At 72.5% G+C, this 182,460-nt stretch carries 153 protein-coding genes, 9 pseudogenes and 2 riboswitches; of the genes and pseudogenes, 70 read left to right on the top strand and 92 right to left on the bottom strand.

All coding sequences use genetic code 11. From position 1 onward, the window contains the following. Window positions 1–231: 231 nt before the first annotated feature. From ACH4PU_RS15340 to ACH4PU_RS15310, 7 genes and pseudogenes are all read left to right on the top strand, one after another. A pseudogene (locus ACH4PU_RS15340) lies at window positions 232–18,384 on the top strand (non-ribosomal peptide synthase/polyketide synthase); the annotation flags it as partial. A gap of 47 nt (window positions 18,385–18,431) precedes the next feature. Beyond that, window positions 18,432–18,650, top strand: coding sequence for an MbtH family protein (locus ACH4PU_RS15335; protein WP_398271546.1), 219 nt, complete (start codon window positions 18,432–18,434; stop codon window positions 18,648–18,650). A 3-nt stretch (window positions 18,651–18,653) separates the two neighbouring features. Then, a complete protein-coding gene (locus ACH4PU_RS15330) occupies window positions 18,654–19,682 on the top strand; it encodes a TauD/TfdA family dioxygenase (protein WP_398271544.1) in 1,029 nt (342 codons plus the stop codon). A 117-nt stretch (window positions 19,683–19,799) separates the two neighbouring features. Further along, window positions 19,800–21,728: a non-ribosomal peptide synthetase gene (locus tag ACH4PU_RS15325; protein ID WP_398271542.1), complete on the top strand. Its 1,929-nt coding sequence runs from the start codon at window positions 19,800–19,802 to the stop codon at window positions 21,726–21,728. Window position 21,729: 1 nt separating this feature from the next. Further along, a complete protein-coding gene (locus ACH4PU_RS15320; protein ID WP_398271540.1) occupies window positions 21,730–22,164 on the top strand; it encodes a cobalamin B12-binding domain-containing protein in 435 nt (144 codons plus the stop codon). A gap of 14 nt (window positions 22,165–22,178) precedes the next feature. Next, on the top strand, window positions 22,179–23,546 hold the full coding sequence (locus tag ACH4PU_RS15315) for a methylaspartate mutase (protein WP_398271564.1): 1,368 nt from the start codon (window positions 22,179–22,181) through the stop codon (window positions 23,544–23,546). A 118-nt stretch (window positions 23,547–23,664) separates the two neighbouring features. Further along, on the top strand, window positions 23,665–24,657 hold the full coding sequence (locus ACH4PU_RS15310) for a helix-turn-helix domain-containing protein (protein WP_398271538.1): 993 nt from the start codon (window positions 23,665–23,667) through the stop codon (window positions 24,655–24,657). On the opposite strand, the pseudogene ACH4PU_RS15305 reads toward ACH4PU_RS15310, so the two are convergent. Next, window positions 24,594–25,163: pseudogene (locus ACH4PU_RS15305) on the bottom strand (SRPBCC family protein); the annotation flags it as partial. The gene ACH4PU_RS15310 and the pseudogene ACH4PU_RS15305 overlap by 64 nt on opposite strands. Before the next feature lie 472 nt (window positions 25,164–25,635). Beyond that, window positions 25,636–26,913, bottom strand: coding sequence for an asparagine synthase-related protein (locus ACH4PU_RS15300; RefSeq protein ID WP_398271536.1), 1,278 nt, complete (start codon window positions 26,911–26,913; stop codon window positions 25,636–25,638). Between the two features lie 75 nt (window positions 26,914–26,988). On the opposite strand from ACH4PU_RS15300, the gene ACH4PU_RS15295 reads away from it, so the two are divergent. After that, window positions 26,989–27,522, top strand: coding sequence for a GNAT family N-acetyltransferase (locus ACH4PU_RS15295; protein ID WP_398271534.1), 534 nt, complete (start codon window positions 26,989–26,991; stop codon window positions 27,520–27,522). A gap of 110 nt (window positions 27,523–27,632) precedes the next feature. On the opposite strand, the gene ACH4PU_RS15290 is transcribed toward ACH4PU_RS15295, so the two are convergent. The 3 genes from ACH4PU_RS15290 to ACH4PU_RS15280 all read right to left on the bottom strand — a co-directional run bounded on the left by ACH4PU_RS15290 (window position 27,633) and on the right by ACH4PU_RS15280 (window position 31,020). Continuing rightward, entirely contained in the window at window positions 27,633–28,760 is a 1,128-nt protein-coding gene (locus tag ACH4PU_RS15290) for a tryptophan dimethylallyltransferase family protein (RefSeq protein ID WP_398271532.1), read from the bottom strand. Between the two features lie 77 nt (window positions 28,761–28,837). Beyond that, window positions 28,838–30,277 carry a pyridoxal phosphate-dependent decarboxylase family protein gene (locus ACH4PU_RS15285; protein ID WP_398271530.1) on the bottom strand — a complete coding sequence of 480 codons (1,440 nt, stop codon included), beginning with the start codon at window positions 30,275–30,277 and terminating at the stop codon, window positions 28,838–28,840. A 209-nt stretch (window positions 30,278–30,486) separates the two neighbouring features. Next, window positions 30,487–31,020: a hypothetical protein gene (locus tag ACH4PU_RS15280; RefSeq protein WP_398271528.1), complete on the bottom strand. Its 534-nt coding sequence runs from the start codon at window positions 31,018–31,020 to the stop codon at window positions 30,487–30,489. Window positions 31,021–31,463: 443 nt separating this feature from the next. On the opposite strand from ACH4PU_RS15280, the gene ACH4PU_RS15275 reads away from it, so the two are divergent. The 9 genes from ACH4PU_RS15275 to ACH4PU_RS15235 all read left to right on the top strand — a co-directional run bounded on the left by ACH4PU_RS15275 (window position 31,464) and on the right by ACH4PU_RS15235 (window position 48,065). Beyond that, window positions 31,464–34,073, top strand: a complete 2,610-nt coding sequence (locus tag ACH4PU_RS15275) for an AMP-binding protein (protein WP_398271526.1) — start codon at window positions 31,464–31,466, stop codon at window positions 34,071–34,073. 167 nt (window positions 34,074–34,240) lie between these two features. Continuing rightward, entirely contained in the window at window positions 34,241–37,267 is a 3,027-nt protein-coding gene (locus ACH4PU_RS15270; RefSeq protein WP_398271524.1) for a BTAD domain-containing putative transcriptional regulator, read from the top strand. A 357-nt stretch (window positions 37,268–37,624) separates the two neighbouring features. Further along, window positions 37,625–38,626, top strand: coding sequence for a BTAD domain-containing putative transcriptional regulator (locus ACH4PU_RS15265; RefSeq protein WP_398271522.1), 1,002 nt, complete (start codon window positions 37,625–37,627; stop codon window positions 38,624–38,626). Continuing rightward, complete coding sequence (locus ACH4PU_RS15260; protein ID WP_398271520.1) at window positions 38,619–39,551, top strand: aromatic prenyltransferase; 933 nt, start codon at window positions 38,619–38,621, stop codon at window positions 39,549–39,551. The genes ACH4PU_RS15265 and ACH4PU_RS15260 overlap by 8 nt, the downstream gene beginning before the upstream one ends. A 73-nt stretch (window positions 39,552–39,624) precedes the next feature. Next, window positions 39,625–41,412 carry an FAD-dependent monooxygenase gene (locus tag ACH4PU_RS15255; RefSeq protein WP_398271518.1) on the top strand — a complete coding sequence of 596 codons (1,788 nt, stop codon included), beginning with the start codon at window positions 39,625–39,627 and terminating at the stop codon, window positions 41,410–41,412. A 49-nt stretch (window positions 41,413–41,461) separates the two neighbouring features. Further along, complete coding sequence (locus ACH4PU_RS15250; protein ID WP_398271516.1) at window positions 41,462–42,979, top strand: FAD-binding oxidoreductase; 1,518 nt, start codon at window positions 41,462–41,464, stop codon at window positions 42,977–42,979. 77 nt (window positions 42,980–43,056) lie between these two features. Next, on the top strand, window positions 43,057–44,688 hold the full coding sequence (locus ACH4PU_RS15245; protein WP_398271515.1) for a prenyltransferase/squalene oxidase repeat-containing protein: 1,632 nt from the start codon (window positions 43,057–43,059) through the stop codon (window positions 44,686–44,688). A 77-nt stretch (window positions 44,689–44,765) separates the two neighbouring features. Further along, on the top strand, window positions 44,766–46,877 hold the full coding sequence (locus ACH4PU_RS15240; protein WP_398271513.1) for an MMPL family transporter: 2,112 nt from the start codon (window positions 44,766–44,768) through the stop codon (window positions 46,875–46,877). Between the two features lie 78 nt (window positions 46,878–46,955). Then, on the top strand, window positions 46,956–48,065 hold the full coding sequence (locus ACH4PU_RS15235) for a BTAD domain-containing putative transcriptional regulator (RefSeq protein ID WP_398271511.1): 1,110 nt from the start codon (window positions 46,956–46,958) through the stop codon (window positions 48,063–48,065). A 96-nt stretch (window positions 48,066–48,161) separates the two neighbouring features. On the opposite strand, the gene ACH4PU_RS15230 is transcribed toward ACH4PU_RS15235, so the two are convergent. The 4 genes from ACH4PU_RS15230 to ACH4PU_RS15215 form a co-directional block, all read right to left on the bottom strand. Continuing rightward, entirely contained in the window at window positions 48,162–49,184 is a 1,023-nt protein-coding gene (locus ACH4PU_RS15230; RefSeq protein ID WP_398271509.1) for a methyltransferase, read from the bottom strand. Then, entirely contained in the window at window positions 49,181–50,257 is a 1,077-nt protein-coding gene (locus ACH4PU_RS15225; RefSeq protein ID WP_398271507.1) for a type III polyketide synthase, read from the bottom strand. The genes ACH4PU_RS15230 and ACH4PU_RS15225 overlap by 4 nt, the downstream gene beginning before the upstream one ends. A 110-nt stretch (window positions 50,258–50,367) precedes the next feature. Next, entirely contained in the window at window positions 50,368–51,519 is a 1,152-nt protein-coding gene (locus ACH4PU_RS15220; RefSeq protein ID WP_398271505.1) for a DegT/DnrJ/EryC1/StrS family aminotransferase, read from the bottom strand. 49 nt (window positions 51,520–51,568) lie between these two features. Further along, window positions 51,569–52,117: a cupin domain-containing protein gene (locus tag ACH4PU_RS15215; protein WP_398271503.1), complete on the bottom strand. Its 549-nt coding sequence runs from the start codon at window positions 52,115–52,117 to the stop codon at window positions 51,569–51,571. A gap of 371 nt (window positions 52,118–52,488) precedes the next feature. Here ACH4PU_RS15215 and ACH4PU_RS15210 point away from each other — a divergent pair, with 371 nt between their 5' ends. Further along, window positions 52,489–54,102 carry a class I adenylate-forming enzyme family protein gene (locus ACH4PU_RS15210; protein WP_398271501.1) on the top strand — a complete coding sequence of 538 codons (1,614 nt, stop codon included), beginning with the start codon at window positions 52,489–52,491 and terminating at the stop codon, window positions 54,100–54,102. A gap of 55 nt (window positions 54,103–54,157) precedes the next feature. On the opposite strand, the gene ACH4PU_RS15205 is transcribed toward ACH4PU_RS15210, so the two are convergent. Further along, entirely contained in the window at window positions 54,158–54,514 is a 357-nt protein-coding gene (locus tag ACH4PU_RS15205; protein ID WP_398271499.1) for a DoxX family protein, read from the bottom strand. 492 nt (window positions 54,515–55,006) lie between these two features. On the opposite strand from ACH4PU_RS15205, the gene ACH4PU_RS15200 reads away from it, so the two are divergent. From ACH4PU_RS15200 to ACH4PU_RS15190, 3 genes and pseudogenes are all read left to right on the top strand, one after another. Next, the gene (locus ACH4PU_RS15200) at window positions 55,007–55,363 is read left to right on the top strand and encodes a hypothetical protein (protein ID WP_398271497.1); all 357 of its coding nucleotides are present in this window, start codon (window positions 55,007–55,009) and stop codon (window positions 55,361–55,363) included. After that, the gene (gene mmsB / locus ACH4PU_RS15195) at window positions 55,360–56,331 is read left to right on the top strand and encodes a 3-hydroxyisobutyrate dehydrogenase (RefSeq protein WP_398271495.1); all 972 of its coding nucleotides are present in this window, start codon (window positions 55,360–55,362) and stop codon (window positions 56,329–56,331) included. Before ACH4PU_RS15200 ends, mmsB begins: the two co-directional genes overlap by 4 nt. A gap of 6 nt (window positions 56,332–56,337) precedes the next feature. Beyond that, window positions 56,338–56,493: pseudogene (locus tag ACH4PU_RS15190) on the top strand (enoyl-CoA hydratase); the annotation flags it as partial. 186 nt (window positions 56,494–56,679) lie between these two features. Here the strand turns inward: ACH4PU_RS15190 and metE are convergent. Continuing rightward, window positions 56,680–58,998: a 5-methyltetrahydropteroyltriglutamate--homocysteine S-methyltransferase gene (gene metE / locus ACH4PU_RS15185; RefSeq protein ID WP_398271493.1), complete on the bottom strand. Its 2,319-nt coding sequence runs from the start codon at window positions 58,996–58,998 to the stop codon at window positions 56,680–56,682. Window positions 58,999–59,181: 183 nt separating this feature from the next. After that, window positions 59,182–59,355: riboswitch (cobalamin riboswitch) on the bottom strand. Window positions 59,356–59,564: 209 nt separating this feature from the next. Here metE and ACH4PU_RS15180 point away from each other — a divergent pair. The 6 genes from ACH4PU_RS15180 (at window position 59,565) to ACH4PU_RS15155 (ending at window position 65,104) form a co-directional block, all read left to right on the top strand. Beyond that, window positions 59,565–60,137, top strand: a complete 573-nt coding sequence (locus tag ACH4PU_RS15180) for a 2'-5' RNA ligase family protein (protein ID WP_398271491.1) — start codon at window positions 59,565–59,567, stop codon at window positions 60,135–60,137. A gap of 257 nt (window positions 60,138–60,394) precedes the next feature. Next, the gene (locus tag ACH4PU_RS15175; protein ID WP_398271489.1) at window positions 60,395–60,700 is read left to right on the top strand and encodes a hypothetical protein; all 306 of its coding nucleotides are present in this window, start codon (window positions 60,395–60,397) and stop codon (window positions 60,698–60,700) included. Between the two features lie 624 nt (window positions 60,701–61,324). Next, the gene (locus ACH4PU_RS15170; RefSeq protein WP_398271487.1) at window positions 61,325–62,359 is read left to right on the top strand and encodes an alpha/beta fold hydrolase; all 1,035 of its coding nucleotides are present in this window, start codon (window positions 61,325–61,327) and stop codon (window positions 62,357–62,359) included. A 34-nt stretch (window positions 62,360–62,393) separates the two neighbouring features. After that, complete coding sequence (locus ACH4PU_RS15165) at window positions 62,394–62,576, top strand: hypothetical protein (RefSeq protein WP_398271485.1); 183 nt, start codon at window positions 62,394–62,396, stop codon at window positions 62,574–62,576. A 257-nt stretch (window positions 62,577–62,833) separates the two neighbouring features. After that, entirely contained in the window at window positions 62,834–64,468 is a 1,635-nt protein-coding gene (abc-f, locus tag ACH4PU_RS15160; protein WP_398271483.1) for a ribosomal protection-like ABC-F family protein, read from the top strand. 66 nt (window positions 64,469–64,534) lie between these two features. Beyond that, entirely contained in the window at window positions 64,535–65,104 is a 570-nt protein-coding gene (locus ACH4PU_RS15155; protein ID WP_398271481.1) for a CGNR zinc finger domain-containing protein, read from the top strand. On the opposite strand, the gene ACH4PU_RS15150 is transcribed toward ACH4PU_RS15155, so the two are convergent. Then, a complete protein-coding gene (locus ACH4PU_RS15150) occupies window positions 65,049–65,729 on the bottom strand; it encodes a TetR/AcrR family transcriptional regulator (RefSeq protein ID WP_398271479.1) in 681 nt (226 codons plus the stop codon). The genes ACH4PU_RS15155 and ACH4PU_RS15150 overlap by 56 nt on opposite strands. A gap of 298 nt (window positions 65,730–66,027) precedes the next feature. Between ACH4PU_RS15150 and ACH4PU_RS15145 the strand changes: the two genes are divergently transcribed. The 5 genes from ACH4PU_RS15145 to ACH4PU_RS15125 all read left to right on the top strand — a co-directional run bounded on the left by ACH4PU_RS15145 (window position 66,028) and on the right by ACH4PU_RS15125 (window position 71,995). Then, entirely contained in the window at window positions 66,028–66,585 is a 558-nt protein-coding gene (locus ACH4PU_RS15145; protein ID WP_398271477.1) for a (2Fe-2S)-binding protein, read from the top strand. Continuing rightward, window positions 66,582–67,583: an FAD binding domain-containing protein gene (locus ACH4PU_RS15140; protein ID WP_398271475.1), complete on the top strand. Its 1,002-nt coding sequence runs from the start codon at window positions 66,582–66,584 to the stop codon at window positions 67,581–67,583. Before ACH4PU_RS15145 ends, ACH4PU_RS15140 begins: the two co-directional genes overlap by 4 nt. Beyond that, window positions 67,580–69,892 carry a xanthine dehydrogenase family protein molybdopterin-binding subunit gene (locus ACH4PU_RS15135; RefSeq protein ID WP_398271473.1) on the top strand — a complete coding sequence of 771 codons (2,313 nt, stop codon included), beginning with the start codon at window positions 67,580–67,582 and terminating at the stop codon, window positions 69,890–69,892. Before ACH4PU_RS15140 ends, ACH4PU_RS15135 begins: the two co-directional genes overlap by 4 nt. Continuing rightward, window positions 69,876–70,997 (top strand): XdhC family protein, encoded by a 1,122-nt coding sequence (locus ACH4PU_RS15130; RefSeq protein ID WP_398271471.1) that lies wholly within the window; start codon window positions 69,876–69,878, stop codon window positions 70,995–70,997. The genes ACH4PU_RS15135 and ACH4PU_RS15130 overlap by 17 nt, the downstream gene beginning before the upstream one ends. Before the next feature lie 80 nt (window positions 70,998–71,077). Continuing rightward, window positions 71,078–71,995 (top strand): alpha/beta hydrolase, encoded by a 918-nt coding sequence (locus ACH4PU_RS15125; RefSeq protein ID WP_398271469.1) that lies wholly within the window; start codon window positions 71,078–71,080, stop codon window positions 71,993–71,995. A gap of 198 nt (window positions 71,996–72,193) precedes the next feature. Here ACH4PU_RS15125 and ACH4PU_RS15120 read toward each other — a convergent pair whose 3' ends face one another. Further along, a complete protein-coding gene (locus ACH4PU_RS15120; protein WP_398271467.1) occupies window positions 72,194–72,613 on the bottom strand; it encodes a VOC family protein in 420 nt (139 codons plus the stop codon). Window positions 72,614–72,623: 10 nt separating this feature from the next. Next, window positions 72,624–73,061, bottom strand: a complete 438-nt coding sequence (locus ACH4PU_RS15115; RefSeq protein ID WP_398271465.1) for a helix-turn-helix domain-containing protein — start codon at window positions 73,059–73,061, stop codon at window positions 72,624–72,626. A 266-nt stretch (window positions 73,062–73,327) separates the two neighbouring features. Here ACH4PU_RS15115 and ACH4PU_RS15110 point away from each other — a divergent pair, with 266 nt between their 5' ends. Further along, complete coding sequence (locus ACH4PU_RS15110) at window positions 73,328–75,718, top strand: ATP-binding cassette domain-containing protein (protein WP_398271463.1); 2,391 nt, start codon at window positions 73,328–73,330, stop codon at window positions 75,716–75,718. A 19-nt stretch (window positions 75,719–75,737) separates the two neighbouring features. On the opposite strand, the gene ACH4PU_RS15105 is transcribed toward ACH4PU_RS15110, so the two are convergent. The 9 genes from ACH4PU_RS15105 to ACH4PU_RS15065 all read right to left on the bottom strand — a co-directional run bounded on the left by ACH4PU_RS15105 (window position 75,738) and on the right by ACH4PU_RS15065 (window position 87,116). After that, the gene (locus ACH4PU_RS15105) at window positions 75,738–77,342 is read right to left on the bottom strand and encodes an ABC-F family ATP-binding cassette domain-containing protein (RefSeq protein ID WP_398271461.1); all 1,605 of its coding nucleotides are present in this window, start codon (window positions 77,340–77,342) and stop codon (window positions 75,738–75,740) included. Window positions 77,343–77,536: 194 nt separating this feature from the next. Next, window positions 77,537–78,916, bottom strand: coding sequence for a hypothetical protein (locus tag ACH4PU_RS15100; protein WP_398271459.1), 1,380 nt, complete (start codon window positions 78,914–78,916; stop codon window positions 77,537–77,539). A 55-nt stretch (window positions 78,917–78,971) separates the two neighbouring features. Beyond that, the gene (locus ACH4PU_RS15095; RefSeq protein ID WP_398271457.1) at window positions 78,972–80,180 is read right to left on the bottom strand and encodes a phosphatidylserine decarboxylase; all 1,209 of its coding nucleotides are present in this window, start codon (window positions 80,178–80,180) and stop codon (window positions 78,972–78,974) included. A gap of 598 nt (window positions 80,181–80,778) precedes the next feature. After that, complete coding sequence (locus ACH4PU_RS15090; RefSeq protein ID WP_398271562.1) at window positions 80,779–81,291, bottom strand: DoxX family protein; 513 nt, start codon at window positions 81,289–81,291, stop codon at window positions 80,779–80,781. 2 nt (window positions 81,292–81,293) lie between these two features. After that, window positions 81,294–81,956, bottom strand: coding sequence for a hydrolase (locus tag ACH4PU_RS15085; RefSeq protein ID WP_398271455.1), 663 nt, complete (start codon window positions 81,954–81,956; stop codon window positions 81,294–81,296). Between the two features lie 177 nt (window positions 81,957–82,133). Then, on the bottom strand, window positions 82,134–84,050 hold the full coding sequence (locus ACH4PU_RS15080) for an amidohydrolase (RefSeq protein ID WP_398271453.1): 1,917 nt from the start codon (window positions 84,048–84,050) through the stop codon (window positions 82,134–82,136). A gap of 50 nt (window positions 84,051–84,100) precedes the next feature. Then, a complete protein-coding gene (locus tag ACH4PU_RS15075) occupies window positions 84,101–84,835 on the bottom strand; it encodes a GPR1/FUN34/YaaH family transporter (protein ID WP_398271451.1) in 735 nt (244 codons plus the stop codon). 158 nt (window positions 84,836–84,993) lie between these two features. Then, window positions 84,994–85,968, bottom strand: a complete 975-nt coding sequence (locus tag ACH4PU_RS15070; protein WP_398271449.1) for an alpha/beta hydrolase — start codon at window positions 85,966–85,968, stop codon at window positions 84,994–84,996. Between the two features lie 380 nt (window positions 85,969–86,348). Then, on the bottom strand, window positions 86,349–87,116 hold the full coding sequence (locus ACH4PU_RS15065; protein ID WP_398271447.1) for a class I SAM-dependent methyltransferase: 768 nt from the start codon (window positions 87,114–87,116) through the stop codon (window positions 86,349–86,351). 284 nt (window positions 87,117–87,400) lie between these two features. Here ACH4PU_RS15065 and ACH4PU_RS15060 point away from each other — a divergent pair. Further along, a pseudogene (locus tag ACH4PU_RS15060) lies at window positions 87,401–87,663 on the top strand (IS630 family transposase); the annotation flags it as partial. Window positions 87,664–87,772: 109 nt separating this feature from the next. Here ACH4PU_RS15060 and ACH4PU_RS15055 read toward each other — a convergent pair. Beyond that, window positions 87,773–88,150 carry a nuclear transport factor 2 family protein gene (locus tag ACH4PU_RS15055; RefSeq protein WP_398271445.1) on the bottom strand — a complete coding sequence of 126 codons (378 nt, stop codon included), beginning with the start codon at window positions 88,148–88,150 and terminating at the stop codon, window positions 87,773–87,775. Between the two features lie 95 nt (window positions 88,151–88,245). Between ACH4PU_RS15055 and ACH4PU_RS15050 the strand changes: the two genes are divergently transcribed. Then, window positions 88,246–88,584, top strand: a complete 339-nt coding sequence (locus ACH4PU_RS15050; protein ID WP_398271443.1) for a hypothetical protein — start codon at window positions 88,246–88,248, stop codon at window positions 88,582–88,584. A 538-nt stretch (window positions 88,585–89,122) separates the two neighbouring features. Here the strand turns inward: ACH4PU_RS15050 and ACH4PU_RS15045 are convergent. Next, on the bottom strand, window positions 89,123–89,665 hold the full coding sequence (locus ACH4PU_RS15045; protein WP_398271441.1) for a DUF1707 domain-containing protein: 543 nt from the start codon (window positions 89,663–89,665) through the stop codon (window positions 89,123–89,125). A 157-nt stretch (window positions 89,666–89,822) separates the two neighbouring features. On the opposite strand from ACH4PU_RS15045, the gene ACH4PU_RS15040 reads away from it, so the two are divergent. From ACH4PU_RS15040 to ACH4PU_RS15030, 3 genes and pseudogenes are all read left to right on the top strand, one after another. Beyond that, the gene (locus tag ACH4PU_RS15040) at window positions 89,823–90,806 is read left to right on the top strand and encodes a helix-turn-helix domain-containing protein (RefSeq protein WP_398271439.1); all 984 of its coding nucleotides are present in this window, start codon (window positions 89,823–89,825) and stop codon (window positions 90,804–90,806) included. A gap of 325 nt (window positions 90,807–91,131) precedes the next feature. Further along, window positions 91,132–91,565: pseudogene (locus ACH4PU_RS15035) on the top strand (winged helix-turn-helix domain-containing protein). A 38-nt stretch (window positions 91,566–91,603) separates the two neighbouring features. After that, window positions 91,604–92,101, top strand: a pseudogene (locus tag ACH4PU_RS15030) (transposase). A 128-nt stretch (window positions 92,102–92,229) separates the two neighbouring features. Here the strand turns inward: ACH4PU_RS15030 and ACH4PU_RS15025 are convergent. From ACH4PU_RS15025 to ACH4PU_RS15010, 4 genes are all read right to left on the bottom strand, one after another. After that, the gene (locus tag ACH4PU_RS15025) at window positions 92,230–92,757 is read right to left on the bottom strand and encodes a 3-hydroxyanthranilate 3,4-dioxygenase (RefSeq protein ID WP_398271437.1); all 528 of its coding nucleotides are present in this window, start codon (window positions 92,755–92,757) and stop codon (window positions 92,230–92,232) included. Continuing rightward, window positions 92,727–93,299, bottom strand: a complete 573-nt coding sequence (locus tag ACH4PU_RS15020; RefSeq protein ID WP_398271435.1) for a DinB family protein — start codon at window positions 93,297–93,299, stop codon at window positions 92,727–92,729. The genes ACH4PU_RS15025 and ACH4PU_RS15020 overlap by 31 nt, the downstream gene beginning before the upstream one ends. Before the next feature lie 74 nt (window positions 93,300–93,373). Continuing rightward, the gene (locus ACH4PU_RS15015; RefSeq protein ID WP_398271433.1) at window positions 93,374–93,907 is read right to left on the bottom strand and encodes a hypothetical protein; all 534 of its coding nucleotides are present in this window, start codon (window positions 93,905–93,907) and stop codon (window positions 93,374–93,376) included. Between the two features lie 793 nt (window positions 93,908–94,700). Continuing rightward, window positions 94,701–95,783, bottom strand: a complete 1,083-nt coding sequence (locus tag ACH4PU_RS15010; RefSeq protein ID WP_398271431.1) for an AraC family transcriptional regulator — start codon at window positions 95,781–95,783, stop codon at window positions 94,701–94,703. A 269-nt stretch (window positions 95,784–96,052) separates the two neighbouring features. On the opposite strand from ACH4PU_RS15010, the gene ACH4PU_RS15005 reads away from it, so the two are divergent. From ACH4PU_RS15005 to ACH4PU_RS14990, 4 genes are all read left to right on the top strand, one after another. After that, window positions 96,053–98,941: an AAA family ATPase gene (locus ACH4PU_RS15005; protein ID WP_398271429.1), complete on the top strand. Its 2,889-nt coding sequence runs from the start codon at window positions 96,053–96,055 to the stop codon at window positions 98,939–98,941. A 475-nt stretch (window positions 98,942–99,416) separates the two neighbouring features. Then, complete coding sequence (locus ACH4PU_RS15000; RefSeq protein WP_398271427.1) at window positions 99,417–99,908, top strand: phage holin family protein; 492 nt, start codon at window positions 99,417–99,419, stop codon at window positions 99,906–99,908. After that, complete coding sequence (locus ACH4PU_RS14995) at window positions 99,905–100,366, top strand: DUF3618 domain-containing protein (protein WP_398271425.1); 462 nt, start codon at window positions 99,905–99,907, stop codon at window positions 100,364–100,366. The genes ACH4PU_RS15000 and ACH4PU_RS14995 overlap by 4 nt, the downstream gene beginning before the upstream one ends. Next, a complete protein-coding gene (locus ACH4PU_RS14990) occupies window positions 100,363–100,629 on the top strand; it encodes a DUF4235 domain-containing protein (RefSeq protein WP_398271423.1) in 267 nt (88 codons plus the stop codon). Before ACH4PU_RS14995 ends, ACH4PU_RS14990 begins: the two co-directional genes overlap by 4 nt. A gap of 1,014 nt (window positions 100,630–101,643) precedes the next feature. On the opposite strand, the gene ACH4PU_RS14985 is transcribed toward ACH4PU_RS14990, so the two are convergent. Next, window positions 101,644–102,240, bottom strand: coding sequence for an HAD family acid phosphatase (locus tag ACH4PU_RS14985; RefSeq protein WP_398271421.1), 597 nt, complete (start codon window positions 102,238–102,240; stop codon window positions 101,644–101,646). Window positions 102,241–102,450: 210 nt separating this feature from the next. Between ACH4PU_RS14985 and ACH4PU_RS14980 the strand changes: the two genes are divergently transcribed. The 7 genes from ACH4PU_RS14980 to ACH4PU_RS14950 all read left to right on the top strand — a co-directional run bounded on the left by ACH4PU_RS14980 (window position 102,451) and on the right by ACH4PU_RS14950 (window position 109,131). Further along, window positions 102,451–103,632 carry a DNA topoisomerase IB gene (locus tag ACH4PU_RS14980; RefSeq protein WP_398271419.1) on the top strand — a complete coding sequence of 394 codons (1,182 nt, stop codon included), beginning with the start codon at window positions 102,451–102,453 and terminating at the stop codon, window positions 103,630–103,632. A gap of 351 nt (window positions 103,633–103,983) precedes the next feature. Then, window positions 103,984–104,343 (top strand): hypothetical protein, encoded by a 360-nt coding sequence (locus ACH4PU_RS14975; protein ID WP_398271417.1) that lies wholly within the window; start codon window positions 103,984–103,986, stop codon window positions 104,341–104,343. Further along, complete coding sequence (locus ACH4PU_RS14970; RefSeq protein WP_398271415.1) at window positions 104,340–104,783, top strand: DUF5709 domain-containing protein; 444 nt, start codon at window positions 104,340–104,342, stop codon at window positions 104,781–104,783. Before ACH4PU_RS14975 ends, ACH4PU_RS14970 begins: the two co-directional genes overlap by 4 nt. 436 nt (window positions 104,784–105,219) lie before the next feature. Then, the gene (locus ACH4PU_RS14965; protein ID WP_398271566.1) at window positions 105,220–105,438 is read left to right on the top strand and encodes a hypothetical protein; all 219 of its coding nucleotides are present in this window, start codon (window positions 105,220–105,222) and stop codon (window positions 105,436–105,438) included. Window positions 105,439–105,741: 303 nt separating this feature from the next. Further along, window positions 105,742–106,962: an MFS transporter gene (locus tag ACH4PU_RS14960; protein ID WP_398271413.1), complete on the top strand. Its 1,221-nt coding sequence runs from the start codon at window positions 105,742–105,744 to the stop codon at window positions 106,960–106,962. Window positions 106,963–107,024: 62 nt separating this feature from the next. Continuing rightward, on the top strand, window positions 107,025–107,990 hold the full coding sequence (locus ACH4PU_RS14955; protein WP_398271411.1) for a LysR family transcriptional regulator: 966 nt from the start codon (window positions 107,025–107,027) through the stop codon (window positions 107,988–107,990). 148 nt (window positions 107,991–108,138) lie between these two features. Then, window positions 108,139–109,131 carry an aldo/keto reductase gene (locus ACH4PU_RS14950; protein ID WP_398271408.1) on the top strand — a complete coding sequence of 331 codons (993 nt, stop codon included), beginning with the start codon at window positions 108,139–108,141 and terminating at the stop codon, window positions 109,129–109,131. 77 nt (window positions 109,132–109,208) lie between these two features. Here the strand turns inward: ACH4PU_RS14950 and ACH4PU_RS14945 are convergent, their stop codons facing one another. The 3 genes from ACH4PU_RS14945 to ACH4PU_RS14935 form a co-directional block, all read right to left on the bottom strand. Continuing rightward, on the bottom strand, window positions 109,209–111,260 hold the full coding sequence (locus ACH4PU_RS14945; protein ID WP_398271406.1) for an ABC transporter ATP-binding protein: 2,052 nt from the start codon (window positions 111,258–111,260) through the stop codon (window positions 109,209–109,211). Between the two features lie 14 nt (window positions 111,261–111,274). After that, complete coding sequence (locus ACH4PU_RS14940) at window positions 111,275–111,700, bottom strand: NUDIX domain-containing protein (RefSeq protein ID WP_398271404.1); 426 nt, start codon at window positions 111,698–111,700, stop codon at window positions 111,275–111,277. Window positions 111,701–112,336: 636 nt separating this feature from the next. Then, window positions 112,337–112,963, bottom strand: coding sequence for a TetR/AcrR family transcriptional regulator (locus ACH4PU_RS14935; protein ID WP_398271402.1), 627 nt, complete (start codon window positions 112,961–112,963; stop codon window positions 112,337–112,339). A 50-nt stretch (window positions 112,964–113,013) separates the two neighbouring features. Here ACH4PU_RS14935 and ACH4PU_RS14930 point away from each other — a divergent pair, with 50 nt between their 5' ends. Together ACH4PU_RS14930 and ACH4PU_RS14925 are read left to right on the top strand one after the other, a co-directional pair. After that, the gene (locus tag ACH4PU_RS14930; protein WP_398271400.1) at window positions 113,014–113,943 is read left to right on the top strand and encodes an NADP-dependent oxidoreductase; all 930 of its coding nucleotides are present in this window, start codon (window positions 113,014–113,016) and stop codon (window positions 113,941–113,943) included. 265 nt (window positions 113,944–114,208) lie between these two features. After that, on the top strand, window positions 114,209–114,676 hold the full coding sequence (locus ACH4PU_RS14925; RefSeq protein ID WP_398271397.1) for a glutathione peroxidase: 468 nt from the start codon (window positions 114,209–114,211) through the stop codon (window positions 114,674–114,676). Between the two features lie 40 nt (window positions 114,677–114,716). Here the strand turns inward: ACH4PU_RS14925 and ACH4PU_RS14920 are convergent, their stop codons facing one another. The 5 genes from ACH4PU_RS14920 to ACH4PU_RS14900 form a co-directional block, all read right to left on the bottom strand. Beyond that, complete coding sequence (locus tag ACH4PU_RS14920) at window positions 114,717–115,850, bottom strand: methyltransferase domain-containing protein (protein WP_398271395.1); 1,134 nt, start codon at window positions 115,848–115,850, stop codon at window positions 114,717–114,719. Between the two features lie 11 nt (window positions 115,851–115,861). Beyond that, the gene (locus ACH4PU_RS14915) at window positions 115,862–116,722 is read right to left on the bottom strand and encodes a radical SAM/SPASM domain-containing protein (RefSeq protein ID WP_398271393.1); all 861 of its coding nucleotides are present in this window, start codon (window positions 116,720–116,722) and stop codon (window positions 115,862–115,864) included. Window positions 116,723–116,812: 90 nt separating this feature from the next. Beyond that, window positions 116,813–117,217, bottom strand: a complete 405-nt coding sequence (locus ACH4PU_RS14910) for an NUDIX hydrolase (protein WP_398271391.1) — start codon at window positions 117,215–117,217, stop codon at window positions 116,813–116,815. A gap of 396 nt (window positions 117,218–117,613) precedes the next feature. Further along, complete coding sequence (locus ACH4PU_RS14905; RefSeq protein ID WP_398271389.1) at window positions 117,614–117,820, bottom strand: DUF397 domain-containing protein; 207 nt, start codon at window positions 117,818–117,820, stop codon at window positions 117,614–117,616. A 7-nt stretch (window positions 117,821–117,827) separates the two neighbouring features. Continuing rightward, complete coding sequence (locus tag ACH4PU_RS14900) at window positions 117,828–118,679, bottom strand: helix-turn-helix domain-containing protein (RefSeq protein WP_398271387.1); 852 nt, start codon at window positions 118,677–118,679, stop codon at window positions 117,828–117,830. 347 nt (window positions 118,680–119,026) lie between these two features. Here ACH4PU_RS14900 and ACH4PU_RS14895 point away from each other — a divergent pair, with 347 nt between their 5' ends. Further along, a complete protein-coding gene (locus ACH4PU_RS14895; RefSeq protein ID WP_398271385.1) occupies window positions 119,027–119,233 on the top strand; it encodes a hypothetical protein in 207 nt (68 codons plus the stop codon). Between the two features lie 446 nt (window positions 119,234–119,679). Here the strand turns inward: ACH4PU_RS14895 and ACH4PU_RS14890 are convergent, their stop codons facing one another. The 27 genes from ACH4PU_RS14890 to ACH4PU_RS14760 all read right to left on the bottom strand — a co-directional run bounded on the left by ACH4PU_RS14890 (window position 119,680) and on the right by ACH4PU_RS14760 (window position 142,376). Further along, window positions 119,680–119,934 carry a hypothetical protein gene (locus ACH4PU_RS14890; protein WP_152265779.1) on the bottom strand — a complete coding sequence of 85 codons (255 nt, stop codon included), beginning with the start codon at window positions 119,932–119,934 and terminating at the stop codon, window positions 119,680–119,682. Then, complete coding sequence (locus ACH4PU_RS14885; RefSeq protein ID WP_398271383.1) at window positions 119,931–120,167, bottom strand: hypothetical protein; 237 nt, start codon at window positions 120,165–120,167, stop codon at window positions 119,931–119,933. The genes ACH4PU_RS14890 and ACH4PU_RS14885 overlap by 4 nt, the downstream gene beginning before the upstream one ends. Window positions 120,168–120,228: 61 nt before the next feature. Continuing rightward, the gene (locus ACH4PU_RS14880) at window positions 120,229–121,056 is read right to left on the bottom strand and encodes a peptidoglycan-binding protein (protein WP_398271381.1); all 828 of its coding nucleotides are present in this window, start codon (window positions 121,054–121,056) and stop codon (window positions 120,229–120,231) included. A 69-nt stretch (window positions 121,057–121,125) separates the two neighbouring features. Next, window positions 121,126–122,514 carry a hypothetical protein gene (locus tag ACH4PU_RS14875; protein ID WP_398271379.1) on the bottom strand — a complete coding sequence of 463 codons (1,389 nt, stop codon included), beginning with the start codon at window positions 122,512–122,514 and terminating at the stop codon, window positions 121,126–121,128. Between the two features lie 9 nt (window positions 122,515–122,523). Further along, window positions 122,524–123,228: a hypothetical protein gene (locus tag ACH4PU_RS14870; RefSeq protein ID WP_398271377.1), complete on the bottom strand. Its 705-nt coding sequence runs from the start codon at window positions 123,226–123,228 to the stop codon at window positions 122,524–122,526. Next, a complete protein-coding gene (locus ACH4PU_RS14865; RefSeq protein WP_398271375.1) occupies window positions 123,228–124,322 on the bottom strand; it encodes a hypothetical protein in 1,095 nt (364 codons plus the stop codon). The genes ACH4PU_RS14870 and ACH4PU_RS14865 overlap by 1 nt, the downstream gene beginning before the upstream one ends. A gap of 9 nt (window positions 124,323–124,331) precedes the next feature. Beyond that, on the bottom strand, window positions 124,332–125,315 hold the full coding sequence (locus tag ACH4PU_RS14860; RefSeq protein ID WP_398271373.1) for a hypothetical protein: 984 nt from the start codon (window positions 125,313–125,315) through the stop codon (window positions 124,332–124,334). A gap of 13 nt (window positions 125,316–125,328) precedes the next feature. Then, window positions 125,329–126,234 carry a phage distal tail protein gene (locus ACH4PU_RS14855; RefSeq protein WP_398271371.1) on the bottom strand — a complete coding sequence of 302 codons (906 nt, stop codon included), beginning with the start codon at window positions 126,232–126,234 and terminating at the stop codon, window positions 125,329–125,331. 1 nt (window position 126,235) lies between these two features. Continuing rightward, window positions 126,236–129,394: a phage tail tape measure protein gene (locus ACH4PU_RS14850; RefSeq protein ID WP_398271369.1), complete on the bottom strand. Its 3,159-nt coding sequence runs from the start codon at window positions 129,392–129,394 to the stop codon at window positions 126,236–126,238. Window positions 129,395–129,400: 6 nt separating this feature from the next. Then, window positions 129,401–129,625: a hypothetical protein gene (locus ACH4PU_RS14845; RefSeq protein ID WP_398271367.1), complete on the bottom strand. Its 225-nt coding sequence runs from the start codon at window positions 129,623–129,625 to the stop codon at window positions 129,401–129,403. Beyond that, on the bottom strand, window positions 129,622–130,101 hold the full coding sequence (locus ACH4PU_RS14840; protein ID WP_398271365.1) for a hypothetical protein: 480 nt from the start codon (window positions 130,099–130,101) through the stop codon (window positions 129,622–129,624). Before ACH4PU_RS14840 ends, ACH4PU_RS14845 begins: the two co-directional genes overlap by 4 nt. Then, window positions 130,101–130,619: a phage tail tube protein gene (locus ACH4PU_RS14835; protein ID WP_398271363.1), complete on the bottom strand. Its 519-nt coding sequence runs from the start codon at window positions 130,617–130,619 to the stop codon at window positions 130,101–130,103. The genes ACH4PU_RS14840 and ACH4PU_RS14835 overlap by 1 nt, the downstream gene beginning before the upstream one ends. Before the next feature lie 12 nt (window positions 130,620–130,631). Next, window positions 130,632–131,063 carry a minor capsid protein gene (locus tag ACH4PU_RS14830; protein ID WP_398271361.1) on the bottom strand — a complete coding sequence of 144 codons (432 nt, stop codon included), beginning with the start codon at window positions 131,061–131,063 and terminating at the stop codon, window positions 130,632–130,634. Next, window positions 131,063–131,416 carry a hypothetical protein gene (locus ACH4PU_RS14825; RefSeq protein WP_398271359.1) on the bottom strand — a complete coding sequence of 118 codons (354 nt, stop codon included), beginning with the start codon at window positions 131,414–131,416 and terminating at the stop codon, window positions 131,063–131,065. The genes ACH4PU_RS14830 and ACH4PU_RS14825 overlap by 1 nt, the downstream gene beginning before the upstream one ends. Continuing rightward, a complete protein-coding gene (locus tag ACH4PU_RS14820) occupies window positions 131,413–131,727 on the bottom strand; it encodes a hypothetical protein (protein WP_398271357.1) in 315 nt (104 codons plus the stop codon). Before ACH4PU_RS14820 ends, ACH4PU_RS14825 begins: the two co-directional genes overlap by 4 nt. Beyond that, complete coding sequence (locus ACH4PU_RS14815) at window positions 131,724–132,116, bottom strand: hypothetical protein (protein ID WP_398271355.1); 393 nt, start codon at window positions 132,114–132,116, stop codon at window positions 131,724–131,726. The genes ACH4PU_RS14820 and ACH4PU_RS14815 overlap by 4 nt, the downstream gene beginning before the upstream one ends. Beyond that, on the bottom strand, window positions 132,116–133,084 hold the full coding sequence (locus ACH4PU_RS14810) for a major capsid protein (RefSeq protein ID WP_398271353.1): 969 nt from the start codon (window positions 133,082–133,084) through the stop codon (window positions 132,116–132,118). The genes ACH4PU_RS14815 and ACH4PU_RS14810 overlap by 1 nt, the downstream gene beginning before the upstream one ends. 15 nt (window positions 133,085–133,099) lie before the next feature. Next, entirely contained in the window at window positions 133,100–133,696 is a 597-nt protein-coding gene (locus tag ACH4PU_RS14805) for a hypothetical protein (RefSeq protein WP_398271351.1), read from the bottom strand. Between the two features lie 80 nt (window positions 133,697–133,776). Then, window positions 133,777–133,923 (bottom strand): Rmf/CrpP fold protein, encoded by a 147-nt coding sequence (locus ACH4PU_RS14800; protein ID WP_398271349.1) that lies wholly within the window; start codon window positions 133,921–133,923, stop codon window positions 133,777–133,779. Window positions 133,924–133,932: 9 nt separating this feature from the next. Further along, entirely contained in the window at window positions 133,933–135,774 is a 1,842-nt protein-coding gene (locus ACH4PU_RS14795) for a phage minor capsid protein (protein ID WP_398271347.1), read from the bottom strand. A gap of 21 nt (window positions 135,775–135,795) precedes the next feature. Next, complete coding sequence (locus ACH4PU_RS14790) at window positions 135,796–136,104, bottom strand: hypothetical protein (RefSeq protein ID WP_398271345.1); 309 nt, start codon at window positions 136,102–136,104, stop codon at window positions 135,796–135,798. Between the two features lie 257 nt (window positions 136,105–136,361). After that, window positions 136,362–137,846: a phage portal protein gene (locus ACH4PU_RS14785; RefSeq protein ID WP_398271343.1), complete on the bottom strand. Its 1,485-nt coding sequence runs from the start codon at window positions 137,844–137,846 to the stop codon at window positions 136,362–136,364. A 35-nt stretch (window positions 137,847–137,881) separates the two neighbouring features. Continuing rightward, a complete protein-coding gene (locus ACH4PU_RS14780) occupies window positions 137,882–139,123 on the bottom strand; it encodes a PBSX family phage terminase large subunit (RefSeq protein ID WP_398271341.1) in 1,242 nt (413 codons plus the stop codon). 3 nt (window positions 139,124–139,126) lie between these two features. After that, window positions 139,127–139,657, bottom strand: coding sequence for a helix-turn-helix domain-containing protein (locus ACH4PU_RS14775; protein ID WP_398271339.1), 531 nt, complete (start codon window positions 139,655–139,657; stop codon window positions 139,127–139,129). 62 nt (window positions 139,658–139,719) lie between these two features. Further along, on the bottom strand, window positions 139,720–140,169 hold the full coding sequence (locus ACH4PU_RS14770) for a hypothetical protein (protein ID WP_398271338.1): 450 nt from the start codon (window positions 140,167–140,169) through the stop codon (window positions 139,720–139,722). A 126-nt stretch (window positions 140,170–140,295) separates the two neighbouring features. Beyond that, complete coding sequence (locus tag ACH4PU_RS14765) at window positions 140,296–141,366, bottom strand: DUF2637 domain-containing protein (protein ID WP_398271336.1); 1,071 nt, start codon at window positions 141,364–141,366, stop codon at window positions 140,296–140,298. Window positions 141,367–141,467: 101 nt separating this feature from the next. Further along, window positions 141,468–142,376: a restriction endonuclease gene (locus tag ACH4PU_RS14760; protein WP_398271334.1), complete on the bottom strand. Its 909-nt coding sequence runs from the start codon at window positions 142,374–142,376 to the stop codon at window positions 141,468–141,470. Between the two features lie 255 nt (window positions 142,377–142,631). On the opposite strand from ACH4PU_RS14760, the gene ACH4PU_RS14755 reads away from it, so the two are divergent. Continuing rightward, window positions 142,632–143,441, top strand: coding sequence for a DUF6551 family protein (locus ACH4PU_RS14755; RefSeq protein WP_398271332.1), 810 nt, complete (start codon window positions 142,632–142,634; stop codon window positions 143,439–143,441). A gap of 54 nt (window positions 143,442–143,495) precedes the next feature. Here ACH4PU_RS14755 and ACH4PU_RS14750 read toward each other — a convergent pair whose 3' ends face one another. The 14 genes and pseudogenes from ACH4PU_RS14750 to ACH4PU_RS14685 all read right to left on the bottom strand — a co-directional run bounded on the left by ACH4PU_RS14750 (window position 143,496) and on the right by ACH4PU_RS14685 (window position 150,662). Next, the gene (locus ACH4PU_RS14750; RefSeq protein ID WP_398271330.1) at window positions 143,496–144,299 is read right to left on the bottom strand and encodes a hypothetical protein; all 804 of its coding nucleotides are present in this window, start codon (window positions 144,297–144,299) and stop codon (window positions 143,496–143,498) included. A gap of 62 nt (window positions 144,300–144,361) precedes the next feature. Then, window positions 144,362–144,598 (bottom strand): hypothetical protein, encoded by a 237-nt coding sequence (locus ACH4PU_RS14745; protein WP_398271328.1) that lies wholly within the window; start codon window positions 144,596–144,598, stop codon window positions 144,362–144,364. Between the two features lie 205 nt (window positions 144,599–144,803). Next, complete coding sequence (locus ACH4PU_RS14740; RefSeq protein ID WP_398271326.1) at window positions 144,804–145,223, bottom strand: hypothetical protein; 420 nt, start codon at window positions 145,221–145,223, stop codon at window positions 144,804–144,806. Further along, window positions 145,220–145,438, bottom strand: a complete 219-nt coding sequence (locus tag ACH4PU_RS14735) for a hypothetical protein (RefSeq protein WP_398271324.1) — start codon at window positions 145,436–145,438, stop codon at window positions 145,220–145,222. The genes ACH4PU_RS14740 and ACH4PU_RS14735 overlap by 4 nt, the downstream gene beginning before the upstream one ends. A 70-nt stretch (window positions 145,439–145,508) precedes the next feature. Beyond that, window positions 145,509–145,892: a hypothetical protein gene (locus ACH4PU_RS14730; RefSeq protein WP_398271322.1), complete on the bottom strand. Its 384-nt coding sequence runs from the start codon at window positions 145,890–145,892 to the stop codon at window positions 145,509–145,511. Between the two features lie 158 nt (window positions 145,893–146,050). Next, window positions 146,051–146,410: pseudogene (locus ACH4PU_RS14725) on the bottom strand (single-stranded DNA-binding protein); the annotation flags it as partial. Window positions 146,411–146,488: 78 nt separating this feature from the next. Then, on the bottom strand, window positions 146,489–147,169 hold the full coding sequence (locus ACH4PU_RS14720) for a hypothetical protein (protein WP_398271320.1): 681 nt from the start codon (window positions 147,167–147,169) through the stop codon (window positions 146,489–146,491). Beyond that, the gene (locus ACH4PU_RS14715) at window positions 147,169–147,999 is read right to left on the bottom strand and encodes a hypothetical protein (protein ID WP_398271318.1); all 831 of its coding nucleotides are present in this window, start codon (window positions 147,997–147,999) and stop codon (window positions 147,169–147,171) included. Before ACH4PU_RS14715 ends, ACH4PU_RS14720 begins: the two co-directional genes overlap by 1 nt. Then, complete coding sequence (locus ACH4PU_RS14710; protein ID WP_398271316.1) at window positions 147,996–148,157, bottom strand: hypothetical protein; 162 nt, start codon at window positions 148,155–148,157, stop codon at window positions 147,996–147,998. The genes ACH4PU_RS14715 and ACH4PU_RS14710 overlap by 4 nt, the downstream gene beginning before the upstream one ends. Then, the gene (locus ACH4PU_RS14705) at window positions 148,154–148,717 is read right to left on the bottom strand and encodes a hypothetical protein (RefSeq protein ID WP_398271314.1); all 564 of its coding nucleotides are present in this window, start codon (window positions 148,715–148,717) and stop codon (window positions 148,154–148,156) included. The genes ACH4PU_RS14710 and ACH4PU_RS14705 overlap by 4 nt, the downstream gene beginning before the upstream one ends. After that, complete coding sequence (locus ACH4PU_RS14700) at window positions 148,714–149,775, bottom strand: ERF family protein (RefSeq protein ID WP_398271312.1); 1,062 nt, start codon at window positions 149,773–149,775, stop codon at window positions 148,714–148,716. Before ACH4PU_RS14700 ends, ACH4PU_RS14705 begins: the two co-directional genes overlap by 4 nt. A 58-nt stretch (window positions 149,776–149,833) precedes the next feature. Further along, window positions 149,834–150,160, bottom strand: a complete 327-nt coding sequence (locus tag ACH4PU_RS14695; protein WP_398271310.1) for a hypothetical protein — start codon at window positions 150,158–150,160, stop codon at window positions 149,834–149,836. A 68-nt stretch (window positions 150,161–150,228) separates the two neighbouring features. Then, window positions 150,229–150,453 carry a hypothetical protein gene (locus ACH4PU_RS14690; protein WP_398271308.1) on the bottom strand — a complete coding sequence of 75 codons (225 nt, stop codon included), beginning with the start codon at window positions 150,451–150,453 and terminating at the stop codon, window positions 150,229–150,231. Then, window positions 150,450–150,662, bottom strand: coding sequence for a helix-turn-helix domain-containing protein (locus tag ACH4PU_RS14685; protein ID WP_398271306.1), 213 nt, complete (start codon window positions 150,660–150,662; stop codon window positions 150,450–150,452). Before ACH4PU_RS14685 ends, ACH4PU_RS14690 begins: the two co-directional genes overlap by 4 nt. A gap of 317 nt (window positions 150,663–150,979) precedes the next feature. Between ACH4PU_RS14685 and ACH4PU_RS14680 the strand changes: the two genes are divergently transcribed. The 4 genes and pseudogenes from ACH4PU_RS14680 to ACH4PU_RS14665 all read left to right on the top strand — a co-directional run. Continuing rightward, complete coding sequence (locus ACH4PU_RS14680; RefSeq protein ID WP_398271303.1) at window positions 150,980–151,399, top strand: helix-turn-helix domain-containing protein; 420 nt, start codon at window positions 150,980–150,982, stop codon at window positions 151,397–151,399. A 23-nt stretch (window positions 151,400–151,422) separates the two neighbouring features. Beyond that, window positions 151,423–151,641 carry a hypothetical protein gene (locus ACH4PU_RS14675; protein WP_398271300.1) on the top strand — a complete coding sequence of 73 codons (219 nt, stop codon included), beginning with the start codon at window positions 151,423–151,425 and terminating at the stop codon, window positions 151,639–151,641. 87 nt (window positions 151,642–151,728) lie between these two features. Then, on the top strand, window positions 151,729–153,303 hold the full coding sequence (locus ACH4PU_RS14670) for a recombinase family protein (RefSeq protein WP_398271298.1): 1,575 nt from the start codon (window positions 151,729–151,731) through the stop codon (window positions 153,301–153,303). 21 nt (window positions 153,304–153,324) lie between these two features. Continuing rightward, window positions 153,325–153,435, top strand: a pseudogene (locus ACH4PU_RS14665) (glutathione peroxidase); the annotation flags it as partial. Window positions 153,436–153,528: 93 nt separating this feature from the next. Here the strand turns inward: ACH4PU_RS14665 and ACH4PU_RS14660 are convergent. Next, window positions 153,529–154,107 carry a Uma2 family endonuclease gene (locus ACH4PU_RS14660; RefSeq protein WP_398271296.1) on the bottom strand — a complete coding sequence of 193 codons (579 nt, stop codon included), beginning with the start codon at window positions 154,105–154,107 and terminating at the stop codon, window positions 153,529–153,531. A 296-nt stretch (window positions 154,108–154,403) separates the two neighbouring features. Between ACH4PU_RS14660 and ACH4PU_RS14655 the strand changes: the two genes are divergently transcribed. Both ACH4PU_RS14655 and ACH4PU_RS14650 read left to right on the top strand, forming a co-directional pair. Beyond that, window positions 154,404–155,849 carry a glyceraldehyde-3-phosphate dehydrogenase gene (locus ACH4PU_RS14655; protein ID WP_398271294.1) on the top strand — a complete coding sequence of 482 codons (1,446 nt, stop codon included), beginning with the start codon at window positions 154,404–154,406 and terminating at the stop codon, window positions 155,847–155,849. A gap of 214 nt (window positions 155,850–156,063) precedes the next feature. Continuing rightward, the gene (locus ACH4PU_RS14650) at window positions 156,064–157,413 is read left to right on the top strand and encodes an aminopeptidase P family protein (protein ID WP_398271560.1); all 1,350 of its coding nucleotides are present in this window, start codon (window positions 156,064–156,066) and stop codon (window positions 157,411–157,413) included. Window positions 157,414–157,795: 382 nt separating this feature from the next. Here the strand turns inward: ACH4PU_RS14650 and ACH4PU_RS14645 are convergent, their stop codons facing one another. Continuing rightward, the gene (locus ACH4PU_RS14645) at window positions 157,796–158,656 is read right to left on the bottom strand and encodes a DUF2127 domain-containing protein (RefSeq protein ID WP_398271292.1); all 861 of its coding nucleotides are present in this window, start codon (window positions 158,654–158,656) and stop codon (window positions 157,796–157,798) included. Between the two features lie 121 nt (window positions 158,657–158,777). On the opposite strand from ACH4PU_RS14645, the gene ACH4PU_RS14640 reads away from it, so the two are divergent. The 10 genes and pseudogenes from ACH4PU_RS14640 to ACH4PU_RS14595 all read left to right on the top strand — a co-directional run bounded on the left by ACH4PU_RS14640 (window position 158,778) and on the right by ACH4PU_RS14595 (window position 172,433). Then, on the top strand, window positions 158,778–159,941 hold the full coding sequence (locus tag ACH4PU_RS14640; protein WP_398271290.1) for an NAD(P)/FAD-dependent oxidoreductase: 1,164 nt from the start codon (window positions 158,778–158,780) through the stop codon (window positions 159,939–159,941). Between the two features lie 569 nt (window positions 159,942–160,510). Beyond that, window positions 160,511–160,822: a (2Fe-2S)-binding protein gene (locus ACH4PU_RS14635; protein WP_398271289.1), complete on the top strand. Its 312-nt coding sequence runs from the start codon at window positions 160,511–160,513 to the stop codon at window positions 160,820–160,822. Beyond that, a pseudogene (locus ACH4PU_RS14630) lies at window positions 160,803–162,272 on the top strand (FAD-dependent oxidoreductase); the annotation flags it as partial. The gene ACH4PU_RS14635 and the pseudogene ACH4PU_RS14630, both read left to right, overlap by 20 nt. A 453-nt stretch (window positions 162,273–162,725) precedes the next feature. Then, window positions 162,726–163,634: a dihydrodipicolinate synthase family protein gene (locus ACH4PU_RS14625; protein WP_398271288.1), complete on the top strand. Its 909-nt coding sequence runs from the start codon at window positions 162,726–162,728 to the stop codon at window positions 163,632–163,634. 26 nt (window positions 163,635–163,660) lie between these two features. After that, on the top strand, window positions 163,661–164,665 hold the full coding sequence (locus ACH4PU_RS14620; protein WP_398271287.1) for a proline racemase family protein: 1,005 nt from the start codon (window positions 163,661–163,663) through the stop codon (window positions 164,663–164,665). Beyond that, complete coding sequence (locus ACH4PU_RS14615) at window positions 164,662–166,047, top strand: aldehyde dehydrogenase family protein (RefSeq protein WP_398271285.1); 1,386 nt, start codon at window positions 164,662–164,664, stop codon at window positions 166,045–166,047. The genes ACH4PU_RS14620 and ACH4PU_RS14615 overlap by 4 nt, the downstream gene beginning before the upstream one ends. Window positions 166,048–166,111: 64 nt before the next feature. Beyond that, complete coding sequence (locus tag ACH4PU_RS14610; RefSeq protein ID WP_398271283.1) at window positions 166,112–166,843, top strand: GntR family transcriptional regulator; 732 nt, start codon at window positions 166,112–166,114, stop codon at window positions 166,841–166,843. A 422-nt stretch (window positions 166,844–167,265) separates the two neighbouring features. Continuing rightward, complete coding sequence (locus tag ACH4PU_RS14605) at window positions 167,266–168,141, top strand: DMT family transporter (RefSeq protein ID WP_398271281.1); 876 nt, start codon at window positions 167,266–167,268, stop codon at window positions 168,139–168,141. A gap of 251 nt (window positions 168,142–168,392) precedes the next feature. Beyond that, window positions 168,393–170,057 carry an APC family permease gene (locus tag ACH4PU_RS14600; protein ID WP_398271279.1) on the top strand — a complete coding sequence of 555 codons (1,665 nt, stop codon included), beginning with the start codon at window positions 168,393–168,395 and terminating at the stop codon, window positions 170,055–170,057. A gap of 156 nt (window positions 170,058–170,213) precedes the next feature. Then, complete coding sequence (locus ACH4PU_RS14595; RefSeq protein ID WP_398271277.1) at window positions 170,214–172,433, top strand: NADP-dependent isocitrate dehydrogenase; 2,220 nt, start codon at window positions 170,214–170,216, stop codon at window positions 172,431–172,433. A 259-nt stretch (window positions 172,434–172,692) separates the two neighbouring features. On the opposite strand, the gene ACH4PU_RS14590 is transcribed toward ACH4PU_RS14595, so the two are convergent. From ACH4PU_RS14590 to ACH4PU_RS14540, 11 genes are all read right to left on the bottom strand, one after another. Continuing rightward, complete coding sequence (locus ACH4PU_RS14590; RefSeq protein ID WP_398271275.1) at window positions 172,693–173,565, bottom strand: VOC family protein; 873 nt, start codon at window positions 173,563–173,565, stop codon at window positions 172,693–172,695. Between the two features lie 175 nt (window positions 173,566–173,740). After that, entirely contained in the window at window positions 173,741–174,322 is a 582-nt protein-coding gene (locus ACH4PU_RS14585) for an NADPH-dependent FMN reductase (protein ID WP_398271273.1), read from the bottom strand. A 136-nt stretch (window positions 174,323–174,458) separates the two neighbouring features. Next, window positions 174,459–175,196 carry an alpha/beta fold hydrolase gene (locus ACH4PU_RS14580; RefSeq protein ID WP_398271271.1) on the bottom strand — a complete coding sequence of 246 codons (738 nt, stop codon included), beginning with the start codon at window positions 175,194–175,196 and terminating at the stop codon, window positions 174,459–174,461. A gap of 69 nt (window positions 175,197–175,265) precedes the next feature. After that, window positions 175,266–176,408, bottom strand: coding sequence for an FAD-dependent oxidoreductase (locus ACH4PU_RS14575; protein WP_398271269.1), 1,143 nt, complete (start codon window positions 176,406–176,408; stop codon window positions 175,266–175,268). A 248-nt stretch (window positions 176,409–176,656) separates the two neighbouring features. Next, on the bottom strand, window positions 176,657–177,352 hold the full coding sequence (locus tag ACH4PU_RS14570) for a TetR/AcrR family transcriptional regulator (RefSeq protein WP_398271267.1): 696 nt from the start codon (window positions 177,350–177,352) through the stop codon (window positions 176,657–176,659). Between the two features lie 121 nt (window positions 177,353–177,473). After that, window positions 177,474–177,809 carry a YnfA family protein gene (locus ACH4PU_RS14565; protein WP_185942101.1) on the bottom strand — a complete coding sequence of 112 codons (336 nt, stop codon included), beginning with the start codon at window positions 177,807–177,809 and terminating at the stop codon, window positions 177,474–177,476. 80 nt (window positions 177,810–177,889) lie between these two features. Further along, the gene (locus tag ACH4PU_RS14560; RefSeq protein WP_398271264.1) at window positions 177,890–178,441 is read right to left on the bottom strand and encodes a DinB family protein; all 552 of its coding nucleotides are present in this window, start codon (window positions 178,439–178,441) and stop codon (window positions 177,890–177,892) included. Window positions 178,442–178,549: 108 nt separating this feature from the next. Continuing rightward, on the bottom strand, window positions 178,550–178,882 hold the full coding sequence (locus ACH4PU_RS14555; protein ID WP_398271262.1) for a hypothetical protein: 333 nt from the start codon (window positions 178,880–178,882) through the stop codon (window positions 178,550–178,552). A 108-nt stretch (window positions 178,883–178,990) separates the two neighbouring features. After that, entirely contained in the window at window positions 178,991–180,085 is a 1,095-nt protein-coding gene (locus ACH4PU_RS14550) for an enoyl-CoA hydratase/isomerase family protein (RefSeq protein ID WP_398271260.1), read from the bottom strand. A 297-nt stretch (window positions 180,086–180,382) separates the two neighbouring features. Further along, window positions 180,383–181,126 carry a CbtA family protein gene (locus ACH4PU_RS14545; protein WP_398271258.1) on the bottom strand — a complete coding sequence of 248 codons (744 nt, stop codon included), beginning with the start codon at window positions 181,124–181,126 and terminating at the stop codon, window positions 180,383–180,385. Between the two features lie 20 nt (window positions 181,127–181,146). Continuing rightward, window positions 181,147–181,371, bottom strand: coding sequence for a CbtB-domain containing protein (locus tag ACH4PU_RS14540; protein ID WP_398271256.1), 225 nt, complete (start codon window positions 181,369–181,371; stop codon window positions 181,147–181,149). Between the two features lie 60 nt (window positions 181,372–181,431). After that, window positions 181,432–181,506: riboswitch (cobalamin riboswitch) on the bottom strand. Between the two features lie 147 nt (window positions 181,507–181,653). On the opposite strand from ACH4PU_RS14540, the gene ACH4PU_RS14535 reads away from it, so the two are divergent. Beyond that, window positions 181,654–182,232 carry a histidine phosphatase family protein gene (locus ACH4PU_RS14535; RefSeq protein WP_398271254.1) on the top strand — a complete coding sequence of 193 codons (579 nt, stop codon included), beginning with the start codon at window positions 181,654–181,656 and terminating at the stop codon, window positions 182,230–182,232. Window positions 182,233–182,460: the final 228 nt, after the last annotated feature.

Genomic DNA, 182,460 nt, shown 5'->3' with positions numbered 1-182,460 from the left:
GCCCGGCTGGTGGGTGAGTATCAGGGAGCGTTCGCCGATTTCGGTACCGAGATCGTGGATCCGGAGGAGTTCGCCCGGTGGGGTGAAGAGCACGGGTATCGGGTGGCGTTGACCTGGTCGCCGGATGGTCCGCAGTGGTTTGAGGGGCTGTTGTCTCCCGTTGTGGGGCCGGTGGTGTCGGGTGTGTTGCGTCCGGCGGGCGGGGCGGGGCCCTGGGTGAATGATCCGGTGGTGGTGTCGCAGGGGGTCGGGGTGTTGGCGGCGGCGGCACGGGCGCATGCGGCGGAGCGTTTGCCGCGGTTCATGGTGCCGTCGGTGGTCATGGTGCTGGAGCGGTTGCCGTTGACGCCGAACGGCAAGTTGGACCGTAAGGCTTTGCCTGCTCCGGAGTACTCCGTGGTGGGTGGTGGGCGGGTTGCGCGTACGCCGCAGGAGGAGGTGTTGTGCGGGCTGTTCGCCGAGGTGCTGGGGGTGTCCCGGGTCGGCGTGGATGACGGTTTCTTCGATCTGGGCGGGCATTCGCTGTTGGTGACCCGGCTGGTCAGCCGGATCCGCAGTGTGCTGGGTGTGGAGGTGGCCATCGCCACCGTCTTCGACGCCCCCACGGTCGCCGAGCTCGCCCAGCGCCTGGACGGTGAGGGGCAGGTGCGTCCGGCACTGGTACGGATGCCGCGCCCGGACCTCATCCCGCTCTCCTTCGCCCAGCGCAGACTGTGGTTCCTCCACAAACTCGAAGGACCCTCAGCCACCTACAACATGCCTTTGGTGCTGCGGATGCGAGGACGGGTGGACCCGTCGGCGCTGCGCGACGCGCTGCTGGATGTGGTGGGGCGGCACGAGTCGCTGCGTACGGTCTTCCCGGCACAGGACGGCCGGCCGGAGCAGGTGGTGCTGGATCCCGACGACGCCGAGTTGGGATGGACGGTGCAGTCGTCGACCGAGGCGGAACTGCCTGCGGCGCTGAAGGCCGCGGCGGGTCAGCCCTTCGACCTCGCTACGGACATCCCCGTTCGCGGCCGGCTGTTCGACTGCGGTGACGAGCAGGTCCTGATGATTCTCGTCCACCACATCGCCGGTGACGGCTGGTCGGTGGGTCCGCTGGCGCGCGACATCGTCGCGGCCTATTCGGCCCGGTGCGCCGGGGAGGTTCCGTCGTGGACCGAATTGCCGGTGCAGTACGCGGATTACACGCTGTGGCAGCGTGAACTCCTGGGAGACGAATCCGACCCGGACAGTATCTTCGTGGGGCAGGTGGACTATTGGGCGGGGCAGCTGGCCGGCTTGGCCGATCTGCTGAGTCTGCCGGCCGACCGCCCGCGGCCCGCCGTGGCTTCTTATCAGGGCTCGTACGTCACTTTCGCGATCGGCCGTGAGCTCCACCGGGGCCTCGCCGCTTTGGCGAGCGGCAATGGTGCGACCGTCTTCATGGTGCTTCAAGCGGCGACGGCGGCGTTTCTCACCCGGATGGGAGCGGGCACGGACATCCCGCTCGGTACGCCGGTCGCCGGCCGTACCGACGACGCCATGGACGATCTGGTCGGACTCTTCGTCAACACGTTCGTGCTGCGGACCGACACCTCGAACGATCCGACGTTCCTCGAGCTGATGGCGCGGGTCCGGGAGACGAGCCTGGCCGCGTACGCGCACCAGGACGTGCCGTTCGAGTATTTGGTGGAGGTGCTCAACCCACGGCGTTCGCTGTCGCATCACCCGCTCTTCCAGGTGATGCTGGCCTTGCAGAACGCGCCCTCGGCGGACTTCGAACTGCCCGGACTCCAGGTCAGTGCCGAACAGGTGGACCTGGGAGTGTCGAAGGTCGACCTCTCGCTCAATGTGGTGGAACGGCACGATGAGTCCGGTGTTCCGGCCGGAATAGACGGGCTGCTGGAATACGCGACCGACTTGTTCGACCGGTCCACGGTCGAGTCACTGGTCGCCCGGTGGGTGCGGCTGCTCGAGCATGTGGTGTCCGAGCCGGAGCGGCCGATCGGCGAGGCGGAGATCCTGCTCGAGGGTGAACGGAACCGGCTGCTGACCGCCTGCGGTGACACCGCCCCCGAGACCCCCTTCGCCACCTTGGCGGACCTGTTCGGCGAGCGGGCGCGATCGGCGCCGGACGCGGTGGCGGTGGTCGGCGGCGACGGAGAGCCGGTGTCGTACGGGGAGTTGAATGCGCGGGCGAATCGGCTGGCTCATCATCTGATCGAGCGGGGTGTGGGGCCGGAGCGGGTGGTGGGGGTGTTGTTGCCCCGGTCGGTCGACATGGTGGTGGCCGTGCTGGCGGTGCTCAAGGCCGGTGGTGCGTATCTGCCGCTGGATCCGGCGTATCCGGCGGATCGTCTGGAGTTCATGCTGGCCGATGCCAGGCCGCTGCTGGTGCTGGACCAGGACGTTCTCGCCGCTGACAGGAGCGCTTATCCGGCCGGGGATCCGCGAACGCCTCTGGAACCCGCGCACCCGGCGTACCTCATTTACACCTCCGGATCCACCGGCCGCCCCAAGGGCGTGCTGGTCTCCCACTCCGGAGTGGCCGCCATGGCGGCCACCCAGCGGGACCGGATGGCGGTGACCGCCGCGAGCCGGCTGCTCCAGGTTGCCTCCCCCAGCTTCGATGTCTCCTTCGCCGACCTGTGCACCGCGTTCGCCGCGGGCGCGGCCTTGGTGCTGCCCGGCCGGGACGAGGTGGCGGGTGAGGCATTGCTCGGCGTACTGGCCGACCGGCGGATCACCCATGTGCAGATGTCGGTCTCGGTGCTGCGCTCGATTCCGCTGGACCGACCGGAGTCCGCGCTGCCGGACCTGACGACCCTGGTCCTGGGCGGCGAGACGTGCCCGCCCGAGCTGGCGGCCAGGTGGTCGGTGGGCCGGCGCCGGGTCATCAACGCCTATGGACCGACCGAGTCGACGGTGGTCGTCACCATGAGCGGGGCGCTGTCCGCCGAGGCCCTGTCGGCCGGAGGCGTGGCGCCGATCGGCCGCCCGTTCCCCCACACCCGCGTCTACGTCCTGGACGCGCAGCTGCGCCCGGTGCCTCCGGGTGTGGCCGGTGAGCTGTATGTGTCCGGCGCCGGCCTGGCCCGCGGCTACTGGGACCGGCCGGGGCTGACCGCCGAACGCTTTGTGGCCTGCCCCTTCAAGCCCGGTGCGCGGATGTACCGCACGGGCGACCTGGTCCGCTGGAACCGTGACGGCGACCTCGAGTTCGCGGGCCGTGCCGACGAACAGGTGAAGGTGCGGGGATTCCGCGTCGAACCAGGTGAGGTGGAAACGGTCCTGCACGGCCACCCGGCGGTGACCGAGGCCGTGGTCGTGGCCCGGGAGGACACTCCTGGGGACACCAGGCTGGTGGCCTATGCGGTGACGGTCGCAGGCGACGCCACTGTCGGTGAGGAGCTGCGGGCCCATGTGCGCGGGCTGCTCCCCGGATTCATGGTGCCGTCGGTGGTCATGGTGCTGGAGCGGTTGCCGTTGACGCCGAACGGCAAGTTGGACCGTAAGGCTTTGCCCGCTCCGGAGTACTCCGTGGTGGGTGGTGGGCGGGTTGCGCGTACGCCGCAGGAGGAGGTGTTGTGCGGGCTGTTCGCCGAGGTGCTGGGGGTGTCCCGGGTCGGCGTGGATGACGGTTTCTTCGATCTGGGCGGGCATTCGCTGCTGGTGACCCGGCTGGTCAGCCGGATCCGCAGTGTGCTGGGTGTGGAGGTGGCCATCGCCACTGTCTTCGACGCCCCCACGGTCGCCGAGCTCGCCCAGCGCCTGGACGGTGAGGGGCAGGTGCGTCCGGCACTGGTACGGATGCCGCGCCCGGACCTCATCCCGCTCTCCTTCGCCCAGCGCAGACTGTGGTTCCTCCACAAACTCGAAGGACCCTCGCCCACCTACAACTCGCCTCTGGTCCTGCGGCTGGCCGGCCGACTGGATGAGCCGGCGCTGCGGGCGGCGCTGCTGGATGTGGTGCTGCGGCACGAGTCGCTGCGTACCGTGTTCCCGGAGCAGGACGGCGAGCCCCGGCAGTCCGTCATCGAGCCCGACCAGGTGCGGCTGACGTGGGAGACCCGCTCGGTCGGCGAGCGGGAGCTGCCGGACGCCCTGGAAACCGCGGCGGGGCACGGGTTCGACCTCTCCTCGGAGATACCGGTCCGAGCCTGGCTGTTCGCCTCCGGTGACGACCACGTCCTGATGATTCTGCTGCACCACATAGCCACCGACGGCTGGTCGACCGGACCGCTGGCCGCCGACCTCGCCGCGGCGTACGCGGCCCGCAGCGCGGGGCGGGCCCCGTCCTGGACCGCGTTGCCGGTGCAGTACGCGGACTACACGCTGTGGCAGCGGGAGCTGCTCGGTGACGAGTCCACCGCGGGCAGCGCCTTGGTCCGCCAAGTCGACTACTGGACCGCGCAGCTGGCGGACCTGCCGGACCTTCTGCCGCTGCCGCTGGACCGTCCGCGTCCCGCCGTGCAGTCCTATGACGGCGCCGACGTGGCCTTCGAGCTGGACAAGGAGCTCCACCGCGGTCTGCTCGGCCTGGCCCGGGACGCGGGCGCGACCCTCTTCATGGTGCTGCAAGCGGGGATGGCGGCGCTGCTGACCCGGCTGGGTGCGGGGACGGACATTCCGCTGGGATCCCCGATCGCGGGCCGTACGGACGAGGCCCTGGACGATCTCGTCGGCCTGTTCCTGAACACGCTGGTGCTGCGCACGGACACGTCGGGCGACCCGAGTTTCACCACCCTGCTGGACCGCGTCCGCGAGACGAACCTGGCGGCCTACGCCCACCAGGACGTACCGTTCGAGTACCTGGTGGAGACGGTGAACCCGCAGCGCTCGGCGTCACACCATCCCCTGTTCCAGGTGATGCTGACCCTGCAGAGCGCCGCCGCCGGCGATATCGCCATGCCGGGACTTCAGGTCAGCCACGAGCCCGTCGACGTCGAGGTGTCGAAGGTCGACCTCTCGGTCAACGCGATCGAACGCCACGACGCGTCGGGCGCACCGGCGGGCATCCAGGGAGCGCTGAGGTACTCGACCGATCTGTTCGACCACTCCACGATGGAGTCCTTGCTCGCTCGGTGGACGCGGCTCCTGGAACAGGTCGTGGCGGACCCGGACCGTCCCATCGGCCAGGCGGAGATCCTGCTCGAGGGCGAGCGGGAACGCGTCCTGGTGGACTGGAACGACACCGGGACGGAACTGCCCGCGCCGACGGTGGTGGAGCTGTTCGCCGCGCAGGTCCGCTCCGTGCCCGAGGCGACGGCCGTGGTTTCCGGCGCGCACGCCCTGTCGTACCGGGAGCTGAACGCCCGGGCGAACCGGCTGGCGCACTACCTGACCGAGCACGGCGTGGGGCCGGAGCGGCTCGTCGGGGTCTCGCTGCCCCGGTCGGTCGACATGGTGGTCGCCGTACTCGCGGTCCTCAAGGCCGGTGGCGCCTATCTGCCCCTGGATCCCGCCTACCCGGCGGACCGCCTGGAGTTCATGCTGGCCGACGCCCGGCCGCTGCTGGTGCTCGACGCCGATGTGCTGGGCCAGGACCGCAGCACGTATCCCGGCACGGACCCGGAGCCGCGGCCCGAGCCGGCGCATACGGCATATGTGATCTACACGTCGGGATCGACCGGGCGGCCCAAGGGCACGGTCATCGAGCACGGTTCCCTCGCCCACTACCTGCGGTGGTCCACGCGCCACTACCCGGGCGCCGCGACGGCGACACTGGTTCCGTCCCCCATCTCGTTCGACCTCACGGTGACCGGCCTGTACACCACGCTGGCGCTGGGCGGCCGCGTCCACCTCGCCGACCTGGAGGATCTGCCGCCGACGCCCGATGTTCCGGTGGCGCTGCTCAAGGTCACCCCGTCGCATCTGCCGATGCTGGCCGAGCTGCCCACGGGATGGTCGCCGACGGAGACCCTGATCCTCGGGGGCGAGGCGCTCACCGGCGAAGCCCTGGAGACCTGGCGCCGCCGGAACCCCGAGGCCACCGTCATCAACGTCTACGGAGCGACGGAACTGACCGTCAACTCCACGGAGTACCGTCTGGAGCCCGGTACCCGGCCCCGGCCCGGAGTGCTGCCCGTCGGGCGGCCCTTCTGGGACACCCGGATGTACGTCCTGGACGCGCAGCTGCGCCCGGTGCCTCCGGGTGTGGCCGGTGAGCTGTATGTGTCCGGCGCCGGCCTCGCCCGCGGCTACCGGGGTCGCGCGGGGCTGACCGCCGAGCGCTTCGTGGCCTGCCCCTTCGAACCCGGCGCCCGCATGTACCGCACCGGTGACGTGCTCCGCTGGAACGCCGAGGGCGAGCTGGAGTTCGCCGGGCGCGCCGACCAGCAGGTCAAGGTGCGGGGCTTCCGTATCGAACCGGGCGAGGTGGAAGCCGCCCTGACCGCGCATTCCGCGGTGACCCAGGCCGTCGTGGTGGCCAGGGAGGACACTCCCGGCGACACCCGGCTGGTGGCCTATGTGGCGATGACGGACGACGGCCGCGCCGACGACGAGACGCTGCGGGCCCATGTCGCGGGGTTGCTGCCCGTCTACATGGTGCCCTCGGCCGTGGTGGTGCTGGACCGCCTGCCGCTGACCCCGAACGGCAAGCTGAACCGTAAGGCCCTCCCGGCGCCGGACTACGCCGCGCTCAGCCGGGGCCGGGCGCCGCGGACTTCCCGTGAAGAGACGCTGTGCCGGCTGTTCGCCGAGGTGCTGGGGGTGCCCGCGGTCGGCATCGACGACGGATTCTTCGACCTCGGCGGACACTCGCTGCTGGTCACCAGGCTCGTGAACCGCATCCGCAGGGACCTCGGCGTCGAGGTCGCGATCGCCACGGTCTTCGACGCGCCCACCGTGGCCGCGCTGGCACAACGGCTGGACACCGATGGCCCGGCAGCCCGCCCGGTACGTCCGCCGGTGGTGGCCGCACCCCGTCCCGAGCACATCCCGCTGTCGTTCGCGCAACGCCGGCTGTGGTTCCTGCACAAAATGGAAGGCCCGTCGCCCACCTACAACTCGCCGCTGGCGATGCGGCTGTCCGGCGAGGCGGACGGCGAGGCGCTGCACGCCGCCCTGCGCGATGTCGTCGGCCGGCACGAAGCGCTGCGCACGGTGTTCCCCGAGCACGACGGCGAGCCCCGGCAGCTGGTACTCGCCCCGCACACGGCGGAGCCGCCGTGGGCCACCCGCACCGTCGGCGCCCCGGAACTCCCGGACGCGCTCGCGGCCGCGGCCCGTCACGGATTCGACCTGTCCACCGAGATACCGATCCGCGCCACGCTGTTCACCGTCCGGGCCGACGACCCCGAGACGGCGGGCGGCGAGGACGGCACCGAGCACGTCCTGATGGTGCTGCTGCACCACATCGCCAGTGATGGATGGTCGATGGGGCCGCTGGCGCACGACATCGTCACCGCCTACACCGCCCGTCGCGCCGGCCGGGCCCCGTCGTGGACCCCGCTTCCGGTGCAGTACGCGGACTACACCCTCTGGCAGCGGCGGCTGCTGGGAGAGGAGTCCGACCCGGACAGTGTCTTCTCCCGCCAGGTCACCTACTGGAAGGGGCAGTTGGACCGGCTCCCCGAGGTGTTGCCGCTTCCCACGGACAGGACCCGCCCGGCGACGGCCTCGTACCGGGGCTCGTACACGCCCTTCGAGCTGGCCCCCGGCCTGCACCGGCGGCTCGCCGCGCTGGCACAGCGCGCCGACGCCACGGTGTTCATGGTGCTGCAGGCGAGCATGGCGGCGCTGCTGACCCGGCTCGGCGCGGGCACCGACATCCCGCTCGGTTCGCCCATCGCGGGACGCACGGACGAGGACCTGCACCCCCTTGTCGGGCTGTTCCTGAACACGCTGGTGCTGCGCACCGACACCTCCGGCAACCCGACCTTCGAGGAACTGCTGGGCCGGGTACGGGAGACCAGCCTGGCGGCCTACGAGCACCAGGACGTGCCCTTCGAGTATCTGGTGGAGGTGCTCAATCCGCAGCGGTCCACCGCACACCACCCGCTGTTCCAGGTCATGCTGGTCCTTCAGAACCCCTCGGACGCGGGCGTCGGGATGCCGGGGCTGCGGATCAGCGAAGAACTCGTCGACATGGACACCTCCAAGGTCGATCTGTCGGCGAACATGGTCGAGCGGGTGGACGCGTCGGGCGCGCCGGCGGGTGTGAGCGGTGTGCTGAAGTACGCGGCCGACCTGTTCGACCGTGGGACGGCCGAGTCGCTGGTGGCGCGGTGGATCGGGCTGCTGGAGCAGGTGGCGGCTGATCCGGGGCTGCGGATCGGTGTGGCGGACGTGCTGCTGGAGGGCGAGCGCGACCGGCTGCTGCTGGAGTGGAACGACACCGCGAGCGGGACGGCGACGCCGTCCGTGGTGGAGCTGTTCGCCGAGCGGGCGGCCGCGGTACCGGATGCGGTGGCGGTGGTCTGCGGCGAGGAGTCGCTCTCGTACCAGGCGTTGAACGCCCGGGCGAACCGGCTGGCGCACTACCTGATCGAGCGGGGTGTGGGCCCGGAGCGGATCGTGGGGGTGCTGCTGCCCCGGTCCGTGGACATGGTCGTGGCGGTACTCGCCGTCCTCAAGGCCGGCGGCGCGTACCTGCCGCTCGACCCGGCGTATCCGGCCGACCGCCTCGCCTTCCTGCTGGACGACGCCCGGCCCGTGCTGGTAGTCGACGAGGACCTGCTGGACGAGGATCTCGGTGACCACCCGGACAGCGATCCGGAGCCGCGGCCGGATCCGTCCCGGGCGGCCTACCTGATCTATACGTCGGGTTCCACGGGGCGGCCGAAGGGAGTGGTGGTCGAGCACGGCGCGCTGGCCGACTATCTCGCCTGGTCGACGCGGCATTACCCGGCGGCCGGGGCGGCGACGCTGGTGCCCTCCCCGTTGTCCTTCGACCTGACGGTGACGGGCCTGTACACGACGCTGGCACTGGGCGGTTGCGTGTACCTGGCCGACCTGGAGGAGCCGCCGGCGACGTCCGTACGGCCGGTGGCGCTGCTCAAGGCGACCCCGTCGCACCTTCCGCTGCTGGAGCGGCTGCCCGACCCGTGGTCGCCGTCCGACACCCTGATCCTCGGCGGTGAGGCGCTGACCGGCGAAGCCCTCGCCCCGTGGCGCAGCCGGAACCCCCGGGTGCGGGTGATCAACGCGTACGGCCCGACGGAACTGACCGTCAACTGCACACAGTTCGAGCTGCCGGCGGGCGCCGAGATGCCCACGGGCACGGTGCCGATCGGACGGCCCTTCTGGAACACGCGGGTGTACGTCCTCGACGAGTGGCTGCACCCCGTACCCGCGGGAGTGACCGGTGAGCTGTACGTCTCCGGCGCGGGTCTGGCCCGCGGCTACCGGGACCGCCCGGGGCTGACCGCCGAACGCTTCGTGGCCTGCCCCTTCGAGCCCGGCGTGCGGATGTACCGCACCGGGGACGCGGTCCGCTGGAACCACGACGGTGATCTCGAGTTCGTGGGCCGCGCGGACGACCAGGTGAAGGTGCGCGGACATCGCATCGAGCCCGGCGAGATCGCGCAGGTGCTGACCGGGCATCCGGGAGTGGCCCAGGCCGCCGTGGTCGTACGGGAGGACCGCGCCGGAGACGCCCGGCTCATCGCCTACGTCGTCCCCGCGCCCGGTGACGACCGCACCGACCCGGAGGCGCTGCGTGCCTACGCCGCGGCCTCCCTCCCCGCCTACATGGTGCCCTCGGCGGTCGTCGAGCTCGACCGGCTGCCACTGACCCGGCACGGCAAACTGGACCGCGAGGCCCTGCCCGCTCCCGGTCACGGAGTGCCCGGCGGCGGGCGATCCCCGCGCACTCCTCAGGAAGAGGTGCTGTGCGCCCTCTTCGCCGAGGTGTTGGGTGTGCCGGCGGTCGGTGTCGACGATGGGTTCTTCGATCTGGGCGGGCACTCGCTGCTGGTGACCCGGCTCGTCGGCCGGATCCGCGGCGTCCTGGGCGTCGAGGTGGCCATCGCCACCGTCTTCGACGCCCCGACCGTGGCGGAACTGGCCCGGCGACTGGACCGGGCAGGGCTGGCGCGTCCCGCGCTGGTGCCGATGCCGCGCCCGGATCACATCCCGCTGTCGTTCGCCCAGCGCCGGCTGTGGTTCCTGCACAAGCTGGAGGGCCCTTCGGCCACCTACAACCTGCCGATGGCGCTGTGGCTGCCCCACGAGGTGGACCAGGTGGCGCTGCGGGCCGCGCTTCGTGACGTCGTGGCGCGGCACGAGTCGCTGCGCACGGTCTTCCCCGAGCGGGACGGCGAGCCCCGACAGGTGGTGCTGGACCTCGCGGAGTCCCCGCTGAACTGGGAGGTCGTGGAGGTCGAGGCGGCACGCCGGGACGAGACCGTACGGAAGCTGGCCGATCACCACTTCGACCTGCTCACCGAGCCCCCGGTGCGCGCCTGGCTCCTGGTGCCGCCCCGGCACGGCACGGACGGCGCGGCCACCGACGAGGACGGCGCCCTGCTGGTCGTGCTGCTCCACCACATCGCCGGTGACGGCTCGTCGCGGGCGCCGCTCATGCGCGACCTGGGCGACGCCTATCAGGCGAGGCTGGAGGGACGGCCGCCGGAGTGGGCGCCGCTGCCCGTGCAGTACGTGGACTACTCGCTCTGGCAGCACCACCTGTTCGGCCGGATCGACGATCCGGACAGCATGGTGTCCGCGCAACTGGCGTACTGGACCGATGCTCTCGAGGGCATCCCCGCACAGCTCGAGCTGCCCACGGACCGCCCCCGGCCCGCCGTCGCCGACTACCGGGGCGCCGGTGTGACGTGGGCCCTGGACGCCGAGCTGCACGCGGGGCTGGCCGCTCTCGCGCGGAAGACGGGGACCACCCTGTTCATGGTCCTGGAGGCCGCCTTCGCCGCGCTGCTGACGCGCCTCGGCGCGGGGACCGACATCCCGCTCGGCACACCCATCGCCGGCCGTACCGATGACGCCCTGCGCCCGCTCGTCGGATTCTTCGTCAACACCCTGGTGCTGCGGACGGACACCGGCGGAAACCCCCGGTTCGACGAACTCCTCGCCCGGGTCCGGGCCACCACGCTGGACGCCTACGCCCACCAGGACCTGCCCTTCGAATACCTCGTCGAGGCGATCAACCCCGCCCGGACCCTGTCCGGCAACGCCCTGTTCCAGGTGATGTTCGCGCTGCAGAATGTCGACCACCCCGCGCGGTGGGGGCATGGTCTCGAGGCCACCCCGCACCAGATCGAGCGGGTGAGCGCGAAGTTCGACATGTTCGTGAGCCTGGTGGAGACGCGGACCGAAGAGGGCTCGCCCGACGGTCTGCTCGGGCGGATCGAGTACGCCACGGAGCTGTTCGACCGCGAGACCGTCGAGCGCATCGCGGTGTGGTACGGGAATCTGCTGCGCTCCGTGGTCCGCGATCCCCTCGTACGCATCGCGGACGCCGGGCTGCTGTCCGCCGAGGAGTACCGCGAACTGGTCGAGTCCCGCAACGCGACCGCCGTACCGCTGTCCGCGCAGTGGCCGCACCGGAAGATCGCGCGACAGGCGGCACTGACACCGGACGCGCCGGCCGTCGGCTGCGAGCACATCGAACTCACCTACCGTCAGCTCGACGAGCGGGCCAACCGTCTCGCCCGGCTCCTGGCCGGCCAGGGCATCGGCGCGGAGACGGTCGTCGCCCTGGCCCTGCCGAGGACGGCCGACATGGTCGTGTCCATGCTCGCAGTCCTCAAGGCGGGTGCGACCTATCTGCCGATGGATCCCGGTCACCCCGCCGACCGGCTGGCGTTCCTGCTCGAGGACGCGGCTCCGGCGGTGGTGATCACCACCGCGGCTGCCGGCGAGCGGCTGCCGGCGTCCGGTGTGCCCCGTGTCGTCCTCGGGGACCCCGCCGTGGAACGGGAGCTCCGCACACTCGACGCGTCCGATCCGGATCTGCCGGTCCACGCGGACAACGCCGCCTACGTCATCTACACATCCGGTTCCACCGGACGCCCCAAGGGTGTCGTGATCTCCTACGCGAGCATCACCAACTTCCTCGACGGGCTCGGCACCCGCATCCCGTTCACCGGGCAGGACCGCATGGTCGCGGCGACCACCCTCGCCTTCGACATCGCCGCCGTCGAGATCTACGCACCGCTCCTCGGCGGCGGCAGCGTGGTGATCGCCCCCTCGGCCGTCACCAAGGATCCCGCCGCGCTCTCGGCATTCGTGGCCGAGCGCGGGGCGACCGTCCTGCAGGCCACGCCCTCGGTGTACCGGTCGATGGTGACCGCCGCACCCCAGGGCCTGGCCGGTGTACGGCTGCTCGTCGGCGGCGAGGCACTGTCGAGCGGCCTGGCCGCGGCCTTGTGCGCGGCGGGCGGCGAGGTCGTCAACCTCTACGGCCCGACCGAGACCACGGTGTGGAACACGCTCGGCGCGGTGGAGAGCGGCGAGCACACCCCGTGGATCGGCACGCCCATGCCCAACGTCCGCGTCTACGTCCTGGACCCGCATCTGCGGCCCGTTCCACCGGGCGTGGCCGGAGAGCTGTACGTCGCCGGGGTCGCCCTGGCACGCGGCTATCTCGGCCGCCCCGCCCTCACGGCCGAACGCTTCGTCGCGAATCCGTTCGGCGGCCCCGGTACCCGGCTGTACCGCACCGGGGACCTGGTGCGGTGGCGCCGCGGCGGCGGCCTCGACTTCGTCGGCCGGGCCGACGACCAGGTCAAGCTGCGGGGCTTCCGAATCGAACTGGGCGAGGTCGAGGCCGTCCTCTCCCGGCAGGAGGACGTGGCGGAGGCCGCCGTGCTCGTCCGCGACGACGGCGACGGCGACCGGAGACTCGTCGGCTATGTGGTGCCCGGCCGGGAGTGGGCCGCCGCGGGCGACGCCAAGGAGGAGACCCGGCAGATCGAGTCGTGGCGGGAGGTGTACGAGTCCCAGTACCGCGACCAGCTGGCGAACGGCGGTTTCTGGGAGGACTTCGGGATCTGGCGGAGCAGCTACGACGGCACCGCGATCCCGCTCGCCGAAATGGAGGCATGGCGGACCTCGGCCGTGGAACGGATCCTGGAGCTCCGACCCCGGCGCGTACTGGAGATCGGCGTCGGTAACGGCCTGATCCTGTCGCAGGTGGCACCCCACTGCGAAGCGTACTGGGGCACGGACTTCTCCCCGTCGGCGATCGACGCGCTGCGCGGACGCCTGGCCGCCCTCGGAGACGTGGCCCCGACGGTCGAACTGCGGGCCCAGCCCGCCGATGACGCCTCCGGCCTCCCCCGGGAGTACTTCGACACGATCGTCATCAACTCGGTCGTCCAGTACTTCCCGCACTCCCAGTACCTCGAAGAGGTGATCCACACCTGCCTGGACCTCCTGGTGCCGGGCGGATCGCTCTTCCTGGGAGACATCCGGAACCTGCGTCTGCTGCGCTCCCTGCACAGCGGGGTCGCCGGCCACGGGCTCACCCACGACGCCGACATGGGAGCCGTCCGCGCGGCCATCGAGCAGAAGATCACCGGGGAGGAGGAACTGCTGCTCTCCCCGGACTTTTTCACCGGGCTCGGGACGGACCTCGACCGGATCGGCGGCGTCGACATCAGGCTCAAGCGCGGCGCGTACGCGAACGAGCTGTCCCGCTACCGCTACGACGTCGTCCTCTGCAAGGCGCCACTGGTTCCGCTGACGGTCGACTCCCTGCCGGAGATCACCTGGTCCGAGGCGGGCGACGACCTCCTCGACGGCATCCGGGAGGCGCTGCGCACCCACCCGGAGGGCGTCCGCTGCAACGACATCCCCAACGGCCGGCTGCTCGCCGACCACACCGCGATGCGGGAGATACGGGCCGGGAGCACCGCGAGCCGGGTGCTCGAGCGGATGGACCGGGCCGGCAGCGCCGGTCCGGACCCCGAAGCCTGCCACCAAGTGGCCGTCGCACAGGGATTCCGCGCGGTGACGACGTGGGCGAAGTCCGGCCGCGACGACCGCTTCGACGCGGTCTTCCTCCCCTCGGGGACGACGCGGCCGGTGGCCGCCTATCGCAGCGGCGCAACAGCCCCTGGTGAAGACCGGACCGCGCGGCACGACAGGCCGGCCAACCAGCCCGCGGCCACGCACCGGCTACGGGGGCTGAACGAGGAGCTGCGCGCCCGGCTGAGCCGGTGGCTGCCGGAGTACATGGTGCCCGCGGCCTTCGTGGTGCTGGACGAGCTGCCCCTGAGCCCCATCGGCAAGCTGGACCGCAAGGCGCTGCCGGCGCCGGACTACGCCCTGTTCAGCGGCGGCCGCGCACCGCGCACTCCGCGGGAGCATGCGCTGTGCGGACTGTTCGCCGAGGTCCTGGGCCTGCCCGAGGTCGGCATCGACGACAACTTCTTCGATCTCGGCGGCCACTCGCTGCTGGCCACCCGGCTGGCCAGCCGGGTGCGCACCACGCTCGGTGTGGAACTGCCCATCGCCATGGTGTTCGAGACGCCGACCGTCGCCGCACTGGCCCGGCGTCTGGACGACACCGGCGACCGGGCGCGCCCGGCCCTGGTGCCGATGCCGCGGCCGGATCACATCCCGTTGTCGTTCGCCCAGCGCCGGCTGTGGTTCCTGCACAAGCTGGACGGACCGTCGTCCGCCTACAACATGCCCCTGGCCCTGCGCCTGTCCGGCGGGGCGGACCACAAGGCACTGCGGGCCGCGCTGCGGGACGTGGTGGACCGCCATGAGTCCCTGCGCACGGTGTTCCCCGAGACCGACGGCATGCCGTACCAGAAGATCGTGACCGCCGACGCACTGGCCTGGGAAACCCTCGAGGTCAGCGCCGACGAGCTGCCGCGGGAGGTGGCGAGGGCCGCACGGTACGACTTCGACCTGGCCGTCGAGCCGCCCCTCCGGGCCTGGCTGTTCGACTGTGGCGGCGACGAGTGCGTGCTGCTCGTCCTGCTGCATCACATCGCCGGTGACGGATGGTCCACCGGGCCGCTGATGCGGGACCTGGCCACCGCCTACACAGCCCGCCGCGAGGGGCGCGCACCCTCATGGCCGGCCCTGGCCGTGCAGTACGCGGACTACACGCTGTGGCAGCGCGCGTTGCTGGGGGAGGAGTCCGACCCCGACAGTGTCTTCGCCCGGCAGGTCGGCTACTGGACGGAACAACTGGCCGCACTGCCCGCCCGGTTGACGCTGCCGACGGACCGGCCACGCCCCGCGGTGCAGTCCTACGAGGGTGCCGGTCTGCCCTTCGCGTTCACCCCGGAGCTGCACCGGGCACTGGCCGGTCTGGCCCGGGAATCGGGCGCGACCGTCTTCATGGTGCTGCAGGCCGGAATGGCGACGCTGCTGACCCGCCTCGGCGCGGGCACCGACATTCCGCTGGGGTCCCCGATCGCGGGCCGCACGGACGAGGCCCTGGACGATCTCGTCGGATTCTTCGTCAACACGCTGGTGCTCCGTACGGACACCTCCGGCGACCCGAGCTTCCGGGAACTGCTGGCGCGGGTCCGCCGGACGAGCCTGGCCGCCTATGCCCACCAGGATGTGCCGTTCGAGTACTTGGTCGGGGCGCTCAACCCTCAGCGTTCCGTATCGCATCATCCGCTGTTCCAGGTGATGCTGGTGCTGCAGAACGCGTCGGGCGGCGCCGTTGGCCTGCCAGGTCTGGAGGTACGGGAAGAGCCGGTCGGTCTGGACACATCGAAGGTCGACCTCTCGGCCCATATGATCGAACGTCACGACGAGTCGGGCGGCCCGGCCGGTGTGAGCGGCGTGCTGAAGTACGCGACGGACCTGTTCGACCGGGCCACGGCCGAGACGCTGGTGGCACGTTGGACACGTCTGCTGGAACAGGTCGTCGCGCGGCCGGACCGGCCGATCGGCGAGGCGGAGGTGCTGCTTGACGGGGAGCGCTCGCGACTCCTGCGGGGGTGGAACGACACCGCGGCCGAGCTGCCCACGCCGACGGTGGTGGATCTGTTCACCGAGCGGGCCCATGCGGCGCCGGACGCGGTGGCGGTGGTCCGCGGCGAGCAGTCGCTGACCTATGGGGAGCTGAACGCTCGCGCGAACCGGCTGGCCCACCACCTGATCGAGCGGGGCGTGGGGCCGGAGCGCATCGTGGGGGTGTCGCTCCCCCGGTCCGTGGAGATGGTGATCGCGGTGCTGGCCGTCCTCAAGGCCGGCGGCGCGTATCTGCCGCTGGACCCGGCGCATCCGGCCGATCGTCTCGCCTTCATGCTGGATGATGCCCGGCCCCTGCTGGTGCTCGATGAACAGACGATGTCCCGGGAACGGACGGATCACCCCGACCGCGACCCGGCACCGGGCCTCGACCCGTCGCACCCGGCGTACCTGATCTACACCTCGGGTTCGTCGGGCCGCCCCAAGGGCGTCGTCGTCGAGCACGGTTCACTCGCCGACTACCTGAGCTGGTCCACCCGGCATTACCCGGCGGCGAGGGACGCGACGCTGGTCCCGTCCCCGATGTCGTTCGACCTCACGGTCACCGGCCTGTACACCACTCTGGCGCTGGGCGGCCGCGTCCACCTCGCAGACCTGGAGGACTTGCCTCCGGCCGGTGACGCCCCGATGACGCTGCTCAAAGCCACTCCCTCGCACCTTCCCCTGCTCACCGGGCCCTCCGCGGGATGGTCACCGGCCGACACCCTGATCCTCGGCGGCGAGGCCCTCACCGGTGCAGCCCTGGAGAGCTGGCGGAAGCAGAACCCCCGGGCAGCGGTCGTCAACGCGTACGGCCCGACGGAACTGACCGTCAACTGCACGCAGTACACGATCCCCCCGGGTACGCGGCTCCCGGCCGGCCCCGTCCCCATCGGCCGCCCCTTCTCGAATACCCGGGTGTACGTGCTCGACGAGGTGTTGCGTCCGGTTCCGCCGGGTGTCGCGGGGGAGCTGTATGTCTCCGGTGCGGGTCTGGCGCGTGGCTATCACGGGCGTCCGGGGCTGACCGCGGAGCGGTTCGTGGCGTGTCCCTTCGAGGCCGGTGCGCGGATGTACCGGACCGGTGACCTGGTGCGGTGGAACCATGATGGCGAGCTGGAGTTCGCCGGGCGTGCGGACGAACAGGTGAAGGTGCGCGGCCATCGCATCGAGCCCGGTGAGGTCCAGGCCGTGCTGGCCGGGCACCCCGATGTGGCACAGGCGGTCGTCGTGGCCCGGGAGGACGCACCGGGCGACACCCGGCTCGTGGCCTATGTGGTGCCCGAGGGCCACACCGCCCCCACCTCCGGCGAACTGCGCGCCCATGCGGCGGCACGCCTGCCGGAGTACATGGTTCCGTCGGCCGTGGTCACCCTCGAGGCGCTCCCGCTGACCCCGAACGGGAAGCTGGACCGCGACGCCCTGCCGGCCCCGGACCACAGCACCCGGCTCCGGCACCAGGCGCCCAGGACGCCGCAGGAAGAAGTGCTGTGCGATCTGTTCGCCGAGGTGCTGAACGTGCCACAGGCCGGGATCGAGGACGGCTTCTTCGACCTGGGCGGACACTCCCTCCTGGCGGCCCGGCTGGTCGGCCGGATACGCGACGTGCTGGGTGTGGAACTGCCCGTCCGCGCGGTCTTCGAGGGCCCCACCGTGGCGGCGCTGGCCCGCCGGATGGAGCTGGGGGAGGAGGACAGCCTGGATGTGCTGCTGCCCCTGCGCACACACGGACGGCACCGCCCCCTTTTCTGCATCCACCCGGTAAGCGGGCTGGGCTGGTCCTATTCAAGGCTCTTGAAGCACCTCTCGCCGGAGATCCCGGTCTACGGCCTGCAAGCCCGCGGCATACGGCGCCAGGAACCGCTCCCGGAATCCCTGGACGACATGGCCGAGGACTATGTCCAGCGGATTCTCCAACTGCAGCCGGAAGGCCCGTACTTCCTCCTCGGCTGGTCCTTCGGGGGCCTCTTGGCCCACACCGTCGCGGCGCTCCTGGAGCGCCGCGGAAGGCAGGTCGCGCTGCTTGTGCTCCTCGACGCCTATCCGAGGAAGGAGATCACCGCGGCAGAAGTGGAGGAGATCGTTTCCAAGATCGATATGTCGACCATGTACCGCGGCATCCTCGAAGGGTTCGACGTCGACGTCGACGAGGCGGAAGCGAAAACGCTGAGCCACGACCGCGTCGCGGAAATCCTTCGGGAGAAGAACTCGGTACTCGCCGGGCTCAAGGAATCCGAAGTGCGGACACTGACCGACGTCCTGATCAACAACGTGCGTATCCGCAATCAGGTCGAAAAGCACGTCGTATCTGCGGAAACGCTTGTCATCGCGGCCGGTGAGGGATCGAACAACCCGCTCACCGAGAACATGTGGAGCGAGCACATCACCGGTGGAATCGACTTCCACCGGGTCGGCGCCCGGCATTCGCAGATGCTGAACCAGGGGCCGCTGGAGGAAATCGGACCCATTGTGGCGGACAGGCTTCGGCGCATCGTTTCCCCATCGACCTGAAGTCGAAAGAAGGACCCGGAGAATCAGCTCATGGAAAGAGGAACGCTATGACGAACCCCTTCGAGAACCCGGACGGCACCTACCTCGTCCTGATCAACGATGAAGGCCAGCACTCGCTCTGGCCCTCCTTCATCGACGTTCCCGCCGGCTGGACGGTCGCGAAGCAGGAGGACAGCCGCGCCGCCTGCCTGGAGTACATAGAGGAGAACTGGGTGGACATGCGCCCCGCCAGCCTGGTCAAGGCCATGGAAGAGACCGGAGCCTGACACATGGCCACACCTGACCTGACAACCAGGGCCACCGGACTGGACGTGGAGATCGCCCCCGCGAAGCCGGCCCTCCTGAGGGTGACCGAAACGGTCCGGCCCGAGCATGCCCCGGACTGGATCGCCGACCGCCGGACCGAACTGGACGACCTCGTTCTCCGCCACGGCGCGGTTCTGGTACGGGGGCTCGGCATACGGGAGGCCGTCACGCTGCAACGGATCGGCGAGCGGCTCACCGCCCGCCCGGCTCCGGAACGCGAGGCGTTCGCCCGCCGACAGCGGCTCGGTGCGGATGTCGTCTCCTCCCTGGAATGGCCGGCGGACCAGCCGATGTGCATGCATCACGAGCTGAGTCATGCGCTGGAGTTCCCCCGACTGCTGGCGATCGGCTGCTTCACCGCACCGGAAAGGGGCGGTGTGACGGGCGTGGCCGATGCGCAGCGGGTCCTGGCCGAGCTCCCCGAACTCCTGGTGGAACGGTTCGTACGGGAAGGGTGGACGCTCACCCGCTCGTACAACAACCTGGTCGGCCTGTCATGGCAGGAGGCGTTCGACGCCGCGGACCGCGCCGCGGCGGAGGAATACTGCCGGGCCAACGTGATCACGACCGAATGGCGGGCGGACGGCCGGCTACGCACCCGTCAGCGCCGATCGGCGGTGATTCACCACCCGATCACCGGTGCGCGCTGCTGGTTCAACCAGGTCGGCTTCCTCAGCGAATGGAATCTCGACCCTGCGGTCCGTGAGTTCATGCTCGGCCAGTTCGGGCCGGACGGGCTGCCGTTCACCACGTCCTACGGGGACGGCGAACCGCTCGACGCCGAGACGGTGGGCGTCATCGCGGATGTCTACGAGGCGGCCACCCTCCGCGAACCATGGCAGGCCGGCGACCTCTTCCTGGTCGACAACATCCGTATGGCACACAGCCGCGAACCCTTTGCGGGCGAGCGCGCACTCGGGCTGCTCTTCGGCGATCCGGTGCGCCTGGCCGACTGCGCACCGACATATCCACCACCGACGACGGGCCGGTGACAAGACACTGACGAGGCGCGCCCGCACGCGCAGCACGCACCTGGCGCATTCACACGGAGTGGCCGGGCTCGATGCCGTGGATCGAGCCCGGCCACCGGTCGAAAAGGCAGCAGCCGCATGAACATCGTCGAGAACACCGCCCCGACCAACCCCACCGCCGTGACACCGCATACCCGTACACCGGGCCCGGACTTCTCCGCTCCGGCCCTGACCGGGCCCCGCGTCAGCGAGCTCTTCCCACACGGGATCCAGGGCCTGATACGGGAACAGTCGCAACGCACCCCCGACCGCATCGCCTGCGCCGACGACGGCCGGACGCTGACATACCGGGAGCTCGAACTCGCCGCCGACGCACTGGCCGCCGCCCTGCTCGAATCGACCGGCGGGGGCCGCGCGGCGGTGGCGGTGCGCCTGGCCAAGAGCATCGACCTGACCGTCGCCTTTCTGGGCGTGCTCAAAGCCGGGTGCTGGTACGTACCGATCGCCCTGGGCGAGCCCGACGAACGGGTGGCCCGGATGCTCGACGACACCAGGGCGGCCGCGGTGATCACGGCCACCCCGGACGATCCGGGCACCCCCTTCCAGGGCCTGCCGGCGCTCGCCGTCCCCGCACCGCCCCGTTCCGCCGACCTCCGCCCCCTGGAGCCTGTCCCGGCGGACCAACCGGTCTATGTCCTGTTCACCTCCGGCTCCACCGGCACCCCCAAAGGCGTGATGCTCGGCAGCGAAGCGCTGTGCAACCGCCTCGCATGGATGCGTCGCGCCTACCCACTGGGCCCGCATGACGTCGTCCTCCAGAAGACCCCCTGCACCTTCGACGTCTCGGGATGGGAGATCTTCCTCCCACTGATCACCGGTGCCCGCTGCCAGTACCTCGCGGAGGGCGGACAACGAGACCCCCGCGAACTGACCGACGCCATACGCCGTCATCAGGTGACCGTCTGCCACTTTGTGCCGTCGATGCTGGCCGAGTTCCTGGCCGACCCCGCCCTCGCACCTGCCTGCTCCTCTCTGCGCCTGGTGTTCTGCAGCGGCGAGGCCCTGCCCGCCCGACTGGTCGCGCGATTCCAGCGCGCCGTCGCGGCCGACCTGGTCAACCTCTACGGTCCGACCGAAGCCGCCATCGACGTCACGCACTGGCCGGTGCCCAACCCGCTCCCACCCCAGCAGCCCGTCCTCATCGGCCGGCCGATCGACAACACGGACCTGTACGTGCTCGATCACCAGGGACGTCCCGTCCCCACCGGAGAACAAGGGGAACTCTGGATCGGGGGCAGACCCGTGGCGCTGGGCTACGCGAGCCGCCCCGGGGCCACCGCCGCGGCCTTCGCCGACTCGGACGGTGAGCGCCGCTACCGCACCGGCGACCTGGTCCGCGTCGTCGGCGGCGAGCTCGAGTACCTGGGCCGGATCGACGACCAGCTGAAGGTGCGCGGCGTACGGATCGAACCGGCCGAGATCGAGCAGGCCCTCTGCCGGCACCCGGCAGTGGGCCAGGCCGTCGTCATACCGCGGAACTCGCCCGACGGCGACCTGGAACTGGCCGCGGTGGTGACCCCGGCCCGCGCAACGGCCCTCGAGCCCCCGGCCGGCCCCGAGCTCCGCGCCTTTCTCGCCCACCGCCTGCCACCCGCCTACCTTCCGGCCACCGTGCACTGGACCGACGCGATTCCGCTGACCCCCAGCGGCAAGGCCGACCGCGCGGGACTGCGCGACATCCTGGCCCGGGGAGCGGATCCCGGCACGGTCCCCCACCCGGACCCGCCGCGACCGCGACCGGACGAGGAGACCCTCGCCGACAAGTGGTGGAGCCTGCTGCGCCCGCCCCCGGCCCGCGGGGCCGAGATCGGCTTCGTCACCCTCGGCGGACACTCGCTCACCGCCGTGCGGCTCCTCGCCTGGTGCCAGACCCGCTTCGGCACGGAAGTACCCCTGCGCATGCTGCTCGACGACGACGCGTCGCTCGCCGAGTTGACCGCGTTCCTCGACGCGGCGGGAACCACAACGACAACAGCGACCGCAATGACGAAGGGAACCACGGTCTGAGATGTCCGCCGCACGAGACTCACACACGGTCCTCATCGCCGCACCGGCCTCCGACACGCACACCTGGAACCTGATCTACCTGCAACTCCTCGTCGAGGAACTCGGCCACCCCACCGTCAACCTGGGCCCCTGCGTCTCCGACGAAGCCATCGTCGAAGCATGCCTCCTGTACCGCCCCCGGCTGCTTCTCCTCAGCAGCGTCAACGGCCATGGCCACCGGGACGGCATGCGCCTGATCACACGTATCCGCGCGACGGCGGACCTCGTCGCGCTTCCGGCCGTCATCGGCGGAAAGCTGGGCATCTCCGGAACGGGGCCCCACCACGCCGACGAACTGCGTGACGCCGGATTCGACGCCGTCTTCCCGGATCGCCCCCACGCGGTGGCGGACTTCTGCCGCTTCGTCGCGTCCCTCTCGGAGAGGGTCGCCTCGTGACCGGCGGCGGACTTCTGCCCTCCGTTCCGCCTCCGGCGGACCGTCTCCCCGACTTCGGCTCTTTCGTCAGGGAACGGCACCGGGCCGCGGGTCCCGTCGTACAACCCCGCATGGGTTTCAGCGATCCCGGAGCCATGCGCGCGGGCCTCCTCGCGACCAAAGAGGTGGCCGCCGCGACGGCGGGCACGATAACCGTCGACAGCTACACCCGGGTCGGCGACCTGCGTGCGGTGGCCGACGCACTGACCGCAGGCGTCAGCCTCAACGGATACCCCATCGCCCATCACAGCGCCGCCACCACGCGGGACGTACTGGCAGGAATCCCGTCGGCGACCTTCGGGGTGCAGGTACGCCACGGATCCCCGGCTCCCTTCGACATCGTCACCTCGCTGCTCGCCGCCGGCCTCAACGCCACCGAGGGCGGGCCGGTGTCGTACTGCCTCCCCTACGGGCGCACACCCTTGACCGAGTCCGTGCGCAATTGGGAGGTGTCCTGCCGCCTCCTGGCACACAACGGCGAAACCGGCGCCCGGCCGCACCTCGAAACCTTCGGCGGCTGCATGATGGGACAGCTCTGTCCACCGAGCCTGCTGGTCGCCATCAGCGTCCTGGAAGCGCTGTTCTTCCGACAGCACGGGCTGCACAGCATCTCGGTCAGCTACGCCCAGCAGCCCAGCCCCGAGCAGAACAGGGAGGCCATCGCGGCGTTGCGCCGTCTGTGCCGCCGCTTTCTGCCGGACGTGGAGTGGCACGTCGTGCTCTACACCTACATGGGTGTCTATCCCACTACGGTGAATGGCGCCTACCGACTGCTCGGAGAGGCCGCCGAGCTGGCCGCGTCCACCGGAACGGAGCGGCTGATCGTCAAAACGGTGTCCGAATCGAGCCGTATCCCCACCATCGAGGAGAACGTGGCCGCCCTCGAATACGCCGCCGCGGTCATACGCCGGTGGGCCAGGGACCGGCCGGCCCCGGACGAGCCCAAGGGCGCCGGAGTCCCGGAACCCGGCGATTCCCAGACCTACCTCGAAGCGCTCCGCCTGATCGAGGCGGTGCGGGAACTCGACGACGACCTCGGCAAGGCGCTCATCCGCGCATTCCGGTTCGGGTACCTCGACATCCCGTACTGCCTGCACCCGGACAACCAAGGACGCTGCCGCAGCTACCTCGACGACACCGGCCGCATCAGATGGGCGGACCTCGGCTCCCTGCCGCTGGGCGGCCTCGTCGAGACGAGCGGGGCCAGGCAGGTCGGCTCGGCCGAGTTGCTGGGCGCCTTGTCCTATGTACGCAGGGAGTACGACCGGGACGCGATCGCCGGCACGACGGGCCCCACAGGGGCTCCGAACCCCGCCCGACCCGCGGTCCGGATTTCTGAATGAAGAACAGCCGCACTTCTGTATAAGGTGCCGTGCCAAGAAATGCCATCCCTGCGGACGCGGAACGCTTCACCGCTTCTGGTGCTGAATCACACCGCCGTGGGGCAATACAGGAGATGCAATGCTGAACGAAACCGTGTTCCGAACCGATGATCTGCCTGCTGCGGACCGGTTCGACTCCTGGTGCGAGCGCGTCGGCCGGACCACTGCTACGCCGTTGGACCTGTACAGCGACCACGCGGCGGATTACCGGGCACATCAGCGAGTTCTGGAGCTTGGCACGATTCATGTCTGGCCCGCGACCCACCGTGACCTTCGCTATCGCCGAACTCCCAAGCTCATCCGCCAGTCCGATCCCGAGCACTACCACATCGGGATCCCTTTGAACGGGACAAACCGAGTCGCCTGGGCTGATCGGAAGACCGCGTACGGACCTTACGAGATACAGGTATTTGACACCTCACGGGCGGTTGAGGTCAACAGCACCAACGGACCCGATTTGTTCACGGGGATCGGAATCGAAATCCCCAAGGGACAATTGCACCTGCCGCGGAACAAGGTGGACCAACTGCTCTCCCACACCATGTCCGGACGGAAAGGGATGGGTGCCCTGTTCATACAGTTCCTCACCCAGCTGATGGCGGACACCGACCCCTACCAGCCATCCGACGGCCCACGTCTGGGAATGGTCGTGGTCGACCTGGTGTCCGCACTGTTCGCTCACGCTCTGGACGCCGACCGTGTCCTTCCGCTGGAAACCCGTAGCCGGACCCTGGTACTGCGGATACGGTCGTATGTCCAAGGGAACCTGCACGACCCGGGGTTGACCCCCCGTACGATCGCCGCCGCGCACCACATCTCCATCAGCTACCTGCACCGCCTCTTCGAGGCCGAGCACGAGACCATCGCGGCCTGGATCCGCCGCCAGCGCCTGGAACACGCCCGCCGCGCTCTCGCCGACCCCGCGATGTGCTTCGTCACCATCCAGGCCATCGCCGCCCGTTCGGGCTTCACCCGCGCCACCGACTTCTCGCGCGCCTTCCGTAGTGCCTACGGCATCACGCCCAGGGACTTCCGGTACCAGGCCCTCCTCGGCCTTGAGTCGACCGTGTGAACCCATGGCGGAGCGCGCGGTGACGCGCCCGGGGGGCCGGCCGGGGCGGCGGCAGCGGGTGCGTCGGCGTGCAGGGGCGGGGGGCAGGGCTCGACGGCTTCCTTGAGCTGTTTGAGCATGGCCCCGGACCGGCGTTCGACGATGCGCCGGGCCAGGGTGCGGGGGAGCTTGAGCTTGATCTCGAGCTCCTGGCGCATGGTCAGTTCGGTGCCGCCGTCGGTGGTCTCCGCGAGGTGGAACTCGGCGTTGTTCCGCGGCATCACGGAGTCCTCCTGGCCGGGCACCAGGGACCAGGCCAGCCGGTGGTCCGCGTGCTCGAACGCCAGGACCTGCTCCACCTTCTTCCCCATGGCGCTGAGCACCAGCCGGGCGCGCGCGGGCCGGGCCGGCTCGTCCGCCTCCTGGAGTTCGGCGGATTCCACGTCCTGCTGCCAGCGGGGGTAGGCCGCTGTGTCCCGCAGCGTCGACAGCACCTTCCCGGGCTGCGCTGCGATGACAAGGGTGTGGCTGACCGTGGTGCTGCACGGTGTCCGCGCGCCTGCTGCTGGTGCTCACGGAGCCGTCGATGGTGCGGCCGGCGCATCCCGACTTCCAGGCCGAGCTGTGCCGGCAGCCCAACAGCGTGAAGATACGGCTGGGGCTGTTGTCCCGGCCCGAGTCGCGGAGCGTGATCGAGGTCCGGCCCGGCCGCGGCGGCGGAGCTCGACGATTCCTTCCACGCCGTGTCCGGGGGCAGCCCGCTCCTGCTGTCGGCGATGATGGACGACCACCAGGCCGCCGCCCGGGGATGGCCCGCCACGACGCCGAGTACGTCTCCCGCGAGGCGCTGCACCTGGCGCTGACCAGCTGTCTGCACCGGTCGGAGGCGCGTACGCGCGAGGTCGCCCAAGCGGTCGCGGTGCTCGACGGGGCGCCTTCCCTGTTGCTCCTCGCCCCGCTGCGCGAAGGGCACCTCGGCGACCGGGACACCGGCGGCCGTCACCCGGGGACGGCGGTGGTGCGGGCGGTCCGGGCCCACAGCTCGGCGGCGAGCGCCGTCGGCATCGTCCTCCCGTGGCCGCGGAGGGAGAACGGGCGGCGGAACAGCACGCGCAGCGGCCGGGGGTCGACGAGCCCCAGTTCCGCGAGCCGCGAGGACTCGAAGAGCGTGGCCAGCTCCCGCCGGTGCCGCTCGAAGCTCTCGGCGGCGATCCGGCCGCCGTCGCCCTTGCTGCGCCGGGTCAGCAGGTCGCGGGGCAGGACGTCGGCCAGGGAGGTTTTGACGAGGGTCTTGAACTCCCGTGGGGTGGCGCGCTGTTCGGGCCGTACAGCCAGGCACACCCGCAGCACCCGGTCGTCCAGGAACGGGGAAGACTGGGTGAAGTCCGCGGTGTCCACCAGCTGGTGGCGCTGGCGGATCATCCAGCCGACGTTCTGGATCTCCAGCAGGTCGCCGTGCCGGCCGCGGGAGGGGGCCAGCGGGCGGGTCGTCGCGGCGGCCCGCCGCAGTTCCCGGGTGATCAGCCGGACGGCGTCGGGAGTGGCCCACGCCGGCGGCCGCAGCGAACCGCCCCAGGCGAAGAGCGAGTGCTCCGGAGGACGGGACCGCGGGCGCGTCATCTCCGCCGCCTCCGCGGCCAGCCAGCGCTGGTAGGAGCCGCCGTCCAGCAGATCGCGCAGGGCCGGACGCCAGGCGGGCCCGGCGAGCGAGCGCACGGTCCGCAGCCCCCGCACGGCCAGCAGGGGCCGGCTGCGCAGCAGGTCGTGGTCGTAGCCCGGGTGGCCGGAGAGCGCCTGGTCGCCGCCGAAGCCGTCGACGTGCAGCCCCGAACCGTGCGCCCTCGCCTTCTCCCGTACCGCGCGCACCCGGGGTGCGCTGGCGAGGGCCACGGCGGGCTCGTCCGGGAGGGCGTCCAGGGGCAGCAGCGCGCCGTCGGCGCCGAAGAAGCCGGGGAGGTCCTCGGACGGGTAGACGACGCGGCGCACCCCGGGCAGGTGGGCCGCGGCCCTCCGCGCCCAGTGCAGGTCCTCGTCGGCCTCGTCGATCAGCGGGCCGGCCGACCAGGGCGAGGTGTCCTCCTCGTCCTCGGTGATGTCGCACCACCGGTCGAGCAGCGCGGCGACGTAGGCCGCTGTCCGTTCGGACGGCGGCGTCCCCGCCCCGCCGTCGAGGTATCGGTCGTACAGGTCGCCGAAGACCCGGCCGGCGGTCTCGTCGTCCACCGGCCTCTCGCCTTCCCGGACGGCCAGGTCGTAGGTCAGGGCGGAGGCTCTCACACCGCGCCGGCACCCGCCTCGCCGGCCGCCGGGCCGGTGAGCGCCGTCTGGGCCTCGCAGGGCAGTATGGGAGCCATGACCGAGATCCACACCCCCCGCCTGCTCCTGCGCCGCTGGCACGACGACGACCTGGCCCCTTTGGCGGACATCAACGCCGATCCGTACGTCATGCGCTGGATCGGTGACGGCTCGGTCCTCGACGCGGACGGTACGGCGGAGACCGTCGAGCGCTGGGAGGAGGAGTGGGACGAGGAGGGCTTCGGCGTCTTCGCCGTGGAGCTCCTGGGCTCGGGCGAACTGGCCGGCGCCGTCGGCCTGTCCCTCCCGGACTTCCTGCCGGACGTGCTGCCCGCCGTACAGATCACCTGGCGGCTCGGCCGGTCCTTCTGGGGTCAGGGCTACGCCTCCGAAGCCGCCCAGGCCACCCTGGAGTTCGCGCTCCAGGACCGCGGCCTCGACCGGGTCGTCGGCATCGTGCGCCCGGGCGACGGGGCCTCGCAGAACGTGCTGCGCAAACTCGGCATGGAACCCGAGCGCGCGACGACCCACCCCGAGTACGGCTTCCCCCTGCACATCCACTCCATCGACCTCACCGAGTACCAGGCCTGACCGCGAGGGAGTACCGGCTGGTGGCCCGGGGCGGGACGCCACGCCGGAACGGGCCCTGGCCCGGACGGCCCGGCCGTGCCCGGCCCGGGCCCGGTGGGCGCGCCGCGCGCCTACCGCCGAAGGGGCTCGGCCGCCGTGCCGGGGGCCGGGCAGGGGCCCGGGTACACCGGGAAGCGGAGATAGGTGGTGACGTCGCCGCGGCGGCGGCCCGTCCGGTGGCTGACGAGTTCCTGGAGTCCGGTGAACGACTCCAGGGGCCCGGGCGCCAGGGCGTCGACGAGGGCACGGTACGGGCCGGTGGGCACGCCCTCGTCGCGCAGGACCGCCTCGACCCGGCGGACCGCCTCCCGTTCGTCCTCGCAGAGGCCCGGCATCCGCAGGTAGGTGGTCGCCTCGACCGCCCGCTCCGCGCCGCCCCGGAACGCCAGGCACGTCAACGCCGCCTCACCCGCGTCCTTCCGGTCCGGACCGGCGAGCGCGCGGTACACCTTCGCCGCGTGGAGCGGATCGTGGGCCCGTGCCGTCGAGGCGAAGGCGTTGACCGTGTCCAGGTCCGCGGCGTGATGGCGGTAGTAGACCTTGGCCCGTGCCGTGGGTGCGCCGGACAGGTCGAGGGCGAAGAACTCCAGCTCCCTGCCGCCGGGGGCGGAGTCGGAGCCGGAGCCGTGCGTCCGTACCGTGCTCCGCCAGGCGGCGTCCATGCCCAGCCGCTCCATGACCTGCCCGGTCACGGCCTCGCGCCGCCGGTGGTCCCACCGGTAGAGCCCGAAGTACGCCTTGAAGACCGGGGCCTCGCCGGGGCGCCAGGCCATCGCGTGCCAGAGCGGCGCGGGTTCGTGGCCGGCGTCGTCGAGGAAGACGTCCTCGACGCTCAGGTACCGGTCGAGGCTGACGCCGGGCAGGCCCGCGAACGCCCGCGACACCGCCCTGGCCGGTTCCGCGGGCCGCGGCGAGCGGAAGCCGGCGTCGAAGAGGATCCGCAGCTCGGGGCGGTCTCCCGACCAGTTGACCGAGAGCTCGGCGGGGAAACCGTCCGCCGCGACGTACGAGGGTATGCGGCACTCCCGTCCGACGGGCGCGTCGAACCAGTCGGCCAAGACCTCCCGGAGAATCGTTTCCGTCCGTCTCAGGCCGTCGGCGGGGAGGCGGAGCGCGCTCGCCGCGCTCGCCCATTGGCGGCAGACGAACGCGCCGAAGGATTCGTCGGCCGCGTCGAACAGCGCATATCGGGTTGCCATGGATGATGACTCGACTTTCCGTGTGATGTCGACACCGTTCTCGATGAGGCCTGGGGAGGCCCGTGGCCGGCCCCGGCTCACAGCCCGGCGGTCCCGGCGGTGATCGCGTCGAGCACTTCGTCCACGTGCTCCCCGTGCGTACGGTGCGCGAGCACGCAGACGCGGATGAGGCGCCGCCCCCCGACGGTGGTGCTGTGCACCATGGCCCTGCCGTCGGCGTTGATCCTGTCGAGCAGCCGGCAGGTCGCGGCCTCGGCGTCCTGCCGCGCCGCCTCCCCGGCGTCCCCCGGCCGGACGGCGAACGCGACGGTGGTCAGCTCGGGCTCCCAGGGCACGTCGAGCCGCGGGTCGGCGCTCAGCCGACGGTGCAGGCGGGCCGCGAGGTCGAGCTTCTCGTCGAGCGCGGCGCGGAAGGCGGACAGCCCGTGGAGGTGCAACGGGAGCCACACCCGCACGCCCCGGTTCTCCCGGCTCAGCTCGATGCCCCGCTGCGCGTAGTCCGGAAGGGCGTCGGACGCCCCGACGTCCTGGAGGGCGGGGGCCGTCCCCTCGTGCGCCGCGTGCAGCCGGGCCGGATCCCGGACGACGAGGGCGCCGGTGCCGAACGGCAGGAACAGGGCCTTGTGGGGATCCAGGGCCACGGAGTCCGCCCGTTCCAGACCCGCCGTGCGCTCGCGCCCGCGTGCGGTGAGCCGGAAGAAGCCCCCGTAGGCCGCGTCCACGTGGAACCAGAGGTCTTCGCGGGCGGCCAGACCGCCCGCGTCCGTCAGCGGGTCGATGGCACCGGTGTCCGTCGTCCCCGCCGTCGCGACCAGCAGGAACGGCCGCAGTCCCGCGGCGCGGTCGGCACGTATCAGCTCCGCGGCCGCGTCGAGGTCCATCCGCAGGTCACCGTCGACGGGTATCACGCGGACGTGGCGCCCCGGGATCCCGGCGATGCGGGCGGCCTTCGCGACGGAGTAGTGCGCCTGCTCGCCGACGTAGACGGTGCCCCGCCCGATGTCCTCCCCCAGCCGGTCGTGACGGGCCGTCACCAGGGCGGAGAGGTTGGCCATCGACCCGCCGGTGGTGAGGACGCCCGAACCGCCGGGCGGAAGCCCGCACACGTCCCGCGCCATCCAGCGCAGGACGCCCTCCTCCAGGGCGGTCAGCGCGGGAGAGGCGGCGGCGAGGGTGCCGTACCGGTTCAGCGCCTTGGTGTAGAACTCGGCGAGCGCCGACGAGTAGAGCCCGCCGCCGGGCGCCGCGGCCATCAACCGCGGACCGGCGGACTCGATGGCGTTCCCGGCGGCCGCCCCGAGCCGGTCCATCAGCGACTCCAAGGGGGCACCGCTCTCCGGCGGCCCGGACAGGAAGGACGCCGTCAACTCCTCCTCCGCCTCCGGAGCGGTCCCCACATGCGTCGGCCGGACGTCGAGCGTCGCGAGGAAGCCGGCGATCCGCCGCGTCACCAGGTCCGCCATCTCGACCATCGTGCCCTGGTCCGGATCCAGGGGTGTGGCGCGATGGAGGTTCATGGTGATCAGGATGGCCCACATCCCGCGCGTCGCGGCCGTGACTCCGGTCACCATGCGGTCCGAGGGCGGCGTCGTCGCCGGGAGTGCCGAGGTCCCCGGGCGGGTGGACCGCGCGACGCGGACGCCGGCGGACGTGGCGCCACGGGCGGTGACGCGCCGCGTCCCCCGGGGAGTCCGTGCCTCGCCGGGGGACGCGGCGTGCCGACGGACTACCAGGTGAAGGCGGCCGACTGGTTGCCGGTGGCGGTGCAGTAGGAGCTGAAGGAGCCGGTGGGCTTGTTGACGGTGAGCTTCAGGGACCAGTTGTTCTCGCTCGGCGCGCCCGCGAGGGCGGCCGAGTCGGTGGTGTCACCGGAGGCCAGGGAGCCGGTGGTGAGCGGGAGCGGACCGAACGAGATCGGGTCACCCGTGCCCGCGGCCGCGTGCGCGGTGCCGGAGAACCGCACCTCGCTCGTCGCACCGCCGGAGGTCTTGTTCAGCTTCAGCGTGGCGGTCACGGTGTTGGCCTTGAGCGGGTACTGGGTCCGGATGTCCGTGGAGTCGACGCGTATCGTCTTGCCGCCGCCGGAGTCGGCCGCGGTGAGCGTGACGGTGCCGCTGCCGGCGGAACCGCAGTCGTAGGTGGCCGTCGCCGTCGCCGGAGCGACGGCCGCCGCCGGTCCGGCCAGGGCCAGGGAAGCGGCGAGCGCGCTGGAGGCGGCGATCGAGATCAGGCCGATGCGTCGTGCGGAGAAGCCGTGCATGGGGTGCTCCTTCACGGAAGTGCCGTGTTCCTGGCGGAACGTGGATACGTGCGAGGGCCGGGCCCGGCGTCTCGACCGCAGTAAAGCCCGCGGTTCTCTTGCGGTGGTTGGCGGTCGGTTGGCGGTCTCTTGGGCGCCGTCGGCGGACCGCGCGGAGCGCCGGAGGCGGCTCCTCGCCGTCGCCGCCCCTTCACTTTCTCCGCGACCTCGCGGCGCGGCTCCTCTCCGCGCAGGTCGGCACCACGGCGCCGGCGCGTCCGGCGCGGCCCCGGCGCCCTGACCCGTGACCAGGGCCGTGGCCGGAGTGGCGGGAATCCGGATGCGGTGAGCCGTTCGTTCCCGGGGACTCCACTGCCCGCATAGGCCGCGTATGGCACATCCGGGCAAGATGGGCTCGAATGTTCCGACTCAGGGAACGACCACGAACCCGAAAAGGAGCAGCGTTGTCCGAACCGCAGGATGTCGCCCGCACGGAGTGGTGTGTCGTGCTCAACGGCGAGGGACAGTACGCGATCTGGCCGGCCGCCCGTGAACTGCCCGCCGGCTGGCGGGCGGAGGGCGTCCGAGGGGAGCGGGAGCGGTGCCTGGCACGGGTGCAGGAGGTGTGGACCGATCCGCGTCCGGTGGGCCTGCGTCATCGAGTGGCCGAGGGGGTGAGCGCCGGTGGTGTCGACGTGGTGACGGTCACCGGGCGGCAGGCGCGCCGGGTGCCGGAGGCGGAAGCCCTGTGCGGCGAGGGATTCGCCCTGACCTTCCGGGAGTTGGACGCGGCGTCGAACCGCTGGGCCCGCTATTTGCGGTCGCTGGGCGTGGGGCGCGGCGCGGTGGTGGGGGTGCTGCTCGGGCCGGGTGCCGAACTGCACGCGGTGACGCTCGGCGTGTGGAAGGCGGGGGCGGGGTGTCTGCCGCTGGAGCCGGAATCACCGGCGGTTCCGCTGTGCGCCCTGCTCGGCGCCGCCGGGGCGCGGTTTCTGGTCACCGAGATGCCGTACGCGGCCGCCGGCTTCGGGGGACAGGTGCGGTACGCGGACGATCCCGAGGTGTGCGGCGCGCTGGCTCGGCTCTCGGACGAGCCGCTCGGCCGGACGCCGGATCCCGAGGACGTGGCGTATGTGATGCGGGTGCCTTCGGCGGCCGGGCCGCCGCTCGCCGTGGCGGTTCCTCATCGTGGACTGGCGCATCACCTGGCCTCGGTCGCGGGGGTGTTCGCCGGGGCGGGTGACGGAGGCACGGCGGTCTTCGCGCCGGTGGCCTCCGAGGGGACGGTGGCGGGGCTGTGGGCGCCGCTCTGGGCCGGACGACGGGTGCTTCTCGCGCCGCGGGCGCTGGATCCGGTGATGTCGGCGGCGTGGCTGTCGGGTGCCCGATCACTTTCGGCACTCATGCTGACAGCCCATCACCTCAGACTGCTGTTAGAGCAGTTGGGGCCCACGGCGGGTGCGGAACTGGCTCGGCGGTTCGTGGTCACGGGCGGCGCGTCCGGGCCCGCGGCGGCACGACTCGCCGGGCTGCTCGGCTCCGGACGGCTGTGTACCGCGTACGGGGCGGCCGAGACGTCGTTCGGTCCCCTTCTGCCCCCCGGGCAAGCCGACGGCGACACCCGGATGCGGGTGCTCGACGACGATGGTCTGCCGGTACCGGACGGCGCGGTGGGGGAGTTGTACGTGGCCGGCCCGGGTGTGGCCCGCGGTTATGTGGGACGGGCCGCGCTGACGGCGCAGCGGTTCGTGCCGGACCCCTACGGCCCGGCGGGGACGCGGATGTACCGCACCGGGGAGTTGGCCCACCGGACGAGTGCGGGCGAGGTACGGCTGCTCGGCCGTACCGACCGGCAGGTGTGGGCGCGCGGTCACCGGGTCGACCCGGCGGAGACCGAGGAGGCGCTCCACGACCATCCCGGCGTCGCCGAGGCCGTCGTCGACGCCGAGGACGTACCGGGCGACGTCCGGCTGGCCGCTTATGTGGTGCCGCGCCCCGGCGCACAGGGGCTGGACCCGGCGGCACTGGCGGCCCACTGCGGGCGGCGGCTGCCGGCCGCTCTGGTCCCCACGAGCATCACCCTCCTCGACGAGGTGCCGCGCGGCGCCGACGGACGGGTGGAGCGGTCGGCGCTGCCCGGACGAACCGGCGGGCACGGACAGCGGGAGCCCGGGGGGCGCGGCAGCCGGGCCGTGCCCGGGAAGCGCTTGTTCCCCGGCGGATCCGGTCTCGTGGAGTCGCTGGCGGCCCACCGGGTCCCGGGAGCCTGCTTCGCGTTCTTGGAGGGCGGGCGCTTGGTGGCGGTGGAGGCCGCGGGCAGCGACGGAGCGGGCAGGCCGATCACTCCGCGCACCGCCTTCCCGGCGGGGCGGCTGAGCCGGCACGTCGCGGCGCTGGGCGCCCTGCGCCTGGTGGACCAGGGGTTGCTGGCGCTGGACGCCGAGGCCGGCCGCGCCGGGGACGCTCCGGTCACCTTGGCGGATCTGCTGTGCCGCCGCGGGACCGACATCGGCGCCGCACTGCTGCCCGCGCTGCTGGAGCATGCCACGGGTGAGGTGCTCGGCCCCCTGCTGCGGCGTCTGGTGCTGGGGCCGCTCGGCCTGGACGGCAGCCGCTTCGGCGGGCCCCCGGTCCGGAGCGGCGGCGGGAGCGGCGCGCCGGTGGCGCGCGTGGGCCATGACGCCGCCGGCCGAGCGCTGCACGGTGTCCGCTGGGCCGTGGGCCCGTCCCAACTGTGGACCACCGCACCGGATCTGGCCAAGGTGGCCTTGGAGCTCCGGCGCTCCTTGCGTGGCGGTCCATGCGATCGGGACACCGCGGCGCGCGGGGCGGCCTTGGGTCCGGACGGCCTCCGCGCTCTCGGCGCGGAGAACGCAGTCCACCGTGCCGATGAGGCGGGCGATCTCGTCGCGGCACCGCCCGGCTACTACGCGGCGTCGGTTTTCTGTGCGCGCGCGGACCGCGGTCTCGTCGTGCTGGCCAACGGCAATGCGGGGGGTCGCGTGAGCAGAGAAATCGTGGCCGGTCTGAATGAGCGTACGTCATATGACGGAGGGGTGCCGGACGGATGGTGACGGAGCGTTGCCGAAGAATCCACCGGTCCCGTGCGCTGGCGGCAACTGGTGGGAACACAGAGTGAGTTGTCGTACAAGTGTGTTGTCGATGGGAGGTCTGCTCCACACAATGACTTGGCAATGTCTTCGCGGGGGGCGGGGCGTGCGCGGTCCCGGAAGGAGGCGGAGTGGCGCCCCGATTGACGTTTCAGGTGCTGGGGCCGCTCAAGGTGAGTGTGGACGGCAGACCACTGCTGCTGCGCAGCGCACGGCAGCGCACGGTACTGGTCCTGCTGCTGCTCACTCCCGGACGCGCGGTCTCCGTCGACGCGCTCGCGGAGGCCGTCTGGTGCGGAGCTCCGCCCGCCACCGCGCGCAACCAGATCGCCATCTGCGTCTCCGCCCTGCGCAAGACGTTCCGCGACGAGGCGGGCGTGGACGGCCTCATCGAGACGCTGCTGCCCGGCTACGTGCTGCACAGTGACGGCCATTACGTCGATGTGGCCGACCTGTACGAGTCGGCCGCGGCCGCCCGGGCCGCCGTCGAGGCGGGGGACGCGCCGGAGGCCGCGGCCCGGTTCGAGCACGCCCTCGCGCTCTGCTCGGGTCCGGTACTCGACGGCATGGACGGCGGCGCGCTCAGCGGCACGGTCGGCAGGATCACCGAGCTGAGGACCAACCTGACCGAGGAGTACGCCGTCCTGCAACTCGGGCAGGGACGCTACCGATCGGTGGTGGAGTGCCTGGCTCCGGTCGTCGCCGAGCACCCGCTGCGCGAGAACGCCCGCGCCGTCCTCATGCGGGCCTACCACCTGTCGGGCCGCCGGTCCGAAGCACTGGACTGCTACCGCGAGGGGCGCCGGGTACTCGTCGCCGAGCTGGGCGTCGAGCCCGGTGCCGAACTGCGAGAGGCGCACCGCGAAGTACTGGAGGGCGACGGGCGGACCGCGGCCGTACCGGCCGCCGCTCCGCGAGCCGCCCCCGCTCCTCTCCCCGACCCGGTCGCCGTGCGCCGCCGGATGCCCCTGCCGCCCGAGCCGTTCGTCGGACGCCAGGCCGAACTGAGGCTGCTGGATCGGCTCCTGCCGGCGGCGTCGGGTCACGCCGGCGGCGCCACGGCCGGCGTCGTGGCGGTCTGCGGGCCGGCCGGTGTCGGCAAGAGCGCGCTGGCCCTGCACTGGGCCGACAGGATGGCGGAACACTTCCCCGACGGCCGGCTCTACCTGGACCTCCGGGAACCGCGGGGACGCGACGGCCACGGCTCGCCCGACGCGGCTGTGGAGCAGGCGCTCCGCGCGCTCGGGGTTCCCGGGACCTCGATCCCCGCGGATCCCGGGAACCGGGTGGCGCTCTACCGCGGTGTCCTCGACGACAGACGGCTGCTCGTCGTCCTCGACGACGCCCGCTCGCTCGAGCAGATCCGCCCGTTGCTGCCCGGCCGCGGCCCCGCCCGGGCCCTGGTCACCAGCCGCGACCCGCTGCACGGGCTCGCCGGGACGCCCGACGCGGTACGGGTGGACCTGGACGTCATGAACCGGGCCGAGTGCCTGGACCTGCTCGCCGCCACGATCGGGGAGCACCGGGTGACGGCCGAACCGGCCGCGGCCGAGCGCCTGGTGGACCTGTGCGACCGGCTACCGCCGGCCGTGCGCGTCATCGCCACCCGGCTGCTGTCCGACCGCCGGGGCACGCTGCGCCAGATGGCGGCACGGGTGGAGGACCGCCGTGAGAGGGTGAGCACGCTCAGCCCCGGCGAGAGCGGGGTGCGCTCAAGCGTCTGGCTCGGCTACCGGGCGCTCCCCGTGCGCGCCGCACGGCTCTACCGGCAGCTCGGCATGCTGGACATGCCCGACTTCCCGGCCTGGATCGGCGCCCCCGTCCTCGGCGTCACACCGCGGGTGTCCGAGGAACTGCTCCACCAACTCGTCGGCGCCCGGCTCCTGGAGGTTCGTCCCGCGTACGGTGGAACGAACCGCTTCCGTTTCCAGGAGGTGATGCGCCGGTTCGCCCGGGAGCGGTGCCTGGCCGAGGACGACGCGCGGGAGGGCGAGCAGACCCTGGAAAGGATCCTGAGCGCCATGCTCTCGGTGGTGCACGCGGCACAGGAGCAGCTTTACGGGAAGAGCGAGACACCGCACGGCTGCGCGGTGTTCCCCCGGCCGGTTCCGGGCGAGACGGTGAGTGAACTCGTCGCCGATCCCATCGAGTGGTTCGAAGGCGAGCGCGAGGCGCTCGGCGCGCTGGTGGCGCAGGCGGCGCGGGAGGGGCGGACGGAGTGCGCCTGGCTCCTCGCCGTCGGAATGGTCCCGTTTTACGAGATACGCAACTACCTGGACGACTGGCGACGCACCGCCGAGTGCGCCCTGGAGGGTGCCCGGCGCGCGGGCGACACCCGCGGGGCGGGCACCATGCTCCGCTCCCTGGGGACGCTCGCCATCTACCAGCGCCGCTATGGGGAGGCGCGGGAGCGGCTGCTCACCGCTCTTGCCTGCCTGGAGCGGAGCGACGACATCCAGGGCCGGGCCATCGTCCGGCGCAACCTCGCGATCTGCGCCCGCTTCTACGGCGACCTCACCGAGGCGGCCCGCTACTGCGAGGAGTCCCTGACCCTGTTCCGGCGGTCCGGGGACAACTCCGGCCTCTCCCACGCGCTGGGACTGCTCGCCCAGATCGAGATCGAGCAGGGCGATCCGGAACGCGGCGTGGAGCTCAGCAACGAGGCGATCCAGGTCAGTTACGAGGCGGGGTCGTTGCGCAGCCGCACCCAGAACCTCTACCGGCTCGCGGAGGCGCTGCTCGGAGCGGGCCGGTCCGCGCAGGCCGAGCGGGTCTGCCACGACGTGGTGGGGCTCGCCCGCGGCCAGGGCGACCGGCTCGGCGAGGCCCACGGCCTCTGCGCCCTCGGCGAGGCGCAGTGGCGGCAGCACGAACCGTACAAGGCCCGCGCCAGCCTGCTGCTGGCGCTGCGCCTCGCCGAAGAGGTGGGCGACCGGTTCCTGCAGGCCCGGATCGTCATCCACCTCGCCTGTGCGGATGTGGTCCGCGGCGGTACCGGCGTGGGAGAGCCCCTGGACTGGGCCCAAGAGGAGTTCCGCACGCTCAACGCGCCGCTGTGGGAGCGGCGCGTCGGCCGGCTGCGCGAGGCTCTGAAGTCGCACGACACGGTCCATCCCATCGAAGGGGCGTTCCTGGCCTGCCTGCTCGCCGACCGCTGACCCGGGTGCCGGGCTCCTCCGGGGCCCGCGCACGCGTCACGTCCAGGGCAGATCCTTCTCGTCCCGCCGGTGCCCGGCCGCGGGGAGCGGCGGGGGAGGAGCGGTCGGGGTGCCGGCGGACGCTCTGGTGGCCGTAGGGGGATTGCGCACGAAGGAATCTCCTCACGAGTGCACCGGAAATATCTCCCGGCGTCATCGGGACTGTCTTCCCCAAGCATTCTAGCGGCGGGCTCTTTTGTTGTTGTTTCGCCGCTGTTTTGCGTGCTCGAAATCGATCCGATAACAGGCGGAGAGGGTCCGGGGATAGGGTCCTGGAAAAGTCGTGCCCAGGAGATGCCGTGGGACGGAGATTGCGCTGTGCTGAACTCTGCTGGTGTCGCTTCGCGGCCCGCCGGGGAGGGCGGCGGGCCGGACGGCCCGGGCGCCGACGGACCGGGACCGCTTGCTTTCCGGCTGCTGGGCCCGGTCTCCGTGACCCGGGCGGGCGCGGCGGTCCCGCTGTCCGGCACCAAGGTCCGCACCGTGCTCGCGGTGCTGCTGCTCGCGCGCGGCGCGCTGGTCGCCGACAGCCGGCTGAGCGCGGCACTGTGGGAGGACGCACCGCCGCCCACGTCGAACGCGCAGATCTACACCTATGTTTCGCGGCTCAGGAAAACGCTCGGAAGCGGCGCGCGGATCGACCGGAAAGGACCGGGGTACGTTTTCGACGCCCGGGGGGCGGAAATAGACCTGCTTGATTTCGAGCGACTTGAGCGGCACGGCCGGCGGGCCTTCGCGGAGAACCGCCACGAGGAAGCGGCGCGGCTGCTCGGCGCCGCCCTCGACTGCTGGAGCGGCCATGCCCTGGAGAACGCGACCGAGTACCTTCTGCGGTTCGAACGGCCACGTCTGGAAGCTCTGCGGAAGCGGGCGCTGGAGTGCCGGATCGAGGCGGAACTGTCGCTCGGGCGGCACCGCTTACTGGTGCCCGAGCTCCTCTCCCTGGTCGTCCGCTTTCCCATGGACGAGAACCTGCGCGCCCACCTCATCACCGCACTCCACCACTCCGACCGGCACGCGGAGGCCGTCCGGGTCTACGGCGAGGGCCGCCGGATCCTCGAGGAACAACTCGGCGTCGTTCCCGGCCAACGGCTGAGCGGAGCCTACCTGCGGATGCTGCGCGGGGGGAGTGCCGGGGCGGCGCGCCGGCCGCTCGTCCCGCCGCCCGCCCGGACCGGCGTGCCCACCGGACACGACCACCGGAAGGCGGCCGCCCCGGCGGCCCCGTGCCGCGGCGGTGTCCGGTGCGGACAGCCCTGTTCACGACGGACGGCCGAACCCGGCTGCCCCAGACACAAGGACGGTGACTGCCATGAGTGACACGGACCCGCTCTCCCGACGGAGCGCGGCGCAGGCGCTCCGCTCGGCCATCGAGGAAGCGGCCGGCTTGTTGGAGGTGGACTACGCGCGCGGTGACGTGCTGCGCGTACTGGAGGTGTACGGAGGCGATCTGAGCCGGGCGGTGGTCGCCTTCCGCGTGGCGACCGGCGCGCACCGCGCGGGTGAACTCGATTGCCGGTTCACGGTGCCGCGGGAGGTCGATCCGTACCGGCTCGCCGTGGAGCACGGATTGCTGGAGGAGACCGACCACCCCGTGGCCCGGCTGCTCGCGGACCTGCGCGACAACTGCCCGGTCGACGGCTACGGCATCGACTTCGGCGTGGTGGGAGGCTTCAAGAAGATCTGGGTGGTGCTGCCCCCCACCGCCCTGCAGAACGTCAAGGAGCTGGCCGGCCTCCCGTCGATGCCGCGCGGCCTGGGGGAGAGCCTGGACTTCGTCTCCCGGCACGGCCTGGGCGACACCGTGGGCCTGCTCGGCATCGACTACCGCGACCGCACCGTGAACGTCTACTTCGGCGAGCCGCCCGCCGGGGGCATCGCCCCCGAGTCCGTACGGTCCATGCTCCGCGAGGTCGACCAGGCCGAACCGAGCGAGCAGATGCTCCGGCTCGGCCGCCGGGCCTTCGGCGTCTACGTGACCCTCGGCTGGGACTCCCCGGCCATCGAGCGGATCTGCTTCGCCGTGGCGACGACGGATCCGGCCTCCCTGCCCGTCGAACTCGACGAGCGGATCGAGAGGTTCGTGCGCCACATGCGACGCACCGACCCGGACACGAAATTCGTCTACGCCGTCGCCTCGCAGCCCGACGGCGAGTACTACAAGCTCCAGTCCTACTACCGGTGGGATTCCGGCGTGCGGGACATCATGCGGCTCCCGGCAGGAGCCCTCGCGGACCCGGTGTGACCCGGCACCGCCTTCCTGCCGTCCCCCTCTTCTTCCTCCCTTCCCCCTTTCGTTCCCTTTCGGAGGACCGATCTTGAGCACCCTGGAAGTTCCGGTACTGATCGTCGGCGGCGGCGGCTCCGGACTGGCCGCCTCCGTCTTCCTCTCGGGCCACGGCGTCGACCACCTGCTGGTGGAGCGCCGCGCGGACACGTCGCGCCTGCCGAAGGCGCACTACGTCAACCAGCGCACCATGGGCATCTTCCGCCAGTACGGCCTGGCCGATGACGTGGCCGAACCGGCCGCCGGACCCGAGCAGTTCGGCAAGGTCCGGTGGCAGACCACGCTCACCGGTCCCGGCCCCCTGGACGGGCGGGTCATCCACGAGATGGACGGCTTCGGGGGCGGTGCGCTGCGCGAGACGTACGAAGCGGCGGGCCCCGCGCTGCCGGCCAAACTGCCTCAGATGCGCCTGGAGCCGGTGCTGCGCCGCCACGCGGAGCAACGCAATCCCGGCCACGTCCGGTTCGGCCACGAGCTGGTCTCGCTGACCGAGAACGCCGACGGCATCACCGCCGAGATCCGCTGCGTCGCCACCGGCGGAATCACCACGGTCACCGCGGAGTACCTGATCGCGGCGGACGCCGGCCGCACCGTGGGCCCCGCCCTCGGCGTACGCATGGAGGGCCTGCCCGCCCTCTTCGACGCCACCACGGCCTACTTCTCCGCGGACCTGTCCGAGTGGTGGACCGGGGGCTCGGTCATCACCTGGTTCCTCAACCCGTACCGCGCCGACCTGTCCAGCGCCCTCATCGAGATGGGCCCGACCTGGGGCAGACACTGCGAGGAGTGGGGACTCCACCTGCCGCTCGCCGGCATCGACCGCACCGACGAGAAAGCGGTCGCGGGCCGCGTCCGCGAGGTGCTCGGCCTGCCCGGCCTCGACCTGACCCTGCACGACGTGACGAGCTGGACCGTGGAGGCGGTGCTCGCCGAGCGCTATCGGCACGGCCGGGCGTTCCTCGTCGGAGACGCCGCCCACCGCCAGCCGCCCGCCGGGGGACTCGGCCTCAACAGCGGTATCCAGGACGCGCACAACCTCGCCTGGAAGCTCGCCGCGGTGCTCTCGGGACGTGCCGGCGACCGCCTGCTCGACACCTACGAGACCGAGCGCCGGCCCGTCGGCCAGTCCAACATGGCCTGGGCGATGTCCGCCGCCGCACACCACCAGGTGGTCATCGACGCCGCCGTCGGCCTCGGCCCGCACGTGCCGCCGGAGCGCCGCACGCCCGTGTTCCTCTCCTACTTCTCGCCGACCCCGGTCGGCGCCGCACAGCGCGCCAGGGCCGCGGAGATCTTCGCGACCCACCGCGGCGAGTGCCAGGCCCTCGACGTGGAGACCGGCTTCGCTTACGAGCGGGGCGCGGTCGTCCCGGACGGCAGCCGGCCGCCGGCCCGCTCGCCGCTGGGCGACGAGTACCGGCCCGTGGCCCGCCCGGGGCACCTGCTGCCGCACGCCTGGATCGAGCGGGACGGACGACGTGTGTCCACCCACGACCTGGTCGGCTCCGGCACCGGCTTCGTGCTGTTCACCGGGGCGGACGGGGCGGCGTGGACCGAGGCCGCCGAACGGGCGGCCGGGAAGCTCTCCGTCCCCGTGACCGTGGTCCGGATCGGAGACGGAGACGAGGGCGCGGAGTACACCGACGCCGACGGCGCCTGGCGGCGCCTGTGCGGGACGGACGGCGCCGATGCCCGCGCCGCCGTTCTCGTCCGGCCGGACCAGCACGTGGCCTGGCGTGCCACGGGTGCCGAGGCCGATCCCGCCGGAGCCCTGACCGAGGCGCTCGGCCTCGTTCTCGGGGTGCTCCGGACCCCGTGACCGGGCGCGCCCGCCTGCCGAACCCCCTGACCCCCACGGAAGAAGCAGCATGATCGACAGAAGGTCCTTCCTCGCCGGTACCGGCGGTGCCGCGCTGGCCGTCACCGCGCTGACCGGCGCCGCGCAACCCAAGTCGAGCGCAGCGCAGACCCGTTGGAGCCGGCTCGCCGACCGGCTCCAAGGACGCCTCGTACTCCCCTCGGACGCGGACTACCAGCGCGCCAAGCAGCTTTACCAGGTCCAGTTCGACGCCATCAGTCCCCGGGCGGTCGCCTACTGCGCCTCCGCCGCCGACGTCGCCGCCTGCGTGCGCTTCGCCCAGGCGTACGGCATACCCGTCGCCGCGCGCAGCGGCGGCCACAGCGCGGGCGGCCATTCCACCACCCGGGGGCTGGTCATCGACGTGTCCCGACTCAACTCCGTGGTACGCGGGGAGCGTTCGGTGCGGGTGGGGGCGGGCGCCCAGTCCGTCGACATCGCGGACACGCTCGCCCCGGCCGGCCTCGGCCTCTCCCTCGGCTACTGCCCCACCGTCGCGGCCGGCGGATTCCTCCAGGGCGGCGGCATGGGCCTGTTCACCCGCAGCATCGGCATCGCCTCCGACAAGGTCACCTCGGCACAGGTGGTCCTCGCCGACGGACGCACCGTCACCGCCTCTCCGCACCACGACAGCGACCTCTTCTGGGCCCTGCGCGGCGGCGGGGGCGGCAACTTCGGGATCGTCACCTCGTACGAGGTCGCCCCCTCACCACTGACCGACGTGGCCGCCGTCAACCTCGTCTGGACCTTCGACCAGGCCCTGGACATGCTCGACGGCTGGACCCGGTGGCTGCCCGACGCCCCGTGGACGATCGGCAGCGGCGTCAACGTCACGCTGACCGACGCGGGTCCCGGCACGGTGCCGACCGCCGCCGTGTTCCTGGGCTCGGTGGACACCGGCAAGGGGTTCGACGACGAGATCGCCCGCCTGGTCTCGCTGGTCGGCCGCCCACCGGTGGCACAGCGGAAGTTCACGGCCCCGTACAAGTCCGTCCTGATGTCGCTGTACCAGTGCTCCGACCTCACCGTCCAGCAGTGCCACCGCGCCGACACCTCCCCCGGCGGGACGCTCCGGCGCCCGGCGTTCGGCGCTTGGCGCAGCCGGCTGTTCGAGCGGACGATGCCGCGCGAGGGCTGGGCGAAGGCGCTGCGGGCGTTCGACGCGAGCCGGTTCCCCGGGCAGATGCGCCAGTTGCAGATCTCCGCCCTCGGCGGCCGCGCCAACACCGTGCGCCGCGACGCCACCGCCTACGTCCACCGCGACAGCCTCTTCTCGGTCAGTTACCTCACCTCGAACCCCGCCGGGCCGGTGCCGGCCGAGGCCACGTCCGCCGCGTGGGAGTACGTCGACCGCGGCTTCACGGTGATCGACCCCTACTCCAACGGCGAGACGTACCAGAACTTCATCGACCCGCGCCTGCCGGACTGGCGGCGCTCCTACTACGCCGAGAACTACGCGCGGCTGGCGCGGATCAAGCGGAAGTACGACCCGCACCGGTTCTTCCGGTTCGCCCAGGGCGTCGGCTGACCGCTGCCCGGTCCGCCGCCCGCCATCCCAGGGAGCCGGTCGCTCGCGGGCCGGTTCGGAATCGGAAGGAGCACGTCATGAAGATCGCGGACCCGGCGCGTCCGGCCCCGCTGCCCCTGCCCGACGGGGTCTCCCCGGACGAGGTGCGCCGGGCCACGGCCCGGCTGATCGCGTACGTCGGCGACCGGGCCGACGCCGACGGCGCGATACGCGAGCAGTGCGAGAGCAGAGTGCTGGAGTCGGCGCTCGCCCTGTCGCTGATGGCCAGAACGGGCACGGACTCCCCGCCCCGCGGCCGCCTCCTCGGCTATCTGCGCGGCCACCAGGAGTCCCCGGACCCGCTCGACCGGGTGCTCGCCTCGCGGGCCATCGGGCTCGCCGCGGGCCGGGACCCCGGCGGCGACGGCGCCCTCGCCGGCGCCCTGGCGTCGGGCGTCCTCGACGCCGCGCCGGGCTTCATCTCCACCCGCCGCCGCCTGATGGTCTACGCGGTGCTCTCGGTGCTCGGCTGCCCACTGCCCGCCGACGCCGGGCTCCCGGGCGGCGGCCGGATACCCACCGACCCGCTGCACTCCTGGGCCGCCGTCCAGCAGGCGGCCATCACCCTGATCCTCGCCGGCGCCCTCGGCGAACGGAACCGGGCCACCGAGGCCGCCCTGGACACCCTCCTGGCCACCGACCCCGCCGGCACGGTGTGGGAGGGCTACGCGCTGATGCACCTGCTGGTGCTGCACGCGCTCGCCGGCACACCCGGCCACGAGGAGACCGTGCGCCGCGGCCTCGCGACCCTGCTGCGCCACCAACGCACCGACGGCGGCTTCCCGTTCGTCCTGGAGATGGACAACTGGTGCACCTCCACCGGCGGACTCGCCCTGCACGCGGCGGGCGCCGACCCGGCACTGCTGCGCCGGATGGCCGCGACGCTCGCCGCCCGGCGGGGCGGCGCGCCGCTGCGCTCGCTCTCCCGCGGCACGGCGCTGACCGGCGGCTGGTCCATGTCACCGCTCGTCGCGCAGAACGACGTCGACGACACCTCCTGCGCCCTGGAGTTCCTCCAGGCGGTCGACCCGGTCGCGCACGCCGGGACGGTACGCGGCGGGGTGGCCGCGCTGCTGGCCGTGCAGGGCGCGGACGGCGGCTTCCCGACCTACGTCGAGGGCGCCTCCTCCGAACCGTGCATGACGGCCGCCGCGGTCTGCGCGCTCGGCCCGCACCCGGCCGCCGCACCACGGCGTGAGAAGGCGCTGGCGTTCCTCGCCGACAGTCAGCAAGCCGACGGCGGCTTCGAGCCGGGCTGGAGCCGCAGCCGTCTGCACAGCCTGTTCCGCGTACGGCTCGCCGCCTGCACGGCGGGACGGGACGACAGGCGCTCCGCCGCCATGGCGGTGCGGATCGAGCGGACGGTGTGCGAGACGCAGAACGCCGACGGCGGCTGGGGCATGCGGCCCGGCGACCCCAGCGACGACATCAGCACGGCCTACGGCCTGATCACCCTCTGCCACGCCGACGACCCGCGGCCCGTCGGCGCCGCCCTGACCTGGCTGCTGGAGCGGCAGAAGGCCGACGGCAGTTACGGCGGCCCCCCGGACATGGTCGGCCCGCGGCCTTTCGCCTACCACTTTCCGCTGCTCACCGACATCCCGGTGCTGCTCGCCTTCGGGCACGCCCGCGCGCGGGTCCGGCACCTGGGCGGCTCGGGGGCGCGGTGAACCGTACCGACCGACACCGGCCGCACCGACGCCCGTGAGCGACGCGGTCCACCCCCACGGAACACGGAGAGACTGACATGCTGCGAAAACTGGCCGCCCTGCCCAGCGGAAGGGTGGGCAAATGGGTCGTCATCGCGCTCTGGGCCGTCGTACTGGTTCCCGCGCTGATGCTGGCCGGAAAGCTCGGTGACGCGGAGGAGAACGACAACTCGGCCTGGCTGCCCGGCAGCGCGGAGTCCACCGCCGTCGTCGAGCGCGCCCAGAAGGTGATGCCCGTCGATTCCGTGCCCGCGGTCGTGGTCTACGACCGGGCCGGCGGGGTCACCCAGGCCGACCTGGCCAAGGCGCGCGCGGACGCCAAGGCGTTCCAGGGCATCGAGAACGTCGTCGGCACCCCGCAGGGCCCGGTCGCCTCCCAGGACGGCAAGGCCATCCGGACCGTCGTCCAGGTCCACAAGGACAAGTCCGGCTGGGAGGGGCTCGGCAAGGCCGTCGACGCGATGACCGACGTCGGCGAGGACGGCGCGGACGGCCTCGGCTTCCACGTCGCGGGACCGGCCGGCTACGGTGCCGACTCGATCAAGGCGTTCGGCGGCGGCGGCGCGCTGACCACGATCACCGCGCTGGTCGTGGTCGCGATCCTGCTGGTCACCTACCGCAGCCCGCTGCTCCCGCTGCTGCCGCTGATCACCGTCGGCGTGGCCCTTACGGCGGCCAAGGCACTGATCTACCTCCTGGCCGAGGACGCCGGCCTCGTCGTCAACAAACAGACGAGTTTCATCCTGGTCGTACTGATCTTCGGCGCGGCCACCGACTACGCGCTGCTGCTGATCTCCCGGTACCGGGAGGAGCTGGCCCGGCACCAGGACCGGCACACGGCGATGGCGGAGGCCCTGTACCGCTCCGGCCCGGCGATCGTGGCCAGCGCGGCGACCGTCGCGATCAGCCTGACGCTGCTGACGCTCGCCGTCCTCAACTCCACCAAGGGGATGGGCCCGGCCTGCGCCGTGGGCGTCGTGGTCGGTCTGCTCGCCATGATGACGCTGATGCCGGCCCTGCTGGTCGCCTGCGGCCGGTGGATCTTCTGGCCGGTGAGACCCGCCTACGGTGCCGAGGGCGAGAAGAGGGAGAGCGTCTGGAACCGGGTGGGGAACGCCATCGCGGGTCGCCCGCGGCTGGTGTGGGCGGGCACCGTGGTGGTGCTCGCGGCGATGGCTCTCGGCACGCTCGGACTCGACGCCTCGGGCCTGTCCAACAAGGACCAGTTCACCGGCAAGCCGCAGGTGGCGGTGGCCGAGGAGATCCGGGCCGCCCACTTCCCGGCCGGGGCGGGCGACCCCGTCCACGTCGTCGCCGACGCCGGCGCGGCCGACCGGGTGCGGACGGCGCTGGCGGGAGTGCCCGGGATCGCCGCCGTCGCGGATCCGGTGGTCCGGGAGGGCGAGGCGGTGCTGCTCGCCCAGCTCGGGGACGAACCCAGCGGCGAGGCGGCGCGACGTACCGTCGAACGGGCCCGGACCGTGGTCCACCGGATCGAGGGCGCGGACGCGCAGGTCGGCGGCAGCACGGCGATCATGGTCGATACGGAGCACGCGGCGGTCCGCGACTCCAAGGTGATCATCCCGATCGTGCTGCTCGTGGTCCTGCTCATCCTGGCGGTGCTGCTGCGCGCGGTGGTAGCGCCGCTGCTGCTGATGATCACGGTGCTGCTGTCGTTCGGCGCGGCCCTCGGCGTGAGCAGCCTGGTGTTCGAGCACGTGCTCGGCCTCGCCGGTGCCGACGCCTCGTACCCGCTGCTGGCCTTCGTGTTCCTGGTCGCGCTGGGCATCGACTACAACATCTTCCTGGTGACTCGGATCCGGGAGGACGCGTTGCCGCACGGCACCCGGCGCGCCGCGCTGACCGGCCTGTCGTCCACGGGCGGTGTGATCACCTCGGCGGGGGTGGTGCTGGCCGGCACCTTCGCGGCGATGGCTTCGCTGCCGCTGGTCTTCGCGGTGGAACTGGGCTTCACGGTGGCGTTCGGCGTGCTGCTCGACACCATCGTGGTGCGCTCGGTCCTGGTCACGGCGCTCGCCCTGGACGCGGGCCGCTGGATGTGGTGGCCCGGCGCGCTGTTCCGGCGCCATGACGACGCCCCGGCACCGGCCGGCGAAGCCGGCCACACCCCCGCGTACAGCGGCACATGAACCACCCCGCCACGGGCTCCCGCGCCGCGCGGGACCCGTGCGGACACTTTCGGGGCGGACCCTAGGAGTGCGAAGACGATGGACACGAGGGACACGAGGGACCGGGGCATCCGTCGCGGCACCGTGACCGCCGCTCCGGTGGCCGTCGGACGGCGCGGACGGCAGGCCGGTGCCGAGCAGGGGACGGAGAGACGGGCCGGGAGCACGGACGGCGCGGGCGCGCTGCGCATAGCGGAACTGGAGCGGGAGATCCAGGAGTTGCAGCGCGCCAACGAGACCCTCAAGCAGTACGTCAGCAAGGCGCTGGACCTCGGCACCGTCGCCCCCCGGCGCCGGGGCGACCTCGCCCCGTACCGCGACGGGTGGGGTGGCCCGGCCACGGTGGACCCGGCACCGCCTCCCGTACCGGACGTCGCGGTGGAGTTCCGGGTGCTCGGCCCGGTCGAGGCGGCCGTCGGCGGCCGGTGGGTGGACCTCGGCGCGCCCAAGCAGCGGGCGGCACTCGTCCTGCTGGTGAGTCAGGTGGGCCAACCGGTCTCGGTGGACGTGCTGGTGGAAGCGCTGTGGGAAGGCCGCCCGCCACAGTCGGCGGTCACTTCGCTGCACGCGTACATCGCCAACCTGCGGCGCGTCCTGGAACCGCACCGGGCGCCGCGCACCCCCTCGACGGTGCTGTGCACACGGGGCCGCGGGTACCTGTTGAACAGCCGGGCCGTCGAGGTCGACGCCCGCCGCTTCTGGGAGAGCGCCACCGCCGGCTGGCAGGCCCTCGACCGGGACGAACCGCAGCGTGCGCTGCGCGCGTTCGAGGCGGGCCTGGACCTGTGGCGCGGTGCGGCCTACGCGGAGGCGGCCACGGCCCCGCATGTCGCACCCGAGGCCGTACGCCTCGAGGAGCTGCGCCTGTCGGTGGTCGAGAGCCGTTGCGCCACCCTGATCGCGGTGGGCAACCACGAGATGGCGGTGCCCGAGCTGGTGGCCTTCACCCAGGCGCATCCCCTGCGCGAGTACGGCTGCGAACTGCTGAGCCTCGCGCTGTACCGGGCGGGCCGGCAGGCCGACGCGCTGTCGGTGCTGCGGATCCACCAGAAGAGGATGGTGGAGGATCTGGGCATCTCGCCCAGTCCCGCGCTGCGGCACCTGGAGATGGAGATCCTGCGTCAGGCACCGGAGCTCGAGCGTTCCTAGCGTATGACCGGTGGCGGTGACGCCTCCGGCGCGGCGGTCGTCCGACGGGCCGCCGCGCCGGAGGTTCCCCGCCCGCCGGGTCCGTCCGGGGACGGGTCAGCGGGCGAGGACGAGGGTGGTGGGCGACGGGGTGTCCAGGAAGCGGACGTCCTGGAATCCGGCGGCGGTGAGCCAGGTGCGGTAGTCGCGGCGCCGCCACGTGGAACCGTGCCGGCTCTTGAGGAGCATCTCGCCGGCGAAGGTCAGCGCGAAGGGCGGGCCACCGCGGTCGTCGTCGGCGATGTAGTCGGAGATGACGAGCGTGCCGCCGGGCCGCAGCGCCCGACGGGCCCGAGTGAAGATCGCCTGATTGTCCTCGGGCCCCTCCTGGTGGGCGATGTTGGAGTACATGACGACGTCGTGGTCGTTGTGGCCGAAGTCGACGGAGTGGAAGTCGCCGTCGATGTGATCGACCCGGTCGCCCACGCCGCGTTCCGCCAGCAGCCGTCGGGCGATCGCGTTGACCGGCGCCCAGTCGATCTGGGTGGCGCGGGCGTCGGGGTTGAGCCCGAGCCAGACGGCCGAACAGACCCCCGAACCGCCGCCGATGTCGAGGACCGAGATCTTCCCGGCGTCCGCCAGCCCGAGCGCCTCGGCGGCCAGGTGCGCCACGGGCACGGTCTGTGCGGCGAGGGCCTGGACGAGTTCCTCCCAGTGCGGGTTGTCGGCGATCTCGACCACCGCTTCCGTCACCGGACCGCCGGCACGTACCGCGTCGGGCAGCGCGGCCAGTGACGCCATGTGGCCCATCTTGAGGCGGGCGAACCCGGTCAGCGACACGGGCCGGCCCGCCACGAGGAAGGCGGACGCCTCCGGGGTGTTGTGGTAACGGCCCTCCGCCACCGTGACCAGTTCCAGGGCGACCAGGCCGTCCAGGAGGGCCTGCGCGCCGCGCGGCGCGATCCCGGCCCGTTCGGCCAGCGCCGCCGGCGTGGCCGCACCGTTCTCCAGGTGCGTGAACAGATCACAGGCCGCCGCCGTGCCCACCATTCCGGTGGCCCAGTAGCCGTTGATCAAGCGCATGATCCGGTCGGACCCGGGTCCGGCCTGCGCGCCGGTGCTGTCGCCGGTACCGTTCACATGGTCCTCCCCGCGTACGGACGCGGCACGGCCCCGGCCACCGGGTGCTTCCGGTGCTCACCGGCCGTGCCGTCGACCCAGGTGCCCAGGGCCATCTCCGCGGTGATGCCCGGGCCGAAGCCGGCGATCACGCCGGTGGCGCCCGTGGGCAGCGGTCCTTCCTCGAACCGTCTGCGCAGTGCGTCGAGCACCACCGCGCTGGCGATGTTGCCGTATTCGGTCAGTGTCTCCCGGCTGTGCCGGAAGACCGAGTGCTCGACCCCGAGGTACCGGGCGAGGTCGTCCAGGATCCGCGGACCGCCGGCGTGCACGATGTAGAAGTCGAGGTCCGCGGCGTTCCAGCCGTGGTCGGCGGCGAGGTCGCGCAGCACCGGGGCGAGCGGTTCCATGGTCCCCGGAACCCGGCGGTCGAGCTGGAAGTGGAACCCGGTGCCGCGTACGGCATAGGAGATCCACTCCTCGGTGTTCGGAATGAGGTAGGAGGCGTTGCGCCGCAGCCGGACACCGGTGACGCCGGGGCCCGGCCGGCCACGCACCACGGCGGCGGCGACCGCGTCCCCGAACAGGCCGTCGGACAGCAGCGCTCCGACGTCGTCTGCGTCGGGCTGGTAGCACAGCGAGCACATCTCGCACGAGACGATCAGTACGTTGCCGTCGGGGTGGGCCGTGCAGAAGTCGTGGGCGCGGTTGATCGCCGCGCCGCCCGCCGCACAGCCGAGCTGGGCGATGGGCAACTGCCGGGTGTCGTAGCGGAACCCCATGGTGTTGATCAGCCATGCGGTGAGCGAGGGCATCATAAAACCGGTGCACGACACGTAGATGATCGCGTCGATGTCCTCGGCCCGCAGCAGGGCGTTCGCCAGGGCCTCCTCGATGGCTTCGGGGCAGCGCTTCTTCGACTCGGTCTCGTAGATCCGGTTGCGTTCCTCGAACCCCGGGTGGTCCAGGGTCCTCTCGACAGGCTGCACCAGGTGACGTTTGCGTACGCCGGTGTTCGCTATCAACCGCAGCGCCAGGGGCAGTTGGGGCTTCCCCGCGTGGGCCTCCCTCGCGAACTCCAGAGTCTGTTCCATGGTGATGGTGTATTCCGGTACCCGTACCGCGGGTTTGCACAGGACGGGCGGGTCCGGCGGCTGATTCTCGGGAAGTGAAGACATGTCTCTGCCTTTGTCCGGCGTCTCGGTCAGTTCGGGCGCAGGTTGTTCCGCAGCTCGGTCCGCAGCACCTCCGCGACACGTTCGACCTGGTCCGGGCGGAGTTCCGCGTGCATGGGAATGGCCAGGTTGCGCCGGAAGAGGTCGGCCGAGACCGGACAGCGCCGCCCGGTGTCGAACACCGGCTGCACATGGCAGGCCCACGTGCCGTGGCCGCACCCGATGCCCTGGGCCCGCAGCGCGGCGGCGAGACCGGAGCGGTCCACCCGTGAGTCGAGGGTGACCAGGTAGGACTGCCAGGCGTGGGTGCGGTCCTCGGGCACGTGCGGCAGCGTGAGCAGTTCCTCGTCGGCCAGCAGCGCCTCGTACGCCGCCGCCACCGCGCGTCGGCGTTCCAGGAGTTCACCGACCCGCTCCAGTTGCACCAGGAGGATCGCGGCGGCGATGTCGGAGAGCTTGTAGTTGTAGCCGATCTCGGTGAACGAGGGGATCGGCAGTCCGGCCGCCTGGGCCTGGTCGTAGATGCTGCCGATGCCGAACGACGACCGGAGGCGGGCCGCCGCTCCGATCACCGGGTCGGCGGCGAGCAGCGCTCCGCCCTCACCGCTGCTGGCGCCCTTGCGGCCGTGGAAGGAGAGGCAGGCCACCGGAGCCAGCGCGCCTGCCGGACGTCCCCGGTAGGTGGCGCCGACCGCGCAGGCGGCGTCCTCCACGACGAACAGTCCGTGGCGGTCGGCGAGGGCCATCAAGTCCGCGTAGTCGGCGGGCAGTCCGAGGGTGTCCACCGCGATCACGCCCACCGTGCGCGCGCTGATCAGATCCGCGACCGCCCGCGGGTCGACGGTCCCGGTGTCGCCGCGCACGTCCGCGAAAACGGGGGTGGCGCCGACGTAGCGCACCGCGTGGGCCGGGGCGGGGAAGGTGTAGTCGGCGACGATCACCTCGTCGCCGGGCTCGACGCCGAGCGCCAGCATGGCCAGGTGGAGGGCCGCTCCGCAGTTGCTCGACGCGACCGCGTCACCGACGCCGTAGTCCTGTCTCAACCGGGCTTCGAGCGCCTTGCCCTTCGGGCCCTGGCCGGCCGGCCAGCCCGAGGCGAACACCTCGGCCGTGGCGGCGAGTTCCCGTTCGCCCAGGCTCGCGTGCACGAGCGGGATGCCGTCCCTGGTCGTCACCGTCATCGGGGGCCGCCCTCTCGGCTCGTTCGTCCCTGATCGGTTCGTCCGCCGGTCACGCCGCGGACCGCCCGGCCGGCCCGGTGGCGGGCGGGGTGTAGCGGAGCGGGGTGATCTGCTGTACGTCGTAGCGCTCGCGCATCCGCTCCACCGCCGCGGAGTCCACGGACCGGCCGGCGGCGAAGATCTCGACGATCTCCTCGAAGTAGCGCTCGTGGTCCGGCGAGGGGGAGCTCTGGAACAGCAAGCGCGCCGGCCGGTCCGTGGGGTTGCGGAAGGCGTGCGGGGTGCCCGGCGGCACGAACATGCAACTGCCGGCGGTCGCCCGGACGGCCCGGTCACCGTTCGGCGCCTCCCAGTCGTGCCAGGTGTCCGGGGTGCGTCGGGTGGGCTCGAACGCCAGGAGCTCCAACTCCCCTTCCAGAAGGTAGAAGAACTCCTGCGAGTGGCTGTGGGTGTGCGCGCCGACGTCGAACCCCGGTGGCACGACCACCTCGAACACGGAGGAGGCGGAGCCGTCCGCGGCCGTGACCTTGAAGGTCACGTCCTGTGCTCTCGTGGTGAGTTTCCTGCCGTGGCCGGGCGGGACGATGAGACCGCTCATGTGGTGTCGCTCTCTCGGGTGGGCCGCCGGCGTCGGCGAGGGCCGGCCGCGCGGCGGGACGCTGCGGAAGCGGAGACCCGTAAGGCCGGGGCCGGACGTGTCGGGACGGCGGGGCGTCGCCGGCGGGCCGCGCGATCCGTGCCCGGGCCGGCCGGTCTCCGCAGTGAGGATGTCAGCGGTGACTTGGGTGCGGCTGGGTCCGGAGTTGGTGTCTGCTTGCCGCCAAGCGGACCCCAATCCACCGGACACTCCCCGGCAAGGGGCGGCACCGAGGATGCGTGTCACACCCGCCCCCCGCGCGAGCCCGGGACGGAGGTGACGGCCACCGGGACCGGGATGATCCCCGCTCGGTCGACGCAAAGGAAAAGCCCATGGGAAGCGTGTCGTCGTACAAGCCCGGTCGCACGCCGCGCCGCGCCGCGGCCCGCACGTCGCCACACCGGTACGGCCTCTACCTCGGTGTCGTACCGGAACGAGCGGCGCGCGTCCGTGGCGCCATGCCGCTCGTCCTCGACCACGACCTCGACGTCCTGCCGGAGGCCGGCCGCCGGCTGACGGTCCGGCGGCTCGCGGACGCCGTGGCGGACATCGCGAACCGCCTCGCCGCCGCCGGGGTGCGCCCCGGCGGCCATGTGGTGGTCTGCAAGGCCCCCAACTTCGACCTCTGGCTGCTGGCGACGGCCGTGGAACGCGTCGGCGCGGTCCCGGTCATGCTCTCGCACCACTTGGACCCCGGATCCGTCGCCGCGTTGCTGGCCCGGCTGGAGCGGCCGTACCTGATCACCGACGGACCCCGGCTCCGCTCCCTGGCCGAGGGCGGCGTCGACCCGGCCGAACTCACCCGGGGCGTGATCGGTGTGGGCGACGCCGGTCCCGGCGCGGTCGCGCTCGCCGAACTGGACGGCACGGTCCCGGTACGGCCGGTGCTGCGCGGTCCGGACGAACCGGCCATGATCACACACACCTCCGGTACCACGGGACTGCCCAAGCTCGTGGTGCACACGCCGCGGACGATGCGGTCCCGGCTGCGGCCGCAGCGGTTCCTGCTGGGGCTGATGGGAAAGCGCGGGACCGTCGCGATCCACCTCCCCTTCGGCCACTCCAGGACGTTCGCGGCGCTGTCGCTCTGCCTCCTCCGGGGCATGCCGGCCCTCTTGGTGAAGGACGGAAGCCCGGACGCCGTCGCAGCGTTCTTCGCCGAACAACGGCCCTGGCTGATCGAGGCGTTGCCCAACTCCTTTCTGGCCTGGGAGGAGCTGGCCGACGACGCGCGCCGTCCGTTCGCTTCGGTGAAGTACTTCAGCAGCACCTTCGACGCGCTGCACCCCAGGACGGTCCGCCGGCTGCTGCACGCCTCCGCCGCCCGACGGGCGCAGTTCTTCCAGATATACGGGCAGAGCGAGGTCGGACCCGCGACCGGCCGGCCCTACTACCGCGGGCCGGCCCGCTGGATGGACGGCCGCTGTGTGGGCTACCCCCTGCCGGGCAGCGCCCGGGTCAGGCTGGTGAGCCGGGACGGCAGGCGGCCCTCACGCCGGCACGCCGGTTTCATCGAGGTCCGCTGGGACGGGCTGGCCAAGACCTACCACGGCGAGCAGGAGCGCTACGACGCCCAGTTGCACGACGGCTGGTGGCGCACCGGGGACGTGGGCTACCGCACCCTGTTCGGGTGCCTGCACATGCTCGACCGCGAGATCGACGAGATCCCCGGGCTGAGGAGCAACCTGGAGGTCGAGGACTTCCTGCTGGACGCGCTGGCGGAGCTTACCGAGGTCGTCGTCGTGCCGGGCCCCGACGCCAAGGCGGTCCCGGTCGTGTGCACCCACCGCGACGAGCCGCTGGACCGGGAGCGCTGGCGCGCCGCCACGGTGGCGTACCCGTCGCTGGCGGATCCCGTCCAGATCCCCCTGGCCGATCTGCCGCGCACCGCCACGCTGAAGACCCGCCGGGTGGAACTCTCCCGCCGCCTCAAGGCCGGCCTGTAGACCCGAGCCGGTACCGGGAACCCGCGTCGGACCGGTCCGACGCGGGTTCCGCGGTTCACCAGGGCCCGTGGTAGGAGAGCCCCAGAACGAGGACCGCCACCGCGGTGGCCAGGAACACGATCCCGCCCACGATGTCGCGGGAGCCCACCCGCAGGTGGGCGATGATGGCGCCGATGAAGTACAGCACGAGGCCGCAGGCGGCGAGCGTCCCCAGGAGCGGCACGGCGAGCCCGGCCAGCAGCCCCACCGTGCCCGCCGCCAGCAACATGCCCAGGACCGGCACGTACTTGCGGGGTATGCCCTTCATGTCCGCCTGAGTCTTGGGATATTCATGGCCGATCAGGTACGTGACGGCGGCGGCACCATTGAAGACCGCGCCGAGGAGGGTGACCGTGACGAAGGCGATGAACACGTTCTCTCCGCTCTCTGGAGACGATGTTTCGGGTGCCCCATCGTGGATGCCGTTCTCTCGGACGGCCGACGGCCGGGCGCGCCGGTGACCTGAAAGCGCGGCCACCGCTGCACAACACCGCGTCCCACTGGTGTCGTTGGGGCTCATACGCTCCCCGCGTGCTGGTGATCGTACATGCGACCAGGGCATGAGCAGCCGGTCTCGCGTGCTTCTGCCGAAGGCGTACCGGGGCCTCGGGCGGTACGGCGGCGCGATGGTCCTCCTCGCCCGGCCGGCCCTGGACTTACCAGGACGCCCAACTATATGGTCGTGGCCCCGGCGTGGTCCCGGCACTGAGGCCGGGGAGCGCGTTTTCACCGGCGGACGGCCGTCCCGCGAGGGCGGTCGTCGACAGGAGGGGCGTCACCGACAGCGCGGCGACGCGACGTCGGGAAGGCGGGGGCGCGTGGTGATCCGGGAGTCAGGCGGTGGTCCTGACGAGAGCAGGCTTCCATGGTCCGCGAACCGACGCATTCCGTCCGGCTCGCCGACATGGCGACCGGGCCGACCGCCGCCCGCGCCCGCACCCTTGTCCGCCGGTCCGCCGAGATCCTGGGCCATGGCGAGGAGCACCGCCATGGCGAGGAGCACCGCGTCTCCTGCGCCGCGCTCGCCACGCCGGATCCGGTGGAGGGCGTCCGCGCCCAGGCCGCCGGCGAAGGCCGGAATCCGCGCCGGAACCCACGCCGGACACCCGCCACGCTCGCCGACGTCTCCGCCGAGGACGTCGAGCGCTTCTTCGCCCCGCTCGGCGACCGGGAGCTCACCCTGGCCCCCGGCGACGGTCCACTACAGGAGGTGCCCTGGTGACTGCGACCCCAGAGAACGCGACGAACCCGACGCATGCGACGACCCCCGCGGCAGGCAAGGCCATCGGCTTCATCGGCCTGGGCAACATGGGCGGCCCGATGACCGCCAACCTCGTCGCGGCCGGATACCGGGTCACCGGTTTCGACCTGCTGCCCGAAGCCGTCGAGGCCGCCGCCAAGACCGGCGTCCGCCCCGCCGCGTCGGCCGCCGAGGCCGTCGCCGACGCGGACCTGGTGTTCACGATGCTGCCGACGGGCCGGCACGTCCTCGGCCTCTACACGGACGGGGGCCTGCTGGCCGCCGCCCGGCCCGGCACGCTCTTCGTCGACAGCTCGACGATCGACGTCGCCGACGCCCGGGCCGCCCACGACGCGGCGCGCGCGGCCGGCCACCGGGCCCTGGACGCCCCCGTCTCGGGCGGGGTGTTCGGCGCCGAGGCCGCCACCCTGACCTTCATGGCCGGCGGCGAGGCGGCGGAGTTCGCGGAGGCCGAGCCGGTGCTGGCCGCGATGGGCCGCAAGATCGTGCACTGCGGGCCCGCGGGCTCCGGCCAGGCCGCCAAGATCTGCAACAACATGATCCTCGGCATCTCGATGATCGCCATCAGCGAGGCCTTCGTCCTCGGCGAGAGCCTCGGCCTCTCCCAGCAGGCCCTGTACGACGTGGCGTCCACGTCCTCCGGGCAGTGCTGGGCCCTGACCGTCAACTGTCCGGTGCCGGGACCGGTCCCGGCCAGCCCGGCCAACCGCGACTACCGCCCCGGCTTCTCCGCCCCGCTGATGGCCAAGGACCTCCGCCTCGCCGCCAACGCCATCCGGGCGGGTGGCGTGGACGCGGACCTCGGGCTGCGCGCGGCCGAGCTCTACACCGCGTTCGCCGAGGGCAGGGGGGCTGAGGAGGACTTCTCCGGGATCTTCCGCGTGATACGGGACAACTCGGGGCAGGCACCGGACGGAGAACGGGAATGACCGACGGCACCTGAGAGCGCCGACCGCGCCTTCGAGACCACCCTCGCCGAGGGCGCCGGCCGCGAACGCCGCCTGTTCCACGCGGCGTTCGCGGCCGAGGACCGGAAGGACGGCATGGCGGCGTTGGTGGAGAAGCGGCCGCCGCGCTTCGCCCACCGCTGATCGCCGGTACGGGCCCGCCGGGCCGCACGAGGGTGCGGTCCGGCGGGCCCGTAGGCCGTCACGGCCACCGGGTACGTCCACCGCGCGAAGCGTCGGTACTTACTCCATCGGGCCCGCCGGTCCCGTACGCCCTCGCCCCGGCGGGCCCGTCCGCTCGGGACGGGCTCCGGCCGGACCGGGCCCGTGTCAGGCCCCCGGCAGCTCCCCGCGGACGGTGCGGGCCGCCGTCACCAGGTTCTCCAGTGACGCCCGGGTCTCCGGCCAGCCGCGGGTCTTCAGCCCGCAGTCCGGGTTGACCCACAGCCGCTCGGCCGGGATCGCCCTCAGCCCGGCGCGCAGCAGCTCCGCCGCCTCCTCCGCGCTCGGCACGCGCGGCGAGTGGATGTCGTACACCCCCGGCCCGGCCTCGCGCGGATAGCCGTGCGCGGCGAGTTCGCGGGCGACCTGCATGTGGGAGCGGGCCGCCTCCAGGCTGATGACGTCGGCGTCGAGGTCGTCGATGGCCTGGACGACGTCCCCGAACTCGGCGTAGCACATGTGCGTGTGGATCTGGGTGTCCGGCCGGACCCCGCCGGTGGTGAGCCGGAACGCCTCGGTGGCCCACGCCAGGTACGCCGGGCGGTCCGCCGCCCGCAGCGGCAGCGTCTCGCGCAGCGCCGGCTCGTCGACCTGGACGACGGACGTGCCCGCCGCCTCCAGGTCGTTCACCTCGTCGCGCAGGGCGAGGGCGACTTGCCGGGCGGTGTCGGCGAGCGGCTGGTCGTCGCGGACGAACGACCAGGCGAGCATGGTGACCGGCCCGGTCAGCATGCCCTTGACGGGACGGCCGGTGAGCGACTGGGCGTACGTCGTCCAGCGCACCGTCATCGGCTCCGGCCGGGAGATGTCCCCGGCGAGGACCGGCGGACGGACGTAGCGGGTGCCGTACGACTGCACCCAGCCGTGCTGCGTGGCGAGGTAGCCCGTGAGCTGCTCGGCGAAGTACTGGACCATGTCGTTGCGTTCGGGCTCGCCGTGCACCAGGACGTCCAGGCCGGTCTTCTCCTGGAAGGAGATCACCTCCTGGATCTCGGCCCTGATGCGCTCCTCGTAGCCGGCCGTGTCGAGCCGGCCCGCGCGCAGGTCGGCGCGGGCGGCGCGGAGTTCGCCGGTCTGCGGGAAGGAGCCGATGGTCGTGGTCGGCAGCAGCGGCAGACCGAGGCGGGCGCGCTGGGCGCCGGCGCGCTCGGCGTACGGCAGGGAGCGGCGGGCGTCGGCGGTGGTGACGGCGGCGGCCCGGGCCCGGACGGCCGGGTCGTGGGTGATCGGGGAGGCCGCGCGGGAGGCCAGGTCGGCCCGGTTGGCGGCCAGTTCGGCGGCGATGGTGTCGGTGCCCTGGGCGAGGCCCTTGGCGAGCGTGACGATCTCGCGCGTCTTCTGCTGCGCGAAGGCCAGCCAGCGCAGGATCTGCGGCTCGATGTCGCGCTCCATGGCGGCGTCGAGGGGGACGTGCAGCAGGGACGAGGACGCGGCGACGTCGACCCACTCGGCGAGGCCGAGCAGGGTGCCCAGGGTGGCGAGGGATTTCTCCAGGTCGTTCACCCAGATGTTGCGGCCGTTGACGACACCGGCGACCAGGCGCTTGCCGGGCAGCCCGCCGGCGGCGGCGAGGTCGCCGAGGTTGGCGGCGGCGGCCTCGGTGAAGTCCAGGGCGAGCCCGTCCACCGGCGCCTTGGCGAGGACGGGCAGCGCCTCCCCGAGCCGGTCGAAGTACGAGGCGACCAGCAGCTTCGGGCGGTCGGGCAGCGCTCCGAGATCGCGGTAGGCGCGCTCGGCGGCGTTCAGCTCGGCCGGGGTGCGGTCCTGCACCAGGGCGGGCTCGTCGAGCTGCACCCACTCGGCGCCGGCCGCCCGCAGGTCGGCCAGCACCTCCGCGTACACCGGCAGCAGGCGGTCCAGGAGGGTGAGCGGGACGAAGTCCGGGTCCACGCCCGGCGCGGGCTTGGCGAGCAGGAGGTAGGTGACGGGTCCCACGAGGACGGGCCGGGCCGTCAGGCCCAGGGCGAGGGCCTCCTTCAACTCCGCGACTTGCTTGGCGGAGTCGGCGCGGAACACCGTGTCCGGGCCCAGCTCCGGCACCAGGTAGTGGTAGTTGGTGTCGAACCACTTGGTCATCTCCAGCGGCGCCACGTCCTGCGTACCCCGCGCCATCGCGAAGTACCCGGCCAGGGCGTCCTCCTCGACGGCCTCCCGGTGCCGGGCGGGGATCGCGCCGACCATGACGGTGGTGTCGAGGACGTGGTCGTAGTACGAGAAGTCGCCGGTGGGTACCTCGTGGAGGCCGGCCGCGGCCAGCTGCTCCCAGGTGTCCCGGCGCAGGCCGGCGGCGGTGGCGCGCAGGGCGTCGGCCGTCACCCGGCCCTTCCAGTAGCCCTCGATCGCCTTCTTGAGTTCACGGTTCCGGCCCTGGCGGGGGTAGCCGTACACGGTGGCCCGTGCTGCCGCGGCTGCGGACTTGCTGGTCACGGAGATCTCCTTCGCGAGATGGATCCCTGAGATCCCGGAACGGCACGAGAGCGCGAAGGGTGACGGACCGGGCGGGCCGGGCGCGCGCGGCATGGCGCGGTCGTCCGCCTGGTATGTACGCCGACCCGCCCTCGAGGTCACCGGGATGTCCGCGCACGAATGGTTCGCGCGCGGGCAGGTGGCAGGTCTTCGGACTCGCGGGCGCGCCTCGTGGCGTACGGAACCCGTCGGATTCCGTACGAGGCACCTACTGGCCGTCGCTTCCCGGGCCCCGTGCGTCGGGCCCAGTGCGTATGACGGCGGTCGTTCCCGCTCACCGCTGCGGGGCAGTCCCGGATTCCCACCGGGTTCCCTCTTGCGACGCTCCCGTCTGGCGGGCGGGGCGAACCAGCTGCGCTCGTCAGCCTAGAGGGTGCGGGGCCCGGGACGGAAGGGAGATCGCGATGCGGAAGGTGAGGTGGGACACGGGGGACAGGCCGTGCGGCGGGAGTGACGACGGGCGTGCGGCGGGTCGGACGGCGGCCGTCCGACTCGTGCGGACCGGGCGCGGCCCGGACCATGGAGGGGTGGACGGCGACCTGGTCCTGGAGGTGGCGCCGACGGCCCGGACGGCCGTGGCGTGGTTGCCGCCGCGCGCCCACTGGCCGGCCGTCCAGGAGATCCGCCGGGAGTACGACCCGCAGGTGCGGCGGTGGCCGCCGCATGTGAACCTGCTGTTCGGCTTCGTACCCGAGGAGTGCTTCCCGCGGGCCCTGCCGCTGCTCTCCGCCGCGGCGGCCGAATGCCCGGCCTTCCCGGTCCGGCCGGCGGGCGTGCGCTACTTCCGGCACCGGCGGTACGCCACGGTGTGGCTCGACCCGGCGGCGGGCGGCGGCCCGGCCCCCTGGGTGCGCCTGCACGAGGAGCTGACGTCCCGCTTCCCGCTGTGCCGCGGGCGCGGCGAGCGCTTCGTCCCGCACCTCTCCCTCGGGCGCACCACGGAGCCGCGTGCCCTGGCCGCCGAGCTGGCCGCCCGGCTGGGTCCGATGCCGGGTGAGGTCGAGGAGATCGTGGTGCTCTCCCGGCGCGGGGAGGAGCCCATGCGGACGCGGGCCGTGGTCACGCTGGGGACGGGGGAGGTGCGGTGGGCGGGGGACTGAGGGGGTCGGCGCCGATCGTCCCCGGCGCCGACCGGCGGCGTGTCGTCGAGGTACGCCGCCCGGGCCCGGACGCGGTCCGCGCGCACGCCCGGGGCGGAGCTCCCCCGGACAGGCCGGGCTTCCACCCGTCCTGGGACGGCAGTTACGAAAGGTGTTTGCACAGGGAACAACACTGTTGCGGCGCGCGAGGTTGCCCTAGATTCCCTCCGTATGGCGTAACTGATGTGCGCCTTGGGAGAGTTGACCGGGAGGCTTCCTTGAACGGAACGTTACGGACGACGGCCGGACTCACCGCGGTCGCGGCGGCCCTGCTGGCCGGCGTGGCGCTGGCCGCCCCGGCGTCGGCCGCCACCGCCGCGCCGTCCCGGGGAGCGGTGACGGCGGGCCCGGCCACCTACTACGTCTACGTCACCGGGGTCGCCGGCTCGCTGGACGGCGCCCGCGCGAACGCGAACCACAAGCTTCCGAAGAACTGTTACCCCTGGGGCATAGTGGCCAGTGGCACCACCCCCGACAACAACATCTGGGTGACCGTCCAGGGCAACTGCTCCGGGGAGCAGTGACCGGAGACAGCACCCGCGCGGCAAGGACCGAGGGGCGCCGACCCAACCGGCGCCCCTCGGGGCTTTCCGGGGCTCTATCGGGGCTCTAAGGGAGGGACCTCAGCGCCCCGAAGGCCGTCCGTCCGGCGTTTCCGCCGTTCGCCCGTGCCACACCGTCCGAGGGCGGCCCCATCAGTGTGCCCCCGGCACCCGGCCCGGCCGGGCGCGCGCCGGCCGCGACAGGCCCTGGAGGGCGCCCTCACCCCGTTCGCCGTCGGCCGGACCGTCGGCGTGCCCCGCCAACCGGTCCGGACCGAGGCCGCGTTCCCGCTTCCCGCCCGTGTTCCGGCTGCCCGACGAAGGCCGGTCGGCCGGCTCCGGAAGCATCCTGACCACCGGTCCGCCCCGCGATGTGACGCGCCCCCAGGCCGGACATCCGCAGGTGGGTAGCCGTGGCCGGACGTCCTCCCGCACGTCGACTACGAGAACAGGGCCCTGCAGCGCCGCACAGTACCCGGCTCAAGAACGCTCCATCCGCGCCGAGTTGGTGAGCGTCACCTGTTTGACCGGTGACGCGCCCCGTGCCATAGTCGTGCGCACGCCCTCAGCGGGCGCAGGCACTTCGCGACGCACGGAGGGCTCGGCATGATCAATCGGCGTACGTTCGGCAAGGCGCTCGGCCTCGGGGCCGGCGGTGCGGTCACCGTCGCGCTGCCGGGGGTGCCGGGGGCGGCGCAGGCCGCCACGGAGCGGCGGGCCGGCCCCCGCCGGCAGGGCGCCTTTCCCCCGCTCAGGAAGGTCAGAGCCGGCCTGCTGGAGGTCGGTTACGCCGAGCTGGGGCCGGCGCACGGGCCGCCGGTCGTCTGTCTGCACGGCTGGCCGTACGACATCCACAGCTTCGTCGACGTCGCGCCCCTCCTCGTGGCCGAGGGGTACCGGGTGATCGTCCCCTATCTGCGCGGCCACGGCACGACCCGCTTCCTCTCCGGCCGGACCTTCCGCAACGGGCAGCAGTCCGCCCTCGCCCTCGACATCGTCGCCCTGCTGGACGCGCTCGGGCTGGAGAAGGCGGTGCTCGCCGGATTCGACTGGGGGGCCAGGACCGCCGGCATCGTCGCGGCGCTCTGGCCCGAGCGCTGCAAGGCCCTGGTCGCCGTGGGCGGATACCTCGTCGTCGACCTGGAGGCGAACCAGCGGCCGCTGGCGCCCGCGACCGAGCGCGCCTGGTGGTACCAGTACTACTTCGCCACCGAGCGCGGCCGGGCCGCCATGGAGCAGAAGGACAAGCGCCACGATCTCACCCGGCTGGTCTGGGACACCGTCTCTCCGACCTGGGACTTCGACGACGCCACCTTCGAGCGCACCGCCGCCGCCTTCGAGAACCCGGACTACGCCGCCATCGTGATCCACAACTACCGCTGGCGGCTGAGCCTCGCCGAGGGGGAGCGGCGCTACGAGCCGTACGAGAAGCGGCTCTCGGCCCGGCCGTTCATCGCCGTACCGACCGTGACGCTCGACGCCGAGCACGACCCGTTCACGGCGCCGGGCGACGGCTCCTCGTACCGGGACCGCTTCACGGGCCCGTACGGCCACCGGACGCTGAAGGGCATCGGCCACAACCTGCCCCAGGAGGCGCCCGAAGCGTTCGCCCGGGCCGTCGTCGACGCCGACCGGCTCTGACCACCCGTCAAACACACTGACAGGAGGAGTGAGAATGGCCATGCGGGACGGTGACTCCGCGGTACGCCACGCGCGCTTCGGCGCGCTGCCCGAGCGGATCGCCTATGAGGACATGGTGGAGGAGAAGGCGGCCTCGCGGGCGGCGCCGCCGGAGTACGGCGGCGAGCCCGGGGTGCGGACCCATCTCGGCTGCCTCGCCTGGGACCTGGGACTCTAGGGCGGCCTCCGCGCCGGGCCTGGTAAGGTGCCGGGCGTCAGTGATCTTTCGCAGAGGAGACGGACATGGTGGGTGACGACGACATCTCCGGGTGATATCCGGATCTGATCGGCCACCGGCAGGCGCGCTTCGGGCGGTACCGCCGACGTGGTCATCTCGTCGCCCCCTTTTGCCTGTTCAGGTGCGGTGCGCTCTCCGTGCGGCGGTATGTCCCGCGGCGGGGGGCCCTGCCCTCTGTTCCTCACGAGGTCACCTCCATGTCCGACATCTCCGTCATCTGCTCCCGCCTCTCCTTCTCCTGGCCCGACGGCACCCCCGTCTTCGACGACCTCTCCTTCACCGTCGGCGCGGGCCGCACCGGTCTGGTGGCGCCCAACGGCTCAGGCAAGAGCACCCTGCTGAAGCTGATCGCCGGTGAACTCCACCCGGCCGCCGGGTCGGTGACCGTCCACGGCACGGTCGGCTACCTCCCGCAGACGCTGCCCCTGACCGGCGAACCCACGGTCGCCGAGGTGCTGGGCGTCGACGCGGTGATCCGCGCCATCGACGCCGTCGAGTCCGGCGACGTGAGCGAGGAGCACTTCACGACCATCGGCGACGACTGGGACGTCGAGGAGCGCACCCGCGCCCAGCTCGACCGGCTCGGGCTCGGCGGGCTCGCCCTCGACCGGACCCTGGGCACGCTCAGCGGCGGCCAGATCGTCAGCCTCGGCCTGGCAGCGCAGCTGCTCAAGCGCCCGGACGTGCTGCTGCTGGACGAGCCGACCAACAACCTCGACGCCGACGCCCGTCACGCGCTCTACGACGTCCTCTCGGAGTGGAACGGCAGCCTCCTGCTCGTCAGCCACGAGCGGGCCCTGCTGGACCGCATGGAGCGGATCGCCGAACTCGACCGGGGCGAACTCCGCCTTTACGGCGGCAACTTCACCGAGTACGAGCAGGCCGTCCGAGCCGAGCAGGAGGTCGCGGAGAAGAACATCCGCAACGCCGAGCAGGAGCTGAAGCGGGAGAAGCGCGAGATGCAGCAGGCCCGGGAGCGGGCCGAGCGGCGGGCGAGCAACGCCGCCCGCAACCTCAAGAACGCCGGCCTGCCGCGCATCTTCGCCGGCACCATGAAGCGCGGCGCCCAGGAGTCCGCCGGCCGGGCCGGCCAGACGCACGCCACCCGCGTCCACGAGGCGCAGGCCCGGCTCGACGAGGCGGGCCGCGCCCTGCGGGACGACCAGCGACTGGTCCTGGAACTGCCCGACACCGACGTCCCCGCCGGGCGCACGCTCATCCTGGGCGAGCGGCTGCGGGTGCGCCACGGCGGGCGCGAGCTGTTCGCCGGGGACGGCGTCGGCCTCACGATCCGCGGCCCCGAGCGCATCGCGCTCACCGGGCCGAACGGCGCCGGAAAGACGACGCTGCTGCGGCTGGTCTCCGGCGATCTGGCCCCGGACGGCGGGACCGTCCGGCGTGCCGACGGGCGCATCGCCTCCCTCTCGCAGCGCCTGGACCTCCTCGACCCCGACCGCACCGTCGCGGAGAACTTCGCGGCGTCCGCCCCGCACCGGCCCGAGGCGGAGCGGATGAACCTGCTCGCGCGGTTCCTGTTCCGCGGCCCCCGGGCCCACCTGCCCGTACGCGTCCTCTCCGGCGGCGAGCGGCTGCGCGCCACGCTCGCCTGCGTCCTGTGCGCCGAACCCGCCCCGCAGCTCCTGCTGCTGGACGAGCCGACGAACAACCTCGACCTCGTCGGCGTCGGGCAGCTGGAGAGCGCCCTGGCGTGCTACCGCGGCGCGTTCGTGGTGGTCAGCCACGACGAGCGGTTCCTCGAACGGATCGGCGTGGAGCGATGGCTGCGGGTCGCCGACGGGGAGTTGACGGAGACGGGGGCGCCGGGCGCCTGAGCCGGGCGCGATCACCTCGCCCGGCCGTCCTTGCGGGCGCCGGGTGTCACCCGCCAGGATGGTGACGTGAACCTCGACCACGTCTTCGTGTGCGGCAACCCGGCCCTGGACTTCGCGGCCACGCTCCGGGCGCGCCGCACGGCGCGGTTCGAGATGTTCGCGACGCCGGACCGCCTGGACGCGTGGTACGTGGAGTCCGGGCTCGTCGACGCCGTCACGCCCGCCCGGCGGGCCGACGTCGAACGGGCCACGGCCGTCCGGGAGGCCGTCTACCGGCTGATCACCGACCGGCGCCTCGGCGTGGGCTTCGCGGACTTCGACGACGAGGCGCTGGCCGGGCTCAACGACGCGGCGGCGGAGGCGCCCGCCGCACCGCGGCTGACCCGCTCCGGCCGCTGGACGGCGGCGACGCAGCGCGAGGCGCTGGCGGCCGTCGCCCGGCACGCCGTGGAGCTGCTGAGCGGCGCGGACGTGCCCTTGCTGAAGGAGTGCGGCAACCCCGAGTGCACCCGCGTCTACATCGACCGCTCGCGCGGCCGGCGCCGGCAGTGGTGCGGCATGGAGTCCTGCGGCAACAAGATCAAGGCTGCCGCTTACCGGGCGCGGAGGAAGACCGCGGCCGCTCCGGCGGGGTGACCGCTCCGGACGGTCGGGCCTCCTCGGCGGGGACCCCGGGCGCGCCCGCCCGCAGGCCGTCCGTGACGAGGTCGAAGAGGCGCCGGACGCGTTCGCCGGCGTCGGCGCGGGTGCCGATGTGCCAGAGGCCGGCGATGGCGAGGAGGAAGTCGTCGGGGGTCACCCCGGGGCGGATGGTGCCGGCCTTCTCGTTGGCCTCCAGGAGGAGTTCGACGGCCGTCGTGATCGGGACGTGGCCCCAGCGGGCCGGGGTGGCGGGGGCGCGGGTGGCCTCGCGCATCGCGTCGGCCAGACCCGCCTTCGCCGTCGCGTACCGGGCCAGCCGGTCCAGCCACTCGCGCAGGGCCCGGTCGGGCGGCCGGGTCGCGAGCAGGTGGCGGGCGGCGTCGTGGACCTGCTGCACCTCGAAGCGGTAGACCTCCAGGATGAGCGCCTCCCGGTCGGGGAAATTGCGGTAGAGCGTGCCCTGGCCGACCCCCGCCTTCCTCGCGATCGTGCTGAGCGCGACGGCGGGGGAGTGCGTCAACTCGGCCAGCGCCACGGCCAGGATGCGCTCGCGGTTGCGCCGGGCGTCCTCGCGGCGGGGCGGGGGCCCGCCGTCCTGCTGTGGCACCGTCGTCCGCACGCGCGTCCTCGCCCTCTCGTCCGTGCCCGGTCTCCTGCGGGCCCTTGCCCGCCCGACGGCCGTCGGCTAGGTTCGGATAACCGGACAGCTGTCCGCTACGCATCGGCCGGACAACTGTCCACCTCCAGCACACTTTAGTGGCCGTGACGGCCGTCGGAACGGCCGACGGCCCCCCGGGACGGCCGCTCCCGCGATCCGCCGGCGCCGACCGCCGTGCCGGCACCGCCGTATGGCGACCACCGCCCGAACCACCGCGCACCACCACCGTCTCGAAACCGCCGTGTCGAAAAGGGCCCCCATGACCGCATCGACGTCCAGCGTCATCACCCTGCACGTCAACGGAGAACCCCACACCCTCACCGTCGACCACCGCACCACCCTGCTCGACGCCCTGCGCGAGCGCCTCGCCCTGACCGGCACCAAGAAGGGCTGCGACCAAGGCCAGTGCGGCGCCTGCACCGTGCTGCTCGACGGGCGCCGCGCCGTGGCCTGCCTCCAGCTCGCCGTCGCCGCCGAAGGCCGGGCGATCACCACGATCGAGGGCGTCTCCGACGGCGAGCGGCTGCACCCCGTCCAGCAGGCGTTCCTCGAACTCGACGGCTACCAGTGCGGTTACTGCACCCCCGGGCAGATCTGCTCGGCCCTCGCCGTCCTCGACGAGCACGCGGCCGGCTGGCCCAGCGCCGCCACCGACGACGTCCGCCCCGAGGCCGGGCCGCCCGCCCTCACCGACGCCGAGATCCGGGAGCGGATGAGCGGCAACCTGTGCCGCTGCGGCGCGTACCCGACGATCGTCCGGGCCGTCGCCCGCGCCGCGGACGAGCGGTCGGCGCAGGCCGGGGCGGTGGTCGCATGAGGGAGTTCCGCTACCACCGCGCCGCCGACACGGCCGACGCGCTCGCTCTCCTCGCCGCCGACCCCGAGGCCCGGCCGCTCGGCGGCGGCACCAACCTCGTCGACCTGATGAAGACCGGCGCCGAGCGGCCCGCGCTCCTCGTCGACCTGCGCGACCTCCCCCTCGACCGGATCGAGACCACCGCCGACGGAGGCCTGCGCGTCGGCGCGACGGTCACCAACAGCGACCTGGCCGCCCACCCCGAAGTCCGGGGCCAATACCCGGCGTTGACGCAGGCCGTCCTCGCCGGCGCCTCCGGGCAGCTCCGCAACATGGCGACCGTCGGCGGGAACCTGCTCCAGCGCACCCGCTGCGGCTACTTCACCGGCGGGGCCGCGGGCGCCGCCGCGTGCAACAAGCGGACGCCGGGCAGCGGTTGCGCCGCCCTCACCGGCGACCACCGCAACCACGCCGTCCTCGGCGCCTCCGCGCACTGCGTCGCCGTCCACCCGTCCGACATGGCCGTCGCCCTGGCCGCCTTCGACGCGGTCGTCACCTACGAGACCGCGGACGGGCCCGGCGAGCTGCCCCTCGCGGCGTTCTACCGGCCGGTGGGCAGCACCCCGCACGAGGAGACCGCGCTGCCGCCCGGCGCGCTGGTCACCGGCGTCGTCCTGCCGCCCGCGCCGCCCGGCCCCTCCCGCTACCGCAAGGTGCGCGACCGCGCGTCGTACGCCTTCGCGATCGGCTCGCTCGCCGCCGCCCTCGACGTCCGGGACGGCGTCGTCCGCCAGGCGCGGCTCGCCTTCGGCGCGGTCGCCTCCCACCCCTGGCGGGCCCACCGGGCGGAACAAGCCCTGATCGGGGCCCCGGCCGACGCCGCCACATTCGCCGCGGCGGCCGACGCCGAACTGGCCGGCGCCCGGCCCCTCCCGCACAACGGCCACAAGCTCCCGCTGCTGCGCCACCTGACCGTCCGCACCCTGACCGAACTCGCCGAGGAGGCGGCCGCCCGATGACCACGGCGACGAACACAGGCTCCAGCGGAACGGCGACGGACGCCGCCGGTTCCCCGGCCACGACGCAGACCGGCGCACTCCCCACGGCGACGGACGCGGCACGTACCGGCACGGCGGTGACCGCTGCCGCGTCCCGTACGACGACCGCACCCGCCACCTCCCGCCCGACCCCCGCCGTAGGCGCCTCGCACCTCCGCGTCGAAGGGCGCGACAAGGTCACCGGCGCCGCCCGCTACGCCGCCGACCACCCCGCCGACGGGCTCGCCCACGGCTGGATCGTGCTCTCCACCGTGGCGCGCGGCCGGATCCGGTCCGTCGGCGACGCCGCCGCCCTGGCCCTGCCCGGCGTCCTCGCCGTCCTGCACCACGGCAACGCGCCACGCCTCAAAGAGGACTTCGTCGGCACGTTCGGGCCCGACGCCACCACGCGGATCCTCCAGCACGACCGGGTGCCGCACATGGGCTGGCCCGTCGCCTGCGTCGTCGCCGAGACGCCCGAGCAGGCCAGGGAGGCCGCGGAGGCGCTCGTCGTCACGTACGACACCGAGCCGCACGACGTGCGCCTCCGCCCGGACCACCCCGGCAGCTACCCGCCCGAGACCACGGCCATGGGTCCGGGCAGCACCGACAAGGGCGACGTGGAGGCCGAACTGGCCGCGTCCGACACCGTGCTGGACGCCTGGTACACCACCCCCGAGGAGCACCACAACCCCATGGAGCCGCACGCGGCCATGGCGCGGTGGGACGACGGGCGGCTGGAGGTCGTCGACTCCACCCAGGGCGCGTACGCGACCGCCCGGGACCTCGCGCAGCTGCTCGGGCTCGAACCGGAGGTGGTGCGGCTGCGGTCCGAGCACGTGGGCGGCGGCTTCGGCAGCAAGGCGCAGGCCCGCCCGCACGTCGTCCTCGCGGCCATGGCGGCCACCGTGCTCGGCCGGCCGGTGCGGATCGCGCTCACCCGGCAGCAGATGTTCTCGCTGATCGGCCACCGCAGCGCCACCGTCCAGCGCGTCCGGCTGGGCGCCGGCCCGGACGGCCGGCTGCGCGCCCTGGAGCACACGGCGTACAGCGCGACGTCCACGGTCCGCGAGTTCGTCGAGCCGAGCGCCGCGTACGGGCGGTCGATGTACGACGCGAGCGGCCACCGCACCGTCCACCGGGTGCTGCCCCTGGACGTCCCCACGCCCACCTACATGCGGGCGCCGGGCGAGGCCCCCGGCTCGTTCGCGCTCGAGTGCGCGCTCGACGAACTGGCCGAGCGCTGCGGCCTGGACCCGATCGTGCTGCGGGCCCGCAACGAGCCCGCCGCCGGGCCCGTCTCCGGGCTCCCCTTCGCCGGGCGCCGGCTGACCGACTGCTTCACCGAGGGCGCCCGCCGGTTCGGCTGGGCCGGGCGCGACCCGCGGCCGGGCGTCCGCCGCGACGGCCGCTGGCTGGTCGGCACCGGCACGGCGGCGTCGTCCTTCTTCACGGGCGCCTTCCCGGCGACCGCCACCGCGACGGCGCACCCCGACGGCACCTTCACCGTCCGCATCGCCGCCGCCGACATCGGCACCGGGGCCCGCACCGCCCTCACCCAACTCGCCGCCGACGCCCTGGAGGTCGGCCCGGACCGGGTCCGCGTCCTCATCGCCGACAGCGACTTCGGCGACGCGTGGGTCGCCGGCGGCTCCATGGGCACCCGCTCCTGGGGCTGGGCCGTCCGCCTCGCGGCGCACGACCTGCGCGAACGCCTCACGCCCGGCGCGGACATCCCGCCCGGCGGCCTGACCGTCCGCGCCAGTACGGAGGAGGCGGTACGGGCCCTCGCCGCGTACGAACGGCACGCGTACGGCGCCCAGTTCGCGGAGGTCGCCGTCGACCCGGGCAGCGGCGAGGTCCGCGTCCGCCGGATGCTCGGCGTCTTCGCCGCCGGCCGCATCGTCAACCCGCTGACCGCCCGCAACCAGCTCACCGGCGGCATGGTCTGGGGCCTGTCCATGGCCCTGCACGAGGAGGCCGTCCGCGACGCCGCGTCGGGCGGACTCGTCAACGCGGACCTGGCCGGCTACCACGTCGCGGCCCACGCGGACGTCCCCGCCATCGAGGTGGACTGGCTGGACGACCCGGACCCCGACGACCCGGTCGGCATCAAGGGCATCGGCGAGATCGGCACGGTCGGCTCGGCGGCGGCCGTCGCCAACGCCGTCTGGCACGCGACCGGCGTCCGCCACCGCGACCTGCCGATCCGCCCCGACCGCGTCCTGACCGGCGCCGCCGCGCCCGTGGCCGCCGCGCCCGTGGAGGAGGACCGTGCTGGACATCGCTGACGACCTGGCCGCCTGGGCCGCCGAGGGCCGCGGCTTCGCCGTCGCCACCGTCGTCTCCGTCACCGGCAGCGCCCCGCGCGGCCCCGGCGCCGCCCTGGCCGTCGACGACGGCGGCCGGGCCGTCGGCTCCGTCTCCGGCGGGTGCGTCGAGGCGGCGGTGTACGACCTGTGCGAGCGGGCGCTACGGGACGGGACGGTGTGCCTGGAACGGTTCGGGTACAGCGACGACGACGCGTTCGCCGTCGGCCTGACCTGCGGCGGGACGCTGGAGGTCCTGGTGGTCCCCTACCCGGCGGCCGCCCCCGGGCGCGCCGTCCTCGCCCGCGCCCTGACGGCCGCCGCCCGCGGCGAGCCGGTGGCCCTGGCCCGCGTCGCCCGGGGCCCGGCCGCCCTCCGGTCCGGCGCCCTGCTCGTCCGCCCCGACGGCACGTACGAGGGCGCCCTCGGCGGCCCGCCGGAGCTCGACCGCGCCGCCGCGGCCCAGGCCCACGCCCTGCTCGGCGCGGGCCGCACCGGCACCGTCGAACTCTCCCCGGACGGCACGCTCTGCCCCGGCGGCGAGCTGACGCTCCTCGTCGAGTCCGGCCTCGCACCGCCGCGCATGATCGTCTTCGGGGCGGTGGACTTCACGGCCGCGCTCGTCCGCGTCGGCAAGTTCCTCGGCTACCACGTCACCGTCTGCGACGCCCGCCCGGTCTTCGCCACGGCGGCCCGCTTCCCCGAGGCGGACGAGGTCGTGGTCGACTGGCCGCACCGCTACCTCCGCCGCACGCCCACCGACGCCCGCACGGCCCTGTGCGTCCTCACCCACGACGCCAAGTTCGACGTCCCGCTCCTCCGGGTCGCCCTCCGCCTCCCGGCCGCCTTCGTCGGCGCGATGGGGTCCGCCCGCACCCACGCCGACCGGGTCCGCCGCCTCCGTGAAGCCGGGGTCACGGACGCCGAGCTGGCCCGCCTCCGCGCCCCCATCGGCCTCGACCTGGGCGGCCGTACGCCCGAGGAGACGGCCCTGTCCATCGCCGCCGAGATCATCGCGGCCCGGCACGGCGCCACCGGCCTCCCGCTGACGGGGAGGTCCACGGCGATCCACGGGGCGGGGGTGTGAGGGGCGGGCGGCCCGGCCGGGTGACGCGGGCCGGCGTAGCGTACGGCCGGGCCGAGATTTCCGAGTGATGAGGAGGGCGCGTGCGATTCGCGCTGGAGGCACTGTTCGCCGAGGTACCCGCGGAACAGGTCGAGGAGGCCCGTGAGTTCTACCGGACGCGGCCGGCCGGCCGCGGCCCCGGCTCGTGGGAGGAGCTCCGGGAGGTCCGGGCGAAGAGGCCCGCTCCGCGCGCCGCCGAACCGCCCGCCGTCGAGGAGACGGCCGAGGCCGCCGGGGTGCGCGTCCCCGTCCGGATCCTCATGCCGGCCGGCGGTCCGCCGCGCGGCGTCTACCTGGACATCCACGGCGGCGGCTTCTACATGGACTCCGCGGCGCACGGCGACGTGCGCAACCGCGAGCTCGCGGACGCCCTGGGCGTCGCCGTCGTCAGCGTCGACTACCGGCTGGCCCCCGAACACCCCTGGCCGGCGGCGCCCGACGACTGCGAGGCGGCGGCGCTCTGGCTCGTCGAGGAAGCCGGTGCCCGCTTCGGCACGTCCCGGCTGGCGATCGGCGGGAGCTCCGCCGGCGCCACCCTCGCCCTGGCCACCCTGCTCCGGCTGCGGGACCGGGGCGCCGCCGGCCGGTTCACCGGCGCCGCGCTCCGGTTCGGCACCTACGACCTGAGCGCACGGACCCCGGCCGGCCGCCGCATCGCCGACGAGTACTTCCTCCGGGCGTACGCCGGACACGTGGCGGACCGCACCGTCCCCGACCTCTCCCCGCTCTACGGCGACCTCGGCGGGCTGCCCCCGACGCTGCTGGTCGTCGGCGCGGAGGATGTGCTGCTGGAGGACAACCTGGCCATGGCGGGCCGGTTGTCGGCGGCCGGCAACGAGGTGGACCTCCGGGTCTATCCCGAGGCGCCCCACGGGTTCACGGGCCACCCGACGGCGCTGGCCCGGACGGCGCGCGATGACATCGAGGCTTGGCTGCGGGAGCGGGTGACGGGGGCGTAGGACCCCCGTTTCCCGGGGAGACCCCCGGACCCCCTGAAACCGCGCTTCGCGCGGTTGAGGACGAGCGGCGGAGCCGTGAAAGCGGGGGTCTGGGGGCGCAGCCCCCCAGGAAACGGGGCGCACGCCCCGATCTCCGCCGCCGGGTGGGCCGGGCGGGTCGGGCGACTGCGGCTCGGCCTCGGCGCGCGCCGAAACCGCTCAGCGATCCTTCCGCGGCTGCGCGAAGCGCAGCATGTTCCCCGCCGGATCACGGAAAGCGCAGTCACGCACGCCGTACGGCTGATCGATGGGCTCCTGAAGCACCTCGGCCCCAGCAGCGCGCACGCGCTCGAAAGTGGCGTCGCAGTCGTCGGTGGAGAAGATCACGCCCCGCAGCATGCCCTTGGCGAGCAACTCCGCCATGGCCTGTCGGTCGGCAGGCGAGGCGTTGGGGTTGGCGGCCGGCGGTTCGAGGACGATCTCCACGTCCGGCTGCGCGGGCGACCCGACGGTCACCCACCGCATCCCCTCGAAGCCGACGTCGTTGCGCACCTCCAGTCCGAGGGCGTCGCGGTAGAAGGCGAGGGCCTTGTCGTGGTCGTCGACGGCGATGAAGCACTGGGAAAGCTTGATGTCCATGCCCTCGACGCTACGAGGCCGCGGCCGATCGCGCTTCTCCGATCCTGACCGGTTCGCCGTGCCGGAGCGGCCGGGTGAGGATCTTGGCGACGCACGCCGGTATCGCGGCGCCCGCCTCGTGGGCCCGGGCCCGGTACGCGCTCGGGCTCTCGCCGACCAGCTCGGTGAAGCGGGAGCTGAACGACCCGAGCGAGGTGCAGCCGACCGCGAAGCAGACCTCCGTCACGCTCAGGTCGCCCCGCCGCAGCAGCGCCTTGGCCCGCTCGACGCGGCGGGTCATCAGGTAGCTGTAGGGCGTCTCGCCGAAGGCGGCGCGGAAGCTGCGGGAGAAGTGGCCGGGCGACATGAGGGCGACGGCCGCCAGCGCCGGGACGTCCAGCGGCCGCGCGTAGTCGCGGTCCATCGTGTCGCGTGCGCGGCGCAGCCTCACCAGGTCTTCCAGGGTCACGCCGTCCAGGATGGCATGGGGGTCGGACACCGGGCGCTCACGCCGGTAGGCGGGGGTAGGGTCGGGGCCTCCGCCGGGAAATCCCGCGACGCGTCGCGGGCTCCGAAGGTACGGTGTGGGGCTTCGGCCGGGGCCCGGCCGGCCGCCGGTGCCGTCGCGGCCCGCCGCGCGCCCGCCCTCCCGCGCCCCCTGCCCGTACCCTCGACGTCCGCCCCGCCGCGTCCGCCGTCCCGCGCGGACGGCCCCGCTCCACGGATGGAGAAACGATGAGCAAGGCCACGAGCACGCCCCCGTCCTCCCCGCACGCCGCCGGCGTCCACGATCTGATCCGGGTGCACGGCGCGCGCGAGAACAACCTCAAGGACGTCGCCGTCGAGATTCCCAAGCGCCGGCTGACGGTGTTCACCGGCGTCTCCGGCTCGGGCAAGAGCTCGCTGGTGTTCGACACGATCGCCGCCGAGTCGCAGCGGCTGATCAACGAGACCTACAGCGCCTTCGTCCAGGGCTTCATGCCCACCCTGGCCCGGCCTGAGGTGGACGTCCTGGAGGGGCTGACCACCGCGATCATCGTCGACCAGCAGCCGATGGGCGCCGACCCGCGCTCCACGGTGGGCACCGCCACCGACGTCAACGCGATGCTGCGGATCCTCTTCAGCCGGCTCGGGCAGCCGCACGTCGGCCCGCCCGGCGCGTTCGCGTTCAACACGCCCTCCGTCCGGGCGAGCGGCGCGATCACCGTCGACCGCGGCACGAAGAAGGCCGAGAAGGTCACCTTCTCCCGCTCCGGCGGCATGTGTCCGCGCTGCGAGGGCCGGGGCAGCGTCACCGATCTCGACATCGCGCAGCTCCTCGACGACACCAAGTCCCTCGCCGAGGGGGCGCTCGCCGTCCCCGGCTACAAGGCGGGCGGCTGGAACCACCGCCTCTACACCGAGTCCGGGCTCTACGACCCGGACAAGCCGGTCCGCGAGTTCACCGAGAAGGAGCGGTACGACCTGCTGCACCGCGAGCCGACCAGGATGAAGATCGCGGGCATCAACATGACCTACGAAGGCCTCCTGCCGCGCATCCGGAAGTCGATGCTGGCCAAGGACCGGGAGGCCATGCAGCCGCACATCCGGGAGTTCGTGGACCGGGCGGTCACCTTCACCACCTGCCCGGACTGCGACGGCACCCGGCTCAACGCGGCGGCCCGGTCCTCGAAGATCCGGGGGATCGGGATCGCCGACGCCTGCGCGATGCAGGTCAGCGACCTGGCCGACTGGGTACGCGGCCTCGACGAGCCGTCGGTGGCGCCGCTGCTCGGGAAACTCGCCCACGGCCTCGACTCGTTCGTGGAGATCGGCCTCGGCTACCTCTCCCTGGACCGGCCGGCCGGCACGCTGTCCGGCGGCGAGGCGCAGCGCGTCAAGATGGTCCGCCACCTCGGCTCCTCGCTCACCGACGTCACCTACGTCTTCGACGAGCCGACCATCGGGCTGCACCCGCACGACATCGCCCGGATGAACGGCCTGCTGCTGCGGCTGCGGGACAAGGGCAACACGGTGCTGGTGGTGGAGCACAAGCCCGAGGTGATCGCGATCGCCGACCACGTCGTCGACCTCGGCCCCGGCGCCGGCGCGGCGGGCGGCACGATCTGCTTCGAGGGGACGGTGGAGGGGCTGCGCGCCGCCGGCACCCTCACCGGCCGGCACCTCGACGACCGGGTCGGCCTCAAGAAGACCGTGCGCGAGCCCACCGGCAGCCTGCCGATCCGCGGCGCGACGGCGCACAACCTGCGCGGGGTCGACGTCGACATCCCGCTCGGGGTGCTGGTCGCCGTCACCGGTGTCGCGGGGTCGGGCAAGAGCTCGCTGGTGCACGGCTCGATCCCGGCGGGCGCGGGTGTCGTCTCCGTCGACCAGGCCCCGATCCGCGGCTCCCGGCGGAGCAACCCGGCGACGTACACCGGGCTGCTCGACCCCATCCGCAAGGCGTTCGCCAAGGCCAACGGCGTCAAACCGGCGCTGTTCAGCGCCAATTCGGAGGGCGCCTGCCCGGCCTGCGGCGGCGCCGGAGTCGTCTTCACCGACCTGGCGATGATGGCCGGCACCGCCGCCACCTGCGAGGACTGCGAGGGCAAGCGGTTCGACGCGTCGGTGCTCGAATACCGCCTCGGCGGCCGGGACATCAGCGAGGTGCTGGCCATGCCGGTGTCCGAGGCGGAGGAGTTCTTCGCCGCGGGCGAGGCCCGCACCCCGGCCGCCCACCGGATCCTGCGCCGCCTCTCCGACGTCGGCCTCGGCTACCTCACCCTCGGCCAGCCGCTCACCACCCTCTCGGGCGGCGAGCGGCAGCGGCTGAAACTCGCCACGCACCTGGCGGAGAAGGGCGGCGGCCCGTCCGTGTACGTCCTCGACGAGCCGACCGCCGGCCTCCACCTCGCCGACGTCGAGCAGCTGCTCGCCCTGCTGGACCGGCTCGTCGACTCCGGCGCGTCCGTCATCGTCGTCGAACACCACCAGGCCGTCATGGCCCACGCCGACTGGATCGTCGACCTGGGCCCCGGCGCGGGCCACGACGGCGGCCGGATCGTCTTCGAGGGCACTCCGGCCGACCTCGTCGCCGCCCGTTCGACGCTGACGGGGGAGCACCTGGCGGAGTACGTGGGAGCCTGACGGACCCTCAGGACGTGCCTCAGGAAAGGGCGACCAGCTCCCGGTACTCCTCGCTCCACAGGTCCTCGTCCGCGTCCGGCAGCAGCAGGACGCGGTCGGGGCGGAGGGCGTCGATGGCGCCCTCGTCGTGGGTCACCATGACGACCGCGCCGGGGTAGGAGCCGACGGCGGACAGGACCTCGGCGCGGGAGGCGGGGTCGAGGTTGTTGGTGGGCTCGTCCAGCAGCAGCACGTTGGCGCCGGAGTGGACCAGCCCGGCCAGCGCCAGGCGCGTCTTCTCGCCGCCGGACAGCACGCCGACGGGCTTGTCCGCGTCGTCCCCGGTGAACAGGAACGCCCCGAGCACGCCCCGCCGTTCGCCGTCCGTCAGGTGCGGCGCGGCGGTCGCGAGGTGCCGGACGACCGTGTGGGCGGGGTCGAGGGTGTCGTGCTCCTGGGCGAAGTAGCCCAGCCGCAGCCCGTGCCCGCGCACCACCCGGCCCTCGTCCGGGGCCACCTCGCCGGCCAGGACGCGCAACAGCGTCGTCTTGCCCGCGCCGTTGAGCCCGAGGACCACCAGGCGGCTGCCCCGGTCCACGGCGAGGTCCACCCCGTCGAGGACGGGACGGCCGCCGTAGGACTTGGTCAGGCTGATCGCGCCGAGCGGCACCCGGCCGCACGGCTCCGGTTCGGGCAGCCGGATCCGGGCGGTCTTCTCCGTCCGCCGGGCCGGTTCCAGCTCGGCGAGCATGCGGTCGGCCCGCCGGCTCATGCTCCGGGCCATGACGGCGGTGGCCGACCGGGCCTTCATCCGGTCCGCCTGCGCGTGCAGGGCGGCGGCCTTCCGCTCGGCGTTCGCCCGCTCCCGGGCGCGGCGCCGCTCGTCGGCCTCCCGCTGGGCCAGGTACGTCGTCCAGCCGGTGTTGTGGATGTCGATCGTCGCCCGGCCGGGGTCCAGGTGGAACACGCGGTTGACGACGGCGGTCAGCAGACCGGTGTCGTGGCTGATCACCACGAGGCCGCCCCGGTGGCTCCGGAGGAACTCGCGCAGCCAGGCGGCAGAGTCGGCGTCGAGGTGGTTGGTCGGCTCGTCGAGCAGCAGGGTGCCGTCGTGGCCGGCGAACAGGATGCGGGCCAGCTCCACGCGGCGCCGCTGCCCGCCCGACAGGGTGCCGACCGGCCGGTGCAGCACCTCGTCGGGCAGGCCGAGCCCGGCCGCCACCCGGGCGGCCTCCGCCTCGGCCGCGTACCCGCCGCCGGCCTGGAAGGCCGCCTCGGCACGGGCGTACGCCCGCATCGCCCGCTCCAGCGCGGCGGGCCCGGCGGCCTCGGTCATGGCGGCCTCGGCCTCCCGCAGTGCGCGCAGGGCGCGGTCGAGGCCGCGCGCGGACAGGATCCGGTCGGTCACGGTCACGTCGGGATCGGCGGCCCGGGAGTCCTGGGCGAGGAACCCGACCGGGCCGGTGGCGGTCACGCTCCCGGCGGCGGGGCGTGCCCGGCCCGCCAGGGCGGTCAGCAGGGTGGTCTTCCCCGCGCCGTTGCGGCCGACCAGGCCGACGCGGTCGCCGGGGGAGACGGTGAAGGAGACGTCGGACAGCAGCAGCCGCGCACCCGCGCGCAGCTCGACATCGCGGACGGTCATCATGAGGTAACGCTCCGAATAAGCTCAAGGACACACTTCTGGCGTGGAAGCGGGTCCTGAGCTAGGAAATTCGGGGCGTAGACATGCCCTCACGGTAACGGACGGTTCGCCGGCGGCGCATCTCCTTTTCCGGGGGCGGGCGTACGACGGCGGGGCCGGGGTGTCGTACGACGCACCCCGCCCCGCCTCCGCCGCGTTCAGTCCCCGGCGCGGTCCCCCTTGAGGCCCTGCTGCGGGTCGTAGCCGTGGAAGGGCCGGTCGAACAGCCAGTTGTAGAGGAGCTCGCGGCAGACCGCCGGCTGGAACGCCGGCACCTGGTGGCCGGAGTCGGGCACGGCGACCTGGGTGAGGCGGCCGACGCTGCGGACGTACCCCTTCGGGTTGCCCTGCGCCCGCGTCCAGATCAGCCGGGGCGCGTCGCGCCACCGCGCGTGCTCGTGGCGGCCCCGGCGCCGCATGAGGTCGTCGAGGATCTCCTCGGTGGCCCGGTAGCCGCACGCGGTGTCGAAGTTGCCGGTGTAGAGCAGCGTCTTGTAGCCCTTGTCGATGAGTTCGGCGTACCGGTCCGAGCAGTCCCGCATGTTGTCCGCCGCGAGCGCCTCGGCCACTTTGCCGTCGTTGTCGGCGCACTCCCAGGGGACGTCGGGGGGCACGTGCAGCGCCTTCTTGACGTCCGGGCTGCCCAGGTAGGCGCGGAGCGCGCCCATGGGCAGGTCGTCCCAGCGCCGGACGTCGTAGAGGTCGAAGTTCCCGCCGTACGCGAGGACGGCGGTCACCAGGTCGTTGCCGAGCCGGGTGGCCTCCTCGAACCGGCCCTCGTCGAGGGCGGCCCGGTAGACGGCGTAGGCGTCGTGGAGGGAGTCGCGCTGGGCGATGCCGAGGAAGCCGGTGGTGTAGGCGTAGTCGATCAGGACGCGGAGCGACAGCTCCGGCCTGATCCAGCCGTTGCCGACGGATATCCCGCGCAGGCCGAGCCGGTGTCCGTCCGGTGCGCGGCGGTTGCGCGCGTCGATCTCCAGGGCGATGGCGGGCACGTACTTCCCGGCGTAGCTCTCCCCGCAGACGTACAGCGGGCAGCGCGCGTACTCGGGGTGCAGTCCGAGGAACGCCTCCAGGCCGTCGCAGAACATCCGGGCGAGGGTCCCCTCGTCCCGGACGTACTCCCCGGCGTCCGAGTGGCTGTAGCCGGTGCCGACGGGCTGGTCCCAGTAGACGACGTGCGCCTCCTCGTTCCAGGTGGCGTCGGTCGGGGAGACCGTGCCGGCGGCGTCGTCGGTGATGGACAGCGGTCCGTTCTCCAGGAACAGGCCCAGCAACGAGGAGGCGCCGGGGCCGCCGTTGAGCCAGACGAGCAGCGGGGTGCGGCTGATCAGGTCCTGCTGGTCGTGGACGGCGACGTGCGGGTTGCAGGTCTGGCTCTCGAAGAACCAGTAGAAGAGGTGGTTCCGGGAGTCCGGGTGCTCGGCCGGGCCGTCGAGGTGGACGTGTCCGGCGTAGGAGCGCGTTTTCAGGTCCAGGCTTTGGGTGTTGAGCACATTGGCGGGGACGGAGGTGACGAGGTCGTCGTCCGGGGTCATGGTTCCCTTTTCCGTTCGGCGGGCTCGATGGCTTACGGGAAGAGCTCGCGCCGGATCAGGGGGAGAACGGGCGGACGCGCCGGGAGCGGGTGCGGAACGCGTCGGTGAACAGCTTCTCCGTCCGTTCCCGGGGCTCCAGGACGCCGATGCGCTGCCCTTGGAGCAGTTGCAGCGCGGGGAACCGGCCGCGTTCGAAGAGCAGGATGTTCAGCGACCCGCCGTATGCGAAGTTCCCGATCCGCTCACCCTTTTCCACCGGGATCGGCTTCGTGCGCATCTTCTTGAACTTCTCCAGGAAGTTCACGGACGCGATGGAGTTGAGGCCGACGGGCACGAGCCCGACGTAGCCCTCGCCGTCCGGTCCGCCGTAGGCGTCCTGGTACTGGGTCCTGATGATGACGTATCCGCGGCGGAAGTCGTCGAACATCGAGTAGTCGTAGCCGTAGCCGACGTTCCCCTTGTCGAGCAGGCCGGGAAAGTCCCGCATCCCGTAGTAGCAGCCGCCGATGTCATCACGGGCGGCCACGACCTCGCCCGCCACCGGGGCGTGGTACCAGTGATAGCTGTCGGGCATCAGGATGCAGGACACGGCCGTGCCGCCGATGAACTTCTTCGCGTATTCCGAGCCGTCGAGCAGTTTTCCGACGTTCATGCTCACCGTCTTGACCGGGATCCCCGTGTACGGGCCCAGTTCGTCGACGATCATGTTGATGACGCAGTCGGCGGGGGCGACGACCACCGTGTCGTCGTCCTTGGCGGCTATCGGGCGCCGGTCCTCCTTGATCTCCCGGACGAAGAACTCGTTGAAGTTCTTCCAGTCCCTGACCTTGTAGTCGTCCATGCGCTTCGAACCGAGCTCCCGGACCCACGTCTCGATGAGTTCCTTGGAATGCGGGTCGTCCATCTGCTTGCCTTGCAGGTGGGTGAAGTCGGCCGTCATGGCGTAGCCGGGGCCGGAGGTCACGAACGCCATGCCGGCGTCGTTCAGGTAGTTGATCCAGCTGAACTTCTCGATGTAGTCGAGGCCGTTCTTGACCCCCGACTTCCAGTCGTACCACTCCCCGAAGAAGTCGCAGAGGCGCTGGATGTCCGCGCCCTGCCAGTCGTAGTAGACCTCGGAGCTCTTCTTCTCCGGGCAGGGCACCACGTGCTTGATCGCGTCGTGGTACAGGGACGCGAAGTTGTCGTGGTTCTGGTCGTACCAGGTTCGAATGCGCTCCTGGAACTCTTCGATGCTCGTCGAGAACGTCATGTCGCCGGGCATGGCTCGCCTCTCTCCGTCTGCCGGGGGCTGAGGGACGTCGTACGGCGGGTGGGCGGGATGCCGCACGGCGCCGCCAAATCTGCCCGCGGCCGATCCCCCGAGGAAGGGGACCGGGGGCGCGTACGCCGTTCCCTGCCGGGGGCGTGCTGGTGCGAGGCCCGCACCAGGGGACGGCCCCCGTCCCAGGGGCCCCGGGCGTGCCGCACGTCCTCGTCCCCGGTGTCCCGTGGGACCGTCCCGTACCGTCCGGTAACTCCCGTTGCGGCGAGGGGAAGTCCCGCACAATGACCGGTACGCATTCGGGCAGACATTCGGTTGTTTCCCGGAACGGCGCGGAATTCCGGCGCCGGGAGCGGAAAAGCCGGGAGAAAACGCGGCGTTCGAGCCGGCGCGGCACCGGGCGGAACTCCGCCCCGTTCCTCTGGCTCGACCTCCGGGAGTACCTGCGGCCGGACGCCCCGGAGATTCCATACGGCCGGGAGCCGCACGTCCCGCAGTCTCCCGGACTCCGGCGCGAGGAGTACGCGGACGGCGGCGACGGCGACGGCGACGGCGGCCTGGGCGAGCGGGCCCGGCCGGCCCCCGCGGCCCGCCTTTCCTACAGTCCCGCCGCCCGTGCCCCGGCCGGTGCCGGACGGTGCAGCAGCGCCCGGACGGCGAGGCCGGACGCGGTCCCGGCGGCCACGGTGAGGGCCGCCCACAGGGCGGGCCACGCCGGCAGGCGCAGGGCGTGGTCGACGGACCAGCGGCCCGGGCCGGCCACGGCGACGGCCAGGGCGAGGACGACGAGGACAAGGGGGTACTCGTAGCCGTCGTCCTGCACCCACAGGCCGTGCGGCCACTTGACGGTCAGCGCGACCGTCATCACCCCGGCGATCCCGGCCGCCGCGAGCGGGGTGAGGGCGCCACAGGCCAGCAGCAGCCCGGAGCCGGTCTGCGTGGCGCCCGCGGCGAGGGCGGTGAGCGCCCCGCCGCGGAAGCCGTCGCGGCGGAACTCCTCGGCCCCGCCCGCCAGTCCGCCGCCCCCGAGCCGCCGGCTGACCTTCTGCACGCCGTGCCCGGCGACCAGCAGGCCCACCGTCAGCCGGATCAGCAGCAGCGCGGTGTCCACGGTCACCCGGCGGCGTGCGGGTCGACCATGGCGTGCGCGTAGACGAGGCCCAGGCCGTAGGCGCCGCCGTGTTCCTTGACGACCTGGGTCGTGGCCGCGTACGTCTCCGTGCGGGCCCAGTCGCGCTGGAGCTCCAACAGCACCTGCAGCCAGGTGACGGGGACGGCCCCGGCCGCCGTCATCCGCCGCATCGCGTGCTCGTGGGCGGCGGGGGTCACACCGGCCGAGGCGTCGGCGACGACATAGACCTCGTAGCCCTGCGCGAGCGCCGACAGGGCGGGCATGACGAGGCACACCTCGGTCCACAGCCCCGACAGGACGATCTTGGTGCGGCCGGTGGCGCTGACGGCCTCGACCAGGGCCTCGTCCTCCCAGGCGTTCATGGAGGTGCGGTCGACGATCTCCTGCTCAGGGAACACCTCGCGGAGCTGAGGCAGCAGGGGGCCGGAGAACGACTCGGCGGCGACGGTGGACAGGACGACGGGCACGTCGAAGACGCGGGCGGCCTTGGCCAGCCCGACGGTGGCGTTGACGACCCCGGCCCGGTCGGCGCTGCCCGCGCCGAAGAACATCTGCGGCTGGTGGTCCACGAACAGCATCATCGCGTTGTCAGGCGTGAGGAGTTCGGTGCTGGGCACGGCCCGGACAGTAGTGAAGTCGACCATGGTGGTCCCTTTCTGGGGGAGGGGGTTACAGGCAGGGGGTCCCGGGAGGGGTCCCCGTCGTTGCTGCCGGCGGGACCGACGCTACGAGCGCCGGGGCGACGGGAGTTGACCGTGAGCGGCCAGGGCTGTTCCGGCGCCGCACGGGGCCGCGGGCGGCGAGGGGGGAAGGGGAGGGGGTCAGAGCAGGAAGCAGGGGTCGAAGGAGACCGGGGACCGCTCGGGCGCGTCCCCGCGGGCCGCCCGCCACCGCCGGTGCTGCTCCGAGGCGGCCACCACGTCGGCGAGCAGCCCGGCCTGGCGCGCCCCGGCGCTGCCACCGCCGGTCCGGGACGGGGTCGGCGTGGCGTGGTAGCCGCCGAAGTGGGCGACCGGGCTCCACTCCGGCCGCACCGGGGGCAGGGCCTCGTCCAGCCCCTCGTACTCGGCCGCCGCGTACACGATCCGGCCGCCGACGACGGTGAGGACGGACTCGATGTGCGGGATGTCCTCGGCCGGGACGGTGAGGTAGTCCTGGTCGAGGACGGCGAAGTCGGCCAGGAAGCCTGCCTTGAGGACGCCCTTGACGCCCTCCTCGCCGGTCATGCGGGCGCCCGCGCGGGTGTAGAGCGCGAGCGCGGTCTCCCGGGAGAGGAGCCGGTCCGGCGGGTAGAGGGCCAGGTCGCCGACGGTGCGGCCGGTGACCAGCCAGTGCAGGGCGACCCACGGGTTGTAGGACGAGACACGGGTGGCGTCGGTGCCGGCCGCCACCGGGAGGCCGCGTTCCAGCATCTCCCTGACGGGCGGGGTCCGGGCGGCGGTCTCGGCCCCGTACCGCTCGGCGAACACCCGGCCCTGGAAGGCCATCCGGTTCTGGACGCTCACCCCGCCGCCCAGGGCGGCGATGCGGTCCAGGCTCTCGGGGGACGCGGTCTCCGCGTGGTCGAAGAACCAGCGGTTGCCGCCCGGGAACAGGCCCTCGGCCGCCAGCTTCTCGAAGACCGCCAGGTCACGGCGGATCGTCTCGTCGTAGGTGGCGTGCAGCCGGAAGCCCCAGCCGTGTTCCGCGAGCAGCCGGACCGCCTGCTCGAACTCGCCCTCGTAGCCGGCCGCGAGCTCGGGCCGCGGCTCGGCGAAGTTCTCGAAGTCGGCGGCGGCCCAGGTGAGGTTCTCTCCGGCGCCGTTGAGGCGGAGCCACTCGTCGCCGTCGCCCGGCCGCACCGTCTCCACCCAGCGGCGGAGGTCGGCGAGCTCCTGCCCGGCGGTCTGCGGGAAGAGGTGGTAGGCGATGCGGAGGGAGAGTTCGCCGGAGCGGGCCAGGTCGGTGACGGTGGCGTAGTCGTCCGGGAAGTTCTGGAAGCCGCCCGCCGCGTCGATGGCGGACGTCAGCCCGAACCGGTTCAGCTCCCGGAGGAAGTGCCGGGTGGAGACGCGCCGTCCGGCCTCGTCGAGAGTGGGCGCGGCGGCCAGCGTCGAGTAGAGGATCAGGGCGCTGGGCGCGGCGAGGAGGACGCCGTTGGGGTCGCCGTTCCGGTCGCGGACGATCTGCCCGCCGCGCGGGTCGGGGGTGTCGCGGCTGATGCCGGCGGCGCGGACGGCCGCGCGGTTGAGGATCGCGGACTGGTAGAGGTGGAGGACGAAGACGGGGGTGTCCGGCGCGGCGGCGGTGAGTTCGGCCGGGGTCGGCAGCCGGCGCTCGGCGAACTGGTCGGCCGTCCAGCCGCCGACGACCCGGATCCACTGGCCCTTGGGGGTGCGGCCCGCCTGCTCGCGCAGCATGGCGAGCGCCTGCCGCAGGGAGGGGACGCCGTCCCAGCGCAGTTCGAGGACGTAGTGCAGGCCGCCGCGGATGACGTGCAGATGCGAGTCGTTGAGCCCCGGCACGGCCCGCCGGCCCAGGGCGTCCACGACCCGCGTCCGGGGGCCGACGTGCCGGGTGACGTCCCGGTCGTCGCCGACCGCGAGGACACGGCCGTCGCGTACGGCGAGGGCGCTCGCGGCGGGGCGGGCGGGGTCGCCGGTGAAGAGCCTGGCGTTGCGGAGGACGAGCTCGGCGCTGTCGGTGGCGTCGGTGGTGCCGGGGACGGGGGTGACGCCGCTGACGGGCATCGTGGCCATGACGGAATCGCCTTTCGGGGAGTCAGGGGAGGGAGGCCTCGCGGGGATGTTCAGAGCGTGCGGCGCACGCCCGCCTGGCGTTCGAGATCCCGCAACTGCACGGTCAGATCGCCCTCGAGCGCCGCGGAGGCGGGTCCCGTGCGCACGATGGGCAGCACCTGCGCGCCGCGCATGTCCTCCAGCATCAGGGCGAACGCGGTGTACAGCGCGACGGCCGCCAGGAGCAGGCCGAGCGTCCCGGAGGCGGTCCCGAGCCAGGCGCGGCCGGTGAGGTTGTGGGCGGCGGCGACCGCGAAGCGCGGCACGGCGACGCACAGCACCAGCCACAGGGCGCGCTTGCGCGTCGCCACGCTCGCCATCATCAGGGCGAACAGGGCGAACACCGCGTTGAGGACGCCCAGCACGCGGGTGCCCTGGGCCGGGTCCAGGGTCAGGACGAGGGAGGTGGCGAGCCACAGACCGGAGAAGCAGGCCATGAGGGAGGCCGCGAGCACGTCGCGCGCCCCGAACGCCAGGGTGGCCACGAGGAGTTGCAGAACGAAGGCGGGCAGGATGACGAGCCCGACCGCCTGCCGGGCGCCCGGCCCGAGCACCCCCAGCTGGAGGCAGCCGACGACGACGGAGGCGATGGCCACGGCGTAGAAACCGAGCGGCATCGGGGAGGCGATGGGCCGCAGGTTGATCCTGGTCATGCGCCGGAGGTCGGGCTCGTGGTGGCGGCCGGGCGGGGCGGGAGCGGGAGCCGGGTCCGACGCGCCCAGGTCGCTGTCACTGCTGGTTTTCACTGGTGCTTCTCCTCCGGGAGCGCCGGGGCGGAACGGGGCTCCCGACGGGCGGGGCGGGTGCTGCGGGCGCGCGCTGCGGCGCCGGGGGCTGGTCCCCCGACCCGTCGGGGGATCCCTTTTGGGGAATGGCCGGAACCGGGGCGCCCATTGGCACCCCCTCACGCGGCATGCAGCGCTCGCCGCAAGCAGTCCGAAGCGAGCGCGATGGCCGACTCGGCGGCGCAGGAGGCCCGCAGGGCGTCGAGCATGACGAAGTCGTGGATCGTGCCCAGGAAACGCACGGCGGTCACCGGAACCCCTGCGGCACGCAGCTTCTCCGCGTACGCCTCGCCCTCGTCCCGCAGCACGTCCGCCTCGGCGGTGACGACGAGCGCCGGCGGCAGACCGGCGAGCTGCTCGGTGGTGGCGCGCAGCGGCGAGGCGGTGATCCGCGCCCGCTGCTCCGGGTCGGTGGTGTACTGGTCCCAGAACCAGCGCATGCCGTCGCGGCGCAGAAAGTAGCCCTCGGCGAACCGGTGGTACGAGCCGGTGTCGAACGAGGCGTCGGTGACGGGGTAGAAGAGCACCTGGTAGCGGAGCGGCACCCCGCCGCGTTCCTTGGCCATCAGGGTCAGGGCGGCGCTCATGTTGCCGCCGACGGAGTCCCCGGCGACCGCGAGCCGTTCCGCGTCGAGCCCCCGGCCCGCGCCCTCCTCGACGATCCAGCGGGCCACCGTCCAGTTCTGCTCGACGGCGACCGGGTAGCGGTGCTCGGGCGACAGCGCGTACTCGGGGAAGACGACGGCGGCGCCCGCGCCGACGGCCAGTTCCCGCACGAGCCGGTCATGGGTCCGGGCGTTCCCGAACACCCAGCCCGCCCCGTGCAGGTAGAGCACCACCGGCAGCGTCCCGGAGACACCGGCGGGCCGGACGATCCGCACCCTGACCTCGCCCGTCGGCCCACCGGGGACCGTGACCCACTCCTCGCCCACGGCGGGCGGTTCGACGGGCGGGGGCCCGGACTGCGCCTCGTCGACGGCCCGGCGGCCTTCGGCGGGCGGCAGTTGGTGGAGAAACGGCGGTCGCGCGGTCGCGGCGGCGAACGCGGCGGCGGCGGGTTCGAGCGTGGGCGGGTGCGGAGGATGGGCGGTCATGGACGGGTCCTTCGGTGCGCTGGGCGGACGGACCCGTGCGACGCTAGGCGGGGAACACGTCGCGGAGGTGCCGTGGCGTGCACGTTCACTTGCCCGTCGGCGCACGGAGCGCACCCGGCCCGTCCGGCGCTTGAGGACTTGGCGACGCGGCCGCGCCGCAGGGCCCCGGGGGGGGCGGGGCCTCGGGAGGCGGCGAAAGGGCGGCGTGACAGGGGCGCCCTTCCTCTCCAGAGCGGGCGCACCCTCCCGGCACCGGCGGTGCTCGCCACGGAGCCGCGACCCGGGTGCCGCGATCCGGGAACTACGACCCGGGTACCACGACCCTCGCACGGCGCGCGCCGCCAAGGCCTCAAGCGCCGGGCGGGCGCCGCCCGGCGGAGTCACGGACGAAGAGCCACCAGCACGTCGACGACGTACGTCTCCTCGACCACATCGTCGGGAAAGCCCGCGCGCAGCACGGCGCGTTCGTCCGCGAAGAACGCCCGTCGGCGGTCCTCGTCCAGGACGAGGACCGCCGACCGGCTGCCGATATTGGCCAGATGGACGTCGAGGGACACCGTGCGGCTCCAGCGCAGGAGACGCCGTACGACCCGCAACCCGGTCAGCCCGGCCAGCCGGACCGCGTCCGCGTCACCGGGCCGGACACGATGAGCCGGCTGCTCCGTCCCGCACGTGGCACGCGCGATGCGCTCCCGCTGCGCCCGGAGCCACGGCACGTCGAAGGCCGTGGTGTTCCACCAGATCGCCAGCGCACCGCCCGGACGCAGGACGCGCAGCGCCTCGGGGACGGACCGGGCCGGATCGGTCCACTGCCAGGACTGCGCGTACGTGACGAGATCGAGGGAGGAGCCGGCCAGCGGCAGCGCGTTGCCGTCACCCCGCACGACCGGCACCCCGGGCAGCGCCTCCCGGCATCGGCGGGCCATGGCCGCCCCCGGCTCGACGGCGACCACCTCGGCGCCCCGCGCGCACAGCAGCGCGGTGGCGATGCCCGTACCCGCGCCGACGTCGGCGACGCGGGCGCCGGCGAGGCGGCGTCCGGACAGTTCCTCGACGGCGTCCAGGAGCGCGGGCGGATACGAAGGCCGGGAGGATGCGTACTGGGCGGTGGCCGTGTCGAACGACCGGGCGCGGGGATCGGCGGTCATCCCCTCATCATCCGCCCTGGCGCCGCCCCCCGCGCAATGCGCTCTTGTGGGTGCCGAGTCATACGCGATGACGTACCTCCCCGACGCGGAAGCCTCCTGGCGCGCTCGCCGGGCGGAGACCGGCCGTTGAGGCGCCGCGCGTCACCGAACGAAAGCCCGCCGGTGGACGGGTCTGCCCTCCGCAACGCCGCCGGGCGGAGGCCCCGGGTTTTCCGGCCGGCCCGGCGGCTCAGCATGGACTATGCCGCCCCCCCGAGAAGCGGAAGCGGATCGAATATCGGGACTCCTGCTGGGCGAAACAGAACAAGCTGAACCGGCTGCCGGCGACCTACCGCCGCACTCACGGCGTCACCTGCTTCAACGGCTGCTCCTCCGAGGGCGACGACCGCCTGTGAGGCGTCAACCGACATCGCAAGGGCACCCCAACACCCTGGCCGCGCTCAAGTCGATCCGCGCCGCCCGGCTCGACGGCGCGGACATCCGCCGCTGGGCGAGGAGGAACAAGGCCGAGATGCGCTCCGTCGTCCCGGCCCGCGCTTCCTGGGCCGGAGAAGGACAGCGACAGAAGTGGGCCGGAGAAGGACAGCGACAGAAGTGGGCCGGAGAAGGACAGCGACAGAAGTGGGCCGGAGAAGGACAGCGACAGAAGGATGAACTCAGGAGGCGGACGGTTCGATCTCCCCCGCGAAGACGATGACCTGGTCGATGAGGCTCCGCCGCAGATGGACGACGTCCGTTCCCGCCAGGCGGGGACCCCCGTCCGGCGTGGTGAAGACCCACTGGTACCGGGCCCATTCGTCAGGCATGTCCACCGCCGAGCAGCGCACCATCGTGCCGGTCCCCGCCGGGTGGCGCCGGATGTCCAGCACGAACCGCTCGACCGCCGCGATTCCTTCGATGCGCCCCAACGGCCCCCAGAAGACCACGTCCGAGGTCAGAGCCTGGGAGAGCAGGGCAGTCACATAGCTGTCGTCCGAGGCGTTGAACGCGGAGATGAACGTGTCGATCGCGGAGCGTGCATTCTCTTCCTGCATGCCCCAGTAATACCAGCCGTTTCGCGTGCGCTCGTCCCGCGAGCCGCCTTCCGATCACGGTGAACCTCTCCCGGCCACCGCGCTAGCCTGATCAGGTGAGCGAGACCGAACCGCCGCTGCTGGCGGACGTTTACCCCGCGCTGGTGTCGTTCCTCGATGCAGCGCTGGTCTCCGCGGGAGAGTCCGCCTTGGCCCAGGCCGTGGTGGGGTTGCGTTTCCACGGGTGGTGCCGGTGCGGCACGGCCTGCACCTACCTTCGAACGGCTCCGGCTGACCGTGCCGACAGCACCTGGCTTCACTTCGACGACGAAGCGCCCCGCGTGTGGCTTCAATTCGACCGAGACCGTACTTCGTTCGCCGGGATGGAGATCTGCGAGTTCGACCTGGGACCGGCCCCGGCGTCCGACCTCGACCGGCCCTCAGGCGTGGGCTGATCCGCGTGACGTCCCGTTCCGGTCACATCGCACTGAAGGTCAGCCCAGGGGAGTAGGTGACCTGGGTCGTACCCTGGCACAGGACATCCACCAGGGCGGCGTGGGCCACCGATGCGCCCCGACGACCATGGATGCCGTTGCGGCGAGAGTCGACAGCAGGGCGAGTACGCGTTGCCGAATCATTGGGATCAGCCTCCTCGTGTACCAGCAGCACCAGCCCGGAATCACAGGGCGCCCCGGCCCCCGCCATGAGCAACTCGGCTCTTCGGCACTGGTCTCAGCCAGAGTGGCGTGCACTCTTCACCATGGGCAGGGGTGCACCACGAACGCCCGGAGCACGCAACCCGCGCATCCACCGGGTCCGCGCCCGGCGGATGAGGAGCTCGTCGTCCGGACGGCCCCTGTGTCCGTCCTTCCGGAAGGACCCCGGGCCAGCCATGTCGGGAAACCGCCGGCCGCCTCCTTCGTCTTCGGCGAGTCGGCCGGCCGAGTCCCCGGGCCACCGCGCCCCAGGCCGGGCCGGGTTCCGGACGGGCCTTCAACGCCAGGCGTGGCGGATCCTCAACCGTCCGAAGCCCATGGTCCCGGAGACGCGTATCGTCGGTCCGCCGGGGCGGACATGCCGCGGGGCCCGGTAGCGCAGGTCCTTCCAGCCGGTGTGGAGGCCCTCGACGTCGACCACCGCGTCACGAGGCACGGTGATGCGAGCCCCGCCGGTTCCGAGCTGCAGCTCGATGTCGACGACCGGGTGCTCGACGATCGCCCGCGACAGATCCAGGCGCACCCGTCCGTAGCCGGACGCGACCTTGAGGACCCGGGGCACCCGCCAGGCACCTCGTCGCCGGATCCACCCGCCGGCGGCAGCGATCGTCGACGTGGCGCCCACATGCTCCTCCGGGAGCGAGGCGAGAGCCGACGCGAGCTCGCTGTGCGTCGTGGCGGTGAGCACCTGTTGGAGGCGTACGTCCAACTGCGCGTGTGAGAGCGCCCCTTGGGCGTACGCGTCCTGCAGGCGCCGCACGGCCGTATCGCGGTCTTTGTCGCCGATCGGGGACGGCGAGTCTTCCGGTGAGGAGGTCACCGTCGCACCCTACTGCCGTACCGGCGACGCGAACGCGTCCGTCGCGACTCCATGCGTCCCCGTGTGAAGAGGACAGTCAACTGACCTAATACCTCGTCGTCTGCGCTGCCGACACTGGCCGTGACCGCACGGTGTCCCCGCGAACGAGGAGTCTTTTGTGCACACCGACGCCGACGTGAGAACCGCCCCGGCCGGTGCCGACCGGCTCGCCGCGTGGCGGGACGCGACCGCGCACGCCCTGGCCGCCGACGTACAGGTAAGGGCGCGCCACGAGGGCGATTTCGCCGGCACCCTCGACGTACGGCACCTCGGCTACCTGCGGGTGCTGTCGCCGGCGGCGGACCCCGTCCGGTTGAGCCGGACGCCCCGGCTCGTCGCCCGTGATCGCGCCGACGGGATCCTCGTCGCCCTCCAGCAGGACGGAACCGCCGCCCTGACACAGGACGGCCGCAGCGCCTCCCTCTCCCCGGGCGATCTGGCCGTGATCGACCTGCGGCGCCCGTTCTCCCTGGAGCAGCGGCACCGCTTCCGGCAGCGGCTGTTCCGGCTGCCCGGACACGTCCTGAACGTACCGTCGGCGACGCTCGCCTCGGTGACCGGGCGCGCCCTGCCGGCGGACGGGGGAGCGGCGGCACCGTCGGCCGCCTTCCTGGCCCGCCTGGCCGACCGCGCGGCACGCATCGCCCCGCCCGTCGGCGACGTCCTGGCCGGAGCGGCCGCGGACCTGGTGGCCGGGCTGGTGGACGCGTACGCCGAGGAGCCCGCCGACCGCCCGGGCACGGCCCGGGACCACCTGCTGCCCGCCGTGTACCGCTACATCGACCGGCACTTGCCCGACCCCGACCTCACCCCCGAAACCGTTGCCCGCGCCCACCGCATCTCCGTCCGCTACCTCCACCGCCTCTTCGAGGCCGAGGAATCCACCGTCGGCGGCCACATCCGCCGCCGCCGCGTCGAGGAATCCGGCAAGGACCTCACCCGGCCCGCGCCGGGACGCGCCCGCCCGACGATCGCCGCCGTCGCCCTCCGCTGGGGCTTCCCCAGCCCGGCCCACTTCAGCCGCGCCTTCCGGGCGGCGTACGGGGTGTCGCCGCGTGAGTGGCGGGAGTTGGGGGCGGGCTTCACCCGGCTGCGCCCGTGAGGGGCGACTCGACGACCCCGGCGGGTTGGTGCGTTCACGGCCGGCCAGGCCGCGTGTTCGGGGGACGACTCTGCGGCGCACAATGCGTTTAGCCGCGGGGAGGAATGTCCCGCGTGTGCGGGGATGACAGGGCCGCGACGATGCCGGGAACGGAAACGGGGGGCCGCCCCCGCGATACGGGAACGACGTCCTCGCTTACCGAATTTGTACACGTGGTGTCGCAGAGGCTGATGGGTAGTGATAGTTGCGGTATGCCGGGGGCACGAGGTATTCACAGGGCGGTGGGCTGACCGATGAACGGCGGAGGTTTCGTCAGCGGATCCGTCTGGAAGCGGCGGGACTGTTCGCCGAGAGACCGTCCAGTGGGCTGATCGCGAAGCGATTACGGGTGAGTGTGCGCTCGGTCCAGCGGTGGCGGCGGGCATGGGAGGCCGGCGGGCAGCAGGCTCTGCGCTCGCAAGGGCCTGCTTCGTTACCGAAGCTGAGCGATGAGCTGTTCGCGGTGCTGGAGGAGGAGCTGGACAAGGGCCCGGTCGCGCATGGCTGGTCGGACCAGACTTGGACCCTGGCGAGGATCAAGACCGTGATCGGCCGACGGTCCCACAAGAGCTTCCCGCTTCCGGCATCGCACAGATGCTCCGGCGGCACGGATGGAGCCACCAAGTTCCCGCCCGCAAGGCGCTCGAGCGGGACGAGGAGGCCGTGGCCGGGTGGGTGAAGGAGGTCTGGCCGCAGGTGGAACCACTGCGGCGGCGCTAGGGGCCGGCCTCGTCCTCGAGGACGAGGCCGGCTCCTCGATGATGCCGCCCACCATCCGCACCTGGGCCCGGCGCGGGCAGACGCCGGTGATCCAGGTCCCCGGGCGGTCCCGGGGCCGGGTGTCCCTGGCCGCCCTGTGCTGCTACAAGCCGGGCGAACGCTCCCGCCTCATCTACCGGCCCAGGCTCCATAAGGACCACAAGACCAAAGAACGCCGCAGCTTCGCCTGGACCGACTACCGCGACCTGCTCGTGGCAGCCCATCAGGCAGCTTGGCACCCCGATCGTGCTCGTCTGGGATGATGTGAACGCTCACCGGGGGCCGGCATGCGCGACTTCATCGTGGGTCACGACTGGATCACCGCCTTCCGCCTGCCGCCCTACGCACCCAACCTCGACCCCGTTGAGGGCATCTGGTCCCTCCTGCGGCGCAGCGGCCAGACCAACGCCGCCTTCACCGGCTCCGACCACCTCGTCGGGGTCCTACGCCACGGCCTCCGTGAGATCCAGTACCGCAGTCACCTCATCGACGGATGACTCACCGCCACTGGCCTCCACCCCTGACATCGGACCCACGGGACAGCAGCTTTGGGAAGGGTGACAGCCCGGGGCGGTCACGGGCTGATCGTCAGCGGACAGAGCGCCCAGGGCGACGCTGCGCCGATTCAGCGGGTTCCGGGCTTGACCGTGCCGCACTGAGCGCATGTGCGGCGTTCCTCGTGGTGATGGAACGCATCGATGAGCGCGGGGAGCTGTCGCTGTACGTCCTCGTGGACGTATTCCTCGCGGTACAGCTCGTGGCCGCACTGCTCGCAGTACCACACGATCGCTTCCGTGACGCCGGCTGCACGGGTCCGGTGGACAACGAGGCCGATGCTCCCCTCGGCCCGGATGTTCAGGTGGGGTGTCCTGGCGGGGATCAGGAACATCTCGCCCTCCCGGATCAGGATGTCGCGGAATTTTCCGTCCTCCTCGCGCACCCGGCTGATCAGTTCTCCGCGGACCTGGTGGAAGAGCTCCGGCGACGTGTTGATGTGGAAGTCGCTTCTGCCGGGTGGGCTGGGGCCGTCGAAGAGCGCGACCATCAGTCCGTCGTTCCAGAGGAGTTCGTGGTGCATCACCGGCTTCGTGCCGGTGGCGGCGCTGTCGAGGGCCCATTGGATCACGTTGACGACGTCGAGTCTGTCCCGCATGCCGCGCCTCCTTTGCCGGGTGGCTCGTAGAAGAAGTGGGGCAGCGTGTTCAGGGTGTACGTGCCGAAGAAGCGCGGCATGCTGCCGGCCAGCTCGCCCAGATGCCAGTAGGTGTGGACCGCAAGGTGTTCCCACACCGCGCCGCAGGTCGGCAACGAATCCGGGGCGGCAGGCGGGCCGGGGGAGTTCCAGAGCCGTGCGTCGAAGGCCGCGAGGGTGTGCAACGCCTTGATCTGGGCTCGCCGGAAGCAGGCGAGCAGCAGCCCCTTGGGGAACTTCTCACGGCCCACTGTTGCTGCCTTGCTGGTGCCGCTCGGGAAGGTGATGCCCAGGTCGTTGAACGTCTGGTGGAAGGACTCCTCCAGGAGGATCTCGCCGTGGTCGAACCAGGACGAGAAGAGGTCGCATACGCATGCCAGGTGTCCGACCGACCAGGCGGCCGAGAGTCCGCTGCGGTTTTCGGCGAAGAACTCGGCGTCATCGAGGGGCTCCAGTGCGCACAGCAACGTGTTGCCGCTGCGGTTCAGCTGGCGCCGGATCACCTCCTTGACCATTCCGGCTCCGGTAGTGCCGGTGCCGTCCGGGGGACTCGGGATGGCAGACGCTTCCGCGAGGGTCACGGCTGGATGTCCAGGTCGACCCCGCCCTTGTCTCCAGGCAGGCCGGAACTCAGGCACTCCGTGGGCAGCCGGCTGGGCAGTGTCAGCACGGTGCGCTGTGCGGGCTGTCCTTCGCCGCGCCCTTCGGTCACCTGGCCGGACAACGTGACGACGAGGACACCTGCGACGTAAGCAGCTGTGGCGCGGTCGTAGACGATCAACGACCGGTGGTGGTCGGCATAGCGAACCGTTTCGGTGGCACGGGGTGCGGCCACCGCGACGCAGGACGCGTTCGGTGCTACCGCGTCGAGAGATCCGGCGGCCGGTACGGTGCGGCCGGGCGCGACGGTGCACGTGTACCGGGCCTCCGACCGGATATGAGTTTCCCGAGGCGCGAGGGTCAGGGGCGGGTCGTAGGCGTTGCTGAAGGAGCCCGTGCAGGTGACACCACCGTGATCACCCCCGTGGGCCTGACTGGCCGGAGCGCACACCACCGAACCCGCCACGACCAGAGAAGTCAACGCCAGTACCGCACCGCGCCCGCCGACCATGCATCCTCCAGAGTTACGCCGAGATACTGTCGGCACCATCGCTACCCGCCCAGATCCCGCTCGCCTCTGGCTCGTCGTGGCGCACCAACCGCGCACGCTCCCTCTTGTGCGCTGACGCACACCCTTCCGCGCTGTCCAGCAGGCTGGCACGCGCAACTGTGCGACCCGTCAGCCCCCACAACCCGCCTGCAGTCAGTAGCCGGCGTACTCCCTGTTCGGCGGACTAACCCCATGCGTGCAGGGACGTCCACCGCGGGGACAACGCAGCGTCCGGAGTCACAAGCGCGCCGGGATACAAGATCACCCCCGCGTTTGCGGGGACGACTTCCCGGCCTCCTGCTCGTGCCAGCCGAGGTAGGGACCACCCCCGCGTGTGCGGGGACGACTCCGGAGAAACGTAGAAGCGGCTCCCACCGCGCGGACCACCCCCGCGCGTGCGGGGACGACACTTCGTGACCTGCAGCTTTGCTCGGGTTGGGCCCCGTTTCCTTCACTTGCGAATCTGCGATCGTGAGCCCCGGGGTGAGCAGAGCGCATAACGCATGGACAGACCAAGTCCTTCGGATTGTGCCGGTGTTCGGCTCGCGGTCGAGCCCCTGTAGGTCAGCTTATGCGCAGGCAGGCGGCCCGGGTTGAGCAACCGGGCCGGATCACCGATTGGCTTGCTTAGGGCGCCGCTCGCGGGGCGTGCGGTTGGGCGTTGCCTCGGACGGTGGCGCGGGTGGCCGCGCGTTGGCGTCGCTGGGCACAGATCGATCCGCCACCGCCGCGCGTCCCTGACGGCGTAACCCCTTCACGCTCCTGGCGGCTCGGCAGTCGGCGGGAGGTTCAAGTCCCGCCAAGCCGTTGGGGAGATGCCGTAAGCCGTGCGGAAGGTGCGGCTGAAGTGGGCGGCGTTGGGGAAGCCCCAGCGTTTGGCTACCGAGGCGACGGCGGGGTGGGGGCGGTCGGAGTGGGTGGCGGCCAGTTCTCGGCGGGATTCGTGCAGCCGGCGTTGCCGGATCCAGCGGCTGACCGTGATGCCGTCGGCGGCGAAAAGCTTGTGCAGGAGGCGGGTGGAGATGTGGTGGTGGGCCGCTATGCCGCCGGGGGACAGGTCGTGGTCGCCGAGTCGTTCGTTCACGTAGGCGCGGAGCCGTGCGGTGAGGGCGTGGTGGTCCGTGCGGGTGTCGGGCAGGTCGCCCGGCGTTTCCGTTTCCGTCGCCAGGGCGGCCAGCAGGCCGGTGACCGTGCCGGCCAAGTGCTCCCTCGCGCGCAGCGGGAGGTCCCGCGCGGTGGCGGTCACGTCCGCCAGTAACGGGCCGAGCAGGGACGCGATCGTGCCGCGCCCGTGAGGGTGGACGCCGCAGAGGCGGTCGACGGCGGCCGGGGCCGCGCCCAGCAGGCGGCGGGGCACGCCGAGGAGGTGCAGGACGAAGTCGTCCGCCTCTTGGAAGACGAACGGCGTTGCGGCGTCCAGGACGACGACGTCCTGCGGGCCGCACGCGAGCAGCTCGCCGTTCCGGACGAACGACGCGACGCCGCGCCCGTGGACGGCTACGACGAGGTGGTCCGCGGCGTCGGGGAGTGAGGCGACCATCGGCGCCGGTTTCAGGGTGGTCGGCGGGCCGGTGACCGTGGCCACGCGCAGCGGGTTCAGCGGGTGGGTCACGACCTGGAGGGCCGTCCGGGGGAGGGCCTCGCGCCGCGACGGACGTTCCGGACCGGCGGCCGGGCGAACTGACGAGGGCGTGCCGGGCGTGCCGAACGCACTGGGCTCGCCGGCGGCTTCCGGGCCGGTGTTCGCGGAACCGGCCGGGACGGCGTGCCGCTTCCTGCTCGCGGAACCGGCCGCCGCGGTGCGCGGGGTCGCGGTGGCCGTGGTGGTGAGGCTCATCGTTCTCCTTGAGCGGTGCGGACTCGTGTGGTGGGGTACCCGGACCACCCTCCAGCCCCCGCCCCCACCCCACGTAGGTCGTTTGACTGCCCACCGACGCCTACAGGATCTTGACCGCACCCCAGGCGGTATCCTGAGCCGCACGCCGGAGGACGGCGTGTCACGACACGTCGAAGTGGTGGTGAGGTCCCGGGGCGCCCACTCTCCGAGGGTGCGCGGCGCTGGTGCGGCGGCATCCGCGAGCGACGCCCGGGGAACAGGAGGCGGCCGTGACGTCCACAGCCGGTACCGGAGCCCTCGTAGGGCGGCACCGTGAGAAGGCGCTGCTGGGCCGTGCGCTGGACGACGCGCGGACCGGCACCGGCGGTTCGGCGGTCCTGCTGCGCGGCGAGCCCGGGATCGGCAAGACGGCCCTGCTGGAGTGGACGGAGGCACGGGCCCGCGCCGTCGGGTTCACCGTGCTGCGCGCGGTGGGCGCCGAGGCCGAGGCGGAACTCGCCTTCGGCGCCCTGCACCAGGCGCTCTGGCCCCTGCTGGAGCGCTCCCAGGCGCTTCCGGGCCGCCAGCGCGAGGCACTGGAGTGCGCGCTGGGACTCCGCGACGGACTGCCGCCGAACGGCTTCACCGTCGGCGCCTCCGCGCTGTCCCTGCTCGCGGAGGCGGCCCGCGAACGCCCCCAGCTGCTGCTGATCGACGACCTGCACTGGGCCGACTCGTCCAGCGCCACGGTCTTCGCCTTCCTTCACCGCCGGCTCACGGAGCTGCCGCTCGTCATCGTCAGCGCCAGCCGTCCTGACCGGGCCGCCACCGAGGGCTGGCCGGCGCACCCGGTGGACATCGGGGCGCTGCCGCCCGCCGACGCGGGCGCCCTGCTGCGGCAGCGGCACCCCGGACTCGCCGGCACCACCGCCGACCGCGTGCTGGAGGAGGCCGCGGGCAACCCGCTGGCCCTCGTCGAACTCCCTCGCCACCTGCACGAGGACCAGCTCAAGGGCATCGTCCCGTTGCCCGAAGGGCTGCCCCTCGGGCAACGGCTGGAGCGGCTGTTCGCCGGCCGGCTCCGCGCCCTGAGCGCCCCGGCGGCCCGCACCCTCCTGCTGGCAGCCCTCAGCGGCACCGCGGCGGGCGACACCGGCGCCGCCTGGGCACATGCGGCGACCGCGGCCGCAGCCGCTGATGTCACCGCAGCTACCGGCGTCACTGCGTCCGCCGGCGTCACCGCGTCCGCCACAACAACCGCGTTCGCCACGACCACCGCGCCCGCCACGACCACCGCGCCCGCCGGCTCCCCCGAAACGACCAGCCCGCCCGAAACGACCGGCTCCGCCGCCGAAGCCGTCCTCGACGAGATCGAGGCCGCCGGACTCGCCCGGCTGGACGCCTCCGGACGGCTCCTGTTCCGGCACCCCCTCGTCCGCGCCGCCGTCCTCTCCACCGCCCGCCGCTCCGAACTCCGCGCCGCACATCGGCAGTTGGCGGCCGGCCTGGACGCCGACGACCCGCGTCGACTCGTCCACGAGGCGTCCGCCGCCCTCGTCCCCGACGCGGACCTCGCAGCCCGTCTCCAGGAGGCGGGCGGCCGGATCGCCCGCCGCGGCGGCGCCGCCGAAGGCGCCCTGCTGCTGGACCGCGCCGCGGCCCTCAGCGCCGACCCCGCCGCCCGCGCCCGCCGGCTGACCTGGGCGGCGGTCATGGCCGCCCACGGCGGACGGCTCCGCTACACCGCGCGGCTGGTGGAGGAGCTGCGCCGGGGACCCGTACCGCCGGACGCGGCACCGCTGTTCGCGTACGCGACGGTGTACGTCGACCAGGGCCACCGCGTCGACTTCGCGTCCTCGTTCACCCTCCTCCCCGAGGCCCTGGACGCGCTCACCGCGCCCGGCGCCGAGTCCTTCGGCGGCCTCGCCGAGCAGGTCTGCTTCAAACTCCTCCTCGCCGCCACCTACACCGACGACGACCGCGCGTGGCGGGCCCTGGAACGTCACCTCGACGACATGTCCCCGCTGGCCCGGCTGTGCCACCGCGCCTGGTCCGACCCGCCGCGCACCGCACAGGGCGTCTCCGAGGAACTCAAGGCCCTCGTCGCGGGGATGAACGAGGAGCAGGAGGCCGGCGGAGCCTGGCTGCTGCTGTGGACGGCGTCGGCGGTGGACCTCGCCGACGACGACCTGTGGCGGCGCTTCACGGGCCAGCACGCCTACGCCACCCAGGGCTCCATCGCCAAGGCCCGCTCGTACCAGGACTTCCTGCGCGGGCGCTGGGACGCGGCCGGCGACTGCCTCAGGGAGGCCGAGGTCGCCGACGAACTCGGTTACCACTGCAACGCACTGCTCTTCCGCCTCGCCTACGCCCACTTCGCCGCCGGCCGGGGCGACGAGGACGAACTGCGCATGGTGGACGGCCTGATCCGGCCGGTCGCCGTCCGCGCCCGCATGCGGTACGCCGCCGACCGGCTGACCCACCTGAACGCCCTCGCCGCCCTGGCGCACGGCCGGCACGAGGACGCCTACTGCGAACTGGCCTCGCTCACCCCGCCGGGCGTCCTGCCGCGCGGCCTGCCCTGGTTCCACCTGCCGTTCCTCGACTTCGTCGACGCCGCCGTGCACACCGGGCGGCGCGCGGAGGCCCGGGCGCACGTGGCCGCGGGACGGGCGGCGCGGATGGCGGAGATCTCCGCCCACCACGCCTTCCTCCTCGCCGCCGCCACCGCCCTCGCCGCGCCCGACGACGAGGCCGACGCCGCCTACCGGGCCGCCTACGAGGTGCCCGGCGCCGGCCAGTGGGTCTTCGAACTCGCCCGGCTGCGGCTGGCCCACGGCTCCTGGCTGCGCCGCCACCGCCGCGCCGAGGCGCACGACATCCTGCGTGAGGCCCACCGGGCGTTCCAGGGGCTGCGCGCCCGGCCCTGGGAGGAGCGGTGCGCGCGCGAACTCCGCGCGGCCGGCCACGCCGTCGGCCCGGCCGCCGACGGGCACACCCTGCTCACCGGGCAGGAGCTGCGCATCGCCGAACTCGCCGCGACGGGCCTGACGAACAAGGAGATAGGCCAGCGGCTCCGCCTCTCCCCGCGCACGGTGGCGGCCCACCTGTACAAGATCTTCCCGAAGCTCGGCATCACCACCCGCGCGGCCCTCGCGCAGGCCTTGCGGCGCGACTGACCGCGGGGGCGGCCGCGGACGGCCGGGCCCGCTCGCCCGCTCCACTGCCGGCCCCCGCCCCCGCCCCGTCCGACGAGGTCCGGAACGCATGCGCTGCCAGGACGGGTTGTGAGGGCGGACTGCCAGTGCGAGCCGTCCGGGTCGAGCGGTCAGGACGATCCGTCAAGACGAGACTAGAGCCCGCCGGCCCGTCCGACTTGCCCGACAGCGCACCCGCCCTTGTCCCCAAGCGCACGGAGCGACCGCGCACGGCGGGCGCACGCCCCACGAACGCGCCCCAGGAACGTGCCTCGCAATGCGCGCTTTGCCATGCGCGCCTCGCGATGCGCGACGCCACGTCATCAGGAGGCCGCTTCCCCGCCGAACGGGGTAAGCGCCAGCCGATGGAGGACGTGCCGGCACCGCCCGAAGACGCTCAGCCTCTGGCGGTGCCGGGCGCGGCACGTACGGCAACACGGAGGACGGGTGATCGTCGATGAGTTTCCTGGACCGGATTCCCCGGCAGGGCCGGGCCCGCGCCGACGAGCGGGGGCATGCTGACGAGCGGGGACGCGGCCGGGCACCCGGCCCGGTGCCGCACCGGGCGGAGGAACCGGTGAGCGCCCTCGTCTCCCGGGCGTCCGACCAACTCGCCGAGCTGGTACGGGCGGAGATGCGGCTGGCACGGGCGGAGATGCTGGAGAAGGGGCGGAGTTTCGGGCGGGGCGGCGGCCTCCTCGCCGGCGCCGGCCTGGTGGCGTTCGTGGCGTTCATGGGGCTGGCGGCGGCCGCCGTCGCTGCCCTGTCCCTCGTCCTGCCGGTGTGGGCGGCGGCGCTGATCGTCACCGGCGTACTGGCCGTGTGCGCGGGCGTGTTGGCCGTCGCGGGCCGCAGGCGGATCCGCGCGGCTGCGCCGCCGGTTCCCGGGCAGGCGATCGAAGGTGTCAGGAAGGACACCGCGATGATCAAGGAGAGGAGCACCCGATGAGCGCGAGTTCCGAGGACGGACGGACCGTCCCCTCGACCGACGACCTGCGGGCCCGGGCCGAGGACGCCCGCGAGGAACTGGGCGGCACGGTGGACGCCCTCGCACGGAAGGCCGACGTGAAGGCACAGGCGAAGCGGAAGGCGACCGCCGTCAAGGACGCGGCCGGGCAGGCCACGGAACAGGTGCAACAGGTGCTGGGCAAGGGCTCGGACGCCGTCCGGCAGGTACGGGACCGGGTACCGGAACCCGTCCGCGCCCAGGCGGCCACCGCCCGCGCCGAACTGGCGCACCGGACCACGACGGCCGTCGCGACGGTGCGCGAGCGGACGCCGGCCCCCGTCCTGATGACGGTCCGGCAGGTGACCGGGCTGCTCCGCCGGGGGCGGGGACCCCTGCTGGCGGCCGGGGCCGTCGTCCTCGTGGCGGGGGCGGCGCGACGCGTGAGGAGGGACCGTTGAAGGCGGTGAACATCGCCTACAAGCCGGTCGGGCTCGTACTCGGCCTGGCCGGCGGCATGCTCGCCGGAGCGGCGTTCCGGCGGACCTGGAAGCTGCTCGGGCACGACGACGACGCACCCGACGCGACCGACGAGGACCGCACCTGGCGCGAGATCCTCCTCGCCGCCGCCCTGCAGGGCGCGGTCTTCGCCGTCGTCAAGGCGGCCGTCGACCGCGGCGGCGCCACCGCGACGCGCCGGCTGACGGGGAAGTGGCCGGGCTGAGCGGTGTCCCGGCCCGGGATTCGCGATCCGCGATCCGCGATCCGCGATCCGCGATCCGCGATCCGCGATCCGCGATCCGCGATCCGCGATCCGCGATCCGCGATCCGCGATCCGCGATTCGTGGCCCGTGGTCCGTGGTCGCGATTCGTGGCCCGTGGTCCCTGACTGGGAATCGGCGACCCGTGACCCGGGATCCGCATCCCGCCCCGCGATACGCGTCCCGCGCCCCGATCCCCGATCTGCGACCCGCGAGACCGGAGGCCGCCGCCTCTGCCGCCTCCGCTGTCTTACGGGTTCGCCCTGCGGGGGCTGTCGCGGCCTCACGCCGACGGCCGGGCGCGGGGCCGGCTCGCGCGCGGGCCGGGTTTCCCGCGCAGGGCGTCCGCGTGGGGCCGCGGCGAGCAGGGCCATCGTGCCGGGGCGGCCGCTCACGAGCTCCGGCCGCCCCGGTTCGTCGGGCACTCGGGCCCGACGGCGTCCCGGCCCGACGGCGTCCCGGTCCGTCAGCCACCTGGTCCGTCAGCCACCCGGCCCGTCGGGTACTCCGGTTCGTCGGCCGCCGGTTCGTTGGGCGCCCAGGCCCCGTCGGGCACCTGGTGCGTTGGGCGCCCCGGCCTCGCCGGTCGCCCGGTTCATCGGGTACCCGTCCGCCGGTCGCCCCTGTTCGTCGGCTACTTCGGTCAGTCGGGCTCTTCGGTTGGTCGGCCGCCTGGTTCGTTGGGTACCCGTCCGTCGGCCGGCCTGTTCGTCGGGCACTGCGGTCCGTCGGTCGACTCGGCCCGTCGGGCTCTTCCGTCCGTCGGCAGCCGGTGCGTTGGGCACCTGTCCGCTGATCGGCCCTGGTCCGTCGGCCACTTTGGCCCGTAGCCACCCGGCCCGTCAGCGACCCGATCCATCGGGCAGCCGATCACCGGGCAGCCGGGCAGCCGGGCAGCCGACCCGCCGGGCACCCCGGCTCGTCCCCCCCCGCTCCCCGCTTCCCCCGCTTCCCCCACCTCCCCCGAACCCTCCGCCTCAGGAAAGCTTGCTGCCGTAATCCGGCAGCTTGAAGCCCTTCTCGTAGGAGCCGCCCTCGAAGTCGGTGGAGCGGTTGCCGATGTTGGCGGTGATGCGGTAGCCGTCCTCCGTGAGTTCCTCGCGGCAGCGCTCCTTGCCCTCGGCCTTGCTCTCGCCGTGCTCGCGGGTGCAGATCGCGTCCACCGGGTAGCCGGCGGCCCTGAGTTCCTTGCGGGCGGACGAGGACGAGGTGCGGGCGGTGACGAAGAGGACGGCGACCTTGTGCTCGTGCGCCCACTCGGCCACGCGGAGGACGGGCTCGTTGGCGCGGCCCGGGTGGTAGTAGGTCTCCAGCGCGGTGTTGTCGATGTCCAGTACGACGGCCGGCTTCCCGCCCTTTCCGGCGACGCGGTCCCGGAGCCAGGGGATCACGGGGTCGACGGCCTTGCGCACGTCGGCCTGCCAGGTCCGGTAGTCGGGTACGTCCGCGTCGGAGCCGGTCTGCGCGGCGGTGGCGGCGCCCGGCGCCGCGAACGGCAGCGCGAGCGCGGCCAGCGTGGCGAGGGCGGCGGTACGGAACCTCAGGGCGGGCTTGGCGGACGTGGTGGGGGGCATCGATCGCGTTCCTTCCGGTGATCAGTGTGACCATCGGACAGGTCAGCAGCATCGGGGGGCGGCCAGGCGAAGGAACGGTGTCGTGGAGGTGAAGACTCCTGATGCGCCCACTGAATCGCCCGCTGAAACACCCTTACCAAGGCCCCCACCCGCGCCCACCGAGGCCGCCGACCCGACGTGAACAGGCGCACCACCGGGTATCAGCCGGGTATGACCGGTACGAAGAGTTCCGCCGCAGCCGTGGTCCCCGCCCGGGACGGCCGCCGGGCCCGGGCCCGTACCCTCCCACGGCAGGCGTCAGGACCGGCCGTCCCCGCCCGCTCCGACGTACGCGACTGGACGCGACGAGCCCCGTCCCGCCTGCACCACAGCCGCCCCACGGAACCCGGCTACGTCCGGGTCCGGCACGGCCGCGGCTTCCGCTACCGCGACGCGGAGGGCGCGCCGTTGAGCGACCCCGACGCGCTCGCCCGGATCAGGGCTCTCGTCATCCCGCCCGCCTGGCGCGACGTGTGGATCTGCGCCCGGCCGGACGGCCACCTCCAGGCCGTCGGCACCGACGCCGCGGGTCGCCGCCAGTACCTGTACCACCCGGCGTTCCGCGCCGAGCAGGAGCGGGCCAAGCACGACCACGTCCTGGACGTCGCCGAAGTCCTGCCCGCGCTGCGGGAGGCCGTCGAGGCGCACCTCACCGACCGCGGTCTCACCCGGCGTCGCGTCCTGGCCACCGCCGTCCGCCTGCTCGACCTCGGGTTCTTCCGTGTCGGCAGCGACCGCTACACCGAACTGCACAACAGTTACGGCCTCACCACCCTGCTGCGCGAACACGCCCGCCGCAGGCGCGGCGCGGTCGTCTTCACCTACGTCGGCAAACACGGCAGGGAGACCGTCCTGCCCGTCAGCGACCCCGCCGCCTGCCGCACCCTGACCGCGCTGCTCCGCCGCAGCGGCGGGGGCGACCGGCTGCTCGCCTTCTGGGAACGGCGCGTCTGGCACGACGTGAGCGGCGACGACGTCAACGCCTACCTCAAGGAACAGGCCGGACTCGACATCACAGCCAAGGACTTCCGCACCTGGCACGCCACCGTGATGGCCGCCGTCGCGCTGGCCGTCTCCCAGGGTGCCGCCGCCCGCAGCGAGACCGCCCGGCGCCGCGCCGTCGCCCGCGCGGCCGCCGAGGTCGCCGGCTACCTCGGCAACACCCCGGCCGTGTGCCGCGCCTCGTACATCAACCCGCGGGTGATCGAGCTGTACGAGGAGGGCGTCACCATCGCCTCCGCCCTGCCGCGCCTCGGGGACGGCGTGGACCCGGGCGTTCCGGCCACCCACGGGCCCGCCGAACGCGCCGTCCTGCGCATGCTCCGCACGGGCCGGCCGCCTGAGGGCGGGTGAGCGCCACCGGAGCGGGCGTTCATGAGTGACGTCAGTGGTGTCAGTGGCGTCAGGGCGTCAGTGGCGTGAGCGGCGTCCGCGGTGCGGACGGCGCGGAGGTTCCCCCGGCGCCTCCTGGGCCGCCCGAGTGGCGTCCGGCCGTCCGCGGTGCCGGCGTGCGTACCGGGCGGCGCATGGGTTACTCGGGCTACTCGGGTTCGCTCGGGTTACTCGCCAGGCGAACACGGTCGCTCGGGAGGCGTCGGAGCCGGTACGGCGGGCAGGCGCGTGATCGTCACCGGGCCGTCGGCGTCCGCTCACGACGACGACGGCCCGGTCACGGCCCCGAGAACACCCGGAACGGAGGACGTCATGCAGGCAGACCACGGTCCCCGCGAGCAGGGTCCGCACGGTGAGGGGAAGGGAAGCCGGGAACGGCGGGCCGAAGGCGCCGCGCCCCGCGCGCGGCCGGCGCCGATCGGCAAGGGCGACACGCCGAACGTGGCCGGCAGCGACGTGCAGCAGCCCGAGATCGCCGAGGGGCCCGTCGAGGGACTGCAGCCCGGCGAGGAGGTGCGGCGCGGTCCCTGGCACCCGCCCGTCGAGGTCGATCCGCCGCCCGGCTACGGCCGCCCGCCCGGGGAGCGGGCCCGCGACCGGTCCGGGCCGGGGCCCGGGCGGCGCGAGCGGCAGGCGCGAGAGAACACCACCGAAGGCGAGGAGAACCCGTGACCAGCCCCCATGACCCCGGCGCCGCCCCCGAGGACGAGGGCATCCCCGACCTCCAGGACGGCACGCCGGAACAGCAGCGGTCCAGCGACCCCCAGCGGATGCCGGTCCCGGGGGACACGCCCACCGCCGTCACCCGGGACCGGCCCACCGCCGAGGAACTGCGGGAAGGCCGGCCCCTGGACGAGCGGCTGGACGAGGAGGAGCCCGAGGCGGACCCCGCCCGGCTCGCCGAACCCGGCCGGCCCGCCCGGGACGACCCCGAGCCCGACGAACCCGCCCCCGCCGCGGGGGCCGGTGACGAGGAGCCCGCCGGGCTGCTCTACGACGAGCCCGACCCCGACCGTCCGCGAAACCAGGACGTGTACGCGCAGGAAGGCACGACGGACGGGCTCTCCGCGGAGGAGGAAGCCGTGAGGATCCGGGACGACGAGGCTCTGTGACGGCCCCTGCCCCAGGGGCCCGGGCCCTGTGACGGAGGGTTCGTGACGGTCGTGCCCCGCGTCGCCCCTGTGCCCCTCCGCCCTCGGGGGCCGGGCGGCCGGCCGGCCCCGGAGTGAATCCCCGTACGCGACCGGCCTGCCGGGCCGTGCGCCGGATACCCGGGCCCGGTACCCAGCGGCGGACCGGCGGCCCCCGGGGATCCGCCCGACCCGGTGAAGGCGAAGGCGTGAGGCCGGGGACACGTCTGACGCCTCTGGCACCTCTGACACGCCGGACACGCCGGACACGTAGACCGTCCGGAGCGGCCGCCCGCCCACCGGCCGGATCGCCGAGCCCTGGGGTGCCCGTACGCCCTGCGGGCCCGGCGGTCCCTGGTCCGCCCGCCGGGACACGTACCTGCGGGCCGGAATGGTGCCGGAGGACGCCGAGCGGTGGGTGCGTTCCGCGGTCCCGCGCGCCGCCGACGGCGCCGGCCGGGCCGCCGGCGAGACGACGGTCTCCGACTGGGACCTCGTCTCCGAACAGCCCCTCCTCAAGGCCGCCGCTGCCCGGATCACCCTCGTCGAACGCGACGACGGCACCCCGGCCCCCGCCCCGACGACGACCGCGTCCCCGTGTCCCCGGATCCGGTGGGACGCCTACGCAGCCGTGTGACCGGCGTCTCAGCGGTCGTCGTCGTATGTGATGACGTGGGGTCATTCGGATGTCGCATGTGAGATGCGGATGTTCCGCTTGCGGGAGCGGGGCCCACTGTATGTAAATGCCATCCATCGGAGCGCGTGCGTTCACGTCGCACGCGACGCTCCGGACGGCGCGTCACCCCGGCTGCGCTTCCGGCGGAAAAGCCGCCGGGCGGACGGCAGTTCGTCGCGCCGTCCGCCGGTGCGGGGGAGCGCGTACGGCGGCGCCCCCCGGCAGCCGGCCGGCCACCAACGAAAAGGACTTGGAACGCCTCGGATGAGCGTCACACGGACAACGGATCCCACCACCCCCCCAACCCGCGACGGCCGCGGCGCGTTCATCCCGCTGCTGGCACTGGGCACGTTCGCGCTTGGCGTGGACGCCTATGTGATGGCCGGACTCCTGCCCCTGGTAGCGGACGGCCTGGACATCTCCGCGTCCTCGGCGGGACAGATGGTCACGGTGTTCACGCTCTGCTACGCGCTGGGCGGCCCGGTCTTCGCCACCCTCCTCGCCGCGCGGCCGGCGAAGACCGTACTCGGCGTGGCGCTGGTGATCTTCACCATCGGCAACGCGCTGACAGCCCTCGCCCCGTCCCTGGCCGTCCTGCTGGTCGCCCGGGCGGTGGCCGGCATCGGCGCGGGCGTGTACTCGCCCATCGCCGCCGCCACGGCGGCGGGCCTCACCGCTCCCGAACGGCGTGGCCGCGCACTGGCCACCGTCATGGGCGGACTGAGCATCGGCACCGTCGTCGGCGTCCCCGCCGGGATGCTCCTCGCGTCGCACATGGGCTGGCGCGGCACCCTCTGGCTGATCACCGCGCTGGGCGCGGTCGCCCTGATCGGCATCGTCCGGCTGCCGGACGTCGAGGTGAGCGCTCCGCCGCCGCTGGGCCGGCGGGTGCGCGCCCTCGCCGGTGGCCGGGTCGTCGGCATCGTCACCGTCTCGCTGCTCGGCGGTATCTCCAGCCTCGGCCTGTACACCTACCTCGCCGAGTTCCTGGAGGACGCCGCGCACACCGACCGGACGGTCTGGGCCATGTGGGCCTGGGGTGCGGGCGGCATCATCGGCAGTCTCCTGATCGGACCCGTCATCGACCGGACCCGCCGCCCCTTCGCCGCGGTCACCTGCGTCCTGGCCCTCATCGTGGCCGCCCAGTTCGCCCTGCCCGCCACCGCCCACACGGCCGCGGCCCTGACGGTCGTCCCGCTCGTGATCTGGGGTGCGGCCGGGTGGGCCGTCCAGGTGCCCCAGCAGCACCAGCTCATCGCGGCCCAGCCCCGGCAGGCCACGGTCGCCGTCTCGCTCAACAGCTCCGCCGTCTACCTCGGCAGCGGCGTCGGCTCCGCGCTCGGCGGCCTCGCCCTGGGGCTCGGCACCTCCCCGGACACCTTGCCGTACTGCACGGGAGCCGTCACCCTGCTCGCCCTCATCCTGCACCTGACCGTGGTGCGTGGCGCCGTCCGACGCGGAGGTCCGACATCCACACCGTCCTGAGCAGGGAGAACAACGAGAACCCGGCGCGACGGCCGGAGTCCGGGCCACCTAGCATGACTCCCATGGACATCGGCCTCCGGCACCTGCGGTACTTCCTCACCCTGGCCGAGGAACGGCACTTCACCTGGGCCGCCGACCGTCTCGGCATCTCCCAGCCCACCCTCAGCCGGCACATCCGGCGCCTGGAGGACGAGCTCGGCCGGACGCTGCTGGACCGCAGCACCCGCCATCCCCGCCTCACCGCGGAGGGGCACCGCCTGCGGGACGATCTCCAACTCCTCCTGCCCCAGCTCGAAACGGCGCTCCGGCCCGCCGAGCCGCAGTCCTCTCTGCGCCTCGGCTACGCCTGGGGCTTTCCCCTCGAACGGGGGCGCAGGGCACAGGCCACGCTGGAGGAGCGGCACCTCGTTCTCGTGCGGACCGTGCGCCGGGACGACCGCACCGCCGGGCTGCGCGAGGGCTTGGCCGACGCGGCGCTGCTCTGGGGGGCCGTCCGCGATCCGCGGCTGGTCACCACCGAGATCCTGCGCGAGCCGCAGCTCGCGGTGGTCTCCCGGAACTCCACCCTGGCCGTGCGCGACCGAGTCACCTGGCGGGACCTCGGGCGGCGCTGTCTCGTCGTCAACACCGTCAGCGGCACCCACACCCCACGGGACTGGCCGGCCGACGCCACCCCCGAGATCGGCGCCGAGACCTCCAACATCGAGGAGTACCTGCACGCCGTCGCCGCCCGGCGCGGTGTCGGCGTGCTCCCGGCGTCGGTGGCCGCCCAGCACCAGGACCCGGACGTCCTGTACCTGCCGCTCACGGGCGCCCCGGAGGCCGTCCTCACCTATGCCTATCCCCGGTCCGACCCGCATCCCTACGCCGAGACCTTCGGCCGCGTCCTGCGGCAGGGCCGGGCCGACGAACGAGCCCCCTTCTCCAAGAACACGCGAACCGTCTCCGCCAAGGACACGCGAGCCGCCTTCACCAACAACGCGCAGGCCGACGGCCGCAGCGCGAAGGCGGGAAGCCGCCGGGGGTGAGCCCCGGCCCGGGGGTGGGGGACGGCCGCCGCCGGGCCCCCGGCCCGAAGCGGGCGACGGCCGCCGCCGTCCCCCGGCCCGGCTGCTGGTGGCGGCCGTCCCCGTCGGCCAAGCTGGAGGCCCGGCCGGAACCACGGAAAGGTCTGCCTTGTACCTCGCCAACCCCGACCGCTACGCCACCATGCCCTACCGCCGCGCGGGCCGCAGCGGACTGAAGCTCCCCGCCGTCTCCCTCGGCCTGTGGCACAACTTCGGCACCGACCGCGACTTCGACACCCAGCGTGCCCTCGTCACCCACGCCTTCGACCACGGCGTCACCCACTTCGACCTGGCCGACAACTACGGCCCCCCGCCGGGAGCGGCCGAGACCACGTTCGGCCGGGTGCTCGACGGCGGGCTGCGCGCGCACCGCGACGAAATGATCGTCTCCACCAAGGCCGGCTACCTGATGTGGCCCGGCCCGTACGGCGAGTGGGGCTCCCGCAAGCACCTCCTGGCCTCCCTCGACCGGAGCCTGCGCCGCATGGGCCTGGAGTACGTGGACGTCTTCTACTCCCACCGCCCGGACCCCGGCACCCCGCTGGAGGAGACCATGGGCGCCCTGGACACGGCCGTCCGGCAGGGCAAGGCGCTCTACGCCGGCGTTTCCAACTACCCGCCGGACCAGACCCGCGAGGCCGCCCGCATCCTCCGCGACCTCGGCACGCCGCTCCTCCTCCACCAGCCCCGCTACTCCCTCCTCGACCGCGCCCCCGAGGACGAACTGCTGGACACCCTGGACGAACTCGGGGTCGGCCCGATCGTCTACTCTCCCCTCGCCCAGGGCCTGCTGACCGACCGTTACCTCGACGGCATCCCGCCCGGTTCCCGCGCGGCCGGCGCCAGTCCGTTCCTCACCTCCGCCGACGTCACGCCCGAACTCGTCGTGCGGCTGCGGGCGTTGAACGACGTCGCGGTCAAGCGCGGCCAGACGCTGGCCCAGCTGGCGCTGGCGTGGGTGCTGCGGTCCACGGTGACCTCCGTGATCGTCGGCGCCAGCGGCACGGCGCAGCTCGACGACAGCCTGGCCGCGACCCGGAACCTCACCTTCACGGACGAGGAACTGGCCCTGATCGACGCCGCGCTGGAACCCGCCTCCTAGCGGCGGCGGCACCGGCGCCGGGGGCGCGTGTCCACGAGCCCCCGGCGCCGCGCCGCCCGCTCACCGCGTCGCGCCGCTTACCGCAGCGCGCTGCCCTCCTCCGCGTCGTCCGGCGTCCGCCGCCCCGGCACCCGTACGTCCTGGTACTGCGCGCGCTGCAGCTCGTACAGCTCGCGGAAGACCCCGGCGGCCGACGGGCGCAGCAGGTCCTCGAAGGTGCCGGACTCGACCAACTCGCCCTTGTCGAGGACGTGGATGAGGTCGGCGTGCCGGACGGAGGCGAGGCGGTGGGTGATCAGGACGACCGTCTGGCCGCCGTCCGCCAGTTTGCGGATCCGCTCGAAGACCTCCAGCTCGGCGCGGGCGTCGAGGGCTGAGGTCGGCTCGTCGACGATCAGGATGTCCGCGTCGCGGTAGCGGGCGCGGGCGATGCCGAGCCGCTGCCACTGGCCGCCGGAGATCTGGTGGCCGCCCCGGTACCCCTTCGACAGCAGGGTGTCCCAGCCGTGCGGCAGTTCCGCCACCACCGTGTCGGCACCGGTGTACGCGGCGGCCTCCTCCACCGCCGCCTGGTCCACCGGCCGGTCCGGGCGGCCGACGGCGACGTTCATGCGGCAGGTGAACGGCCAGCGGTGGAAGTCCTGTCCGACCATGCCGATCCGCGACCAGAGCCGGTCGCGGTCGAGGGTTCGGGCGTCGACGCCGTCCCACCGGACGGTGCCCGCGTCGGGGTGATAGAGGCCGGCCAGCAGCTTCGAGACGGTCGTCTTGCCCGAGCCGTTCTCGCCGACCAGGGCGACGATCCGGCCGGCCGGGATGTCGAGGGTGACGTCCTTGAGAGCCGGCCGTTTGCGCTCGGCGGGTTTCTCCGCTCCCGTGCGGTCCTCCGCGCCGTCGTCGTCCTCCGGGTAGTGGAAGGTGACGTTCTCGAAGCGGATCAGCGACACCTTGTCCGGCACCGGTTCGCCGCCGGCCGGGATCGTGTACTTCCGCGCCTCCGTGAAGAGGCGCTCCAGGTCCCCGACGTAGGCCGACTCCTCGTACAGGTTGTTGACCTGGAGGACGAGGGCGGTCAGGCTCTGCCCGCCGCCGCGGATGGCCAGGACGGCCGTGCCCGCGATGGACAGCGACATCACCCCCGTCGCCAGCAGCCCGCCGAGCGACGCGTACGTCAGGGCGGCGGCCAGCCCGGTCAGGGCGGAGGCGAACAGCCGGACCCGGGCCCGGTCCGTCGCCAGCCGGGACTGCTCGGCCTCGGACGTCTCCGCCATCGCGCGGAAGTGGTGCAGCAGGAACGGGCCGACGTCGTGCACGCGGATCTCCGCGGCCGGGCCGGTGCGCATCAGCGTCTGCGTCAGCAGCCGGCCCGCCCGGGCGTGCTGCATCCAGCGCAGGTAACTGGCGTACCGGGCGCGGGCGCTGCGCAGTGACGCCCAGGAGCGGGGGACGGTCATCAGGATCAGCAGCGGCAGCAGCACCGGGTGGAGGACGGTGAGGACGCCGGCGGCGGCCGCGAAGCTCACCAGCGAACCGATCACTCCCGTGCACACCTTGACCATGCGGCGGGCGGAACCGGCCCCGTACTGGGCGGAATCCATCAACCGGTTGAAGCGGGCGTCCTCGATCGCCGCCAGCTCCACCCGCGCGACCCGCGCCAGGTACATCTCGGTGGCGACCCGCTCCACCTTGGGCTCCAGCCGGCCGGTCCCGGCCGTGGACGCGGCGTCGGCCAGCGCGCCGACGACACCGGTGACCGCGACGCCGATCATGGCGGGGACCGCGGCCTGCACCCGCTGGCCGATCGTCCCCTCGGCGAGGACGGTGGCCAGCACGCTGTTGACCGCGATCAGCCCCACGGCCTGCCCGGCACCCCGGACCAGTTCGCCGAGGCCCACGGTCCACAGCGCGCGGCGGTCGGCGCGCAGGGCCAGGCGCGCGGTGAACGCCACCATGCGGGGCAGTTGCAGCGCCATCGCCCACAGCGACATCTCGAAGTAGGCGTTGTGGTGGTCGGCCCAGCGGGCGTCGTACAGCAGCGGGCCGCCGAAGAGCAGCCGCTCGGACGCGGACCCCTCGCCGGCCTCCGTCCCCTCTGGCGTGCCCTTCACGCTCCCTCGGGCGCTCTTCACGCCTCGGATGGTCCTCACGCCGCGCCTCCCGTCGTCATGGTCCAGCCGTGGAGGGACAGCAACGCCCCGGCGTTGAACTCGGCGAGCAGCGCCGCCGTGTGGGGCGCGCGGTCCGCGGGCGGCCGGGCCGGGTCGGCCCACACCGTCGCCGGCCGTAGCCGCCCGGCCCACCGCTGGGCCGTGAACACGACGGCGAGCCGGCCCTGGCCGTCCGCGGTACGGCGGTGCACCAGGTGGCAGAACTCCAGGTCACCCGGGTCGACGCCGACACCGGTCTGCCGCCGGACCTCGCACAGGGCGCGCGCGGTGACCGGTTCGCCGTGCCGCAGCACGCCGGTGGGCGGGGCGAGCGGGCCGTCCTGACGGACCAGGAGCACGCGCCCGTCCTCCCGCTGCAGCAGCACGGTCACGTCGACCGGACAGGTATCCGTCCCGCTCATGCCGGCCTCCTCACGGTGCCGACGGCCCGGCGGCCCCGCCGCGCGGGGCGCCTCGGCGGACTCTTCACAGATCGGGATTCGAACGGCAAGGGCGCCTCCGTGGTGAGCGAGTGACGTTCGTTGCGGTGATGCACCGCGCCTCCTCATTGACGAACCGGATCGGACGGGTGCTCGGAAAAACGACCCCCGATCGTGGACGTCACGGGCTCCCAAGTGACCCTGGTCGAGCGGGAATTCGACTCGGCGTCAACGGGCCAGCAATGACGGGCCGCGCGGCCCGTCGCCCGGTGTGCGATTCACCCGAGCGTGTCCCGTCACCCGATCCGGGCCTTGCGTTGCGGACGAAAACGCCGCCGCCGACGCGCTCGGGAACGTTCCCCCACCGCCGCGCCCCGCCCTCCGCGGGGCGCGGGGCGAGCGTCGCTTTGCAACCGGCCGGGTGAACGCCTCCACCGGTGGGCGGCTGCGCGGAGGACGCCCGCGCGGAGGGCGGCCCCGTCGGCGGGCGCGCACCACTCCGTGCCGCCGCCCGGCGGGCGCGGCCCGTACGTCGCCGGTGCCGCCTCAGGCGACGTTCGGCCTGTCCAGGGCGGCGCCTGGGCGCCCGGCATCAGGGCGCCCGCTGCCTGAACGGCGCTAGGACACCACCGCCGGCGGCAGCCGGACCGGTGGGGGCAGCGGCGGGACGCCCGGCCCGGACCGCATGCCCTGGATCAGCAGCGCGGCGAAGCGCCGTGAGGCGGTCACCGCGGTGGCCGGCGAGGTGGTCCGGATACCGCCGTTGGCCATGAGCACCATGATCAGGTCGTCCAGGACGAAGTCCGGGCGCAGCTCGCCCACCGCCTTGGCACGGCGGGCGAGTTCGGCGACCTTGCCCAGCGCCTGTTCCCGGTCCGCGGCGAAGTCGATCGCGCGGGGGAAGGCCGAGACGAACGCCGCGGTGAAGCCCCGGTCCCGCGCCTGCATTTCACACACCGCCTCGATCACCATGCGGAAGCCGCGCCATGGGTCGGGATCGGCCAGCCCCTCGTCGACGATGGCCGTGCAGGCCGTCATCTGCTCGCGGAATGCCTCGGTGACCAGCGCCTCCTTGGCCGGAAAGTGCCGGTAGAGGGTCGCGGGTCCGACCTCGGCACGCCGTGCGATCTCGCGCATCGCCACGTCCAGCCCCTCTTCGGCGAAGGTGGTGCGCGCCACGGCGAGGATGCGCTCCCGGTTGTCCCGGGCATCGGAGCGCAGGGAGTGAGGCAAAGGGATCGTCACCGCTCTCACTTTAGTCAAACGGACGGGGTGTTCCGCTAGCGTCCGGCGCCATGAGAGCACTGACCTTCTCCGAGTACGGCCCCGCTGACGTCCTGGAAGTCGCCGACGTACCGGAACCCCACGCGGGACCAGGCCACATCCGGGTGCGCGTGCGGGCGTCGGGCCTCACGCCCTCCGACTGCCGCCTCCGCGCGGGCCGGTTCCGCGACATCGCGCCGCTGCGCCTGCCCCACGTGCTCGGCATGGATGCCGCGGGTGTGGTCGACGAGGTCGGCACAGGGGTGACCGGTATCCGGCCGGGCGACGAGGTCTTCGGCGTCGTCGAGGCCGCGGAACTCGGCGGCGCGAACGCCGAGTACGCCGTTCTGGCAGCCTGGGCGCCGAAGCCGGACGCGCTGAGCTGGGAGCAGGCCGGCGGCGCGGCCGGGAACGTGGAGACCGCCACGCGGGCCCTCGACCGGCTGAAGGTCGGCACCGGCACGACCTTGCTGGTCGAGGGCGCGGCCGGCGGGGTCGGCACGGTCGCCGTCCAACTCGCGGCGGCCCGCGGGGCGACCGTCCTCGGTACGGCCGGCGCGCACAACCACGCGTTCGTCGCGGGGCTGGGGGCGACGCCGACCACCTACGGCCCCGGGCTGGGCGAGCGGGTCACCGCCCTGGCACCGGACGGAGTCGACGCCGTCCTGGACTGCGCCGGATCTGGCTCGCTGCCCGACCTGGTGGACCTCGCCGGAAGCCCGGACCGGGTGGTGACCATCGCCGACACGAACGCCGCCGAGCACGGAGTCCACCTGACACGCTCGGCGGGTCCGGGAGCGGACCCGCAGGCGGTCGAAGGACTTGCCGTGGCCGCCGCTCTCGCCGGTCAGGGCCGTTTCACCGTGCCGGTCGCGGCCGCCTTCACCCTCGAGAACGCGGCCGCGGCCCACCGGTTGAGCGAGACCGGCCACGCCCGGGGAAAGATCGTGCTCACCCTCTAGTGCCGCGGTACCGGAGCTCTGTGCCGTCGCCACGTGAGACAACCAGAGGGGAGCCGTGCGCGCCGTGCCCCAAGCCCGTCGGTGCTCCATCAGCCTCGAACCGGCAGCAGGCCGACCGGGCGAGCGTCTGCGGCGGAGGGGAGGAGGGAAGGGGAGGGGCCGGCGCGCCGTGGGACGTCCGTCGGGAAGAATCGCTTCCGTAGACAGCAGGCATCGGGCCGACCCGACGGCGGCCGGTCCGACGAGGACGACACAAGGAGCGCATATGCCCGCCCCCTCTTCCCCCGCCTTTCACGACGTGGAGATCGACGCCCTCGCCGGCGGCCCCGCCGACCTCGCCCAGTACCGGGGCAAGGCCGTCCTCGTCGTCAACGTCGCTTCCCGGTGCGGGCTGACCCCGCAGTACGCCGCGCTGGAGAAGCTCCAGCAGCGATACGCCGACCGCGGTTTCACCGTGCTGGGCGTTCCCTGCAACCAGTTCATGGGCCAGGAGCCCGGCAGCGCGGACGAGATCGCCACCTTCTGCTCGGCCACCTACGGTGTGACGTTCCCGCTGACGGAGAAGACCGACGTCAACGGCGAACAGCGGCACCCGCTGTACGCCGGACTCGTGGACACGCCCGACGCCGAGGGGCACACCGGGGACATCCGCTGGAATTTCGAGGGTTTCCTCTCCAAAGAACACCGCCGCTGGCCATTGAGGAGCCACGACAGGGCTGAGCAGGACAAATGAGGGCCCCGGTACCGGACGGTACCGGGGCCCTCATCCTTGATCAGAGTTTCGCACTCCACTTGCCGCGGGCGAGGTAGGTCGTACCGGTGGGCTTGATGATCACCTTCGCGCCGCGCACGGGAAGCTCGCCGGTCATGAGCCAGTCGGTTCGGATCGCGTCGAGCGCGTCCCAGAGGCGACGGGGGCCGCCCTGGTGGACCGTGGGCGGGCCGTCGGGGGTCTTGGCCACCGCGCGGGCCCAGGATCCGTCTGCGTGCGCCATCAGGGCCGTCCGGCCGCTGTCGGCTCCTTCTTCGTAGCGGTGTTGGATGCCGGGTGTCGTGACGTCGAGCATGGACGCGAGGTCCCATGCGGAAGCGACGTCGACGACGGGGTATCGGCCGGTCGTGATCTCGTCTCCGTCGTGGTCGTGGGCGACCGCGAGCAGGTCGTCGAGGCCGGGGGGGTAGTCGGGTCCGGTGCGGGTGTGCATGAAGCCGGCGCGGTCCCACTCGACGCGGCCGAGGGCGCCACCGTCCTCGGTCTTCTCGGCGGTGACGAGCAGGGACGTGCCGGCGATCGTGGTCACCAGGCGTCCGCCGGTCCGCAGCGCGGCGAGCCACGCCGCGGGTACGGGACGCACCGCGACCGTGGCGACGATGCGGGTGAACTCCCCGGGGAGCGTCTCCGTGGCGTCCAGGGCCTGGACGGTCGGTCGTAGGCCGATGGCGTCGAGGCGGTCGCGGGCGGCGTCGACGAGGTAGGGGTCGACGTCGAAGCTGGTGACCCGGGCGTCGCCGAGTCGGCGGGCGGCGAGGGCGGTGCCGTAGCCGGATCCGGTGCCGATGTCGGCGAGGGTGTCGTCGTCGCCAATCCGGGCGTGCTGGAACATCTGGACGACGAGACTGGGCAGGGTCGCGGACGAGGTGGGCAGGCCGGTGGGGTGGTCGTTGGGTTTGGCGTGGTCGGCGTGGAGCGGGCCGACGCTGGTGATGAGGGAGGTGTCGCTGTAGGCGGCGGCGAGCCACCGCTGCTCGTCGGCGGGCCCGTCGACGAGGGTGCGGCCGGCGGGCCCGTTCTCCCACCAGCGGGGGACGACGAGGTGCCGCGGGGTGGTGGCGACGGCGGTGCGCCACCGGGATGCGGTGTGGGTGACGCGCTCGGCGAGCGCGACGGCGTGCGGCTTCCAGTCCACGGGGGCGGCTCCTACTTGGGAAAGGCGGGGGCGCATGCGGTGGTGTTGGCGGGGTCGCAGTCGTTGCTGTCGTCCGGGGTGCAGGCGTTGCGGGCGTCGGGGACTCGCTCGGCGATCTCCGCCCACCGGGGCCCCGTGAGTACGGTAGCGAGGCTGTCCTGCTTCACGTTCCCGGTTGGGAAGTTGCGGGAGAGGATGCAGCCGTAGACCTCGCCGTCGGGGGAGATCGCGGCCCGCTGGTGGTAGCAGCGCCCGCACAGCTCGTCTACGGATGGCGCGGCGGTGGAGCCGGCGGCGCGGCCTACCGCGCGCACTCGGTCGACGCGGATGTTCAGGACGCCGAGGGTGCGCAGTTCGGCCTCGGCCTCGTTGACGCGCTGCCCGTCGAGTACCTCGACGATGCCGACGCGCAGGGGGATGTCGCGCCGCAGGGCCTCGACGAGGTTGGCTCGGGTGCGGGCGTGGCTGCCTCGGCCGCCGGTGATCTGCTCGTGCTGGGCGGGGTCGTCGCTGTAGTAGCTGGTGGCGAGCCGGACGCCTTCACGTTCGAACAGGGACCACAATGACGGCCGGACGTGGGTGAGGTTCGAGTACACCTCGACGCCGAGGCGGCGGTCGAGGGCGTGCTCGACGAGGGTGGGCAGGTGGGGGTAGAGGGTCGGCTCGCCGCCGATGAACTGCACCATGGGGATGTGGAGTTCGGCGATCTGGTCGACGGCCGATGTCCAGTCGGTGAGGGACATCGTGCCGTGGGTCTGGCGGGGACCGGACAGGGTGCAGCAGTGGGCGCACTCAAGGTCGCATTTGGCGGTGATTTCGCACTCGACCGATTCAACGCCGGTGATGGGTTGTGCCTGTACGGAGGTTGTCATGGGTCCTCCTGCGGCTGGTGGCCGGGCCCGGGTGGCTCGGCCGGGTGGTGGGACTGCTCCGGGCTGTCCCCCGCGGACGCCCGGTTCGCCCTAGTCAGTTCCTTTGAAGGCGTCGTTCGCTTCGACGATGAGTCGGTGCTCGTGGTCGGCGACGCCGCCCTCGGCGATGCCCGGGTAGTCGACGAACGCGAACGCCGTGATGTCCGAGCTCGCGCTCGGCAGCTTGATGCGGGCGATGTCGTCGGCGCTTAGGGGGTCGCAGGCGAAGAGGTAGGTCGTGAACCCATCGCTCGGTTCCACCCCGAGCAGGAACCGGGGCATGATGCGGATCTGCAAGGCACGTCGGACGTGGTAGGCCACCGCGTGCCGGGCCGTCTCCTCGGGAAGGGCCGGCCCGCCGGGGAGTCGCCAGCCACCATCTTCCGTTTTCAGCATGAGGAGACGCCCGGTGGTGTCGGGGATGTGTGCGAGTCCGGCGATGAAGGCGGCGGGCATGGCTCTCTTTCCTGCACGAGACGGCTGAAGCGTCGCGCCTGACGGTTAGGGCATGTGACGGGCAACCTTGTTCCGTTGACGCCGGTGGCAGTTTCGGCTGCGTGCACCATGTTCCCCCCTGCCGAAGTGCCATGGTTGCCCCTTGGCGGTGCGTCGGAGGGGCAGCGTGGCCGAGGGGTTTCTCTTGAGGGACGCGCTTCCAAGTAGGCAGCAAACAGCCGGACTTACGCGTGTCGGGGCCCACCCTTGTTACTGATCGGCCCTTGACTGCGACGCAGAGCGACGGTACTGCTACGCCTAAGTGGGTGGCAAGTCTGCTCCGGGGCAAGCTTGCGGACTGGCATATGACAAAGCCCCCCGCCCGAACCGGGCGGGGGGCATCGTTGGTCCATGGCCCTACTCGATGAGGTGATCGAACTCGCCGGCCTTGACTCCCAGCAGGAAGGCACGAAGGTTCTCGCGGCTTGTTGTGATGATGGCGCCCGGATCGTCACTCTCGCGCATCAAAATACTGCCGTCATACTGCGCAAGCTCGACGCAGTTTTCCCCGCCGCCCCCGGAGAAAGACGACTTCTGCCATTCGATAACTTCCGACGCGCTCATTGCTCGGTCACAGTTCCCTTGCGATGTGATGGATGATCTGTCGCGACGCTTCCGGATCGAGCGATGCGTGCTCGGCAATATCAAGTAGCATCCGGTACTTTTGCAAATCCGCCTCGGCGTCAAGGAAGCTGCCGCCAAAGGCGCTGTCGATCTGCACTGTGTCCAACTGAGGCACCGGACCGTTCGCATAGAGAACGGGCTGTGTAACCTCAATGAATTCTTCATTTGTGAACGGGATGACGCGAACTGTCACGTTTTGCCGCTTTGAGGCCTCGATCAGGTAGTCAAGCTGCTCGCGTGCCACCTGGCGTCCCCCGAAACGCATGCGTAGGGCCGCCTCGTGAATGATCGCCGTAAAGGGCACCGGGTTCTGAACGAAGATCGCGGCCCGCTTGAGTCGATGCTCGACGCGCACCTCGACCTCGTCTGACGGTAGCTTTGGCGTTACACCCGAGAAAAGGGTGCGGGCGTAGTTCTCCGTCTGGAATAGGCCGGGCAGAGTCACGCTGGTAAGAGATCGCATGGCGCGGGCGTGTAGCTCTAGTTCCGCCAAATTCAAGAAGCCGGGGGCAAGGATGCCCCGGTACTCGTCAAACCAGTGTTTCCCGCGATGCTCCTGTGCTATGTCGCATAGAGCCTCGATCAAATCTTCATCGGTGCATTGGTAAAACGTGGCTAGGCGTCGAATGCGTTCCGGGCTGACGCCAACTCGTCCTGCCTCGATATGGCTGATCTTCGCCTGATCGACAGACAGGAGGCCGGCGGACTCACGGGCCGTCTTGTCCGCGCGTTCACGCAGCTTCCGCAGCTCTTTCCCGAGTCGCGCCTGTCGGGCGGTCGGGTTGTCCCTCGGTGGCATGAGTCCCTTCCCCTTTTGTTCGCCCCTGAGTCTGCCCCGCAACAGTGTCATGGGTCTACCTAGGGACGACGGAAGGGGGGAGCACCCTTGCCCCGGAGCATAGTTGCCCCCTATGGTCCTGGCAGCACCGCGCCAGTCCAGTTCGACCGAAGTGCAGCCATGTGCACGCCCGTTGGGCGTCCCGGGAGGTGGCCAGAGCCACGGACGACGGCGGCAGCGCGGACCGACCGCGAGGGAGGAACCATGAGCTCAACCCTGCGCACCAAGCCGTCCGCGATCACGGGGCCGGTGATCCTGTGATCAAACCCCGAACGGCGATCGTAAGCGTCTTCGGGCGCCGGTACCCGTTGGCAGAACGCGATTTCTGGCTCGTCTTCGACACGACGCTCGTCGTCGAGCTGCCGCCGAAGCTGGCCAAGGATCTCGCCTATCAGCTTGCCGACGAGTGCGACCTCGTCGTGTACCCGCGGGACGGGTACCCCGCCGCTCGGCGGGCCGCCATCCGACGTTTCTGGAGAGCGACGCGGCGGGGGTGGTCACGTGCTCAGCGCTGAAACGCGGCAGGTGGTCATCGGGGCAGTGGTCATCGCGCTGTCCCTCTCTGGCCTCGCCCTTCTGATCATGTGGCGGGTCATGCCCGACCCGCACCGCGCGTGCACGCCGGCGCCCCTCCATGCGCCCGGCCTGCGGTACCGCTGCTACTGCTACGCCGACCCGATCACGGTGCTTGTCGTGCCGGACGACGCCCAGGTCGTCATCCCGCCCGCTCGCCACGCGCGCCCGTCCCGCCGGGCGGCGCTGCGCCTGCGACTCTGTTCCGCCCGGCGACGAGGGGGCGGGCGGAACAGACCGGGGGGCCTCCCGCACCGGTAGCCGTACAGGTGACCCGTGCGGTGAACCCCCGGAGACCGGCCCCCGACCGGCAGTCGGTCGAGGGCCGGCCGGACAACGAAAAAGGCGCCCCCGCGCCGGCCGTAGCCGGTGCGGGGGCGCTGCGCGTTCAGTGGGCGACGGTCTGCCAGACGGATACAAGGAGTGCGGCGAGGGCGACGAGCGCGGCGAGGCTCGGCAGCGGCCACCGTGCGCGTTCGAGGTCGTCGAGGCGCTGCTCGTGGTCGGCGAGCAGCCGGTCGGTCTGGTCGTTGCGTTGGACGAGCAGTGCGAGGGCGCCGTCGACGCGGGCGAACCCCACCTCGACGACGCCCCGCAGCCGCTCCAGCTCCAGGGCGACGTCTGAGGGGGTCGGGTCGGTCACGCGGGTGGGCCTCCCTCCCGGTCGTTCAGGCCGAGGCCGACGCGGTCGAGCAGGGCCTCGACGGCGGGCAGGGCCATGACGCGGGCGAGGCCGCCGGCGACCGCGAGGGCTCCGGCGACCCACGGCAGGGTGGACGGGATGCCGGATGCGTCGACGATCGCGGGGAGCGCGACGGCGAGGGCGACGGCGGTCTGGAGGACGGTGCGCAGGGTGCGTACGTTGGCGGTGGTCATCAGCAGTTCCTCTCTCAGGGGACGGTGCCGGCCGCGGTGTGGCGGCGGCCGGCGGGCAGGGTTACGACCGGGGGACATGCAGCGCATCCCAGGACGCGCGGCCCGGCCACCCGTCGGCGTCCGCCCCGGAGTAGCCGAGCTTGCGCTGCCAACGTGCGTACGAGTGGCGGTCCGCGTCGCTCCACTGCGGGCCGGGCCCCTCCTCGTACATCGAGCAGCCCTCGGCGACGAGGCGGCGGCCCATCGCGGTGACGATCGGCGAGTCCGGCTCGTCTCGGAAGAACTCGGCGCCGGGGAACGGCTCGTAGCCGGGCGCCGGCGTGGGCTTGCTGCTGCCGTGCGGGATGTCTGCGGCCGACGCCTCGTGCGCGAAGAACGTGACGCCTGGCCGGCGGCGCCACTCCGGAGCGGCGAGCACGACGCCCTCGGGGTAGGCAGGGATGCCGTACCCGTACACGTAATCGCTGTGCCGGGGGCGCGACTTGCGGTACACCCCGTCGCCCTCGGCCGAGCCGCTCACGTTGGTGTTGGCTTCGATGGTCGTGATCGTGCTGTCTGTGTAGGCGACGCATATACCCACGTGGGAGCTCCCGGCCGGGCCGAAGTACACGGGACCGCCGATCACGGGGTACTCCGTGAACCGGTCGCGGTCCTGGAACCACCGGACCCCCTCGGCGCAGGAAGCGGTCACCGGGGCGAGTTCCGCAGCACCTGCCTTGCGGAAGCACCACGAGACGAAAGTCGAGCAATAAGGCTGGAAGTTGGACCACTCCAACCCGGGGACCTGGCCGCTGTACTTTTGCTTGTTGTTCCAGTGACCACCGGACCGGCCTTCCTGGTACCCGATCTCGGCGCGGGCGACATCGATCACGCGCTGCGCGACGGACATTGAACCTCCTATGGGCATGAGTAAGCCCCGGGCGGAGCCCGGGGCAGATGCGGATGTGAGGCGTGGGGATCAGCCGATGGCGGCCCAGTAACACGTCTGGCCCTCGCCGATATCGCTGCTGGCGAGCGATGCGGGCAGGCTGGTGAGCGCCGTGGATTTCGTCTGGAGCCACCGGGAGACGCCGGCGCGGTCGACGGCCTGCGCGCCGGAAGTCGTTGCGGTCGCACCCCAGTTGGTAGCGGCGAGGTACGGCACCGTCGTGCCTGACCCCCTGATCAGGATCGCCACGTAGTAGCTGCCGGCGGCGAGTGCAACGGGCGAGGCCAGGGGGACCGCGGCGAGCTGCCCCCCGACCGTGTGCACTTCTGGGAGCGTCGCCGCGGCGGCGGGTGCCTGTCCGACGAGGCGCAGGGACCGGTCATAGATCCCGAGGGCGCACGTCGTGACCGTCGAGTTGGGCTTGTCGTAGCCCATGACGTGCACAGCCACGGTGGTGATGGTGGCGGCCGTACGCAGGGGGACGGCGGCGAGGTAGAGCCTGCCGGCCTCGGACGGCCGATCCCCGGGCACGCGCGAGCCGGCCGACAGGTCGTACGCCCACGCCCGCAGGCCGTAGTCGTCCGGCATCCACGTGCCAGGGAGCAACGGCGCAGGGGGCGGGAGCTGCTCGGCGGGCACCCGGCCATCGGCGGCAAGGGTCGCCACGCCACCCGCAGCACCGCGGGCCGTGGCGGGGACGGCCCCCACGTCGGTGGCCGTGAGCACGACGACGCCCGTCCGCTGGTTGACGGAGACGACGGCGCCCCCGCTGCTCGGCGGGAGCTGAGAGGCCGGGACCTTCCCGGCGGCGTCGAGGGTGGCGACGCCGCCGGGGGCACCCGGTGCGGTGTCCGGCACGGCGCGCACATCGGCCGCGGACAGGACGACCGCGGCGGCGGAGACGCCGTTGACCGACCGGACGACGCCCGGAGCACCGGGGGAGCCGTCCCGACCGGCCGCGCCCTCGCGGCCCGGTGCACCCGGAGCGCCGGGCGGACCCTGTGGACCGGACGGGCCGGGCGGTCCCTGCTCACCCTTGGGTCCGGCCGGGCCCGTGACCGGTATGTAGTTGGGCTTGCCCGGATCCGCCGGCGCGACGTCGGCGAGGTCGACGCGCGGAACGCTCCGGGGGAGGAGGACAGCGTACGACCGGCCCGCGGGCACGCCGGCGAGCTGCTCGGTCACGGTGTACGCCCATCCCGTCGGGTCCATGCCGGGGGCGTCGGTGGCGGGCAGGGTCACCTCGACGTGCCCCTGCGCGTCGAGCGGGGCGACGACGGGCCCGCCGAGGATCACGTCGGCGGCGGAGAAGGTGAGCTGAGCAGGCGCGCGGAAGGTGATCGCTCCGGCAAGCGGCCGGCCGTCCGGAGAGAGAAAGCGGCCGGTCACGGTCACCGTGGGGATGGACTCAGGCAGCATGCTCCCCCCTCACGACATGCACCCGTACAGCATCACCGGGCACGCAGCGACGGTTCCGGATCCGCTGGTACGGCGCGCCTCGACGCGCAGCTCGACGAGCCCCTCGACCCCGGCCCGCGTCGGTCCGGTGAAGTCATAGGCGGTGCCGGCCGCGACGGTCGGGCCCCACTCCGCACCGTCGAGCCGTACGCGCACCTGCCCTGCCGTACCGCTGGACGCATCGGTGTCCATATAGAGCCGCATTTTCGGGTGATAGGTGATATTGAAGCTGCGCGCTATGGCAGTCCACCCGCTTTCTGAGGTTTTCGGCCACACAGCGGGGTTGGTGTTCTGTGGGGGCAGCAGGCCGAGAAAGGGGCGAGCGAGGCCACCGCTCCTCACGTCATCGGACCAGATTTCCACGCCCCGAGAGTCGTGAAGCCTTAGTGGCTGAGGCAATTTGTCGTCGGTCCCGTTGCGGACGGAAAGGGCGAGGGAGCCGTCGAGGCGGCGAATAGCCATCCCGTACTCGGTGCCACCCCAAAATCCCGTGGCAAAAATGGCGGTCCTATTGCCGGGCGGGTAGACGCCGAAAGCGCCACCCTCGCCTACCCGAAGATCGCCCTTAACGACTTGATTCATGGCGGGTCGGGTCTGCGAACGTCCCGCCAGTTCGCGTACCTGACGTTCCAGGTCTCGGATTCGGTCGAGTAGATCGCGGGGGACGTTGGCCACTAATCCGCCTCCAGAAAGAGTTTCGCCGTTTCGGCGTGTCCGCGCTCGGGTGGTGTGATTGCGAGACCGACGATTCGGTATCGCTGCGTAAGCCCCTCCGCCCACCACAGGTCACGGATGCGCAGGCGGATCGTGGCTCCGAGCAGGGCCGGGGTGATGCGACCATCCATGTAGATGGTGACCTGCGGGATCGTGCGCGGCGTGCGAGCCTGCGCGAGGTCTGCGCGGGCATGCGCGTCGAGGGTGGCGAGCCGCTCGACCGTCGTGTAATCCGACGAGCCATCAAGGCGAGGCCAGCCTGCTAGAGATTCCTCGGAGGGGGGTTCCAGCAGCGCGGACATAATGGGGACAGAATCGGCGACCGCATTACTGTTATCCGTAGCGCCGCGGCATCGCCACGCATTCGCCATCGTCGTAGCGTCGATAGGCCACGAGTAAGAAAGTACGGGACCGGGATGGTCGAGCACAATCTCCGACGCCCCTGTGCGAATAGGCGCACCCAATTGCAAGCGCTTGACGCGTTCGCCTGAATCGGGTTTTCGGTACGAAGTTATGCGCCATTCGAACCCACCCTCAACGCTTCCAAGCTGAGTGATCAAGTCCCGGTATTTGTGTAGGTCGAACTTACTGTACGTTCGATCACGTAGGACTTTCGATTTCTCCTCGCCGTAGCTGATGCGAAGGTTGCCCCCGGGAACTCCCTGCGCATGGTCGATTAAGTCGCGCACAATGTCGTATTGGTCTGTCTGCTTGTACGTCTTGGTTTCCCACAGAATTCGATGATCGAGGTAGCTATCCCATCCACCAGCCTGCACGTGCATCGAAAGAACACCACGCTCCGTGCTGGCGATCTCGGCAGTCCACAGGATGCCGCCCCACCAGATATCGCGGTCGCGCTCGACCCATACCGCCGTACGCCCAGGGATGACGCAAGCGCGGGTTCGGGCGGCAATGGCAGCGTTGGGCAGGGGCACCGTGGCCGACATGCCGCCCGTCTTGCCGATCCAATCATCGAGGGCGAGCTGTTCGACCGGCAGAACGTCGAGCAACTGATCTGACATGAGGTCGCACAGCAGCACGCGGTACGTAGCCATCCGCCCCCCTCACGCGTCGAGCGGATAGGACAGGTTAATTAGAGACAGCCAGGTGCGAACAGAACCGGCGGCGATGATGCGCACGAGGCCGCCGCGCTGGAAGTCGATATTGACCGGCTGCCCTCCGGCTGCGGCGACGAGCGAGACGTGCCGGACAGGCCGGAGGTCCGCAGGCAGGGCCGCCGACAGGATGTACCCGTCACCGGGCAGGGTGCTCGTCGTCCAGCCGACACCGCCGCGCCACTGCATGTGGGGCACGCCTCCGATCATCAGGCGGCGGTAGCGGACCGGGCCGTGCGCGTTCCCGTCGTGCTGATACCCGGACGCGAGGGTGACCTGCGTCCAGGGGACGGACGGCACCACAGCCACCCACGACCGGGAAGCGGCGGACCAGCGTTCCAGCCCTCCCGGGCCGTCACGGTACTGTCCGTCGTACGCCCCCTCAGCCGAGGGCCCGCCGCGGGGGATGATGCCGCCGTAGGCGGCCGTGAAGCGGCGTCGGTCGGCGAGGCATTTCGACCAATCGAGTCCGCCCAGGCCAGCCGATGCACCCGCCGGCACGGCGATATCCCACAGCCGCAGGACGGCACCCGTGATGGTGGGGGCCGTTGGGGTCGGGGACGCCTCGCCGCCGAGCAAGTCGACGATGGCGGTGGTCTGCTCGGAGGTGTCGTACAGGCCGTCGAGGACACGCAGCACTACCGAGTCGATGCGGGGGTACTGCGCGTGCCCGTCCGGCACGGTGATCGTCTCCGGGGCCGTGACAGCCACCGGGTATGCGCCCTGCGGCGCAGTGCCCTGGACGATGGCACGCCCGATGCCGATCTGCACCTGCATCGGCCCGGCCCCCGTCGCGGCGAGCGGCTGCCCGCCCGCGATCACGCCGGCTTGCGTGGTCAGTTCGCCGGTGGGCGTCATGACGCCGAGGGGCGCGAGTCGGGTGTCTTCTCGGGTCTGCCCTGTGGGCAGCAGCCATGCGGAACGCACGGACATGGCGTTTCTCCTTCTACCAGTGGGCTGAGCGCCACGTGATCCCGCAGGCGGCGCGGGGGTCCGTAGACCAGGGGGCGGCCCGGAAGGCGAACATGGAGGTACCGGGGGTGATGACGAAGTGCTGCTCGGGCGTGCTCCGCGCCGTCACCGTGTGCAGACGTGAGGCGCTGCCGTTCAAAACGACCGTCCCGGCCGCGGTGTCGACGACGAGCACGTCGCCGTCGCCAAGGGCGATGTCGTACTCAATGGCCTCGCCCGTCGTGATGTTGGTAAGCGAGGGAAGCTCGACGGGGCCGCGGAAACTCACTGTCGGATGCGCGGGGGCGTCGCCGCTGTTGACGGCCGTCATGGTGCCCGTCGAGCCGGGTGTGCCGAACTCCAGCGGCCATGCGAGGTGTTCGGGGCCGGGGGCGAGGTGCCAGTCGAGTCCCGGCTCGGGCTGCGGCAGGCGCGTCTCGATGGTCTGCTCGACGACCGAGTACCGCCGAGGGTCGGTGGCCTCGAACTGAAGCGCGCCCCCTACGACAACGCCGACCGCGTACCCGCCGGCCTCGACGGGGATCGCCCGGCGGATGCACCGGGCGTAGCACATGAGCGGCGGCGCGGCGTCGAGCTGGACGACGAGGGGCTGCTCGTCGTCCCGTAGGGCGGTGGCGGCGGCGAGGTCGCGCACCGCCGCCCCCATCAGACCCGGTTCCGTCCGGACGACAAGCCCCTCGACGGTGATGGTGCGCGGCTGCGCGAGCAGCCGGCCGGGAAAACCGCCGTGGGCATCGGCACGTGCGACCGTCCCCGAATCCAGACCGGGCGACTCCTCCCACCCGGTCAGGGAACGCCACCCGTACGGGGTGCCGGGGCCGAGCAGCAGGTCGTCACCGATCTGGATGTGCCCTGGACGAGTGACGCGTTCTCCGGCCATCTCACCCCCTCGCCTTGGCGTGCCACGCGAGGGCGGCGGCCGTCTGGGACGCGGTCGCGCTACCGGCGTGCCAGTGCTCGATGTGAACCGTGGGACCGGCCGGCGCGGACACGGCCGCGCTTCGGCCGAACGCGGGGGGAGGGGCCGACGGGGTGGGCACGAGGTTGCGCATGGTTCGGTCAACCGCGGGCGCCCCGGCACGGATACCGGCGACGAGCCCCTCGGGTACACGCTCGCCGATCGCCGCCATGGCCCCCGCCCGCGAGGGCGAGCGGATGCCCAACGCCTTCTGGATCGCGCGCTGCATGCCCTTGGCGATCTCCAGCATGGCGGCCTCAATCGCCGCACGCTGCGCCCGCAGGCCCGCCACCACGCCTTTCGCGGCGTTGAGGCCCGCGCCGTACAGCGTGTCGGCCACCGTGCCGCCGGCGGCACGGCCCGCGGCGGCGAGCTGGTCCTGCTGCTTGTTCAGGGCCTTGATCTGCGCGGGGGTCGCCCGCAGCAGGGCCTCGGCCGTCGCGCCGCCGCCTTGCACGCCCGCACTTGCGATCTGTTCAATGAGCGCGCCGGAAAGGCCCTTCTTTCGTAGGGAAGCGAGCTGCTGCGCAAAAGCGCGCGCTTTCTTCGCGTCCCCAGTGAGGCGGTCGAGGATGGTACCGGCCGTCAGGTCGAGGCCGCCGCCCATTGCCCGGGTTATGGTGAAAGGCTGGGTCACGTTCCCGGCAATCTGATCTCGGGTCTGGTTCCAGCTCTGCTGCAATGACTTGAGCTTGTCCTCGGCTTCTTTTAGAGGGCCGGAGATCCTGTCGCGGGCCTTTACTGCCTGTTTGAGAGCCGCGTTATCCTGCGCAATCTCGCGCGCCAGCGATCGGCCCTTACGGGTTCTCGGGTTGAAAGACTTGGCCACGAGATCAGCGATCTTCTTGGATGTGCTTTCCACCAGAGACGCCGTACCGGTGAGGCCCCTGATCAGCCCCTGCGCAGCGAATCGGCCAAGCTCAGCAAGCAGGCGGGAGGGCGAGTGGATTTTGAGGACTTTCGCTATCGGTCCGGGGATTACATCCTGCACCCATCCGACGATCTTGTCCTTGATCCACGACCCCATGGACTTGATGCCGTCCCACAATCCGCGAACTACGTCGCGGCCCTTTTCGGATAGGAGGGTATTGAGGGAGCCTAGGCCGTCGCGTATTCGACCGGGCAGGCTGCGGACCCACGCGACTATTTCAAGTGATTTGCTGACGGTTGCCTGCTTCGCGCTGGACCAATGGCGGGCGATAGTCGCCGTGATCTCCCAGTTCAGGAAGAACCCGACTAGCCGCCCGGGTATCGCCCGCACCCATTCGATTATGGAATTCCATATTTGAACGGTCCCGGACTTGATGCCCTCCCAATTTTTAATTACATTGCCAATGATTGTCCAGTTGAGAAAGAAGTTCCAGATGGCAAGACCGATGGACTTGATCTTGCCCCATATCCAATCCCAGGCGGCAGCCGTTCCCGATTTGATCGCGTCCCAGTTCGCGATCACCAGCGCGACTAGGCCCAGCACGGCGGCCGTGATCCAGCCGACCGGCCCCATGGCGATCACCCACGCCGCAGCCATTCGGGCGGCCTGTATGAGCGACTGCGCACCCATGACCGCCCACGCTGCGACGACGCGCAGCGCGGCGGCGCCGGCTGCGGCGCCCTGCGCGAGCCACCCACCCAGGATCAGGAGATTGGTGGCGATGAAACGCCCGGCAGCGACCACGCCGGCCGCACTCTGCGTCGCCCATCCCGTCACCACGGCAACGGTCGTAATGCCGGCCTGTGTAGCCAGGCTGACCAGCGACGGCAGCATGATCAAGGTGATTACGCTCGCCGCGATCGTGAGCGACGTCGAATGTTCGGAGATGAAACGCCCTGCGCTCTGAAAAGCCCGCCCGATGCCGCCCTCTCCCACCCATTTGGCGAGTGCTTCCGCGGCCGGGATTACTTGGGTGCCGATGAATCCGACGACCTTCTGTTCTAGCGCACGTTTGAAGGCTTCAACTTTCGTGGCAGCATTGTCGCGCATGGCGTCACCGGCTTTGTCGGTGGAGCCCTTAACCTGCCCGAGGGCGTCGACAGCGTGAGCCGGATCGAGTGAGAATATGGCTTGCTGCATATCCTCGAATTTCGTGCCGAACAACCCGATGGCGATCTCGCTTTTTTTCGCGGGGTCCTTCACGGCGCGGAGCTTTGTGATCACCTCGCTGAAAGCGGCGGCGGCGGCCGGTCCACCTTTCTGGAAAATTCCCTGCATCTTCTCGCCGGACAGGCCCAGGTCTGCATATGCCGTTTTGGTTTGATCGCTCATCCCCTGCGCTTGCAGAGTGAACTCTTTCAGTGCATCGGCGACGACATCGGCGTCCCGGGCGCCCCCTTTGAGCCCCTGAGACATAAGGCCCATGGACGTCTGAGCATCAAGCCCAAGCTGACGGAAAATCGTCGGGTACTCAGAGTATGTGTCGAGCAAATCCTCGGCCGCGTTCGCACCCACCTGCGTGCCACGAACAAGAATGTCCATGGCCTCAGCAGCGTTTTTCGCAATCCCAGATTTCAGCATGGTGCCGACCGCGCGAGAGACCTTTCCGACGTCCTCGCCCATGACGGCCGCTGTGTCGGCGACGCGCCGGCCCATCTCCTGTATCTGGGACTGTGTCGCGGCGGGCGGCAACAGCCCTTGCTGGGCAATGCCCTTGAGTACCTCGGCGCCGTCCTCGACAGAGTCGACGATCGCCCGGGAGTACAGGGCGCCGGCGGCCTTGCCGTACTCGGCCGCCACCGGTCCCGAGCTGCCCATCTGCGCGCGCAGCCGTCCCTCGACTTTCCCCTGTTCCAGGGCTTTGCCGATCCCGCCCATGAGCGCGGCACCGATGCCGATACCGGCCGCCGCGGCGCCCAACTTGGCGAGGCCGGCCCGCAGTAGACCTGCGGCGCGCTCGCCGCCCGCTCGGGCGCCGTCGGCGACGCCGTCGCCGAGCCGCTGCCCCGCCTGCTGCCCGGCGCGGTCGGCGTCCCCGGCCATCTGCGTGCCGCTCGACCGCATGGAGCCCTCGGCCCGGCGCAGACCAGCCACCAGCCCCGAAGGGTCCACGGTCAGAGTCGCCAGCAGCTCACCCACGCGCAGCGCCACGTCGGATCACCTCCGGGCGGTCGGGCGGCCGGCGGAGGCCGACGCGTCGGGCTGGGGGAGGAGGACACGGGCGAGGCGGGACTCGGTCGACAGCAGGCCGAGGATGCGCAGGCGCAGCCACCGCCAGGAGCGGGAGCGCAGCAGACGGTCGTCGCCGAGGTCGATGCCGTAGTGCTCGTGCAGATCGGCCTCGACGAGGGGCCACTCGCCGAGGATCTGCGCCCACGTCAACGCCGGCGCTGCCCCTTGCCGCTCCCGTGTGCCGGGCGGGTACTCGTACCACTCGTAGAGCCCCGAGACGGGGTCGAGTTCGCCGCGCCCGACAGGGCCCGGCGCGTCTCCCGGTTCGGGGCAAGACGGGAAGGGTCGCCGGCCGTGCTCCAGTAGCGCGCGGCAGCGTCCTTGTCCTGGGCGATCCAGACCATGCCGGTGATCGCGGCGTGTTTGAGGGCGGGCCATGACACTCCGCCGGACACCATCTCGTCGTAGGCGGAGCCGAGGACGTCGCGGTACAGGTCGTGCTCGGCGGCGGTGGCGAGTACCTCGTCGTCGACCTTCCCGCCGTCGGCCGCAGTCGCGGCGGCGTGCACGATCGCCTGTACGCGCAGCCCTACCTCGGCGGTCGGGGCCGGGATCGTGTACGTGCGGCCCGCGAGCGGCAGGTGCAGCGACTCGTCGAGCAGCTCGCCGAGGGCCTCGAACGCCATCAGCTACCACCCCCGGCCGCCGGCTTCGGCGGTACGGGCGCGACCGGGTTCGCGATGGCCTTCAGCGGCCCGGAACCGGTCAGCGTGATCTTGACCGAGTCGACCTCGTCGGGGCCGCCGCCGTCCGGCTCCCACGTGACGAGAGCCTGCCCCTCGTACGCCTCGTCGGCCCCTCCGCGATCGAAATACCTCAACCGGACGTAAGACGCTGCACCGAAGGACAGCGAAGCCTTGCGGAGATGCTCCTGCGTGGGGTTGAACTGGCCGGTCGTGGGGTGCATTCGGTGAGCGATCGTGACCTCGACCGACCACGCGAGCATCGTGACCGTCTGCTCGACCCACCCCTCGGCGTCGTAACTCGTCGTTTCCTGCTGCGTTGGCTCGACCTTCGGAGCGAACTCGGTCACCCCGGGAAGCAGCGACCATACGGGGGTGCCCGTGGCGCTGGTGTCGATCTCCAGCCTGTACCGCCGCGCCAGTGCGGTCACGGTCTCGGCCGGTGGTGTCGGTGTAGTCAAGGGCGGGCCCTCCTATTCGAGTCGGGGGTGCGCGCGGTGCGCGCGGACGTAGTAGGTGCTGGCGCGCTCCATGCGGCCGGAGGAGTCCGCCCCGATCGGGGCGCCGGACGTGCGGGTGATGAGCTGCACGCGGGCCGCGCCGAGGAGCAGCGGGCCCGCTCCGTGCAGCACGTCGAGCACCCAGTCGTCGAGGGCGTCGGCCTCGCGCGGGTCGGCCCCTCCGCGGGTGCGTACCTGCACGCCCGTCGTCACGTCGGTGAGCACGGGGGAGTCGGCGACGGGGTAGGCCGACAGACAGATGCAGCGGTTGGGCGCTGGCGGAAGCGAGGCGATCGTGATCGCGGTCTCGCCCGCGGCGTACACGCCGTCGGGGCGGTACGTGCCGACACCGGCGGCGGCGAGCAGACGTGCGAGACCGTCGAGAAGATCCGCGGTGTACGACATCAGCCGCTCAGCGCACGGCGGATCTGCGCGGCGATGATCTCAGCGACCGTCGGCGCCTCTTCGACCGTCGGGCCTTCGAGGTACTTTGCGGTCCGGCCGGCGTCGTGCCGGGCGGTGAGATCCTCGTGCACCCGCCGTGCGTACGGGGTATCAAACGACACGCCGCCGGTCAGACTGGCCTCGTCGACGGACGCGACGCCGGACCGTTCGAGCGTTCCCTCTTCGATCGGCACCCGGGCACGGGAGCGTTCGAGGACGTGCTCGGCGGCCAGGCGCAGGCCGCGCACCGCGCCCTCACGGGAGCTGTGCAGCACGGCGTCGCCGGTCCACGTGAGCCGAGTCCGTTGGGTCATTCGCACATCACCTCCACGCAGGCCGGTACCGGCAGGCCCGGGGCGCTGTGGTCCGCGGTCGAGAGGGCGGTCGTCACCCGGCCGTCGGGCAGGGTGACGCGGGAGCCGGGCGGGCAGGTGAGGCCGGGGGCGGCGATCACCTGCGCCGTGCTGACGGTCTCTCGGCCGTCGGAACTGCGGACCTGCCGGACGGCGGCGGCGACTAAGGCGCGCACGGTCTGCTCGGGCCCGTATGCCGGACCATAGGCGGTGTCCCCTATATAGGGGGCGACGGTGACGCGGTGCCGCAGCAGAGCAGCGGGAACCCTCACCAGATCACCCCCGGCAGCAGACCGGCCCGCCGCAGGACGCGATGCGCGCGCGGGGCGAGGTCGACGCCGGATGCCGCGGGCGGGCCGGGGCGTCGGCCGGACAGGGAGACGGGGCCGATGCTGACGCTGTCCCATGTGCCCATGGCGCCCGTGCCGTCGTCGCCGGTGGCGAGCTGCCACTCGACCTGCGCGCACACGGCGTCCCGCAGTGCCTCGACGACGCGCTGCTCGGTGGGGGCGCCGTCGGCGCCGACCGGATACACGGCGGTGAGCAGGGCGGCCTCGACGTCCTCGGACGCTCGGGCGAGCATCTGCTCGGCCCCCGCGGGGGCGGGCGTGTGCGTCCACGCGGCAAGCTGCTCGGGGGTGGCGTAGATGCGGGGTGGCATCAGGGGGCCGCCGGCTGCACCTTGATCCCGCGCCACACCGCGGCGGCCTTGGTGGCCTTGAGGACCACGGCGACCGGGCCGAGCTCGACCTCGCCGCGCTTGACAGCGCCAGCGGTGGTGAAGTTGGGAAGCCACTGTCGTACGAGGTCGCCGCTCGTGGTCGAGACGCCGTGGAACCCGTCGAGACCGAGGCGGACCGCGTACAGGTCGGTGGTCCCTGCCTTGCCGTCCACGCTGATCACGGGATCTGCGGTGCCGGCCTTGGCGCCCAGGTCGACGAAGGGGATGCCGTTGTACGCCTCGACGGTCTGCCCGAACGCGTTCTCGGTGCGGCTGTAGTAGCCGGCCCGGCGGGCGAGCGATCGGATGCGGGCGATGGTCTTTTTGTTGCCGAGCAGGGCGGAGGGGGTGTCGTCGAGCAGGCCGAGGAATTCGTCGAGCGCGTCGAGCGCGTTATGCGCCGCGGCCTGGTCGGCGGGTGTGGACCAGTCGGCCGCGGCCTTGTACTCGGTCGCGGTTCCGGTGAGCACCTTGGACAGTCCTTCAAACCCTGTCGCGGTCGCGGTGTTGCGGGTGCCGTTGATGACCTGATCGGAGAAGAACGCCCGCGCACTCTTGATCGTCTGCCCCATCTGGAACGTGACTTCGTTGGTGGCGGCGGGGCCGAGATTGGACAGCACGCGGTCGATCTCGAACGCGCCACCGAGTACGGACAGGTCGACGGTCGCGCGGGTGCGCTTGGCTTGCTCGGTGCCGTACTCGGTGTTGAGCGGGCGGAAGGTGGCGCCGCGCTCGGAGACGAGCCGCGTGTAGCCGTAGGTCAGTGTCGACCCGCCGCCGGCGGGGTTCACGACGGGGTCGAAGGACAGGTTGTCCAACAGCCACGAGGACTTGCGGAACTCGTCGATCACCATCAGGTCGACGTCGTCCTGCGTGTTCAGCTTGGCGTCGGCAAGGGTGATTGCCATAGGTACTCCAGACGGTTAGGCGCCAAGCCGGGCGGCGATGGCGTCGTGCAGGTTGGCGGGCCGAGGGTCCGGGGCGCGGCCTGAGAAGTCCGCGCCGCCCTTGGGCGGCGTCGGCGCTTCCGTGGCACGCAGATGCGGGGCGGACTCGATGGCGTCCCGGATCGCGGATGCGAGCTGCTCGGCGAATCCCTCGGCGGCTGGGTCGAGGGCGGCGAGCTGCTGCTCGACCATGCGGGAGTCCAGCAGGCGGGCCGGATCGGCGCCAGCGGCGTGCGCCGCCTGGTGCGCGGCGAGTTCGACGCGGAGCTGCCGTGCCTCGGCGCGGGCGGCGTCGCGCTCGGCGGCGGCCTGCTCGGCGAGCCGGGCGGGGTCGGCATCGTCGGCTGCGCCCTCGGGGTCGAGGACGCGGCGCAGGCCGGCGAGCAGCTCGTCGCGCTCGGCCGCGGCCTGCTGGGCGGCCTGCTCGGCGGCGGTAGCGCGCTGCTCGGCAGCCGGATCAACGACGGGCGCTGCCGTGACCGGGACCGGCGGGACCGTCGGCATTGCCGGTGCCGCGGCCGACGAGGTGCCCGGGTCGGCCGCCGGAGCGGTGGGGGTGGTGCCGTCAGACATGGGGAATCGACCTCCGGGGCGGTGTGCGGGCATGAAAGCGGGCCCGCCGGAAGGCGAGCCCAATATGAAAGGAGAGGGATCTACGCGCCGGCGGCGAGGTAGCCGCGGACCCACGCCAGACGCAGCAGGGACTCGGCCGGGTACGGGCAGTCCGTAGCGGGACGTCCGGCCTGCGCTGCTGTTCGTCCGTCCTGGTAAGCGCGCACGGCATCCTCGCGAAACCCCACGATGCCCCCTTACCTCTTGCGGCGTTGATCGTGGGCGGCGTTTCGAGCTGTCTCGGCTGCGTCGGTGGCAACGCCGGTTACCTGCTCGGTGAACTCGGCGAGTGTCACACGGGGAGAGACCTCGTCCCAGAAGCGGCGCAGGTCCTCGCTCGCACGGGCGTAGGCCACGTGGGCAGGGCCGGAGAAGAGGCTGCGGGGGTCGACGCCTGCGGCCTCGGCCTCGCGGGTAAGCATGTGCCCCCGGGTCGCGTCCTCGGCGGCAAGCCACTGCAAATGGATGTGCTCCCGGTACATCTCCCGTATTTCGTTGCGGGTGTAGGCGGTCTGCGCCATCCGGTCGGCGATCTCCTTCTCGTACGCCCACTTCTCGGCCGCGGACATGTGGGCGGTGCCGTCGGGGCCGCGCTCGATGTCGCGGCCGTAGGCGCCCCACTCGTCCGGGTCGGCAGGCGGCGGGCCGTCCAGTCGCACCGGGCCGAGTGCATCGTCGAGTGCGGCGCGGTTGGCAGCGTAGTCGGCCACCGTGCCGCCTGTGGCGGCCGGCGGCGGTGTCACGGGGTACCGGCGGTCGAACTCGGCCGCCACCCGCACGTGATCGCGATCGTCCAGGACCCCGGTCCGGACCGCGGCGACGAGCTGCTCGTCGCCCATCTCGGACAGAGTCCGCTCGTCGTCGGAGCACACGCGCGCGGCCTGCATCATGTCCTCGCCCGGCCTGCTCTGCGGCCTGGGGAGGTTCGATGCGTCGGGCTGCTCCCGGTGCCGCAGGCGCCGAAGATCGGGATGCGCGGTGAGGTGGTCACGCATGGCGCCCTGCCACTGCCGCACCTTCGCCTCGGCCGCACGCTTGCCCTCCGGGGTGACGGCCGCGGCGGCGCGGGCCTTGAACTTCCGGATGTTTCGCTCGATGGCGCGCTGCCGCTGCCCGGCTTCGTAGCCGGCAGGGTCGGGCTCGGCATCCTCGGTGCGGGTGATGCCCGGGGTGTACGACGACACGCTGTGCCGGCAGTTCGGATGTTGTAGGCCAGCGCGGCGCGCCTCGTCGAGCGATCCCGCGATGTGCACCTGGACCATGCGCCCGTCCTCGGTCGCGTGCTCGACGTCGACTGTGCGGGCCCCGTCCGGGCCACCAATGGACAGTACGGCGCGCTCCCACGGTCGGCACAGCGGGCACTCGCGCGGCGAGTTGGAGACGACGACGAGGTCAACGCCGGCCGCGGCGAGCGTGGTCATGTGCGCCTCGGTCGCCGCGCGGGCCACGCTGGTGCGCACGGCCATTTCGGCGTACGAGGTGAGTTGCCAACGACGGCCGGCGCGGTCACGGAAGGACGACACGCCCCGGTCGGCGAACCGCTGCATAGCCTGTTGGGTGGCCTGTAGGCGCGACTCGGTGCCGAGTAGGGGCGCCGCGGTGGCCTCGGCGACGACCTGTCGGTATCCATCTTCGACGCCGCGGAGAATCCCGCGGTGCGTGGCGGTAACCGTCTCGACCGTCTCGGTGGCGAGGCGGTCGACGGCGTGAGCTTGCGGAGTGCGCTCGGCGACTGTACGCCGGTCGTCGTCGCCGAGTACGCCGAGCTCGGCGAGGGCGGAGTGCTGGCCGGACTCGTACGCCTCAGCAACGACGCGCCTTACCTCCTGGTCGACGGTTCCAGCGAGGGAGTCGAGCAGCATGTCGGCCGCCCGCCGCAGAGGCGCGACGGCACCGAGCTTGGCGACGGCCCACCCGGGCGCTTCCAGGCCGGCGGCGAGCTGCCGGGCGCACAGGGCGAGCAGGCGCCGCTCAACGTCTGCGTACAGGTCGGCCGTTGTCGCGGCGAGGTACTCGACCTGGTCGGGGGACACCGGCATGCAGCGCCCCCCCAACCTCGGTTAGAGCTTGCCCCCGACCGCGCCGCCAAGCAGCCCGAAGATTGTCCCGAGCCCTGAGAAACCAGCGATCTTCGTGGTTTCAAGGGCATCCTTGATCTCTGGCCTCTCCGGGTCGACGGTAAAGAGCAGCAGCCCGAAGTGCGCCAGCCAAAACATCACAGTGAACCCCACAATGACCAGGAAGATCATTTTGAAGTGGGAGCCGATCGTACGGTTGAGATCCCGCGCGGGTGCGCTGGCTGCTGTGCTCTCGGGAGCAGCTGCTGTTTCGGTGTTGCCCGGGACGGGCTCGGGGAGTGGCTGAGTCACCGGCGGGGCCTCTTCGTCCGGCTGCGGGTGACCCCGACATCCCGGTGACTGCGGGTGATCCCGACATCTCGACCCAGGATCTCCCTAAGTACCTTCACCAGTTGGGGCAACGCCCGCAAGATCAGGGTTGAGGCAACAAGCGATGGCGCCGTAAGTCCTGCCACCCATTCCACCCAGTGCACATGCCCCCCATGCGTAGCGCAGATGGCCGTCGGCCTCTCCCGGCAATGATGCCGCAACGGTAGACGGCGTGGAGGCTAGCCAGGTTGCAAGAGGGGGAAGTTGCCGACCGGGTCGGCAACAGCCTGCCCCGTTTCTTCGTGTATGCGCGCAACTTCATCGGAGATGGCCGAGTCGTCCCAGTCCGGATGCAGGATGCGCACCTTCGTGTCGGTGCTCACGGCCTGCGCCTGCGCGAGCAGCGAAAGCGTCTGCGCGGTGCTGCCCGGGTCTTCCGCCACGCCGTCGCCGATGTCGACCGTAGGCCGCTCATCGGCGGTGCGTGCGCCGAACTGGACGCGGTCGACGGAGAGCAGGATGCGCAGGATGTCGGCGACGGCGCGGCGCCAATACCGGGCCTTCTTGCCGCGGGTCACCATCGAGCGGTGATCCCGGGCAGCGATTTCCGTAGCAGTGACGGCGGCTCCGTCCCCGTCGAGCCCAACAGAGGCCGGGGAGTACCCGGCCGCGGCCGTGGCCTGCCTCACGATCGCTTCCGCGGTCGCTCGGTGCTCTTCGACCCTGATATCGAACTGGCTGAGAGTGATGCCGCTGCCCTGCTCCGTAGGCGGAATGGCAAGGGTCTGCCAGACTTCCCGTTCCTCGTCGAAGTCGGCCCCTTGCCCGGGACCGCGGCTGCGCAGATACCCGTCGGGCACGATCAACCGGGCCCGTGCGAGCCGGATATCGCGTAGCCACGACGACCACACTTCATCGAGGGCATCGAGCAGGTCGTGCAACCCCTGCAAGTCCGACCGGCCCCACGGTGCGCCGCGGTGGCGCCTGTTGGGGGCGATATTGGGGACGTAGACAGCGGTGAGCAGGTCGACGCCGGTCTCGATAGCGTCACCCTCGGGGCCGAGGGAGTCGGCGAGGCCGGCCGTATCTGGGTGCTCCGTGAGCGGCACACGGCGGCCGAGTTGGTCATCGGTCCCCTCGTACAGGCCGTGAAGGATTACGCCGCGCTCGTGGCGTTCGAGGTGGCGCCACACGGTCTGTGTCGTCGAGGGCAGGGCCCGCCAGAAGGTGACGGCGGTCATGATCCCGAATCGCCACTCGGGTACGGCCTGATCGGGGTGTACCGCGGTGAGTAGGGGCCGGTCGGGTGCAGCGTCGCGGTCCCACGTCACCCGCAGGAAGACACCGGACAGGGCCGCGGCAGTCTCGGCCGCGGTGAGCAGCAGCTCGGGCACGGCGCAGGCGTCGAGCAGTTCGTCGAGGCGGTCCTGCGTCGCGGTGTCCGAGACGGTGATCACAGGAGCGTCCGCGAACAGCAGGTCGGCGGAGGTCTGGGCGATCTCCCCGGCGAGGGGGATGTGCAGCCGGTGCTCGCGGGTACCGGCCGGGCGGGGGCGGCTCCACAACCGGCGGCGACCGTCGGCGCGGTGGTGCGTCCCGTTCCGGTAGACCTTGGCGAGCTTCCGCGGGTCGCCGCTGTACCACGCGTCGTCGAGCCGGATGTCGGTGTACAGGGGAGCGATCTCTCGGGGCGGCCATACGGCGCCGTTGTCGGGCAGGGGCACGCGAGTTCACCCCCCCCCAGCTCGTCGAGTTGGTGCTACGCGGCGGCGGCCGGTGCGGTGAGCAGGTGGCGCCACTCGTGCACCGTGCTGTGCACGGCATAGCGCAGGGCATCAACGGAGTGATCGCTGATCTTGATGGGTCGGTCCTCGCCCTTGGCGGTCGCGGCCGGGTCCCAGGAGTACCCGGGGATCTCGTCGAGTAGGCCGGTACAGGACCGGTGGACGCGCAGCAGGCCGGCCCCGAGGGCGGTGGAGACGCTGCGGATGCCGGCAAGCACGTCGTTGTCGGCGCGGGCGACGCCGGGGTGCCCGTCCGCCCAGAGCTGCGTGATCATGGATGCGGCCGAGGGGTCCACGAACGTCCACTCGGGCTCGATCTGCTGCGCCGCAAGATGGGCGTGGACGGCTTGGCTGTACTCGGCGTCGGTCATCTGCCGGTGCGCGGCCTTGCTGTCGTGGCGCCATTCCGATGTCACGTACAGGCGTCCGTCGGTGCCCAGCCCGAGGGTGAGCAGAGCGAACGGGTTGGTGGTCCCGTAGTCGGCCGCCGCCCAGTACCGGACCATCGCCGGCAGGGAGTCGACGACGTGCTGCTGCTCGTCCCACATGTCGAACACGGCCCCCTCGGCGATGACCCATGCCCCGTCGATCATGCGACGGCGCCACAGACCGACATATTCGGCCGACAGGGCGGCGACGTAGGCCGACGACAACGACGGGTTGTCGGCGAGACGGAAGTGCCACGCCCTCAAGTCGAGTTCGGCGGAGCGGTCGAGGTAGCCCTGCTTGAGCCAGTGCCGCGGCGAGTCGGGGTTCGTGGTGGCGAGCAGCCGCGCCCCGGGAATAGAGAGGCGCGCGAGGAGCTGTGTCCAAAACGCCTCGGGAATCAGGGTCGCTTCATCGACGTACGCCAGGGAGGCGGTAAGGCCGCGCAGACGTCCCTCCGCCCGTGCGTCTGCCGCGCCGATCAGGTGGACCGTGCGACCCAACACGTTGGCTGTGGTCGCACCGCGCGTATGCCGGATCTGGGCGGCAACCGGGCCGAACAATGCCGGGTCGCTGAGCGGTTCGAAAATGTTCCGCTCGATCGTTTGCAGCGAGCGGCCGGCAACGACGATCAGGCCGGACGGTGGCGCCTCGACGACGGCGAGCAGGAAGGCAAGCAACGAGGCCACCGTCTTGCCCGAGCGAACGGCGCCGTGCCAAATGCAGATACGGGCTGTGGCCTGCGCAATACTGCGCATCTGCTTGCGGGACAGGGGTAGGGAGTCGAGCACGGCTCACCCCCCAGCGTCGCACCCCTCGTCCGCGTCGCCCTGGTCGTCGTCGGCGAACGCGGCGCGCAGGCCGCGGGCAAGGTCGGTCAGCATCGATCGCACCTCGCCGGTACCGGTGCCGGTGTCGATCTCGGCGAGCCGGGCCGCGCTCGTCAGGTACGAGCCGATGGCCTGCGAGTGGTGGCGCTCGTCCTGAGCGGGCGGCTCGTCGGAGACCAGCCGCACGGGCCGGCCGGTGGGCAGCAGCTCGACGCGCACGTACTCGGCGGCCTCGACGCGGTCGAGGTTGGCGGCGGCCCGGGCGTACAGGCGGGCGACGAGCTGCCGGCGCTGCTCGGTGAGGTCGAGCCGGCGCGCCTCGGTGGCCGGGGCTACCCGGGCGCCACCCTCGAACCGTAGACCCTCCTGGGCGGCGATCTTCGAGACTGTCGAGCTGCTGCGCCCGATGACCTTCGCGATGGCGTTGCGGCTCTTGCCCTCGGCGTGCAGGCGGCGGACGGCGTCGCGGTCGGCGGGGGTGATCGGCTCGGGCACGGCTCACCCCCTGTACGCACCGCGACCCGGGAGGCGTTCCTCCGGGGCCGCGGCGAAGCGGGTCAGTTCTTCGGGCAGAGGTGCGTCTGTACGGCGACGAGGATCTGCTCGGCCTGCCGCTTGGTGATCTGCGTAGCGCCGGAGAACCGGGCCCGTGTGAGCGACACCTGCTTGCCGTGATCCTTCGGAAACGAGTGGATGGTGCCACAGGTGTCGCGTCCGCGGCTGACGGCCCGGTCCTCCTTGCCCCTGATGCCGGTGGGCAGGATCGTGCTCATGGCTCGTATGTAGGCGGCCTGATGCGCGGCGTCCGGCCGGGGCGGTATGCCGGCGCGCGCCTCTGCCTCGGCGAGGCCCTTGTGCGGCTTGGCGGTGGCCGGGGCCTGCGAGGCGGCGGGCGGCGGTGGGGTCTTCTTCGATTCGGTGCTGCTGTCCTTGTCGCTGCTGCTGCACGCGGTGAGTCCGGCGGCGGCGATGACGGCAGCGAGTATGGCGGTGGTGGTGCGGTGCATGGCGGCTCTCCCCTGGCCGGTGACCGTGATCGCCTCATCCTGGCATGCGAACGCCCCGCCACAGGGGGGAGAATGGCGGGGCGATTGACTCGCACTTCCGGGCACGCCGGAGACGGCCCGATTAGATCACGAAACGATAACGGGTGCAACGGGGGTGCCGAGGGCCTGCTCGACGATCCGGCGCAGCTCCCCGCCGCGGGTCCGCTTCACCCCCAACGCCTTGCCGAGGGCCTCGGCCGTCGGCCGGCCGCCGGTCTCCCGCAGCAGGCGGCGGTACGCGGCGACCGCGTCGGTCGGCGCGCCGACGGGGGGCGCTGCGCCGTCGGCCTGGGCGTCGTCGAGGGTGTCGTCGAGCGGGGTGGGCGTTGGGAGCGGCGGCGCGGTGAACGTCGCGGCCAAGGGGAGCGACGTCGGTACGTCGTCGAGGGCGTCGACGGGGATCGGCGGTACCTCGACGGTGGCGATGGCGGCGGCGAGGTCGACGAGGGCGAGCGGCGGGGCGGCGGCGGTGATGAGCATGGTGGCGGCCTGCTCGGCGCGGGCGGCGGCGTCGGTGGCGACGCCCGCGGCCTCGACGGTGCGCTCGACGGCGTCGGCGACGGCGTCGCGGGTGTCGGCTCGGGCGGCGAGGGTGGCGTCGGCGACGGCCCGGGCGATGGTGTCGAGGGTGGTCTGCGCCGTGGCAGCGGCGGTGCTGGCAGCGTCGGCGGCGGCCTGCGCACGGCGGGCGGCGGCGTCGGCCTGCGCGACCGACGGTGCGACGTCGGCGACGGTGACGGTACCGGCGCTCGGCAGCATCCGTACGAGTAGCTCGGTGGCGACAAGCTGCGCGACAGGAGGCACGACGGCGATGGCAACGCCGGCGCCGGTCCCGTCGGAGTGCCCCACGTTGAACGCGAGGCTGATGGCGGTGAACGTGGCGACGGTTGCCCAGTAGGCGGCCACCGGTCGGCCGGCGCGCTTAGCAGCGACGACGCCCACCGTTCCGACAACGGCGCCCCCGTCGACCAGAACGGCGAACATCCATCCGATGTCGGCGGGGGTGCCGTGTTCAGCGGCAAGCCCTGTGAGGGACTCGAAACTGAGGCGGAACGCGAGGAACGCGAATCCGATGGTTGTGACTCCGGCCGCCGCGAGGTGGCTCCATGAGGGGCTGCTCGCGGCCGGGCGCGGGTGGGTAGGGTGGTGCGTAGCCATTGCGGGGTTAGCTCCCGTGGTGGTTAGGGCCCGTCCGGCGGTGCAGTCGCCGAGACGGGCCTGTCTGACTGGCTGTTTCGAGCTGCGCTATCGAGCGGCTGTCACCGCTCGCTCGCGGTTACGTAGCTGTCGCCGTCCGGCCAAACAACGTCGATCTGCAATCGTGTGCACAGGTCGATCAACTCCTGTTCGGGCGCGGACGGCACAAGCAGGGACAGGGCGGGCTCGTCTTTCAGGAACCGTTGGTAGTCGAAAAGTTGGCCAATGGCCATGCGGATTGATTCGCGCGAGACCGACCCCTTGGCTTCGTACAGGCGGTTCGTCGTGAGGTCGCAGGCGTCGGTGATGAGCGGCTTGGATTGGCCCGGCACTGAGATGCGCTGGCGCATCACGTTGTGCCCCTGAAGGCGCAGGTGCTCAACGTAGTTGCGCACGAGCTTGGCCTCAGTCCGTTCTGCCGCGTACGGCTCTCGGGCTGGATCGACGAAGGTTCGTTCGGTGTGCTGCTGCTCGATGTCGATGATGGCGACGTCGAGCTCTTCCGTGGGCGTGTGCGGAAGCTGTGCGCCGGCAGGGGCCTGCGCGGTGATGGGCTGAAGTCGAAACATGATCACGCTACGGATGGGGCCGCCGTTGGTTTCGGGGGCATCCGTGCGGTACCAGGTGCGGTGGTCGGCGAGCGTGAACTCCCCGAGGTACTCGCAGACTCCCGACGAGACTCCGCGGAAAAGGCGCAGTGCGCGGCCATCCTGCTGGTGGTTGAGGATGGCGAGGTTCCCCTGCGTCATCTTCTGGTCGCCGAGCTGCCCCTCGCCGGCGTAGTGGTAAAAGTCGTCGTCTCCCCAACCATCGAAGTAGCCGTGCTTGTGGCCCTTGGCTGGGTCGGTGAAGAGCAGCACGTTCGGTGTGACGCGTGAGGGCCCGATGCCTCCCTGTCGACGACCTCCGTACTTGGCGTGAAGGTCGACGCGCTTGAGCTGCTGCCCGATGCTGATGTCCCAGCCGGTCACTTATCCCCCAGATTTTAGGGCCTAATCGATACCTAAAAGCTAAGCCTAGCGCGCCTGCGCCGCAAGGCCTTTACAGGCAAACTCGGTCAACTCAAGGCTATGGATGTGCAGATGACGCCACGGCTAGTCAGGGTGTCATTAATTGTGATCATTCGGGCGAGTTGGCGTCGACCTAGTGTTTGTCTGTCTGTGCGTCGCATCCCACAACTGGCAACCTGCCGATGATCCCGAGCGCGGCGCAGAGAGGGCACACCTATGCCCAAGCGGTACCCCTACAAGCTCCCCGAGCATCGGGTCGAGCACGGTGTCGAGATCCCCGTCGGCGACCTGAAGACCGATGAGAAAGCCCAGCGCACTCTGAACGAGCGGCGCGCCATGAGCATTGCCAACAACTTGGTGCCCGAGGCGCTCGGGACCATCGTTGTGTCCCAGCGTGACAACGGTGATCAGTACATCGTCGACGGCATGCATCGCTGGCACGTGTGCAAGCTCCGAGGCATCCCCGCTCTGGTGGCCGAAGTGCATCACGGGCTCGATCAGCAGGAAGAGGCCATCTTGTTTCTGATCAAGAACAGGGAGTCGAGCAAGCCCATGCCGCTCGACGAGTACAAGATCGGTCTCACGGCAGGGCTACCGCTCTTCGTTGACACCGATTCGGCGCTGAGGCGCCGGAACCTGTCCATGGGCTCCACGGGAACGAACGTGGTTGGTGCCGTTGCTGGGGTGCTCCGGATTACCGAGCTCTACGGACCAGAGACTTTGGAACGCACTCTCGCGGTCGCCGAGGGCGCTTGGGGGCGGACCAAGGAAACCTGGGACGGGATGTTGCTGGGCGGAATCGGCATGTTCCTTGGGCGGCATGGCGACGAGGTCGACGACAAGGTGCTCGCCGAGAGGCTCGGAAAGAAGGACCCGGCCTTCCGATGGCGGGCGAACGTCACCGCGGTGGCGTCTGCTGGTGGAAGTCGTCATAGCGGCACGGGTTCGAGGGTGAGTACCTGCTATCAGCTCATCGTGGGCGAGTGGGACAAGGGCCGACGGAAAGGCAGCCGCATCGCTGCTTGATCGACTCAGGCCCAACTTGCGGGCCCCGACGCGTTGTCGGAGCCCGCAAGACTGTTATGCGACGCGTGACGGCCGCCCTTCCTCAGCTGGCACCGCGGCGAGCAACAGCGGCAAGCAGGCTGGCCATTCCCACACACACCGGCCGTGGGTGTCTCGGCCGGTGCCTGCTCCGCATGCCTCGCCCGTCTGGCAGGTCACGGTCGGCGGGTCCGCCGGCGCGGCGCGCACGACCAGAGCGCCCATGCACGAAGGGCACGGCGTCGGCAGGGCGCGGCTCGCGGTGATGGCGTCAGCGGCGAGGATGCGCGCGATGCGCTGTTCGCAGGCTCGGGTGACGTGCGCGGCCTGGTGCAGCAGCTTCTCGGGTAGGGGGTCGAACGGGGCCGGTGTGAGGCTGCCGTCGAGGCGTAGCTCGGGGGCGGTGTCCTCGTTGAGCACTCGACCCTCGGCGTAGGCCGCGGCCCAGTGCAGCCCGTGTACCCGGGAGCCGGCGGCGGTCCGGGCGTCCGGCGCGCCCGGGTCGGCAAACCTCCAGCGGCGCGGGTCATCACAGGCGGCCCGCTGCGCCGCGGCGGCGAGGGTGTCGGCGAGGTCGAACACGGCGCCCTCGACGAACAGGGCTACGTCGAGGGCGCCGAGGTCGGCGGGCGCGGGGTGCTGCCGGAGAGTCAGCGGGGCGCGGTCCTCAACTATCAGGGGCTCCCCGTCGGCGGCCCCCGTGTTGAGGAACGCGCGGGTCTCGGCCGGCGGCCACGTCGAGGGGGCCGGCGGGGTCTCGACCGCGGCAAGCAGGGCGCCCCACTGGTCTCGGATGGTGCGCAGGCGGGCGGCGGTGGCGTGGGCGACGTGGTGCTGCACGGCGGGTCTCCTCGGTGGTGGGGCGACCGGGGCGCGGCCTGCTCGGCGCGCCCCGGTGGGGGTCACGCGGTGGTCTGCTCTTCGGCGAACACGGCAACGGTCGCGCCGTCGTGGCCGTGCACGGCGAGGGCGTCGTCGAGGCTTGCCCATATGACGGTTGAGGCGTGAGCACCGCGCCAACGGAGCGCGGCCGTGCCGTCGGTGAACAGGACGCCCTCGGCGACGATGCCGACGCCGGACACGCCGGTGTGGTCGATGGCGCGGCGCAGCAGGAACGGTCGGGGAAAACGCGGGACCATGACGCCTCCTAGGCGGCTTGTCGGTGGATGGGATGCGAGGGGCGCAGGGCGCAGCGTCGGCACCGGCGGTACGGCCGGGTGGCCCACCGCGGAACGACGCGCACCGGGTCTGCCGGGTGGCGGTGTTCCCCCTCGGCGTCGCAGCCGGGGCATGAGTCCTGCATCAGCACGTATCCGTGGGCGCACAGCACGTGCGGCCGGGCGCTCACTGCTGCGTCCCGGTGTCGAGCCGGTCGGCGAGGTGGTCGAGCAGGCGGTCGAGGGCGGCGGGCCGCTCGACGGTGAGCAATTCGGGCCGGTTGAGCAGTTCCTCGGCGAGGCCGTTCCGGTACGTGCGGTCGTCGAGGGCCTGCTCGGCGGTCTCGGCGCGCTGCTCGGCCTCGACGATGGCGGCCTCGGCCGCGACGACGCGGGTGTGCAGCCGGCGGACCGCGGCCGTCTGCCCGGCGGCGCTGCGCCGCGCCCGGTCGCCGTCGGCTATCTCGGTCTCGACGGTGGCGCGCAGCAGCCGGGCCTCGTCCGGCAGGAGCACGGCGCGCTCGGCGCGGGACAGCAGGACGGCGAGGATTTCGCGGCGGCGGTCGCGGGCGAGGGCGCGGTCGGCGGCGCGCTGCCGGCGGCTCACGGGCCGACCACGGCGGCGGCGCGCTGCGTTTCGTACGCGGCGATCAAGTGCCCGTCGGCGACGCGCAGCTCGGCGTCGTCGGCCGGGCGGTCGAGGCGGTGCAGCTCGTCGCGCACGATCTCGACGAGGTGGGCGACGTCAAGCAGGGGAGCGGGCAGGGCGAGGGCGTGCTCGGTGCGGGTGACGTGCACGGTGCGGCGGGTCGGGACGGTCACGGGCGTGTGTCTCCTCGGGCGGTGGGGCGCGGGCCGGCGCGCTGCGGGGCGCCGGCCCGACGGGGGGCGGCTACGCCTTGCGGGGGCCCTCGGCGCCGCACTCTGCGCAGATGAAGCCGACAGGCGGACGGCCGTCGCACTGGACGCACGCGGGCAGGGGGACGAGCAGGGCGCCCGGCTCGATGCCGAACAGCACCGCGGCGGCCTCGATGTCGGCGGCTGTCCACGCCCGGCCGCCGGAGCGCTCCAGGCTGTACCAGACCTGCGCGGACATCGAACGACCCGTCAGGTTCTCCCACTCCTGCCCGGCCTGCTCCGCCGACCAACGGCGACGGCGGCGCAGCGCCCGGACGTTGGTGCTGATGATGTCGGCGAGGGTCGACGGGCGCGGCGCCTGCGGGGCGTCCTCGGTGTGCTCGGCGAGTTCGGGGTGGGCGATCTGGGTCTCGGTCATGTCGGGTGTCCTTGAGGAGTGCGGGTGGATGGGATGCCCCCGCGCGCGGGGGCGGTGTCGACCGGTCGCGGGGGCGAGGGTCAGAAGGGCGGCGGTTGGTTGGCGGGTTGGATGGCCCACGGGTCGGCAACGGCCTGCGGCGGCGCGGTGGTGGTGCTGGTGGTCTTGGTGACGGTGGCGGTGGCGCGGAGCAGGGAGGGGCCGATGTCGTCGACGTCGAGCTCGACGACGGTGCGCTGCTGCCCGTCCTTCTCGAACTGCCTTTGCTTGAGCCGTCCGTGGGCGATGACGCGGGTGCCGCGGGTGAGGGACGCGGCGACGTTCTCGGCGGCGGCACGCCAGATGGCGCAACGGATGAACAGGGTGTCGCCGTCGCGCCATTCGTTCGTGGCCTTGTCGAACTGGCGCGGCGTCGAGGCGATCGTGAAGCCGGCGACGGCGGCGCCGGAGGGAGTGAAGCGCAATTCGGGGTCGCTGGTCAGGTTGCCTATCAGCGTGATGACGGTCTCGCCGGCCATGCAGCCTCTTTCGTGAACGGATCATTCGATTCGTGAATGAAACATAGCGGGTGCGGGTCGGCTTTGTCTCCCCGTGGGCTACGCGGCTTCGGCGGCGGCGAGGTCGGCGCGGGTGGGGTGGGGCGTAGTGCGGCGGCCGAGGCGGCGGGAGCGGCACGGCTCGCCCTCGGGGGCGCGGCACCACTGGCAGGGGCAGGGGACGCTGAGGGGGTCGGGGTGGCCGGCGGCGACGGCGGCCTCGCGGGCGGCCCGCATCGGCCGGTAGGGGGCGAGTTGCTGCCGGGTGTCTGCCGGAATGTACGAGCCGATCGAGGCGAGGCGCGCCGCGATGGCCGGGTGGATGCCGCTGGTGAGTTCCCGGTGCGTCGAGGGTGCGGTCTGCCCGGTGGCGACGGCGGCCCGGGTGCCGAGCAGTTCGGCGCGCCACTGTGCGACGTCGTCGGGGTCCGTGGCCGGAAGCGGGTCGGTGTGACGGTTCATCAGCTCGGCGCGGTGCGGCGCCCACGCGGCGAGCAGGTCGGCCGGCTCGATGGGCCGGAACTGCGCCGACCTGTCGCCGTTAGCCTGCTCGTAGTAGCGGCGCACCGCGCGGCCGGCGTCCCATCCGGCGGCCTCGGCCATGGCCGGGACGTCGGCGAGGGCCTGCGCCCACGTGCGGATGGTGGCGGCGGCCTGCTCGTCGGTGGCCATGATCCGGCGCACCCGGCTGTCGAGGGTGGCGGCGTAGGACAGCAGGGCGGCTATCTGGCGGGCGTCCATCAGGCGAGTCCTTCCTGCTCCAGCAGGGCGAGACCTGCGGCGAGGGTGGTCGTGGGGGTGGTGAGTGCGGCAACGGGGCCGCGGAAGGGCACGACGTTCGAGCCGGGTGCCGGCCGGGCGGGGGCGTGGTCGAGGTCGGACCAGACCCGCAGCCAGTAGCGGGCCGACTTGGGCGGGTCGCCCGGCACGGTCCGGTGGGCGGCGAGCTCGACGAGGGCGGCAACGCCGTGCGTCTGGACGAGCCGGTACGCGTCGCGCTGCTCTCCGAGTCCGAGCGTCCATCGGACCTCGACGCCGGCGGCGTTCAGGGCGGCGGCGAGGGGCCGCAGTTGCTCGACGACCGGCGACGCGCCCGCACGCGGCTGCTGCTCGTTCTCTTGGTGGTTGCGTTCTCTTGCGTTCTGGGGTCCGGATTCCGGACCGGTGGGGGTCCGGTTTTCGGACCGGGGGGGTACGGATTCCGGACCCCCGGGGGTCTTAATTTCGGACCGGTCCGGATTCTGTACCGGTCCGGATCCCGGACCACCAAAATGGGCGTTTTCGGGCTCGGTGCGGCGGTGCCCGACGGCGTGCGGGAGCCGGTAGACGGTCTCCCCGCGCGGCCCGCGGGCACCCTCGACGATCTCCAACTCGCCGGAAGCGAGCAGCTTGTCGACGGCGGTCACGACCGACGAGCGGGCCGCTTGCGTGCGCTGGACGAGCATGGTCGTACCCGCGTAGGCAGTGGCGTCCGGGCCCGGCGCCTTGTCGGCGATGGCGAGCAGCACAAGCCGGGCCGTTCCTTTCGCCTTGGCGCGGGTCCACACCCAGTCCATCGCGTCGAGGCTCAACGGGGCGTCCTTCCGGGGTCGGGTTCGGCGCGGCCGGCGAGGGCGGCCGGGGTGTGGAGCGGGCAGCGGTAGCCGGTGAGGTACCGGCGGGCGCCGGGCGCATTGCAGTAGCGCCCGGCGTCCCCCGACCAGTGCTGGCACCGGCGGACTTCGGTCACGCGGCGTCGGTGTCCGCTGGTGCAGTGAGCGCGGCGAGTTGGGCCGTGAGCTGCCCCTCGCGCCACGCCGCGGCGACCGCGGCCTTCCCGGTCTTCCGCCACGTCAGGGCGTGCGTACGGGCGCGGGTCGGCCGGATGAGGACGCCCGGCACGTCGTGCACTTCACCCGTCGCCTTGTCGGCGATCTTCGGGGCGCCAGCGGCCATCATCTCGGCGACCAACTCGGCGAGCTTCCACGGTTTGACCGTGCGCACGATCCGAGTCTCGGTCCACTCCTCGTCGGGCCACGTCCGGCGCACCCATCGGGCGAGAGCCTCCTCGTCGACGACAACTGGGCCCGTCTCGCCCCGACGCAGGGAGATGGTGGCGACCTGCGCGCCGTTGGGGAGGACGGCGGCGATCCGCTCCACGCCGTCGCGCTGCGCCGCGGCGTCCAGGGCCCGCTGCGTGCGGGCCCGCACGTCCTTCTTGGCGGCGGCGATCCGGGCGGCGAGCAGGTCGAGGGCGGCCTCTTCGAGCGCGAGATCGCGCAGCGACTCGACCGGCTGCTCGGCGCTCATGCGCTCGCCCCCTTCGCGGCGTCGAGCAGGTCGTCGCGCATGTCGTTGAGCTGCTCGACGGTGGCCTCGCCCGGCTTCACGCCGTGGCGCGAGGTGAACAACTGCTCCACCTCGGATCGGTCCGTGACTCCCGCGGTTCGGGCGGCGTCGTACATCGCGCCGAGGGCGGCGGCCTGCTCCTGGTGCGCGTCCTGCTCGGGTTGGACGCCCCGGGTCCACTGCATCGCCCGGCGTGGGGCGTCGGCGATCGGCCCTCGGCGCTGCTCCGCTCCCGCCTGCGGCTGGTGGGCAGCGGCCTGTTTCTGCGTGGCGACTTGGTCGAGTTGAGCGAGGTAGCCAGCCGGAGCGCCCGCGGCGACGGCGGCGGCCCGCACCTTTCCGAACGCCTCGGGGGTCGCCGCCGCCCGCGCCTCGGCGAGGTAGTCGCGGCGCGGAGCCGGCTGCTCCCGCGGACCGGATTCGGTGCGGTTGCTGCGGCGCGGCTGCTGGCTCTGCTGGCGGCGCTCCGGCTGCCGCTGCTGCTCCGGCGCCGGCTCGGGGTGGTGACGGTCGCCGTCGTCGATGCTGCGGCCGTCGACCGGCAGCATGAACAGCGTGAACAGCAGGTACTTGAGCGCGGCGGACTGGGCCTTGTTCATGCTCTTGTCGGCGAAGTCGAACGCCTCGCCCGGCACCTCCGCCACCAGGCAGTCACCAGCGGGCCCGTAGATGCGGTACCGCATCGTGATCAGGGTCCGGGTCATCTTCCCGTCGCGGCTCTGCGCCTGCTGAGCTATCGCCGGCAGGATGAACACGCCGTGCGTGCGCAGGGGCCCGGCCATGGCCGACATGACGTCGTCGATGCCACGGAACCGGTAGTTCTGCTGCTCGTTCCGCTGGTTCTTCCCGACGGGCATCGCGTCGCGCATCACGGCGTTGATCGCGGTGAACACGCGCGGCGCGTCGGCCGGAGCGCCCTCGGGCGCCGGCACGTACACCACATCGGGCGTGCAGGTCGGCGCCGCGGGAGCGGGCGCGCGCAGGTCGGTATGAGCACTGGGCAGGGTGGTGACGGTCACGGGCGCGGGCTCCAGTTCATGCGGTGGGGGCGGATGTCGGCGGCGAGCGGGGCGGCGCTCACTCGGCCTCCCACGGGGCGAGGCGCAGCAGGCGGCCGGCGCGGACGTCGTATCGGTGTTCCTCGCCCGTCCACGCGGCGTGCGGGTAGGCGCGGCGCAGCACGGCGTAGGCGGTGCGGTACTCGGCCGGGGCGGCGGCGAGAGGCAGGTCGAGGACGTCGGCGAGGTGGACGTGCACGGCGACGCGCGGCCCGCGCGGCCCCATCTCGGTGTAGACGGGCGTGGTCAGGACGGTCTCGACGTCGGGGACGACGCGGCGCACGTCGCGGGCGACCATGATGGCGCGAACGGCCTCGGCGGCGGTACGGCGGACGGTACGGTTCATGGGTGACCTCTCGTGGCTGATACGGGGGTCTCTCCGCCGCCCCGGTCGCACCCGGGGCGGCGTCTTTTCTAGGCCGCGGCGGCGGGCGCCCCGGGCGCCGGCATGTGGCCGGCGCGGGCCGTGCGGTGCAGGCGGCGCAGGATGAGCTCGACCTCGTCGGCGCTGCGGAAGGATCCGGCGGCGGCCTGCTCGGCGGCCTGCCGGATCGGCAGGGCGTCGCGGCGCGCGCGAGCCCGGTCGAGGACGGCGCGAGCCTCGATGAACGCCTGCTCGCGCGGGGTGATCGCGCTCATGCGGCGACGTCCTCGCGCATCAGGTCGGACGCGGTCAGGCCGTAGGCGCGTTCGATCGCGGCGAGACCGGCGGGGCCCGGGGTGTGCCGGCCGGTTGCCCATCGGTAGACGGCGAGGTACGGCATGCCCATGCGGCGAGCCATGTCGGCCGGGGTCCGGTCACCCCGGGCGTAGGCGGCGGAGAGCAGGACGGAGGGGACGTAAGACACGCGCGTTCCTTTCGCGAAACGTTAATGCATGTTTCTGTCGTGAATGAAACATAACACGATCGTTTCACGTAAGAAAGGATTCGCCCCTGGTCATCCGTCCGTGAATCGCCGATCAGGCGGAACCGGCCTGCTGGGGCGCGACGTCCTGTCTTTGTGTGGCGGGGCGATTACTACGTGACAGGTGGGATGATTGGCCCTTACAGTGGCCTCGAATCCTTGTTCGATGTCCGGGCGGGGAGGGTCTACCGTGCGTCAAGGGGGAGTGATGAATCGGTGTTCCCGTGCCATCTTTCTTTCATGCGCGATATCTTTCATGCATGACACTCGACGCTCCCTCGGACCACACCTCCGAGACCTTCGCCGCATGGCTCCGGGAGCAGCTCCGCCGACGCGGTTACGCTGACCGCGGCGGCCAAACGCGCTTCGCTGCCGATGCCGGCCTCAGCCAGCCGACCGTCTCGCGACTTCTCCGCGGTGACGGTCTGCCCGACTTGCGAACGTTCGGCGCCCTCTCCGAGGCGCTGGACGTCCCCCTCGCCGAGATCCTCGTACGCGCCGGCGTCCTCTCGCCGGACGAACTCGCCGCCGCCGCCCGGCGGCCCATTGGTCCAGCCACCATCACGCCTCAGCAGGCCGCCCAAGAGCTAGGGATCACCAGCGATGAGGGCGTGCGCACGTTCGAGCGAATGGTCGCTGGCCTACGGGTCACCGAACCGGACGGGCGGGCGAGCGGATAGCACAGAAAGGCATCGCCCCCCAGATGAGCACTCGTGAGTTCGCAGCCGCCACCCTCGCCGCCGTAGTCGTCGGCGGCCTCGCCGTCGCTGCCCTCTCCATCGCGAGGCGTCAGACGCGCATCACCCGCGACGCGGTCGAGGCCGGCCGCCGGGAGGGGTACCGCCTCGGCCTGGAACACGCCTCGCGTGGCCTGCTGCTCACTCCGCCCACCACGGGCGGCGGTGATGGCTCGACGGTGTAGCAGTCGCCGCCTTCGCGCCACGGGCGCGCATGCGCTACCGCGGGGGGTAGCGCACCAGCCGCCCCAACGTCAGTGAGGGGGAATCAGATGCAAGTGCAGGCATCCGCCGACACCTTCGGCGATCTCGTACCTGCCATCGGATACATACGGGTTTCGACCTGGAAAGAAGAGAAGATCAGTCCCGAACTCCAGCGATCCAGCATTGAAGAGTGGGCAAAGCGCACCCGCCGACGCATCGTTCAGTGGGTAGTCGACCTCGACGCCACCGGCACCAACTTCCACCGCAAGATCATGAAGGCCATCACGGCAATCGAGGCCGGGATCGCCAAGGAGATCGCCGTATGGAAGTTCTCACGCTTCGGCCGTAGCCGGCACGGCATTGCCATCAACCTCACCCGTGTTGAGCGGGTCGGGGGGCAGCTCTACTCAGCCACCGAAGACGCCGATCCGCGCACCGCAACCGGTCGGTTCACCCGGGGCGTGCTGTTCGAGGTCGCCGCGTTCGAGGCAGACCGCATCGGCGAACAGTGGAAGGAGGCACACGACTACCGCCGGGCTGCCAAGCTCCCCGCCATGGGAAAGCCGCGGTTCGGCTACATCTGGCACAAGCGGTACGACCCCCACACCGGCGTACTCCAGCAAGAGCGCTACGAGATCGATCCGGAACTGCGAGACATCGTCGCCGAACTCTACGCCCGTTACCTCAACGGCACAGGATTCAAGTCCTTGGCGGCGTGGCTCAACAGCCTGGGATGTACCACCACCCGCGGTGGCCTGTGGGGGCTGGAAGGCGTCAGGTACTACATGGACAGCGGTTGGGCGGCCGGCTTCCTCCGACTCCATCGCGAAGACTGCCCACGCGGGAAGCACCAGGGGCAGTGCAAGTACTACCGGCTCGCACCGGGGGCCCACGAGGCGATCATCAGTGAAGAGACATGGAAGAAGTACGAAGACCGGCGGGTCGCGGTAGCTGCAACTCCGCCGCGCAGTCGCCTTCCCAACAGCGAAGTGACCGGGCTGACTCGATGCGGTCAGTGCGAAAGTGCCGCAACCCTCGCGCGCAGCCGGAAGAAGCCCGGATTCCGGTGTTCGCGGCGCGTCGCATACGGTGATGCTGGATGCGTAGGCGTCTGGGCGCGGGGAGCCGACGTGATCGGCGACGTCTTGAAGTGGCTTCGCGGGGTCGCGGACGAGATCGACAACGCGCCGGCGGCGCCCCTGGACGAGCAGAGCGGGACCGATGACCGGACGCGCGCGGCGCGTGAGCGGGACCGGTTGCAGACCGAGCACGCCAAGGTCGAGCAGTCGCTGACTCGGCTTGCCGTGGACGCAGCCAAGAACCCTGAGAAGTATCCGGCGGGGGTCTTTGAGTCGGCGCGTGATGAACTGGTGGCCGAGCGGAACCAGCTTGCCGAGCGGATTTCTGCGCTGGTTGAGATTGAGGAGACGCCGGAGCTGGAGGACTATCTACCGCTCGTAGTCGGCGTCTTGGACGAGTGGGAGACGTTGACCGTCGCAGAGCGGAACCTGATCCTTCGGAAGTTGATCGGGAGCGTCGTCCTGCATCAGCCGGAGAGGCCGGGCCCGGTCGAGGTCAAGATCATCCCTGCGTGGGAACAAGCGAGGCTGCCCGAGCGGGACCTCTACGCCGTCATGGCATGACGTTCTTTAGAGAAGAAACCCGAGAAGTTCGTCATCGCCCCCGACGGCACGGTCGCGGCCCGGTTCAGCCCGCGCACCGAGCCCGACGCCCCCGAGGTGACGGCCGCCATCGAGGCGGTCCTGCCGGCGTAAGGCCGGCCCGCCTGCCGGGGGCCTGCCGCCTGCCCGGGGACGCTGCCGCGGCCAAGCCGCGTGATCGTCGTCCGGCGCGTCTCGCTTGGGTCGTCAGTCGGTGAACTCCTTCAACTCCTCGGTCTCCAGGGTGAAGCCGACGGGATCGGGGAGGGCTACGGGCGTGCCGTACGGGCGGGAGACCGAGCTGAGGTACGTTCCGTCCTCGGGGTCCGAGTACACGGTGACCATGCGGCGCTCGCGGTCGACCAGCAAGTAGACGGGGATGCCCGCGGACGCGTAGCCCGCGGGCTTCTCCATGCGGTCGCGCCGGTTGGTATCCGCGTCGTCGGAGGTCACCTCGACCACCATGAGCACGCCCTTCGGATCCGACCAGTCCCCGTGCCCGGCGAAGTACTTGCGAGGGGTGAGGGCGGCGTCGGCGATGGCCCGGCCCTTGCGGCAGTTCTCCACCTTCAGACTCGCTTCGCCGTAGAGGCGCACGTCCGCTCGCCGGTCCCGGCATACGTCCTGCAGCCACATCACGATCTCGCGGTGGTCCCCGTCCGGCACGGGCTTGACCTCGATCCTTCCGTTGATGAACTCCAGGCGTACGGTCTCGGGCGCCGAACGGGCCAGTTCCTCGAACTCTTCAACGCCGAGCAGGGGACGTGCGGCGGGGATCGGGGTCATGTGATCGCCTCCTCGCCCCTATGGCGCCCAGGCGAGCGACAGCACGTCGTGTATGGCGGTCACGGCTTGGCCCTTCTTCGGGCGCATAGAGGTTAGGGCGCGGCAACACTTCGTCGCAGTCGAGTCGCGGAGTGTCACGCCTTGTGGTATGCGGCGTCCGCGACTACCGCTCCATGCTGCTGAGCGGGGCGGCGCCGTCGCCCAAGAGTGTGAGGAACCAGCCACCGCCACCCCTTGAGTCGTCGAACACGCGTGGGGTTAGCATATGAGCGCCGCCTAGCTCGAAAGATACGCCTGTGACTGTCAATGACGACACGTTCGCCAACTGGAAGTACCGCGAGGAGATCGCGGAATCGATGATCCCGATCATCGGGAAGCTGCACCGGGAGCGGGACGTCACCGTCCTGGTCCACAGCCGCTCCCTGGTGAACAAGTCGGTGGTCAGCATCCTCAAGACCCACCGCTTCGCCCGGCAGATCGCGGGGGAGGAGCTCGCGGTCACCGAGACGATGCCGTTCCTGCGGGCGCTCACCACGCTCGACCTCGGGCCGTCGCAGATCGACATCGGCATGCTCGCCGCGACCTACCAGGCCGACGACCGCGGGCTGTCGGTGGAGGAGTTCACCGCCGAGGCCGTCGCCGGGGCGCTGGGTGAGGACAAGATCGAGCGCCGTGAGCCGCGCGACGTCGTGCTCTACGGCTTCGGCCGCATCGGCCGCCTGCTCGCCCGGCTGCTGATCGAGAAGGCCGGCTCGGGCAACGGCCTGCGGCTGCGCGCCATCGTGGTCCGCAAGGGCGCGGGCCAGGACCTCGTGAAGCGCGCCTCGCTGCTGCGCCGCGACTCCATCCACGGGCAGTTCCAGGGCACGATCACGGTCGACGAGGCGAACAGCCGCATCATCGCCAACGGCACCGAGATCCAGGTGATCTACTCCGACGACCCGACGACCGTGGACTACACGGCGTACGGGATCAAGGACGCCATCCTCATCGACAACACCGGCAAGTGGCGCGACCGCGAGGGGCTGTCGAAGCACCTCCAGCCGGGCATCGCCAAGGTCGTGCTCACCGCCCCGGGCAAGGGCGACGTCCCCAACGTCGTCCACGGCGTCAACCACGACATGATCAAGCCGGACGAGCAGATCATCTCCTGCGCGTCCTGCACCACCAACGCGATCGTCCCGCCGCTGAAGGCGATGGCGGACGAGTACGGCGTCCTGAACGGTCACGTGGAGACCGTCCACTCGTTCACCAACGACCAGAACCTGCTGGACAACTACCACAACTCCGACCGCCGTGGCCGCTCCGCGCCGCTGAACATGGTCATCACCGAGACCGGCGCCGCCTCCGCCGTCGCCAAGGCGCTGCCCGACCTCAAGGCGCGGATCACCGGCAGCTCCATCCGCGTCCCGGTGCCGGACGTCTCGATCGCCATCCTCAACCTGCGGCTGGCCCGTGAGACGACCCGCGAGGACGTCCTCGACTACCTCCGCAACGTGTCGCTGACCTCGCCGCTCAAGCGGCAGATCGACTTCATCAGCGCGCCCGACGCCGTCTCCAGCGACTTCATCGGCTCGCGCCACGCGTCGATCGTCGACGCCGGCGCCACCAAGGTCGAGGGCGACAACGCGATCCTCTACCTCTGGTACGACAACGAGTTCGGCTACTCCTGCCAGGTCGTCCGCGTCGTCCAGTACGTGTCCGGGGTGGAGTACCCGACGTACCCGGCGCCGCTCGCCTGACGTCACCGGCCTGGCGCCGCCGGGCCTGACGCCGACCGTAGGGGCCGCTCCCGCAACGCCGTTCACCGCGGCGGGGGAGCGGCCTTTCCGTACCTCTGCCCATGACATGTGACCTGTAACACCGTAATGTGAAATGGTACAGCCGCTCGACAGCCCAGCCCGACAGCTCAGGAGGAAGACCGTGTCCGGATCCGCCGACGTCCCCATCCGCACGATGAGCCACGACCTGCCGGTGTCCGACGAACTGGCGGCGTTCATGGGGGCGGGCTGGACGCCCGTAACGCCGCCCTCCGGCACCCGGTCGCCCCTCGCGGACGCCACCGCCGCGCGCCGGGCTCGGCTCTCCGCCCGCTTCCCGGGCGAGCGGCTGATCGTGCCCGCCGGCACGTCGAAGGTCCGCTCCAACGACTGTGACTTCCGCTTCCGCCCGCACAGCGCCTACGCCTGGCTGACCGGTCTGACCGGCGAGGACCAGGCCGGACACGTCCTCGTCCTGGAGCCCGACGGTCCGCACCGGCACCAGGCGGTGCTGTACGTCCGGCCGCGCCCGCCCCGCTCCGCCGGCTCGTCCGCGTTCTACCGCGACCGCCGGCACGGCGAGTTCTGGGTCGGCCGGTCGCCGGACCCCGCCGAGACCGAGCGCGCGACGGGCATCCGCTGCGCACCCCTGGAGTCCGGCATTGGCCTCCCGCCCGGCCGCGACGCCACCACCGACGGCGAACTCGCGGCGGCCCTGAGCGAGTTGCGGCTCGTCAAGGACGCCTGGGAGGTCGGGCAGCTGCAGCAGGCCGTCGACCACACCACCGCCGGCTTCGAGGACGTCGTCCGCGCCCTCCCGCGCGCCCTGGCGCACCCGCGCGGCGAACGCTGGATCGAGGGCGTCTTCGGGCTGCGGGCCCGCGCCGAGGGCAACGGCACCGGCTACGAGACCATCGCCGCGTCCGGCGCGCACGCCTGCGTCCTGCACTGGACCCGCAACGACGGCCGGCTGGACCCGCACGACCTGCTCCTCCTCGACGCCGGCGTGGAGACGGACACCCTCTACACCGCCGACATCACCCGCACCCTCCCCCTCTCCGGCCGCTTCTCGCCCGTCCAGCGGCAGGTCTACGAACTCGTCCTCGCCGCCCAGGAAGCGGGCATGGCCGCCCTCAAACCCGGCGCGAGCTTCCGCGACTTCCACCGCGCCGGCATGCGCGTCATCGCCGAGGGCCTCACCGACTGGGGCGTCCTCCGGACCCCCGACGGCGACCTCCACCGCCGCTACACCCTCTGCAGCAGCGGCCACATGCTCGGCCTGGACGTCCACGACTGCGCCCAGGCGCGCGCCGACGCCTACCTCGACGGCGTCCTGGAGGAGGGCCAGGTCCTCACCGTCGAACCCGGCCTCTACCTCCAGCCCGACGACGAGACCCTGCCGCCCGCCCTGCGCGGCATCGGCGTGCGCATCGAGGACGACCTCGTCATCACCGCGGACGGCGCCCGGCTGATGTCGGGAGCGCTGCCGCGGACGCCGGACGCGATCGAGGCGTGGATGGGCGAACTGGCCGCGTCAGCGGGATAGCCGGGGGATGAGGGGTGCCGTTCCGGCCGGTGGCTGCTCGACGTCCGGCCCGCCGGTGTGGGGCGTTCCGGTACAGCCCTCGGCCGGAGCGGGCAGGGCGTCGACGCACGCGGCCGAGCAGGCGCCTCCTCGACCAGTTCGAGGAGGCGGATCAAGCCCGGGGCCGTGGTGTCCTGGCGTTCCGGGTGGAAGCGGGTCGGTGGCGGGGAGCCGGCTTCGTCCTCCGCGACGCAGTCGCAGCGGTCGACCGACGAACGGCGGTCGCCGGGGCCGACGGCGTCGGCCCAGCGGTTGCACATCGGCCGGTGCGGTGTCTCGCTCATCCGCGCACCGTAGCGACGGTGGTGGCTCGTGGCATCCGGCCGGCGCACTCCTGGACCGCTCAGTCCGCGGGGCCCCGGCCCGGATAGACCCGTTCCAGCGCCTCCCAGCCGCTGTCCCGTTCCCGGACGGCCTCTTCCGCGCGGCCGCCGCCGCGGAGGCCGAAGAGGCGCTTGGCGAACAGGAGATAGGCCACCACGGCGAGGTTGATGACCAGGGTGCAGACCTTCAACGGGCTGACGCGCTCGTGGAGTTCGTAGATCTCGGGGATGAGGAGCACGCTCGTCGCGACGAAGGTCAGGTACTCGGCCCAGCGCTTGGCGCGCCAGAGGCCGATCGCCTCCACGCCCTCCAGGACCGCGTACGCGGCGAGGATCAGGCCGATCACCCACAGGGTGCGGTCGTGCGCGGCGAACGCCTTGTCGAGGTCGCCGAGCAGGCCGTGGCCGCGGACGCCGCTGGGGCCGCCGACGCCGTTCTGGAGGTCGTCGACGACGCGGTAGAAGGGGCCGCGGAGGCGGGTGCGCTCGTGGGCGAAGACGAACACGGCGACGGCCATGACGGCGAGGACGACGAAGTGCACCAGGCGGTCGAGGGCGATCAGGCGGAGGACGTAGCGGTCGCGCAACGGGCGTCCACGCAACGGGAGTTCGATGGCGTCGCGGTGCTCGGTGGTTTCTCGCCCCGGGTTGTCCGGCGGCGGGAGCGGGAGCCACGCGTCGCAGCGCAGGCAGCGGTGCCAGCGGTGGCCGTCGGGCGTCTCGCGCACCAGGAGCGCGTCCTCCGGGCGGACGCGCGCCGCGTCCGTGCCGACGAGGCGGTGGCCGTGCAGCGCGCACTCCAGCAGCTCGTAGCCGATCCGGCGGCGGCGCGGCCGTACGCCCGGGGCGGGCTGGAGGGTCGGGGCCGGGGTGTCCGTCACTGATGTCCCCCTTCGGTTCGTCCGCGCAGATTATGCCGCCCAGGAGCGTGCGGCATGCCTCGTCGCGGCCGTTCTTGAACGACCCTTGGCAGGCGGTGTGCAATGTGAAATATTACTGCGCATGCCTCCCCGTCCCCGTTCCCGAGACTCCTCGGACGTCGTCGTGGTCGGCGCGGGCGCGGTCGGTGCCGCCTGCGCCCTCTACGCCGCCCGCGCCGGCCTGTCCGTCACCGTGATCGACCGCGGACCCGTCGCGGGCGGCACGACCGGCGCCGGCGAGGGCAACCTCCTCGTCTCCGACAAGGAACCGGGTCCCGAGCTCGAACTGGCCCTGCTCTCCACGAGGTTGTGGCGGGAGCTCGCCGACGAGCTCCCCGCCGGCGCCGAGTACGAGGCCAAGGGCGGCCTGGTCGTCGCCTCCCGGTCCGCCGGGGCCGCCGCGCTGCGGGCGTTCGCCGCCCGGCAGACCGCGGCGGGCGTGACCGCCGTCGACGTACCGGCGGACGCGTTGCGCGACCTCGAACCCCACCTCGCCCCCGGCCTCGCCGGCGGCGTCCACTACCCGCAGGACGCGCAGGTCCAGCCCGCCCTCGCCGCCGCCCATCTGCTGCGCGCCTCGGGCGCCCGGGTGCGGACCGGCGAGCCGGTCACCGCCGTCCTCACCGGCCCGGGCGGCGAGGTGCGCGGCGTCCGTACGCCCTCCGGTACGGTCCACGCGCCGTACGTCGTCAACGCCGCCGGCACCTGGGGCGGCGACGTGGCGCGGCTGGCCGGGGCACACCTGCCCGTCCTGCCGCGCCGCGGCTTCGTCCTCGTCACCGAACCGCTGCCGCGCGTCGTCCGGCACAAGGTGTACGCGGCGGACTACGTCACCGACGTCGCCAGCGGCTCGGCCGCGCTCCAGACCTCGGCGGTGGTCGAGGGCACCCCGGCGGGCCCGGTGCTCATCGGCGCCAGCCGGGAGCGGGTCGGCTTCGACCGCACCCTGTCCACGGAGGCGCTGCGCCGCCTCGCGGCCGGGGCCACCGCCCTGTTCCCGGTCCTCCGCACGGTGCGCGCGACGCGCACGTACGCCGGCTTCCGCCCGTACCTCCCCGACCACCTCCCGGCCATCGGTCCGGACCCGCGGGTCCCCGGCCTGCTGCACGCCTGCGGCCACGAGGGAGCGGGCATCGGACTCGCCCCGGCCACCGGCGCGCTGACCGCCGCCCTGCTGACGGGCGCCCGGCCGCCGGTCGACCCGGGGCCGTTCGCGCCCGGCCGGTTCGCGGGGGTGGCGGTGTGAGGGCGGTGGAGGGGGCGGTTCCGCTGCGTGTGCCTCGGTTGGCTGTGCCGCGCCGCTCGCTCCGCCGGTGTGCGCGTTCGGGGTCGGCGGCTTCGCGGGGTGCGGTGCGTGCCGGCGCGGGGGTGCCGGGTGGTGGTTCCGGGGCCGCTCCGTGCGTTGGGGCGACGACCCGGTCTCTTCCCGCCGCGGGTACATGCCCTGCCGGGGCGCGGCGTTGCCGGGTACGCAGCCGTGCGCGAGCGCGGCGACTTCGTGGTCGGCCCCGCCGCGTCGACGGGCCCGCCGCGTCGACGGGCCCGGCCCGCCGGCACCGCGTCAGCGCCGGGTTGCTCACGTCGTCTCAGCGTCGGGCCGGGCGTCCCGCCTTGGCGCCGGGCCGCCCGTATCGCCTCAGTGCCTGGCCGGGTGCGCCCGATCGGTTCGCGGCGGCGAAAGCGTCGTCGCCCGACTCGCCGTCGGGTGGACGAGCCGAGAAGGCGCCCGCGTCACCGCACCCAAGCCGCCGCGCCCCAGGTCACCGCACCGTAAACCACCTCACCGCCGGCCGTCCCACCGAAAGGAGCCCCGCCATGCCGCGCCGCCGCGCCCCCGGTCTTCCTCCCGACGCCGTCACCTTCGAGATCAGCTTCGACGGGCGGCCCGTCCGCGCCCTGCCCGGGCAGACGATCGCCGCCGCGCTGTGGGGCGCCGGCGTGCTCGCCTGGCGGACGACGCGCGAGGGCGGCCGGCCGCGCGGCGCGTTCTGCGGCATCGGGCAGTGCTTCGACTGCCTCGCCACCGTCAACGGGGAGCCCAACCGGCGGGCCTGCCTGGTGCCGGCCCGGCCCGGGGACGCCGTCACCACGCAGGAAGGACACGGCCGTGCCGGACTCGCCGTCTGAGCCCCGGGCTCCGCGCGAGGATTACGACCTCGCGGTGATCGGCGCGGGACCCGCCGGGACGGCCGGTGCCGTCGCCGCGTCCCGGCTGGGGCTGTCCGTCGCGCTCCTCGACGCCGCCGAGCGGCCCGGCGGGCAGTATTTCCGGTACACCGCACCGGAGTTGGCGGCGGGAAGGCGGCGACAGGGAGCGCTCCCGGGGCGGTCCGCCTTCGCGGCCCTGTGCGCCCGGCTGGCGGCGAGCCGCGTCGACCACCTCGCCGCGCACCACGTCTGGGCCGTGACCAGGGACGACGAGGACGCGTGGAGCGTCCATGCCCTCACCGGGCCGGACGGCGACGGCGGTGAGCCGGTCCGCGTCCGGGCCCGCGCGGTGCTCCTGGCGACCGGCTCCCAGGAGCGCCAACTCCCCTTCCCCGGCTGGACCCTGCCCGGCGTCGTGGGCGCGGGCGGTGCGCAGGCGATGCTGAAGTCCGGGCTCGTCCTGCCCGGGAAGCGGGTCGTCGTCGCGGGCAGTGGGCCGTTGCTGCTCGCCGTCGCCTCCTCGCTGGCCGCCGCCGGGGCGCGGGTCCCGGCCGTCGTCGAGGCGTCCGGCTACCTCGGTTACGCCCGCCACCCGCGCGCCCTCGCCGTCAACCCGCACAAGGCGCTCGAAGCGGCGCTCCACGGCTCGGCGCTGCTCCGCCACCGGGTGCCGGTGCGCACCCGGAGCGCGGTCACCCGGGTGCACGGCACCGACCGGGTGGAGGCCGTCACCGTCACCCGCCTCGACCGCGACTGGCGGCCCGTCCCCGGCACCGGCCGCCGGATCGCCTGCGACGCGCTCGCCGTCGGCCACGGCCTGGAGCCGCGCGTCGAACTGGCCACCGGCCTCGGCTGCGCCACCCGGACCACCCCGGACGGCACCCACGCCCTCGTCGTGGACGGCCTCCAGGAGACCACCGTGCCCGGACTCTGGGCCGCTGGGGAGACCGTGGGCGTCGGCGGCTGGCAACTTGCCTGGCTGGAGGGAGAATTGGCGGGCGCCGCCGCGGCCTTCCGGTTCTCCGGCCGGGCCGGTCCCGTCGCGGGCGAGCGCCTGCGCGGCCTGCGCCGCCGCCGCGACCGGCTGCGGTCCTTCGCCGACGCGATGGCCGCCGCCCACGCGCCGGGGGAGGGCTGGACGGACTGGCTCACCGACGACACGGACGTGTGCCGCTGCGAGGAGGTGACCGCGGGCCGCGTCCGCGAGGCGGTCACCGGCCTCGGCGCCCACGACGCGCGGACCGTCAAACTGCTCACCCGGGCGGGCATGGGCTGGTGCCAGGGCCGCGTCTGCGGCACCGCCGTGACCTGCCTCGCCTCCGCTGCCGGCGGCGGTACGGCGGAGGGGGCCGTACCGCCGCCGGCCCCCGCCCGCCGGCCGTTCTCCGTCCCCGTCCCGCTGGGGGCGCTGGCGGCGCTCGACGAACCGGAGCGCGTACCGCTGGGCGCGCCGGCCGCGCTCGACGAACCGGAGCGCCGTGACCCCGCCGCGCCCGGCGGGCAGGGCCTGCCGCACGGTGCCGGCGGCCGTGACGGGCGGGAGGCCACCCGGGCAGGCGCGTCCGGCGGTACGGAGTCCTCCGTGCCGTGCGGGTCTGCCGAGGGCCGGGAGGCCCCGGTGGCCCCTGACGCGACCGGTGGGCCCGCCGGGTCCGGCGGCGAGGCCCCCTGTGCGCCAGGGGAGTTCGTGCGGCGGGTCCCCGGCACTCCGGAGGCGTGCGAAGGACGGGGGCCGTCCGCGCCCGCCGCGCCCGCCAAACGGGACATCCCCGCCCCGCGCCCACCCGCCGAGGACTGATCCGCCAACCGGCGCCGGACACCGCCCCCTTGTGGGCACCCCCACCCCTTAGTAAAATGTCACACACCACAGAAGGGCATCGGCATGAGCGCCACCTCCTGGAACACCACCCACCCCTGGCGCGGCGTCATGGTCGCCACCGCGCTCCCGCTCCACGACGACCTGACGATCGATCACGACACGTACTCCGCCCACGTCCGCCGCCTGCTCGACGGCGGGTGCGACGGCGTCGTCCCCAACGGCTCGCTCGGGGAGTACCAGACGCTCACCGACGACGAGCGGGCGCGCGTCGTGCGGTCCGCCGTCGAGGCGGCGGGGGACGGAGCCCGGGTGATGCCCGGGGTGTCGGCGTACGGCGCGGGCGAGGCGCGGCGGTGGGCGGAGCAGGCCGCCGAGGCCGGCTGCGGTTCCGTGCTGCTGCTGCCGCCGAACGGCTACCGCGCCGACGAGCGCGCCGTCCGCGCCCACTACGCGGAGGTCGCCCGGGCCGGGCTGCCGGTCGTCGCGTACAACAACCCCGTCGACACCAAGGTCGACCTGACCCCGGAGCTGCTGGCCGCCCTGTACCGCGACGGGTCGATCGTCGCCGTCAAGGAGTTCTCCGGCGACGTCCGGCGGGCCTACGAGATCGCCGAACTCGCTCCCGGGCTCGACCTGCTCGTCGGCGCCGACGACGTCCTGCTGGAGCTGGCGACCGCCGGCGCCGTCGGCTGGGTCGCCGGGTACCCCAACGCGCTCCCGGCCTCCTGCGCCGCCCTGTACCGGGCCGCCGCCGACGGCGACCTCGGTGCCGCCCTGCCGCTCTACCGCTCCCTCCACCCGCTGCTGCGCTGGGACTCCCGGACGGAGTTCGTGCAGGCCATCAAGGTGTCCATGGACGTCGTCGGGTTCCGCGGCGGCCCCAGCCGGCCGCCGCGGCTGCCGCTCGCCCCGGAGACCGAGGCCCTGGTGCGCGCCGCCACCGAGAAGGCCGTCGCCGACGGCCACCACTGACCCCCTGCGGCCACGAAAGGACGTCCGTGCGCACCCGCCACGTCTTCCACGCCGTCGACTCGCACACCGAGGGCATGCCCACCCGCGTCGTCACCGGCGGCGTCGGGGTGATCCCCGGCGCCACCATGGCCGAGCGGCGGCGGCACTTCATGGAGCACCTGGACCACCTTCGCACCCTCCTGATGTACGAGCCGCGCGGTCACGCCTCGATGAGCGGCGCGATCCTCCAGCCCCCGACCCGCCCCGACGCCGACTACGGCGTCCTCTACATCGAGGTCTCCGGGGTGCTGCCGATGTGCGGCCACGGCACCATCGGCGTCGCCACCGTCCTAGTCGAGACGGGCATGGTCCCGGTCACCGAACCCGTCACCACCGTCCGCCTCGACACCCCGGCCGGCCTCGTCACCGTCGACGTACGGGTGGAGGACGGCGCGGCGAAGGCGGTCACGCTCACCAACGTGCCGTCGTTCTGCGTCGCGCTGGACCGGAAGGCGGACGTCCCGGGGTACGGCACGGTGAGGTACGACCTCGCCTTCGGGGGCAACTTCTACGCCTTCGTCGAACTCGACGCCCTCGGGCTGCCGTTCGACCGCGCCCGCGGGGACGAGCTGCTGGCGGCCGGGCTCGCCGTCATGGACGCCGTGAACGCCTCGGCGGACCGGCCCGTCCACCCCGAACACCCGGAGATCGACGGGCTCAAACACGTCTACCTGGCCGCACCGGGCTCGGACGCCCGCCACTCGCGGCACGCGATGGCCATCCACCCCGGCTGGTTCGACCGCTCGCCCTGCGGCACCGGCACCTCCGCCCGCATGGCCCAGCTGCACGCCCGCGGCGCCCTTCCGCTCGGCCGCGACTTCGTCAACGAGTCCTTCATCGGCACCCGGTTCACCGGCCGGCTGGTCGGGGAGACCGAGGTCGGCGGGGTGCCGGCCGTGGTCCCCGCCATCACCGGACGCGCCTGGATCACCGGTACCGCCCAGTACTTCCTCGACCCGGACGACCCCTTCCCCGGAGGCTTCCTCCTGTGACCCCCGCCCCGGCCTCTGCCCACACCTCCGTCAACCCGGCCGATCCGGCCGACATCCTCACCGAGTTCACCGCCGTCGGCCCGCGCGCCGCCGCCGACGCCGTGGAACGCGCCCGCGCCGCGCAGCCGGCCTGGCGGACCGCCGGAGCCGCCGCCCGCTCGGCGGCCCTCTCGGCGGTCGCGTCGGCGATCGAGGACGCCACCGCCGAACTGGCCTTCCTCGCCGTACGGGAGGTGGGCAAGCCCGTCGCCGAGGCCCGCGCGGAGGTGGCCCGTACGGTCGCGATCTGGCGGTACTACGCCCAGGCCCCCTACGAGCCCACCGGCGTCGTCCACGAACCGGCGGGCGGGCCCGGCCTCTTGCTGACCCGCCGCCGCCCGCACGGCGTCGCGGGCCTCGTCACGCCGTGGAACTTTCCGTTCGCCATCCCGAGCTGGAAGGCCGCGCCCGCCCTCGCGGCCGGCAACACCGTCGTCCTCAAACCCGCGCCCGAGGCCACCGTCTGCGCCCTGCGCCTCGCCGAGCTCGCGCAACAGGCGCTTCCCGAGCGGGTGTTCGCGGTCGTTCCGGGCGGCGCGGAGGAGGGTTCCGCCGTGCTCGACGCGGCCGACGCGGTCTCCTTCACCGGCTCGACGGCCGTCGGCGCCCGCGTCGTCGCCGCGGCGACCGCCCGCGGCGTGCCCGTCCAGGCCGAGACGGGCGGGCTGAACGCCGCGATCGTCCTCCCCGACGCCGACATCGGACGGGCCGCCGCGCACATCGCCGCCGCCGTCGCCGGGTACGCGGGCCAGAAGTGCACCGCCACCAGCCGGATCATCGCCGTGGGCGCCGCCCTCGACCCCCTCCGCGAGGCCCTGGCCGAGGCGGTGCGCGCCCTCCCGGCCGGCGATCCGGCCGATCCCGCGACGGTCTGCGGGCCCGTCATCTCCGCGCGGGCCCGCGACCGGGTCGCCGAGGCGGCGGACGGCGTGTCCGTCCTCGCCGCGGGACCCGCGCCCGAGGGGCCCGGCTGGTACGCGGCCCCGACGCTCGTCGAGAAGGTGCCGGCGGGGCACCGGCTGCTCACCGAGGAGGTGTTCGGCCCGATCGCCGCCCTGCTGCCCGCGGCCGACCTCGCGGAGGCCGTACGCATCACCGACTCCGTCCCGTACGGGCTGGTCACCTCGGTGCACACGGCGGACCTGGACGCCGCCCTATACGGACTCGACGCGCTCCGCACCGGTATGGTCCGCGTCAACGCCCCCACCACCGGCGTCGACTTCCACCTTCCCTTCGGCGGCACCGGCGCCTCCGGCCACGGACCGCGTGAACAGGGCCGCGCCGCCCTGGAGTTCTACACGGCCGAGCGCACGTACACGCTGCTGCCCCACAGTGCGGGGTGACCCACAACGGCAATGTGACATTGTACGCTGGTGGTCCAGTCCATCGGGGCGCGAAAGGGACACCATGGGCCACCTCAAGCAGCGCAATCTCATCACCGCCCGGGAGCGCCTGCGCGACCAGGTCGCCCACGCCCTGCGCGCCGCGCTGATCTCCGGTGAGCTGCGCCCCGGCGAGGTCTACTCCGCGCCCGGCCTCGCCGAGGACTTCGGCGTCTCCGCGACGCCCGTCCGCGAGGCCATGCTCGACCTGGCCCGGGAGGGGCTGGTCGAGCCCGTCCGCAACAAGGGCTTCCGGGTCACCGAGGTCGACGAGCGCGACCTCGACCAGTACACCGAGATCCGCACGCTGATCGAGGTGCCCATGGTCGGCCGGATCACCCGGACCGCCTCCCGCGCGGACCTGGAGGCACTCCGCCCGGTCGCCGAGGAGATCGTGCGCGCCGCCCGCGAGCACGACCTCATCGGCTACCTGGAGGCCGACCGGCGATTCCACCTCACGCTGCTCGGCCTCTCCGGCAACGAGCGCCTGGTCGAGACCGTCGGCGACCTCCGCAAGCGCTCCCGCCTCTACGGCCTCACCGCCCTCGACGAGCGCGACGAGCTCATCCCGTCGGCCGAGGAGCACGTCGAACTCCTCGACCTGATGCTCACCGGGGACGCGGAGGCCGCCGAGGCGTGCATGGCCCGGCACCTCGGCCACGTCCGCTCCCTCTGGGCGGCGAACGCGGCGGCCGCGGAGACCGCGGCGGCGGGTGGGGCGACCGCCCGTCCCGGGCCGGCCGCCGCGCGCCGCTGACGCGGGCGCCCGGTGCGGGCCTCTGTGCAGGGGCCTCGCCGTGGGGCGGACGCCATTGGTCGGGACGGCAGCCGGCGCGCGGGTGTCCGGAGGCCCCTGCTGCCGTGGTCGTCCCGTGCGGCTCCCGTGCACGGGCCCCGCTGCGAGCGGAAGCAGTCGCCCGGGCGACCGCCCCGGTGACCGGCGGGCGCCGCCGACGTGGGCCTTCCCGAGCTGCCCATGGGTAGAGGACCCGCCGTGGGGCAGAAGCCGTCGCACGGGCGCCGCCGTCACCGGCCAGTGCCGTCACCCGTCCGCTGCCGGACGGGTGGCAGGCGGGTGACGGACGCTCGTGCGCGGCGCCGCTGTCGCGGTCGGGGCGGCGCCACTGGGACCGTAAGGGGGCCGTGAGAGGCGGGCGGCCGAACGGGAGGTGCGGCGACGTGGGTGGACTCGTGCCCGCGCTGGTCGCGTTGCTCGCGGCCGGGGGGAACGCCCTCGGGACGGTGCTCCAGCGGATCGCCGCGCGGACCGTACCCGAGGGGGACGCGTTCAGCGTGCGGCTGGTGCAGCACCTGGTGCGCAGCCCGGCGTGGCTGGGCGGCATCGCCGTGATCGTCGGCGCCGCGGCCTGCCAGGCGCTGGCGCTGACCCTGGGCTCGCTGTCGCTGGTCCAGCCCATCCTGGTCACCGAACTCCCCTTCACCCTGCTCGTCGCCTGCGCCTTCGCCCGGCGGCGGCTGCCGGCCGCCGGGTGGGCGGCGTCGCTGATGGTCGCGGCCGGGCTCGGGCTGGGCCTGGCGGCGGCGGCCCCGGGCGGGGGCGCCGACACCGCCCCAGGCGCCCGGTGGGCCGTCACCCTCGCCGGCGCCGGCGCGGCCGTGGCGCTCTGCGCGGCGACCGCCCTGACCCGGCCGCGCGGCCGGGCGCGCGCCGCGCTGTTCGCCTCCGCCTCGGCGATCGCGTACGCCCTGACCGCCACCCTGATGAAGGCGGCCACCGGCGCCTTCGACGACCACGGCGCCGGGGCCTTCTTCACGGCCTGGCAGACGTACGCCTTCGTGGCCGCCGGCGGCTGCGCCCTCTTCCTCCTCGCCAACGCCATGGAGTCGGGACCGCTGGTGGCCTCCCAGCCCGCGCTCACCCTGGGCGAGGCGCTGGTCAGCCTGGCGCTGGGGAGCCTCGTCTACGGGGAGCGGCTGCGGACGGGGTGGTGGCTCGTCCCGGAGGGCGTCGGGGTGGCGCTCGTCACCTGGGGGATCCTGCTGCTGCCCGGCGCCGATCCGGAGGGCGGGGAGCCGGCGGGGGAGCGGCACTGACCGTTCTCTCTGGGGGCCGAGTTCTGGGGGGCGAGAGGCGCCTGTGACAGTCGTTTCAACAGGTTGTCGTACTATGTCCGACGTCGCTCTGTACGTCCTCGGCCGTCTCGCCGCCACATCCGTGTGTCCGCTCCCGGGGGCCGTCGCGGCTTCGAAGACCCCGCGAAAAGCCTGAGAAGCGGGGAAAGCGCGGAAAGTCCCGGCCGTCCCAGGCCACCCCTGGCGGCACCGGCAGAACGGAAGAACATCACGTGGATGTGAGCGCGGCCAATCGGAAGGGCCTCAGCCTCTTCGCCCTGATCATGATCGGCCTGGGGTCCATCTTCGGCTCCGGCTGGCTCTTCGGGGCCGGCCAGGCGGCCCAGGTCGCCGGACCCGCCGCGCTGGTCGCCTGGGTCATCGGCGCGATCTTCATCGGCATGATCGCCATGTCGTACGCCGAGGTCGGCGCGGCCTACCCGCTGCCCGGCGCGATGGCCCGGTTCGGTTCCATCTCGCACGGACCGGTGCTCGGCTTCGTCACCGGCTGGGCGGTGTGGATCGCCACGGCCTCGCTGATCCCGATCGAGTCCATCGCCGGCACCCAGTACATGGCGTCCTGGAACTTCGGCTGGGCCCGCGGCCTGGTCGCGGACGGCCACCTGACGGCCACCGGCATCGGCATGGCCCTGCTCCTGACGGTCGCCCTGTGGCTGGCCTGCTACTGGTCCGTCGCCCTGCTGGCCCGCGCGAACAACCTGCTGACGCTGGTGAAGTTCGCCATCCCGATCATCGCCATCGCCGCGCTCATCGCCTCCGGCTTCCACACCGGCAACTTCACCTCCCACGGCGGCTTCGCCCCCAACGGCTGGTCCGCGGTGCTCACCGCCGTCTCCGCCTCCGGCGTCGTCTTCGCCTTCAACGGCTTCCAGGCCGTCGTCAACCTCGGCGGCAACGCCAAGAACCCGGGCCGGGCCATCCCGCTCGCCCTCGTCGGCGCGCTCTCCCTCGGCCTGGTCATCTACCTGGCCCTCCAGGTCGCCTTCCTCGGCTCGGTCCCGCCGGAGCGGCTCGCGGAGGCCGGCGGCTGGCACGGCGTGAACTTCGCCTCGCCCTTCGCCGACCTCGCCAAGCTGCTGATGCTGCACTGGGTCGTCACCCTGCTCCAGTTCGGCGCGTTCATCTCGCCGTCCGGCGCCAACATCGGCAACGTCGCCTCGTCCGCGTACCTGGCGCAGAACCTCGCCGAGACCGGCTTCTTCCCCAAGAAGATCGCCGAGGTGCACCCGCGTTACGGCGTCGCCCGCCCCGCCATGTGGCTCAACCTGGCCTTCTCCGTCCTCCTGCTGCTCACCATCGGGCACAGCTGGGAGGCCCTGGCCAGCGTCGTCTCCGCCGCGATGGTCGTCTCGTACCTGATGGGCCCGATCGCCGTCGGCGTCTTCCGGAAGACCAAGCCCGGGCTGCCGCGCCCGTTCCGGCTGCCCGCCGCCGCCGTGCTGTGCCCGCTGACCTTCGCGTTCGCCGCCTGCGCCCTGTACTGGTCCAAGTGGCCCAACACCGGCAAGGTCGCCCTGCTCACCCTGGTCTCGCTGCCCATCGCCGCGATCGTGCTGCGCCGCAAGGGCGAGCGGAACCTGGCCAAGCAGTTCGCCCCCGCCTGGTGGATGGCCGCCTTCCTGCTCTGGACCGGCCTGATCTCCGCGCTCGGCAGCCCCGAGTTCGGCGGCCACGGGGTGATCCCCGGCGGCCTCGACACCGCGCTGGTCGGCGTCTCCGCCCTCGGCTTCTACTTCTGGGCCGTCCGCGCCGGCGTCCGCGCCCACCAGGACGGGCTGCCCGGCCCCGACCCCGTCCTCGACGGACACGACGCTCCCGAGGCCACGCCCGTTCCCGGGCCGCGCGCGGCCGAGCCGTCGGCGGCGGCCGTCTCCTGACGCCCGCCCCTCCACGCACGTCACAGACCCCGCCGCTCTGGGCAAGGAGCGGCGGGGTCTGTGACGTAAACGGAGGGGCAGGGCCCTGTGAGCGAGGCGGCCCGTTCGGGATATCTTGATGTCGAGCAATGTTGCAAACGTGGAGCGGAGCACCCGGTGACTGACTCGACCATCATCTATACGCACACCGACGAGGCGCCGGCGCTGGCGACGCACTCGTTCCTGCCCGTGGTCAAGGCGTACGCCTCGACGGCCGGCGTCACCGTGGAGAGCCGCGACATCTCCCTGGCCGGCCGCATCATCGCCAGCTTCCCCGAGTACCTGGACGAGAGCCGGCGCATCCCCGACGCCCTCGCCGAGCTCGGCGCGCTGGCCAAGACCCCCGGCGCCAACATCATCAAGCTGCCGAACATCTCGGCCTCCATCCCGCAGCTCAAGGCCGCCGTCGCCGAGCTCCAGGAGCAGGGCTACACCCTCCCGGACTACCCGGACGACCCGAAGACCGACGAGGAGCGCGAGATCCGCGCCCGCTACGACAAGGTCAAGGGCAGCGCCGTCAACCCGGTCCTGCGCGAGGGCAACTCCGACCGTCGTGCCCCCGCGTCGGTCAAGAACTACGCCAAGGCCCACCCGCACCGCATGGGCGCCTGGAGCTCCGACTCCAAGACGAACGTCGCCACCATGGGCGTCGACGATTTCCGGTCCACCGAGAAGTCCGCCGTCATCGCCGAGGACGGCACCCTCCGCATCGAGCTCTCCGGCGACGACGGCACCACCACCGTCCTCCGCGAGTCGGTGCCGGTGCTCGCGGGCGAGGTCGTCGACGCGTCCGTGATGCGCGTCGCCGCGCTCCGCGAGTTCCTCACGGCGCAGGTCGCCCGCGCCAAGGCCGAGGGCGTGCTGTTCTCCGTGCACCTCAAGGCCACCATGATGAAGGTCTCCGACCCCATCGTCTTCGGCCATGTCGTCCGCGCCTTCTTCCCGAAGACCTTCGCCGAGCACGGCGAGGCGCTGGCCGCCGCCGGCCTGTCCCCCAACGACGGCCTCGGCGGCATCTTCAAGGGCCTGGAGGCGCTGCCCGAGGGCGCCAAGATCAAGGAGTCCTTCGACGCCGAGCTCGCCGAGGGCCCGGCCCTCGCGATGGTCGACTCCGACCGCGGCATCACCAACCTGCACGTCCCCAGCGACGTCATCGTCGACGCCTCCATGCCGGCCATGATCCGCACCTCCGGCCACATGTGGGGCCCGGACGGCCAGGAGGCCGACACCCTCGCCGTCCTCCCGGACAGCAGCTACTCCGGCGTCTACCAGGCCGTCCTCGACGACTGCCGCGCCCACGGCGCCTTCGACCCGTCGACCATGGGCTCCGTCCCCAACGTCGGCCTGATGGCGCAGAAGGCCGAGGAGTACGGCAGCCACGACAAGACCTTCGAGGTCCCCGTCACCGGCACCGTGCGCGTCCTCGACGCCGCCGGGAACGTCGTCCTGGAGCAGGCCGTCGGCGCCGGCGACATCTTCCGCATGTGCCAGACCAAGGACGCCCCCATCAAGGACTGGGTCAAGCTGGCCGTCACTCGCGCCCGCGCGACCGGCGACCCGGCCGTCTTCTGGCTCGACGAGAACCGCGCCCACGACGCGCAGCTCATCGAGAAGGTCAAGGCGTACCTGCCCGAGCACGACACCGAGGGCCTGGACATCCGGATCCTCGCCCCCGTCGAGGCCACCAAGCTCTCCCTGGAGCGCATCCGCCGTGGCGAGAACACCATCTCCGTCACCGGCAACGTGCTGCGCGACTACCTGACCGACCTCTTCCCGATCCTGGAGCTGGGCACCAGCGCCAAGATGCTGTCGGTCGTCCCGCTGATGAACGGCGGTGGCCTCTTCGAGACCGGCGCCGGCGGCTCGGCGCCCAAGCACGTGCAGCAGCTCGTCAAGGAGAACTACCTGCGCTGGGACTCGCTCGGCGAGTTCTTCGCCCTCGTGCCGTCCTTCGAGCACTACGCGAAGACCACCGGCAACGCCCGCGCGCAGATCCTCGCCGACACGCTCGACCGTGCCACCGCGACCTTCCTGGAGGAGGACAAGTCGCCGAGCCGCCGCCTCGGTGGCATCGACAACCGCGGCAGCCACTTCTACCTCGCCATGTACTGGGCGCGCGAGCTGGCCGCCCAGACGGACGACGCGGAGCTGGCCGGCGCGTTCGCCGGGCTCGCCAAGGCGCTGACCGAGGCCGAGTCGACGATCGTCGAGGAGCTCGTCGCCGTGCAGGGCAAGTCCGTCGACATCGGTGGCTACTACCAGCCCGACGTCGAGAAGGCCGCCGCCGTGATGCGGCCGTCCGCGACGTTCAACCAGGCGCTTTCGCTGCTTGGCTGATCGCTGTCGGTTGTACCGCGGCCCGGTGGGCGGCTTCGTGCCGCTTGCCGGGCCGCGGTGTCGTCGCAACGTCTAGGCGTTGAATTCCCCGCCCTTGACAGCGGATATCAGGTCGGCGAAGGCTGCCGCGGGGATGTTCAGCCGGTGCCGGAGTCCGAGCCCGGCCGGCGGTGGTGCGCGGCGCGGCCGTCCATGCGCCGGCCGCGACGTTGCAGCAGGCACCGGCAGGTGTGGGCTGCGCGTCCGTTCTCGGTGCCGGTTACGCGGCGCCGTGTGCGGAGAAGCGCAACGGGTTCCCGGAGGGGTCGCGGGTGGTCAGGCCGGTTGCCGTGTGCTGGTGCGGGTGGCCGGCGGCAGTAAGGCGTTCGGCCAGTGCCTCGATCGCCCCCGTAGCGGTGAGCAGTAAATCGACGTGGGCGAGGCGGGTCGTGTCGGATCCCGCAGGCGTGCCTCCTCGCGGGCTGAACCGGTTGGTGAGGACGAGGAGACTGCGGTGGTCGCTCACGCCGACGCCGATGAACCCGTCTCCCAAGCGGGCGAAGATCTCCAGGCCCAGCAGGTCGCGGTAGAACGGCTTGGTGCGGGTGAGGGCGGCGTCGGTCGCCTTGAGTTGGACGTGCCCCATCCGCGTCCCCGTCGGCAGGTGTGCGGGCGTGCTCGCGCCGGGCTCGTCGAGCAGGTCCTGCACCGCGATCGGTGTGGAGACCACGACGGGCAGGCCCTCGTCGGTCCACTGCCATCGCTCCTGCGGACACGCCCAGGTCACCTCGATCGTGTGGCCGTCGGGATCGGTCACGTAGCACGACTGGCTCACGACGTGGTCGCGCGGGTCGACGTCGAGTCCCGCGTCCAGGTGCCGCCGGGCGAAGCGGGCCACGTCCGCCCTGGTGGGCACGAGCGGTGCGAAGTGGCTGAGCCCGGGGCCGGAGGACGGCGGCGCGACAGCTCCGGCGACCTCGCGCAGGTCGACCAGCGCCCGTCCCCGCACGCCCAGTCGCGCTCGCCGTGTTCGGCGGTCGAGGAGGCGGAAGCCCGCGACCTGTGTGTAGTAGCGCACGCTGCGTTCCAGATCGGCCACGGTCAGCGTGACCGGCCCGAGGGTGAGTGTCCGGTCCATCCGATAGTCGGTCATGGTCGACCTTTCATCCGTGCTGCGGCTCTCCGGGGACGGAGTACACGTGTCGTGAGCCGCGTGGCGGGATCGCGGCCCCGCTCGCCGACGAAGCGCGGCTCTTCGCGGGTGCGTGACGCGGGCTGGAGCCCGGGCGCCCGGGCCGGCGCGAGGGGCGAGGCCGTGCGGAGGTTCTTCAGGAAGCTGACGGGCCTGCGCTGTCGCGGGTCCGGGCGAGGGCGTTGCTCCATGACAGGAGCCGGTCGAGCATCGCTGTGAGAGCGGGGCCCTGGTGGTCCGCGGGGGTGAACGAGGCGCCGAAGTCGGCGAAGTCGGTGCGCAGGTTCAAGGTGACGGTCGCGGAGACGTCGGCGAGCCGCAGGGCGCCCAGGACCGGGCGCAGGGCTTCGACGGCGCGCACGCCGCCGTCGACGCCGTAGGAGACGAGGCCGACGGCCTTGTCGTTCCACTCGGCGTGGACGCGGTCGAGGGCGTTCTTCAGCACGCCGGGGAAGGAGTGGTTGTACTCGGGAGTGACGAGCACGTAGCCGTCGTAGGCGGCGACGGTCGCGGCCCACCGCCGGGTGTGGGGGTGGGCGTAGCGGCCCATGGCGGGCGGGAGGGGTTCGTCGATCTGCGGCAGGTCGACCTCGGCGAGGTCGATCAGGTCGTAGTCGGCGTTGCCGCGCTTCCGGGCCTGTTCCAGGACCCACTGTGCGACGCGTTCGCCGGCCCGTCCGGTGCGGGTGCTGCCGAGGATGACCGCGATCTTCGTCATCGTGCCTCCGGTGGGTGGAAGGAGTGGTCGGCTCCGCGCCCGGGGCGCGGTTCGGTCCTGCGGCCGTGCGTGATCGGCCGCTCGCCGAGGACAGGGCCGACGCCGTCCCGCGGACGGGGAACCGGATGGCAGGGGTTCACCGGCCGGTGGCCCGGGCTCGGGGGGTGAGGAAGGAGTCGAGACGGGTGAAGACCGCCTCGGGCTCCTCGCGGATGGGGAGGTGTCCTGCGCCGGGGATGAGTTCGAATCGCGCGTGGGGGAACGCCGCGGCGTAGGCGCGGCCGAAGTCGGGGGTGACGACCGCGTCGTCGGCGCCCCAGAGCACCAGTACCGGGCAGGTGACGGTGGAAAGGCGGGGCAGCATGCCGGGGTCTGCCATGGCCGGCCCGGCGTAGGCGCGCATGGCGGCCATCGCCGGTGCGGGCGGCCCGCCCTGCGGCACCGGAGCCGGTGGGCCGGCGGGCATGGTGATCTGCCGGCCGGGTATGACGGGGCCCACGGCGTCCATGAGGACGAGCCGGGAGATCCGGCCCTCACGGTCGTCCAGGACGGTCTGCGTGGCGACCCAGCCGCCGAAGGACGTGCCGATCACCGTCACGTCGTTCAGCCCGAGGTGGCCGAGCAGGTCCAGGTAGGCGGCGGCGAGTGCGGGCACGGAGTCCAGGTCGCCGGGCCGCGGGGTGGCGTCCCAGCCCGGGTGGGTGGGCGCCAGCACCGTGTGTTCCGGTGCGAGGTGGTCGATCAGGGGGGCGATGCCGGACGGGCCGGGGCCGCCGTGCAGGACGAGGACCGGGCTGCCGCCCGTGCCGGCTTCGCGCACTTCGAGGTCCAGGCCGGGCCGTAGCGGGATGGTGCGCCGATGGGACATCGTCATGGGTTCTCCCGGACGGGCTGAGCGGGTGGGTTCGGTGACTCGGGGGAGCGGCGGCCGTCGGGGCGGGCCTTACCGGGCTGCCGGGCCGGAGGCGAAGAACGCGACCATCCGCTCCAGGCCCCGCGCGTCGAACATCGAGTCCAGGTTGGCGGCCGACTCGGCGGCGGACGTCTCGCTGCGCGGGAAGAGGGCGTCCTCGTACGCGGCCAGGGCGGCTTCGGTGTCGCCTCGGTGTGCGGCGATGGCCAGGGCGAGTTCGGCGCCGTCGGCCATGGCGAGGTTGGCGCCCTCCCCGGCGAAGGGGGACATCACGTGAGCGGCGTCGCCGAGCAGCGTCACGCCCGGGACGCGGTCCCAGCGGTGCCCCACGGGCAGGGCGTGGATACGGCGCGGGACGATCGTCTCCGCGTCGGCGACCAGGCCGCGCAGGCCCTCGTCCCAGCCCTCGAAGTGGGCGAGGACCGCGGCCTTGGCGGCGGCGTGGTCGGTGAAGTCGACCGTGTCCAGCCAGCCCTCGTCGACCTTGAGCGCCGTGTAGACGTGGAGACTGCCATCGCTCTCCCGGTGCGCGAGGACACCGCGTTCGTCCCCCAGGGCGATGAAGAACCCACCGCCGACGACCGCGGCGCTGCGCGGGTGGCGGGCGTCGGCGTCGAACAGGTCGGTCTCGACGAAGGAGATGCCGGTGTAGGCGGGCCGGGCGTCCGAGACCAGCGGCCGGATCCGGGACCAGGCGCCGTCCGCGCCGATCAGGAGATCGGTGGTGATGGCCGAGCCGTCGGCGAACGTCACCTCGTGGCGCCCGTCGCCCAGCGCCCGGGCCCCGGTGACCTTCCGTCCCCAGTGGACCGTGCCGTCGGGCAGGGAGCCCAACAGCAGGTCCCGCAGGTCGCCACGGTCCACCTCCGGCCGGCCGCCGGTGCCGTCGTCCTCCTCGGCCAGGTGCAGGGTGCCGTCCGGGCCGAGCAGGCGCATGGCCTGGCCACCCTCATGGACGATCTTCAGGAAGTCGTCGTGGAGGCCGGCGGCGTGCAGGGCCTTCTGCCCGTCGTTCTCGTGGATGTCGAGCATCCCGCCCTGCGTACGGACCGCCGCCGACGCCTCCAGCTCGAAGACCGCCGACTCGATGCCGTTGACGTGCAGGACACGGGCGGCGGTCAGGCCGCCAAGACCCGCGCCGATGATCGCGATCGGCGAATGGCTGGTGCTCATGGGGTCTCCGAAAGCAGTAGGGGAACGCCTCTGTCCGCCGAGCCGGTCCCGCCGGTGCCGCCGAGCTCGTGAGGGAGGCCGGCGTCCGCGTGATCGGCAGGTTTCGGCGAGGTCACTCACACGACCGTACCGAACATGTTCGTCGCGAACAAGTTCGCTACGGGGCATGCGTCAGCGGTAGGCGTCGAGAGGACCGCGTTCAACCAAGCAGCAGCAGCCGCAGGCAGGCGGGCGAGACCGCCCGGAACTCAGCCTCCTGCGCCGGGAACGGGCGTGTGCGTGATGCCGTTGACGAGGACGTCGAAGCTCCAGCGCATCCTGTCCGGCACCGAGCCGCCGATCAGGGCGGGCATGTGCGCCGTGATCGCCGGATGCGTGGCGGCGTCCACGGTGCGCAGTGCGCGCACGGTGGCGTTCCAGTCGTCCTCGGAGGCGGGATCGCGCTCACGCGTCGAGTGCTCGGCGGCGGCGGCCGTCGCGTCCTGGAGCAGTTTGTCCACCCCCCAGGCGACCTGCTCGCGGCAAGCGCCGCTCTGTGACAGGAGTTCGAGGATGCGCTCCACCAGGCGCAGGTAGTTCTCGCCGCTCGGGCGGGCGACGAGGGCGGCCCGCGCCAGCTGCGGGTGCTCGAACAGCACCTGGGTGTACGAAGCCATGACGGCACGCAGCCGCTCGCGCCAGCCCTCACCTCCGTCCCGCCCGGTCAGGTCGACCTCGCCGAGCAGGGAATCCAGAACGGCCGCGTGCAGCTCGGCGGTGTTGGCGAGGTAGACGTACAGCGACGCCGGGCCGGTGTCCAGCTCCTGCGCCAGGCGGCGCATCGTGACCTTCCCCAGCCCCTCCGCCCGCATGATCCGCACGGCGGTGTCCACGATCCAGCGCCGGGACAGGGCGGGTTTCGCCGGACGCTCCCGGCGGCTGATCGGCTCTTTTCTCGCACTCATCACCCGATCGTAACGAACACGTTCGCACGGCGGGATCGCCCGGTTCGCTCTCGGCCCCCAAGGGCGGGCGCCGCACGCACCGGCCGCCCGGCGGGGGCGGCCGTCCACCAGCCGCGGCCGTTCACCGGCCGCGCGGCGCGTACATGATGACGGCCATGCCGACGAGGCACACCAGCGCGCCGACGACGTCGTAGCGGTCGGGCCGGTAGCCGTCCGCCACCGCGCCCCAGACGAGCGAACCGGCCACGAAGACCCCGCCGTACGCGGCGAGGATCCGGCCGAAGTGCGCGTCGGGCTGGAGGGTGGCGACGAAGCCGTAGACGCCCAGGGCGACGGCTCCGGCGCCCGCCCAGAGCCAGCCGCGGTGCTCGCGCACCCCCTGCCACACCAGCCAGGCACCCCCGATCTCGAACAGGGCGGCGACGACGAACAGGGCGGCGGAGCGGGCGACGAGCATGGGTGGGCTTTCCTCGGGCCGGACGGCGGGACGGGCGGGAGCGCGCGGACCCGCGCGCTTCCCACGACGACCGTAACCGCTCAGGCGTCCGCCCCTGGCCGCCGCCCGGCGGCGAGCGTCGCCGGCGCGTAGCCGAACTCGGCGGGGACGTCCACGCCCAGCGCCCGGGCCAGCGGCACCATCACCGCGAGGTGGTGGACGGCGTGATGGGCGACGAACACCAGCTCCCGGCCCACCGTGGACGGGGTCCGGGCCACCGAGCCGTCCGGCGCCACCACGCTCACCACCTCGACCGGACGCTTCAGATCACCCGGCGCGACGGTCCCGACCAGCCTCCGGACGTGCGCCAGCCGGGCCAGCGCCGCGTCCCGGTCCGTCTCGACCGGCCCGCCGCGCGTGCGCCGGTCGTAGTCGACGGTGCCGCTGCCGGCGCCCGCGAGGATGGCCGTGTAGTGGTCCACGCAGTGCCGGACATGCCCGGCGATGGGGCTCGCGCCGCGCGGGCGGTGCAGGTACTGGTCGGGGGTGAGTATGCTCACCAACTCGCCGACCTGGCCCAGTTGTTCGGCGGCGCACATCGTGACGGAGGTCGTGGGGCCGGCCACCCGGCCGGCGGTGCTGGGGTCGTCCAATGGTCGTCTTCGCCTTCCTCGCGGTGCCCTCGGCTCGCTCCCCCGTGCCGTCCACGGTAGCGTTCCGCGACCGGCGGAAGGGCGGGTTCCGGAGGGACGCCCGCCGGGTCAGCCGAACCGCACGCTGCCGGGCCGGAACACGCCCCAGCTCTTGCCCGTGCCCGCGGGCAGCGGCTCCGGGGTCCCGCCGCACGCCTGCCCCTCGTAGAGGTTGGCGTCGGTGTCCGTGTCGTTGCCGGCGCTGACCGCAGGCTTGGCGAGGGTGATGCACGGGCCGTCCGGCGGGTTGACGATGACGCTGTTCACCCCGTCCGTACCGGCGTACTCGAATCTGCCGGTCGCCGCACTCGCCTCCGTCGGCACCGCTCCCACCAGGGCGAGCGCGGCGCAGGCGGCCGCCGCCGCCCGGGCCGCGTTCCCCAGGGTCCCGATCGCGGTCATGAGGGGCCTCCCTCCCTCGCGGCCCCGCCGGGCGCGTCGGCGCTCGGCAGGTACCTCGCCGTCAGGGTCGCCGCTCGTCCGGGGGAGCGTAAGGGGTGTGACGTGCTGTCACTCGATCGGGGGATGCCCGTCCGGAAGAGCCGGGGTGCCGGATCCGAAGAGGGGCCGGTCCGCGCCGAACGCGGCGTCGGGGGCGAAGAACCGGGCCACGTCCTCCTCCGTCACGTCGGTGAGCCGCGCGGGGTTCCAGCGCGGCGTCCGGTCCTTGTCGACGACCTGGGCGCGGATGCCCTCGACGAGGTCGGGCGAGGACAGCGCCGCGTACGAGACCCGGAACTCCTGTTCCAGGACGTCCTCCAGCGAGCCGAGGCGGCGGGCCGAACGCAGGGCGGACAGGGTGACCTTGAGGGAGGTGGGGGAGCGGCCGAGGAGGAGGTCGGCGGCCTCCTTGGCGGCCGGGGCGCCGTGGCCCAGCAGCCGTTCGACGATCTCCTCGACGGTCGGCGCGGCGTAGCAGGCGTCGATCCACTCCCGGTCCGCGGCGAGCCGGCCGGGCGGCGCCGGGCGGACGTGGCGGGACAGCGCCTCGTCGACGGGACGCGTCGCGAGGTCCGCCACCAGGGCGGGCAGCGACTCCGCCGGGACGAAGTGGTCGGCGAGCCCGCACAGCAGGGCGTCGGAGGCGCCGATCGCGGTGCCGGTGAGTCCGAGGTGGGTGCCGAGCTCCCCGGGCGCGCGCGACAGCAGGAACGTGCCGCCGACGTCCGGGACGAAGCCGATGCCGGTCTCCGGCATGGCCACCCGGGAGCGCTCGGTGACGATCCGCACGCTCCCGTGCGCGGACACCCCGACGCCGCCGCCCATGACGATGCCGTCCATGAGGGCGACGTACGGCTTGGGGCAGCGGGCGATGCGGGCGTTGAGCCGGTACTCGTCCCGCCAGAACGCCGCCGACGCGGTGCCGCCGCCCGCGCGCACGTCGTCATGGATGGCGCGGATGTCGCCGCCGGCGCAGAGGCCGCGGTCGCCGGCGCCGTCGAGGACGACCGTCCGGACGGCCGGGTCACGCTCCCAGGCGGCCAGGGCGGCGTCGATCCGGCGGACCATCGGGTGGGTGAGGGCGTTGAGGGCTCGGGGCCGGTCGAGGGTGATGCGGCCGGCGTGGCCCTCGGTCCGCAGGAGGACGTGGTCGTCGGTGGTCATCGGGCGGCTCCGGGCAGCCCGTGGGCTCTCGTGCCGGGCGGGGTCGGGGTCGGGTGCATGTCTCGCTCGTTCCTTCCGGGCTCCGGAGTCCGGGCGGGACGGCGAACGGCGGCCCGGTGGCTCCGGTACCCCCCGTGCGCCCGCGCGGTCCCCCTTTGGCGCGTACCTTCCGGCACACTTCGGCGCGTACCTTCCGGCACATCCTGCCCCGCCGATCACCGAAGAACCATCCGTAACAGGGGAAAGCGCGAACGGGGCGCCGCCGCGTGGTGGCGGCCACGCGGCGGCGCCCCGCGATCAGGGAGCGGTGAGCGGACGGGACCGGACGGCCCCGGGGACCAGCAGCCGCTCGGCGAACCGCCCGAAGAGCAGCCCGAACCCGGCCCAGAGCGTGCCCTGGACGGCGAGGGCCGCCAGCCGGAACCGCCACAGCACATCGGCCGGGAAGTCGTCCGGCACCTCGTCGACCGCCGGCAAGAACGCGTACGCCAGCCCGACGGCGACGAGCAGCGCGGCACCCGCGGCCACCGCGGCGTTCCAGCCGCCCAGCCGCGGCAGCAGCGCCCGGCCGAGGACGACCGCGCCGACGCTCAGCAGCACACTGAGCACGATCATCAGGAAGTACAGCGCCGTCCGCCGGTCGATGGTGTCCGGATCGCCCACCGAGGGCGGATTGGCGGGGTACTTGAGGAACGGGACGACGTAGAGGGCCAGCAGGGCGCCGCCGGCGACCAGCGCGGCCGTGGCGCGCGGGCCGAACCGGCCGACACGGCCCAGGGCCACGCAGAACGCCAGCGCGGCGATGCCGCCCAGCGCCACGCCGTAGACCAGGACCGCGGTGGCCAGGCCGGCCGTCGACTGCAGGGTACGGCTGACGGGTTCGGCGCCGCCGTGCCCGTGCTCGTGGGCTTCCTCGAAGGCGATGGCCGCGTCCACGTGGGGCTCGCCCAGCAGGTAGGCCACGACCAGGGCGAGCAGCCCCGCGCCGAGCCCGGCGAGCAGCCCGCGGACGAGCAGCGCCCGGACGGGGACGTGCGTCACGGTGTGCGTCCTCCCGCCGGTCAGTGGCACGGGAAGCCGAGCAGGTGACGTCCGTCGTGGACCCACTCGTGCACGTTCTCGCCGGAGATCAGCGAGGTGGCGCCCTGTTCCGCGCCGACGAAGTAGAGGAGAGCCAGCAGGAGCAGGCCGACGAGGACCGCCCAAGGGGCGATCTCCTTCAGGGATATGGGGGTGATGGGGGACGTGGTGGGAGCGGACGACGGGGTGAGAGCGGACGATGCCATGGCAGAACCTCCTGGGGAGTTTCGCGTCCCGTTCCTCGGGTGCCGGACGACGAGGGGCGGGTCTGACTCCCCGGGCGCCGAGCGGAACGCCCCGGAACACAGTGGCGCGACCGTGCCGGATTCCCACCGGCTTCCGTCACCCCGTCGTCGTGTCGTCGTGACCGTACCGTTTGAGCCATCCCCGCGCCATGGACGAGGGGAGGCGCACCCGCGCGCCGCCGGGCGCGAAATGCCAGGCCGTGCCGGGTGCGTGGGGACGGAGGAACGGGAAGGGCGGATGGGGTGACGGTTCGGGTGACGCTGGTCGCGCCGGTGGGGACGGCGGCCCTGCGGGAGGCGCGATTCGACGATGACGCGCCGGAGGAGGCCGTGTTGCGGGAGGTTCGTACCCGGGCGGGCGATCTCACCGGTCTGTCCGGATCGAGCGGCTTCCGGCGGGTGTACACCGGCCCGGAGCGGCGCTGCCGGGCGACGGCCGACGCCCTTGGCGTGCACTCCGTGCCAGCAAGCGAGTTGGGTGATCCGGACCCGGGGGAGTGGCGGGGGCGGACGCTGGCGGAGGTCGCGGCCACGGACCCCGCCGGGCTCACCGCCTGGCTGACGGACCCGGACGCGGCCCCGCCCGGCGGAGAACCATTGCGCTCCCTGCTCAGCCGCACCGCCGGCTGGCTGGCGTCACAGGCGGGAGAGGGCGGCCGGGTGCTCGTCGTCGCAGGACCGGCCGTGGTCCGCGCCGCCGTGGTCGGCGCGCTGGAACTGCCGCCGGCCGCCTTCTGGCGGCTGGACGTACCGCCGCTGTCGCGCACGGACCTCACCGGGCGGGGCGGACGGTGGAACTGGCGCTGCGCCACGCCGTTTTGACGCCGGACGGGAGGCCGTTCCCGGGCCCGTCCCGTCGGCGGGGGGTTCCGAAGGGTTCATCGGAAATTGGCAGAAAGCCGTGGTTGATGGCACTCAGTGCCACTGCCACAGTCATGGTGCGGCCCGACGCTCCGGCGACCCGGCGAGCGCGCCCTTCCGGCGTGCCCTTCGGCATGCGGTGGAGCGGGACACGGGCCGCGCACGATCGCTCGGAAGCACGACGGCGGG

The sequence above is a fragment of the Streptomyces sp. NPDC021100 genome, assembly GCF_044333095.1.
In the GTDB taxonomy this organism is placed as follows: Bacteria; Actinomycetota; Actinomycetes; order Streptomycetales; family Streptomycetaceae; genus Streptomyces.
This window is presented reverse-complemented; position numbering and strand designations above follow the sequence as displayed.

Excerpts from the sequence above, each read along its gene's own strand:
- ACH4PU_RS15335 (WP_398271546.1), top strand. The coding sequence starts at position 18,432 with ATGACGAACCCCTTCGAGAACCCGGACGGCACCTACCTCGTCCTGATC.
- ACH4PU_RS15330 (WP_398271544.1), top strand. The coding sequence starts at position 18,654 with ATGGCCACACCTGACCTGACAACCAGGGCCACCGGACTGGACGTGGAG.
- ACH4PU_RS15325 (WP_398271542.1), top strand. The coding sequence starts at position 19,800 with ATGAACATCGTCGAGAACACCGCCCCGACCAACCCCACCGCCGTGACA.
- ACH4PU_RS15320 (WP_398271540.1), top strand. The coding sequence starts at position 21,730 with ATGTCCGCCGCACGAGACTCACACACGGTCCTCATCGCCGCACCGGCC.
- ACH4PU_RS15310 (WP_398271538.1), top strand. The coding sequence starts at position 23,665 with ATGCTGAACGAAACCGTGTTCCGAACCGATGATCTGCCTGCTGCGGAC.
- ACH4PU_RS15295 (WP_398271534.1), top strand. The coding sequence starts at position 26,989 with ATGACCGAGATCCACACCCCCCGCCTGCTCCTGCGCCGCTGGCACGAC.
- ACH4PU_RS15290 (WP_398271532.1), bottom strand. The coding sequence starts at position 28,760 with ATGGCAACCCGATATGCGCTGTTCGACGCGGCCGACGAATCCTTCGGC.
- ACH4PU_RS15285 (WP_398271530.1), bottom strand. The coding sequence starts at position 30,277 with ATGAACCTCCATCGCGCCACACCCCTGGATCCGGACCAGGGCACGATG.
- ACH4PU_RS15280 (WP_398271528.1), bottom strand. The coding sequence starts at position 31,020 with ATGCACGGCTTCTCCGCACGACGCATCGGCCTGATCTCGATCGCCGCC.
- ACH4PU_RS15260 (WP_398271520.1), top strand. The coding sequence starts at position 38,619 with ATGAGTGACACGGACCCGCTCTCCCGACGGAGCGCGGCGCAGGCGCTC.
- ACH4PU_RS15250 (WP_398271516.1), top strand. The coding sequence starts at position 41,462 with ATGATCGACAGAAGGTCCTTCCTCGCCGGTACCGGCGGTGCCGCGCTG.
- ACH4PU_RS15245 (WP_398271515.1), top strand. The coding sequence starts at position 43,057 with ATGAAGATCGCGGACCCGGCGCGTCCGGCCCCGCTGCCCCTGCCCGAC.
- ACH4PU_RS15240 (WP_398271513.1), top strand. The coding sequence starts at position 44,766 with ATGCTGCGAAAACTGGCCGCCCTGCCCAGCGGAAGGGTGGGCAAATGG.
- ACH4PU_RS15235 (WP_398271511.1), top strand. The coding sequence starts at position 46,956 with ATGGACACGAGGGACACGAGGGACCGGGGCATCCGTCGCGGCACCGTG.
- ACH4PU_RS15225 (WP_398271507.1), bottom strand. The coding sequence starts at position 50,257 with ATGGAACAGACTCTGGAGTTCGCGAGGGAGGCCCACGCGGGGAAGCCC.
- ACH4PU_RS15220 (WP_398271505.1), bottom strand. The coding sequence starts at position 51,519 with ATGACGGTGACGACCAGGGACGGCATCCCGCTCGTGCACGCGAGCCTG.
- ACH4PU_RS15215 (WP_398271503.1), bottom strand. The coding sequence starts at position 52,117 with ATGAGCGGTCTCATCGTCCCGCCCGGCCACGGCAGGAAACTCACCACG.
- ACH4PU_RS15210 (WP_398271501.1), top strand. The coding sequence starts at position 52,489 with ATGGGAAGCGTGTCGTCGTACAAGCCCGGTCGCACGCCGCGCCGCGCC.
- ACH4PU_RS15200 (WP_398271497.1), top strand. The coding sequence starts at position 55,007 with ATGGTCCGCGAACCGACGCATTCCGTCCGGCTCGCCGACATGGCGACC.
- ACH4PU_RS15170 (WP_398271487.1), top strand. The coding sequence starts at position 61,325 with ATGATCAATCGGCGTACGTTCGGCAAGGCGCTCGGCCTCGGGGCCGGC.
- ACH4PU_RS15165 (WP_398271485.1), top strand. The coding sequence starts at position 62,394 with ATGGCCATGCGGGACGGTGACTCCGCGGTACGCCACGCGCGCTTCGGC.
- abc-f (WP_398271483.1), top strand. The coding sequence starts at position 62,834 with ATGTCCGACATCTCCGTCATCTGCTCCCGCCTCTCCTTCTCCTGGCCC.
- ACH4PU_RS15145 (WP_398271477.1), top strand. The coding sequence starts at position 66,028 with ATGACCGCATCGACGTCCAGCGTCATCACCCTGCACGTCAACGGAGAA.
- ACH4PU_RS15140 (WP_398271475.1), top strand. The coding sequence starts at position 66,582 with ATGAGGGAGTTCCGCTACCACCGCGCCGCCGACACGGCCGACGCGCTC.
- ACH4PU_RS15135 (WP_398271473.1), top strand. The coding sequence starts at position 67,580 with ATGACCACGGCGACGAACACAGGCTCCAGCGGAACGGCGACGGACGCC.
- ACH4PU_RS15120 (WP_398271467.1), bottom strand. The coding sequence starts at position 72,613 with ATGGACATCAAGCTTTCCCAGTGCTTCATCGCCGTCGACGACCACGAC.
- ACH4PU_RS15110 (WP_398271463.1), top strand. The coding sequence starts at position 73,328 with ATGAGCAAGGCCACGAGCACGCCCCCGTCCTCCCCGCACGCCGCCGGC.
- ACH4PU_RS15105 (WP_398271461.1), bottom strand. The coding sequence starts at position 77,342 with ATGATGACCGTCCGCGATGTCGAGCTGCGCGCGGGTGCGCGGCTGCTG.
- ACH4PU_RS15100 (WP_398271459.1), bottom strand. The coding sequence starts at position 78,916 with ATGACCCCGGACGACGACCTCGTCACCTCCGTCCCCGCCAATGTGCTC.
- ACH4PU_RS15095 (WP_398271457.1), bottom strand. The coding sequence starts at position 80,180 with ATGCCCGGCGACATGACGTTCTCGACGAGCATCGAAGAGTTCCAGGAG.
- ACH4PU_RS15085 (WP_398271455.1), bottom strand. The coding sequence starts at position 81,956 with ATGGTCGACTTCACTACTGTCCGGGCCGTGCCCAGCACCGAACTCCTC.
- ACH4PU_RS15080 (WP_398271453.1), bottom strand. The coding sequence starts at position 84,050 with ATGGCCACGATGCCCGTCAGCGGCGTCACCCCCGTCCCCGGCACCACC.
- ACH4PU_RS15070 (WP_398271449.1), bottom strand. The coding sequence starts at position 85,968 with ATGACCGCCCATCCTCCGCACCCGCCCACGCTCGAACCCGCCGCCGCC.
- ACH4PU_RS15065 (WP_398271447.1), bottom strand. The coding sequence starts at position 87,116 with ATGACCGCCGATCCCCGCGCCCGGTCGTTCGACACGGCCACCGCCCAG.
- ACH4PU_RS15055 (WP_398271445.1), bottom strand. The coding sequence starts at position 88,150 with ATGCAGGAAGAGAATGCACGCTCCGCGATCGACACGTTCATCTCCGCG.
- ACH4PU_RS15025 (WP_398271437.1), bottom strand. The coding sequence starts at position 92,757 with ATGCGGGACAGACTCGACGTCGTCAACGTGATCCAATGGGCCCTCGAC.
- ACH4PU_RS15015 (WP_398271433.1), bottom strand. The coding sequence starts at position 93,907 with ATGGTCGGCGGGCGCGGTGCGGTACTGGCGTTGACTTCTCTGGTCGTG.
- ACH4PU_RS15010 (WP_398271431.1), bottom strand. The coding sequence starts at position 95,783 with ATGAGCCTCACCACCACGGCCACCGCGACCCCGCGCACCGCGGCGGCC.
- ACH4PU_RS15000 (WP_398271427.1), top strand. The coding sequence starts at position 99,417 with ATGAGTTTCCTGGACCGGATTCCCCGGCAGGGCCGGGCCCGCGCCGAC.
- ACH4PU_RS14995 (WP_398271425.1), top strand. The coding sequence starts at position 99,905 with ATGAGCGCGAGTTCCGAGGACGGACGGACCGTCCCCTCGACCGACGAC.
- ACH4PU_RS14985 (WP_398271421.1), bottom strand. The coding sequence starts at position 102,240 with ATGCCCCCCACCACGTCCGCCAAGCCCGCCCTGAGGTTCCGTACCGCC.
- ACH4PU_RS14980 (WP_398271419.1), top strand. The coding sequence starts at position 102,451 with ATGACCGGTACGAAGAGTTCCGCCGCAGCCGTGGTCCCCGCCCGGGAC.
- ACH4PU_RS14975 (WP_398271417.1), top strand. The coding sequence starts at position 103,984 with ATGCAGGCAGACCACGGTCCCCGCGAGCAGGGTCCGCACGGTGAGGGG.
- ACH4PU_RS14960 (WP_398271413.1), top strand. The coding sequence starts at position 105,742 with ATGAGCGTCACACGGACAACGGATCCCACCACCCCCCCAACCCGCGAC.
- ACH4PU_RS14955 (WP_398271411.1), top strand. The coding sequence starts at position 107,025 with ATGGACATCGGCCTCCGGCACCTGCGGTACTTCCTCACCCTGGCCGAG.
- ACH4PU_RS14940 (WP_398271404.1), bottom strand. The coding sequence starts at position 111,700 with ATGAGCGGGACGGATACCTGTCCGGTCGACGTGACCGTGCTGCTGCAG.
- ACH4PU_RS14930 (WP_398271400.1), top strand. The coding sequence starts at position 113,014 with ATGAGAGCACTGACCTTCTCCGAGTACGGCCCCGCTGACGTCCTGGAA.
- ACH4PU_RS14925 (WP_398271397.1), top strand. The coding sequence starts at position 114,209 with ATGCCCGCCCCCTCTTCCCCCGCCTTTCACGACGTGGAGATCGACGCC.
- ACH4PU_RS14915 (WP_398271393.1), bottom strand. The coding sequence starts at position 116,722 with ATGACAACCTCCGTACAGGCACAACCCATCACCGGCGTTGAATCGGTC.
- ACH4PU_RS14910 (WP_398271391.1), bottom strand. The coding sequence starts at position 117,217 with ATGCCCGCCGCCTTCATCGCCGGACTCGCACACATCCCCGACACCACC.
- ACH4PU_RS14905 (WP_398271389.1), bottom strand. The coding sequence starts at position 117,820 with ATGAGCGCGTCGGAAGTTATCGAATGGCAGAAGTCGTCTTTCTCCGGG.
- ACH4PU_RS14900 (WP_398271387.1), bottom strand. The coding sequence starts at position 118,679 with ATGCCACCGAGGGACAACCCGACCGCCCGACAGGCGCGACTCGGGAAA.
- ACH4PU_RS14885 (WP_398271383.1), bottom strand. The coding sequence starts at position 120,167 with ATGACCACCGCCAACGTACGCACCCTGCGCACCGTCCTCCAGACCGCC.
- ACH4PU_RS14880 (WP_398271381.1), bottom strand. The coding sequence starts at position 121,056 with ATGTCCGTCGCGCAGCGCGTGATCGATGTCGCCCGCGCCGAGATCGGG.
- ACH4PU_RS14875 (WP_398271379.1), bottom strand. The coding sequence starts at position 122,514 with ATGCTGCCTGAGTCCATCCCCACGGTGACCGTGACCGGCCGCTTTCTC.
- ACH4PU_RS14865 (WP_398271375.1), bottom strand. The coding sequence starts at position 124,322 with ATGGCTACGTACCGCGTGCTGCTGTGCGACCTCATGTCAGATCAGTTG.
- ACH4PU_RS14860 (WP_398271373.1), bottom strand. The coding sequence starts at position 125,315 with ATGTCCGTGCGTTCCGCATGGCTGCTGCCCACAGGGCAGACCCGAGAA.
- ACH4PU_RS14855 (WP_398271371.1), bottom strand. The coding sequence starts at position 126,234 with ATGGCCGGAGAACGCGTCACTCGTCCAGGGCACATCCAGATCGGTGAC.
- ACH4PU_RS14840 (WP_398271365.1), bottom strand. The coding sequence starts at position 130,101 with ATGGCGTTCGAGGCCCTCGGCGAGCTGCTCGACGAGTCGCTGCACCTG.
- ACH4PU_RS14830 (WP_398271361.1), bottom strand. The coding sequence starts at position 131,063 with ATGTCGTACACCGCGGATCTTCTCGACGGTCTCGCACGTCTGCTCGCC.
- ACH4PU_RS14825 (WP_398271359.1), bottom strand. The coding sequence starts at position 131,416 with ATGACCCAACGGACTCGGCTCACGTGGACCGGCGACGCCGTGCTGCAC.
- ACH4PU_RS14815 (WP_398271355.1), bottom strand. The coding sequence starts at position 132,116 with ATGCCACCCCGCATCTACGCCACCCCCGAGCAGCTTGCCGCGTGGACG.
- ACH4PU_RS14810 (WP_398271353.1), bottom strand. The coding sequence starts at position 133,084 with ATGGCAATCACCCTTGCCGACGCCAAGCTGAACACGCAGGACGACGTC.
- ACH4PU_RS14805 (WP_398271351.1), bottom strand. The coding sequence starts at position 133,696 with ATGTCTGACGGCACCACCCCCACCGCTCCGGCGGCCGACCCGGGCACC.
- ACH4PU_RS14795 (WP_398271347.1), bottom strand. The coding sequence starts at position 135,774 with ATGCCGGTGTCCCCCGACCAGGTCGAGTACCTCGCCGCGACAACGGCC.
- ACH4PU_RS14770 (WP_398271338.1), bottom strand. The coding sequence starts at position 140,169 with ATGCACCGCACCACCACCGCCATACTCGCTGCCGTCATCGCCGCCGCC.
- ACH4PU_RS14765 (WP_398271336.1), bottom strand. The coding sequence starts at position 141,366 with ATGGCTACGCACCACCCTACCCACCCGCGCCCGGCCGCGAGCAGCCCC.
- ACH4PU_RS14755 (WP_398271332.1), top strand. The coding sequence starts at position 142,632 with ATGCCCAAGCGGTACCCCTACAAGCTCCCCGAGCATCGGGTCGAGCAC.
- ACH4PU_RS14745 (WP_398271328.1), bottom strand. The coding sequence starts at position 144,598 with ATGGTCCCGCGTTTTCCCCGACCGTTCCTGCTGCGCCGCGCCATCGAC.
- ACH4PU_RS14730 (WP_398271322.1), bottom strand. The coding sequence starts at position 145,892 with ATGACCGAGACCCAGATCGCCCACCCCGAACTCGCCGAGCACACCGAG.
- ACH4PU_RS14720 (WP_398271320.1), bottom strand. The coding sequence starts at position 147,169 with ATGGACGCCCGCCAGATAGCCGCCCTGCTGTCCTACGCCGCCACCCTC.
- ACH4PU_RS14705 (WP_398271314.1), bottom strand. The coding sequence starts at position 148,717 with ATGAGCGCCGAGCAGCCGGTCGAGTCGCTGCGCGATCTCGCGCTCGAA.
- ACH4PU_RS14695 (WP_398271310.1), bottom strand. The coding sequence starts at position 150,160 with ATGAACCGTACCGTCCGCCGTACCGCCGCCGAGGCCGTTCGCGCCATC.
- ACH4PU_RS14690 (WP_398271308.1), bottom strand. The coding sequence starts at position 150,453 with ATGAGCGCGATCACCCCGCGCGAGCAGGCGTTCATCGAGGCTCGCGCC.
- ACH4PU_RS14680 (WP_398271303.1), top strand. The coding sequence starts at position 150,980 with ATGACACTCGACGCTCCCTCGGACCACACCTCCGAGACCTTCGCCGCA.
- ACH4PU_RS14675 (WP_398271300.1), top strand. The coding sequence starts at position 151,423 with ATGAGCACTCGTGAGTTCGCAGCCGCCACCCTCGCCGCCGTAGTCGTC.
- ACH4PU_RS14670 (WP_398271298.1), top strand. The coding sequence starts at position 151,729 with ATGCAAGTGCAGGCATCCGCCGACACCTTCGGCGATCTCGTACCTGCC.
- ACH4PU_RS14660 (WP_398271296.1), bottom strand. The coding sequence starts at position 154,107 with ATGACCCCGATCCCCGCCGCACGTCCCCTGCTCGGCGTTGAAGAGTTC.
- ACH4PU_RS14650 (WP_398271560.1), top strand. The coding sequence starts at position 156,064 with ATGAGCCACGACCTGCCGGTGTCCGACGAACTGGCGGCGTTCATGGGG.
- ACH4PU_RS14640 (WP_398271290.1), top strand. The coding sequence starts at position 158,778 with ATGCCTCCCCGTCCCCGTTCCCGAGACTCCTCGGACGTCGTCGTGGTC.
- ACH4PU_RS14635 (WP_398271289.1), top strand. The coding sequence starts at position 160,511 with ATGCCGCGCCGCCGCGCCCCCGGTCTTCCTCCCGACGCCGTCACCTTC.
- ACH4PU_RS14625 (WP_398271288.1), top strand. The coding sequence starts at position 162,726 with ATGAGCGCCACCTCCTGGAACACCACCCACCCCTGGCGCGGCGTCATG.
- ACH4PU_RS14610 (WP_398271283.1), top strand. The coding sequence starts at position 166,112 with ATGGGCCACCTCAAGCAGCGCAATCTCATCACCGCCCGGGAGCGCCTG.
- ACH4PU_RS14590 (WP_398271275.1), bottom strand. The coding sequence starts at position 173,565 with ATGACCGACTATCGGATGGACCGGACACTCACCCTCGGGCCGGTCACG.
- ACH4PU_RS14585 (WP_398271273.1), bottom strand. The coding sequence starts at position 174,322 with ATGACGAAGATCGCGGTCATCCTCGGCAGCACCCGCACCGGACGGGCC.
- ACH4PU_RS14580 (WP_398271271.1), bottom strand. The coding sequence starts at position 175,196 with ATGACGATGTCCCATCGGCGCACCATCCCGCTACGGCCCGGCCTGGAC.
- ACH4PU_RS14575 (WP_398271269.1), bottom strand. The coding sequence starts at position 176,408 with ATGAGCACCAGCCATTCGCCGATCGCGATCATCGGCGCGGGTCTTGGC.
- ACH4PU_RS14570 (WP_398271267.1), bottom strand. The coding sequence starts at position 177,352 with ATGAGTGCGAGAAAAGAGCCGATCAGCCGCCGGGAGCGTCCGGCGAAA.
- ACH4PU_RS14565 (WP_185942101.1), bottom strand. The coding sequence starts at position 177,809 with ATGCTCGTCGCCCGCTCCGCCGCCCTGTTCGTCGTCGCCGCCCTGTTC.
- ACH4PU_RS14555 (WP_398271262.1), bottom strand. The coding sequence starts at position 178,882 with ATGACCGCGATCGGGACCCTGGGGAACGCGGCCCGGGCGGCGGCGGCC.
- ACH4PU_RS14550 (WP_398271260.1), bottom strand. The coding sequence starts at position 180,085 with ATGACCACCGACGACCACGTCCTCCTGCGGACCGAGGGCCACGCCGGC.
- ACH4PU_RS14540 (WP_398271256.1), bottom strand. The coding sequence starts at position 181,371 with ATGGCATCGTCCGCTCTCACCCCGTCGTCCGCTCCCACCACGTCCCCC.